We start from the raw sequence: 163,887 nt of genomic DNA on the forward strand, positions 1-163,887 counted from the left end.
TAAAAGTTACATTTTTCCCTAAATCTAACACAACTTTTTGGTCAAACAATTCTCCATAAAACTTTTTTGACACTTCTACATCATTTACTGCCAATAATGAACATTGATATTTCATAAATATCCCCCCTAATTTTTATTATTATTTTATTGTACCAATTTAAACTTGAAAGCTATATGTCATATTTATAAAAATTATGAAATTATGTATTCTACACAACTACAATCCATATGCAAAAAGCTACCCTAAAATATAGTTATTTAATTGATAACTAAAGGTAGCTTTTTATATTGAATTAATAGAATTGTCCATCATTAATTTACACTCATATTTAATTTTATTTTGGTTCATATTACAATCCACTTATAATTTATAATTTTCAAATACAGATATACTACATATCATAAATATACTGTATATGATTTATGTTTATATTATACAAAATTTTGCTTTAATTTTGCTTTAAGATTGTATTTTTATAATATTTAATTTACATATAATCTATTAAATTACATAAATCACCAATCTAATGTTTTACTTATATTATACAAGCTCACAAAATTTCTAAAAATAAGTTTTCATATTTTTAGGTATCATGTTTTATTTTACAAATAGCTACTATTTTTCTTTAATCTTATTTTCTTATTTTTATTTAATACTTCTTAACCACTCTTCAATAAAAAGTATATCTTTTTCACTTATATTATCATCTGCATGAAGTGATAATAATAAGCTTTTTATAGAGGAATCATGAATATTACTAAAAAATTCTCTCGTTTCAACATTCAAGTAGTCCTTTTTATTAATTAAAATCTCATACTGTGTATGTTTATTTACCTTTTTAGAATTTAAAAATCCTTTAACTACTAATCTAGATAAAATAGTTAAAGTTGTCGTTTGCTTCCATTGATATTTTTGCTCCATAGCTAAAATAATATCTTTTGATGTTATTTTGGAATCTACTTTCCATATAAATTTCATTATCTTCAATTCTGATTGTGGCAACTTTTTTATTGGCATAATAAACCTTTGCTACTCAGAATACAGACAAGCAATATTCACAGTAAAATTTTCATCAATTTAATTGATGTTATATTCATTTAAATTACTGTAATTTTATAAGATTTTCTCAATCTTAAATTCTAAAGTTAGCTATTTGTACATAATAAACATGTGTAAATAGTGTCAGAATTACTTTATATTGCTTAAGTTTTATGAAATATCTTGTACTCAGCTATATACTTCTGGATACTTGTCTCAGTAGCTCTCCCTTCTTTTAAATTTTTCTTTCTAGTTTTAAGCATTTATATTTTAGTAATCTTACTTCTTTTAATTTTGACTTATTGCTTCTCTAGCTTTTAAAAAAAGAATCTCTCATTTATGATTTTTTTAATCCAAACCTTTTCCTCAACAGCTCTTTATAGCTCTAATTTAATTCAACATATCTAGACATCTATACTTTATATCACTAAAAATTAGACATCAAAACTCTACTTTAGTAGAGTTTATATGGTCAAAAAATGTCTATTTAAGATGCTCTTTCGCTCTAAATACAAGGTTCTAATAAAATATTCCTCTAATAATTACATAAAAGTTCTTCTAATTAAATCTGCTCTTAAAATCTGATTATCTTCTTCTCAAAATTAAAAACTACTATATTATAATTCTATTTTAGTAGAATATTTTTGTCAATAATATTTTAAGTATTATTGAAAAATATTAAAAAAAAGGGAACTATTTAAAGAGTTTAACAGTCTTACAATAATTCCAAAATATATTATTCCTATGAAAATTTTGATACCATGAGTAACTTAGCTCTAAGCGCATAAAGCAAAAGTTACTATTTTATTTAATAAAACTTGACAAGAAAAGAATTTATATTCATTCTACTACGATAGAACATTTTTGTCAATAAATAATAAAATTATTTTCAAAATATTTTCATTGTTCACGCTTATTTATTATTTTATCATAAAATTTTACTTTACTAGTGGTAATTTTAAAGTTATTTTTAGACCATGACAATCATCACTTGTGATATTTAATTTACCTTTATGTGCGTTTATAATACCTGCTACTATTAAAAGACCCAGACCATGATTCTGACCTTTAGCATATGCATCACTCAAATTATATTGATTATTCAATAAATAACTAATTTTATCTTTGCTCATACCTTTTCCATCATCTTCAATAGTTATATAACAAAAATCTAAATCAGACCTTGAAACTACATTTATATTACACCCATGTTGATTGTGAGTTATACTATTTTGTATCAAATTGCTAATAGCTCTTTTTAATAACTTTTTATCTGCATCTATAATAATATCTTCATCCAATATATTAATCTCAATATAAAAGTTATTATCCAAATTATTATTTATAAAATCAGAAACAACCTCTCTCAAGAAAACAGAAACTCTAATTTTACCACAATCCAATGGTTGCATATTGTATTCCAATTTAGAGACTAAGTTAAGGTCGCTTACTAATTCCCTAATCTTAATACCTTGATTACATATAATAGATACTTGCTCATGTTCTCTTTGAGAAAGATTTTTACTTTCCTCAAGCTCTCCAGCATATCCTATTATCATTGAAAGTGGTGTTCTTATATCATGAGATATTCCTGCAATCCAATTAGACCTAGCTTCTTCTCTTTTTCTAAGCTTTGCATTTTTTTCCTGTAATTCTCTAGATACAGAGTTAATAGATTTTGAAATATCACTAAGTATTCCCTTTTCTTGAAGAAATACTGGCTCGCCCTTTGAAATAAGCTTCATCCCTGTAATAATTGGCTTTATAGATTTTACCATTTTTAATCCTATGAACAAAGCTATTAAAAAAGTAATTATTGCATTAAGCAAAAGCATAACTAATATTAACCTTGGAAATTGCTCTATTTCTCTAATGGTATAAGTAAGGTTAAACCTAGTATACTTGTCTTTTGGATATCCTGTAACTAGAAGCCCCTCAGGATGCTCCCATACATACACAGGATAGTCTTTTAAAAAGAATTTTGAAAATTTAGCTACATCCGTTAAAGTATAATGCTTTGGTATTTCTTTGGGTAAATCATACTCCCATATTCTGTCCCCATTATCATCAATTAACATCGCCCAAGCTTGCTTTTTATGTAACACATCTTTGCTAGATTCATCCAAAACAAATTTACCATCTTTTGAGGTTAACTTTTCTTCAAGCATCATTAAATTTGCTTTAGTCTCTCTGCTAGTGCTTATATCCGATTCTCCCAAGTATGGATATATAAAGGTTACGTATGAAAATATCAAAAATCCTGTTATGTTTAAGATAATTAGAAATAATGAAATCAAGATACTTGAACCTATAAATCGCCTCAATATATATTTTACACTATCCAAAGTTAAATCACTCCTCTTGAAATCTTCATATGGCATAAATCAATTAACAATTAATTTATATCCAAGCCCTCTTACTGTAAGAAGATGCTTAGGAAAAGATGGTGCTTCCTCTATCTTTTCTCTAACTCTCCTAACATGTACCATAAGAGTATTTTCATACCCATACATGTCATCTCCCCATATAGCTTGACATAGTGCATCACTAGTAACAATTCGCCCTTTATTTTCATACAACTTTAAAAGCAGGGAATGTTCTTTAGCAGTTAAAGATATTTCTTGTCCATCTTTTTTTACACATGCAGTATTTAAATTTACAACAACAGAATCTCCTAGTTTAAATACTGGCAACTCCTCTTCTTCCATAGGAATATATACACGATTTAGTATACCTATTAACCTTAAAGTAAGTTCTTTAGGTAAAAATGGCTTTACTATATAATCATCAGCTCCTAAACCCAAACCAATCAATCTATCTTCATCCTCTCCTCTTGCAGAAAGAAAAATAACTGGTATCTTAGACGTCTCTCTAATTTTTCTCATAATAGAAAATCCATCTCCATCTGGCAATACTACATCTAAAATTGCACAGTCTGGTTTTATATTTTTAAATACTTTCACAGCTTCTTCATAACTAGAGGCTAGAAAAATTCTATTAAATCCATCTTTTCTTAAGATTTCATCTATCATTTTTAATAATTCTTTATGGTCATCAACCACAAGTATTTTTTTATCCTTTATTGTTTCCATAATTATCACCCTCCATAAGTATATCATATACCCATTTTTATAACTTTACCCCAATAGACTATTTAAGGTTATCGTAAGGTAAACTTCAGCTATCTGAAATGTAAGTACTTTATTGTATTAATATAAGCTACAAACACTACTATATGTAAGTCATAAAAATTCATACTAAATTATAGAAAAGAGGATAAAACATATGGAAATGATAGTTAAAACAAACAGACTTTCAAAAGAATACAATAAAATATTTAGAGTAAAAGACTTAGACCTTAGAGTACCAAAAGGAGCTGTATATGGCTTTTTAGGCCCTAATGGTGCTGGTAAATCTACTACTCTTAAAATGCTACTTGGACTTGCAAAACCTACACAAGGAAATATTAGTATTTTAGGTAAAGAGTTAAATGATAAAAACAGAATATCAATTTTAAATGATATTGGCTCATTGATAGAATCTCCATCATATTATGGTCACTTGACAGGGCTTGAAAATATGACTATTATGCAAAGACTATTAGATTTACCTAAAAAAAATATACATGAAGCCTTAAAAATAGTAAGACTAGAAAATCAGAAAAATAAGAAGGTCAGTCAATATTCACTAGGTATGAAACAACGCCTTGGCATTGCCATGGCAATAATGAAGTTTCCAAAACTATTGATACTTGATGAACCTACAAATGGACTTGACCCAGCTGGAATTGAAGAAATTAGAGAACTAATAAAATCTCTTCCAGAAAAATATGGCATGACAGTTCTTATTTCTAGTCATCTTCTAAGTGAAATTGACCAAATCGCCACATCAATAGGAATAATAAATCATGGTGAACTTGTTTTTCAAGATAGTATAAAAGAACTTCATGATAAAGGTCAAAGTCATATTGCTATTAAAACACAAAATCCAATATCTGCTCAAAAACTTTTAAATACACAAGGATATATGTCACTTATACAAGATGGATATTTAACTATTGAAAATTTAAAAGATACAGATGTAGCTAAAATAAATAACATACTTGTACATTCAAATATGGATGTATTTAGAATAGAAGAACATAAAAAGAGCTTAGAGGATATATTCCTTGAACTTACTGGCAAGGCGGTGACTTTATAATGAAATATCTTAGTTTAGAATTTTATAAAATTAAAAGAAAGAAAATTATTTTGATGACATTTTTATTTGTAGCTGTTGAAATAATATGGTGTATCATGAATTCAAGTAGAGCTCTTACAAAGAATCCAGACATGCTAAGTGGATTTGAATATTCATACATGATTATGAGTTTTACAAGTTTAAATGGATTATTTTTTCCTATCTTAATATCAATAATTACTTCCCGAATAAGCGATATAGAGCATAAAGGAGATACATGGAAACTTTTAAAGTCTTCTGCTACACCCTTAAATAGTATTTATTTTTCTAAATTTTTATGCTCTACTATTTTGATATCATTATCTATACTTATACAAATATTGGCCATTTTAGGTTTTGCATCTTTTAAGGACTTTATCGAACCATTTTCTATGTCCTTAATTATCAAATATACCTTAGGTACGATACTAGTTAGTATAGCTATAATAGCACTGCACCAATGGGTTGCAACTGTATTCCAAAATCAAATGCTTGCTGTTACACTTGGTATGTTAGGTAGCTTTATAGGTTTAACATCAGGACTATTTTTTCAAGGTATTCGTAGATTATTTATATGGTCTTATTACATAGAATTAACGCCTCTAAATTATGCTTATGACACTGCCCTTGGTTCATCAGTTTACAAAGTAAATATGAATTTTTCAATGACTGTTTTAATCTTCTTTGTTGGAATGTTAATTTATTATATTGGAAAAAATCATTTATTAAAAAAGGAAATATAGGAGGGATTTAAATGTTAAGAAAATCAGTTTTGGGAGAAATCCTAAAGTTAAAAAATTCTTTTATATGGTATATATTATTGGCTTTACCACTTCTAAGTGTGCTAATTGGTACTGGAAACTTTTATCTAAATCAAGATATCCTTAAGAAAGAATGGTATAGCTTGTGGACTCAAGTTAGTCTATTTTATGGTGAGTTTTTCTTTCCTATATTAATAGCAATCTTTTGTGCCTATGTTTGCAGACTTGAACATATGAATCATAATTGGAATAATGTAATGACACTTCCAATCAATTTAAAAAACATTTTTTTATCTAAACTTATAGTTATTTCAATACTTACGGCTATCACTCAAATTGTTTTCGTTATTTTTTACATAGTTGCTGGAAATATGATTGGATTTTCCCAAAGTGTACCTAATGAACTCACTGGCTGGATTGTTAAGGGTTGGATTATTTCCATTTCAATAGCTTCTATACAACTATACCTATCTATAAAGATTAGAAGTTTTGCTACTCCTATTGGTATCAGTCTTTGCCTTTCTCTATTTGGAATGGGCTTACTAATAGCACAACCTTCTATTGGTATATTTTTCCCATACTCTATGTTAGGAAGTGCTATGGGTATTATAAAACAATCTGCTTTAAACGTTAATGATACTATAGTTACAATATGTGTTGCACTTGCCACTACTATAATATTTTCTGAAATCGCTAAGAGAAACTTTAGAAAAAATGATGTTATATCTTAACCTTACAATAAAATTATATATGACAAGATGGTGTCATCCTCTTGTATTATAATAAATCAAGGATATACGATAAATAATTCAAATCACCTCTTGACCATCTAATCAATAAAAAAGACTTTCATGATGTAGTATGGTAAAATATAAAAAAGCTTGCCTATATTTTATGAGGAGGAAATATAACTATGCTTACATTTAGTGGAATAATCTTTTTATTAATACTAATACTCATAGCAGGTATACTTGTAGGTGTTATTAAAAAAAATAAACCAATATTAGTTACATCCTTAGTTACTTTATTAATTCTACTTACTACTATAATCATAATTTGGAATTCTATTCCAGATACATGGTAGTAAGATTATATAAAAATCACAACCGATAAAGTTGTAATCAACGAGTTATTATATTGGATGTTCTTTAATCTATAAACTTCTACTTTATATAGTATTACATAAATTTTTAAATATTAAAGTCAAGGAAAGCATTATACAGTTTCCGCATTATGTTAGCAAAGTATACAATTAGAAATTAGAATTGGTGAGGTGAATGAGTAATGTATTCATTACGAAAATTAGAAGAAAAAGATATTGAGATGGTTAAATCATGGTTATATCAAGAATATATTGTAAAATGGTTTGGGGATGCTTCTGATTGGTTAAATGAAATAAAAGGTAGAAATAATGAATATAACTTTATACATCATTTCATTGTTGAATCTGAACACAAAGCTATTGGTTTTTGCCAATATTATAATTATAATCAAAGTCCCCTTGAGGATTCAGAAATTCCACAACCCAATGGAACGTATGGTATTGACTATCTAATTGGTGAAAAGAATCTGTTGGGAAAAGGCATTGGAAAGCAGTTGGTAAAATTGATTTATGACAAAGTGATTGAAGAAAATAAAAACGTCGTTCGTATTGTAGCTGACCCAATAATCGAGGAAACAAGAACGAATGTAGCATCTATAAAAGTTTTAGAAGCAAATCAATTTTGTTATGATGAAAAATCTAATCTATATAAAAAAGATATAAAAGATATATAAGTAAATTTAATTTTGTTCAATTGATATCTGTTTAAATAGCTTAATATTTACATATCAATATTGGTATTTAATTATCGATAATATTTATATAACTGAATATTTACACATTAATATTAATGTATAACTATCTATACATGTACTAAATCTTGATACTTCTATTTAAAGATTTTTGATATAATTTGGAGGCAATAAATGAACACTATAGATTATGAAGATAGCAAAATAACAGAACTTTGGAATGAATATGCAAATACAAGAAATACAGGATTAAAGAAATTAGCAAACAAAAAACTAGACTTTTTAATCGACTACATATTAAAATTACCTGAAAATAAACAAAAGCATTTTGTTACATATATTTGTAAGGAGCGTTTTGATAAAAACAACATAAAAGAATTTCAACAACCTTTAGTGGTCAAATTAATTTTTCCAATAGTTGAAAAAGCTGTTTTAAATAAAGAAATGCCTTTTCTTAGGTGGGGATATCAATTAAATCTATTTATTTCTTTAAATAAAGAGAATTATGATAAATATAGATACTACTCTTCTGAGGATATGCTAAAAGATGCTTTAAAATTAGATGACACAGATATTAAATCTGTCGAACTATTATTAAATAAATATATAGATGAGTTATGGTTTGCTTCTCATCATATACAAGAAAGTGTAATTCTAAACCCTAAAAAAAATATTAAAGAAGATTTAGAGGAATTAGATAGACTACTTACAAAATATAAAGGAAACCTAGATTATTATGATGAATATTTAAAAGAAAAAACATACTATCAAGAATTATATGACTTATGGTTTCAATATGATGAAAGTAGCAAAAAAATTTCCTTTCCTGAATGGTTAAAAATTAGAGGATATAACTATTCTTGGTGTAATGCATTTTATTATGAAAAGTGATAAAACTATTGATAAGGCTATAGTACACTGCTATTTTCATTTTCTAGAATTAACCTTAATAGAATTAGCTTTAATATAACAGATAAAAAAATTTAATCCACAGGAGTATAAATTAAAATGATAATTAGACAAGAAAAAGCCAGTGACAAAGATAAAGTATATGAAGTTATTAAAGCTGCATTTACAAATGAAGAATCTTCTGACCATGATGAACAAAACCTTGTTAATCGATTAAGAAATAGTACTAGCTTTGTTCCAGAACTTTCACTTGTTGCTGAAGATGATGGAGATATAGTTGGGCATATTCTATTTACAGAAATAAAGATTAAAAATGATGTACTACTTGCACTAGCACCAGTAGCAGTTTCTCCAAGTGTCCAAGGCAAAAAAATAGGTTCAAAGTTAATTGAAGAAGGACATAAAATTGCAAAGTCAAAAGGATATAAAGGTTGTGTAGTTTTAGGTCATGACAAATATTATCCTAAGTTTGGCTATCAAGTAGCAAGTAAGTTTAATATAAAAGCTCCATTTGAAGTGCCAGATGAAAATTTTATGGCTATAGAGCTACTAGACAATGGATTGAAAGAAGTGTCTGGTACTGTAGAATATGCAAAGGAATTTTTTGAACAGTAGTTATAAACTATGATTGGTAATTCTATTTAATATTTAAGATATAAGGAGTGATATAATGGGTGAACTTTCTAAATTACCAAATATAGGTCCTGTAGTTGAAGGTCAATTAAACCAAGTTGGAATCACAACCTATGAACAGTTAAAGGAAATAGGTAGCAAGCAGGCATGGTTAAAAATAAAATCTATTGATGCTTCTGCATGTATTAACCGTCTATATTCACTAGAAGGTGCAATTCAAGGCATCAGAAAAAGTCAATTATCTTCAGATGAAAAGGAAGAATTAAAAGAATTTTATAATATATTTAAGTGTTAGAAAAGGAGAGTTTATATGTTTGAATCAAGATGTGGTGTACTCTGTAACAGTTGTGCAAGAAAAGAGAAAGTAAATTGTAAAAGATGTACTCAAATGAAAGGTCCATTTTGGGGTGGTGAATGTAAGGTTAAAACTTGCTGTGAAAGCAAAGAACTTAATCATTGTGGAGAATGTGATACTTTTCCTTGTGATATGCTTTCAAATATGGGGAAAGAGCAAGGTTTTGACCCTACAATAAAGATTGAACAATGCAGAAAATGGCTAGCTGAAGAAAAATCTTTAAATGATTCTCTTAATTAATTTAATTCATTGATTGAAATACATATTATGTTAAGATACATATGATGAGTGAGGTATTATAAAGGAGCTAAATAATAGTTTTAATTATTAACTGATATTTAACTCTTTTATAATCACTCTTTAGTCCTTCATAATTATTCTTTAGTCTTTTATAATTATTCTTTAGTCTTTCCAATACCACCACTTTAGTTTTTCTGGGTCTGGGTTTTCTGTTGATGCAAAATATATTGCACAGCGGTATACATATAGTTGACATTTATCTATATGTTGCCCACTCATTAAGCATTCTTTTTGGTACAACTCTTCTGGATTGGCATCTTTAAGGGATTCAATTGTTGTATATCCCAACATTATTAGGTCTTTTTCAGTTTCCTTTCCTACCCCAGGAATTTTTCTCAATTCTCCCATGTTATACCTTCTTTCTAGGATATGTGTTTTTATATTTTATTGTATATTAAATATTATTTTTATGCTACATCTAATATTGAAATTTCATAGTACTTAATTTATATTTTTTAATATAAATTAATAACGCTGACTAAATTCTACTTTTTTGATATAAAATATTATTATTGTATGCTTTTTAATAAAATACATTACTTAGTTATAACCTAAGTGATACCAAACACCAAGAACTTAGTATCTAAAGCCACATTTTTATAACCAAAGACCCCTTCTTTTATACCCTGTTCTACAATTAGAATTTTATTAAAGCTATTGCACTAAAAAAAGAAACCACATTCTGTTTTTGTATAGAATATAGTTTCTTGAACTTTAAATACTTAAAAGCAATATTTTATTTATTTTTTGAATTTTCTAATTTTATAGTAGACAACTTTATTAGTTAACTCTTAAATTTTTATCTTCTCTACAAAACTTTCTTCTTATTAAGAAATATGCAGAGATTACAACAAGCTCTATCGCTAAAAATATACCATAAGTAGCTATAGAATCTATGCTGTCTATACCATTTCTAAAGAAAACTAATGCTATTCCTGCTGCTATAATTCCTATAGCATTTTTACCTATAGCATTCTGACCAAAACCATAAAAAGAAGGGAAGTTTCCTTTTATCTCAACAAATGTCAAAATTAATCCAATTACTATAAACAATACTCCTACAACTTCCATAATCATACTAGCCATTTTACACCCTCCTCATTAGAGAATTAACCACTACTATAAAAATAGCTTGCTTTTATAATTACATTATATATTCAATTGAACATTTTTGGAAGTATTAGTTAAAAATAATTTTATATTCTATTTAAATATATCTTTTATATTAAAATCATCTCAATTTTTATATAAATATTAATCTAACCTTTATAGTTTTATAAATTAAACAGGTTTAGCATAACCATCTTCTATTATAACTTGACCAATATTTTTAAGATGGATGGTAACAATAGCTCAATAACTCCAGTAATAATCAATGAAAATATTATTGATACCAAAAACGAAGTAGAAATCAAACTTTCTGCTTTTTTATGCTCTTTTGCCCCAATTACTTGCGAAAGTAAAATAGATATACCATTTGTAGCCCCAATAGCTATAGATGTCAGAGTTAAAATAATTGGCGTGGAAGTTGTAAGTACTGCCATAGCAGTCTCTCCTAATAAATTACCAATCCATATACTGTCTACTAGATTATATGCCATGTTTAAAAACATAGCTACTATTAATGGCAAAGACATCTTTGTTATACATTTTTTTTATCCTCTGTGATAAAATCCATTTTTGTACTCATGTGTCCTTCTCTTTATGAATGAATTTCATTCATTAATTAATTTTAAAAAATACCTGAGATTTAAACAGGTTTGAGTTAAAAATTTACAAAATTATAAAGTATCATATGTTTTATTTTTTATGTATTTTTTTATGTTTTATGTTTTATTTTATGTAATTTTCTTTATATGTTTTTCTCTATGTGTTTTTCTTTTATACTTTCTTATTTTATGCTAGTCACAATATATGAAGTATGATTCACGCTCTTCCACACAATGTTTCTAAAATCTACAGCTAACAATTTACATATTTCTTTTTCTGAGTACATTTTTACATCTCCATCTTTATTGTACTTCATAAAAATATTTATTATATGTCTAAATAAAAATGGTTGCCAGCAGTCACAAATTATTAGGGTTCCTTCTGGCTTTAATACCCTACAAACCTCTGACAATACCTTATCTGGTTTAGGATAATGATGAAAAGAATCATTACAATATACAACATCAAAAAATTCATTTTCAAATGGCAAATACTCTGAATCTCCTAAAACTAAGGTAGCATTCCCTTTTAGTTTATTTTTTGCTATATTTAGCATATTCTCAGAAATATCAATTCCATAAGCCTTCTTCCTACAATCTTCATTTAAAATAGCTTGCAATACTGCTCCTGTTCCACACCCTAAATCTAAAATAGTATCATATGAAATATCTGAAAGTGTTTTAAGTAAAACTGGATAAAGATTTCTTGCATGTTGTCCCTTTATATCTTGGTCATAGGTATCTGCTTGATTATTAAATGTTTTTCTTGATTTTTCTTTTATATTTGTCATATCTAAACTCCTCCTTTCTTGTATTGTTCACAGTATATCATGGGTAATTCTTCATGTCAATGAATGATATTCATTCACTTGCAATGTTAATATAACTATATTAAGTTATCTATAGTTATATTAACATTCATTTATACTATGTGTATTATGATTAAGTTATATTATGCATACGATTCTTAAATTATACTATGTGTATTACGTTTAAGTTCCATCATTCACATTTTTCTTAAATTATGCTATATATATTATCTTTTTTTGGTCAATTTGACCTTTTTATATTTTTTCTTTCTCTCTTCTAACTCTTATAAAATAATACTAAAATAAAGTATCATAATAATTACTCATACTTATCATACATTTTGCTGTTTTATCGTGACCTTTTATCCTGTCTCTGTAAATTTCACAATTAATACCTTGCCCTAACTAGCTCCTACCTTTAAAAATTTACTTTTAGAACCTATCAATTTTATTCTTTAATTTTCTCTTTACTTTAAAGATAAATCGGTCACAATACTGTTCGTTTTTTACCAACAGCTCATATGCATCCATAATCCCAATGGATTGTACGAAACCAAAAATACCAACTGCCAATCCCAAAAATACAAGTAAATGATATTCTGCCCATTCAATGTACCCTTTAACTGTTACTGCTATAATAAGAATACCAACCACAAACAAAAATGTACTTGGGATAGCAACTAACTTATATTTTTTCTTGATTGAAATATATTCCTTTGATAATTCTTTCAAAAACTCATAATCAAATAACAGTGGCTCTTTTCTCAAGATTTTATAATCTTCTTGTTCTGCAAACATTCCAAGTATAACAGCACCAATACCTAAAACAACACAAACTGCAATTCCCAAAATACGCCAACTTGTATGAGTTGGAAACATTACATAAGGAATACCTGCTAATGCCCAAAACAAAAAACCTAACCCCAAATATTTGCATTCTCTTTTCTCATTGATAAGATAACCCCTTGCCACTTCCTTGCTTACATAATATCCCTTTTCATTTGCTCCTTTTATTGATTTCTCCTCTTTTAATAAAAAATCAGTTGATACTTCAAAAATATTAGATAGTAGTAAAAGTTTTTCTGTTTCTGGAAATCCCTGATTGTTTTCCCACTTACTAACCGCCTGTCTTGTTGTTCCAACTTGTTCTGCAAGTGCTTCCTGTGATAATCCTTTTTCTTTTCTTAACTTAAATAATTTTTCACCAAAATTCATATATTATTACCTCCTGTGATTTGATATCCAAATATTATCAAACTATACTGTTAAATTCTATATTTTAAGAAATGCACATTGTCAACTTTAAGTTGCACTCATGTAATTTGTTGCTAAAACATGATTTTGTAATAATTTTGCCTCTCTTTTTGTATTATAGCATCAATGGAAATCTAAATCCTTTCCTTTATATTTTGAAAGTAATATTTATCAAAATATGATTTTATTAAGTGTATAACCATTTGATTAACAATAGGTTTTTTGCAAACTATTCTCTAATATACTGTTTTATAGTAATAGAAAAGCACATCTTTTCAGACATGCTTTCTGCAACACTTTATCTACTTTATCACGATTCTTTATTTTATATATAACACTTTATCTTCTCATTAGCATCTAGAATTTATATTCTAAATACAGCATATCCACACATTGAGATTCCCCTTCAAAAATTGGCTCTGGATAATTATCTATAAAAAAGTTTTTAATCTTATGTGAATAAACAAATCCAAATTTCTCATAAAACGGGATTCCACTTTCAGCTGTACCCACAACCATTGATGAATACTGTTCACTATAAACATCTAAAATATGATTTATCATCTTTGATGCATAACCCCTATTTTGAAAATGCTCATATGTAGCAATATTTTTTAATTCACAGGTTTCTTTAGAAATTTCAATTACAACTGCTATACAAGTAAGTTCATCATTATCATATAGAGCATACATAATGCCTTTATCAAGATACTTATCAATCATTACCTCATATGGGTCAGCCAGCAATAAAAGGTCAATATGACCTTTTTTATTTTCATCTATAGTTTTTATTTCTATCATATATATCCCCCCTTCCTTTTAACATATATTTCCTTTATGTATTTAATACACTTCACTATCCTTTACATATTTGATACACTTAACTAAATGATAATACAATTGAAACATTGAATAATTATTACTATCTAATTTCATTGTATTTATTGTTTTTTAGTTTTTACTTTTTACTTTTTGCTATTTAATTTATAATAGAATACATTTTTAGAAGAATGAAGGTAATTGCAACTTACAGCTTAAAAAAACTTTAATTGCATATCTGATTTCTTATACGCTTCTATAATATCTTTCATCTCTGTCAAAATACCATAACGAGCACATTCTTTTTTTAGCACTTGTTCACATCTCTTTCCATTCAAGCTAGGACATACATAATTTAAGCCATACGTTTTTTGATACTGAAATACTAGTTTTGGTGATATATTTTTTAAATGCTTATAAAAAAATTCTCTCTGACCATTACGCATTGTCATTCCATACATACAATAGATAAACTTTGCATTAGCCTTATGTGCTTTTTCAACAATTGCTCTTATTTCATTCTCATTGTCAGTCAAAAATGGTATCAAAGGTGTCAATAATATACCACAAAATATTCCAGCATCATTGAGCTGTTTTACTGCTTCAAATCGTTCAGAACTTAGACTCACATTAGGCTCTATTTTCTTTGCTAACTCATCATTTGCAGTGGTTATAGTAACTTTGACAATAGCAGAATTGTTTCTTGTTATTTCCTTCAAAATTGGTATATCTCTAACTACCAAACTACTTTTTGTATCAATAGATACTCCAAAATGATTTTCTGAAATTAAATTCAAGGCTTGTTGAGTAATGCAAAGGTCTTTTTCAAAAGGATTGTATGTGTCAGACATAGCTCCAATACCAACAACTCCTTTTTTTCTCTTTGAACGTAGCTCCTTTTTTAGAGTTTCTATCACATTTTCCTTATATCTCACTTGGTCAAAATTTTCTATGTTGTATACTGTGCTACGACTGTCACAATAAATACAACCATGAGGACAACCACGATAGAGATTCATATTATAATCAATCCCAAACCATCTTGAGTTGTCAAATTTAACTTTCTGTAAAATTTGTTTTGCTGGTATGCTTTTAATCATTATCTTATCCCTAATTCCATCATATAATTTTTTGTTATCTATTGGGATATCTTGTAATCAATACAAATCCTACTCTTTTCAAGAAAATACTATTACACTTTGTCCATCTTGTTATAAGTGGCTGTACATAAGGAGTATTTTCAAATAAGTTTTGGCAGGATAAGTCGTAAATATCCAATGAATAAAATTCAGATGACCATTTTCTAATTTGTTTCTTAATTGCTTGTAGTAGGTCATCAATCATTTTAGTCAAAATCCTAGCTTCATAATATCCATTTTACCACAATGAGATTGCTAATTCAGATTGCTAATTCATGATGACCTTTATATTACTTTGCAATCTCTCTTAGATGAGTGAGGTTAACCTCTTTCACTGTCAACATCTAGAATAGCCTTTAGAGAATTCACCCATGTTTCTAATGTTTGAGCTAATACCAATTGCTGGTCTAAAATAGCCTTACCTGTTTCTGGTACATTCGATTTTGTATTTATATTTTCCTCTATATACGACTTCAATACTTGTATATTTTCTTCAATACTATTAAGACACAACTTTTGCTTTTCTGGTGTAAGACTGTATAAATTTACTATTACAGCATTGAAATCCAGAAAAATATTTACTGGCTTTGAAGCTGTATCAAACATTAAGTCTAAAAAATGTTTTTCACCCAATTCTGTTAAAGAGTAAATTGCTTTTTCTGGCATTCTCCCCTCTCTTACAATTGTGCTTTGGATATAACCTTTTTCTTCTAGTTGAATTACCTTCTTATAAATTGATGGTGTACTGATTTTAACCCAACGTGATATATTTCTATATTCCACCACTTTTTGAATATCATAAGCACTCTTAGGCTGTTGCTTTACTATACCCAGTACAATTAAATCTATCGTTGCCATAAAAATTCTCCTCTCGTTTTCTCTCTATTGACAAATACTATAATTTATAGTAGCATTTTCTTTATTACTATAATTTATAGTATTATATTTTAGAGCTAATGTCAATAGAAAGGGAGTGTTTAGCATGAAAGAAAGCAACAAAAAAATTGAATTATTAGGGTCTGCCCCAATACCAAAAGCCTTGTTATCTATGGGATTACCTACTATGATAGGTATGATGATAACTGCATTGTACAATTTGGTAGATGCATACTTTGTAGGTGGTCTTGGAACAAGTCAAATGGGTGCTATATCAGTTGCATTTCCACTAGGTCAGATTATTGTGGGATTAGGATTATTATTTGGAAATGGAGCTGCTTCCTACATTGCCAGACTCCTAGGTCATGGAGATAAGGAAAAAGCAGGCAAAGTTGCTAGTACAGCTATTTACAGCAGTATAATAGTTGGTATATTATTTATTATTGTCATTATGATTCTTCTCAATCCTGTTTTAAAATTATTAGGAGCTACAAAAAGTATTATGCCTTATGCAATGTCTTATGCTAGTATCTATGTCGTATCATCTATTTTTAATGTATTTAATGTCACTATGACTAATATTGTCACAAGTGAAGGAGCTGCTAAAACAACCATGTGCGCTATGCTATTAGGTGCATTGCTTAATATAGTTTTAGACCCAATATTCATTTATACCTTTGGCATGGGTGTAAAAGGTGCTTCCATTGCAACTGCTCTTTCTCAGATGATTTCAACACTTGTTTATATCAGGTACATTTTTAGCAAGAAAAGTATGTTTAGTTTTAGAATTAAAGAATGTTGTTTTTCAAATGAAATCATGTCAGAAATTTTAAAGATTGGTGTACCTACTTTAATATTCCAGTTATTGACTAGTCTCGCTATCACATTAACTAATATGGAAGCTACAAAATATGGTGACTCTGTGATAGCTGGAATGGGTGCAGTAACACGAATAATGTCTTTGGGGAGTCTTATCGTATTTGGGTTTATAAAAGGCTTCCAACCAATTGCTGGTTATAATTTTGGCTCAAAGAACTATGATAGATTACATCAAGCAATAAAAACATCTATAGCATGGACTACTCTATTTTGTGTAGTACTTGGTCTTGTAATGGTGTTTTTTCCAACAGCTATAATTTCACAATTTACAAGTGGTGATGTGTTATTAATTGAAAATGGTAGTAAGGCTCTTAGAGCAAATGGATTTTCATTTATGTTATTTGGTTTTTATACAGTATATTCTACATTGTTCCTTGCACTAGGAAAAGCAAAGGAAGGTGGGTTACTGGGTATGTGTAGACAAGGTATATGTTTTATTCCTATAATCTTGATTATTCCTATATTTTGGGGATTAAATGGTATTTTATATGCACAACCAATAGCTGATTTTGCTGCTGCAATAATCGCAGGTTTTATGGCAATAAAACTACATAAAGAGCTTCATACTTTAAAAATAAATTCTATTTCTTCTAAGTAAATATACTTCAAGATATGTTCTAGTTATACAAATCTAATATATATATTAGTTATACAAATCTACCATCAGAAAAGATATAAAATTATTTCATGCATTTTGTAGGCTCAAAGAATTGTATGATAAATTCATTATCAAACAGCTCTTTCAGCTTACAAGATATGTATATTATAATTCATTAATTTACATGCTTAATATGACTTAATCTACTTACAAATAGGCAATAATATATATTAACATATATTTTCTACACAAATCATACTATTAATATACAATTGAATAATCCTTTTTCACAAACTACTTGTTATTTTATCTATTCACTTGTATTATTGGATTATAATTATTTTAGGAAAGGAATAACTATATGCTTTCACAAAACGATATTGATATACTTACACAAAGTTTATCTTTTTGGGATAAACTCACTGACTCACAAAAAAGCTTATTAATCTCTTCAGCCAATATATCCCACTTTAAAAAAGGAAACTCAATTCATTGTGGTGATAGTGATTGTATTGGTATTTTGATTATAAAGTCTGGAACAATACGTACATACATACTTTCAGATGAAGGGCGTGAGGTGACACTTTTCCGTCTTGATAATGGTGATGTATGTATCTTATCAGCATCATGCATTCTAAACACAATAACTTTTGATGTATATGTGGATGCTGAGACAGATTGCGATATTATACAAATTAGTTCTTCTGTTTTCTCAAAATTGTCTACAGAAAATATTCACGCAGAATTGTTCTCATATAAGCTAGCCACTGAACGTTTTTCTGATGTTATGTGGGCAATGCAACAAATCCTTTTTATGAGTTTTGATAAGCGTTTGGCATCTTTTTTAGTTGATGAAATAACTAAAAACAATAATACTACTATAAATATGACTCATGAGCAAATTGCTAAGTATATGGGAAGTGCTAGAGAAGTTGTGTCTAGAATGTTGAAATATTTTGCTAGAGAAGGTCTTGTATCTCTATCTCGTGGTGGTGTAAAAGTATTGGATAAAGATAGACTTCGTTCTTTAACATTATAAGGAGATGTTTCAAAATAAGAATTTGAATCATCTCCTTTTTATCTCCTTTTCATCTCTTTCTTCAACTTCTTCTTTAAAATTTCCACTTTTATAAATACTCATAAATTTAATTTGAACTTTTATTTGCTAATAAAATAGCTTAGTTTTACTTCTATTAGTAATATGAAATAAGTAGTAATATGAAATAAGTTTAAATTTTTTTTAAAGTTTACTCTTATGATTAGTATAACTTACCTGCGACTTTACCTGAAACTTCTCTATCCATTTCATCAAGAATATAAGAATATATATCTTTTATTGTTATGTTAACAATTCAAACACTATATTTCAATCGGAAATATTGCATTTCAAATTGAAATATTATATTTCTATTTGAAATATAATATAAAGAAATATAATGTTATTTTATCAAACTAGAAAAAAATATTTTAATAAAATTGTATCAAAGTAATTTGATTAACAGTTAAATTACAATAAATCACATAAAAAAACAAATAAAATATTATTAATCTAAAAAGTTGGCATATTTCGTGCTTTTATAATTTAGTATAAATCTAAAATTAAATAAGGAGAAGAAAATGAATAAAAAACAGTTGATGAAATTCTTACTTGTTGCAGCTATACCAATAATTATATGGAATTTACCTGCACCACAAGGATTAAAAAAAGAAACTTGGGATATTGTTGCTTTATATCTAGGTTTACTAGCAGGTCTTATTATTAAACCATTTAAAGAACCAATCATTACTTTAATCATTGTAGGTGTAGCACTTATGTTTATGGATGAGTCAATACTACTTCATGGATATTCAGATAAGATGACTTGGTTTTTAGTTGTTGTAACTATTGTCTGTACAGCTTTTGTAAAGACAGGATTAGGAAAACGTATGGCATACAACCTTTTGCTAAGAGCAGGAGATTCTACCTTAGGACTTGGATACCTAATGATGATAAGTGATTTAATACTTAGCCCTGCTACAGGTTCAAATTCATCTAGAACAACTATTATCTACCCTATATTTAGAAATATAGCAGAAGGTGCAGGTTCTAAACCTGATGATGAACCTAAAAAATTAGGTGCATATTTAACAGTATTAACATATGTAGTATCTCAAGGAACAGCAGCATTATTTTTGACAGGTATGGCAACCAATGCGATAACAGTTTCTTTGGCAGCAAGTATGTTAGGTGTTAACTTAACTTGGGGAACTTGGTTTATGGCATCAATCGTACCAGCAGGTTTATTCTTACTAGTAGCACCACTTATAGTATATAAGATATACAAACCAGGTTTAACTCATTTAACAGATATTAAACCACAGATAAGAAAAGATTTGGAATCATTAGGTACTATTACAAAACATGAAAAGATACTAGTTGTATTCTTTATTCTTGCAATTCTTGGATGGATGTTTGGTGAAAAAATACCTTTTGTAAACTTAAATATGCAAGTAGTAGGATTTGTATTCTTAGCATTAGTTCTTATAGCAGGTATTTTAGATTGGGATGATGTTATTGGTGCTAAAGGAGCATGGAATATATTTATATGGTATGGTGCATTTTATGGTATTGCTGGCTCATTAGCTGATGCAGGTTTTTACACTTGGTTAGCTGATAAATTAGGTACAGTATTAAATCTATCAGATGTAAATGGATTATTAGTTACAATAGTACTATTGTTAGTGAGTTTGGCAGTTAGATACTTCTTTGTATCAAACAGTGCATTTGTAGCATCTTTTTATCCTGTACTATTTGCAATAGTTTTATCTACTAAGGCAAATCCGATGGTAGTTACATTATTACTAGCATTCTTTGCAAGTTATGGAGCTTTATTGACTCATTATGGAAATGGAGCTGGTCTTATAGCCTTTGCATCAGGATATGTATCTCAAAAAGATTTCTGGAAAGTAGGCACTATCATGGTAATGGTTGCATTAGCAATATTCTTAGTAATAGGATTACCTTACTGGAAAATAATTGGATTATGGTAAGTACACATTAAATTTATATATTGGAGATGAATAATTATGCTAGATTTACTTATTGTAAATGGACATGTAGTAGACCCTAAAAATAATGTAAATGGCAATAAAACAATTGCTATATACAATGGAAAAGTAACTGAATATAAACATGGTGATAAGGCAAAACACACAATAGATGCAAGAGGTAAATTTGTTTTTCCAGGGCTGATTGATGCACATGCTCATATGTTTGCAGATGGAACTGAAATTGGTATATATCCAGATAGCACATATCTTCCAACAGGCGTTACTAGTGCAATTGATTGTTCAGCAGGAGTAGCAAACTACCAACTCTTTAAATCTTCAATTGTGGCTAGAAGTAAAGTAAATATAAAAAGTTTCTTACAAGTTTGTTCAGCGGGATTAGTAACTACTAGCTATCATGAATGTATTGACCCAAAGTATTTCAATCATGAAAAAATAGAACGAATATACAATGAAAATAAAGATAATATATTAGGTCTAAAAATAAGATTAAGTGAAAATTTAGTAGAAGGTCTAGGAATAGAGCCATTAAAGGAGACTATTAAAATAGCTGAAAAAATAGGATGCCCTGTTGAGGTGCATTGTACAAATTTACCAGTTCCTACAGAGGATGTGTTAAATATCTTAAGACCAGGAGATATATTTGAACATGTATATCAAGGTGTTCAAAACACTATCCTCGACTCAAATGGCAATTTATACGAATGTGTAAAGAAAGCAAGAGAAAGAGGAATCATATTTGATACAGGAGAAGGTAGAAAACATGGTGATTTTGAAGTCATGCAAAAAGCAAAAGAACAAGGATTTATAGCTGATATTTGTAGTACAGATTTGGTATTGGAAAGCATGTTTAGAAGACCTATATTCTCTCTACCAAATCTTATGTCTAGATACATATGTATGGGAATAAGTCTATATGATGTTGTAAAAATGACAACACAAAATCCAGCTAAACTTATGAAAATGGAAAATCAGATAGGATGTCTATCAGAAGGTGCAAATGCAGATGTAGCAATATTTGACATTATGGATGTTAAACAAACTTATACAGATTGGAAAGGTAGTAAATTCGAGGCAGATAAATTATTAAAAACAGAAATGACAATTAAAAATGGATTTATAGTATATTGTGCCCCAGATTACATATATGAAAATTAATTAGGAGGAAAAAAATGGGTTGGAAAATATTATTACCACAAGAAATAATGCAAGAAGGAAGAGATTACTTAGAAAGTAGAGGACATGAACTGATAACTGGTTCAGGCATGGAGACTAAAGATATAATAAATGATATAAAAGGTATTGATGCAATTATAGTTAGGTTATCTAAAATAACAAGAGAGGTATTTGAAGCTGCTGATAACTTAAAAGTAATAGTACGTCATGGAGCAGGATTTGATACTGTAGATTTAGATGCAGCAAAAGAATTTGGTGTTCAAGTATTGTATTGTCCAGTAGCAAATAGTACTTCTGTTGCAGAAGTAACACTAATGTATATGTTATACTGCTCTAGAAATTATACAAAAGTAAGAAAAAGTTTTATAGATGACTATTATAAAGCTAAGCTGAGAACTCCTAAATGTGAGCTTGATGGAAAAACTGTAGGAATTATTGGATGTGGAAACATAGGTTCAAGAGTTGCTAAGATGTGTATGGATGGATTCAATATGAAAGTGGTTGCATATGACCCATATAAACCATCTAAAGACTTCCCACAAGGTGTAGAAGTAACTAGAGATATAAGCAAAATATATAAAGAAAGTGATTTTGTTTCTGTTCACTGTCCAACAACTTCTGTCACTAAACATTTTATAGGAAAAGAACAGTTTAGTATGATGAAAGAAACAGCATTTTTTATAAATGCAGCAAGAGGAAGTGTTGTAGATGAACAAGCTTTATATGAAGCATGTAGAGATAATATTATAGCAGGTGCTGGCTTAGATGTATTACAACAAGAGCCAGTAGATTCTAAAAACCCTATATTGTATTTAGATAATGTTGTAGTATCTCCTCATATAGGAGCAGCAACTAAAGAAGCTACTAATAGAGCCTCTTTACACTCTGCAATTGGAGTTAATGAGGTATTTGAAGGCAAAAACCCTACTTGGCCAGTAAAATCAATAGATTGGGACAATGCAACGATATACAATGATTAGTAAACAATAAACACTTATTAGGAGGAACTTAAAATGACAATAGGAAATAGAGTATATTTAAAAAGAGATTTACCAGATAAAGAACTTGTAAAAAGATTTAGTGTATTACCAGCAGCTAATGTAGGAGATTGTATGTATAGGTCAAGTGCATTAAGTTCAGAAATAAAGTTAATGTCTTCACCAAAAAACAAAATGTGTGGAGTTGCGTTAACAGTAAAATCAAGACCAGGAGATAATTTAATGCTTCATCAAGCTCTTAATATAGCTCAAGAAGGCGATGTAATAATACTATCTAATAATGGAGATAGAACACAAGCCATCATGGGAGAAATCATGTACAAATATCTTGCAGATTTCAAAAAAGTATCAGGAATTGTAATAGATGGTCCAATAAGAGATATTGATGTTATATCAAAGTCTAGTTGTCCAATATATGCTACAGGAACTACTCCAGGTGGCCCATATAAAGAAGGTCCTGGTGAAGTGAATGTACCTATATCTATAGGAGGAATTGCTGTTAATCCAGGAGATATAATATTAGGAGACAAAGATGGTGTAATCGTAATCCCTAAAAATGATGCAGTAGACCTTATTGATAAAGCAGAAGCAAATGCTAAACAAGACCATGCTAAAGTGGTAAAGGCTTCTGAAGGAACTGCAAATAGAGAATGGGTAAATAAGACATTAGAAAAAAAAGGTGTACAAATTATAGATGATGTTTACAGAGTTTAGTAATAAATGACTTCTACTCTATGTATATAAAATATTTATATATAAAAATTTTAAAATAGCAGGTGCTGTTACATAACGATTCTAAATTGTTATGTAACAGCCTCTTTTATTTTATTCAATAAATATTTAATCTGAAAGTTGATACTTTTTAAGTTTACGCCAAAGAGTAGTAGTACTGATACCCAACTGACTTGCAGTAACAGATTTTACTCCATTATTTTTCTCTAACGTCTCAAGAATTAATTTTTTTTCATAATCTACGATTTTATTCTCTTCCAAAATAGGAGAATAATCTATTGTAGGAGTTAAACTTATATCCTTTCGAAAATGTGGCTCAGAAGTTAAAATTTCAGAAACTAAGTACTCATCTATAAAATTATCATCACACATAACTACTAGTCTTTCTACTATATTTTTTAATTGTCTTATATTACCAGGAAAGTCATATCTACTTAAAATTTTAAGTGCAGAATCAGATATTGACACTGGTTTGTTATAATGAGATATAATAGCATATGTAAGTTGTTCGATATCTTCTTTTCGCTCTCTAAGAGGAGGTAAATCTAACTTCAACACACAAAGTCTGTAAAATAAATCTTCTCTAAAATTATTATTATCAATCTGCTCCACTAAATCTTTATTAGTAGCTGTTATAACTCTTACATTAATAGGTACAACTTTAGTATCCCCTATTCTAGTTACTTCCCTCTCCTGTAATACTCTAAGTAGTTTGACTTGAACATCTTTAGAAATTTCTCCAATTTCATCTAAAAATATAGTCCCATTATGTGCCAATTCAAAGACACCTGCTTTCCCTTCATTTCTAGCACCTGTAAAAGCTCCCTTTACATATCCGAATAATTCACTTTCAAGTATATTTTCAGGTATAGCTGCACAGTTTATAGCCACAAAAGGTCCATTAAATCTATTGCTATAGTTATGAATACTTTGAGCAAATATTTCTTTTCCAGTACCAGATTCACCAGTAATTATGATTGTAGAATTAGATTTAGCAAATTTCTTAGCCATGTTTACCGAGTGCATTAATGCATCACTTGAACCCAATATATCGTTAAAATTGTTCTTTGCACAATGAGATTTTGAAATTAAACTCTCTCTTATTTCTTTTTCTGTTGATTGAATATTTTCGATATCTTGTATGGTTGCAACACATCCAAAATGCAAACTATCAATTATAATCGGGAAACAATCAAATGTAAGGGAAGAACCTTTAAAATTAATTATATTGTTACATAGAGAGTGCCCATTTTTTAGTGAATCTGAAATATCACCAGAAGTTAAATAATCTTTTATAAATTTATCAACTTGGTTAAATAGTAACCTTTTTGCTTGATTATTTATAAAAAGTGGTGAGTGATTTTTATCAATGGCAATTATACCACTATGTGTACATTCTAGAATTTCTTCTGTAATAGAGTTATTTATTCTCTTTTCAATTCCTATGTTATATAGATGAATTGCTTCATTGATAGACGCATGAATAGAAGACTTTTCAACTTCAGTCTCTATACAGAGTTTATTGTATTTAGAGGTGATTTCTTTTGTTGTTTTACCACCTATGAAAATCTCAGTGCCATTATCAATTAATTCTTTTATTGTATCTTCAAATTCAGAAAGAGAATTTAACTTAGGTATTTCTAAATCAAAATTGGAGATTTCTTTAAATCGTTTAGCAGTTTTATATGATGATTCTAAACCTATAAATCCTATTTTTGAAGAATACTTAAGTGCTTTTTTATATGAATAAAATATGTCTTCGTATTTGTATCCAACATCTACTATAGGAATTGAGACATGTTTACGCAATAAATCAACATTTTGTCCACGAGTAATTATTACTTTAGTGCCTAAGTTAATTATGTTATCTGCTAGTTCTATAGTTTCTTTACCTGTAGCAATGTATGATGGAATTTTTATATGTAATTCTTCAAGTACTTCATATACAGTATCTGAAAATAACTTAGAGGGAGCAATGACTACTATCTCATTTTTCATATCATAAAACCTCCTTTTGTTAGTCTATTTTTTATATTATTTTTTCACACAAAATAATGTCTTCAGAGTGACACTCAATTTTCTACTCACAGGATTTTAAAAATATTCACCTCAGAATTACTTTACTATTTACTTTTGCAGTAATTTTCTCAATTGAAATTGTTTTTCTTTCAAAATCTACATTCTCCCATGACGGACGTAATATTTTGGATGTTCTCATACCCAGACTAATATTTAAGTTTATGTGAAGTTCTAATTCAGTATCTTTGCATACTTCTAATAGTTTTATTATTTACTCTTCATCATAATTTTTATTTTAAATTTGTTTTGATTTAACTAAATCTACTCCTTTAGTTGGATTCTTATCATTTTTAAATCAAAAACACTTTCAAATACAAGTTTCATTATATGGATGTAAATTTTTAATGACTTGGAACTTAGTATATCTGATAAATTATTCACATAACGATATATATGTATTGTATCAATATCTTATACTCTCATTTTACCATGATAAAAGGTGATGTCTCAAAATAAAAATTTGAATCTTCTTCTTTTTTTATATAAAAACAGAAAAGGAGTTCCTAAGAACCCCTAATCTATATGATAATTGCTCTGTTAAAAAACAAAACTCACATTATAATTATATCGACTATGAATATTATAATTAATCGACAGTACCATTAGACATTGAAACAATTCTCCTCTAAGATGATTCAATAAAATTACTTAGCCTAATTATATATATCCATAAATATAAAATACTATTAGTCACAAACAATAATATACAAACAATAAGTAAAAATAAATATATTATATATACATATTATAAACCTCAAAAAATTCTTCAGTCGTAACTGTATCTAACCATTTTTTAGAAGGATATAAAAACTTATACTGATTATCTTTAATAAGACTATCATCTATAGTATCATAGATGCAAGATAGTAATGATGCAGACTTCACAAAAGAATTACAAAACTCCTTAGATACAAGAGATTTTAATACATCTAACATAGTCTTTTCGTCTAATGATTTACTTGCAGTAATATAAGATGGCAATGCTATAGCCCCATCATCAGGATATGACATAAATAAATCTTCATTATTAGCACGCTTTGCATATATACTAGGAGTTATAGCTAATCTATCCGAACCATTTTTTACATCATTAAATGATTGTATTGGCATATCTAGTATAGTTGAATTGGACAAAAATCTCTCTACATACTCTTTTCCATACCTACTCCAAATGGCTTTAACAACAGATTTCGCACCAGAGTTATTTATACCACCAATGACAGTTTTTGTATCAGTGTCAATTACGTTTTTTATAGAATCTATCAAACCCTTGTAATTCTGGTTATAAGAAAATACTAATGGTATAACTAAAAATGGAAGTAATCTTTCATCAAAATATATAGATGATGATTTAATCTCACTCTTAATATTGAAATAATTCGATAATGGATATAAGTTACTTGAAAACTTTGAATAGATATTCTTGTCTTCATACACTTCTAAATCTGTAGAAACTATAATATCTGGAATTAAAGCGTCTGTTTTTTTTAAATATTCATTAAGTTTGTAAGGATAACCTATACCAAAATAAGTTACCTCTAAATTAATATCCTTCTCTTTTAAAGACATAATTAAATTATCTAAATAGTTTTTCTCATATTTATGAAGTATACAAATATTGCTCCAATACAACCTAACATTTTTCATGAAGAGTCTCTCCTTTTCTTAATTTATATTGACATTCTAGTTGAAATTCATATATATCTTTAAGTTTGCCTAAGATTTCTTTTTCTTCGTTAGTCTTATTGATTACTTTGAAGATTGAACCATTTTTCATTATTATACGCTTCTCTGCTATAAGTGCTGTATGAGGGTCATGAGTAACTATAAAAATCAGTTTATCACTTCTCAATAAGATGTCTAAAGCAACATTTTTATTTATTCCAGCATTCTCTATTTCATCTATCAAAACAATAGGATTATTTGAAATGAGAGCAACATCTGCAATCATTAAGGCACGTGTCTGTCCCCCACTCAATGATGTAAGGTCTTGAGATAGGGAAATAGGTTCTGCTGTTATGGAATTTGCTACATCTAATACTTCTTTTATTGAGACAGAAGTATTGTTTTTACATTCTTTATGTATAACTAAAAATTCCTCGACTGTAGAATCAAGAACAAACCTCATATTTTGGCTAAGATGAGAAATGAGATTTGTAGAAAATTTATTTCTTTCCTCAATAGCAACTTCCATATTATCAATGACTACTTTTCGATTAGTCAAAGAATCTTTATTGACAAACTGCTCTATATCTTTGATTAACCTGCTTTTACCAGAACCAGTATTACCTACAATGGAATAAATATGACCTCTATAAAAAGTTAGAGATTCAAAGTTCTCTGTATTACCAAGTTTGTTTTTTCCAGGATATATGGTTATACTTTTCATTAAAATTCACCTCTAAAATTCATTTTAGAAACTATGCCTTGTTGGAATTCATCACCAATTCTACATTCTCCAATACAATAAGAACACACCCCACTTGGCATTGTATGTCTCAATAAATGTTCGTCATTGTTTAGAATATTAGCATTGTTTATATAGTTTGAAATTAGCTCTACACCAAAACCAACTAATCCATCTATAAAGAATATATTAGAATTAGGATTTATTTTTTTTATATTGAATGATATTATCTCTCTTTCTGCTTGTGATACCATGTCTATTTTACTTAGAACTATGGCATCACTTTCACTTAACATAGGACCTAGTTTTTGAGGAGTCTTAAAGCTAGATGTACAATCACATACACAAATGTGTAGTGTTTTATTTGTTGCAGGTGAACACCTATTGCAAAGCCCAGCAGTTTCTATTAGTAAAATATCGCTACTTTTATTTTTAGCCCAAAGTATAAGTTCGTTTATGTTTGATATAAGAAAATGGTCTGGACATATGTCTTTACTAAGTCCAACAATATAAGGTATATTCAATTTTTTATATATTAAATCATCATCAGTAGCTAGACAATCTATCTTACATATTGAAGGGTTAAGCCCATTAGACTTAAGATATGGAATTAAATGTTTTATTAAAGCGGTCTTCCCTACAGAGGATGACCCAGAAATTAATATAGTTTTCATGGCTTATGTAAAGTCTCCTTTCATATTTTGTTAAGAGATATGATAGCATTAAAAACTACTAAAAATTGTATCAGATGAGACAATTAATAAATAAACTTGATTGAAAATAATTATCAATATTATTGAATTTTGGTAAATACTGTGATATTATTGCAATCAAAGTGAATATTTATCAGAAAAGGTGATGACTTTGAATGAGAAGGAAGTACTAATAAATAGTAAGTTATTTTCTGAAAGATACATTGTAGAAGATAAGATAAAAGCAAAGAGTTATAAAAAAGGTCAATTTATAAGTGATTTTTTTGATAAAGAATATTATGTAGGTGTAGTTAAAGCAGGACAAGTATCCATCTATTGTATATCGAGTGATGGAACTGAAGTTAACATGTCTATTCTAAAGGAAGGAGATGTTTTTGGAATTTCTAATATATTTGATGAAGAATCCTTAGATACTGTACTAAAATGCAAAAGTGATGTTTATGTAGTTTTTTATCCAAAAAAATGCTTTATAGATATGATGAAGTTGGACATTTCTGTAGCTTTAGAGTATTCAAGATATTGTAATAGAAAAATACAATTTTTACTGAGAAAGATAGAGTTTTTAAATATACAGTCTAGTAAAAAGAAAGTTATTGAATATTTACTAGAAAAAACTAGTAAAAATGACACTATCCTATTAGAATGTTCTAAAGAGGAGTTAAGTAAAAGGATTAGTGTAAGTCGAGCATCTTTATATAGGGAATTACAATCATTACAAAATGAAAATTGTTTAGAGTTTGGTAAAAAGTGTATAAAAATATTGAATAAAGAAAAGTTAACACAAATTCTATATGAAATATAAACTTAAATAACAGATTCTATATAAAATTAAATACTAGGAGGAAGGTTTTATGAAAAAGAAATTATCAATATTATTACTGGCATCATTAATAATAATTTCATTGGTAGGTTGTGCATCAAACCCACCAGAAAAACAAACAAAAGAAGAAACTAAAGTAGTTGCAAAGGTGACAGCACTAAAAGGTCCTACAGGAATGGGAATGGTTAAGATGATTGGCGATGAAAAGGATAAAAAAGAAAAAGATTATGAATTTTCAATAGCAAATTCTGTTGACGAAATTACACCTAAGCTTGTGAATAAAGAACTAGATATTGCTGCTATTCCCGCAAATCTATCATCTGTTTTATATAATAATAGCAATGGTGAAATAGAAACACTAGCCATTAATACTTTAGGAGTTTTATACATAATTGAGAATGGAAATTCTATAAACAATGTAAATGATTTAAAAGGCAAAACTATTTATTCTAGTGGTAAAGGCTCTACTCCTGAATATGCTTTGAATTACATACTGAAAGAAAATGGAATTGACCCAACTAAAGATGTCAACATAGAATACAAATCAGAACATACAGAATGTTTGGCGGCATTATTAAACGATAAAAATGGAATAGCACTACTTCCCCAACCTTTTGTAACAACAGCATTGACTAAGAGTGATAACTTAAGAGTAGCTTTGGATTTGACAAAAGAATGGGATACTTTAAATAAAGATAAAAATACTGAAAGTGCTTTAGTAACAGGAGTTGTTGTTGCACGAAAAGAGTTTGTTGATAAATATCCAGAAAAGGTTAAAAGTTTCTTAGAAGAATATAAGAAATCAGTTGATTTTACAAACAATAATATAGAAGAAGCTTCAAAACTTATTGAGGAAAATGAAATAGTTCCAGCACAGATAGCAAAAAAAGCAATTCCAAAGTGTAATATAACATTTATAGAAGGTAATACAACGAAAGATAAATTAAGTGGATACTTACAAGTACTTTATGATGCTAATCCAAAGTCAATAGGAGGAAAGATGCCAGGTGAAGATTTCTACTATACACAAGAAAATTAGTAAAACTCATATACTAGCAATAATCTTTTGGCTTATCGTTTGGCAAATAAGTAGTATGATAATTGGTCAGGAGATACTTTTAGTATCTCCTTTTTCATCTTTGAAAAGGTTATTCGAATTATCTATGAAGTTTGAGTTTTGGCAATCTATACTCTTTTCTTTTCTGAAAATAACAACAGGATTTATATTAGCCTTTATCATTGGAATAATATCTGCCATAATAGCATCTAATAAAAAAAATTTTAGGATACTTATTGAACCCTTAATACTTACAATACAATCTATACCAGTAGCTTCGTTCATAATATTATCTCTAATATGGATATCTTCAAAGAACCTGTCTATTTTTATATCCTTCTTGATGGTATTGCCAGTGGTATATAGAAATATCCTAGATGGAATAAATAGTATATCTAGAGAGTTAAATGATATGGCAAAAGTATTTAAAGTCAGTAAGATAAAAAAAATAAGGTACATATATTTGTCTGAGGTAGCACCATATCTAAGAGCAGCATGTAGTGTTTCTTTAGGTCTATGTTGGAAATCTGGAATAGCAGCAGAGATAATAGGAATGCCTGCTAATTCTATAGGTGAAAACTTATACAAAGCTAAAGTATACTTAAATACACCAGATTTATTTGCATGGACTATAGTTATCATTATAATAAGTATTTGCTTTCAAAAGGGATTTTTATCATTAATAGACTATTTATTAAAAAGATTGGAGATAAACTAAATGGATATAGTAATTGAGAATCTAAGTAAAAAATATAATGATAAGGTTGTTTTAGATAATTTTAATAATGTATTTAAAGATAATGCTATCTCATTTATAACAGGAACCTCTGGTATTGGTAAGACAACATTGATAAGAATATTAATGGGTTTGGAGAAAGCAGATAGCGGAAAAATTGTAGGTATTAGTAATAAAAAGATTAGTGCAGTATTCCAAGATGATAGTTTGTGTGAAAATCTAAGTGTGTCATTGAATATAAAGTTGGTATGTGAAAATCTAGGTAATTCAGAAATTGAAAGTGCCTTAGAGGTATTAGACTTAAATGATTGTATGAATAAAAGAGTAAGGGAATTAAGTGGTGGTATGAAAAGAAGGGTTGCAATATTAAGAGCTTTATTATATGATTTTGACTTGCTTATAATGGATGAGCCATTTAAAGGGCTGGATACAGAAACTAAGTATAAGGTTATGGATTTTGTAATAAGAAAGATGGAAAACAAGAGTGCTATAATAATTACTCATGATATGGATGATATAAAATACTTTAGAAATCATGAAAAGTTAATAATTGATTTTAAAATGCCTTCAATATATTGATTTCATATTGATTTCAAAACACCTTCAATATATTGATTTTAAAATCAACTAAAGTTTTTATATGAATGTTATTTCAAACTTACTAATTCTGTATACCAAAAAGGCTGTAGGCAAATTTATTTTTACATAAAAAAGTACCTGCGATTAAAACAAGTACTTTACATATTTTTTCTAATTTGTGATATAATAAAAGCAAGAAGAACTACAATCTATTTGCAGTAGAGTGGAGTTCGTAAATTAGTGTTTCTTTTTGAACTTAATCTTTAGTTCAAAACTAAAGTCACTCCTGCCAGAGTGGCTTTTTACTTTTTTAAACAATTTATCAGTTAAGTAAACTATTAAACTGGCAACTAAACTTGCTAGTACACCTTGTAAAAAATTATCCACACATACTCACCTCCCTTCTATACGTTGGGAGGATAACCTTTTGTATGAACTCCACTCTATAAATTGTAGATTACATCTTCTTGCTAAAACTATTATAACATATAATTCCTACATATTTTACCTATTATATAGTTATTTTCCTATCTCCTTCACCCTCTTTTTCTTTCCCTTTCTGCCTCTTTCATTGCTTTATATTCTATCTTATTATTTAATTATTATTGCTATCTAAATTCCTTGTATCTACTCTTTTTAATTTTTCTACTTAATTAATACCCTTACACATAAAAAAGAAGCATAGACAAGTTTATTTTGTACAAACTCTATCTATACTCCTTACTTATTCACATAAACTCTATCTATATAGACTTACTCTTTGCCTTACATATCATCTGAGTCATAGTACCCATAGGACAATAAACACACCATGAACGAGGCTTAAATAATATCATCGTAATCAATCCAAGAACAGTCGATGTAAGCATAACACTATAAAAACCAAACGCAAACTGTACCACCCAAGGTGAAACTAAAGTCCCATGATATGCCCATTGCCAAGGCATCTTTATAGTCCAAAGCAAAGTCACTACCTCTTTAAAATTTCTACTACCCTCAAACACTAGATAAGTTGAAAAAAGCATATTAGCGAACATCACCATAAAAAACGTCAAAAAACCATATCTAAACCACTTGCTTCTAATAAATTTAGGAATATCTTTATTTCTTGACAACTTTAATTTATTTCCAAGCAAATTAAACAGCTGTCCTCTTCCACAATACTTATTGCAGTACGCTTTATTTCCTTTAATAATAGAAATAAGTAATGGAACAAAGAAACAAATTAACCCAATCCAAGCGAAAATAATATTTACAAATCCCAATATCAAATATATAGAAGAAAAAATCCATAAATAGTCATACCAGTGTTTTTTATTATTCATGACACTTACCTTCTTCCTCTTTTAATATTGTTATAATCTCAATCACAGATGCTGGACATACCTTCTTACAAATACCACATCCAACACATAAGTCTTTATCAATTTTTGCACTAATACCATATGGTACTGAGATAGCTCTCCTTGGACAGACTTTTATACAGCTACCACAGGCTACACACTCATTTTCTAAAATATTTGCATACTTCTTTTTTTTATTAGACATAATAACCTCCCTGTATTATTAATCTATAAGAATTATAACAATATATTTGCTTTTTATCTGTGACTTAATCACATAAGATATCGAGATTAGAAATTATACTCTAATTGTAGAAGGATTTTAAGTAAATAAGCGACATTGAGTTGTTCAAATAATCATAACTTTATACACAGTCTTACTCTATTATTCACAGTTTAAACTTATTTATAGTCGTAACTTTATACACATCACACTTACCTTATCCACAATATATCTATTTTTTTCTAACAATGTACCTGACATTAATAACACTCATATCAAACATTCTAGCTAATTCCATATAATTTTTTCCATTAAACAATTTAATCATAAGCTCATTTCTAGCCTCTTTTAAAGCACCCTCCACTGTCTTAATATAAAAATATGTTCCCCCACTTTGTTGACACAATTTCAGATACTCCAATAAATTATACTTATGTAACTCCTTTGGAATACTCACTTCTATATTGTGTTCTTCAAGCAATTCTATGATTTCCTCTAATTCTAACATCTTTTCACCTCATATTTTATATTATTTTTCGACTTTCAATAAGCTTGTTATGGCTATCTCATTACTCTAATAATTTAGTTCTTGAAAATGCAACCTATCCCCATAGTAACAAAAATGCTTATGCCTAGTCTGTCCATCCCTACACTTCGCAACTATTAAATCAACAATCTTAATTCCCCTGTACTCTGCTTCTCTAACTAATTCCTCACTTTCTCTTATATCTTTTACTGCTTCTTCATAATCACTCCCTTTTAATTGATGTATATAAACCACATTGTTGCTATCGTGGTAGATGGCTTTACTATCCCTCATAGGTCTATCTCCATAAGGTCTAAAATCTTTCATTTCATCATTTAATTGACTTAACTGAATTATTGGTATATCAAAATCCAAAGTCATACTTTTTAATTCTCTAGAAAAAGTGGCTACTTCTCTTTCTCTTTTTTCCATACTTTTTTGAGATGTAAGAAGTTGCACATAATCAACAATTAATAAGTCTGGCTTTATTTGCCTTATCCTCTTTCTAATTGCACTGATTGTGTCTATCTTGTCATTTATATAAATTAAGTTATTCTCACGTAAATCTCCTATTGCATTTACAATTAGTTTCCAATCACTTTCACTTATCTCTTTAGATTTCATATTTCTTGTACTTACTCCTGTTATCTTGCATATATTTCTCATAAACACTTGCTCACTTGTCATTTCTCTACTTATAAATAGAGTCTTTTTCCCTTGCTTGGCCGAATTTAACATTATTTGAAGAGCTAAAGCAGTTTTTCCAACCCCTGATTTAGCTGCTATTGTCGTTAGCTCTCCTTTAAAAATACCTCCTATAGTCGAATCAAGCAAACTTATCCCAAACTTAAATCCAACATCCTTTTTACTTTCTAAAAAATCAAGGACTTTTTCTGCTATGCTATGTACATCATCATTTTCATAAGTATCTTTATCCAAGATTTTTCTTATATTATTTTCAAATTTATAGATGCAAGTATCAATATTTTCTCCAAAGTTTATGCCTTCCAAGAGTCTTTGACAATTTTGATTTATGCTTCTTCTTGCTAAGTTTTCTTTTAAAATTTTTATATAACCATCAATACCAAAAGTTTGACCCCATGTAATTACACTAGTTAAACTACTCATTTTAATTGCTAAAGATTTCTCATCTATCTTTGATTTTACAGTTGCTACATCAATTATTATATTTTCTTTTCTAAGTTCTTTCATGATTTTAAATATTTCAATGCATGTAGAATTCATAAACATATTTTCATTTAAGTCATCTAGTTTGTAGTTTAATTTATTGTCTAAAATAATTGTGCCTAAAATAGCCTGCTCTATTTCAACAGCTTTTGATTTAACCATATAAATTAATCTCGCTTTCCTCTTAAGTTTTATATTTTAATATTATTAAGTCTTTTATTTTTATATTAGATTGCAACGATATTGTCAGTTAGAAATATACTTTTAATTATAAAAGATATAAATATATTACTAGTTAGAAATGCATTATCAGCTATAAAATATATAAATTCATTCCACCTATAAACGCATTATCAGACTAATTAAAATTCACAGATTGGATTCCAATACCTTGCATTTTCATGTTTTTTTCTTTCACGATTGCTGTCGTCATACGTGGTATAGTCAGAATACATATAATTATTACTGCTATTATTGTTGCTCTTTTTACACTGATAAACATTACTTTGATTTTTTACAGATATGTTTTCATTAACATAGGATTCAAATTTATGGCTAAATAAGGTCTCTGGTCTTATATACATTTCCATTATGGTATCTTTCCACTTAGCTACTTTTACCTCAATAACTTTGTAGAAATCTTCTAAGACATAACCTTCCTTTAGTCTTTCGTTGATAAGTTTTATGCTCGTTGGAGAATTGATTTTAAAATTTTTTCCTGTTTTTTTATTTAGCATATTTATAATGCTTTGCTGTATATTTTTTTTATTAAATTTATTTAAGGATTCTTTTTTATTTGTTACAAACTTATCTTCTTTTTGTGTATCATGAATATTATCAAAACCACTCTTTTTACCATCTCTATTCATGCTACTAAATACTTTACTATTACTTAATTTTATAGCATTTTTACTTTGATTATCTTCTATGTCATTTTTAGTTATTTTATCTATGTCATTACATGTTTCATTAAATCTAACATTTGAAGACCTCGATTTTAAATTAGAGTTTTCGATTTTAAGTTCTTCTCCAATAAGTGTTTTTTTGGTATAATCTTTAATTTTATTAGTTACATTAGTAAAATTAATAACAGATTTTTCAGAGTTGATATTTTCATTGTTGATATTTTCATTATTAGAACTAGTATTTTTACTAGAATTTTTTATTCCACTAGAAGCTAAGTCATTGCTTTTTTTATTAGCAGAATTATTCTTACTACTTAATATATTACAGTCAGCACAGTTACTACATTCTGTATTATCATAAGCACTATTGTACTTTGACATTCCACCACCATAAATACAATCTTCATCAATACAACCTTTATTTTCAATATTTCCATAATTATACTCTAAATTACTGAATTCATAGTTCTCAACACTGTTATAGTTAAAATCTATAGTTTCATCACTATCAAGTAAATTTTCACTAGTACTATCAAATAAATCTTCACTAATTTCTGAACTGATATAGCTATATATAGAATGCATCTTCCCCCTTGTTCCCTTAGACACAAGCCTTATTACTCCTAAATCTGAAAACTCTCTTACAAGCCTACTTATAGTAGAAATAGAAAGTTGTAAATCTGTAGCAGTTCTTCTTACTGTCATATAAAATTGACCTCTTGGTAAAGTACCTTGCAATCTCTGTATATTTTCTTTTCTCATTATATAATGATTAAATCTTATTTTATTAATATCATTTGTTATATCAAAGCCTAATACTACTGAATTCAATTTATAAAATCCATTATTCATATCTACTAACCCCTTTTCTACTAATAAGTAATCATTTCTCAATAATTATTACTTTATATAGATAACATAAAGTTTAAATTTAAATATATATTTATTTTAATATATTTTAAATATACTTATTAATCCCTTAAAATCCCTATTTATATTCTTAAATATGCAAATATATTATGTCATATTTATTTATATTTTTTTATTTATATAGCTTATTTATTGTTTTTTCCCCTTTATACAAGCAATTGTATCATTTTGTTTATTTTTTATCCAACAAATATTTTCGACTATTTTTTTTGAATTCTCAATATATCTCCATTATTTAACAGAATATTTTATAGAATATACAATCTATTTAAATTAATAGGCAATAAATTTAGTAATTTTGTCTAAAAAAAACTTTATAAAATGTCTTTTACCTACTTCACACTTAATCTTTACAAAATATTTTGTATAACAACTTATATACTGTTTTCATTTATTATTCGCTTAATATTGCTTACACACATGTTATGTTTAATGGCGAGCTCCCCATAATTAACCCCATTAAATTGTCTCACTATCTCCCTATTTCTTGCATATCTAAAAATCCCCTTACATGTAGGTATATAAGTGTTTGTACCTCCATACAATTTAGCAATCTCTACAAACTTATCAATACCCACTATTTCCACCATTGCATGAAACTGAACTGGTATATCTTCTAATTTTACTTTCATAAACTACACTCTCCTTTAAAATATTTTTAATAACTTTAGTAGCTTTAATAAAGATTTTAATGGTTTAAGAGTAAAATGTTAATATTGGACTTTTAACTTTTTTATTTACAGATTAAATTTAATAATTTTTTTAACATAAACCTTAGACTAAAACGAACACTTTTAAAGCATTTTTAATATAATAATATTTTTCCAGAAGGAGCATATAGCTATATATCACTTTTAAATTCAACAATAAAAAAAGCAGTAAACCTTAATCGATTTACTGCTTTGGTAATTTAAAATTAAAAAATACAAGTTAAAGCACTTTAAATTTACAACTTGATAGCACACTCCATTGCAAGCTCAAAAGTATGTACTTTTTGTGAAATAGGATGTATAGTTAATCCTCGTTGTTCCCATACATCTGAGTTTAGATTATCACAAGCATAAACAAACTGTGAAAATATAACATTTCTAAATTGTGCTGCGACAGCTACAGCAGCACATTCCATATCAACTGCAATACACCCCTGTGTCTTCCGTGTAAGTATTTTATTAGGTGTTTCACGATATGGAGCATCAGTAGTCCATATTTTACCTTTTATGTATGATAATCCTTTTCTTTTAAATACAGATTCAATAACTTTAACTCCATGTGGGTTAAGTATAATTTCATCAGAGGCTGGTTGATAATGATAACTTGTGCCCTCATCATGGATAGCTGATGTTGGAATGATTAGATACGCATCATCAATAGAATTGTCTAACACACCACATTCTCCACAGATAAATATCTTCTTTGCTCCTAACTCAACTAATTCTTCAAAGTTGGTTACACATGCTGTTGCACCTACCATAACCTGACAAATTCCAATTCTTACATTCTTGAAAAATACTTCATAAATTGGTATATCTCCAGCAACATTAATTAAACGACCTATTTTTTTACCATTATACTTTTCAACAATTGTTTGTATCATAGATTTTGAAAATTCACATACGATAGTCTCAGGAAAATGACAATCAGGTTTTTCTATTACATATTCTGGCATCAAAATCCCTCCCAAATCAGAGTCAAACTGTTCCAACAGAATTTCACTCACAATATAACCTCCTCTCAAAATTTAGTATAGCATATTGTTGTTCAATATCGTGTTCCTGTTCAATATATGGAGTATATTATATCACGATGAACTAGCTAAAATAATTAAAGGTATATACTTACAATCTAGCTACTGGACACAGATACTGGATACATCTAGATAGTTCATTCTAAACAAACACATTAAACATTTTATCCCCTCTAGAAAATATTCTAAGCAAAATCAATAAAAAACTATTGCACATAGAGCATACAAACATTCAATCAATCATTAAAATATATATACTTATAAAGTTTTCTATAAGATTTTAACAAAAAATCTTAAGAAATTACGGTTTAACTCCTATATTATCTTATATGATACTATAGATTTAACAAAGAAAGTCGACAAATCTTTGAAATTAAATTTTTAGGAGGTAGTTTTATGGCAGTTGTTTCAACAAAAAATTTATCTAGTATAAAACTGAAATTGGATGCTGGTTTTGATGATAAGGGTAAGGCAGTTATTAAAAGTAAATCTTTCGCAAATGTAAAGGCAGAGGCATCAAACGATGATGTTTATGCAGTTGCAGAAGCAATCGCAAATCTTCAAGAAAATCCTATTGTAGATATTTTAAAACTAGATAGCACATCACTATCTAAATAGTAACTTTCAAATATAGTCTATACTAATGATTATAGTCTACATTAAAATTCATCAACTATTTATATATCATGTTCAATATATAATACACTTGATATTATATAAATTTAACAAATTATACACTTAATATATTGATACTTTAAGCAGTTTAATATCTTAAGTAATTTAAATATGTTCGTAAATTAAACATGTTAGTTATTTTAAATACTGCTTTGCTTTAAGTATAACAATACCAGAGTATTTTCTACCCTAACAATAATTAAAATACTTAAAGCAATTAAAAAAATAAATTATTATCGTGGAGGTAACTGTATGGAGATTAAGAAAAAATTAGTCATGAGTTTCAAGAATACAAAGGATAAACAAGTTTCTTTTTCTATAGAAAATCCAAAGGAGGACTTAACTGAAGAAAATATAAAATCTGCTATGGATTTGATAGTATCTAAAAATGTTTTTTCAGTTGGAGGATTTGACCTTGCTTCTGCTGTTGAAGCTAAGATTGTAGAAACTAATACTACTCCTTATGACCTAGTTTAGGATGGGAGGTAATTTTATGGATGATAGTTTACAATTGTTAATAACTAATGTTGGTTTTCCTATAGCTCTATCCATGTATTTATTGGTTAGAATTGAGGGCAAATTGAACACACTATCTAACAGCATTGATGTACTATCTAAAAATATTTTGACATTTGAGAAGTAATTTGACAACATATGTAAGTCATAAGATAGGTCTATTTGTATAATAATTAGAGATATTCTATGAAAAGTACTACGATATTTGGATAACATTTCCAAATAGTCGTAGTATTTTTTCGAATTTTACCACTTTAAATTTGAATTTTACTATTTTAAATTTGAATTTAACTGTACTTAATTTGAAATTTAGCACTCATCTAGTTGGACTCAATAAAATATAATGCTATTCTAATGACAGTAATAAAATGAGGTGATAATTAATGAAAATACATGTCGAACAATCCACTAATTTTGATGATATTGAAATAATTATAAAATGCTCTGCCATTGACAATAATATTGAAAAAATAATTTCACTACTAAATACACCATTACTAGATATAAATGGTAAAAAAGCAGGAGAAATTTATAAGCTTAATATTTGCGATATTTTATACTTTGAGACAGTTGGCAATAAGACATTTGCTTACTATAAAGATGATGTATTTGAAGTTGACCTAAAAATATATGAATTATCAAACCGATTACACAATACATCTTTTTTACGAATATCTAAATCTATGATTTTAAATATGGATTACCTAGAAAGTATAAAAGTAATATCACATAATCGCATGCAAGCTACTTTATCAAATAATGAAAAAGTTATTATAAATCGCCGTTACATAAAAAATATTAGAGATAAGCTAAATATTTAATAAAAATTATAAAAATCGAAAATATTTTATTAATATCACTAATTATCTACTTATTAATCAACTTTATAGTCAAAATAAAATAAATATAAATTAAACCACTATTAACAAAATGAAAGGATAGTGAACATAAGATGCAATTATATAATCCCCATTTTAATTCAGATAAAAATTTAATTTTTTTCTTTACAAGCACTCTATTATGGACTTGGTTATTTAGCTTTACACCTGTATTATTAGGAGTTACAAATACCATGCTTGGAAAACTTCTTTTTTACTTCGCATATACAGCCCCTTCTGTCATAGGGCTACTTTTTATTTTCACAATATATCCAAATAGCGCAAGAAAAGATTTTCTTTACAGGAGCTTTAGCTTCAAAGAAATAGGAGTAAAATGGCCATTATTAACAGTACTCTTTTTTGCTTTAATTGTAATTTGTTCTTTACTAATAGGAAAATATTTTCATCTAGAAATTAATGATGTGGATTGGACGCACATAGCTATTTATACACCTTATAAAATACCAATTATGCTATTTATAAGCTTTATATTAAGTATACTTAGCCAAGGATTTGGATGGATAGGGTATTCTCTTGATAAATTATTAGTCAGATTTGGATTTACAGGTGCTTCAATTATTTTAGGTACTATTTGTGGAGTTTGGTATTTGGGATGGTATCTTACACCTGGTCAAATCCCATATAATCTACTGCAATACTCTTTATTTGATGCACTTTTATTTATACCATCTACTATACTTCTAAACTTTGTTATTACATTTGTATATATTAATACACATAGAAGTATTTTAGCAGGTGGATTTGTGCATATGATGTGTGACTTCTTTACCATTCAACTATATTCTTACTACCCTATTGAAGCCTACGTAATGGCTCAATATGTAAAAATAATATTTTGCCTCATATTAATTATTTACATAATTTCTTCTACTAAATTTAAACAGAAAATTAATTCTGAAATTGAGAAGATAAAATCAGACGAATTTGAATTTGAGTTAGACTGCTGATTATAGATTAAACTGATAATTAAATGCATTTTCCTAAACACTTGAAGTATACAAAAACAAAATATATACTGATTATAAGTGAGAAGGGGGTCATATTTTCATGTTTAAAATTGGAGAATTTTCAAAACTAACACAAGTCTCTATTCGAATGTTACGTTATTATGATGAACTTGGTATTCTAAAACCAGCAAAGATAGATAAATACACAGGTTATCGCCTATACTCTGCTGACCAAATTTCAACTTTACAAAGAATTATTTTACTAAGAGATTCAAAATTTACTGTTTCAGAGATATCAAATATTATTCATAATTGGAACGACGAACTTGTGATTAAAGAATTGAATCGAAAAAAAATTGAAATACAAGATGAAGTTAAAAAAGAACAACAAAGAATAAATAATATTAATAAATTGATTAAGGCTATAGATGACAATAAAGATGAGATTCATTACAATGTTATCTTTAAGGAAATTCCCAGTTATAAGATTATCTCGCTTAGAGAAATAATTCCAGACTATCACCATGAAGGTATACTGTGGGAAAAATTATATGAATTTATTAAAGAAGAACATATAGAAATATCCCACCAAGCAAGCAACAATATAGCACTTTATCATGATGAAGAACTGAAAGATTGTGGTGTAGATATAGAGGTTGGAACGGTTGTAAAGAAATTAGGAAAAAACAAATCTGGATTTATATATCGTGAGACAGAGGCAGTTGATATGATGGCATGTAGTATGGTATATGGCCCATATGAAAATATAGCTGGTGGGTATGAGTCATTTGCTTACTGGCTGGATAAAAATAGTGATTATAAAATGTCTGGTATCAATAGGCAAATTGGTCATAAAGGGGTTCATAATGAGGAAAATCCTGAAAACTATCTTACAGAAATTCAGATACCAGTAATAAAAGTTAAATAGATTTGTAATAAAAATACACAAATAAAAATAGCTAACAGATTGATTCTGTTAGCTATTTTTATCCAATAATTCTTATCTATATCATGTAAAACTTCTTATCACTATTATGTTATTTAAGAAGTTCTCTCTAAACTCACAAGCTACCTTACTAAATGTAAAGAAGCTATACATACCAATACCGATTAGATATATCGCTTTTTTCTCTTAGTCACTCTGTTTTTTATTTATAACAACTATTTATGTAGCTTTTAGACACTTATCAGAATACATTAATTATTGATTTACATTTGTCTAAAGAATCTATCATAATTAAGACCTCCTTAAGTTAATAAAATGTTTTCTTTCAATATTTTTTAATAAATATTTATTGCTAATATCAAGCCACTATCTATCAATTACTCCTTTACTATTTTTATGTTACTCAATATAAGTTTTATTAATCTTATATTTTGAATTTTTTTCATTTCTTACTCCCTCTTTGTTGCTGAATCATTCCAAATATTAATATTGTAATAATATATATAAATATAAATCATATTATTTTTGTTATATTATTTTATTTAAAATTAAAAAGGATGTTATCTTATTAACGCAAGATTCGATTATTTTTATTAACTCCAAATTTTCTATGCTTAGCAGATAACATCCTCTATATTATTTTTCAATACTATTACTCCAACTAGGCACTTTAAATTTCCAACTGGAATTATTTTCTAGATAATGGTATATAAATAGTAGTTGTAAACTTATTTTTATCTGAATATATTTCTACATTTCCATTATATTTTTCTACTGAACTTTTTATACTACTTATTCCTATTCCATGTAAAAATGAGTCTTTTTTATCTGTAATAATTTTATTATTCTTTAATATAATCTCATTTATTTTTGTATTTTCACATTTAATTACAAATAATCTATTTATAATAGTTCCTCTTAATTTAATCTTTTTTTGTATATTTGTATCGTAAATCTTATTACAAGCTTCTATTGCATTATCTATCATATTTGAAAATATGCTACACACATCCGCCATTTCTATAAAATTGCATTCTAAAAAATTAATATCTACTAAAAAATCTATGCCATTTATATCACAAATAGATTTTTTCTCACTTAAAATAACATCTAAAATCATACTTTGTGTATTAAATATAGTATTACATTCATTTATTTGCTTATTTATATCTTTAATATACTTCTCTGCAATCTCATTTTTACCATAAATATTCTTAATACAAATAATATGATTGTTCATGTCATGGTATAGTTTTCTTATTTTCGACTGATATTCCTGTAAATTTAAATAGTATTTATATTGCATATTTATCTTTTCTTTTGTAATTTCATGTTCCATCTTTAGGTTATTGTCTTTTATTATTCTACCTATAATACTTACTAACGAAATATTTGAAAGTAAAAATACAATTGATATAACAAGTATTGTCAAACTTTCGGTAGGATTAATACTCTTATCTTTAAAAATAAATCCAAATACAACTATTATGCTAACAATATTTGCTATTAAGGGGAAAAATAAATAGATACAATCCTTCTTGTTTATTTTTATTTTTAATCTAATAGCTTTAAGTAATGGTATTAATCCTATTAGTAGTGATTTAGATATAATTATTAATTCTAGTTTTAATAAATTATTATTTAATAAATCACTCATCTCTTGTATAGAGTTAAGTGTGCCTACTATACTTAATCCAGTACTATCAAATCCGATTAATAACATCCAATATAATAAACTTATAAACACACTTTTCCATTGGTCCACCACATAATTACTTCTATACAATAGATATGTAATAAATATACATATAAATAACTTAACCTTTATATCAAATTCAATTATAGTCAAGGTAGTAATTATTATAATTGCAATTAGTAGACTACTATTTAAAACTGACTTGCTCTTTCTTAGCTCACTAAGTTCATCTAATATAAATTTTAATACAATCCATTCTATCATTGTAGAAAATAAAGTTAGAATAATCCCCCATACATCTATCCCTAACATAATACATCTCCCAATACATGTGTTAATTTTGTCTTTAAATCAGATATTCTATATTTACTGACTGGAATATTTTCATTATTAATAACTACAGTATTTTTACATATAAGTTGAATATATTCCATGTTTATTAAATAGCTTTTATGACATCTAAAAAAATTATATTTTTCTAATTCTAACTCTATTTTATCCATACTATTATTAGTATTATAAATACCATCTGTAGTATGTATAGTCAAAACCTTTTTCCTGACCTCTATATACATAATACTATTAATTAAAATTTTGTTGATTATACCTTTATTTTCTATCAGCATAAAGTTTTCTCTTTTTTTAATAATATCTGATATACAATTTAAAATATTTTCATTTAAATCCTCAAAATCTATAGGCTTTAATAAATATCTATAAGCCCTTACCTTATAACCTTCTTGTATATAGTCGACTATTGAAGTTATAAATATTATTTCAGAAGTATCATTTGTTTCTCTAATTATTTTAGCTACATCCATCCCTGTTAGTTGAAGCATTTGAATATCTAAAAAATATATATCAACTCCTTCTAAAGCAGACTCCAATAACTCTTCTCCTGAATTAAACTCTAATAGTTCAATTTGACTAGAAACTCCCTCTAAGGATTTTAGTATACACTCTCTTAAGAAAACCATTTGTGTAATATCATCCTCACAAATAACTATTCTATACATAAAAATCCCCCCTTATCCCTTAGATAGAAAAACAGTTAAGGCTACACATTTATAAACTACAGTACCTCCTTACTATTCCTAAACTTAAAGAGTTGGCTATCCTATTTTTGCTTAATCCTTATTCCTTTAACTTTTTATATTCTCTATCTCCTTTTTTATTCTATTACCCTCTTCATTAATCCATTTTCATTTTTTCTTTTCACGCTTCTTTTTTCATTACTTATAGAATGTTTTTAATCAGTATCTATGATAGTTTTCATACATTTTTATTTTCTTGATATTATACTGAGTCTAACATCATATAAATGGTAACAAAACTTTGTCATTTACAACAAAAAATTCTCCTCTATTTTTAGCATGTTTGCACTAAAGATAAGGAGATTTTACAGATTTATTAATAACAATCAATACTTAATATGGTTTAAGCTTATTGCCTCATTAATAATTTTGTATACTTTTTAAATATCGAAATTATTAATGTTTTATGATTGTTATGATAATATTAAAAGATGATAACAATATAAAAAGCTCCCTAACTAGAGTACTCTCTTACCAAGAATGACTGTATAAAAAGCTAAGAGTAAGTCGCCAAACTTAAGAACTCATGACTTTTTTTATTTATTTTTTATTTCATTATAATATAAATTTTAACATAATTCTATTTATTAGTATACAATCTTTAATAATTATATATATTAATACATGATTGATAGAACACCTCTTAAACTTAGTATCATATAACCTTATTTATCATGTATTTAACAAGACAATTATAAAAAAACTTCCCCCTACTATCCTCCTTAAAAACTATCCCTCCATTGACATATAAAAGCTTTCGTGATAGTATCTAAACGTGTATTAAACACGTTTAATTTTTTTATGAGGAATTCTTAAGGGGAAAAATATGAAAATAGATTCAAAAAAAGAGCAACTAATTAACACAACAGTTCAGCTATTAACTTCAAACAGAGATATTTCAAGTATCACAGCTAGAGAAATCATAGCTAAAGCAAATGTCAATTTGGCTATGATTAATTATTATTTTAAATCTAAAGAAGCACTAATTAATACTGCTATTAAGAGAATTTTAAAATGCCATATGGATGAATATAAAACTACACATGATAAGCAAAATCTAACACCTAAGCAAGAGTTAAAAGAAATGTTAATGACATTTTGTGATGTTATAATTTTATATAGTCAATTTATAGAGATTTCTGTACCTTACATATTAGTTCAAGAAGACATTATTTATCCATTTGAAATATTGCCTTTGATTAGAGCTCATTATAAAAATCACGACAACAATAAAACTGAAGAAGATTACAAGGTTATTGCATATCAAATAACTTCATTTATACAGTTAGTTCTTCTTCGTTCTAATGCCTTTTTAAGATACAGTGGTATTGATATTATGGATGCAGAGAAAAGAAGTGCTTTAATTGACTCTCAATTAGAGTTATTTTTAATAGACACCATAAAGTAGTACTATTTCGGTTTAGTATTTATATCTATTTAGTATTATGTCTATTTAATACTATTTCAGTTTAACTATATATCTATTTAGTACTATTTCAGTTTAATTATATGTCTTTTAGTTTTGATACATAACTCAGCCATACTCTGACAGAACTTAAAGATATTCTCATGGACTCAAATACTTACATTAAATAAAGGGGGAATTTTAATGTTTTTTACATTTATAGGGATAATATCAGCAGTTTTATTGATATGTACAATTATATGTGGACTTTGGATAAAACTTAATAATCGCAATAATGACTCAAATTCTCACTTTACTTTTTCAATACTTTCAATTGTATTTTCGTTATTGATTGTGGTAGCTTTTTTAGTAAAAAAATAGTGTTTTTATATTATAAAATAAAAATATATAATTATTTTACAAAAAAGACTACCATTTATACATCAACATATCTTTTATCTAAATAATCGTAACAATACCTTTTCAAAAATTTTTCTAACTCAAACATTACAAAAAAACACCCAATTCTTACAACGAGACTTATATTCCCATACCCCTTTCAAATGCTATCATTAACTTACAAGATAAATGAAAGCGAGGATGATATATATGCTTAAAGTAAACAATTTATGTAAATCATACAAGGCAGGTAATAAAACGTACCCTGTATTAAAAAATATTTCTTTTGAAATCAATAAAGGAGAATTCGTTGCAATCATGGGTGCATCTGGAAGTGGAAAGACAACTCTCTTAAACTGCATTTCATGCTTTATACCAATTGATGAAGGTGAAATAACTCTTGGAAACAATAATATAAGAAACCTACAAGAAAAAGAACTTTCCGAAGTTAGAAATCAGCAGTTGGGATTTGTATTCCAAGATTTTATGCTGTTTGATGGTCTTAGTGTCTTTGAAAATATCTGTGTTCCACAAATTATCAAAGGTAGTAAAGTTATACAAATGGAAAACCGTGCTACTAGCCTATGCAAATTATTTGGTATTGAGCATATACGCAAAAAATACCCTGCTGAAATATCTGGTGGTGAAAAACAGCGTACAGCAGTAGCAAGAGCTCTTATGAATAATCCAGATTTGATATTAGCAGATGAGCCAACTGGTAATCTTGATAGCAAATCTTGTCGTACAGTAATTGACTCATTCCTAAAAGCCAAACAAGAGCTAGATGCCACTATATTCATGGTTACACATGATAGCTTTGCTGCAAGTTTTTGTGACCGTGTCATTGTCCTTAAAGATGGAATGGTCTACAAAGAAGTCGTAAAATCAAATTCAAGACGTGAATTCCTAGATGAATTATTGGAACTTTTAAAAGAAATGGGAGGCGGTCAAGATGACAATTAATAAATTATATGGAAAACTTCGAGCCTACAATTGGAAAAACTATACAACATTATTCTTTTGTATAATACTTTCTGTAGTCTTAGTAACTTCATATGCTTTAATTTATTTTAGTCCTACAGTGCAAACAATCCTTCCAACTGGAGGAGATAGTAGAAAACAAGCCATAATGATATTTGCAGTTGCTATATTAGGATGTGCTGTTTTTACTACTTATGCCTCTTCCCTATTTTTAAAATTTAAAAGTAGAGAAATTGGTATTTTTATGGCTCTAGGGACAGATAAGAAAAAATTGAAAAAAATTCTATTTTCAGAAATACTCCTTATTTCAATAGTCTGTTGTCTTTTAGGTCTTCTATTGAGTATGCCTGTATCTTTTGGTATATGGAAGATATTCCAATTGGTAATTATTGATACAAGAGAAATGACATACCACTTTGGAACTCAAGGATTTATATATGGTTTCATATTTTGTATATTTGTAACTCTATGTATTTTCTTACTTTCAGTAAAATTCATCAATCGTACAAATATAATTGATATACTAAATGACCAAAGAATCTCTGAACCAGTGCATGAGGTAAAAAGTTGGTATGGTATATTGGGAACATTTTTTATGGTATTAGGACTTCTTCTAGGTTATGTAGTACCTTCAATAGTCATAAGTGAACTTAATTACATGATGCCATCTATATGGAACATTACGTATGTATTCTCTGCTATTGGAATTTACATGATTATGACATATGTAGTAGTACATGCAAAAAGAGGAAAACATCCAGAAAAATACTACAAAAATATTATATCTACTAGTATGATGAGATTTATGGGCAAGCAAACTGTAAAAAATATGTGTGTTATTGCATTTTTAATTGCAGGAGCCTTATTTGCTGTATTCTATATACCTAATGTGATTGCAGGAATTAATGAAAATACTAAAAAGAATCCTATAGATTACACATTCACTTATAACCAAAGAGTGAATCAAATATCTAAAAAAGAAATTGGACAGTTGGCAGATAAGCATAAAGTAAAAATCCAAAACTATATGGAACTTCCTTCTATTGAATTAATTGTAGATGGTACAGAATCAATATTTAATAAAGATAGAACTATTGATGATGTATATATGAAAAAACATTCTTTAGCCATGTTCTTTAATTCTAAGGATTTCTCTAAATTAATTGATAAACCTATCACTATAAAAAATGGTGAATATCTTGCTGTTGTAAGTAAAGAAAATGATAATAGAGATTATGATTTTCCAAAATTTATATCAAGCCAAGCCACAGAAAAAGAAACTCCTTTTAAATATTCTGGAAACCTAATATTTAATGGTTCTTTCTTTCAAAATGCTCGTATGACTGCTTATGTCCTTAGTGAAGACGATTATAATGCATTTACTAAAGGTTTATCTATAAATAACTACAATAATTCTGTCCTATTTAATGTAGATAAAGCTACAGATACCTATGCTTTTGCTAATGATTTAAAGTCAGAGATTATAAAAAGAACACCTAAGGAAATGGGAACATACACTATGTATGATGAATATGTGAAAAAACGCAATGAATCAACTGGTCAAAAGTATTTTTTGGATGAAGAATATCCAAGTGGAGAAGGTTCTTTAAAATTAACTCCAGATAATAATCAATTATATCTCCAATGGAAGTACTATCCTAATTTTAAAACTTTGCAGAGTCAAGATATGATAAAAAATACAGCAGTATTCTTGATGTTATTTATCTATGTAGGTATAATCTGCTTTACGGCTGTGGGAATCATTGCATATACAAGAGGTGTTACAATAGCAGTAAATCACAAACAGATTTTTATAGATTTGAGTCGATTAGGTGCTAACAACGACTATATAAAATTCTGTATTCGCAACCAATTAAAGAAAATCTTTTCATACCCTCTTATTACTGGAAGTTTTGTAATATATCTTTTTAACTTTATGATTATGGTAAACAATGATGGTAGAATTGTTCATAGTGAGGTCAATGCTCTTTTGATAAATCTAGGTTTACTAGTGGTTTGTGGGGTTTATATGTACCTTATATATCTGTTGACTTACAAAAAATTTAAAGAAATTGTTGGAATTTCAAAATAAGTTTGCTTAAATTATTTTAGATAAAACTTCTCTGAGTAAGTCTATATAATTCTTATCTGTACGATTTTAGTCAAAACTTATTTAAGTAAGACTCTACTTTGCTACCGAGACATATTTTCTCTTTTATGTATCTAGGTAGCTCAATTTATTATATACTTAATTATATAAATATAAAACTTGAAAGGAGAATAATCATTGATTTCAATTTGTATTTGTGATGACGAAAAACAACAAAGAAGTATGCTAAATAAAATCATCACAAGAGAAATGGATTTATGGGGCTATCCCTGCCAGATAAAAGAATACTCAAATGGAGAAAGTCTAATATATAATCTAGAACATGAAAATTATTATATGGACATCATTTTTTTAGATATTGAACTTGGAGAAATTAATGGAGTTGATATAGCAAAAGTCATTCGAAAATACTCAAAAGATACTATAATTATCTTTGTCACAGGTTTTTCTGACTATGTATTTCATGGATATGATGTAGGAGCTTTAAACTATATCTTAAAACCTTATAAAAATGAAAAAATATGTGAAGTCTTAAAAGAAGCACTAAAAAAATTAGAACAATGGAAAGAACACTTTATTACGATTCAGATTGGAACTAACCTTTGTAAAATCAATACAAAAGACATTTTCTACTTTAAAAGTGAATTAAGAAAGCTGACTGTAGTAACCCCTGACAAATCTTTAGAGTATTATGGAAAACTAAATGATATGGAAGATATTCTTCCATCTAATTTTATACGTACACATCAAAGATATATTGTCAATCTAAACTATGTAGACAGTATAAATCAAACATATGCTAAAGTACAAAATGAAAAAATTCCTATAAGTCGTCAAAAACATCAAGAAGTTGTAGGAAAATTTACAAGACATATGCTAGAATCTTAATTTTTAGAAAGGTTTTCAAATGGATACTTATTCAATAATATCAAAAGCTACAATTTATATTACAGTTTTACTTAGCATTTTTATGGCTTTTTTTCTTTATAAGCTAACATCTTATTTTATAGATTTTAGGAAACATTGGATTTTTAAAATAATATTGATTTTGGGTTATTCTATTATTGGTCAAATGATAATATGGCTTTCTGACCCTGTAAATATACTTTTTACACTACTTGGATATTTTATACTCCTTATAGTCTGTAGTAAAAGTAGGTTGATTCCTATAATATCAGTTATAATGATACTATATCCTATTATAGTTGGTGTTAATTTTCTTTTTATAAACAATCCTCTATATAGAGAACTTGTAAGCTCAAGTGAGTATACTGTAGTACTTTCAATCTTTAAGATAGTTTCTGCCATAATTAAAGTATTTTTATGGTTTTTGATACATTTTTTCTTAAAAAATAGATTAGTTAATATAAAACAGTACCTTACAAATCGCATATGGATTTTTATTGATATAGTATGTATATCCTCATTTTTATCAATATTAATTGCCATTATTTTGCCACCCACTAATTTAATTCCTATGGGTAGCGATTATAATATTATTTTAGGTAACTTACCTTATGGTACTTATCTAATTATTTTATCTGCAATCATAGCTAATATTGGTGTGATACTTCTTTTAAATCCATTAATTGAAAATGTAAAGATGAAGTTAGAAAATCAATCGAATCATATAAAAGAAGAATATTACGACTTACTAGAGAATCAACAGGTTCAGATACGCAAAATACGACATGATATAAATAACCACTTCCAAATGATTGAGTCTTATTTAGAAGTTGAAGATATTGATGGAGCTAAAGATTATTTTACACAATTAAAACTTAGTTTTGGGACTTTAAGTGGTAAGCAATTTTGTAAAAACCCTGCCCTTAATTCAATTTTAAATCTTCGTCATACAGAATTGGAAGAAAATAGTGTTGATGTTCATTTTAATATAGATATAGACAATCACTTTGGTATAGAGCCAATGGATTTATGTACTATTTTTTCAAACTCTTTGGATAATGCTATAGAAGCATCCTTAAAGATTTCCGACTTATCAAATAGAAAAGTGGTGCTAAAAGCACGTTGTGAAAATGAGTATTTTAGCTATTTATTAACAAATAACAAGGTAAATCCTATCATTAAAAAACATGGTTTATTTATTTCAGATAAAGATAATAGTAAATCTCATGGATATGGTGTTGAAAATATCAAGGAAATTGTTGATAAGTATAGTGGAGAGTTGAATATTTCTTATACTGATACAGATTTTTCTTTATTTCTTTATATTAGGTTGTGTTAGTATTAAGCTGAGAATCTTAATATATTTAAAAAACTCCAAAAAGGAAAGCCAGAAATGACTTTCCTTAATTTATATTTTAATAATAATATAAACACATATAAATTGTGAGCTTTTTCAACTGTCTCAAAGTGATTTTAATATTTCATTTTTAGTAAGCATTGATATATTAAACTTAAATTTAAATATATTAAACTTAAATATAGTAAATAACATCCTAACTGTATCTATTAGAATACAATTTCCTAGATTTTTCAGTTACCTTTTTAATAAAATCTGATTTATTATCTGTATAAGCATCACGATTATGCTCATATTCCTTCCATAATTTCAACTTAAGATTCTCATATTCCTTCGCAACGCTTAGATTATCAATCAAATAATCTCTAAAAAATAATTCATCATTGTCTCCTGCATATCTTATATGTAAATGAAAAACTCGTTCTGCAAACCCATCTACTGTATATCCTTTATTAAATGAAATCCTATCACCACTTTCAGACATGCAAATATAGTCATCTGACTCAATTATCTCTTTAATCTCTTGCATATTACACTCAGGCTTTATCTCCATCAGTATATCAACAATCGGTTTTGCATAAATTGTATTCACAGCAGTACTTCCAATATGACTTATTCTCACAATTTTTCGCATAGGAAGTAGTTCAGTTAGTCTAGATTCTTCTTCTTTAAACCAATCTTTCCAACATTCCCTATGATTAGTTAAAAATATAGGAAATAGCTTCCATAACTCTTCTAATGTCATATCCGACAGCTGTTTTCTCATAAACCAGTTTCCCCCTTTTAGATTAGCAAATTTGATTGTTCTTTATACAATTTTATTGCTTTTGATTTTATTTCCTTCTACAACTTTATTAATTTTGATTTTATTTCTTTCTACAACTTTATCTCTTTTTTAATCTTACTTAGAGAACACTCCGCTTCATTTTTTATTAAATCATTTTTATCACTATATAAAACTTGCTCAAGAATATCTATACTTTCTTGAGTCTTAAAAGAAGAAAGGCACATTACGCATTTCCAAATAATTAAATCATCTTCCGAATACTTTTCCATTACACTTACAATCTTTTTAAAGTAATATTCACTAGCTACACCTTGATTATAAAATATCATAAATCCTATAGCATCAATTACCTCAGAAATCTTAATCCTATCATCACTCTCTAAAACGTCAAACAATACAGGTAAAATCTCTACATTCATCCTTGCTAAACTTCTTGCAATTATATCCCTTGCTAATGGATAACTCTTCTTTTTAGAAACCCTGTCTGGCAAATATTTATGTTGATTATTTCCTATTGTTCCAAGATATTTAATCATCTGTTTTGCAGTACAAGTATTCCCATTTTCAAGGGCATTACAAAGCTCAATCTTCGTATATAGAGATTTTTCAACGCAAAGCTTTCCTAACAAAAACTCTACAAATTCTTTATTTTCGACTCCATATCTTTTTGACATCAAATTTATATAAACTGACCTTTCAACTGCTTTTGATGAACTTGCTAGTTCCAATAACTCTTCATCTGAATAAGATTGAAATTTATTGATATATTCTTCTGTAATAAAACCTCGCTTTATCAACTCTTCATTAGTACTTTTCATAAATTAACCTCATACTATTATTTTTTATCAGACATAAAATAGTTAAACAAGATTAGTGATATAATAATTTATCATATCCATAGCATAAGGAACTTCTTCTCTCCAAATCCCTTTTGCCACATTATTAAGACCCATCAAAAATTATTACAATCGCATATAAACTCATTTACAATGTGATTTCTACTGGACAAACAGGTAAATATTTTTTCATATTATTCTCCTTAACTAACTTAAAGTTATATATTTACTTTTAAAAAGTTATATATTTACTTTTAATTGGTACAGTTATATAATACTATATTTATTACATCAAGGTAACAGATTTTATTTGTAGAAAGTTTCTTTATTTATTGTAGAAACTTTCTATATTCATTTAAGAACTTATAAGATATTTTTTCAATACTCAAATACAATAAGAGGTATCAACATATTGCTGATACCTCTTTTATATACTTAACATAATCACTTATTAATATATTTACAATATCTACACAATAAAAAATTAAATATGAATGATTAGAGATTAAATATTTTATGCTGAAATATAACACATGCACCACCACATTCCGCATTTTTTATTCTGATTGAACCACCAAGCATCTCAACTAATTGCTTGACAATGTACAACCCCAAACCAGAATGCCCATCCTTAGTTTGTCTAGCCTCATCACCTCTATAAAATTTTTCAAAAACTTTATGTATATCTTTAGCACTGAATCCAGTACCAGAATCACAAATCTCATATGAGATATATTCTTTTTTTGCCTTTGCTGATATTTTGATTTTTCCGCCTTCTGGAGTATATTGAAGACTATTGGATACGATATTATCAAAGATTCTTTCCAATTTCTCTATATCAATCAAAATAGATTCTTCTATATCACTTTGAATGTTTAAAATGATAGATATTTCTTTTTTCCTAGCCTCTAATTCATAGTAGTATACTTTTTGCTCCAAAAACTCAGTCAGATTTATAGGAACTAACTGTAACTGAATACAAGATTTTTCAAGTTCAGAAGTATATTGCATTTGCTGAACTAGTGAGACACTTTTATCTACATTTGCTTCTATAACTGCAAGATATTGACGTTGTTCTTCACTAATCTCAGTATCATCAATCAGAGCTTCTGAATATACCTTTACAATAGATAATGGTGATTTCAGGTCATGTGCCAATGCCTCTACCATTTCTACTCGTTCCTGTTCTATTTTCCACTGTGCAGATAAGGATTTTTTTAATTCTTCTTTCATTTCTGAAAAAGCACTACATAGATTTCCTAGTTCATTATCCGCGTAATAATCTATTTCAAAATCAAGGTTCTTTTCTTTAATCTTCTGTGAACTATCCATCAAGAGTTTTAGTGGTCGATTGATATTTTTAGCAAGAATTCGAGAAAATAGTATTGTAAATCCTATAATATATATAAAAGGAGATAACAAAACAAGAATAATAACCCTATCGTCTCTCCACAGCTCATTTTCATTTCCATTTGCATAAGTAAGTTTCAACTGATAAGCAAGAAGGACAGCCCCTTTGATTTTTCCACTATCATCAATAACAGGAACAATCTTGACAAAATTTCCCGAATCTATAATTTTAGTATTTAGTTTATTAAATAATTGTTCCTTTGTTTCAAAAATTTGTTTCTTATATGTACCATATAAAAAGTTACTGTCATTATCTACAACCTGATAGAGTAATCCGTCACCATGAATCATATTGTTCAAATCTTCTACATTTGAAGGAGATAGAATAGTTGTATTTTTTTTATGAATGTATTTTTCTATTTCTGGTATCTGCTGTTCATAATAATTTTCGCCATATATGTCATTATTATTTAAAGCTCGAATAAACAACATAATTACTCCAGCATAAGTAATCAGTGACGCCAATATGCTGGTGATTATAATTAAAAAAAGTGTTCTGCGAAACTGTGCTGAAAGTGACCGATTCTTTATGCTTTTCATTATATGAAAATCTCCTTCTCTAAAATTTGTTCCATTTATACCCAATCCCCCAAACAGTAGAAATATATTCAATTTTAGGTGTTACCACAGAAAATTTAGCACGAATCTTCTTAACACGCTCAACAACTGTTGAATCTTCACCTTCTGAATCATATCCCCAGACTTTTTCATAGATTTGTTCTCTAGAAAAAACCTGTCCTGCATGCAATGCAAGTAATTCTACAATATCATATTCTCTCTTTGTCAAGTGAACATCCTTGCCATCAATTTTGACTGCACGCTCTTGTATATCTAAACATAGTTTTCCAAAATACATTTTTGGACGTTTATTTTCCATATTGATATATTGTGACCTCTTTTCACGGCGTAGATTAGCTTCAATACGTGCCATCAATTCTCGTAACCCAAAAGGCTTCACTATATAGTCATCTCCACCAAGAGTTAATCCCTTTATTTTATCTGTTTCTGATTGCTTTGCACTTAGAAAAATGATAGGGCACACTACATCATCTCGTATGGTACTACAAACTTCAAAGCCATCAGCCCCAGGCATCATAATATCAAGTATAATAAGGTCTGGCTGTTTCTTTGCTAATTCAATTCCATCATTTCCATTATATGCGATAAGTACTTCATGCCCTTTTGACTTCAGTTTTTTTTCTAATAATGTCACCAATTCTCTTTCATCATCAACAATCAATATTTTGCTCAATTTTAATTATCCTCCAATACTTATGCATTATTAACAAGCCTGTATTGTGACCTGCTCATATATTATCTGATAATTTTTCTCATTGGTCAAGTTTATAAAAATGTCCATAGTCATTACTCATTACATGCTCTACCTTCCCATCTGTTAAACCATATAATTCCACCAACTAGAAAAATGATAAGTCCAATTCCTGTTAAATTAAGTGCATTTATTAGCTGTGACTCTGCTCCTGAAGAAATTGCAGTTGATAAGGTAGTCTGAAAATAAATAGATGGAAACATTGACATCTTTACTGGCCAAGCCCAAGGAACAAACACCCAGATTTTACCCCCAAGACTTGTTCCTCCAATCAAAGCAGCCATTAAAATACCACCCATGCTTATTCCTATGGATGCTCCCATCCCCCATAAAAAACTGACCCACAAGTGAATAGATAGAATTGGAAGTGTCCCTATTACTGCAAGTAAGGATGCCATCATAAATAGAGAAATGCTACCTTCATCAGGTATTATAATATTCATTCCGACACATATTATAAGTGATGAAATAAAAGTGCTGACTGCCATACAAAAAATCAATATAAAAAATTTTCCTAAGTATAACTTAATTCGGGAGACTCCTGTATTTAAAAAACCATTGAACTCTCCAGCAAGTTCCTCCTCATGTATAATAAAGCTTGATAGAAGACTTATTCCTACTGGAATGATAATTGCTGTCCATACTATAAAATAACCTTCAAAAACAAATTTATATGTAACTTCAGACCTAATTGCCAGATAAGCAACAACACAAAGTGCAATGACTACAGGCATAAAGAATGTAAGCCAACGAATTGCTGTACGTTTTGTTTTTAGCCACTCTGATGATAATACTCCTATCATTTTACTTCCCTCCTATTAAACCAAATACCTGTAATTACTGTAATTCCAACAAATATAACCACGGATAAGATAATCCCAACAGGAATCACAGATGAATCTAAAAGTGGATTTCCAGTCTCCAAAATAGCTCCATTTGGATGCACACCAGCAATAGGACACATCAGTCTCATAGCCCAACTCCACGGTACTGCAAACCATAAAGATTTTATTGCTGTAAGAACACCTATCATCATACCTACAAGTGCAATTCCCATACTTAAAAATGTTCCTTTCCATGTAGCTGCCCACAGCTGAATAGGGATAAGTGAAAGAGAAACAAGCCAACAAACAAAACCTCCAGCAATAATCTTACCAAATGGGATTGCTCCTTCTGATAAAAACAAACCAGTCATAATTGTTGAAACTATCAAAACTAGTGTTGAAAGCAGAGTGTAAACTGCCATAGCCATAACCTTATCAGTCCAAAGAATCATAGGTGAAACATTATATGCACGCAAAGTGCGATAATTCCCAGCTTTTCTTTCCTGACTAGCTACCAAAGTAGCAAACAATCCCATACCAAGAGGTAAAAATACAAATGGCCACGAATTAAAAACCAAGGCTAGAAGGCTGTCCCATGACCAAGAGCTACTTTGAGATAATGGGTTTTTCATGATTGTTGATTGTGTTATCCCTGCATATAATGCAAAGAATATTGGAATAAAAACAATCAATTTCCCCATAAATGTTCTTTTGTATTTTAAAAGTTCAGATTTAAGTCCATTCATTTTACTTTCCTCCTTTTAAGATTACATCAGAGAAGAATTCCTCTAGATTTTCATTTGGGTCTGGTATACCTTGAAATAATAGCCTTCCTCCACTAATAATTCCTATTTTATCAACTACCTGAGCAACCTCTGATAATATATGACTTGAGAGAATTACTGTAATTCCCTTTTCAGGAAAAGATGCAATCAACTCACGTAGTTCTTGAATTCCAAATGGGTCAAGCCCGTTGGTTGGTTCATCTAAAATCAATAGTTCTGGATTATTCAAAAGTGCAATAGCGATTCCAAGTCGTTGTTTCATTCCCATAGAAAATTGTGAGGCTTTCTTTTTTCCAGTATTTTTTAAATCAACTGTGTCTAATACTTCATGAATTTTTTCATGTGGAATGCCTAGAAGTCTTGTGTGAACTAGTAGATTTTCCTCTGCTGTAAGGTTTCCATATAAAGCAGGTGATTCGATTAAAGAACCGATTTTTGTAAGAGACTCTCGTTGCCAAGGCTTTCCATTAAAAAAAATATGTCCTCCTGTTGGATGAAGAAGTCCAACAATCATTTTAAGTGTTGTTGACTTACCTGCACCATTTGGTCCAAGAAGTCCATATATACTATTACGTTCAATTTGAAGTGAAATATGGTTGGCTGCCATCTGCTCTCCATATCTTTTTGATAAATTTTTTGTTTCAAGAATTAAGTCTTTCATGTCTATTCATCCTTTCTTGTAATAATCTAAATTCATTTTCTATAAGAAGATTAACATGAAAAAATAACAATTTTATAACACTTATAATTTTTTTATTAAAATATACTATTTATTCATAAATGAAAAAAGTTAATCAGTACTAACAAAGAAAAAGAGCAGGATATCCTCCTACTCTTTTTTCTTTGTTAATATTATGTAATTTATATCTTACACTACTCTATTCTCAATACTTGTATTTATTCAAAAGCTTTAAACTCAAGTATATTTTCTTTAATATACTGCCTCATATTTCTTTAAAACACTTCTTCATAGTTCTTTAAAACACTGCTCCAAAAAGGTTAATAGTATTTCTATAGTGTTTAGACTAAAAACATATCTTTTTAATTATCTTGTTTAGTATCAGAATCAAAAGGAATCCATGCACGTCCAAACTCTTTATCTTTAAATAAATAGGATAATCCAGTTATTTGCTTTAATCTAAGAATCTCCTCAATATCCATCCCTAAGTGCTTTGATATCCATTTATCAGATTTTCCAATATCACAAAGTTCCTTTATAATATTGCTCATTAAATCCACATTATGTGAACCTCTTGCACGATTGTGACGAATAGTACTTGCCATTCTCTCATCAAGTGATTTATCAATTACTGAAACAGGAAGTACTCCACCTTCTCTATCATATATATCCTTATTTTCAAGCATTATTCGATATCTATGAAAACCATCTACAATAACATATTTGTCATTTTCTGGATTATAATAACAGACAATCGGCATTGTATATCCATCTTCTTTTATACTTTTATACAGCAACTGCATTTCTGGTGGAGCTACTGCATTTGGATTATAGTCGTTAGATTCTATCTTTTCAATTGGGACAGCGATGATTTCATATACAGGACTTTTATACTTCATAGCATCTTAACTCCTATCTTAGAAAATTTTTCATACTTTTTCTTAATGTATTCTGTTTTCATTCTTTGCTCTTTTGTAGGACCAAATCCCATAAACTTACACATATGGTCATTTTTTAAAATACAATAACACATTCTTTTCCAACTTGGTATATCTTTAGTAAATTTAATATCATCTGTGTCATCAGGTATATCTCCTAAGAATACGACTCTACTTTTTTTATCTTTTGTATGATTAGAAATTCCATTTATTTCTATATTATACCCTTTTCTTATCAACTCACATATAGCGATTTCTGGCAAACCACCACCCTTTTTATGCCAAAAGTCGATAGATGTTGAAAATTTTTTAATATAATTATTTCTTATATCTTCAGGTAGTGTATCAAGCAGAAAATAAGTGAAACTTTTCCATGTATGTCCTTCTGGCAACTTTACACTACGATACCCCATAGCTTTTGTTTTTCCATAAATAGAAGTAAAATTAGCCCCTTGTACTCTAGCAACCAATTTCACCCATACTTCTGGGTCCAATATCTTATATAAGTTTAAACTCTCTTTTGCTGAATCATTGAAAGGAGATGCTACTCTCATTTTTCTTGGAGGCAATCCAGCTTTATAGAACAAATCATAGATTTTATTGTACTCATAGTCGAATTTATAATTGGCTACCCAAACATCTTCTAGTCCCCAGTCATATAAAGGAGATGCTGTCCATACATTTTTAAACTCCTTTGTTATCCAACACTTGCCTTTATATCCATGCTGTTTATTCACAATAGCACAATAACGTTGTAAGGATTCTGAAGCTCTTGTTCCAAGTAAACAAGCAACTTTTGCACCCTTATGCTTGTTTCTCATCCACCTACCAAATTGCTTTGCCAAACTTTCCTGCTTCATCTTATACTTATAGTAGGTAAAAAGATTATTTTCTTGATTTATTACGTATTCTTTGTCTGGCATTTTTCTTACCCATAATTCTTCTTTCTCATCATCCCATGGATACCAAAACATTTCATGATTACCTACAGCTGTTCTCGTAGCCATTGGCAGACATACCCAATATGGTTCAATATCTTCAAGATTGTCTTCAAACATTTTTTCAACATATTCTGTTGTCATACTATATTGAGCCTCAAAATCTTGATGAAATACTCCTATTTTGGATTTTATATTATATTTTCTTTTATAATCCAAAACTAAATTCAATAATAGACCACTATCTTTTCCTCCACTGAAAGATACATAGATATAATCAAATTCACTGAAAACATAAGAAAGTCTGTCTTGAAAAGCTTCAAATACACTGGATTCCAAATATCTTTTATCCATTTGTAATCTCCCCTTTCAAATAGAAGTTCATGAAAGCTTATAACATAATATTATATATGCACTTTTAGTAGTAATCAGCATAAATTATGAATCCTCTAAGTGCATAAATCCAAAAAAACAAATATAATTATAATATAAATCAATTTTTCTATTATAAACTATATTTTACCATTATTTTACATAATTTTCCAACAGCATAATTATCATTATTTCTTCAGTATTTAGCTCAATATTTTGTATTTTACATATGTTTTAAAATCAAATTTTTATTTTCCAAGTTTATAATTTTTTAGATTATATATTTCTTTTATATATTTCTTAGGTAAATTTTAAAAATGTCTTTGCTTTTTTTATTGTTTTATAAGAAAAATAATATAAACATATATAATATTTAAAATAATATAGACATGTATAATGTTTAAATATACTATTAACTTATAAGATAGTAATTTTATACATCAATAATTTTTATAAAAATCAACTATTTTTAGTTAAATTGGGTAATAAAAAATAAAAGGATGGTGATTTGATTGAAACTTAATAAAGGTATCAAATTTACAATAGGATTGCTTATTGATATAGGAATCAGCTTAGTTTTAGGTCTTAACCCCCTATTAACAACTTTATTTGCTCTACTATATATAACACTTTATATTCCAGATATTTGTAATATCATAAAAAAATAAATATTCATCTGAAATAGACTATATAGAAAAAGCGCCCTACTTAAAAGACTATTCTAGCTTAAATTCAATTGATTTTTATGTAGTACCACATTTCCAAAATTGAGAATTTGGAAAAGCTGTAGAAAAAATAGTAAATGCGTATTCTAAAACTTTAGAATTAAAAGCTATTAATGATAATCAAGCAATATTAATTGAAAACGACAGTGTTAGAATTTTAAAATAATTTAATATAAATAGCACCAGAAAATGATAAACACTACATTGTCATATCTCTGGTGTTTTTCTATGCAATAAGTTTTAAAATAGCCCTCGATGAAATCAACATTGACTTTGAAAATACAGACTACCCACCTGGGGAAAAAGAAACCTTCCGTGTTGGTGAAGAAATCAATGAGAAAATAAAACAGTTACTAAAGGCTGGTATCTTATCAGGTGAGCTTAGAGAAGATATTGAAATTATGCCTACTATATTTTCACTGTGGGGAATGTTATCTGGCATTATACAGACAGCACCAAATAAAGAAGCTTATATCAAACAAGAAGTAAAACTTTCTAAACAGGAATTTCTTAAACACGGATTTGATATGCTTTATCGCTCTATTCCCAAATAGATAAGATAAATCTACAAATATACAACTATACAATTTCTTATAATAGACATTATTACTTTATATATTTGAATATATCTGAAATTAAATTAAAACAAAAGATATTCAAAACAATTACCAAATACAATTACAAACAAACAGTGGAAAATATGACCTTTAAAAAAGTAAATATCTCTGACATTGCTGATGGAACCTATGTTGGAGAATGTAATATAAATATCATATCTGCTAAAGTAGAAGTCACTGTAAAGAGTGGTAAAATTTCAAACATTAATCTTTTGGAACATAAAAATGAACGAGGAAAAAAAGCAGAAAAAGTTATTGATAAAGTACTTAACAAGCAAAAAGTAGATGTAGATGCTGTATCAGGTGCAACAAATTCAAGTAAAGTTATAAAAAAAGCAATCGAAAATGCACTCATAAAAGGATAACTATACTTAACAAATTTCTATAAGAGTAAAAATATTGTTTTTGAATATCTGTACCAATTTGTGGTATAATAAAAGCAAGAAGAACTACAATCTATTTCGTCGTAGAGTGAAGTTCATAATTAAATGAAGCTATTTGAACTTATGGAACTTGATTTTAAAATCAAATTCCCAGCCACTTTTACTCTTGCCACGAGTTGAGTGGCTTTTTACTTTCGTAAATACTTTACAAATTAAGTAAAATATTAAACTAGCAACAACGCCAGCTATTACATTAAGTAAAAAGTTATTCATACTTCCCACCTCCTTTCATTAGGAAGTAGGTTTTATCCTAGTATGAACTCCACTCTTAAATTATAGGTTACATCTTCTTGCTATAAATATTATAACATATACTTTCCCATATTTTACCTGTGTTTTTATTCTAATAACTCCCTTTTCTTTTCAGCATCATATCTACCTACTATCATCAAATATTGTTTAAAAATTAGATTTAATATAATAAAATCAACTATAAACAAGAATAAGTTTGTTTCTCTAAGCAATGTAATGCTTATAGGAATGTGTTACAAATAAAACTCTCAATAATTGAGCCTTGAGTAGTGATAGAATAATATTTTTCATAAAATAAGCCGATTAATTGATATAAATTATCATTTTCTGTTGAAAGTTACATTCATGCGTGCTATACTTAATTGCATAAATGGTAATAAATGTCATATGATTTTACAATTCTATTAATAACAATTATTATTAACTTTTTAATTTTCGAAATAAATATCAAGAATTTTCTAAAATACATGATAATTCTTTAAAATATAAGAGAATTATTAAAATGTAAAAGAATTATATAGACTATATAAAAAACACATAAAACTATACAAAAATATATAGGATTATACAAAAGCGTATAGGACTCTCGAAACATAATAGAACTATATAATACTACTTTTGTAAAATCGCGCTCTATTTTTAACATTTATTACTTTATACATAAGATATATAAATAAAATTTAACTTAATGAAAGGATATGATAAAATGAATATTTTAAAAATGAAAAAAACAGGGATATTTTTAGGAGGAGTACTTTTAGGTACTGTAGGTGTCAAAATACTTTCAAGTGATTGTGTAAAAAAGTCTTGTACTAAAGCAACTGCTGGAGCGTTGAAAGTTAAGGATTCTGTTCTTGAAACAACTACTAAAATCCAAGAAAATATGGAAGATATTTTAGCTGAGGCAAAAGAAATCAATGAACTAGAAGAATTATCTTCATCTAAAACAAAAAATGTACAGGAAGATACTAAAGTTGTACAAGAAACTATTAAAGATGAAAATGTACAAACTGTAGAAAAAAATACTGATTCTGATAGCATTAAATGTGAAGACATCAAGGAAAATACTACTGTAGAAAAAAATAGTACTTGCACAGCAGAATAAATTTAACGATTATTATGGTTAATAATATCAGGTGTTATGATTAATAATATCAAGTATTATGATTAATAGTATCAGGAGGAAGTAAATTGAATCTTTATATAAAGCATGAAATCAGAGGTCGTATACGTTTTGATTTACAACTTGGTAAATTGAATAACAAACAGGCAGATACTCTACTATATTATTTGACTTCTATAAATGGTGTTACCAAAGCAAAGGTTTATGATAGAACTGGTGACGCTGTTATTTATTACACAGGTGAAAGAGACTATATAATAAAAGAAATCACTAAGTTCAGTTTCAACAATAGCGAAATAGAAAAACTAGTCCCTGAACACACTGGTAGAGAGTTAAATAATTACTACAGAGATAAATTAGTAAATAAGCTATTTATAAAGAGTGTATCTAAGATATTTTTCCCAAAATATTTAAGATTTTTTTTTATAGGACTTCACTCTATAAAATATTTCAAAAAAGGTATATCTTCTTTACTAAATAAAAAGATAGAAATTTCTGTTTTGGATGCAACTGCAATAGGTATCTCCATTTTTAGGAAAGACATAAATACAGCTGGGTCAGTGATGTTTCTTCTTGGTATAGGCGAATTACTAGAAGAATGGACTAGAAAAAAATCTATAGATGATTTAGCTCAAAGCATGTCATTAAATATTGAAAAAGTATGGTTAAAAAAGGATGATAATGAAATTTTAGTCCCAATTTCAGAAATAAAAGAAAACGATTTAGTTAGTGTAAATATGGGAAATATGATTCCATTAGATGGAATTATTGAATCTGGTGAAGCAATGATTAATCAGGCCTCTCTTACAGGTGAATCTCTTGCAGTTAATAAAAAAGAAGGCTCTTACATCTATGCTGGAACTGTAATAGAACAAGGTAATATTGTAATGTGTGTCAAAGAAAAGGCTGGTACTACAAGATTTCAAAAAATTGTAACTATGATTGAAGAATCTGAGAAACTTAAGTCTTCTGTAGAAGGAAAATTTGAACATCTAGCAGATACCTTGGTTCCATATAGTTTTTTAGGAACGCTATTTACTTATGCAGTTACTAGAAATCCTATAAAAGCACTTTCTATTTTGATGGTAGATTTTTCTTGTGCATTAAAGCTATCTATTCCTATTTCTGTATTATCAGCTATGAGAGAATGTAACAATTATAATATTGCTGTAAAAGGTGGGAAATTCCTTGAAAATGTTGCCTATGCAGATACTATTGTATTTGATAAAACAGGCACATTGACAAAAGCTCAACCAACAGTTGCAGATATAATTACCTTCCAAGATTATAATAAAAAAGATATGTTAAGACTAGCTGCTTGTCTAGAGGAACATTTCCCACATTCTATAGCTAATGCAGTAGTTCATGAAGCTGAAAAACAAGGTCTCAGTCATAAGGAAATGCATACAGAAGTAGAATATATTATTGCACATGGTATTTCAACAAAAGTCGATAATAAAAAGGTTATAATAGGTAGTAAACACTTCGTATTTGAAGATGAAAAATGTATTATACCAGATGGCGAGGAGTATAAATATAATAATCTTTCAGACGAATATTCTCACCTATTTATGGCAATATCAGGAAAATTATCAGCTGTTATTTGTATTAATGACCCTTTACGAAAAGAAGCTAAAGATGTAATTTCAAACTTAAGAGAATATGGACTCAAAAAAATTGTAATGATGACTGGTGATAGTGAAAAAACAGCTAGGTCTATAGCTAGTAAAATTGGAGTGGATGAGTATTATTCAGAAGTTCTACCAGAAGACAAAGCCAATTTTATTAAAGATGAAAAACTAAAAGGTCGTAAAGTTATTATGATTGGAGATGGAATCAATGATTCCCCTGCTATATCTGAGTCAGATGTTGGAATTGCAATGAGTGAAGGTGCTGAAATAGCAAGAGAAATTTCAGATATTACTATATCAGCAGATAATTTGAATAATTTAATTACTTTAAAACAGATTAGCAATAAACTTATGAAAAGAATTGGTTTAAGTTCTAAGTTTATTATTGCTTTCAACTTAGGTTTGATTTTTCTTGGTGTAGGTGGATTTATTAGACCAAGTACATCCGCGTTTTTGCATAATGCTTCTACTGTTGGAATAAGTTTAAACAGTATGACAAATTTACTAGATAAACCTAATACTTATAACTACAATTAACCCCCCTTGTATAACACATTTATACATAAAAAATTTATAATTCATATTAAAAAAAGCACTTTTAAACAATTAAACAGTAATATTTAAAAGTGCTTTTTTGACTAAATTTCCATAATATTTCTACTTAACTACTAAAAACACCCTTCCTTAAACCTCACTTAAAACCGCTATATTTCAATTAATCTCTGTTCATAGCATTTTAGTTCATTTTGTTTTAGATAGTTAAATTCAGACTCTACATAGATACCACAACCAATAAACTCAACTGTCAGATTTGGTATATTCTCTTTCAGTATACTCATCTGCTCATATATAATTTTTTCCCACAAATCAGCCTGTAATATAGAGAAATACTTCATAATTTCTCCATTGTTATCCATATCCTTTTTAATTTCAGACCAGTTTTTTAACAAAACGCCTCTTTTATCAATGTATCCAAGTTTTTTAAAGCTCTCTATACTCTGATTCCATGCATCTTTGCTACTCTTCTCAAAATATGACTCTAGCTTTTTATTCTGCTCACTTGTCAATAGGTCATAAGAAAGCTTCTTATTAAAATGTGCTTTCAAAGAAAGCTTAGCCATAGAATATGGGCTTCTACCAGAGTTTAATCCCGCATTTTTAAACTTTTCTATTCCTTTATCTTCTATTGAAGACCAGATAGAGTTTACTGAATCTGAATCATCATCTTTTTTATATTTAACATCCAAGCCATGTGTAATATCGATATAATTTTGTGGAAATACATATTGATAGTGCATATCTTTGTTATCATCATATAGAGAAAAATATCCTTTATCATATAAATGCATATGTACATTTATTTTTAAACTATCATCTAAAATATTTCGTCTAAGATTAGGTATATTTGCATAAATAGTCACATATTTCATTGCATCATAGTTTTGATTTAGTGGAATTTCAAAGCTAATTTCTTCTCCTGTCAAAAGCTTTTTCACTTCTTCTTCATTACAATCATATAAAGAAAATGTATTTTCAAATCCCACACGTGATTTTCCTGCTAAACTTCCTGCTAATGGTATTTTCAAAATATGATTATCTGTCTTTTGCCATTGATAAGTATCTTGAACTAAAAACTCTTTAATTTGTCTATTCTGTTCCTTTGCCTGCTTTAGCACCTCATCTTCATTTTCTGTTATCCCTACATGACATCTATTTAAGATATTTACTATATTGCTTCCAAATGGAAATGTCCATAATTGAAAAGCTGCTGCCTCCAATTGGCACAAATATCTAATCTGATTCAATTCAATTTGATGAATAAGCTTTTTCTGATACTCATTCATCTGGTTACCACTGTCTGACATTTGATAAATCAGTTCTCCCATTGCAAGATTATCTTTTTTCTTGTCAATCTTATCAGTAATAATAATCTGAGCATCCATCATATCCTGTACTTTTTTGAAAATCCCAGAAATATCCTCTGAATTTTCCATTTTCAAGATTTCAAACTTCTTAATTAATTCAGTTAGGACATCTTTCATTTTTAGTCTGCTTATTTCATTTTCAAAAATATCCTGATTTTTAACTGTAGTATCAAATCCGTCTACAAATGGTATAATAGATTCTTTCAATGTTTTATTTTTGAACTCTTCCATCTTAATATTTAAATTATCTAGTTTTTTAATATTATCCTCTTTTGACTTAATCGCATCTTTAACTACTTTTATTTTATCTTCAAAGCTAGCTTTTACATTTAGACAATTATTAACACTACTAATTGCTGTATTAATAAAAGAACAACTTGCACTACCAATGCTTAATACATTTTTAATAGTTGCTGTTTTTTGCTGTCTTTTAATAGATGCTTTACACTTCTCTAGTGCAACCAATTTATCTTTTTGTTGTTTATTACTATAATTTGCTTCCAACATACCCATTTCTTTTTTCTGAATGCTTGTGTATATTTTTTCATATTCGCCTTCATCCAAGCCATTTTTTGCTACTGCAATGTCATTTTCTTTCCCTTGGTAGTCATTATTATCTAAGGACTTAGTCATAATCTCTTTAATTTTATTAAAATTTTCTCTCTTTCCATCATCAACACCGACTAGTTTATTTGTCATTGCTCCTAAAGCATTCTTTCTATCTTCATTTAACTGAGTTCCAAGGACAAAACTCATACCTTCAGAATCTATTTTGAAATCTGAAAAATTAACCATTCTGTTAGTCCATTGATACTCTTCTTCCTTAGCTGAAAGATTTTCTTTTAAAGATTTTGCACTATCAAAAGCTCCTAAGCACGCTTGACCAATACCACTTAATGATGATAGTAAACTCAACGCACTCTGTATTCCAGAAAGAATTAGTTGTATTTTCATCTGTTCTTGAAGTTTTTCCTTCTTTTCTTCTAGTTTCTTTATATCTTCTTTTTCATCTTCTTTTATCTTTAGAATTTCTTGAATCAAAAGATTCATTTTTGCTCCAACAGAAAGCATTTTATTTTCAAGCTCTTTTTTCAAAACTTCTATCTGTTGATTTCCTGAGTTAATTTGAGTTAGAACACTTTCCTTATAGGTATTGAAATATGATTCTTTTAATTCATCTTTCTTTCCTTGTTCCAATTCTTTTAAAGTCTTCTCTAGATAATCTGTCAGAGTTCGAATATCTGTAACACGATTTCCTCCAATTTCATCTTCCTCTATCATCTGCATGTAAAATGCTGCCTTCTGTTCTAATGCAAATAAAATCATACTCCATTCACTAAAACTCTGATTTTCTTTTACAAAAGCTTCTATTCTATTAGACTGCATCAATTTATTTATAAGGTAGTCATAAATCTCTTTTGCTTCTTGGTAAAACGCTTTCTTAATATGCATATCATCTAAAGAAATTACTTCTTTATTTTTCTTATCAAATTTATAATACTTCTGAAGAATTTCTCTATTTAACTGCATTTCCACTTTCTCAACTGCATTAAAAATCTCATAAATATGCGAAATTTCTAAAATATCAGCTTCTAAAATTCCTACTGCACATAAAAGTTTAAGATTTCTATATCCTTTACTTCCAGAAAAACCAAATCTTTCAAAGAATTGATAGAAAAATGTATCCATTGATAGAGAATACTCTTGCTTTAACAATTCGTTTTCTACTAATGACTTTCCAGGATTTCCTTCTTTTCCCTGTGCTCCATCTAGACCTGAGTCTGCAAGCTTTTTAATTGTCCAGTCCTTGTGTTTTGTATAAAGATCATCTAATGCCTTTCCATCATCTGCTGTTTCCTCACTATCTGAACCACTCCCTATCACATATCTATCAAAATAGTAATAGTTTATGTCACTATAACCCGTTTTACCAGAAATTCCTGTATACATTCTTGCTTCTTCAAAAATTCCGCGGATTCCTCCAAGACCCCCAGCTCCACCTTTTCCTCCAGAACCGCCTTTTCCAGCTAAGCCATGTCTTCCGTCTATTTGGCTTATAGAACTTTTTAGAACTGTTGCTTCTCCAAGGAGATAAATCTGTCCAGCCTTACTTCCAAGACCAGCATTTCCACCATCTCCACCTGTTCCTCCAGTATTTCCTTGTTTTCCTTTTTCTGCTTCTATTATATAGTATTTTGCACCTTTTTCCTCAGCAAACTCTTTTTTCTCTGGTTTAGAGCCTAGTTTTGCATTTGCTCCAGCTACTCCAGATGCTCCTGTTTCTCCTACTTTTCCATCTTGACCATTTCCACCTTGTCCACCGTCAGCATAAAGCTTAAGTTCGCCTTCTTTTTGTATATGTTTAAAAGATATTAAAATATCGCCTGAGGTTCCTGCATTATTTCCGACTCTTCCATTCATTCCGTTATAAATAGAACTTTCTCCATCCAATTTTTTTGCGTCATTTCCAGAAACATTAATTGAATAAGAACCTTTTGGTATACATAATCTTTCAACTAATAGAACTATATTTTTACCTGAGAAAACATCCTTCTTCATATCACAATCTATTTTTAGCTCACACTCTCCATACATATATATAGATGATAATTCATTAAGTTTATAGCCAGATATTATTTTAGTTAAATCTGATAAATTCACTTTAGGTACAGGAATATATATAGAAAGCACTTTATCTTTTTCATATGATTTTATATATGTACAATTTTGGATTTTTTCTCTTCTGTATTCTGCATCTAGAAGCTTCTCAGCTTCTTCTTGTTCCAATTCCTTCTCTGCTATCCAGTATTTAATACATTTTAATGTATCTTCCAGTGTTGTATTTAATAATGACTTTAATAATTCACTTAGACCGACAATATTAGTTTCTTTGCAGTAACTATTTAGCTCTAGAACAAGGTGTATTTTTTCTAATATATTTACTTTTTGCACTCCATCACCATAGAAAAGCCCTTGTACAAACTCCATAAGTTCTTCAATACTATTTGTTTTACATAAACTCTGATACATTTGTTCCAACTGAGATTTTTTTTCTTTTAGATTTTCTATAGAAGATAAAATGGAAATAGAATCTTCTAATGCCTTTTTTACACTTTCTATATAAGGAGCTAGAAGTTTTTCTAGTTCTTTATATGTTGTGTCAACAGCTTTTTGTATCTCCATTTTACAAGAAGCAGTAAGCATTAATCCCATATCAGTTTTCTTGAAAGTAGTTGGAAGTTTTTCTAATTCTCTCAATAGATTTTCTGGCTTTGTGTCTAGTGGATTACACAATTCTATAGAAACATTATCTGCTAGTACCACATTTAACAGATATACCAGTTCCTTATAACCTTCATAATATTTTTCTTGGCTATCTAGGTCTTCTTTTACTTTTTTCAGTATATTTCTAACTTTCTCTTTTGTCACGCTACCACTAAGTGGCTTAGGTATTTTATTGATAAGAAAGAAAAAATTTTCCTTATACTGTGTATATTCATTAAACATATCTTTTAAGTTTTTAGCTGTATCAATTAACAGTGTATGTCTAGAGTCCAGTAAAGACTGGTAGTCTAAAATGACTACTATACCTTTTACTTTTAAAGATGCAGATATAGTTTCTCTTACAAGCATTGCTCCTGCAATCATATACTCTGCTCCACGATTATCAAAAAATCCAGGACAATCGCATAAAGAAAATGCTTTATTTTCAATATCTACAACTTCTGGGCATAAAGTCTTAGAATATACACCATTACCAATATCAACTGCTGAATCTTTAGCTGTGATGTACACTTGTCCAGTTTCCGCATCTGTTTTTTCTTCCATATCACAACCTTTTAAATAGTTGATACAAGTGCTTTTTCCAACCCCTGAAGCACCCAGGAATAACAAAATCGATTTTTCTTTTAAATTGTATCTTTCCAGTTCATTCCTTCCATTTTCCAAAAGATTTATGATTCCATTATACAATTCATTTGACATATATCCATCCCTTTCTATACTTCAGCACAATAGTTTTGATATTTCTCTTTAACAAAGCTTTCTTCAACTTTTAAAACTGCTGTTGATTTTTTATAATTTGGATTATTATATCCTCCAGATTCTCCTCTATCTCCATAATCAGCATACTCTCTTGATGGACCTTCTTTTCCTTTTTCCCAACTTCCACCTTCAAGAGTTATACGATAACTAGTAATACTAGTTAGTTTATAATCCCAACTTTTAAAATATCCTGTATAGTATACAGTAGAATCTATAGCACTTGGAGAGAATGAAAGTGTATTATAACCATGATGACCACCTTTTCCTCCACTTCCACCAAATCCTGGTCTTCCATCTGGACCTCTTTCTCCATCTCTTACTGTTATATCACAGCAACTGATTAACTTATCTCTCTTTTTATCTGAATCTGCCAAGAAGTAAATATTTCCTTTACTTCCTCCATTTCCACCTCTTCCAGCATTTCCTCCTTTTTCTCCTTTTCCTCCTTTTGCACCACTTGTTCCTTCTGCAAAATAACCTTTAAACATTTGTCCATAGAAATAACTTGTATATCCTGCATCACTTCCATTTCTACCTGTGCTTCCAGCCACACCATCTTTACCATCTGTTCCTCTTGAACCATTTCCTCCATTTGCTATTAGTGTAAGGCGATAGTTTCTAATTTCTTCTTTAATGTACAAATAAATATTTCCTGCATCTCTACCATCTTCACCATTGATTCCATATATAGAATTATCTATAAGATTTCCACTCTTTCCACTTACATTAATCTTAGAATTACTACTTACATCAAGATTCTCACAAGAAATAATGATATTTTTTTCTGATGCAAAATCCATTCCAAGATTAGTATCCATATAGATAGTGTCTTTAGCTAAAAACATAATTGTAGAGACATCATCTCCCACGTTTCTATTTCTAAAAGCTTCTAAAGCACTGCTAATTACCAAGTTTTTAATTAATGCTTTAACTTCTATTACCGTCTTTTCTTTAAGTATAAATGATTTTATTATAAATGGATTTAAAATATATTTACTTACAAGATTTCTAATTATTTCATTTCCTTTTTCTCCATATGCATTTAATCTTGTTATATTTGCTTCTAATTCTTTACTATTTCTATCTGTAAGATTCTTTAAAATAGGCTCAAAATCACGTTTACTATATATGTAGTCTGTTTTATTTGCAACTTCCATCAATTTATCTCTATTTGATAATGTCCATACCTGTTTTTGTACCTCATAAGAAACTAAAATCTCTTCTATTTTCTTTCTTATAATAATAAATTTTTGTTCCATTATACTTTTACTTGTTTTTTCTATAATAGATTCCATATATACAGAAGATAGTGAAATTTCAGCATTTCCATGGTCTGTATATTTATTTAAATCTTTAATTATATCTAAGTTTCTTCTTATCTCATTTTGTAATTTTATACATGTGTCTTCCAAGAATAATCCACTTTCTCCTGACAATAAATTGATAAATTTATCTAAAGTAATACTCTCTGCATTAACTGAACTTTCTAACCAGTTTTTAAATATGTCTACTACTCTTTCATATTTTGACATTTCTTGAATCATTGTTACTCTTTCAACCTTCTTAATAAAGTCTTCTGTATATTCTTTGACATAAACTTCTAGTCTAGATACTATACTACTTTGAATATCTTTTATTAATGTATCTAAAACTAATCTTGCATCTGCACTGATTGGATACTGGAATGCTGATGTTTTATCTTTTACTTCTTCTAATTTTATTACTTCTTTTAATAATCCTTCTCTTTGCTCTGCTTCAAGTGGTTTACAAAGATGAATATTTTTTCCTTCTCCTTTTAGCAATTCTTCAAATAACCAAGCTTTATCTTTTATATTATTTTCTGGACTTTCACACAATTGTTCGTATTTTTTTCTAATCACATTATATATTTGTTTTTCTGTTCTTCCTAAAAAGCTTTTAGAAATAAAGAAAGTAATACTTCCTCTAAAATTCTCTTTATGAAGACACATATTTAATTGTTGAAATAAATCAAGTACTTTTGTAAGTCTAGCCTCTAATATATCTGCTTCTGGTATTAGTACAACTACTCCACATATAGATGCAGAATTTCTAAACACCTCTCCTAACGAAACTGCTGCACTAATGTCATGTGCTACTCCTCTGTTATCACTAAATCCTGCAGTATCACATAATTTTGCATCCATTCCTTCTACTTCTCTTCTCATATCTACAATATTTGGATACAAAGTTTGTGAAACAGCTCCTGAACCAATTTCTGCAACAGGGTCTACACATTCAATATAGGAGATACCAGTATCTTCATCTTCTACTTCCTTCATTTCACATCCTGCAAGATAATTAATTGCTGTACTTTTCCCACAACCTGTGCCTCCAAGAATCAAAATTAGATTCTTATTTATAGCTTTATCTATTGCTACTTTTCCTTCATCTAGTAGGATTTTGATTTCTTCTAAAAGCTTATTTTTTTCTCCCATGTATTTTCTCCCTTTTTTATAAAATTTTTTAATATTAAAATAACTGTGCTTGTAAAATAAAGCCTTTACTAACACAGTTATTTTATTTTATATATCTAATTATATTTTTTATTTTATATATCTAATTACATGTTCTACTTTTTTCTTCACAAAGAAGAGCTTTGAAAATCATAATTTCTGCTAAATAATCCTTAGGAGCCTTTGTAATTGCAGTAGCATTACAAATAAATTTTAAATTTGTACCTGCTACAACTTAAGTAGCAACGATAAGTGTTTCATAATCAACATCTTTTAACATTCCTACAGCTTAATTGAATATTTCTACTTATTATTTTTCTACTTCTTATTTCTTTACTGGTCTAAATTTTGACCATCCTCCACAATAAATATTCATATAACAAACCTCCTTATATGCTTAAATTTATTTATATAATAGTACGAATTTTCTAAATATTCAACACAAACTGTGTAACTAGTCGATAAAAGTGCATAACTGGACACATAGTCATCATAAAAAACTTTTAAAGTCAAATTTATCTAATTAAAAATAATATAATACAAAAAAACAGTCAATCTATTAAAACCAACTGCTCCATAAAGTGAATTTTTACTTATTATATTTTACAAAGTTTACACATTTACATGTGTCCCTTTATACAAAACTAATGTTGCCACTCCTATAAGTATCATGCCCATAAAAGCAGGTGTCGCATGACCAAGAAATACATAGATTTGACCTCCAATGATAGGTCCAATTATTCTTGCTAAAGATTGAATGGATTGACTACCACCTTGAATCCTCCCTTGCTCACTAGAATCGACAGACTTGGATAGCATCCCATTGAATGAAGGTCCAAAGATAGAATCGCCAAAACCAAATATAAACATTCCAACAATAAAAATAGGATAGAACGAAAACAAGGCTGATGCTGCAATAAAACTGTAACCTATAATCTCTGAAACCATTCCAAGAATTGCTATCTGTACATCACTAAGTTTTTTCAAAAGCTTTGGCATTATAAAACCTTGTGAAATGATGTCTTGTATACCCATAATTGAAAATACAAGTCCAATTAGTGCGGGTTTCCAATTGAAAGTGTCTATTGTAAATTGTGAAAAAACTGACTGTAAAGACCCATTTGGTATCCAAAGTAAGAATGCTGATAAAAGTAGCCTTTTTAAGTTTTTTACAGAAAGTACATTTGCAAGCTGTATAAATGGATTTAGCCTTGCAAGTGCAATCGACTTTAATCTATTCTTCTTATCAAGGCTCTCAGGCATATACAGGAATCCATAAATAACATTAAGTAAAGTTATTATTGCTCCAAAATACATGGGTACAGAATAACCAAACTTAGCAAGTAATCCACCTACAGTTGGACCAATAACACAGCCTACACCTGAAAATGCACTCACCCATCCAAAGTATTTACTTCTATGTTCTCTAGGAGTAATATCTGCAAAATATGCGAAGATAGTGCTTATGCTCCCACCTGTTACACCTTCTATTATATGTCCAACAAATAATACCCATAGAGCTCCTCCTATTCCAAAAACTAAGTACCCTATTGCAGAACCCAAAAGGCATAATAAGAGTAATGGACGACGTCCATATCGGTCACTCAAAGCTCCAAGCCCAGGAGCTGCAAAAAACACACAGATTGCATAAACAGAAGTTAGCATTGTAACAACTATAGCTTGTTCTTCTGGACTATTTGTATAAGGTTGCACTAAGAATGGAACGACAGGTGCTATGATAGTGAATCCGATTCCGCAAAGAAACGCAGATATAAGACCAAATATCAAAGCCTTTTTATCTACAATTTGTTCTGTATTCTGTTCATTGTTTGATTTAAATATAAACACTTAAATTCTCCTCTCAAAAATTATAATTTTGTTTCCTTTAGAAACATATTTCTTTATTTCTTTTTTACTTTTTTACTTTTTTACGTCTTTACTTTTTTCATTATTTTATTTCCCTAGTAGCATGTTCATCTTTTATCATTTCGCCTCATTTGGGGGTATATTCCTATATTCGTTTTTTGATTCCTTGGAAACATATTTATAGTATCATTTTTTTGTTTCCTTGTCAACAAAATAGATAACAATAAAAATACAGCCTATTCTCAATAGAGTTAGGCTGTATATGATTTCATTTTCATTATTCTGATTTATTCTACTTTAATATTATCCCCTGTTTTTTTATTTCTTCATCCAAATGTCGGTTATAATTTTCGACAAAGCTAATCATACTGTCAAATTGTTCATCAGTTACCTGCTCAAATACAACTTTATCACGTTCTTGAAACTCTTTATGAAGTTCCTCATGGATATTATAAACTGTTTTACCTTGCTCAGTAAGTCTAAAATAGATTTCTTTTTTATTATCAGGCTTCTGGTAACTTTCAATAACACCTTTTTTTATTAGCTTTTTAGTTACTTTACTTATGGCGCCTCTAGTCATATAAAAGTATTCTGCCAGTTTTGTCACATTGCAGTCTACATTTCTTCCAATGTATTCAATGCAATGTACTTCAGAAGACTTATAACCCTTGAGACTCTCTTCCATCTTAAATTTATTAAGCCAAACAGTCTTATTTAGTAAATCTCTAAAACCCATCATGACCTGTTCTTCTTTATTCATGGTATATATCCTCCCACCCGTTAGTGCATTAACAATATTATATTAAACTTTTGTTTCTATTTCAACAATGTTAAAATAATTCTTTTAGGAATCGAACTATATAAAATAAAGAGATAGAATCATCTAATTTAGACCTACATTTAATTTTATACTCTGCACCATACTTAGATATTAAATTTTTCTTAAATTCATAACTTTAAGTTACTTTATTGAATAATAAAACTTATATGAAATACTTGCTGTTACAAGGATGCAACTCAACATTGACAAAAAACATAGTGAGATTGATAGTATGCAACCTGTATATTTGTTAAAATTTTCAGAATAAAGATTGAGGAGGAAAATAAAATGGATATATCTACAATAAGAAATCATTATATCAAATTATTTATATGTATTTTTTTATTTTTCAGCAATATAGTTTTATTTTTTCCGATATACTACTTGCATAGAATAAAATCCATTAAATTACCACTCTTAAATTAATCATCTAATCTTTTTATATAACTCTTATTCGAATCATAATATCACAGATAAAAATATTGAATTCTCGTTAGAATTTCAAGAATTTTCTAACTTTAATTAAATATATTTTGAGGGGGAAAACAAATGAAAAAACTAAATCAAAGGTATTAAGTTTAACACTAGCAACTACTTTTTTTGTAGCAACAACAGCAAATTCATATGATATGTGTGCAAAATCTTCAGATATGGACATGGGTAAGAAGTCATAGCTTATGTATTGCAAAAACTGTGATTTAGAGTTTGACGATACTACAACTATATGCCCCAAGTGTAACCACACTCTAACATCTCATAGACAAAATTTATCACAGATATCTATGAAAAATAAAGTTGATGAATTCAAGCTAAATAAAAAAGTTAGAAATGGAAATATACTAACAAATATAATTATTTTGACATTAATAATTCATATAATACTTATTCTTTTCATGCAAATCCATATTGAAGATTATTATGATATTTATATTAAATATTGCCCTACTGCAATATCTGGATTAGTTTTAGTTCTTTCTCTAAAAAGAGGAGAAAAAAGGTTCACCCTAATTAGAGTGAACCTTTTTTATATCTATATAATTTATACAAAATCTATATCCTGATTAAAACTTCATTATTTTCTAGAGCTATATAAAGCTTTAAAAATCAAAATATAAAGTGGAAAAAATTAATTTCTCCACACTATCCAATATTACTAGTATAATCTACAGCCCCTTAACATTTACTACTACTGCCTTAGGTCTAGTCATAGCCTCAATTGAATACTTAACGCCTTGAGTTCCCATTCCAGATGCCTTTACCCCTAAAAATGGGAAGTGGTCTGGTCCCCTCTCAGTCTTATTATTTATTTGAACAGTACCAACCTCAAGCTTATCAGCTATATAAAAAGCCTTATCAATATCACTTGTAAATACTGATGATTGAAGCCCATACTCTGATTGATTAGCAATTTCAATTGCTTCATTTATATCTTTAATTCTTATAATTGGAAGTACTGGTCCAAAAGGTTCCTCCCAAGCAATTTTCATATCAACACTTACATTATCCAATAATGTTGGATAAAATAAATTATTTTTTCTAACATTACCTGTTATTAATTTAGCCCCTTTATGCAATGCATCATCCACTAATCCTTGAACAAAATCAGTTGATTTGTTATCTATAAGAGGTGTAATAACTACTTCATCCATTGGATTCCCAACTGTTAACTTCTCTACTAACGGTTTTATTTTTTCAACTAGCTTATCAGCCACACTATCTTGAACCAAAATTCTCTTTACTGCCGTACATCTTTGCCCTGAATATGAGTAAGCTCCAGCTACTATGTTTTTAGCTGCAAAATCCAAGTCTGCATCTTCTAATACAATAGCAGCATCTTTTCCACCAAGTTCCAATAATAACGGAACCATTTTAGATATTTTAGATATATGTTGACCAACTTCAGTACTACCAGTGAAATTTATAAAGTTGATTCCCTTATGAGTTACAACATAATCTCCTATTTCACTACCTCTACCTGTAATTGTGTTGAGTACACCATCTGGTATACCAGCCTTTCTCATAATTTCTACTAAATGAAGTGCACTAATAGCTCCTTGTGTAGCAGGTTTTAGGACAACTGCATTTCCACCAATAAGTGCTGGTGCAATTTTTGACATTGATAAATTTACAGGATAATTAAATGGAGATATAGCTAAAACAGTACCCAACGGAACTCTTGAAACATAAGACATCTTATTACGTGTTCCACCAGGGAAATTGTCACCACTAATAGCCTCACCTTCCATATTCTTTCCTACATCTGCTGTGTATCTCAAAAAATCTGCTGTTCTTTCAACTTCTGCTCTTGCAGATTTTATATCTTTAGCTATTTCAAGTACCAATATATTAGCTATTTCATCCATATTTTCTAGCAATAAGTCAGCTGCTTTATGAAATATATTAGCCCTCTTGTATACAGGCATATCAGCCCATACCTTTATACTTTCTTTTGTATTTTTAATAGCTTCATCTACTTCATGCTTTGTCATAGATTGTACTTTTCCAACAAGTGAGTTATCTATTGGTGAGTAAATTTCTATTGGTTTTTTTGAATTGGATTCTACCCATTTCCCATTTATTAAATTTTTATATACATTTTCTTCGGTTTTAAGTTCATTAAACATATTTTTATTCCTCTCTCTGATATAACATTATGTATTTAAATTATAGCCATTTATTTGTTATGTAAACATTTCTTTTTCTCATAAACGTTTACCTTTAAAAAAAATTTTGTAATCCTTATTTTTTGTATTTTAAATACTGTTTTAATTAGAAGTAGCTTTGTAATTTAAATACCTATTTTTTAATATGTCTCTGTAGTTTAAGTACTTATTTTAATGTATTTTTATTTTAAATAATTCCTCATCATTTCATACTTAAGTTTCTTACAAGATATAATTACACATATCATAATGTCAGCAATAATAGAACATATTATACAATTAAAAGAACATTATTTTGTTAATTATTGACCCTAATCTACCTATGTGATATAATTTAAACAGAACACTATTCTGTTTTAAAAAAGAAACATCACGAAAAGAAATAAAAAGCTATCCAAAATCCAATTTTTTAGTAAACACACTTTTTCATAAAATAATGGAGCGTTATATAAAGAACTGTCCAGGCAATGATAAATATTTTACAGTTTGGGATGATTGTATTTCTTGCGGATTATGTGCTAAAGTATGTCCCTGTAAAACAATTAAATATGCCAGTTATCAAATGCACATACATAGAACCAATAACCTATAAGGTCATTCCTTATGGCTATTGGCTCTTTTCATATAACTGCCTCTACTATAATACTACTTGCAGATTGTAGCAAAAAACCGTTGTTTGTTAACAAAATCATGCTTGACAAATTCATAAATGGACAATACTATATATGTATGACTAAAAAAATATTTTAAGTCATACATATACATACTTATGGAAAGGATTGATAAATATGGCTAAAAGCTTTACAGAAGTTGAAAAAAACAATATAAGAGAAAGATTAATTTTAGAATGTGAAAACCACTGGTCTAAATATGGATATAAAAAAACTAATATTGATGAGCTTTGTTCAAAGGCAGGAATTGCAAAAGGCTCTTTCTACACATTTTTTGATTCAAAAGAAAAGTTATTTTTTGAAGTATTAAATGGAATTCAAAATAGACTTATATCATCACTATACGAAATCTTGAATAGTATGCCTACAAAAGAAGGATTTGTAGCATCTTTAAAGATGTTATATCGCTTATATGATAAAAATCCATTTTTATATGCTCCCAGAGATCATGATTCTATTGCTTTTTTAAACAAATTACCTAAAGACATGGTTTCAAAGCTTGAACATAACAATATACAAAGCTTCTATGATTTAATTGAAAAGTATGATTTTAAACTAAAAATAGATAAAGAAAAAGCCTTTGGTGTTTGTAATGCTCTATTATCAAGTCTATTGTTAAAAGAAGATATTGGATATAACTATTTTGAAGTATTCGATTTCATGATAGAGAATCTTGTAGATGATATATTTGAATAATATGATGTGCTAATTTTACTAGATTATATAAGTAAAATAAATGATTATGTAGAATATGTAACTAGTAGAATAGTTAACTATAAAATAAATTAAATAGACAAATTAAGTGAATTACACAGCAAAAATAATAAATTTTGTTTTTCTGCTAAAATTCCTTTAAAATTCTTTTGGGAGAGTCCATATGATTGAACTAATACAAAAACTAAACGATATTATATATAAAATAAATGAAAAATTAAACATACATACAAAACTTGTAGATCCTAGTAGTGAACTTATGCCTTTCTACTCTACTCTATCTATAATGTTTGCTATATTTTTAATAGTGTTAGGAATTAAAATAAAAAGAAAACTTCTAGTAGTAATTGCTGTTATAACAATTATTATAAATGTTTTAATAATCTTAGATAGGTAGGTGTATATATGACAAAATCACTAAATACTTTCAACAAAAACTTCAACTTAATGGTATTAGGTCAAATAATTTCACTGTTTGGTGCCTCAATACTTAAATTCGCTTTATCCTTGTACATACTTGATATGACAGGAAAAGCAGGAATATTTGCTACAATACTTGCAGTATCTTCAATTCCAATTATAATATGTTCCCCTATTGGTGGAGCTATTGCAGATAAATTTAATAAAAGAAATTTAATGGTTATTTTTGATTTTTCAAGTAGTTTAACTGTTCTAGTCTTAGCATTATTTTTATTTAACAATAAAGGTTCAATACTGATTGTAGGAATTATCATGACTATACTTTCAATAATAAGTACGATGTATCAACCCACTGTTCAGTCGAGTACACCTATCCTAGTTGATAGTAAAAATTTAATGAATGCAAATGGTGTCGTAGCTGGAGTTGCATCTCTTACAAATATCGCTGGACCTGTACTAGGTGGTGTTTTATATGGAATTCTTGGAGTTAATGCTATTGTAATTATCAGTTGTATAAGCTTCTTTTTATCAGCTATTATGGAAATGTTTATTCAGATGCCTTTTGTTAAACAAGAACAGTCTGATAATATCATAAAGTCTATCTTTAATGATATAAAAGATGGTATTGTCCATATATGTAAAGAAAATCCTACTCTATTAAAAATATTATTTATAGCAATGGCATTAAACCTCTTTTTAACTTCAATGATAATTGTAGGTATACCATATATAATAAAAATAACAATGGGTGCTAATGATACCTTATATGGTACTGCACAGGGAGCAATATCATTTAGTTCACTAGTAGCTGCTATAAGTATTGGCATGTTCTCTAAACATATAAAAATTAGTAATTTATATATATACCTTTGTGTATGTGCACTAATGTTTATTCCAATGGCATTTTCGGTATATCCATCTATACTACAAACAGGGTTGGTAGCACCATTTTTAATTCTTGTAATATCCTCTATGTTAATATTTTTCATGACAACAATTATTTCAATATTTGCCATAACAATAACTCAATTAGAAACTCCAAATGAACTGTTAGGAAAAGTAATGGCGATACTTTTTGCAGGAACAGCTGCTGCAATGCCTCTTGGTCAGGTCATATATGGTAAACTTTTTGATTTATTATCAGATAGAGTTTACATTATTATCATAGGAGTTGGTATAGTTATATTCTTTATAGCAATTATTTCAAAAATAATATTAAAAGACAAAAGTGCTAAGTACAGCAAATAGAGATTTTATTATATTCTAATTGTATTTTTTACAAATAATATAAGCAGAATATTTATATTCATAGATACATTATGATGTTTGATTTTAGTCTTAATTTTACAAAATATACAAAACTATACGACTGTAGCATAATATATGAATGTGTCATATATACTGATAAAATTTTAATTTTCACTAATTTCTGAATTTAAATGCAAAATTATGCATTAGTGTGTTGACGTATTGGAAATTGATTGATATAATCAATGAAAAATAAGCTTTATAAAAATTCAAAATATTCAGCTAGAGGAGTGATAGTAATGAGTTACATGCCAAATTTAGAGCAAGCATGGGAAATCTTAAAAAAATACAATAAGGAAGAATTTCATATAAGACACGCTCAAATTGTATCTGGTGTTATGAGATATTATGCAAAAGAATACGACCCTGAAAGAGTAGAATTTTGGGAAATCGTTGGACTTTTACATGACTTAGACTTTGAGATGTATCCTGAAGAACATTGTGTTAAGCAAAGAGAATTAATGACTGAACTTGATTTAGATAAATCAATAATTGATTCTACTGTAAGTCATGGATATGGATTGACTGGCTCAGACGTTAAACCAGAGCAATTTATGGAAAAAGTTTTATTTGCTGTAGATGAACTTACTGGATTAATTGGTGCTGCTGCAATAATGCGTCCTTCAAAAAGTGTATCTGATTTAGAATTAAAGTCTGTTAAAAAGAAATTTAAAGATAAATCTTTTGCTGCTGGCTGTTCTAGAGATGTTATAAGAAGTGGTGCAGAAATGCTTGATTGGGAACTTGACAAACTTATACAAACAACTATAGAGGCTATGAGAAGCCTAATTCCAGAAATGGAAATATAGGCTATCATACATATAAAGTAAGTATAATAAAACCAAATTAAATACTAGAACAACTTTATTTATATAGAGTATCTGATTATGTATTTATCGATTTAATAGTTTCACTAATAAGCAGTTACGTTGATACAAATGTTTTGTTGATTTTATCAATATAACATAACTTTAGTTGCAATAGAAGTTACATCTCTAAAGAGTTTTTCTCCTTTCGATGCAACTTCTTTTTTATGTTATTTTGTCTACTGATTCCACCCCTGTTATCTACTTCCAGCCACATTACTTCTAAATCTCAGACTTTATATTTTAAAACTCATTCTATGTACGACTCACTATATGTACAACACACTATATGCATAGCTCACTATATGTATGATTCACTATATAACACACTAATTTAAATAGATTCTTATAGGTAATAATTAAGTCTATTATCTTTATAAAATTATATTATTTACTCATGACACATCAAATTATATATTAATTGCTTTTTTTACATTCCTAAGTGGTATAGCAATCTTAACTACAAATTTTTTATCATCATATTCAATTACAACGTTTCCTCCATATTTATTTACAGAGTTTTTTATACTTTTTATTCCTAGACCATGAAGTGCATCTTTTTTATCTGTTACAATTTGTCCGTTCTTTGTGATAATTTCATTTACTTTAGTGTTTTCCACTCTTATAAGATAAAAATTTTGTAAAACATCACCTTTAACACAAATTACTTTACTCCCCTCCTCAATTTTTTTACATGCTTCAATTGCATTATCTAAGATATTTGAAAATATATGACATACATCTATTAATTCAATAGCTTCACAGTGACCAAAATTTATTCCTATTTTAAGTTCTATATTATTTTTATCACAAACTTCTTTCTTCTCACTCAATATAGCATCTAAGATAAAATTACCAGTATTAAATAAAATATCATTACTTTGAATCTCCATCTGTAAGTCATCTAAATATGAAGTAACATCAATACCTTTTTTAACCATAGTTTTTATACATAAGATATGATTTTTCATATCATGACTTAATAATCTAGTTTTTAAATGTTTCTTTTCTATATCCTCATAATATTCATTTTTATTGTGTAAAACGTTTTTAATCATATTATTTTCTGCTATTAATGCATTATACTCTTGTAATTTTTTAGCAACTAAAATCAAGATAATACTTGATAGAAGTAACATGATAGAGATTATAAGTAATTGATAATTATGTATTAAACTACCACTAGTTTTAGGATTAAATATGTATTCAAAAATAGCAAAGAAAGACGCTATATTGGCAATTATAGGTATAATTACATATGTTAATGTCTTTTTATTTATTTCTATATTCAATTTTATTTTTAATGTCTTATATAAAAATAAAATTAAAAGCAAAATTGTCTTTCCAGATACAATTGACTCAATTCTATATATATTTTCTGTTAACATTTGGCTCATATCATCTATTGAATTAATCCAAATTGTTAAAGACATGCTCAAAGCATCTATACCCATTAACAACATCCAATACATTAAAGATATTAGTATAGCTTTTGTAAGCCTTACTCTATATGAAATTTTGTAAAATGCAATCATAATCATCACAGATATAATTACTCTTATATTTGGAATTACGTCAAAGAAATAAAATATATTAGCAAAAATAATAATACCTATCATGTAAAGATTTATTCTTTTATTGGAAATTTTTTGTATACTTGTGTAATCTAGTATTTTTTTACAAACAAGCCATTCTATGATAAAAGACATAGCAATGAAAATATTCCAAAACAAATTTGACTTTATCATAATATTTTCTCCTAGTGTATTAATAATTTAATTTTTAAAATTTTCCATATAACTTAATTATATACGACTCTACACCTGTAGTAAATACCTTGATAGAATTATCCTAAATAAATTGAATTTTATTTTATTTTTTAATAATATTATTACATATGCTAATATATTTAAGCATTCTTCCTTCTTCCAATTTAATAACAACATCATTTCTCTATAAATAACTATAAAAGTACGTTTTTCATATGATTTAGTATGTAATTCTCTCCTAAAACGATATAAAACTGTAATAATTATAATAAAATAAATTTTATCACACGAAATACATTGACAGGCGAGGTATATAAAAGTATTATATACTTAAACGGAGGTGATGTTTATGAAAATCGCATCTGATATGATAAGAGGTCATACAGAAACAATTATCTTAAAGCATTTACTTGAAAAAGATAGCTATGGTTATGAGATTAATAAATCTATATTAGAAAAAACACAAGGCTTGTATGAGTTAAAAGAAGCAACCTTATACACAGCCTTTCGTAGACTTGAACAATCTGGTGCAATAACATCTTATTGGGGTGATGAGGCTACTGGTGCTAGAAGAAAATATTATTCTATAACAAGCGAAGGTAGAGAAAAATATAAAAAAAGCCGTGAAGAATGGGATAATACAAAATTGTTAATAGACACATTAATTTAGGAGGTGAAAATATGTTAGATAAAATACATGATTATATTGAACAAAGCTTTACAGAAGTTAAAGAAACAAGAAAGGTCAAAGAACTTAAAGATGAACTATTCGAAAATCTAAAAGAAAAATACAGCGACCAAATACAAAATGGTAAGTCAAAGCAAGAAGCATATAATTCAGTAATATCTGGGATTGGAGATTTATCTGAATTAATTGAAAGTGTTAAAGAACCATATTTTATGTCTTCTGAATTAATTGAAGAAAGAAAAAAAAGAGCTTTGAGAGTATCAATAGCAATTGCTCTTTTTATAATAAGTCCATTTTTAACTGCTGTTTTAATTGTAAACTTGGGTATCCAACCAACTCTGGCTAGTCTTCCAATGTTTATATTAATAGCAGTTGGAACAGGTCTATTAGTATACAATGGAATGACAAAGCAAAACTATAGTCCATCTGATGATACTATTGTAGAAGAATTCAAAGAATGGAGAGTAAAAACTAAAAGTACAAATCTTGCTTATAAATCATTTATGAGTGCATATTGGATGATAATAGTTGGCATTTTTTTAATTGTTAATATATGTTTTGATGCTTGGAGCTTTTCATGGATAATATTCATAATAGGTGCTGCGGGAATTCATATAGTCGAAGGTGTACTACAATTAAAAGACGCGGAGGATGATGATAAATATGAATAAAAAATTTTTAAAAATAAAAATTATTGTTTGGAGTATTGTGGCTATAGTATTTTCTATAATATTTATTATTTTCCTTACAAATACTATTACTTCATCTAAATATGATGTCAAAGATTTGATTAAAGGTTCAGTTAAAAATGAAAGTTTTTTATCCTCTAATAAAAATTATGATAAGTATATAACTGTTAAAAGTGAGAGTTTTTCAAATAAAATAAATAATATTGATGTTGACTGGATTTCAGGTGAAGTTAGAGTTTTAAAGAGTGATTCTAATAAAATCAAATTAATTCAAAAAGCTCCTTCTAATTTTTCAAGGAAAAAGATTGCAAAAATAAAGGTTGATGGTAATACCCTTTCTATCATTGATAATTCTGCAAAAAAATTCTTCATTGGAATTGGACTTCCAAAATCAACAGTACTTGAACTATATTTACCTGAAAAATTATATAACAATATAAATGTATCTACTACTTCAGCAGATATATATAGTACTTATCTTAAAAGTAACATGGCGTATATTGAATCAGTTTCAGGTAATATAGAAATGTATGGTAAGATTGACAAAATGACTTTAGAGACAACTAGTAGCAATATCAACATAAAAAAACTTGATAGTAAAAGTGTTACCTGTAATTCAGTATCTGGTAAAATTCAACTTTCTGGTAAAACTGACGATTTGAAGATAAATACAACAAGTGGAGATATAGATTTAGAAAATATGGACAATAAGAATCTTATATGCGAATCAACTTCTGGTAAAGTTAATATAGAGGGTAAATTTTCCAATATCAAATCTGAGACAACTAGTGGAGATATAAAAATTAATTCAAGTGCAATGTTGTCTTCTTTCAAATGTGATACTACTTCTGGTGATATTGATTTGTATATTCCTGAGAATTCAGGATTTACCTTAGATTTTAGTAAGGTCTCTGGTAATTTAAATAGTAATTTTAAATTACTTCAGGATGGCGATTCATATGTTTATAAAAATGGGACTGCAAAGATGTATGTGGATACTACAAGTGCCGATTTAAATATTATAAAAAATAACTAACAAAAAATAGCGATATTAAAGCTTTGTATAAACTACATAAAGATAATATACATTAAAAAGTTATATAAATTACACAAAGATAAATCTTTATATCTTATAAGCAAAAATTAGAGGCACATTATCATAAAAAATATGACTAAATGTGCCTCTAATTATAATTATTTATTCACAAGATACTTATCTATACAGAAAATATCTATCTATACACAAGTTAACATTTTATATATCAATTAACTTTATTTTATATATTAGTTTTGAATAACACTTTCTCTTGACTCAATTTCTTTTGAAATACTAGCTATAAACTCATCTAATTTAATACTGCCTATTTCACCTTTATCTCTTGATCTTACAGAAACATTATTTTCAGCTACTTCTTTTTCACCTACTACTAACATATAAGGAACTTTTTCAAGTTGAGCCTCTCTTATTTTAAATCCAATTTTTTCAGCTCTATCATCTAATTCAACTCTTATACCTTTATCAAATAATACTTTTTTAACTTCATTAGCATAATCCATAAACTTATCAGATATAGGAAGTATCTTAACTTGAGTTGGAGATAACCAAACTGGGAATTTACCAGCATAATGTTCAATTAATATACCTATAAATCTCTCTATACTACCAAAAGCAACTCTATGAATCATAACTGGTCTATGTTTCTCACCATCTTGTCCAATATAAGTATTATCAAATTGTCTTGGAAGTTGCATATCTAATTGGATAGTACCACATTGCCAAGTTCTTCCTAAACAGTCTCTTAAATGGAAGTCTATCTTAGGACCATAGAATGCCCCATCACCTTCATTTATAGTATATGGTAGACCTAACTCTTCTAAAGCTTCTCTTAATCCATTTTCAGCTGCTTCCCACTCTTCTTCGCTTCCCATAGAATTTTCTGGTCTTGTAGATAATTCTAGATTGTATTCAAATCCAAAAGTCTTGTAAATACCATCTATTAGATTAGCTACACCTTTTATTTCATCTTTGATTTGTTCTGGTAACATGAATATATGTGAATCATCTTGAGTAAATGCTCTAACTCTCATTAATCCTTGTAATGCTCCAGATAACTCATGTCTATGAACTCTACCAAGCTCTGCAACTCTCATTGGGAAATCTCTATATGAGTGTAATTGAGAATTGTAGTAAATTAATCCACCAGGACAGTTCATAGGTTTTATAGCATAATCCTCGTCATCTATTTTAACTGTATACATATTCTCTTTGTAATGATACCAGTGACCTGAAGTCTCCCATAATTTTCTGTTTAATATAATTGGAGATTCTATTTCAATATATCCAGCTTTTCTGTGTATTTCTCTCCAGAATTTTAATAATTCATTTTTAAGTTCCATTCCTTTTGGTAAGAACATAGGGAATCCAGGACCTTCATCAGGTATCATAAATAAACCTAATTCTTTACCTAATTTTCTATGGTCTCTTTTTTTAGCTTCTTCTAATAAGTGTAGGTACTCTTCTAAATCTTTATTTTTTTCAAAAGAAGTTCCATAGATTCTTTGAAGCATTTTATTTTTTTCGTCACCACGCCAGTATGCACCTGCTACACTTTGTAATTTAACAGCTTTAACCTTTTTAGTAGATGGTAAATGTGGTCCTCTACATAAATCAGTAAAATCACCTTGTTTATAGAAAGATATTATTTCACTTTCAGGTAAATCAGATATAAGCTCTACCTTATAATCTTCTCCTTGTTCTTTCATAAGTTCTAAAGCTTCATTTCTAGGAAGTTCAAATCTTTCTATTTTTAAATCTTCTTTAGCTATTTTTTTCATTTCAGCTTCTATTTTTTCCAAGTCTTCTGGAACTAATCTATGTTCTAAATCTATATCATAATAGAATCCATTCTCTATACTTGGCCCTATAGCAAGTTTTGCTTCTGGGTAAAGTCTCTTTATAGCTTGAGCTAACATATGTGCTGATGTATGTCTAAAAACGTCTTTTCCTTCTTTATCTTCAAATTTAAATAAGTTTAAATCACAATCACTATCTATCATGTGGTCCAGACCTACAACCTCTCCGTTCACAGATGCTGCTACCACATTTCTAGCTAATCCTTCACTAATGGATTTAGCCACATCCATAACAGAAAGAGCATTTTCAAATTCTTTTATTGAACCATCTTTTAAAGCAACTTTAATCATTGTTTTTTCCTCCTTATTGAGATAATTTTTAATTTTTTTGTAATAAAAAATCGCCCCAAATATATTTGGGACGATATTAATTCGCGGTTCCACCCAAGTTGGTGTATACAAATATATACAACCCTCTTGATGACTATAAGGTAGTCACCCGAGCACTTTCACAAATCGTGTAAAACAAATATTGCTAATAAGCTCAGCTCCAAGGTAGTTTTCAAATAGACCTATTACATGGGTTTTCAGCCATAGACCCAGATTCTCTGTGAATGGTTTCCACTCTACTCTTCCTCTTCAACACTATAATTTTTGATATATTTTCATTATAACAGATAGTCATACATCAATCAACATTAATGTAATATATTAATTACCCATTATTTTTCATCTCAATCAATTGTAAACTAATATTCTTATATTTTATATTAATTTAATCTTTTGATTTATAGTAATATTATAATATTTTCACTAATTTTAAATTTTTAAATCATATCTACATGCATGATAGATATAACTAGATAAATATAGTCACCAATCCTTGAACTATACCTATTAAGAAACCTAATACAAGACCTAAGATTTCTATATGTTTTAATTCATTTTTAGCTATTCTTATGATTATTTCTTCTAGTTCATATAAATCTAGTTCATTAATCTTATCTTCGACCATTTTTTGTATATCTATACGCTCATTTGCTTTATTTATTATATTTTTGCTCAATTCATCTATGCTCTGTTTCACTTCAGATTCAATTATATCTCCTAAATAGTCCTGAATCATGTTCTTTATACTGCTTGGTATAAATGAAACTTTCTCATGTATGATAATTTTCACCCTTGCTTTTATGTATCTTACAACTTCTTCCTTATCTTCGTCAGTAATGATATTTGCAAGTATTTCGTCCATTGAAAGAAATTCGTTTTGAATTATTTCACCTACATTTGCTGCTATTTCTGCTCTTCTCTTTGGTATAAGACCTACTATCTCTATATTTAAAATAGGTATCTTAATAGGTACTATTGGTCTAAATATCAGTCTTATAGCAACTACATTTGTGACATAACCTATAAATCCACCAATAACAGCTAATATTAGTATCCTAATTAAATTATCCATTATAAAACTTCTCCTTATCAATTGTATATTTGTTAGCTATATTTTATCTTTAATAACTCTAGTTATATTATAGCTTTATATACAATTATAAGTCTTTCGTGTCGATTTCAAAAGAATTTTTTGATTTCTAATTTTTATTTTTATTATTTTAGTTGTATTTTACTATCTTTTAACTCTGATTTATCTGTAATTTGAGTATATTTTTATTTTTAACTATCTTTTCAAATCTTAAATTATATCTTTCAATTCTAGTTTTCCATAATTATACTAACTTTATTTTCAAAAATTGCTTCTACTGTATCTATGATTTCCTTTGAGCAATTGTTATTTAATAAATCTAATATTTCTATCTTCTTAGGGCATAAAGTTAATAAGGTACTTATTAAAAAGTCCTCATAATTTAAATTTTCTCTTATGACCATATTTATAATTTCTTCATCATCTATACTGTCTATTTTATTTCCATTTTTATCGTATAAAATAAATGTATTATCTTCCATTATATGAACTTTAAGTAAATCTATCTTTTCTTCTTGAGTATCTATAAAATATTTTAAAACTCTTATAAACTCATCTTGGTCTCTTTTTATTAAATACTCTTCAACTGCAATATCACCTATAGCAGAAATATATTTCATAAATTCTCTCATTCTAAATCTAATAAAACCTTCGACATTTATAAAATCATTTTCCTCTATATAGTTCCTAACCCTTGTAAATACTGTTTCTCTCATAAAAATCTCTTTTTTAGCAAATATGTTTAGTGAATATATGTATATATTATTTTTATCTTCAGGATATGTACGCCCATAGCATTTTAGAATGTATTCTTTTAAAAGTTTCTCTTTCATTATACTTATTATCATACTAGTTATTTCTGTAGATATTTCATCAATATTTAGAGCTCTTTGTTCAGTTTTAGTACCATTAAGTATCTTCTTATTTAATACTTCTTGCTTTGCAGAATCAATTACGACTTCTACAATGTCATTTGTATATATTAATCTATCGTTTACATTATTATTCCTCAAAAATTTCATAGAAGAAATATTATCCTTCTCAACCAAAGTTATCGCTCCTTTCTCGTCATGAGAGGAACTATAGAACCTATATCGAGTAAATTTTCACTACTAAGTGTAACTATCTCCTTGTTTTTACTTTCTATAAAACTTTTTATACGTTCATAGTCAGGATGTTTTTTAACATCTCCACAAAAAGCTAGTTTATCCTTAGAAATTAACCCTGTACATCCACCTATAAATCCATAATTCATCTCAAATAAATTTATATGACCTTTTTCTATTAATAAACACTCTATTTCTGTATTCTTCATGCTTTTCCAAATACCTTTATCTGATGTTATTATAGATGTTCTATCTACTATACAGATTGAGCATTTAGAATAGCCCTGCTCTATATTTATCTTTTTAAGTTTATTATTTTCAATATAATCTAATATCGCTCTGTCAGTGTACTTAAAATTGTGTATGGCATAATCACCAACTATAGCAATATTGTAAGGTATATCATAAGGATATTTATTTGATAAATTAGCTTCTCCCTTAATTATATTAAATTTATGTTTACTTAATAACTCTTTGTATTGATTATATACATTCGGCGCAACAATTATATCTCCTTTTCCTAAATTACAAATACATATATCTGGGTGATATTTTATACTTTCATATAATTCTTTACATTCTATTGTTTTTATTATTTCTATATTTCTTAATTTTAATTCATTTTCCATTAGATAACTAATTCTTTTGTCCACCAAAGCTAGACACAAATCGTCATCTAGTATAAATGGCTCTCTTGTAAATTCCATTTTTTACTCCTTTTTATTTTTTTTGATAAATTTTTTATTTGAATATAAATAAAGTGTGCAGTAGATTTTTTCTACTTACACACTTATTATTGGACTTTTATGTAATTAATCTAAATTAATTAATGTTTTTTTTGATAAATTTTTATAAAAACTCTACTCTATCATCTAATTGATTTTAATTTAGCTATATCGTTCCAATTGCTTGCTGTTACTATTTCAATTTTATTTAAGTCTCTTTTTATCTCTTGTGTGTCTCCTTTAACAGCTACAACATGTTTTTCTGTATATTCTAATTCTACCTTTGTGTCTTTTAAATCTTTTTTAATTTCTACTAGATTATTTTCTATCTTATCTAATCTAGAGTCTATTCCATTAAATCTAGCATCTACTTTATCTAGTCTTATGTCTACTTCATCAAATCTAGTACCCATCTTCTCTAGTCTTATGTCTACTTCATCAAATCTAGTATCCATTTTATCTAGTCTTATGTCTACCTCATCAAATCTAGCATCCATTTTATCTAGTCTTGTATCCACCTTATCTAATCTGTTTTCTAATTTATCAAATCTGTCGTTAATACTGTTTTGCATTTTGTCTAGAAATTGCAAAATTTTGTCTTCCATATGTATCAACTCCTCTATAGATAATTATAACATTCTACACAAATACTATACATATCTTCAGCAATAATTAGTATGTACTTTTCACCTTATTGTACTCTTTTTTTACATATTCCAAAACATCTGGTGGTATGTTTCTATTGCTATTTGGAGTAAGTCCAATTTCTCCATCTTTTATCTTAAACTCCATGACTTTACTTCCCTTAAAACCATCCTTTACAACATTCTGTATCAATTCATAAACAGGCTGTTCTACATCCTTTACAATCGAACTTATTACATTATCTGGAGCCATATCATATTGGTCTTTATTAATAGCTATAACTTTACCACCATTTTCTCTAGCTACCTGAATAGCTCTTTTCCCATCATCCTCTGTGGCTGAAAATACAACATCTCTATCAGAATCTCTCATTTCTTTTGCAATAGTTCTAGCTGACTCAGGATTTTCAAATACATTTGCATACTTTACCAATAAATCAGCATTTTTATTTGAAGTTTTAAGACCTTTTCTAAATCCAGATTCATATTTGTCTCTACTAGAGCCTTCAACCCCTCCTATAAATCCTACTTTACCAGTGTCAGTCATTTTTCCTGCAATAAGACCTGCCAAATATCCAGTGGAATTATCTTGAAATGATACAGAAATTACATTAGCTGGTTGAACCTTATAATTATAATCAACTATTGCAAATTGCTGTTTTGGATATTTTGTAGCAGCTTGTTTAATCGGTTCTGCAAATCTAGTTCCAACTGCTATTATCAAGTCTGGTTCATATTTATATAATTTTTCTATGCTATTTGCAAAGTCATTAAAAGTCTTTGGTCTTTCAATCTTCTCTCTAATATCAAAATCCTCATCAGCTCTTTTTAAAGCTGACAGTACATTATTATTATACGATTCATTACCTAAATTTTCAGTATCTAACAATACTCCAACAGTTTTTCTTACATAAGAATCATCTTCCAATTCATCCTCATCATTGCTACTTTCACTATTTGACTTATCTTTATCAGACAAAGTTGACACATTCTTAGATTCACTTTGTTTAGACTTATTATTATTTATATTAGAATTATTATTTACTCTATTAAATCCAAAATCAAAATTACAGATAAATAGTATAAAAACTGTAAAGAGTATGACAAAACAAAACATCAATATCCTTTTTATTTTCACAAAACTCACTCCCTGACATAGAACATGAAGTCTCTATAAATTATTTATTGTTCTTATTTACATATTCTAACACATCAGGAGGAATATTTTGAGAACTATTTTGAGCAAGTCCAGTACTTCCAGACTTCATTGTATTTTCTATAACTTTACCACCCTTATAATCTCCTTTTACAAAGCTTTGTATTAAGTCATAAGTAGGTTTTTCAAAGTCCTTTACAATAGAACTTATAACATTTTCTGGAGCCAACTCATGCTGATCTTTATTAATTGCTATCACTTTTTTATTCTTTGCTCTAACCATATTTATTACACTCTTTGAATCATCTTCAGTATTAGAAAAAATAATATCTACTCCACTATCCATCATTTTTTTAGCAACAGATTCAGCAGATTTACTATCTTTAAAAATATCTACATACTCAACTGAAATATCTTTTATATTGCTATTAGAAAATTTAACACCTTCTTTAAAGCCAGATTCAAATTTATTTCTACTAGAACCCTCTACTCCACCTATAAAACCAACCTTATCTGTTTCTGTCATCTTTCCAGCAACTAATCCAGCCAAATATCCAGTCTTATTATCCTCAAAAGAAATTGAAGTTATATTAGATGGTTGTTTGTCATACTCATAATCTACAATGGCAAACTGTTGCTTTGGGTATTTCTTGGCTATCTTTTCTAGAGGCTTTGCAAATCTAGAACCAACAGCTATAATCAAGTCAGTATTATCATTACATAAAATATCTATGCTATTAGAAAAAGTTGATGAATCCTCTGATTCCACTTTATTTGTATCTATGTTAAGATTTTTTTGTGCAGTATCTAACGCTAACAAAGCTGAATTATTCATGACTCCATTATTTGACCCTTCAATATCTAATATCATAGATACAGATTTTTTTGAATTTTCTTTGTTACTTAGCTTATTTTTATTATCTTGATTAGAACTAGAATTATTACTTGAATTACTGCTACATCCAACTAACATTCCAGCAGTCATTGCTACAGTTAACATTAATACCAACAATTTTTTTAAACGCATCAAAATCCACTCCTTATATTTTTGTGACATTTTTACATACTATTTACTGATTTGTTATACCTCATTTGCAAGTATTTATTTAATTTTTTCAATAAACTTACCATAAAAAAGTGTGTAATAGATTTCTATCTATTTACACACTTCCCTAAAAACTCAACTTAATATATCAACACTTAATTCTATCTAAAACAAATCATATCTAGTGTATCAATGTTTAACATATCTTATCATAAATTAATAAAAAAATAAATAATCCCAATATAAAAAATTGTTATTTATTTTTTAGACATATAATTCCAGTTACACCAGGACCAGCATGTGCACCTATACACACACCAATTTGGAAAAATTTAATTTCCTTAGGTCTCAGTTCATCCTCCATAACTTTAGACAATTGTTCTTTTTCCTTAATGTCATCACTATATCCTATATATATAACTTGGTCTGATAAATCATCCCCACAATTCGATTTTATCAAGTCCATCATCTTAGAAATTACATTCTTCTTACCTCTTACTTGAGATAATTGTGAGACTAACCCTCCTTTTATTTCAAGAATAGGTTTTATATTTAATATACTTCCTATTGCCGCCTTAGTAGATGATATTCTTCCTCCCTTTTGTAAGTACTCCAATGTATCCACTGAAAATATAACAAAAGCTTTTTCTTTTAATTCATCTAAAACAGGTAATATTTCATTAATAGATTTTCCTTCACTTGCAAGCTCTCCTGCTTTTATTACAAGCAGACCAGTTCCCATACAAAGTAAGTTAGAATCATATGTATATATTTCACCTTCTACATCATTCTTCGCCATTACAGCACTTTGATATGTTCCTGTAGCTGTAGCCGAACCAGCTATATAAAGTATTGCTCTACCTTCACTCGTGTATTTTTCAAAAACTTCCTTAAATTGGGCATAAGTAGCTTGAGAAGTTTTTGGATATGCATTTTCTTCTCTAAGTTTTTTATAAAATTCATCTCCAGATATATCAATCCTATCCTTGTATTCTTTTTCTTCTAATATAACTGTTAATGAAACAATATCTATATCATATTTATCTAACAAATCTTTTGGCACGTCCGATAAACTGTCACAGATTATCTTTAGATTTTTCATTAAGTATGCTCCTTTCTAATTTAGGATTATTTAAACTACCTCATATTAGGGTATCCTATTTGTCTTAAAGCCTCATATACTACTATAGCTACTGAATTTGATAAATTTAATGACCTAGCTTTTTCAACATCTAACATAGGTACTCTAATACAAGTATCCATATTTGCTTTCAACAAAGACTCTGGTAATCCCTTTGTTTCTTTCCCAAATACTATAAAACAATTTTCTTCATATTTTACATCTGAATGCGATTGTTTAGCCTTTGTTGTAGAAAAAAAGTATCTACTGTTTGGATATTTTTCTTGTAATTCTTCAAAGCTATCGTAATATTGTATATCAGCTATATCCCAATAGTCAAGACCACATCTTTTTAAGTGCTTATCATCCAATGAAAAACCTAATGGTTTTACTAAATGCAAAGTTGAACCTGTTGCTGCACAAGTTCTTATTATATTTCCTGTATTTTGAGGTATTTCTGGTTCTACTAATACTATATTTAATGACATTTTTATCCTCCTAAATATCGTTCTTGTTTACTAAACTTTATTTTATAAACAGAATAACAATAATATTATACTATCATATATAATAATGTTAATAATAATTTTTATTTTATTATATATAATAGTTTTCTATCTAACATTTTCATAAGTATTATTATATCAGAAAATCACTCTTGTACAACTTACTTTAGAAAAGTTATTTCATTTCTTTAAGTTCTTGATAATAATTACAATCATCTTTTATTGGACAGTTTTCACACTCTGGATTTCTAGCTTTACACATTCTTCTTCCATGAAAAATTAATACATGATGTGAGTGTGACCATCTTTCTTTTGGTAGGGCTTCCATAAGTGCAAATTCTGTTTTTTGAGGGTTTGGCTCATCTACTATTCCAATTCTATTACTGACTCTAAATACATGTGTATCTACTGCTATTGCTGGATGATTAAAGGCATTACTAAGAACAACGCCTGCTGTCTTTCTCCCAACACCAGGAAGTTTTACAAGCTTTTCTAAAGTATCTGGTACCTCACCATTATATAATTCACACAACTGTTCAGATGTAGCTTTTATTTTTTGAGCCTTACTTTTATAAAGACCACAACTTTTTATCTCTTTACTAATTTCTTCAATACTTAAATCTGCAAAATCTCTTGCTGTATTGTACTTCTTAAACAATTCCGCTGTAACTTTATTTACTCTTACGTCAGTACATTGAGCGGATAATATAGTTGCTATTAAAAGTTCAAAGGCTGTCCCATAATTTAGTTCACATGTAGCATCTGGATACAATTTTTCTAATTCATCTAAAATTTTATTTACATCTTTTTCGTTTGCAGATTCTTTCTTATCTACAGATTTACTTTTAGCTTTCTTATTACTCACTTTTTGTATATTTTTACTAGATTTATTATCTTTTAATTTACTATCTTTTTCACTTTTTTGAGAATCTTTTTTGCTAACTTTGACACTTTTTTTATTATCCTTAATATCTACAAAATTTTCTATATCTTTTTCACCAATTATTTCATCTACTTCTTTTTGAGTTTCAATTTTATTTACATCATTCTTAGTTGCATCATTCTTACTTATATCTTTCTTATTTACACTTTTCATAATTATCCCCCTTAAAATACCAATTTATAAAACATTATTTATATATAGTTTAATCATATCAACAAAAAATAAACATCAACATACAAAACAAAACTTACTCTACAGATATTTCACAAAAAAAGCAAAAACTTATTAAAGTTCCTGCTTTTTATTATACATATAAATACCCATTAAATTCTATTATAAACTTATTCTTTTGCCTCAATTTGTATCTTACTAAAAGATAGTAGTTTTTCTTTGACCAATTTTTTTATTTCTTCAAATTTGACATCTGTCAATATCTCTATAGCTTCTTCTACTCTTTCAACTGTATATATTTTAAATTTTCCATCTTTTATAGCATCATTAACTTCATCTGATAAAACAAGATTTCTCTGATTTTTTTTAGGAATTATTACACCCTGTTCATTGTTTAAGCCTTTAGTTTTACATATAGAATAAAATCCTTCTACTTTTTCACTTATTCCACCAACTACTTGTATATCTCCCTTTTGATTTATAGAGCCTGTAACTGCAATATTTTGCTTAATTGCTACACCACTAAGAGATGATAACAATACATATAACTCCGCAGAAGATGCACTATCCCCATCTATACCTCCATAATTTTGCTCAAAACAAATATATGCATTTAATGACATCAATAAATCCTGTGCAAAGTTTTCAGAAAGATATCCCCCTAATATAAGCACTCCTTTATTATGTATTGAGCCACTCATATTTACTTCTCTTTCTATATTTACTATACCATTGCTTCCTGGACTAGTAGTTGCTGTAATCCTTGAAGCCCTACCAAAAGAATATTCTCCTGTACTTAAAACTGATAGCCCATTTATTACTCCAACTTTTTTTCCTTCTGTTTCTATTAGAGTAAAACCATTTTCAATTGATTCATCCATATGTGTCTCTACTCTATTAATACGCTTTTTCTTTTCACTTATTGCTTTTTTAATATCATCTCGCTCTGTATAATTGGAACTTCTAAATTCTGCATATGCACTTCCTTCTATTATAACTTCCATTATTTTATTAAACTTAGTTGAGAGCTTCTCTAAATCACCAGACAATTTAGTGCTAAACTTAACAACTTCGTCAACTGCATCTTTTGTAAAATGTTTTAAGCCATTTTTATTGCATTGATATGCTATAAATCTAGCTATTCCATCTTCATTATTTTTATTCTTATCCATTTCGCTATCAAAATCTACAAATATTTTAAAATATTTTCCAAAATCTTCTTCATATCTATATAAAATATCATATATATAATGACTTCCTATCAATATCACTTTGACATCTAATGGCATATTTTCTGGTTTAATTGCTGTCTGTGTTTCCAAAATTACTTTTTTTGTTTGCAATGTCTTTTTAAGAATTTCCCAAGACATAGTATACTTTAATAACTGGTCTGCATAAAGCACCAAATATCCGCCATTAGCTCTATGAAATGCTCCTGATAATAATTTTGTAAAATCAGTCTTTATATTTCCGTTTGCATAATCATATTCTGCCTTTCCAAATAGGTTTGATGGGCTTGGATTTATCTCTACTATGACAGGTGCTGATTCCTTCTTTTTCGAACCTCCATTATCTACAAATAAATTAATTTTATACTTTATAAAGTGTTCTTTATCATACTTATCTTTCAATTCTTCTTCATCTAAGTAAAATAAATACATGTATTCTATGATATCTTTTTTTATATTTTCTAAGTAAAGTTGAATTTTTTCATAACATTCATATTTTTCGCACAACGTTTTAATATGAGGTTCTACTACAAGCTTAGCTATCTCTTCTTCAAGCTCTAACACAGCCTTTTCAGCTTTTTCTTCCAAGTTTCTAATTTTATATACAACTTGTATTGCCATGTTTTCGAGTTCTCTTTTAGCCTTATAAAACACTTCATCTGATATATCACTTTCTTCTTCATCTTCCTTCAAAGGTATGAAAACTATTCCCATTTTACTTTGTTTTAGTTTAAATCCTTTTTCTTCTCCATATTTTTTAATCTGCTTTAGTAACATATCTTTTTCTATTTCATATTCATCCAAAAGTTTATTTTTCTCTATTTCAAAATCTTCACTTTCAAATGCATTTTTAAAATCTTCTAAAAGACTTTCTACTAACTTTTCCATATCTTTCTTAAGTTCTCTTCCAAACCCTTTTTCTAATTCAACTATCATAGGTTCTCTAGGGTTTTCAAAATTATATATATAGCACCAATCTTTATGTGTACTTTTTTTAGATGCATATTCATTTAAAACCTTTAAGGCATAAGTACTTTTACCTGTTCCAGATTCCCCAGCTAGGTATATGTTGTAGGCTGGATTATTTATCTTTAAACCTAACTCCATAGCTTCTACTGCTCTTTCTTGACCCAATATACTATCTAGTGGACTTATTTCAGATGTATTATTATATTTCAATATTCCCCCACCTCCTCATATTTAACTTTAATGATATAATATGACTTTTACACCATAAGTGTTAAAGTAAATACACATTAAAGTATATGAAATAGACTCTTATTATTAGTCATCATACTTATCTAAAATTATTTCCATATTTCTCTTTATTATATTTTTACCCCTCCAGCTAAAAGCTCTATCTCCATATCTCCTCTTAAATTCTTTATTTGATATATTTTGTATCTCATCATAATCCAAATAGTCTATTATATCTTCCTTAAATTCCAAGATGTGAGTTGTTGGTATTTCAATATTATGAGGACATACTTCTTGACAAATATCGCACCCAAATATCTTTTTACTTTTCTTTAAAACATACTTTTCTTCCTCTGACAAATCTCCCTTTTTTTGAGTTATATATGATAAGCATTTTTTAGGATTCATATCATAATTTCCCAATATAGCATTTCCCGGACAATATTTTACACACTTTCCACATTTAAAACAGCTTTTTTCTAGTGGTTTATCTTCTTCAAACTTATAATTATTTACTATATATCCAATAAATATATAAGAACCATATTCATCAGTTATAATATTATTATTTATTCCAAAATATCCAATACCTGATAAATAAGCTAAATATCTGTCAACTAATGGTCCATTATCAGTAAATATCTTATATTTAAAACCTTCTACATTTTTGGAAATATAATCACAAATTTGTTGTAAAAAATCTTTTACTACAATATGATAGTCCTTTCCATGACAATATTTTGATAAATTTGAATTTTTATTCTTTTCTTGTCTATTTATATGGTATGGAAAAGCACACACTATTATAGAATTAGCATCTTCCATTATATTTCTAGGATTAATTCTATTTTCAATTATGGGTTCTTCCATACCTGTTAAATAGTCTTTTTTCTGTCTATTTTCAAGTATCTCTCTCAGATTTTCATACTTGTCTACTCCAGCTATTCCTACACACTTTAATCCTATGAGGTTACAAAATTCTTTTAATCTGTTATTATCCATAAAATTATTCCTTTTCAACTTAAATTCTAAAATCACAATTATGCTACATATGTTTCTTTGTTTAGACATAACAACATTTATACAGTCTAAATAATCTAATTTTTAAAATTTACATGTCTATATAATTTATTTACTATATAATTTGACTTTTATATGCTGTTATCTTAGTATAATTTAACATCTATCTATTTTTAATTTTTAACTATTTTACTCTTATAACACTTACTTATTCTTCACTATCTAGATTTTGTTATTCTACAATATTTGTATAGCTTAGCTTTCATCCATATTATATCTTTAGCTATTTTACTCTTATAACACTACTTATTTTTCACTATCTATATTTTTGTTGTTCTACAACATTATTATAATTTAAAGTTCATATCTCTTCCCTCTATCGCTACCTTGTATTTCTTCTATAATATAACTTTCATATCTACAACAATCTAATATATATTACACTATTAAAATCATATCTTATCCAATTAGACTTTGTTATTCAGAAAGTTACAACAAATAAGAATTTGCTTTTAAATCATCCACAGATTATAATAAATACTGTATAAGGATGGTGAATAAATTGATTAAAATAACAATACCAGGTAGACCCATTAGTAAATCTAATTTTAAACTTCATAATATAAATGGTCAAGCATGGATGCCTTCAAAGGGAAAATATTCTAAGTATTTAGCATATGAGAACATGATTGCAGGTTTTATAAATCAACAGTATCAAGGAGAAACTGTTGAAGAAAATTTAATAACAGTGTTAAAATTATTCTTCCCTAACAAGAGAATGGGCGATTTACATAACTATCCAAAGAGCATTTGTGATGGTATTGAAAAAAGTGGAATAATAAAAAATGATAAGCAGCTTAAGCCAGTACTTTTATTTGATTTTATAGATAAGGACAATCCTAGAGTTGAAATTGAACTTTATCCAATATCTAAATACGATATATCTTATAATATTTTTGAAAAATAAAAATCTGTATATGCTATATAAATCTATATTGATGCAAAAACAATATTTATATAATAATTAATACTTGCATAAACATAACACTTAATAATTGCACAGACATAACACTTAATACTTTCATAAACACAATCTTATCATAATAATTATACTTACATAAAAAAAGAAATCGGCGTAAATTTATTACACCGATTTCAATAAGTAAAATCTATCCTAGCTTTTCAACAACAGTCTTCAACATTTCTCTTATAGGAAGTTCATATGGACATCGACTTTCACAAAGACCACAGTCAATACATTCAGTAGGTTTAACATCCATAACCTCATATTTTTCCTTAGCCCACTCCTCTAATCCATATCTAGTGTAATATCCTTCGCATAAGAAGCTTAAAGGTATATTTATTCCAACAGCACAAGGCATACAATATTCACATCTTCTACAGAATTTTTTACCTAGAGAATTTCTTATTTCTTCAATTTTTTTCTCATCATCCTCATCTAATACAAGATTTTCAAGCACAGCGACATTTTGTCTAACTTGTTCAACACTATCCATTCCTGGTATAACCACATCTATATAATCCTTAGACAATATATACTTAATAGCCAATGTAGCATTATCTAAAGCTCCACCAGCTAAAGGTTTCATTACTATTATACCAATTCCTTTTTCATGAGCTTTTTTAAATACATCATCTGCTTGTCCTTCAACTATATTGTAAGGAAATTGTATAGTATCAAATTTGCCACTTTCTAAAGCTCTTTCTATAGTGTTTAAGTTATGGCTAGTTATACCAATATGTTTTATCTTCCCTTGTTCTTTTGCTTCTAAAAGGGCACTATAAGCCATTTTATCTTTAAAAATATTGTCATACTCTTCTTCTTTAACATTGTGGAATTGATATAAATCTATAAAATCAGTTTTAAAGTTATTTAAACTTATTTCTACATCTCTCTTCATTGAATCATAATCCCTAGACATACTTTTAGTAGCTAGGAAAAATTTATCTCTTTTTCCTTCTATAGCAATTCCAATAGCTTCTTCACTTATTGTATATCCCCTTGCGCTATCAATAAAGTTTATTCCTTGTTTTTCTAGCTCATTTATAACTAAATTAGTATCCTCTTGTGTAATTCTTTGTATTGGAATTCCCCCAAAACCGACTCTTTTTATCTTCATACTAGTTTTGCCTAAATTTCTCATAGCTTTCCCCACCTAACTTTTAATTAATTTTAAACATTATTAACATGTTACTTTTAATTATACAACAAATTATGAGAATTTTTGCAATCTATTTATATACTATTTAAAATATATACACATTTTATCAAGTTTATTTATATAGTTTATAATATACTCTTTTATATTACATCAAAATTTTATTTAATATGCTTCATAATATACCAATCTATATTTCACTAGCATATAATCTAAATTTAATCCAAATATAATCAAAATGCTACTTAAATAGCATCAAAATATTATTTACATCATATCAAAATACTATTTACTAGATAAAATTTCTTTAATCATCTTAATCTCTCTCTTATGACCTTCTTCATCAAAAGGTGTTTCTAAGAAGAATGGCAAATCTTTAATGCTTGGATGTTCCATAAAATCAGTTAAAGCTTTTAGCCCTATCTTACCTTCACCTATAGGAGCATGTCTATCTTTTTTATCCCCAAATGGCATCATACTATCATTTAAATGTATAGTTTTTAATCTATCTATACCTATAATCTTGTCAAATTCCCCTAAAACTCCATCCAAGTCATTAACTATATCATAACCAGCTGAAAAAATATGACATGTATCAAGACACACACCTATTCTTTCTTTATGTTCGACATTGTCTATTATGCTCTTTAACTGCTCAAAACTAAATCCTATTTCAGTCCCTTTTCCTGACATTGTTTCAAGGAGTATAGTTATATTTTCATCTCCTTTAATAGCATTGTTTAGCCCTTTTACTATCCTATCTATACCAAAGTCTACTCCACCACCTACATGACTTCCAGGGTGAAAACACATGTATTCTATACCTAGTGAATCCATTCTTCTTATATCTTCATCTATTACTCTTGTTGCGAATTCATAAACATCATCCTTCACTCCACCTAGATTCATAGTATATGGAGCATGTGCAAGTAATGGTGCAAAATTGTTTGCTTTTCTAATTTCTTGAAATTTAGCTATATCTTTCTCATCAAATTCTTTAGCATTTCCTCCTCTTGGGTTTCTACTAAAAAATTGAAATGTATTTGCATCAATATATACAGCTGTTTCGGCTGCCTTTGCAAATCCTTTTGCTATTGAAATATGTGTTCCTAATTTAATCATATTAATCTCCTTTTGGTTGTACATAATTTTAATTTATAAATTTTTGATACTTAAGTCTTAATTTTAGTATAACTATAATTAATTTCGTATATATTAATTCTAAATTTTAATATTTATAGTTTAATTATACCCATTTTGATAAATTTCAAAGAGTATATTTAGTCATTCAAATAACAAAAAAATAGAGATTAAAAATCATTATTTTACTCATGCTCAAAAGTATTTTTTGATTATTAAGTAAATTCTGATGTTCAATCTCTAATCTTATGTTTTATAACTAATACATAATTAATGATTCTAATTAGGACATTCTTCTTCAACTGTAGGAACTACAACCATAGCTATATCATACTTAGAACCTTCAACGCTGTCTTGTCTTTTATTTAAAATTTCATCTATCTTTGATTTCATAGTATCATTAAGTTCAACTAATTCATCATGAGTAAGAGAAATATCATGATAATCAACTATATTTTCATTTTCTAAAACATCTTCCTCTGCTGCTTTATAAAAAACTTCACTCATATTTTCAAATCTTGATATGTACAATTCTTCTTTTTCTTCCCCATTGTCTAAAGAAAAATTAAGTATCCTATTCCCTATAACCACATTTTTTGCACTTGGATAATAATATTTTTCCACAATCCCCGACTTTATTTTTTCCTCAACTAATTCTAAAATACCAACTTTGTATAACATTTTTATGTGGTAGTTTATTTTTGCATGAGGTTCTTCCAATAATTGAGATAATTGTTTTGCTGACAATGGCGATTTGTCAAATGCTTTTAGAATATCTATTCTACGTGGATGTGCAATAGCCTTTATGCACTCCAAATCTCGTAATACCAATACCTCTTTCATTGACCCCTCCTAAAAAATTTATTTAATTCATATTTCTTTACAATTTAATTATATATTAAATTATATGTTGTTGTCAAAAAAATCCTTTCTTAAAATTTTAAAAAATATTTAATCTGAGTTTATTTGACAACTCCTCTAAAACTTTAACTCCTGCGACGCTGTTACCTTTTTTGTCAAGTGCAGGTCCATAAACACCAATACCCATACGTCCTGGCACAGAAGCCATTATACCACCCCCAACTCCAGATTTTGCAGGAATTCCAACTTTAATAGCAAATTCCCCAGAAGCATCATACATTCCACAAGTCATCATAAATGTCTTGACAATTCTAGATACCATTTCACTCATTAAATGCTCTCCATTTTCTATGTCTACTCCATAATTAGCAAGATTTATACCAATTCTCGCTAAATCTATAGAATCCACCTCAATTGAGCATTGTTTAAAATAAAGGTCTAAAACATCTTCTACATTACCTCTGATAAATCCATCACTTTTTAACAGATAAGCCATAGCTCTATTTCTATCTCCAGTCATTTTTTCAGACTTATAGACATCATAATTTATTCCTATGTTATCATTTCTTGCCAACTTTCTAAAAAAGCTAAGCATTCTTTCTTCTTTTTCTTCCAAACAGCTCCCATTTATAAGAGAAGTGGTAACTATTGCTCCTGCATTTATCATTGGATTACAAGGCTTTTTAGTATCATTAATCTCAAGTTTCATTATAGAATTAAATGGGTCTCCACTTGGCTCCATTCCAACATTTGAAAAAACGTCTTCCCAGTCATTGTCCATAAGTGCCATGGCAAGCACAATTGGTTTTGAAATGCTTTGTATTGTAAATTTTGTGCTACAATTTCCAGCACTATAAATGTTATTTTCACTATCTATAATACAAATTCCTAAATCATTTCTACGAGCATTTTTTAATTCTGGTATGTAACTAGCAACTTGTCCATAATTTGTATATTTTTTATTAGAACTTATAATTTCTTTTAATAATGTCTCATCTAACGTATTCATATGCACCTCATCATCTTATGTTATATACTCTATTTTAGCACAAGTTTATACTATAATAAAACAGTGTTAAAAGAAATTATACTTTAAAACTATTTTTTGCAGACTTAACTTTATTTTTCAAACATATTATAAAAAATATCATAATATTATAAAAGGAGTATTAAAGTTAAATAGTATTTATTATCTATACTAATTCTCACAAAACAAAGAATTTTTGATAACTAAATAGAATTTTCACTTTAATACTCCAGCAATATTACTTAAAATATAAACCATAGATTATTCAGTATCTCTAAAAAAATATTTAGTTCAATATGAGTACAATAAAATAATCAATAATACATGCTAATCAACTATTTTACTTCCTCCAATAAATTCCCTAAGGATTGAAGTTCCTGGTATATCAGAAATATCATCTAGTTCAACAAAATACTGTAAAAACTTTAATAATCTAGTAGCTTCAATATAAGCAGGATTATCTTCATCTATTTCCTCCAATAGAGGCTTAGCAAATCGCTTTAAAACCGCTAATTCATACACACAAGCGGAATTAAATATAGCATCTGCTTCATCTTGATAAGGGAATATATTTTTCTTTTCTCCTCTTCTAACTGATGCCCATTGCAAAATAGTATTATCAGCGCTATATCCTCTAAAATTATAATCTCTAACAATTCTTCTTATCATTCTCAAATCGGCAGTAGGAATTCTATTATGGTCATCTAAATTTATTTGAGTAAGGGCACTTATGTATATCTTAAATTTATCTTCATCTGGTATAGATGCTGTTAAAATAGGGTTTAGCCCATGTATACCTTCTAATATAATTGGTTGATTTGAGTCTATCTTTATCTTTTTACCAGTATATTCTCTTTCCCCAGCTTTAAAGTTAAACCTTATATCCTCAATTTCTTCACCTGCTAAAAGTTTATTTAAATCTAAGTTGAATCTCTCTAAATCTATAGCATAAATTGACTCAAAATCATAGTTTCCATATTCATCTAAAGGAGTATGTTTTCTATCTATAAAATAATCATCTAAAGATATTGAAATCGGATTTAAGTTATTTACTCTAAGATGTATTGATAGTCTATGAGCAAAGCTTGTTTTTCCAGATGATGATGGTGCTGCTATTAAAACTACTCTCTTATTGTTATCTTTTATCATATCTGCTATTTGAGATAGTTTCTTTTCATGTAATGCTTCAAATGTTCTTATTATATCTCCATATTCATTATTTTCTATTATTCTGTTAAGTGATACTACCTTATCAATTCCCATTAGTCTTGACCATTCTTCTGCTTCATAATATACGTTTGATAGCTTAGGTTGAGGTATAAATTTCATAGGTAGAGTCTTATCTTCTTCACTAGGCCCTAAAATTATAATACCTCCATTGTAAAGTATGATATCAAACGATTTTATATAACCAGTTGATGGCAACATATATCCATAAAAATGGTCTATATAGTTTCTACATTTATATACTTTAGCACTATCATATTCCTTGTATTTCAAAAGTTCTGCTTTTTCATACATCTCATTATTTTCAAATATAGAAATAGCTTCATCCCTCGTAACTTCTATTTTTTCTATAGTGTAGTCATTATTTATTATCTCTTTCATTTTATTTTTTATATTTTCAACATCAACTTCTTTAAGTTTTCTCTCTATATGAACTTCACAATATAGTCCACCAGATAGTGAATGTTCTATTGTAACTCTGCTGTCCCAAAATATCTCTCTACAAGCCATCACAAACACAAATGACATGACTCTAAAGTAAACTCTTTCTCCATCTTCATTTGTCGTATCCAAAAACTCTATCTCACAATCCTTTTTCACTCTATAATTTAACTCTTTCAATTTATTATCTACAACCGCAAGTGTTATATATCCTTTATGTTCATCACAAAACTCTTTTGCTATATCTCCTAGTCTAATTCCCAAAGAATTTTCGTCTAATGAATACTCCTTACTTCTTCCGTCTATTTTTAAATTTATTTTCTTCACTTCAACATCTCCTTCCTTTTGATGAATATACATTTTAATCAACGAGGCATATCAACAAGATAAAGAGAGGTATTTAACCCTCTCCTACAATATGATTCAATTTACTTATAGTATCTTCAATGTCTTCGTAATTTATTTCTAATACTAAATATTCTGCATCTAATTTTAAAACCTCTTTAACACTCTCTTCAGATAAAATACCTCTTCCTATACCAACATGTATATCATTGATACCATCATTATCACTTAAATGTATCAATTTTATCTTATCTTTCAAGTTATTTAAATAATCATCCTCATCAATTAAACAGTGTCCAGTATCGTAACAAAAACAAATCTTAGAATTTTTAATCCTCTTAAATATATATTCAAAATCATAGGATATATTTCCAATATTTGAAAAATCTCCACCTTTTGAATAAGTATTCTCTATACAAATATGTGAATCTGTATTTATTTTATTAAAAAAATCTACACTATTATCTAAATACTTGTCCCTATTATTTTTAAGTCTATTTGTCATAACATAACCCAAATGAAGATTAAAGTACCTTATATCAAATCCTTTTAGCTCTAATTCTATCTTCTCAATAAAACTTATCCATGAAGCTCGTATATATTCTATATTTTCACAAGTGTTTAATTCCATAGGTAAATGTATCCCTATAGACAACCCTAGTTTAGAAATTCTCTGCTTATATTTACATAACTCACTACATTCATATATATTATCAATACCAATTTCCAAATGAGTTATTTCCTTTGTACTTTCACAAAGTTTTAAAGCACCCTCAATATTAAATAACAAAGATGCCACACCAACTGCCATACAAATCACCTACTCAAAAATACCTATTTGTGTAAAAGGAAACACTCTTAAAATAACTTTTCCTTTAATATTTTGTTCATCCACTAATCCTACTTCTTTATACCTACTATCTAAACTTACTTCTCTATTATCTCCCATAGCAAATACTTTACCTTGAGGAATCACCATATCAATCTCGCCTTCAGTATAATTATCATGTATATATGAAACTTCATTTAATAACTTACCATTTATATAAACCTTAGAATCTTTAATTTTTAAATGGTCTCCTGGTACACCTATAACCCTTTTTACTAACTCTTTTTTTCTCCCATTATCTTGCAACAAGTCAGTCTTAAATATCATTATATCTCCACATTTTGGTTCTGATAATTTATATGTTATTCTATTTGCCACTAAGTAATCGTGTGGTTTAAGTGTTGGGTACATTGATTCTCCATTTACTAATGTTGGTTTTATAAAGCGAGTTATAATAAATGCCAAAAAAAGTGCAGTAATAATTATTTTTATCCACTCTACAATCTCTTCTTTAATAGTTTCATTCATTCACAAATTCTCCTTTATAGTTATATTATCTTTATTGATAATGCTACTTTTAAGCACTATCTTTTAGATAAGTCTACTAAATAAGGTGTTGTCTTTTTTATATAGACAACTATTGTGCATGGTCTGGTGATTTCAGTTAATCAGCGATTGCTCCAAATTTTATATTTATAATGTTTAGTCAATAGTTCCTATCTTAGAAAATGGATACAATCTGACTAGAACTTTTCCTAGAACGGTGTGCTCGTCGACCAATCCAACCTCATCGTATCTACTATCTAAACTTCTTTCTCTATTGTCTCCCATTGCAAATAATTTTCCTTCTGGAACTACTATATCAATATCTCCATCAGTACGATTATTATGTATATAGGAAACTTCATCTAACAATTTATCATTTACATATACCTTGGAGTCTTTTATCTTTACATGGTCACCAGGAACCCCGATAACTCTTTTTACTAAATCTTTTTTCTTTCCATTTTCTTCTGTTAAGTCGGTTTTGAATACTATTATATCTTTGTATTTTGGCTCTCCTACTTTGTACGCAATTCTATTGACTATCAAATAATCACGTTCTACAAGCGTAGGATACATTGATTCTCCTTTAACTATTGTTGGCACTATAAAACGCGTTATTGCAAATGCCAAAACAAGAGCTATGACAATCACTTTTATCCACTCTACAACTTCTTTTTTAACTGCTTCACCCACTAAAATCGTCTCCTCTGTGTTCAATATTAAGTCAATCTACAGCAAAACTAATCTACCATAAACTTACAATATAAATATTATACTTCTTTTTTCTAATAGTTTAAAATACTTTTCTAAGACCTTTAGGGTAATGATTCTTAATTGTACCAGCAGATTCTTTTCCCCAACCTAAAGGTATATCTTCAACTGATACCAAAACCCATCCTCTACTTTCATTAGAATTTATAACATCCCCTTTTAAATATTTAAGAATCGATTCGCTTTGTACACTAAAGTTTTCAACGTTTTTTACATCTTCAACTTTTAAGTAATGAGATAATGCATGAGAAGGCTCAAATCTATTTTTCTTTAAAACCCCTAAATGCAAACCGTATCTCAATACTTTTAGTTTTTTTGTATCTGGATATATTTCAGGAAGTAGGTACAAATTTTCTCCTCTTAAATAAAATTTATTTTTTTTATTACTATAAAAATCAGTCTTTAAAAATTTCTTTTCAAACTCCCTATAATCCTTTATTTCTTTATCTAAATTTTTTATTTTTAATTCTTTTACATTACTTTCTTCTTCTTCTAATTTTTTTATCTTAGCTACAAAATGACCTTCTCCCTTTATTTTATGAGGCCATAGCCTTTCCATCTCAACAAGTTCTGCATGTGGATATTCACTAATAAACTCATTTATAACATGTTCATTCTCCTCTTTTGAAAAAGTACATGTTGAGTAAATTAAAATACCATCTTTCTTTAACATTTTATATCCATCTCTTATAATCTCTTTTTGAATAGATTGGCATTCAATTACTTTTGCCTGACTCCAATCTAAGATGGCCACTTCATCTTTTCTAAACATCCCTTGCCCAGAACAAGGAGCATCTATAATCACCTTATCAAAATACCCATTAAATGTCTTTCTTAAGCTATTAGAATCAGTATTTGTTATTATACAATTTCTCGCCCCAAATCGTTCTAAGTTTTCTCCTAGAGCTTTAATTCTACTTGTATTAATCTCATTAGAAACCAATAAACCTGTGTTGTTTAATCTAGATAATATATATGTAGATTTGCCACCAGGTGCAGCACACATATCAAGTACTTTATCTCCTTCTTTAATATCTGCTTTTGGTATTACACTCATTGCAGAAGGCTCTTGTAAATAATATGCTCCAGCCTCATGTAATGGATTTCTACCAGGCCTATTAATTTTATCATCATAATAAAAACCTTCATCTGCCCACGGTATCTGATATAAATCAAATAAATTTAAATTCAATAGTTTTTCTTTATCAATTTTTAGTGTATTTATTCTAAGACCAGTAGTCTTTTCTTCATTATAACTTTTTATAAAATCATCATATTCATCTTCTAGTATTTCTCTAATATCTTCTAAAAATTCTTTTGGTAAATTTGCCAAATTTATAATCCCCCTTTTTATCTGCGTTACTTGTTCGTCATTTATTTTCTTTTCTTTTTCTTTAAGTTTCCAAAAAACACTTTTTTAGAGTTATTCATATATTTTTCAAGTTTATCAAGATTTATTTTCCACAAAATTATGACATAAACTATAAATAATATAATAGCCCATCTATATTCTATCATCAATATAAAATCAAAAACTCCATGTAATAAAATCGGAATTAATACAGCCATAAATAAGTATTCACGTTTTTTAATTTCATTCCCCTCAAACTTATACTTAGAAATATAATATCCCATAGTAATAGCAAACATTACATGAGCTGGAATGGAGATAACTGCTCTATTAATACCAACCTGTAGTGCTAAATTTCTACTTTCAGAGAAAATATAAACTATATTTTCAATTGTTGCAAATCCTAAAGATAAAAATACAGAATAAATAATACCATCTAATTTTTCAGTAAAATGCTTTTCTTTAATCAATGAAGGAATTAGTATTAAAGCTTTTACACCTTCTTCCACAAGACCTGCAACTATAAATGATACATATAATAATTCTGAATATCCTTCAAATACATTAAACTTCATTAATAGATTTTCTAAAAGAATAATTATAACACTTAAAAAAGCACCTATCATAAAAAATTTAATTAAATGGATTAGTGGCTCTCTACAATATTTATCTTTAGATCTTATCCAAAACATACCTATTAATATAGGTACTACTGCTAATAAAAATAAATCCAGCTTCATAGGTAATTTTCCTTTCAAAGTTTTTAATTCATTCATGTTTTATAATTACTACTTATTTTTAGTTTATTTGTGTTTTAAATATACACTTACTTTTAGTTTATTTTCTTTCAGCTTTTATTTTAAATTTTTCTACACTCAAATTTATATACTAAACTCTTTATCATTTGATAGGTTAAAAATACTTAAAAAAATTTAAATTTATATCTATATTATTTAACAAATCTCAAGCCATATTCATATCTTGAAATATAAGGGAACTAAATTCATTTAAAGAAAGGGTGATTTGATGCAAGATGGTTTCTTAACAGTAAGTATAATTGATGCTACTAACAATAGACCCATTCAAAATGCAACAGTAAACATATATTCAATGTCTAATGGTAGCCAAAGCTCATCAACTTTATACCAGAACCTAATAAGTAATGAATCTGGTCAAGTGACTGGATTAGTATTACCAGCACCAGATGTAGATTACTCTCTACAACCATCTGATGTTAGACCTTACAGCCAGTATATAGTAGAAGCTATAGCAGATGGATATGAGACAGTTGTCATAGAAGGGACACAGTTACTAGCTACAATTGAGGCGAGACAAGGAGTACCTATGTTTCCTAGAACAAGAAGTAAGCGTTCCTTCTCAAGACAAAGTGAATTGATTTTTGATATAGGAGAACATACTTTATACGGTACTTATCCTCCTAAAATTCCAGAAAGTAACCTAAAACCATTACCACCACCTACTGGTTTTGTTGTATTAGATAACCCTGTAGTGCCTGAATTTATAGTAGTTCATGATGGTTTACCAGAAAATACATCAGCGGCAAATTATTGGATTCCATTTAAAGAGTACATTAAAAACATAGCCTCATCTGAAATATATTCAACTTGGCCTGAGCAGACAATCTACGCAAATGTAATAGCTATAATATCATTTACTTTAAATAGAGTCTTTACTGAATGGTACAGAAACAAAGGATATAACTTTACAATCACCTCATCAACAGCATATGACCATAAATTTATAAACAATAGAAACTTATTTGAACCAATTAACGTAGTTGTAGATGCTATATTTAATACATTTATAAAAAGACCTCCTACATCAAGACAGCCACTACTAGCTCAATATTGTGATGGTCAAAAATCTCAATGTCCTAATCAAATGACTCAATGGGGTAGTAAGGACCTAGGTGACCAAGGATACGATTATGAAAGAATACTAAGATATTTCTATGGAGACGAAATAGTGTTTGAAAAAGCTCCAGTAGTTAGTGGTGTACCAGTATCATTTCCTGGAACTACACTACAAGTTGGTTCTTCTGGACAATACGTTAGAACTATACAAAACCAGTTAAATGCTATATCTAATTCTTATCCAGCTATACCAAAAGTGAGGGAAGATGGAATCTATGGTACAGATACAGAAAATTCTGTAAAAATATTCCAAGGAATTTTTGGTTTACCTCAAACTGGAGTAGTTGACTTTAAGACATGGTATGAAATATCCAGGGTTTACGTAGCTACAACTAGAATAGCTTCTTTAAATCCTCTAATTTAGATTTTAACTAACTTATTAGCTTAACATAAAAAATGGCTGTTATAAACTACTATCTGTTATAAGTTTTTTAACCTATAATCATAATAGTCTTAGCAGCCATTTTTTGTAGTTATAACTTATTATTTTAGAACCTTAAAACTCTTAAATGGGGGATTTTAAGCTTCTTAAAAACAGCAATCAATAATTCTAACTTAATAACTCTAACTTTATTAATAATCTTAATTTGTAGCTTTAGATTTATTGGCTAATGCTAAAATTAATCCTAGAGCTATAGATGCAAAAGCAGAGGCAATTACTCTATATTCAGCAGGGAACAAGAATACAATTGTATGACATGGTATCCAGAAAAATGGTATAGTTTTCAAAACACTAAAACCAAGATATGCATTCCAGTCTACAACATTTACTACATCTTTAAGAACTACCTTAACACCCTTTCCAACTTCGTATTTTTTATCTATAAAGCAATCCATAACCTTATGGAATAAAAATACAGTTGGTGACATTAATATATTCATAGTTGCACTCTTAAATAGAGCATTTGCAAAAGCTATTCCTTCAAATGGAAGCATACCATCTACTTGTGCCTGCCCTACACCTGCTGAGTAAATTGACATAGCATATGTTGTAACTACACCTATAATTCCCCAAACTACAGCTCTGTAAAAGATTCCTACTGGTATTTTCCAGTCTTTATGCAAAATTCTAGCACCAAGTAAGTCTCCCATTGTTGCTAACACAGCAAACTTGAAAAAACCTCCAATATATGGATGTGCACCTGTTGCTTCCATAAATACCGCTCTACTACTTGGCATCACTAAAATAGCAATAAGACAAATAAGAACTCCACTCCATATAAAATCGCCTTTTTTCATATTATAAATACTATTTAATAATCTAAATAGTTCTCCTTCCTTTCAAGTATTTATTTTATTGTTATCTCTATATAAATATATTTATTAAATATTGCTTACTTAGGTATTCATTTTCCATGTTTAAATTGATAAAATTTCATTTTTAAATAACTATCTTAGTAAATAGCTATTGCATTAAATAACTATTACATATAGTTTTTTTTTGAAATTATTTTTTAACCCTTTATATATTATATTTTTAATTAATCTTTCCTAACCCTTTTTGTATTATATCTATAATTAATCTTTCCTAACCCTTTGTATATTATATATAATTATTTTTTCTGATTCTTTATATAGTTTTTTATCTGTAATTTTTATTTTCTAAATATTCATCCCTTCTCTTAAAGCTTTTATATTAATTTCTATAAACTTAGGTTTAACCTGTTGTGATACTATCTTTTCCCAATCTATATCATTTTCTAACTGTAAAGCCTTAATCAATGCTCCCAAAAGTACTACATTCATAACCTTCTCATTTCCAAAACCTCTGGCAATATCAACTGCCTTTATCACTGTTACATCCACTTTTTCTTTAATATCGTCTATTATATTTTCAGGATAATCCACTCTACCTGTTAAAATTGGTGCAGAAGGCATTTCATAATCATTTACTACTAATTTACCCTCAGGCTTAAGAAAATCAAGATATCTTAAAGCCTCCATAGTCTCAAATGAAACTAATACGTCAACATCTCCTTTTCCAAGTATAGGAGAGTGTACTTTTTCTCCATATCTAACTTGTGTTGTTACACTTCCACCCCTTTGAGCCATACCATGAACCTCTGACATCTTAACATCATATCCAGCATCTATAAGACCAGCAGAAAGTATTTTACTTGCTAAAACAGTACCCTGACCTCCTACTCCTGATAACAATACATTTTTAACCTTTTTCATTACTTTTCACCAACCTTTTTTATAGCATTTACTGGACATACTTGTGCACATACTGTACATCCTACACATTGAGCCTGATTTATACTTGATTTCTTTTTAGATTTATCAAATCTCAAAGCAGGGCATCCTGTTGTAAGGCATTTCTTACATCCAATACATTTCTCATCATCTACGCTACAAATTGATGGTGTAAGGTCGAATCTTTTTTTATCATCTTCTGTAAATTTTTTTAATGCACATGGCCATCTAGTGATTATTACTGAAGGTTCATCAATTGATAAAGCCCAATTTAATGCTTCTTTAACTTCATTCAACATGTTAGGATTAACTACCTTTACATTTTTACAACCCAAAGCTTTTACTATAGTCTCAATGTCCATCATTTCAGTAACATCACCTTGCAATGAAAATCCAGTTCCAGGATTTTCTTGATGACCAGTCATTCCAGTAATTCTATTATCAAGAATACATGTTACAGTATTACTTTTGTTGTAGATTATATCTATGAGACCATTTATTCCTGTATGAAAGAATGTTGAATCTCCTATTGTAGATATAGTCCTCATGTTAATATTATTTTTAGTAAATATCTTTTGTGCTCCATGAGCTACACCTGGCCCTCCTCCCATACATATACAAGTATCTTTAGCATTTAAAGGCTCTGCTCCTCCTAGACCATAACATCCTATATCTCCACTTATAAGTACATTTTTAACCTTTCCTAGCTCATAGAAAAATCCTCTGTGTGGACATCCTGCACATAAAGTTGGAGGTCTGCCAACTATTTTTTCTTGGCTATACTCTATTAGTTTTCTTTTTTCTCCCAAAATTGATTGAGCTATAATATCTGGATTTAACTCACCTATATTAGGTATCTTTTCTTTTCCAATACATGGTATGTTATTTTCTTTAAGATGTTCTTCTATATAAGGTTCTAATTCTTCGATTACATAAACAGTTTCTACTTGTTCTGCAAAACCTCTTATCTTCTTTGTTGGAAGAGGATATGTAAATCCTAATTTTAAATATGATACAGTATCTCCAAACACATCTTTAGCATACTCATAAGAAGCTCCTGAAGTTATCACGCCTATTTTCTTATCATTCCATTCTATAAAGTTTAAGTCAGTTTCATTAGAAAACTCTTCAAGCTTTTTTAATCTATCTTCAAGTTTAATTCTTAATCCTCTTGAAGTTGCTGGAATAGCATCAAACTTAGAAAGATTTCTTTCATATTTTTTTACAATTGTTTCTTCTTTTTCTCCTAACTCAACAAGTCCTTTACTATGACATATTCTAGTCACCATTCTAAATAAAACTGTTGTATCGTATTTTTCACTTATCTCAACCGCAGCCTTTAGCATATCCTTACATTCTTGGCTGTTGCTTGGTTCTATCATAGCTATCTTTGCAAATTTAGCATAATGTCTATTATCTTGTTCATTTTGTGATGAGTGCATGCCAGGGTCATCTCCAGATACAATAATCATCGCACCATTTACTCCCATATATGCATATGTAAATATTGGGTCTGCAGCAACATTTACTCCAACATGCTTCATAGCTGCAAGGGCTCTACCTCCTGCAATAGAGGCTCCTATTGCTGACTCTACTGCTACTTTCTCATTTGGTGCCCACTCTGCAATTATGTCATCTTTATATAGTGCTATATTTTCCAATATTTCAGTACTTGGTGTTCCTGGATAAGCAACTGCATAAGATATGCCTGCTTCGTAAGCACCACGTGCTACTGCCTCATTTCCTGTAAGCAATTGTTTCATGCTTTCCCCCTCCTTAGAAATAATACCTCTTTGATAACTTAGTGTATTTGTTAGCGATACATTTTAGAAGCTATCAACTATATATTTATTATCAATACAATTTAAATATTGATAACAAATAATAATATGAATCCATAAATTTATAATATTGTTCTTATTTTATTTACTAAGCAATTGCCATGCCAATAGCCTTAATTTTTTTAAAACTCACTTTTAAAATACCAAATTGCCATTTTTCTTTAAATTTTAATGACTCTAATAATTAAGAATTAATTTTCGTTAGAATTTTCATAATATTTTTAATATTATTTTAAATAAAAAAAAAGTAATGTTAACATTTCTTAACATACATTAAAAAATGTTAACATTACAAGCTGAATTAGTACTCTTACTTTGGCTAGATTTACTTTTGTATCATTTAATTATTTAACGACCATAGAAACCTATCAATCCATTTCCATTGTCTATTCTAATAGGTTTCATAATCTTTAAACCTTCATTTTTTATCTTTTCTAAATCTTTTTCCATACTCTTAATTGTATTTTCAAGGTCTTGTGAACTTAAGTCTTTAACTTGTGTAGTGTCTTTAGCATACTCTTTTAATTCTTCAATACGCTTAGCATATTCTTCATAAGTGTAATACTCAACTCCATATTTTTCTAAGTCAGCAGGCTCAGTTATTCCTGATTTTATTAGAGAATCAAATTTATCTAACGTAATATTAGATACATCACTACTTCCATCTGCAAATACTGCTCCTGTTCCTCCTAATACTATAGCAGATGCCATCATTGTACTTATAAGGGATTTTTTTATTTTCATAACTCATATTCCTTTCTTAGAGATTTATTTGGGTAGTGTAGTTCACAATGACTATTGCAATAGTTATTAACTACACTTTCAGACTATCATAATAGTCATATTTATGTCAAGTATTTCTACAACGTTTTTTAGTAAAAATCCATATTTTGAATAAAAAAAGTAATGTTAACATTTCTTAATACATATAAAAAATGTTAACATTACAAACTGGGTTTAATACTTTTACTTTGACTAGATTTATTTTTATACTATTTAATTTGTTTATTTTTTACTTCTCTATCTTCATATAGACTTTAAGCCTTTTGTTATCGTTTATTTGTTACTTGTTTTATTCTTGTTTACTATGTTTAATTACGCTTATTTAGTTTTTTAAATACTTTTTCCACCTATATCTAAAAAATTTAATATTAATTATTCAGCTCTAGATAAAGAAACTGCCAATTGAGTTCCATCTTCATTATCTATTACGATAGGTTTCATTATCTTTAAGCCTTCAGTTTTTATCTTTTCTAAATCTTTTTCCATAATCTTAATTGTATCTTCAAGGTCTTTTGAACTTACATCTTTAACTGCTGAAGAGTCTTTAGCATATGCTTTTAACTCTTCAATCTGCTTAGCGTACTCTTCATAAGTATAATACTCAACTCCATGTTTTTCTAAGTCAGCAGCATCAGTTACACCTGATTCTACTAGAGATTTAAACTTAGATAACTCAATATTAGATACATCGTCATTTCCACTTGCAAATACTGCTCCTGTTCCTCCTAGTACCATAGCAGATACCATCATTGCACTTATAAGGGATTTTTTTATTTTCATAATTTATATTCCTTTCTTAGAGATTTATTTGGGTAGTGTAGTTCATTATGACTATTGCAATAGTTATTTACTACATCTTTAGACTATCATAATAGTCATAATTGTGTCAAGTATTTCTATAAAATTTTTTAATAAAAAATACTATCTCAAAATAAATTTAATTATTTTAAGATAGTATTCCTAATTCTCAACCCATCCTTATTTGTCATATATCTAGTTGCTTTCAGAATCTTTATACTGCAATTTATTATTTGTTAAAATCTTCATACTTTTTGTTACAGATATCTTCTTAGAAATATTATCAGTTGGTACAACTGAATACTTTGACATATTAGAATACACTTCTTCTACATCAACCTTTGAAGTAATTTTCTGCATTTTATATGTTTCTGATGTACTTAAATCAATGCTTTCATCACTTTTAGCTGATAATCCCACAGAAATATTTGTATTATTTATCTTAGATTCTATTTTTAATGGCTGACCTCCTATTGAAAAGTCGTTTTTATTACTTTGCTCAATTTCCATTAGATTAAAAGATTCAACTTCATCAATTTCTTTATTTCCAGTTGCAAAAACAACACTAGTCCCACAAATTAACACAGCTGAAACTAAAAAAGTAATATAGGTTGATTTTTTAAACTTCATAACATTAACTATTCTTTCTTCTATCTTTGTCTTTCCAAATCCGTTATAAAGTGTCATTGGAAATGTATTATGTTCCTCTGCTAAACTTATAAGCGTAGTTGCATAATCAGCTCTATATTCTTCACCAACTATACTCATTACCTTTTCATCACAACTAAATTCTATATCTTTATTCAATAAAAAAAGCATTACCCAAACTAAAGGATTGAACCAATGGACAGCAAGAGCTACAATCATAAACAACTTCAATATATTGTCAAACCTATTGATATGAACCAATTCATGAGTTAAGACAAAGTTTAGAGTTTGGTTATTGCTATAGTCCATTTGTTTTGGCAAAATAATATTCGGTTTTAAAATACCAGTTGTAAGAGGTGTTTTAGTAAATTCAGAAATACAAACAAAGAATTTTCTAAGACCTCTATTATCATATGCCCACTTTTTAATAAATTCATGATTTTTTATATGTATCGAAGTTTTAAAAAGATTAATCGTCCTGGTATACTTAAAGCATAAAAACATAATAAAAGTAATAGAAATTCCAAACGTTAAAATACTTGATATTTCCAATGCTGTAAAATTCTCAAGATTGAATAAAGCCTTAGAATCTCCAAAATTATTCTTACTGATAGAATTATTATTCTTCTTAATTGAATAATCCACAGCGGATGCATTTCCCAATTGAGCATCAAAATTTGACTCAATAATGCTATAAATACTAAAAGTAGAATTTAAACTTACTGGTACTAAAAGTTTAAACAAAACAACTAGCCATAATAATACAAATACTTTTTTAGGCAATTTTTTAAACAAACATGCTCTTATAAAAATAACAATTAAAATTAAAACCCCAGAAGTAACACTCATTTCTAACAATTTAGTGAACATTAATCTTACCTCACTTTAATTTCTCAACAATCTGTTTAAGTTTTGTAATCTCATCACTTGAGAGATTTTCTTTATTAATAAAAGCTGAAAGAAATTTCTCTGAAGACCCTCCAAACATTTTATTAATTAAGCTTTCTGTTTCATGCTTCTGAACTTCTTCTTTGCTTATTAAAGGTCTACAAACAAAGTTTGGTTCAATTCTTTCTATTGCACCTTTTGATACTAATTTTTTTATAACTGTATACGTAGTGTTTCTATTCCACCCTGTTTCTTCCTTTAAAACTTTTACTAATTCCCCTGCTTTACTTTCTCCTATCTCCCATAGAACTTCCATCACCTTAAGTTCTGAATCAAATAATTTTATTTCCATATAAAATCGCTCCTCAAATATGGTTATCACAATAGTCAATATTATAATTTAAAACTATCACAGTAGTCTATGTGATGTCAACCATTTATTTTTTTAATAACAAAAACTGTCCTTTAAAGAAATAGTTCTTGTAAAAGACAGTCTTGTCATTTTTATACTTTAATATCTAAATAAAGCTTTATTTTATTTAACTATAAAACCATCTTAATACATAGAATAAGATTTTTCCTTATCTAATAATATATCTTCTACATCTGGATTATCTTTTAATAATTCTCTATAGAAATTACAATTAGTAACTCCTATATATGGAATTAACCATAACAAACCTATTCCTAAAGTAAATATAGTCAATATATACCATCCTATAAAGCTAAGATTTAATATAAATAGTTTAAGTACATTACCCTTCATCATATCTAAACTAGCACCCATTGCTTTAAATACACCAAGATTATCTTTATCTTCACATATTAAAAAAGCAGCTTGAGAAATGTATAATAACAATATATAAACTGGCAACATCAACACAATTACTATAATAACTAGAGTTATGGCAGTAGAAATTACAGTTCCTACTCCAACATTATTACTTGATAGATATTCAATTGCTCCACTAGTAATTAAAACTCCAAATGACAAAAATGCTCCGATAATTGTGATTATAAAAGAATAAATATAAACAGCAATTGATTCTAATATATAAAGTCCAAAACTTCTTAAATAAATTCTTCCATTTACGAAGATATCTCCCATCTTGACTTTTTTATCTTTAGTAATCTTTAAAAACATACATGTAAATCCTGCTGCAACTAAAAAACCTATTATCGCTACTATGATAGTAGTTAAGGGTTCAAAAGGCAATCCTATAAATGATATAGCTACTATCAACGCAATATATATTGCCATATTAATTGCACATGTTCCCCAGTTTCCAGATAACTGAGCTTTTGATACTCTTTTTAATTCTTGCCTTGATAACATAAAAAACACCCCTTTCATTTTATATAAAAAATCTCCCTAAAAGCATATAAATAAACTTTTATCATATAATATAATATTAATATATCATATTTTCGACTATATAACACACAATTATTCACCATGTTTTATCAAGATATAGCATAATTGTATTGAAAGTTTTATATAGTCAAAACTGCCAAGTATATCAAATAAATTTGAAAGGTAGTGTTCAATAAATAATAAAATAAACTATCTTTCAAACAGTTTATTATATGTTTAAAAGATAGTTTTAGTGTCTTTAAAATAAATTAAATTGTATATATTCCTTCACATAATTTTTGTATATTGCTAGGTGGTTGCCATTTACCATCTTTTTTTGTATATGTAATTGAAGTTGTAACATCTTTCGTTGGCTTTTTGTTATAAAGGTCTATAATCATTTTTGCCATATCATCTTGAACTTCTTTTTCTGCTTTATTGTAATTATTTTTATCAGTTACATATGATTTTACTAAATCGTTTGCCTCAGACATTACTTTACTAGTATCCAATGCTTTACTTACAACTTTTAAAGTTATCTTATCCTTACTAGAAGAATCTACTGTTACTGTCTTTTCAACACCTTGTATTAATTTAACAATTGTGTCATATATCTTTTCAGCATTCTCTTTTCCATAAAGAGGTGTTAATTGAGCAAGCATTGAAACTTTATCTGTGTTATTATAAGTTTGAATTTGTTTATATTCAGCTTCTGTTAAAGCATCAGAAATGCCTTTTTCATCGTATTTATACATTTCTAGTGCTGCTAAATTAGCTTCAAAATTCGACTTTACTTTTTCTTCTGCATTAGAACAGCCTATAGTTAGAACTAAAACTAAAGCCATAATAGAAGACAAGATTAATTTTTTTACCATTTTCATACAAATATCCTCCCTCAGTTAATTGAATAAAAAAATTTATTTATTAATATTATAGCATAATTTTGTCTAATTATAAGTTTATTTTGAAAATTTTACCATTCCCAATCTATTCCAATCCCTCTATCTTTTGCTTTATCATATATTCTTTTCGCTGTTACGACATCTTGTACACCTATTCCGACACTTTTAAACACAATTATTTCGTCATCATTTTCTCTCCCGGAAATAGTTCCATTTATAACATTTCCCAAATCACCACTAAAATCAGCTTTGCTTATTTTACCTTCTTCTAGAGGAATTAATATATCTCCTGATTCTGATAAAACTGCATCTGTTGATTCAAAAAATATCTTAGATGCTCTAGTTAAACAAGTTGGACACATCTCTTGCATATCTGGTAAGTATGAGCCTACAGCACTCACTAATGCTCCCTTTTTAACCAAATTTCCATCAAATACTGGTTTTTTTGATGTTGTTGCTAAAACTATTACATCAGCATTATCTATGGCTTCATCAGATGACTCAGCTGCAACTATTTTAGTATTATATTTACTTAGCTTTAAGTTCATCTCTTTTGCAAATTTTTCTCTACTTTCTTTATTTCTACTGAAAACTCTTACTTCATCTAAATTTCTAGCTTCTAACATAGCTTCAAGTTGTGACTCACCTTGTCCTCCCAAGCCTATTAAAGCCCCTATCTTAGAATCCTTTTTAGCTAAAACATCTATAGCTGCACCAGATGCTGCACCAGTACGAACTTGAGTTATATAAGTACCATCTAAAGCAGCACATACTTCTCCAGTCTCCCCATCTAATAATAATACTGTTGCTGGAATTACTGGTTTGCCTTTTTGAGCATTTTTAGGGAATACAGATACAATTTTTATTCCTGCACACCCTAAGTCCTCTACATATCCTGGCATAAATAACATACTAGCATCCTGACTTGGAACTGGTATATTAGTTCTCAAAGGAGTTACACTTTTTCCTTCACAATAAATTCTAAAAGCCTCTTTATCAGCCTCAATTGCGTCTCTCATAGTAAATACTTTTTTTATGTCGTCTTTTTTTAAAAGTAGCATTTTATATACCCCCAATTTTAATAAGTTTCTATGCTAGATATTATAACATAACATTTTAATACAAATTCTATTTCATATTAAATAAATATATTTCAAATTAAATAATCCTATTTCATATTAAACAAATCTACATACTCCGATTTTAACATATAGCTTATTAGTTTTTTGTTTATTGAAAATTCTGGTATTCCTGCTGCATATGGAGTTATATCGTATAAATCAAAATATATAACTAAGTTATCATCTTGCAAATAAAAATTTTGATTTTCTTTTATCCCTTTAAAATTATATATTCCTACATTTTCTTTATCTTTCTTTTCTAAATCAGTTATTTGTTGTTTAATTTCCTCATCTATAACTTCTTTATATTTAGTATTATCTTTAAATAGGTCCATTAATTCTAAAAACTTCCCTGTTCTCATATCTACATTATAAGCTATATCTTGATAATAACCATGTGCTCCACCACTGTAAGTATAATATCTTACCTTTATACTAAGAGCAGAATCAGTATTCTTTTTAAGTTCAAAGTCTACATTTGCAACAAATTTATTTTCTTCATCAGGATTATCTTTAAGGTATTGTTTTGCCTCTTTATACGATTTGTTATAAAATTCAAATATATCATTTTTTATTCTATCATTTGTAGACCTTTCAACAATCTTATTTGAATTTGTTATTATAGGCATATTTATAGTACTTTCTATATATTCATCATTTTTCACTATTGTCTTACTTCCTATTGTACTTACTGATAAAGTTTGTTTACTATTTGTAGTATCTTTTGGCAATGATTGATTACTCATAACGCTTACAGCTTCTTTGTCTTTATTTAGATTAAGTAAAGCATCTTTCCCCAAATTATTATATCTATAGTCATGTTTAATTGCTAAAATAGCTATTATAGTCAAGGATAAAACAAACACATATCTTAAAACTCTAGCTTTCGTATTTACTTTAAAAAATTTCATCTTATTATTTTCCTCCTAAATATAAATCTCTCTTATTATATTTGGAGTTTCTAGGGTTTTTTATCCATATAATTTAATAAAAGATTAATTTTTATTTATAAAAATTAATCTTTTTCTTTTCAAATATTAAGATGACTTATCAGACAACTTGAAATTTTATCAAGTGGTAATTGGATTACAACAGAACCTCTATCAAATGCTACCATTGGCATTCCATATACAATGCAAGAATTTTTATCTTGCCCAATTGTAAATGAACCTTTCTCTCTCATTTTCAAAAGTCCAGTTGCTCCATCTGAACCCATTCCTGTAAGTATTATTCCTACTGAGTTTTTACCTGCTACTTGTGCTACTGAATCAAACAAAACATCTACAGATGGACAATGTCCACTTATTCTTTCACCTTCTTCACAAGTTACATAATACCCATCTTTATCTAAATGTAATTTCATTTGATATCCACCAGGTGCAATAAGTACATTTCCTTGCTCTACTCTATCATTATTTTTAGCTTCTCTTACATTCATAATACACTGCTTATCAAGTCGTTGTGCATACATCTCAGTAAATATAGCTGGCATATGTTGAGCTACAACAACCCCTGGTGTAGATTTTGGTAAGTCTTTTATAATCTCAAGTATTGCTTCTGTTCCACCTATAGATGCGCCTATAGCAATGACCCTGTTATTAATATTTTCCACATTACCGCCCCCACAAAATCATATATCTAAAATATTCTTCTATTTTTTATAAACAGCAGGTTTTACATAGTCGTATTCTGTATTTCTTCTATTTACTATCTCTGCATGACCTACAAATAAAAATCCATCTTTTTTAGTTACATCATAAAATTTATTTATAAGCTCTTCTTTTGTTTTTAAATCGAAATAAATCATAACATTTCTACAAAAAATCAAATCAAAAAGTTGATGTGAGAAATCTTCAATTAAATTGAATGGTTTAAAAAATACACTTTTTCTAATCTTATCACAAACTTTAAATGTACCATCTTTATTATCTATGAAATATTTTTTCTTCCATAATTTTGGAACATTATCAACATTTGCTTCTGTGTATACAGCTCTTTTAGCTTTTTCAAGTGAATTCATTGAAATATCTGTGGCTATAATTTTAATATTCCACAGGTCTTTCCTACTCCCAAAATAATCATCTAAAGTCATAGCTATTGAATATGCTTCTTCTCCACTAGAGCAACCTGCACTCCATATATTTAAGTTTCTGAGTTTATTATTTTCTTCCCAAAAAGGAAGTATATTATTATACATATACTCAAAATGCTGATGTTCTCTCATAAAAAATGTATGATTTGTGCTCAACCTATTTATTAAATTTATAGCTTCATTTCCTGTCTTATCTCTAAATAATAGGTTCATATATTGACTAAAAGAACTAAACCTTCTCTCTCGCATTGTATTATATAGTCGTCCTTCAATTAATACTCTTTTTTTGCTTAAATCAATTCCGTACTCTTTTTTTATATAGTTTACAAGAATTTTAAATTCTTCATCAGTGAGTTTTATCATACAAAAAACTTCCTCCTGCCAATTTATCAAAGCTAATTACATGCTGTCAATTAGAAACTTTCGAATATCTAAAATTAGTATAGACTTATCTCCAACTTTTACAATCTCTTTTATAACTTTATTTATATTTATGTTGTTAGAAATAGTTGTCTCTAGTAAGTTTAAGTCATCTATAAGAACGACATCAACAACTTTGTCTACAATAATTCCAACTTGATACTCATCAATTTTTATAATTATTATGCATGTTCTCTCATTATAATCAACTTCAGGAAGATTGTATCTAATATGCATATCAATAACTGGTATAATTCTTCCTCTCAAATTAATAACTCCATTTATATAATTTGGAAGACGTGGTACATATGTTATTGGTTGAAACCTTATAGTCTCAATTACATTTTCTAATTCTATTCCATAAATAACATCATTAACATAAAATGTTAATACTTGTTTTATAATATCATTTGTAGACATACTTTAAATCCCCTAATATATTTCCATAATGTTATCTGCATCTATAATCAGACTTATACTTCCATCACCAAGTATTGTGCATCCTGAAAAACCATTGTTTTTCATATTAAATCTGTTAAAATAAACTGGAAATGGCTTTACTACAACCTGTTGAGTTCCTATTATTTCATCCACAAAAATACATACTGCTTTATACTCATTTTCTATGATTATCATATTTCCATTTACTAATTCAGTTATATCTGTATGAATATCATATATTTTATGTAATCTTATAATAGGAATACATGCTCCATATATTGTAATTAATTCTGTTCCACTACCATCTTTAATTACTTGGCTTAAATCTGCAAGTTTAAATGTACTTCTTATTGATGATATTGGCAAAGTAAACATCGAGTTTCCAACTTTGAACTCCATACCTTCTACTATAGAAAGTGTCAGTGGTATTTTTATAGTAAATGTTGTTCCTTCATCTTTTGTACTTTTTACACCAATTGAACCACCAACTTTTTCAATACTTTTACGAACAATATCCATCCCTACTCCTCTACCAGAAAATTCAGTTATAGATTCCTTTGTAGAAAATCCTGGAGTCATAATTAAAGAGTTAATTTCATCATCAGTATATTCATTAATTTGATGTTTAAGAAGACCTTGTTCTTTAGCTTTTTCCAAAATCTTATCTTTCATGAGACCTCTGCCATCATCTGAAATACTTATGACAGCTTCTCCGCCTAAATTTTCAGCAGATAAAATTATAGTTCCTATTTCTTTTTTACCCTTAGATATGCGTTCATCAGCAGGCTCTATTGCATGGTCCATAGCATTTCTTATAAGATGCATAAATGGTTCTGCTAAATTATCCATTACATTTTTATCTACTTCTGTTTCATTTCCTATAGTTACTAGTTCAACATTTTTATCTAATTTTTTATTCATATCTCGTACAATTCTATGCATTTTTTGAAATACACCTGCAATTTTAACCATACGCATTGACATTACTATATCCTGCAATTCATCTGTAAGCTTATGTAATTGTCTGGTTGCTTTATTGAAATTATCTATATCAACACCTTTAGAATCTACACTATTTACAACCATTGATTCCATAATTACAATTTCTCCAACTATATTTTGAAGTAAATCTAGTTTTTCTAAATTTACAGTCATAATATTTTGTTTACTTATAGGAAGATGCTCATTTCCTTCAATTAAAACATCTTGCTCTAAGTCAATTTTCTCATTTAAGACACTTTCTTGTAATGCACTTTTTTCTTTTACAAAATTATTTTCATCTTTAGAATTTGTCTCCAAATTAGTTTTTGGGTTTTTCACCAACATATCATCCTGTTTTTCACTTGTATATATATCATCTTTATCAACATTTGAATACTCTTTTACATATAGATTATCTTTTATTGTTTTATAAATTATGTTTTTATCATCTTTAGCAATAAATTGTATATAAAATCCATATTTTTTAATATATTCTGCTGTACCTGTATTCTTTTCTACGTCTTCAGGATAAAATGCTAGAAATTCACAGTAATCTTGCAATTCAAATGTAAGCATAAAAGCTCTTACATTTTCCATCATACAATCTTGTTCAAAAACTATTTTGACTATGTCTGAACCTTCTCTATATGAAAAATTTAAATTAGTTATTTCTTTTTCGTATGTGTCTTCTAAGTTCAACTTATCTTGTAATTTTGTAGAACTTGATAGTTCTAGAGTACTTACATAATCTTCAATATCTTTTATAAAGCTAGAGCAATCAGAAGTTGTACAATCTCCTGATTGTAATTTACCAACATCATATTTTATAAAATCTAATGCTTGAAAAACTAAATCAAACAATAAATCATTATCTATAATCTCTATTTTTCTTTCACGTATAATATAAAATAGGTCTTCTACACTGTGTGCTAAAGCAGACATATTATCTAGACCCATCATAGAAGCTGAGCCTTTTATTGTATGCATAATTCTAAAAGTTTCATTAATATTACTGTCGCTAAATATTCTTTCTTTTTCTGTCTGAATCATAATTTCATCTAATTGCTCAAGTAATAGACTTGTCTCAAATATAAACATATCTAACATTGGTCTCATACTTGGTTCAATGTAATTCATATTTATCACCTACAGTCGACAAATAAATTTCTATTTTTTCTTATATATAATATTCTATAATCTAAATCCACGATGATTTTCTTATCTCACTTTCTTTTAGATGAAATTTTTCTACTAATTCTTTTAAAATTTGTGCTTGAGCAGACATTTCTTCTGAAGCTGCAGCACTTTCCTCTGCTGTTGCAGAGTTCATTTGAACTACTATTGAAATTTGCTCTATTCCAGATAAAATCTGTGTAATTGCTATCTCTTGACTATGCACAGATGAAGAAATTCCATTAATATAATCAGTAGTTTTTTCTACACCATTTACAACTAAGTCTAATGCTTTTGCAGTTTCTTTTGCAATTTTGACACCATTTTCCACTGTTTTAATAGCTTCTTCTATAAGAATTGCTGTGTTTTGAGCTGCTTTAGCACTTTTTCCAGCCAAAGACCTAACTTCATCTGCAACAACTGCAAATCCTCTACCATATTGACCTGCTCTTGCTGCTTCAACGGCTGCGTTTAATGCAAGAATATTAGTTTGAAAAGCTATCTCATCTATGGTTTTGATTATCTTTGATATTTCATTTGATTTTTCACTTATTGCCTCCATTGATGTCATCATATCATCCATACATCTACTTCCAAAACCAACTTGTAATGCTGATTGGTCAGATACTTCACATGCAAGACTAGCACTATCTGCACATTGCTTAATTCCATCAGATATTTCATTAATTGTAGAGGCTAATTCTTCTACTGAACTAGCTTGTTCAGTAGCACCCTGCGAAAGAGCTTGTGCTCCTGCTGCTACTTGTTCTGATGCACTTGCAACTTGCTCAGCTGACAGATTTATTTCATAGAAATCATCATTAAAAGAATTTATTATACTTTCTAATGATGTTTTGATTGATTTAAAATCTCCTATAAATTCTTGTTCTATGTCTATTCTTAAATCCCCTTTTGCAATGCTAGTTAATGTACTGTCTATGAGGTCTATATAATTTAATAACATATCTTGCATCTTTTTAACAGAACTTACTAACATTCCTATTTCAGATTTACTTTCTTCAACATCTATACTTGTTCTTAAATCACCAGATGCAATTCTTGAAAAATGTTTTTCTACCTTATTAATAGGAATTACTATCTTTAGTTTTATTACTGCATATTCTATTATTGTTAATATGATTAATAGTGAGAGTATAAATATCGTTCTTAGTATCAAACTTTGTAATTCTTTTTTAACTTCTACAATTTCAGAATTTGAACGAGTAACCACATCCTCTTGAAATTCATCTATTAAAGAATCCATTTTTTCTTGAGATTCTACATATTCGCTACTAAAAATTATACTTTGAGCTAAGCTCTTGTCATTACTTTCAACTGCATTTATAGCACTTTGTTCTTTTGGTACCAAAGAATCAGATATCTCCTTAGCTTCCAAAATTTTATTTGACTCAGTCTTTGTAAGACCAATTTTTTCAAGTTTATTTAAAGCAGATTCTCTTGTTTTTCCATATAGCTCTTTTTCATAGACATCTTTATCCTTTTTTTCACCTGTAAAAACGTACCTTCTTAACATGTCACAAACTTCTCTTGTTGTGTCTTTTATATACTGACTTTCATTTCTCAAATTGTTCATGTCATTGATACTTTTTTCCACTTTTTCAAATGCTTTATAAGATGAAATTGAAGAAAAAATGCCTGCCATAACAGCTAGTACTATAATAATTAGCAATACTATTGCCAATTTGGAAAGCTTTACTTCTCTTTTCATATCTGTACTCCTTTATAAAGTAAGTTTATCAAGATATCAATCTATATCTTCTTTAGTCCATTCATTGTACTTACTACACTGCAATCTTTGCCTAGATTTTTTCCCTCGTACATTGCCTTATCTGCTAGGGATATATTTTCTTCTAATGATATATTTGAGTTTACCTCTACTACTCCTAATGTAATAGTACATTTTATTTCATTTCCTTTATAGTTAAATTCAAATTCCTTTATTTCTTTGCGAATTCTCTCTGAAAGTATTTTTGCCCCTTCTATTGAAGTATTAGTGAGCATTATCAAAAATTCTTCTCCACCCCATCTTGATACAGTATCAATTTGTCTACAATTCTTTTTAATTATACTTGAGATTACTGTTAGCACAAAATCTCCTGCTTCATGACCATAAGTATCATTAATAACTTTAAAATCGTCAATATCTCCAAGAATAAGAGATACTGTTTCATGACTATATCTATTAATTTTTCTTTGTTCCATAAGCTGATTAATTATATGACGTCTATTGTAAAGACCTGTTAGATAATCCCTTACAACTAATCTATTTAATTTTTCAAGAGAAGATTCCAGTTCATTATTTATTTTTCTTAATTTATCTTGAGATTTTTTGACTTCAATATGAGCCATAACACGAGCTTTTAATTCTGTCATACTAAAAGGTTTTACCATATAGTCTATTGCTCCTACTCCAAAACCCTTTACTACATCTGTATCTGTATTTTTTGAAGTTATAAAAATTATAGGTATATCTTCTGTACGAATATTAGATTTGAGTTCTCTACACAATTCAAATCCAGAATTGTCTGGCAAAATTATATCAAGCAGAATAATGTCTGGTGTACACTCTTTAATACACTCTTTTGCTTCTATTGCATTAAATGCTTTTATGACTTTAAAATTATCTTTTGTAAGTGTTTTATCTATTAAATCGCACATTAGAACACTATCATCAACAACTAAAATTGTTCCTTGTTGCTTATTTTCCATATCCAAACCTCTCTTAAACATAATATATTCAAATTTTAATAATTTAAAATTCTTACACTTAATAATTATACCACTATAGTTCCAAATGTTATCATTATAATATAATTACAATGTCACTAAATTATATATCTGTGTTACATGGTAGTTTAATTGTATTTAAAAAGCAATTCATCTATCAAAAGTTCTTCTTCATCAGTCAAAAGCTTCTTCAAATCTAACAAGGTAATTATTTGATTGTCTATCTCTCCAATACCACTTACAAAATAATCTGAATATTCAAGAGTAACCCTTGGTGGAGGTGATATCTGATTTTCTTCTAAATCTATTATCTCCTCAACTTTATCAACCATAAATCCCACTACTAAATTTTCCAATCCGGCTATTACTATATATACATAATCAGTAGTATTTAAATTATTTTTCCTCAGTCTCAAATGCATATCTATTATCGGGATAATTTTTCCCCTCAAATTTATTATTCCTTTTGAATAGGTTGGAAGTTCTGGAATAAATATGATTTCCTGATTCCCAACAATTTCTATGACTTTTTCAAGTTCAATACCAAAGTTCTGTTCGTCCATTTTAAATTTTAGGTACTTAATCCCCTCATCTACTAACTCATAACCTAAATATGGGTCATCTGGAAATCTCATTTAATACCTCCCCCTTAAATATCTTCTAAATAAAAATAATCTATATTTTCTTCTTTCCTTTATTTATTGAGTCTACAATTAAATCGCCTGTCTCAGTATAAAAGCGTATTGTTCTTCCATAATTCATTCCTGTATCTTCTGCTATTATTGGAATTTTTAAGCTTAAAAGAGTTTTTTTTACTGCTTCAACATTCCTATACCCTATGCTTGCAATTGATGAATTACTATTTCCTAAAAACATCTGGGCTCCTCCAGCTATTTTTGCTTTTATATATGTCCTATTTGCACCTATATGCTCCATAGACTTAATAAGTTCCTTTATTCCTGTGTCAGCAAATTTATATTTATTTTCAATGTGAATAGCATCTTTACTATATGGCAACATAACATGTAACATTCCACCAATTCCTGCTGTTTTATCTATTAAACATACTCCTACACAAGAACCAAGTGCATAAGTAACCAAAACATTTGGTTTATACACTATTTTCATGTCTGCAATATTTACTACTATCTCTCTACTCATACTGATAATCCCAATCTTACTAATATGTCTTTAAGCGAGTCCATTTCTGGAATCATCAATATGTGGCTAATAAAATAATTATCGCTATTTTTAAATTTATTTTCTATAAATAAAATTTTGTCCCCAACATCAGAAAATCTTATCATAGGAACATTCAACACAGCTCCGACCATATCAATACACATATCTGGAACCGAAATACTTATGTTCATGTTTAGCATAGATGCAATAGCATTTACATAAGAACTTGCCATAATATTTCCTATTTCTTTGATTGCAGAAATTTCAATACCTGTAATTTCGTCTAAGAAAGCTTCATCTTTATTAAAAAGAGAATTAAGCATAAGTTTAGTGATTGATTCATCCAACAAAAACATAAACATCCCATTAATATCGCCTTTCATATCAAGTAGAATGCATACAACCTTGTTTTCTGGACCTCCAAGTAAATTTGTAGCTTCATTATATTTAAGTATCTTGACCATGGGTATTAATACTTCTATCTTACTATTTATCATGGATGCAAGTGCAGTAATTGCATTCCCAGAGCCTATATTACCAATTTCTCTAAGAGCATCTATATGAATATTATCAAGTTGTGAATAATTTATAATATAAACCCCTCCCTCTATTGTTACATTTATGTATTTTTACTATATAAAGGTGTATTTACAGCCTTTATTTTAAGGCATTATTTACAACTTTAACCAATGTTTCTGTTTTAAATGGTTTTACTATAAAATCTAGTGCTCCAAGCTTTATAGCTTCCACAATCATATTTTCTTGCCCTATTGCAGAACACATCACCACTTTAGCATTTGAATCCAACATTTTTATTTCCTTTAATACCTCTAGACCATCTTTTTTAGGCATTGTAATATCAAGTAATGTCAAATCAGGCATTTCATCTTTAAACATATTATAAGCTTCTTCTCCATCACTTGCTTCTACTAAATTCTCGTAGCCACTTTTACTCAGAGCTTCTTTAATCATCATTCTCATAAAAATAGCATCATCTACTATTAAAATTTTATTTTCCATAAAACTAACTCCTCCATACTTGTAACAATAAATGCTATTATTTTTCAGTCATTGTTTATACTTACTGACTATTTTCCCTACATAATAAATACATTTCATCTATAAATAAAAGTACATATTCATGCTATACTATATTCAACTTTATTAATACAGTTTATAAATTAAAAAACTTATATATCTATTGTAATATATGTTTTGCATTTTGACGAGTTATTAAAAACATAATCACATAAAAACGTAAAAAACACAAAAACGTAAAAAGTTGTCAAAAACCAATTATATAGATATATAATAAATTGAAAATATTTATATAATATACATCTATTATCGGCTGAACTATAATTAAATTTATATCCTATTATTAATTAATAAATTCTTACATATTGCTAAAGGAAGATTTAAATTATGAACAAAATATTGATTATAAACGATTATAGATAATTTTGTGAACTATTCAAAAATTGTATACTTAAAGAAATCACAATATTATCACTTTTAAAGATAAAATAAAAATTGGGAGTGTATAGTACACTCCCTCATGATTATCAACTTGTTTATTCCTATAATAAGTTTTATATATTAAAATTTATCAATGAATTTATCTTATTCCAATGTAAATATGAACTTCTTGCTTATTCATATCATATGTATTATTTTGATATTCTTCAAAATCACTTATATAAGTTCTATCAAAATCCATTTTCCAAAACTCAAACCAGAATTCTCCTACTGACTTTTGTATATCTCCTGTTATAGTGAATTTTGCATATTTACCACCTGGTATAACTTTGCTTATAACAAACTCTCCACAAATATCTTTTTCATTAAATTCACTTAAGTTGTTGTCCTTATCATCTTCACTATTTACTTCACAACATGCTACAAAGTTATATGGATTTGTAAAATCACCTTGATAGTCTGTATATAAACCTATTGTTTTATCATTTTTTTTACCTTTTATAGCATTATAGATACCCTTCCCCATAAAGCTTTTCCATAATTCACCTATGTCTTTTACTGCTTGTCCGTTGTTATTTGTAGTTTCTTTTGATACACCCACAACTATTTTTTCACTTATATGTACTATTTCATAATCCATACTTTATACCTCACTTTAGCTTTATTGATTGCTTTTGATTATCTGTTTCTTTAATTTAATTATAATTTATAAAATACGACATCTATATGTCATATATTTTAATATAATTAAATTTAGTAATAGTAACTTATAAGGAATACATCTTAAGCATCTCTTTCAATCTATTTATAACATTATCTCTAATGAATTTAGGTTCAAGTACTTCAACACTATCTCCAAAAGATAAGATATATCCATAAATCCACTCTCCAATTGGGAATTCTGCAATTACATCATATGTATTATCTTCATTTTTAGTTATTAAATCATTGTTAAAATCATCAAAAACTCTATAGAGCATCTTTTCCTTAAATCTTAGCCTCAGAGTTACTGTATCTTCTTTAATTATTTTAGAGTCATCTAAGTATGCCTCTTCAATTATCTTTCTTGAAAATATGTCTTCTTTTACTACTAAGTTTTTCATTCTACTGATTCTAAATATTCTAAAATCGTCCTTTAATTTGCAAAACCCATACAAGTACCAAGTCTTACTTTTATACATTAGCTTCATCGGTTCAACAGTCCTATTTGTCTGACTTGAAAAACTATTTACATAATCAAAATTTATAGTATTGCGTCTTAAAATAGCATTTTTTATTTTTGTAAATTTATCATCCTCATTAAAATTACTTCCCCATTCAGTAAAATCTATTTCAATCCAGTTTGCAAAATTACTTTCTCCAAATATTGAGCCAATTTTATCTACTACTGAATTTATTTCTGGATACTTTGTTGCTTGTAATGTTTGAAGTGCTATTATTAAACTCTCCTTATCTTCCTTTGACAATATAGTTTTGTCTATAGAATATTCTTCTATTAAAGATATTCCTCCTCCTTTGCCTTTAGTCATATATACTGGTACTCCTGACATAGACAGAGTTTCTATATCTCTATATATAGTTCTTGTAGAAACTTCAAACCTCTCAGCCAATGCTTTAGCAGTAACTAATTTTTTATTTAATAGTATTACTATTATTTCTGTTAATCTATTTATTTTCATCTATTATCACCTACTAAGATTATTATATTTATCTTTATTTTCTATAATTATATTATTTATTTTAAAGCTTTTTATATTTTATTCATACAATATTTAAGTAAATTTTTAATAAATAAATTTATATGTTAATATTTTGAAGTTATGTAATATTTTACATATTTTTTCGTTGACAATGTTAAATTTTTGATTTATCCTTAATTAAGGACATGTTATTGACAGTTCTTAAACTTATTTGAAAAACAATTTTACTATATAATTTTATGTAATTTAGGAAAACGTATTATATTCAAGAAAACGTATTTTCTATTTCAAATTCAAATAAGTACAATATTTATTTTTTTAGGGAGGCAATCATGGAAATTAATAAAAAACACTTTATTCAAGTCTTTTTAACTTGCTTAATCTTAGTAGTAGTATGTGAATTTATAGGACAAAGAACATTAGCTATTGGCTCAGCTTCTATAATACTATTTCCAATGCTTTATGCAGTTATAATCGGACTTATAATAACACCTGACTTATTAGGCAAAAAAATTAAAGCACTTAAAAAAGTTATTGGAGAAAAAGAAATCAATATTGCTGGTGAAGTTGTTGGAATTGCGCTAGTAATGCTTGGTATAAAATATGGGACTACAGTTGGCCCAAACATCGATAAGATAATTCAAGCTGGACCTGCATTTCTTGCTCAAGAATTTGGTCACATACTTGCACCAATAGTTGCATTACCTCTTGCATTAATATTTGGTATGAAAAGAGAAGCTATTGGAGCTACTGCAAGTATAAGCCGTGAACCATCTTTAGGAGTTATATCTGAAAAATATGGGATAAATTCTCCAGAAGGTAGTGGCGTACTTGGTACATATTTAATGGGTACAGTTCTTGGTACTATATATTTTAGCGTATTAGGCTCAGTCTCAATTTATAGTGGCCTTCATCCATATGCTTTAGGAATGGCTTGTGGTGTTGGTAGTGGAAGTATGATGACTGCTGCTGCTGGCTCACTTTCTACCATGGTACCTCCAGAAATGGCAGATACAATACTTGCCTATGCAGCAACAAGTAATATGATGTCTAGTATAACAGGAATTATATTCTTGGTCTTTGTATCTTTACCATTTACTAATTTTATGTACAAAATTTTAGAACCTAAATTTTCAAGAAGTAAAAAAACTGACAAAACAAAAACTACAAAAGGAGAGTGCTAATAAATGTTTGCTAATTTAGATTTAAAGAAAAGTTCATATCAATTATTGGTTATGTCTATTATTGGAGTTATAATTCTTATAGGACAAAGAATTAGTGTTGGTACATCTATAGTAACAGCTTTTCCTGGAATGGTAATGTTAATATTAGCTGCTATGGCTGCTATGATTATAAAGGATTTATTTCCTAAATCAATATTTCCTGCTTTTGGATTTGCAACTATAATAGGTCTTTTACTTAGTATGCCATATAGCCCAACATCTGAAGTATTCTTAACTAACACTAATAATATTAATTTTATGGCTATAACAACTCCTCTATTAGCTTTTGCAGGAATTTCTGTTGGAAACAAAATAGAAGCTTTAAAGGAAATGTCATGGAAAATAGTTATAATATCACTTGTTGTCTTTACAACTATATTCTTTGCATGTGCAAGTATAGCTCATATAGTTTTAAGTATTCAAGGTAAAATATAGGAGGAACTTATTATGAATAAAGAACAATTAAAATCTCTAGTAATAAAGACTATCGATGAAAATAAAGAAAAAATATTAGAAATAGGTCATGGAATCTACAAAAACCCAGAATATGGATATAAAGAGTATAAAACTACAGAAGCTGTTTCAAACTTTTTTGAACAAGAACTAAACTTATCTGTCGAAAAAAATATAGCTGTTACAGGATGTAAGGCAGATGCAAATTCTAGTAAAGAAGGTCCTCATATATCTATACTTGGAGAATTAGATGGTATATCATGCAAAGAACACAAAGATTCTAATGAAATAGGTGCATCTCATACTTGTGGACATAACATACAAATAGCTGGAATGTTAGGTGCAGCTATTGGTTTAGTAAAAAGTGGGGTTTTAGAACATTTAGATGGTAAAATATCATTTATGGCTACTCCTGCTGAAGAATTTATTGAATTGGAATACAGGGAACAATTGAAAAAAGAAGGAAAAATAACTTACTTTGGTGGAAAACAAGAACTAATAAAAAGAGGTTACTTTGATGATATAGACATATCTATGATGTTTCACTCTTCAGATTTAGGAGAAGATAAGGCTCTAGTTGGTCCTGAAAGTAATGGCTTTGTCGGCAAAAAAGTTAAATTTATAGGAAAAGAATCTCATGCTGGTTCTGCTCCACATGATGGAATAAATGCTTTAAATGCAGCAATGCTTGCTATAAATAATGTAAATGCACTTAGAGAGACTTTTAAAGAATCTGAAAGAGTTAGATTCCATCCTATCATCACAAAAGGTGGAGATATAGTAAATGTTGTTCCTGCTGATGTTCATATGGAATCATATGTAAGAGCTAGAACTATAAACGGCATGATAGATGCTAATAAAAGAATAAATAAAGCATTGATGGCTGGTGGAATGGCGGTTGGAGCTGATGTTGAAATAACTGAAATTCCTGGGTATCTACCAATATTAAGATACAAAAACCTTGATAACTTATTTAAAAATAACCTTGAAGATTTAGGTTTAAAAGGAAAAATTATTGATGGTGGAGATTTCACTGGTTCATTTGATTTTGGAGATGTATCTCATATAATGCCTACCCTTCACCCTATGATTGGTGGTGTAAAAGGTGCTCTTCATACAAGAGATTTTGAAATAATTGATGAAGACTTAGCTTACATAGTACCTGCTAAGGCTATGGCACTTACAGTTATAGACCTTCTTTTTGATAATGCTAAAGAGACTAAAGGTATATTAGATGCCTTTACACCAGTTATGACTAAAGAAGAATACTTAACATTCTTAGAAAAACACGACAAAACTTTATAGGTCTATTAAGTATTCTTTTTATAATACAAAGGTGGTATATGCTTTAAAAGCTATACCATCTTTTCTTTTCCTTCGTAAAGCCCTCAATATTTATTTAGAAAAAATATAACAAATATATTCATCCTCATGTATAGTAATAGCATACATTAGTAGTTAGAGATAGCATTTACAAATACTGTATATTTCTTATAAAAAAATATTAGCTAACTCTCAATTATTAGGGTACGAAAGAAGGTGAGTTGAAATGATGACATTAAAACAAGTTTCTTCATTAACTGGTGTCAGTATACGTACTCTACAGTTTTATGACGAAGTTGGTTTATTTAAACCTACAAAAATAACTACTGATGGATTACGATTATACGATGATAACGCATTAGAAGTTCTACAAAAAGTTACATTTTTTAAAGAACTTGATTTCACATTAAAAGAAATTGAAGCAATCATGGAAAATCCTCAATTTGATTGTCTAACTGCATTTAAAAATCAAAGAGAACTAATCCAAATAAAGCGAGATAGATTAAATGCTCTATTAGAATTACTTAATAAACTTATAAAAGTAGATAAATGTGTGGATTTTAAAGATTTTAATATGAGTGAGTATTTTCATATTTTAACTGAGTTCAAAGAATCTCACACTGATGAGATTGTCGCACAAACTGAAAGCATTGAAGATTTTGATAAAATAACTTCAGAAATCAAATCATATGAAAATGAAATAGCAAATATGGCAATTAAGCAGTTTGGAAGTCTTGAAAAATACACAAAGGCTATGGAAAATAACTTTCAAAATTTTTTATCTAACAGTACTACTATTTCTCAATCAGAAGTACTTAACCTTATTAAAAAAGGTGATGATATTACAAGAAAACTTACAAAAAATCTAAGTAAAGATGTTGCATCTTTAGATGTCCAAGAATTAGTTAAAGAACTGATTTCTTTTACTAATAAAATTAATAATGGAATAGATATGGGAGATAATTATTGGCCTATTATGTCTGAAAATTATATATCAAACCCTGTATTTATTGAGGTTAACGATAATAAATATGGAGTTGGAGCATCAAAATTTATTGGTCTTGCTTTAAAAGCATACCTTGAAAAATAAAAACTTGATATTACAGTTAGCACTTTATACTATAAATTTGCAAAAAATAGCATTGGTAAACATAATAGATATTTACTGATGCTACTTATTGTAATATTTACAAGGTTACCATTTTTGTAGAAAGCATACAATATTTAGAACGTTGAATTTGAACAGAGTGGCTTCCTGACTCTAGTTATAAATATGTAGAAAATATTTCAGATATAGAAGTTTACTTAAATTCATACCTACAAAATGCAGAACATGAAGTCTGGCTTCCAGTTACAAAAAAATCAGAAAAGAAAAATGGCAGTTTCAAAATTCCAGCTGAAACTACCGTTTTTCTTTTTAAAAATTATATATTACATATACATAAAAATCATGATAAAATATTAAATCAGTTTATTCGATAACACCCTTTTCCTGCTTCCTTTGCTGCATAAAGAGCTTCATCTGCCTTACTATATAAATCTTCAAAATTAGCAATGTTTTTATCACAAATTGAACATCCTAAACTAATATGAAATACATATTCATTCTGTGATAAATCTTCCATATTATCTAATGCATCAAATAATTTCTCAAAGCGTATTTTACAATTCTCCTCATTCTTTAAATCCTTAGCATAGATGGCAAATTCATCACCACCTAATCTTAAAACTACACTATCATAGAAAATATTCTTTATATTATCAGCTACAGCTTGTAAATAACGGTCACCTACAATATGACCATAGGAATCATTGATATATTTAAAATCATCTATATCGATAAGAATAAAAGCTCCATACTTTTTTTCGTCCATAAGATGTTCAATCATTTCAACGCCAGCACCTCGATTATATATACCTGTCAATAAATCAATTTCTGATTTAGTTCTATATTTAATGTAGTTTTCTACACTTTCGATACGGTCATTCAGAATAAAAAAGTTAACACCCACAGATAAAAAATAAAAAGTAACTAAATCAACTAAATCCGCCATAAACATATTTATATCCTTTGCTATAAAGCAACAAATACCATAGATTATAGCAGTTCCTGTTATGTAGAGAGTAATTCTCCATGGTTTATCCAATATGAATAAAGGAAGTACACATATAAAGACCATAATTGTGATTGATGGTTCTGTTTTATCTAGAAAAGTTCCCATCAAAATACCCATTATCATAACTGGAGTTAATGCCAAATAAAAGATAAGCGTTATATGCTGAAAGTGTTTTTTTAAGTAAAATTTAGAAATAATATAAAGAATAAAAAAGTATCCAAGTATAATAAAAAACTCTATATTAAAAGTAACAACTTCTGATAAAATCAATCCAAATACAAACACCATAGCTGAAATAGTGAGTCCTAATAATGACAAACCGCAGAAACATCTATAATTTCTCAATCTAATTTCAGATTTATACAAATTCATCTTCTTTGCTTTAAAATTCTTTAATATTGTTTCTAACATCCTACCTCCCTTGTACATTCCACACTCTTATTCATGAATTATTTTAATACTTCTATAATTCAACTACTGTTGATACACTTATAAATGAACTCTCACATTATTTATTAATTTAAAGAGTGATTTAACTATCATATAGAGCTATTATTCATATTTTTTCATTTTTCTATTAAAATTAACCCAATAATTTCCAATTATATAAATTGATTATATTTCCAATATATTTTTTATAAAAATATAATAATATTACTATCTAGTTTACAAAAACATATAAATAACTTAATATTTTTAATTTTATTTTAATATTTCTTTACTTATTGTTAGAATATATTATATCATTCTCATATACAAAAGTCATTAAAAAGAGCTCCTACATAGGTTATATTCATCATAATATAAACTTGTGTATTTTACTATTTCTCTACGATTCTTTAATCTTTTTATATTTTTCATATAACCTTATGACAATTTATCCCCTTACATATTATTTTTTAGTTCTAACCTAAATACTCCACTTGAGTTGTTATAAAGTTTTGTATTTTATTAATTTATTCTTTTACTAACTTAATATTCCACTAGATTTTTATAAAGTTTTGTTTTAAAATTAATTTTAAAGTATATATATAATACAAATAACTTAGATATAATTCGTCATTAATCTACTTAAAGCATATTTAATTAACATCACTCATCCAGAAAATTCAGAAAATTACATTGACATAGGAAAAAGTTTATTTTATACTTTTTTTAGGACACATTGTGGACACGTCTTAAATTGACAGTCATAATTTATATTATAAATTTGACCACAATACTTATTTTCAATATTATATTTTAAAAACATAGGGAGGATATTATGAATGATAACGTAGTTAAAAAGAAGAACTTTTTTGACAGAACATTAAACAGAATAGAAATTGTTGGTAATAAGCTACCAGACCCAGTTACAATATTTCTAGGATTATGTGTACTTTTACTTATACTATCTAGCATAATCGGTTCTATGGGTATATCAGTAGTTCATCCTGGTACTGGCGAAACTATAACTGCTGTAAATTTATTAACTGTAGAACAACTTCAGATTTTATTAGGAAATATTGTTAGTAATTTTCAAGGCTTTGCACCTTTAGGACTAGTTTTAGTTACTATGATAGGCGCTGGTGTTTGTGATAAAACTGGACTTATGACAGCAACAATAAAGGCATCAGTAAGCAAAATTCCTGAAACAAAAGTAACTCTTGTTGTAATGACTATAGGTATGCTTGCAAATATTGCATCAGATGCAGGTACAATACTATTCCCACCATTGGCTGCACTTGTATATCTTGGTGTTGGAAGACATCCACTTATAGGTTTATTTTCTGGATATGCCGCAGTCTGTCTAGGATTTGCAGCAAACATCATGATAAGTGTTAACGATATACTTGCTGCAAGCTTTACAGTACCAGCAGCTCAGATGATTGATTCTGGATTTGAAGCTAATGCAACAATGAACTTATTTTTTATGATAGCATCAACTTTTGTATTAATATTGTTAGCAACTTGGGTAACAGAAAAAATTGTAGCTCCTAGATTTGGTAAATACGAAGGAAATGCAGAGTTAGATGTTGATGGTAGCCTTAGTGATGTAGAAAAAAAAGGGCTTAAAAAAGCTGGTATAAGTATATTAATATATGCAGCAATTATGATAGCACTTAGTGTAATTGGTCAAAAACCATTCTTAGCAGACCCAGAAACAGGAGATTTATTATCAAATAATGCTCCTCTTATGAAAGGTATGGTACCTATAATAGCTTTAGCTTTTTTTATACCTGGTGTTGTATATGGAAAAACTATAGGTAAGATAAAAAAGGATAAAGATGTTGTCTCTATAATGGCTGGTGCAATGAGTGATATGGGTGGATATATAATACTAGCATTTGCTGCTTCACAGTTTTTGCAATTATTTACAAATAGTAATTTAGGTTTGATACTCGCTGTAAAAGGTGGAGAGTTTTTGAAATCAGCAGGAATAAATGGTCCTTTATTATTGATAGGATTTATTATATTATCATGCTTTATAAATTTATTTATAGGAAGTGCATCTGCAAAGTGGGCTATACTTGCACCAATATTCGTACCAATGTTTATGATGGTCGGATACAATCCAGCACTTACACAAATGGCTTATCGTATAGGTGACTGTATAACAAATCCACTTAGCCCCTTATTCCCATACTTCCCTATTATACTAGCATTTACAAGAAAGTATGATAAGGATGCTGGTATGGGTACTGTAATAGCTAATATGCTACCATACTCTATATCATTCTTGATAGTATGGACTATACTATTGATACTATTTATGGTGTTTAATATTCCATTAGGGCCTGGAATATTCCCTTCTTATAGTATGTAATTTATTTAAATTTTTCTAAAAGGAGAAATGATTTATGTTAAGTAAAAATAGACTTATAGATAACTTTATGGATATGGTTAGGATTGACAGTCCATCTAATCAAGAATTAGAAATGTCCAAGTGGATAGTAAACTATCTAAAAGAAAGAAATATAGACGCTATTATAGATGATGCTGGTGAAAAATATGGTGGTAATACGGGAAATGTTATCGCATATATAAAAGGAGAAGAAGGAAGTAGACCTCTTTGTTTATGTGCTCATATGGACCAAGTTCAACCTTGTTTAGGTGTAAATCCAATACTAGATGGTAATGTAGTTAGAAGTGATGGAACTACTACACTTGGTGCAGATGACAAAGCTGGTATAGCTGCTATCCTAGAAGCTCTAGAACATGTTATTACAGAAAAAATACCACATAGAGATATATATCTATGTTTTACAATTTGTGAAGAAGCTGGTATGCATGGTGTTAAAAACTTTAACCCTGATAACTTACCTTGCAAGGATATGGTGATTTTAGATTCTGGTGGAGCTATTGGTTCTATAGCATATAAGGCTCCTGCACAAGAATCTATAAAAATATCTTTTGATGGTAAAAAAGCACATGCTGGTATAGAACCTGAAAAAGGTATAAATGCTATATTGGTTGCCTCTCATGCTATAAGTAATATGCATATAGGTAGAATAGATTCTCTGACAACTTCAAATATAGGTAAAATAGAAGGTGGTGGAGCTACAAATATAGTAACTGATAAGGTTACATTGACTGCTGAAATCAGGTCTCATATCCCTGAAACTTTAGAATATGAACTTAATCATATGGAAAAATGTTGTTCAGATGCTGCATCTAAATTTAATACTACTTACACTTTTGAACATAATATGTCTTATCCAAGTTTTGAACTTAGTAGAGACAGTCATGTTTTTAAATTAAGTGAGGAAGCAATAAGACAAGTTGGTGTTGTTCCAAATCCAATGATAATTGGTGGTGGTAGTGATGCAAATATACTAGCTAATCTTGGATATAATTGTGCTATATTAAGTTTAGGGATGTATGACGTACACACAGTTAATGAATATGTAAATATAGATGAATTATATGATACTGCTAAAATAGTTTATCATATGATTAAGTTAAATGATGAATTGTAAAAAATTAATGATAAATTAGAGTACTATCACTAATATAAATACTTTTATACAATACTACTCTTTAACTCTCATAATTAAAAACCTATGTATTTTCAACTCTATAAGTACTATTTTAAAAAGTTGATTTACATAGGTTTTAGTATTTTATATGACACTTCATACAATCTTATATAATATTTTAAAACAATATCTCAGTAATATTCTTTGGTCTACCTCCACCAATACTAGTTTCTTTAGCACATATTCTCCCTAGATTTGCACTTACTATTTTATTCAGTATACGCCTTGCACTTCTTTCACTTACATTTAGATATTCTGCCAATTCTTTTGAATCGTAAATCTTGCTTTTTCTATTTTCACTTATAGCTATAATTTTTGCTACTGATTCGCAACTCATTCCAGTTTTTTTAGATATTTCTATTACTTTTTCATCAGACAATACTAAGGAGTAATTTAATTCATTTTCTGAGGCTAAAGGACCTCTTATATTTTCATCTTCATCTACTAAATATATACCAATTTCTTTTGAATCTATTGAATGTCTCAATGCTTTATGTGCATTATTTTCAGCTTGATATGCAGTTACTCCAGTCCCAATACCTATACTAAGAGAAAATCCCATGTCTTTTATATCTCTTTTTAACTTAAATAATTTATCATAATTGTACTCATTATCAGCTACACCTTTATGAACAAATACCACATAATCATTTCTTCCAAACGAAAATAAAGAACCTTGAATACTTCTTGCATAGTTTACTACAAGCTTATCCATATCTGATTTTTTTATCATATCAGAATAATAGTTTTCTATCTTCTCTTTATAATCTATTAGACTCAATATTTCTACTGCAATTTGAGAAAATCTAGCCTTACTTAGAGCATATTCACTCTTCACTTTCTCATAACTTTCTTTGATTAATTGTATAGTTGCTTGTAGCCGAAATACAGGATAACCTCTTTCCTTTAACTCATTGTACACTGCTCCAAAACCAGTTATCATTATCTCGGTCTTATTTTCTTCAAACAATTGTATATGCCACTTTGCAAGTTCAGATTCTCCTACTTCTAAAGAAAATGGCCTACAAAATATACTTGTAGCTTCAATATCAAACTCTTTAAGTGCATCTTCTACAACATATCTATCAACTACATCTATACTAAATTTATCTAGCTTTATATTTTCACTCTTTATTGCCCAAAATGCTTTCATTATACTTGTCCCACTTCTTGGAACAAATGAATGTGGTTTACTTATTTCATGTTTAGATTTTATAAACTCATAGACTCCACATCCTGTAAATATAATAGCATCACATTCATCTTCACATTTTGAAATAACTTCTACCGTATCTACTACTTTTTCTCTTACATATATTTTAGTTTCTAAATTGCTATCTATCTGTTTTAAGTCTTCCTTTATCTTAAAGCCAGAGTCTGAAGGACCTATAATACCCACTATCATAAACTTCGCTCCTAATCCATCCATATTGTACTTACTAAAAAATTATAATGTCATTGCTTTTTATTTTTTATTTAATTTATTATCTCACATTCTATATTTACGGTAAAGAAGTTCTATACAAGCGTTTAGAATAAAAATCTTTAAAAATTAAATTTTAAATACTATAAAGCCTGTATATATTTCAACCTTGAATTATTAATTGACTGAATATATACAGACTATCTTACATTTAATTTAGACAACCTATCACAGAATATATTACATTTAAATAAAGTATATTATTTTAAGTAGTTATTAGTTTACTATCTTGATGATTATAAAGTAAACTTTCAAAATCTAGACTTGGAATAGGCTTACAATAGTAATATCCCTGAATTACAACACAATTCAAACTAGCTAAAAATTCTGCTTGCTCTTTTGTTTCTACACCTTCTGCAACTACATCCATTTCTAGGTCCTTAGCCATGGCTATAGTATGCTTTAAAACAATTTTTTCTCTTTCTGTAATTTCTTTTTCATTGAAAAATCCACAATCTATCTTTAATGTATCAATATTTATATTTTTTAGCATATTTAATGAAGAATATGCCGAGCCAAAGTCATCCATATTTAATATAATACCATCTGTTCTAAGCTCTGCTATTATCTTGGCAAATAGCTTTATATTTTTAATAAATAAGCTTTCTGTAAGTTCTAATTCCAAAAATGATTTTGGTATATTATATTTATTTATTAGACCTAAAACAATATATCTAAATTGAGGATTATACAAATGTAATCTTGATACATTTACAGAAATCGGTATTGGCTTCTGACCTAAGTCTATCCATTTTCTTATCAAAGTACATACTTGCTCCCATATATACATGTCTAGTTTAATAATAAACCCATTCTTCTCAAATAGTGATATAAATTTATTTGGAGGTATTATACCTTTTTCTGGATGTATCCATCTAACCAAGGCCTCTGCTCCTACAATTTCATTTATTTCAAGATTATACTTAGGTTGTAAGTATACATGAAACTGTCCATTTTCCAATGCATACTCCATTTCTCTTTCCATCTGTTTTTCTTCAATTGCATCATTCCTCATAGCTTCATCGTAAAACATATGATGACTTATACTTTGCTTCTTTACATTTTTATGTGCATATCCTGCCATTTCACAGGCATTTGTAACTGATATATTATTATCCAAAATCCTATAAATTCCAAAGCATGGTACTAACATATATTCAAATTGCTTTATACTTAAATTTTTTGTAATCTTATAAATTAATTTATCTACCTCTTTATCATGATAACACTCATAAAAAATGCAAAACACATCTGCATACATACGACAACAGATTCCCTTAGAAGTAATATTTTTTTTAATCAGTTCTGCAATATATATTAATGCCCTATCTCCCTCTTGAATACCATAAATATCATTAATTACCTTGAACTTATCTATATCCATCATTATAGCAACATAATGTTTATTAGGATGTTTTTTGAGTAATAAGTTTGCTTGTTGACAGAAGCCTTCGTAATTATATAGCCCTGTCAATATATCTCTTTGCCTTTTACGTATTTGCATAATATGGTCTATATTTTTAATAGAAAGCAAAATATGCGTCTGATTTTCACCAAATTTATTTTTACTGATGACATTTAGGATACACATAGATGCCCAATAGTACCTTTTATCCTCTCCTAAACATCTACATTCAAAACTCAACTTTAAGTCCTCTTGCTTGTTATTTTTTGAATCATCAAGAAACTTTGAATAAAGATTGGAGTAAAATATAGCTCTATCATCAGGATGAACTATATAGTTTCTAATGTATAAAAATGTTTTTTGTATGTTCTCTTTTACAGAAATTTTAAAAATATTGTTTTCTGATTGATAGATTGGAGTAATTAAGTTTTTCTCTAAGCAAATATCTAAGATAATATCATATGTATTATAAACTAATTTTTCATAAGTTTTGGAATATCCATCACTTGTTATACTGTCAAAAGATTCTTTAGTCTCTAAATCTTCATATGTAGATAAAATTCTTTTTTCTGAATCATTTAAATTGCTTATCTCCTCTAATTTATTGGTCCTTAATTTATTTTTTTCATAATATCTTTGCTTATCTTGGTACATTCTCTCGTCAGCAATTTTAGTCAACATATGTATATTTATATTATCTTCACTCCAAGTGCTTCCTATTGCTACACTATATACCCTAGTATCTTTAAACTCCTCACTTAACCAAGTAACCTTTTCTTCAAATAGTTGTTTTGAAATTTCCTCACATAACACAACAAACTCATCTCCACCAATACGATAAATATTATAGGAATGAAAGTATTTTTTTATAATTACACAGGTTGATACAATAGCAGAATCGCCACTAGCATGTCCAAAGTTATCATTGATATCTTTTAATCCATTTATATCTATAAACACAACCCCCATAGATTTAGCTTTATTGCTGTAAAAATTATCTATGTATTTAATATATTTATTTCTATTGTAAACCCCAGTCAAAAAGTCATAATAGCTCATATGATTCAATTTATTTTCTACTTCTCTCTTTTTCATTTCAGTCAATAAAAAATAAGATAGAGAAGTCAAAAGAGATGTGTCCTTAACAGCTCTCTGTGGATTGTCAACTCCAATAAATCCAATAATTTTATCATCTTGCTTTAATGAAGATGCTATTAAACTTTCAATATTTTGAGGTTTTAAAATTTCATACTCAATTGGTTGTGTTTCTTTTAAACTTTCTATATTATCTACTATTATAAAACCTTTTTCATGAAATAATAAAAACCAATTTTTTAGTGATTCAATATCAATATCTTCAAGGAATTGTTTTTGTCCCTCAACCCCTTGATTACACCATTCATATGTATTATTTATCTTTTTACCATCTGCTGACACTTCAAAAATATATGCTCTATCAGCCTTATGAAATTTCCCAATACTGCCTAATACAAGATTTATAGCATCTGAAAAATTAGTTTCTGTTATAAGATGTTTAATACACCCAACTAGTAATTCTTTTATTTCTAATTTTTCTTCTATCGACTTACTTATATTTTCCTTATCAGTAATATCAAGAGCTATTTCCAGTCGTGCAGCTCTGCCTTCCCACTCAATTAATTTATCTTTTAATATAAAATGTCTGTCTATTTCAGTGTTTGTATTTTCCCATATGTAATATTCATCATCTTTCAAAAAAGAGTTAGTACAAAATTCACAAGGAGAATCTCTTCCTTGTAATGCTTCATAACATTTTCTATGAGAAATATCATCAAGCCCTAATAGCCTTTTCCCATTTTTATTAATATATAAAAGTTCATATGTATCCAAGGAGGAAACATATATAATTTCATCTAATTCATCTACTAAGTTTCTCACACTCATTTATGTATAACTCCTTTTATTCAATTTTTTAAATTCTTGAAACTATGTCAAGTTTTGATGTACCTTTGATGATGCTATTGTACTTTTTTATAAAAAAAAAGAATACAATAGCATCATCTTTTTTGACAAATAGAGCTCATTATCATATTACTCATTGAGGCTCTCTAAAACTTAAATTATCATAAATATCTTTTGCTGTACATACTATTTTTTTAATCTTCATATAATTCTTGTTATTCATACCTTAACTTAGTTCTAAGCAAGTTTTACATTATAAAAATTATATTTTATACTCATATCTTCATTCAATATATAGTATAAATATTTACATAACTATTAAATAAATATTTATATTATGAAAAATCAAACTGCTTTACCCATTTAAAAAGACATAAGTTCTCATTGCTAAAAAAGTACATTCTACAATGAATTACAGTGTTGTTATTATAGTTATATTAATAATATCATAAAGACCATTATAAAAAGATAAAAATAGTAACTTTTTTATATTAAAAAATATTTATTAATAAGTAAAATATTTTATATATAAAAATTATTTATAAAAAAGAAATATCAAATTAACTAAAGCTCAATTTGAAATATATTTTATTTAAATAAAAATATAGTCTTTATTAAAATATAGTTTTTGTATTAAAAATCGCCATGCAAATATAATATTAATAGGCTGGCTTTCCTCCTACTTATTATAAAATACATGGCTATTTATATTTAGTTAAAATATTACTAGTTTAGATTAACTAATACTTTTAATTTGATACTTATTCATCTGTCATGCGATATCCTACTCCAACTTCAGTTAAAATATACTCTGGTTGAGCAGGATTTTTTTCAATTTTTCGTCTTATACTTGCCATAAAAACTCTAAGGGATTGGTTTTCACTTTCATAGTAATTACCCCAGACCTTATCTATTATAAATTTATGTGTTAAAACTCTCCCTGAATACTTAGACATTAATTCAACAAGTTTATATTCAATTGGAGTTAAGTGTATCTCCTCACCATTAATAGATACAAGATGCTTTTCATAATCTATCTTTAGATTTTTAACCTCAAAGGTGGTAGGAACGTCACTATTTATCTTACCTTGTTGAACTTTATTTCTAAGGGCCACACGCACTCTAGCCAAAAGTTCTGTTACACTAAAAGGTTTAGTTAAATAATCATCTGCTCCGCCATCTAAAGCCTCAACTTTATCTCTTTCATGCTCCCTTGCTGAAACAACAATTATTTTATTATTTTTAGCACAAGCCCTAACTCTACCTATTACCTCAATTCCATCAATATCTGGTAAACCTAAATCTAAAATTATTAAATCTGGGTCAAGAGAATGTATAAGTGATATAGCTGTGCCTCCATTGTCAGTTTCTACACATCTATAGTTTTGAGTTTCCAGAGACACTTTTATAAATTTACAAATTGGTCTATCGTCTTCTACAATTAAAACCAACGGCTTTACTTCCATTCGTCTTTCACCTCCCCTTTATCTAAAGGTATACTGAATCTAAATGTAGCTCCTCCAGAAGGATTATTGAAAGCAATAATTTCTCCACCATGAGCTTGTACTATAGACTTACATATTTCTAAACCAAGACCAATCCCTCTTCTTTCAAGATTTCTTGCTTTATTCTTTGTATAAAATCTATTGAATATATTCTTAATATCTTCACTTGGTATTCCTTTTCCGTTGTCTGCCACTTCAAATAATACATTTTCGGCTTCTTTGCTTACAGTTAATTCTATCTTAGAATTTTTAGGTGTATGTCTTATAGCATTGTCAATTAAGTTTACTAAAACTTGCTCTATCAATAATACATCCACATGAACTATTATTATTTCATCTGGTATATTGGTTTGTATCTCTCTACTATTGGCAAATTTTTTAACTCTTAATATAGATTCCGCAATTATTTCATCTACAACCTCTGGACGTTTTTCAATATCCAATTTTCCTTCATCTATTCTGGTCATGCTAAGTATATTCTCAACAGAGTGTGTTAACCAACTTGTATCTTCATATATATTTTTTAGTAGCTCTACTCTAGTTTCTTTATCTATTATGTCATCATTTTCAAGTATAGTTGAAGAAGAACCTAGTATACTTGTAAGTGGAGTTCTCAAATCATGAGAAATTGATCTAAGTAAGTTTCCTCTTAATCTCTCTCGTTCTGTTTCAAGATTAGCTTTTTTATTCTTTTCAAATAGGTTTTCTCTATCAATTGCTAATGCAACCTGTGTTGAAACTGCTTCTAACAATATCTTTTCATTTTCCGTAATAATATCAATTTTAAAACATGCAATACCTATAACACCAAGAACATTGGATTCTTGACCTTTTATAGGAAAATAGTAAGCACTACTATTTTTACAATATTTTGTTCCAATCCCAACTGGTTCACCTGTTCTAAAAGCCTCTTTTATAGCTTCCTTTTCTAATACTGAGTGGAATATATTCTCACTTCCATCATTATTACAAATATAAATACTTGGCTTACCTAGATTATTATCACCATCTGCAATAGTTACTATAACAGTTCTATTTAACATGTTCACCAAATTAGACCCACAAAATTCAATTATTTGATTTTTATTTTTTGCTTTAAGAAGTGTTTTATTATTTTCATAAAGCAACCTTATCATTTTCTCTCTTTTATGAGAAAGTCTTACTTCTTTTTTTATTCTAGAAGTTAAAGTGCTTGTTATAATTGCTGCCAAAAGCATAATACAAAAGGTCATTGGATAATCTTTTCTATAAGCTATAAAAGTATATAATGGGTGTGTAAAGAAAAAATTAAATGATAGCACTCCTATTACTGAAGAAAGTATTCCAAAAAAATACCCATGTGTTATACTTGTAGCAAATAATACACCTAATATATACACTAAAATAATATTAGATTCATTAAAACCTACTTTTTTAAAAGCTACTGATATTCCAGTAGCAATTATCATAACCAATATAGTTTTTATAAAGTCCTTAATAATTATTTTCTTACTGAGATAGTCATCTTCATCATAATCATACTCTTTTAAGTCTTCATGATGTAGTCGTTCTTTTTTCATTTACTGCAATTCCTCCTTACTGTTACTGTTTAAATTGACTCTAATGTATATAATACAATTTTATCATAATAAATTCAATCAATACATTTAATTAATACCTTCAAATTACTAAAAGGTGCTGTCTTAAAATGAAAATAAATCTCTATTTCAAAACAGCACCTTTATATATTTAAATCACTAATTTAATTTTTACATATTTAAATTGTTAATTTGATTCAATCTAATAAATTATAATATCTTAATATTTGATTTTTAAAACATTCCTATCCAACAAGCATAAATATAAAGTGGGCACATACACCTGCACATAAACCACCTATTGTATGCGAAAGAATCGCTTTACCAGCTAATGGTCTTGCATCTAAAGCATCCATCATACCAATGTGTGTACTTAAATATCCACTCCAACACATACCCATTGCTGTAAATACTGCTATATCATTAGGAGTTACAGCACCTGATTTTATAAATTCTGGCACTAGAGATATTGCTGCCCCAACAGCACCTAATGCAGTTACAGGGAATGCTATTGCTTCTGGTGAAGTAAATCCAAATAATGGTTCTATTATAAAACTGATTTTGTCACCAATAGCAGGTAATAATTTTATACCTTCATATGCAGCTCCTGTGTAAACAGCTTGACCTGTAGCAGGGTCTGTAGATGGTCCAAAAGTTAATAACATAACTAATGTACAAACTACTAAAACTCCTGGTATTATAGCCATACCCATTTCAACACCTAGCTTACCACCTTCAAGTATAGCATCCAATCCTCTTTGGAATACATTACCATCTCTTATTTCTCTAAACTCTTCAATCTTTTCACCTTTTCCATTTGCTTGTTTGTCATTATCAATTTTAGGGTCATAATTATAATACTTTTTAGTAAAAGTCAACATAATTCTAACACTAATAATACTACCTATTATTGCTCCAACGTTACCAATTATAGCTGGTAATACATATTCTTTACCTTGAGCTATCATGAAAGTTGTTACAATAAGTCCCATACCAAAAGCTGTTCCTAAGTTACATAAAGCAGGTATTTGGTATTTTTTAAAGTATTGTGTAAATGTTTTGTCTTTAGCGAATGGTATAATAGCTGGGTTATCAGATAAATAAGTTGCCACTACTCCTGCTATACTAGCACCAGGTAAGCCCCATATAGGTCTCATAAGGCCCTTAAATATCTTATTTACTAAAGATATTACTCCAAATTCTGAAAGTAATGCACTAAGTGCACCTGCAAGGACTGCCATTGCCATTATCAAAAATACTGTTTCTAGTAAAAGTGCATGTGCTGTACTCATTATTACTTTGAACATCATTCCTGCACCCATGATACTGCCTACATAGCCAAATCCTACCGCCAAAAGTACAATAAATACGAAGGTTTCCATACTTACTGCCTTGACTCTCCTCTTCTCTGACAGCTTCTCCATTGTGAATCTTCCCCCTTTTAATTTAGAATTAAGGTTTCTACATTAATACAAATTTGTTAATACAAAACAAGTTCTAAAACTTACATCTGTGATTCAAGTTGTCGGTTTGTTGAAATAAAAAACCGTGACTAATATTATGACAATAAGAATATCTAATTTAATAAAAGATATTCTTATTCTATTTTATGTTATTATATTATCATCCTTTGGCATAAAAGTCAATTTTTTCTATTTCTGTGGTTTAATTTTATTTATGCTCTTCTTATATTTTTCATTATTTTTTATCTTTGAAACTATTCCATATAGATTAACTTTCCTAAATACTGTGGTTATAAATACTAACCCCAATGCAATCGAACTTGCACAAGATAATGTACTTACCCCATACTCTACTGCCTTAATATAGTCATTAGTTAAAACAGAATACATAGTGTTATATATTCCATAACCTGGTACTAGGATTATAAGACAACAGACACTTAAAGTTGTAGATGGAGTCATATAAATCCTAGCACATAATTCACAATATATTGCAAAACATACTGTAGCTATAAAAAAGCACAAATTTACTGATACACCCATATTCAAACAAAACTTATATGAAAACCATGCTATACTTCCACCGACACCTGATATTATCAAGTTTTTTCCCTTCATATTAAATAGAATTCCAAAACTTAAGGCTGTAAAAAAAGCTGCTACTACTTCTATAAACAATTTCATTTATATACCCCCTAACTTGAAGTATAATCCTAGTACCAAAAACATTCCTACTGCTATGGATACACCTACAAAAAATACTTCTGCCAACTTTGCAAGACCAGATATCAATTGACCATCTAACAAGTCTCTTAACGCATTAGTTAAAGCAAGCCCTGGAACCAAAAGCATTATTGCTCCTGCTATTAAATGGTCCATAGTCTTTATAAATCCAAGCTTTAGAATCACAATGGAACAAAAAGCTATGACAACTGCTCCTATTGCATTTACAAAAAAATCGTTTAGTGAAGACTTATTTAAGTACATAATAACAAATTTAGTCATTATTCCCACCATAAACGCAGCTATAAATTCTTTTAAATCTCCTCCAAATAATATAGAAAAAGTTGCTGCTGCAATACCTGCAAAAATTATTGTTACTATATCTGAATAATAATTGTCTTCACTTATCTCATCTAAAATCCTCTCACATAACTCAATATCTAAATCATTTATACTGATTGCTCTTGATAATGAGTTAACTTCATGAACTAAGTTTAGGTCTACCCTTCTTGAACTTATTCTTTTAATTGCTGAGTGTAGTTTTCCATCTACAAAAACAGATGCCATTACAGCTGTTGGAGTTGCAAATACATCTACATGCTCTATACCAAAAGATTGGCATATTCTACTTATCGTTTCTTCAACTCTATAAGTTTCTCCTCCACTCTGCAACATAGCTTTACCTGCATTTGAGGAAAAATTTAAAATTCTATCTATATCCACAAAACATATCTCCCATTCTTTTATAATATTATTCATATTTTATTACAATATATTAATTATTTAAACTAGTTTAAATAATTAATATCCAATATTTAGATTTTATGAAAAAATTTGTTTTTTATGCTTGTCAAAAATAAATTATAAAGTTATTTACACCATAAAATGGCTGAATTAATATTTCATAGACACTTTCAACCATTGATATATAACCTCTTTAAATTTTATAAGCTTATTTTTCTTTTCATTATTTTTGTTTCAATAAAAAATTATCTCTCCACCTAGTATTCATTTTATTAATTCTTCATTGAATACTTTAAAATCTACTATAATTTATGATTTACAATAACTATAATTTTAAATCTGTACACTTGCAAATTGCTCATAAGATAATAATTAATTTTTATGTTTATTTAAATAATTAGTTTTTATATTTATATGAACATTAAATAAAAGTGCTACATACATTACAAAGTTTATACTTATCTAATATAACAACATAATGCCTTATGTAAATCCATAAAAATCCATATCTCATATAATGCAACTATTATTTTAACACCAACTACTACACAAAACAACATATTAAAAAGTAAAATACAAAATATCCACTATAAACCTTATTTTAATATAAAATATATATTATAATATATTTTATATAACTTAAATATAAAGAAAGGGAGTACTATATGTTAAGAAAAGATAAAGTTTTATTATCACTACATAAGTTATGTAATAATATAACTTTAAAAGACCTACAATCAGAGAAAACAGGATTTACTACTCTTGAAGTTGCTAACAATTCATCTCTTGATAGAAGTAATACTAGTAAAGAATTAAATAATCTATACAATGAAAAGAAAGTTGTAAAAATATCTGGTAAACCTATTTTATTTTTACATGCTGGTATTATTGAAAATTTGATTGGTCGTACTTTAAATAGCTCAGAATATTCTATAAGCAATTGTAATGAACTATTTAAATCAACTAAAAATGATTCAGAGGATATCTTCTCAACATTACTTGGATATGATTCTAGCCTTAAATTAGCTATAGAAAAAGCTAAATCTGCCATACTTTACCCTCCAAAAGGTCTTAATACATTACTTATAGGGCCTACTGGTGTTGGAAAAAGTACATTTGCTGAAACAATGTACAAATATGCTATAGAAAGCAAAGTCTTTTCTTCTGAAAGTAAATTTGTAGTATTTAATTGTGCTGAATACGCAGAAAATGCTAACTTACTTCTTAGTAATTTATTTGGTTATGTTAAAGGTTCTTTTACTGGTGCTAACAAGGATAAATTTGGGATAGTTGCACAGGCTAATGGTGGTATATTGTTTTTAGACGAAATACACAGATTACCCCCAGAAGGTCAAGAGATGCTTTTTCTTTTGATGGATAAAGGTATATACAGACGATTAGGAGAATCTGATGTCGTACACAGCGCTACAGTCTTTATTGTGTGTGCTACAACAGAAGATATACAGTCTTCCTTACTTGGAACTTTTCTAAGAAGAATTCCTGTTACAATTAACCTACCTGCTTTACAGGATAGGTCCTTAAAAGAAAGATTATCTCTCATTAAGTATTTCTTCATTATAGAATCTAAATATACTAATGCAACTATAAGAGTTCATAAAGATGTAATTAAATCATTACTACTTTATGACTGTTTTGGTAATATAGGTCAACTTAAGTCTGATATACAACTTATGAGTGCAAGAGCATTTTTAAATTATAAGACTGAATTAAAAGATAACATAGAAATAGACTTGTCTCTTGTTCCTGACTATATTTACACTGGTCTTTTAAAGTTGAATGAAAATCGCAGTAATTTAAACAAATTATCAGAACTTGATTATATGCTTTTTTATGAATTCAATGGTAATAACTTAGAAGTTGAGTATACAAAAGAACTATCTAAATACAATATAGATACATCAAACAATGGATTTAGATACTCTACAGAGATTCCTTATCTAGAAAATGATATAAGGAGTATGTTTATAAATTATATGGAGAAATACTCTACAAAATTACTTTCAGTATCATCAGTGACTCATTCTGATTATACAAGTAATGAGATTTTTAAAGTAATCAACCCAAAGATTTACTATGCTGTTGAACACTCTTTAAAAGAAGCTGAAAAAATATCTAGAAATAAATATACAAAACAGACTTATGTTGCTCTTTCAATGCATATAAGTGCTCTAATAGAAAATATAAACCAGGATACATATAATCCTAAGTACAATCTATATAATGATAAAATTTTCTTAGAGAAAGATTTAAATATAGCTAAAATAGTTTTAAGTATAATTGAAAATGACCTACAGATATCTTTACCCAAAGATGAAGTAAAATTTATATCTATGTTTCTAAATAGTACATACCTTGAGCCTAATAATCACACTGAAAGTATTGGAGTTATAATACTTGCTCATGGAAATTCAACAGCTAGCAGTATGTGTGATGTAGCCAATTCACTACTTGGTACAAACCATTGTAATGCAATTGATATGCCTTTGGATGTGAAAGTAAGTACTATACTTGACAAAGCTATAGAATTGGTAAAAGAATGTGATAAAGGTAAGGGAGTACTCCTTTTAACAGATATGGGCTCTCTCATAGCTTTTGGAGAACTTATTTCAGAAAAGACAAAGATTAAAACACGCTCTATTGAAATGGTGTCTACTCCAATAGTTTTGGAAGCAGTAAGAAAAAGTACTCTACCGGAAATGACCTTAGATGAGTTAGCTAACTCTTTAAGCTCTTTAAATCCATATATTGGACGAGCTGCAATTGACTCATCAGAAATAGATTACCCTGAAAAATCAAGAGATTATGTTATAATAACTACTTGTATAACAGGTTATGGTTCAGCTATGAAAGTTGCAGACTTTATAAATTCTTCACTTAAAAATATTAATAAATACAATATTAACTTAGTTCCTCATAATATAGAGAGTTTTAAAATGTATAGGAATAAATTTAGTAATACTAAAATTTTAGCAGTTGTTGGTAGTGTAGACTTTAATGTTGCTAACACTCCATTTATACACATAGAAGAACTTCTAAATGGATATGGGCTTGATATGTTAAACAAGATAATAGAAGGTACATTCAATGCCAACATTATTACTAATATAAAGGAAACAAATCTATCATATAACAGCTTAATAATAAACTTTATGTCTCAGAACTTAGAATTATTGGACTCAGTTAAATTATTCAACTATGTTAATTCATCATTATTTTCAATAATAGAGTTAATAGACAAAGACCTTAAGAGTAAATTTAAACTTGGATATATATTACACTGCTCTTTTATGATAGAAAGATGTTTTAAAAATACAACTTTTCCATATAATAACATTACTGATTTAATTGGTAAAAATTATAAATTATATGAATTAATACGAGAAGCTTTTAAAACAACTGAAGCTTACTTTAATATTTCGATACCAGATGAGGAAATTGCTTATATAATAGATATGATTAATGAATATCTAAATAAATAAAACTGATAGTTCCTATCTTGCGCACATAATTAGTATATGAAATGGAGGATGAAATTTTGAAAAGAAAAATAAAATACTTAGCAATACTTGCATTAATTTTTACATTTATAACACCTGGATTCTCATTTGCAGATAATCCACCAGTCCCAAATTCGTCAAGGGCGGCATTGCTTATAGACCAAGATACTAGAAGAATATTATTTGAAAAAAATAGCGACGAAAAAATGCCTCTAGCTAGCTTAAGTAAGATGATGACATTTTTACTTGCAATAGAGGCAGTAGATAAGAATCAAGTTAAAGAAACTGATATAGTAAAAATAGACAAGTCTACAGCTTCTGTTGGAGGTTCTACTTGTAAGCTTAAAGATGGAGATGAAATACCTCTAGGAGAGCTTATGCAGGGTCTTATGCTTGTTTCTGGAAATGATGCAGCTATGGCCATAGCAAAATACATTGGTAAAGATGAAAAGAGTTTTGTAGATATGATGAATAAGAAAGCTGAAGAAATAGGAATGCATGATACGTATTATTTTAATCCAAATGGTCTTCCTAGATATACTGACCCAGAACGTAAAGAGCCTCCTATAGAAAACATATCAACAGCTCATGATATAGTTACTCTTGGAAAGTATATGTATGACCATTATGAAAGTCAGGTTACTAGAATAACTACTATGCAAGTTTATAATGATACTAAAAAGGATTTTACACACTACAATACAAATCCTCTACTTGTTTCAGTTCCTGGTGTAGATGGAATAAAGACAGGTTATACAGATAATGCTGGATATTGTTTTGCATTTTCTATGATGGTTCCTAAAGATGCTAAAAATGAAAGAAATCATAGATTAATAGGTGTTGTGCTTGGTGATGGTAATAAGAAGAGTAGAATTTCTTCTTCTGCTAGTTTATTGAAGTATGGTAAAGATAATTTCCATTCTAAGAAGATAGCTCATAAGGGAGATACTATAGAAACTCCTTGTATCGATGGTATTGATGATTTTAAGATAAAGGTTAAAGTAGATAAAGATTTATATGGTGTTGTTTCAGATAATGAGAATATCAATCCTAAGATAGTGTTTAAGAGCATGAGTTATCCTATCAATAAGGGAGATATTGTTGGTGTTGCAAAGTATTATAATGATTCTGGTAAGTTTGTTGGAAGTGTTAATGTGAGAAGTGAAAGCAATATAGGGTGTATCCCTTTGAAGGACAAGATTAAGATTAAGGTTGCTAAGATAAATAGAGAGCTTGAAGGTAAAAATTCTGTTTGTTTTAAGGCTTAGTGCTTAGATAAAAGTTAAGAGATTGAATGAAAGTTGAAAGAGCTCCACTGTATGGTGGAGTTTTTTGTTGTTGTGTTTTTACAAAAAAATTAAAATAGTGGCAACAATTGAGGATGTGAGGGAGAGTTGCCACTATCTATATAGGGTATTATATTATGTTTTTAAGCTAGTTTTTACTATCTTCTATGTTTATATAATAACTCTTGTGTGTGAATTTAATAGAGAATTCATGTGAAAATTATGTGAAGTTTTAAAATACTATAAGGTCACAAATTTTATTTAAGATTCAAAATTACAATACAATATTTTAATTTTTATACTTATCTTACTTTTAGGTATAAATATTTATAAATACTTTTATTTAAATATTTACTTAAGATTTACTAATCTTGTATATTAAAAGGCTGTAAGAAAATTATTTTAAAAATCCTACAGCCAATATTAATATATACAAGAAGATTTACATTTTTTGAAACTATTTTTTACTTATATTTAATTATTTATCTCAATATATTAAATAAACTTGATAATCCAGAAGATATTTTTCCTATTGTTGATATTGGAGCTACGACATATTTTTTAACTTCAAATGTTGTATTTTTTGCTGAATCTGTAGCAGTTGTTTCAGATACTGCTCCTGCCTTAACTAACACACTTACATTATCTAAATCATTTTGTACAGCTGGGACTGCTGTTC

152 protein-coding genes and 1 other annotated feature (1 of these 153 only partly in view) are annotated in these 163,887 nt (G+C 28.2%); of the genes, 54 read left to right on the forward strand and 98 right to left on the reverse strand.

All coding sequences use genetic code 11. The features are described 5' to 3' along the window. The 4 genes from IC214_RS02625 to IC214_RS02640 form a co-directional block, all read right to left on the reverse strand. Positions 1-115: the beginning of a VOC family protein gene (locus IC214_RS02625; RefSeq protein WP_227483036.1), read on the reverse strand. The gene continues 353 nt to the left of window position 1, outside the view; the window shows 115 of its 468 coding nt (coding positions 1-115); its start codon is at positions 113-115; its stop codon lies beyond the left edge, outside the window. Between the two features lie 531 nt (positions 116-646). Next, positions 647-1,018 (reverse strand): BlaI/MecI/CopY family transcriptional regulator, encoded by a 372-nt coding sequence (locus IC214_RS02630; RefSeq protein ID WP_227483037.1) that lies wholly within the window; start codon positions 1,016-1,018, stop codon positions 647-649. A 959-nt stretch (positions 1,019-1,977) separates the two neighbouring features. Then, a complete protein-coding gene (locus IC214_RS02635) occupies positions 1,978-3,384 on the reverse strand; it encodes a sensor histidine kinase (RefSeq protein WP_227866189.1) in 1,407 nt (468 codons plus the stop codon). A 39-nt stretch (positions 3,385-3,423) separates the two neighbouring features. Next, positions 3,424-4,131, reverse strand: a complete 708-nt coding sequence (locus IC214_RS02640) for a response regulator transcription factor (RefSeq protein WP_227866190.1) — start codon at positions 4,129-4,131, stop codon at positions 3,424-3,426. Positions 4,132-4,324: 193 nt separating this feature from the next. On the opposite strand from IC214_RS02640, the gene IC214_RS02645 reads away from it, so the two are divergent. The 9 genes from IC214_RS02645 to IC214_RS02685 all read left to right on the forward strand — a co-directional run bounded on the left by IC214_RS02645 (position 4,325) and on the right by IC214_RS02685 (position 9,949). Further along, on the forward strand, positions 4,325-5,239 hold the full coding sequence (locus IC214_RS02645; protein WP_227433510.1) for an ABC transporter ATP-binding protein: 915 nt from the start codon (positions 4,325-4,327) through the stop codon (positions 5,237-5,239). Next, positions 5,239-6,000, forward strand: coding sequence for an ABC transporter permease (locus IC214_RS02650; RefSeq protein ID WP_227433511.1), 762 nt, complete (start codon positions 5,239-5,241; stop codon positions 5,998-6,000). Before IC214_RS02645 ends, IC214_RS02650 begins: the two co-directional genes overlap by 1 nt. An 11-nt stretch (positions 6,001-6,011) precedes the next feature. Next, entirely contained in the window at positions 6,012-6,749 is a 738-nt protein-coding gene (locus IC214_RS02655; protein ID WP_227866191.1) for an ABC transporter permease, read from the forward strand. 182 nt (positions 6,750-6,931) lie between these two features. Next, positions 6,932-7,102, forward strand: coding sequence for a hypothetical protein (locus IC214_RS02660; protein WP_227835887.1), 171 nt, complete (start codon positions 6,932-6,934; stop codon positions 7,100-7,102). Positions 7,103-7,302: 200 nt separating this feature from the next. Continuing rightward, a complete protein-coding gene (locus IC214_RS02665) occupies positions 7,303-7,794 on the forward strand; it encodes a GNAT family N-acetyltransferase (RefSeq protein ID WP_227866192.1) in 492 nt (163 codons plus the stop codon). Between the two features lie 192 nt (positions 7,795-7,986). Further along, a complete protein-coding gene (locus IC214_RS02670) occupies positions 7,987-8,703 on the forward strand; it encodes a hypothetical protein (protein ID WP_227483044.1) in 717 nt (238 codons plus the stop codon). Between the two features lie 117 nt (positions 8,704-8,820). Further along, on the forward strand, positions 8,821-9,336 hold the full coding sequence (locus tag IC214_RS02675; protein ID WP_255613107.1) for a GNAT family N-acetyltransferase: 516 nt from the start codon (positions 8,821-8,823) through the stop codon (positions 9,334-9,336). Between the two features lie 55 nt (positions 9,337-9,391). Next, the gene (locus tag IC214_RS02680) at positions 9,392-9,649 is read left to right on the forward strand and encodes a TfoX/Sxy family protein (protein WP_227433515.1); all 258 of its coding nucleotides are present in this window, start codon (positions 9,392-9,394) and stop codon (positions 9,647-9,649) included. 15 nt (positions 9,650-9,664) lie between these two features. Then, positions 9,665-9,949, forward strand: a complete 285-nt coding sequence (locus tag IC214_RS02685) for a DUF3795 domain-containing protein (protein ID WP_227866193.1) — start codon at positions 9,665-9,667, stop codon at positions 9,947-9,949. Between the two features lie 162 nt (positions 9,950-10,111). On the opposite strand, the gene IC214_RS02690 is transcribed toward IC214_RS02685, so the two are convergent. The 9 genes from IC214_RS02690 to IC214_RS02730 form a co-directional block, all read right to left on the reverse strand. Next, positions 10,112-10,357, reverse strand: coding sequence for a helix-hairpin-helix domain-containing protein (locus IC214_RS02690; protein ID WP_227866194.1), 246 nt, complete (start codon positions 10,355-10,357; stop codon positions 10,112-10,114). A 432-nt stretch (positions 10,358-10,789) separates the two neighbouring features. Continuing rightward, on the reverse strand, positions 10,790-11,095 hold the full coding sequence (locus tag IC214_RS02695) for a hypothetical protein (protein ID WP_227433518.1): 306 nt from the start codon (positions 11,093-11,095) through the stop codon (positions 10,790-10,792). Between the two features lie 224 nt (positions 11,096-11,319). Continuing rightward, positions 11,320-11,646: an MATE family efflux transporter gene (locus IC214_RS02700; protein WP_413926628.1), complete on the reverse strand. Its 327-nt coding sequence runs from the start codon at positions 11,644-11,646 to the stop codon at positions 11,320-11,322. Between the two features lie 254 nt (positions 11,647-11,900). After that, positions 11,901-12,509 carry a class I SAM-dependent methyltransferase gene (locus IC214_RS02705; RefSeq protein WP_227866195.1) on the reverse strand — a complete coding sequence of 203 codons (609 nt, stop codon included), beginning with the start codon at positions 12,507-12,509 and terminating at the stop codon, positions 11,901-11,903. Between the two features lie 450 nt (positions 12,510-12,959). Next, entirely contained in the window at positions 12,960-13,742 is a 783-nt protein-coding gene (locus IC214_RS02710; protein WP_227866196.1) for a helix-turn-helix domain-containing protein, read from the reverse strand. Positions 13,743-14,138: 396 nt separating this feature from the next. Continuing rightward, complete coding sequence (locus IC214_RS02715; RefSeq protein WP_227866197.1) at positions 14,139-14,582, reverse strand: GNAT family N-acetyltransferase; 444 nt, start codon at positions 14,580-14,582, stop codon at positions 14,139-14,141. Positions 14,583-14,815: 233 nt separating this feature from the next. Further along, complete coding sequence (locus IC214_RS02720; protein ID WP_227831384.1) at positions 14,816-15,700, reverse strand: radical SAM protein; 885 nt, start codon at positions 15,698-15,700, stop codon at positions 14,816-14,818. 34 nt (positions 15,701-15,734) lie between these two features. Next, entirely contained in the window at positions 15,735-15,944 is a 210-nt protein-coding gene (locus tag IC214_RS02725) for a DNA alkylation repair protein (protein WP_227866198.1), read from the reverse strand. 116 nt (positions 15,945-16,060) lie between these two features. Then, positions 16,061-16,597 carry a PadR family transcriptional regulator gene (locus IC214_RS02730; RefSeq protein WP_227863160.1) on the reverse strand — a complete coding sequence of 179 codons (537 nt, stop codon included), beginning with the start codon at positions 16,595-16,597 and terminating at the stop codon, positions 16,061-16,063. Positions 16,598-16,721: 124 nt separating this feature from the next. Here IC214_RS02730 and IC214_RS02735 point away from each other — a divergent pair, with 124 nt between their 5' ends. From IC214_RS02735 to IC214_RS02760, 6 genes are all read left to right on the forward strand, one after another. Next, positions 16,722-18,092 carry an MATE family efflux transporter gene (locus IC214_RS02735; RefSeq protein ID WP_227866199.1) on the forward strand — a complete coding sequence of 457 codons (1,371 nt, stop codon included), beginning with the start codon at positions 16,722-16,724 and terminating at the stop codon, positions 18,090-18,092. Between the two features lie 361 nt (positions 18,093-18,453). Continuing rightward, positions 18,454-19,131, forward strand: a complete 678-nt coding sequence (locus tag IC214_RS02740) for a Crp/Fnr family transcriptional regulator (RefSeq protein WP_227433525.1) — start codon at positions 18,454-18,456, stop codon at positions 19,129-19,131. 578 nt (positions 19,132-19,709) lie between these two features. Next, complete coding sequence (locus IC214_RS02745) at positions 19,710-21,122, forward strand: DASS family sodium-coupled anion symporter (protein ID WP_227835872.1); 1,413 nt, start codon at positions 19,710-19,712, stop codon at positions 21,120-21,122. A gap of 36 nt (positions 21,123-21,158) precedes the next feature. Next, entirely contained in the window at positions 21,159-22,298 is a 1,140-nt protein-coding gene (locus tag IC214_RS02750) for an amidohydrolase family protein (protein ID WP_227835871.1), read from the forward strand. Positions 22,299-22,312: 14 nt separating this feature from the next. After that, positions 22,313-23,296 carry a hydroxyacid dehydrogenase gene (locus IC214_RS02755; protein WP_227433528.1) on the forward strand — a complete coding sequence of 328 codons (984 nt, stop codon included), beginning with the start codon at positions 22,313-22,315 and terminating at the stop codon, positions 23,294-23,296. 33 nt (positions 23,297-23,329) lie between these two features. Continuing rightward, a complete protein-coding gene (locus IC214_RS02760) occupies positions 23,330-24,028 on the forward strand; it encodes an RraA family protein (protein ID WP_227866200.1) in 699 nt (232 codons plus the stop codon). A 126-nt stretch (positions 24,029-24,154) separates the two neighbouring features. Here the strand turns inward: IC214_RS02760 and IC214_RS02765 are convergent, their stop codons facing one another. The 4 genes from IC214_RS02765 to IC214_RS02780 form a co-directional block, all read right to left on the reverse strand. Next, the gene (locus IC214_RS02765; protein ID WP_227866201.1) at positions 24,155-26,044 is read right to left on the reverse strand and encodes a sigma 54-interacting transcriptional regulator; all 1,890 of its coding nucleotides are present in this window, start codon (positions 26,042-26,044) and stop codon (positions 24,155-24,157) included. Between the two features lie 813 nt (positions 26,045-26,857). Next, positions 26,858-27,772 carry a hypothetical protein gene (locus IC214_RS02770; protein WP_227866202.1) on the reverse strand — a complete coding sequence of 305 codons (915 nt, stop codon included), beginning with the start codon at positions 27,770-27,772 and terminating at the stop codon, positions 26,858-26,860. Continuing rightward, complete coding sequence (locus IC214_RS02775) at positions 27,759-28,514, reverse strand: ATP-binding cassette domain-containing protein (RefSeq protein WP_227835869.1); 756 nt, start codon at positions 28,512-28,514, stop codon at positions 27,759-27,761. Before IC214_RS02775 ends, IC214_RS02770 begins: the two co-directional genes overlap by 14 nt. Next, positions 28,514-29,206, reverse strand: a complete 693-nt coding sequence (locus IC214_RS02780; RefSeq protein ID WP_227433533.1) for a GTP-binding protein — start codon at positions 29,204-29,206, stop codon at positions 28,514-28,516. The genes IC214_RS02775 and IC214_RS02780 overlap by 1 nt, the downstream gene beginning before the upstream one ends. Before the next feature lie 190 nt (positions 29,207-29,396). On the opposite strand from IC214_RS02780, the gene IC214_RS02785 reads away from it, so the two are divergent. The 4 genes from IC214_RS02785 to IC214_RS02800 are packed head-to-tail and all read left to right on the forward strand — an operon-like array spanning position 29,397 to position 32,437. Continuing rightward, positions 29,397-30,047: a Crp/Fnr family transcriptional regulator gene (locus tag IC214_RS02785; RefSeq protein ID WP_227433534.1), complete on the forward strand. Its 651-nt coding sequence runs from the start codon at positions 29,397-29,399 to the stop codon at positions 30,045-30,047. Between the two features lie 49 nt (positions 30,048-30,096). Further along, positions 30,097-31,104 carry an ABC transporter substrate-binding protein gene (locus IC214_RS02790; protein WP_227866203.1) on the forward strand — a complete coding sequence of 336 codons (1,008 nt, stop codon included), beginning with the start codon at positions 30,097-30,099 and terminating at the stop codon, positions 31,102-31,104. Then, a complete protein-coding gene (locus IC214_RS02795) occupies positions 31,073-31,840 on the forward strand; it encodes an ABC transporter permease subunit (protein ID WP_227433536.1) in 768 nt (255 codons plus the stop codon). The genes IC214_RS02790 and IC214_RS02795 overlap by 32 nt, the downstream gene beginning before the upstream one ends. Then, on the forward strand, positions 31,841-32,437 hold the full coding sequence (locus IC214_RS02800; RefSeq protein WP_227831341.1) for an ATP-binding cassette domain-containing protein: 597 nt from the start codon (positions 31,841-31,843) through the stop codon (positions 32,435-32,437). Between the two features lie 237 nt (positions 32,438-32,674). Here IC214_RS02800 and IC214_RS02805 read toward each other — a convergent pair whose 3' ends face one another. The 8 genes from IC214_RS02805 to IC214_RS02840 form a co-directional block, all read right to left on the reverse strand. Further along, complete coding sequence (locus IC214_RS02805; RefSeq protein ID WP_227433538.1) at positions 32,675-32,824, reverse strand: type I toxin-antitoxin system toxin; 150 nt, start codon at positions 32,822-32,824, stop codon at positions 32,675-32,677. Between the two features lie 356 nt (positions 32,825-33,180). Beyond that, entirely contained in the window at positions 33,181-33,762 is a 582-nt protein-coding gene (locus IC214_RS02810; protein ID WP_227433539.1) for a 4Fe-4S binding protein, read from the reverse strand. Continuing rightward, a complete protein-coding gene (locus IC214_RS02815; RefSeq protein ID WP_227824657.1) occupies positions 33,755-33,985 on the reverse strand; it encodes a 4Fe-4S dicluster-binding protein in 231 nt (76 codons plus the stop codon). Before IC214_RS02815 ends, IC214_RS02810 begins: the two co-directional genes overlap by 8 nt. A gap of 250 nt (positions 33,986-34,235) precedes the next feature. Continuing rightward, a complete protein-coding gene (locus tag IC214_RS02820) occupies positions 34,236-34,511 on the reverse strand; it encodes a Mor transcription activator family protein (RefSeq protein ID WP_227433541.1) in 276 nt (91 codons plus the stop codon). 66 nt (positions 34,512-34,577) lie between these two features. Then, positions 34,578-35,879: a replicative DNA helicase gene (locus IC214_RS02825; RefSeq protein WP_227860754.1), complete on the reverse strand. Its 1,302-nt coding sequence runs from the start codon at positions 35,877-35,879 to the stop codon at positions 34,578-34,580. Between the two features lie 200 nt (positions 35,880-36,079). After that, the gene (locus IC214_RS02830) at positions 36,080-37,474 is read right to left on the reverse strand and encodes a conserved phage C-terminal domain-containing protein (RefSeq protein ID WP_227860753.1); all 1,395 of its coding nucleotides are present in this window, start codon (positions 37,472-37,474) and stop codon (positions 36,080-36,082) included. Positions 37,475-37,926: 452 nt separating this feature from the next. Beyond that, the gene (locus IC214_RS02835; protein WP_227433544.1) at positions 37,927-38,184 is read right to left on the reverse strand and encodes a Mor transcription activator family protein; all 258 of its coding nucleotides are present in this window, start codon (positions 38,182-38,184) and stop codon (positions 37,927-37,929) included. A 314-nt stretch (positions 38,185-38,498) separates the two neighbouring features. After that, the gene (locus IC214_RS02840) at positions 38,499-39,269 is read right to left on the reverse strand and encodes a nucleoside phosphorylase (protein WP_227860752.1); all 771 of its coding nucleotides are present in this window, start codon (positions 39,267-39,269) and stop codon (positions 38,499-38,501) included. Positions 39,270-39,692: 423 nt separating this feature from the next. Between IC214_RS02840 and IC214_RS02845 the strand changes: the two genes are divergently transcribed. The 6 genes from IC214_RS02845 (at position 39,693) to IC214_RS02870 (ending at position 43,261) form a co-directional block, all read left to right on the forward strand. Continuing rightward, positions 39,693-39,914 carry a DUF1659 domain-containing protein gene (locus IC214_RS02845; RefSeq protein WP_227433546.1) on the forward strand — a complete coding sequence of 74 codons (222 nt, stop codon included), beginning with the start codon at positions 39,693-39,695 and terminating at the stop codon, positions 39,912-39,914. A 309-nt stretch (positions 39,915-40,223) separates the two neighbouring features. Then, complete coding sequence (locus IC214_RS02850; RefSeq protein WP_227433547.1) at positions 40,224-40,448, forward strand: DUF2922 domain-containing protein; 225 nt, start codon at positions 40,224-40,226, stop codon at positions 40,446-40,448. Positions 40,449-40,464: 16 nt separating this feature from the next. Further along, positions 40,465-40,614, forward strand: coding sequence for a YvrJ family protein (locus tag IC214_RS02855; protein ID WP_227433548.1), 150 nt, complete (start codon positions 40,465-40,467; stop codon positions 40,612-40,614). A 256-nt stretch (positions 40,615-40,870) separates the two neighbouring features. Beyond that, the gene (locus IC214_RS02860) at positions 40,871-41,308 is read left to right on the forward strand and encodes a LytTR family DNA-binding domain-containing protein (protein ID WP_227433549.1); all 438 of its coding nucleotides are present in this window, start codon (positions 40,871-40,873) and stop codon (positions 41,306-41,308) included. 251 nt (positions 41,309-41,559) lie between these two features. Beyond that, positions 41,560-42,333 (forward strand): CPBP family intramembrane metalloprotease, encoded by a 774-nt coding sequence (locus IC214_RS02865; RefSeq protein WP_227483060.1) that lies wholly within the window; start codon positions 41,560-41,562, stop codon positions 42,331-42,333. Between the two features lie 100 nt (positions 42,334-42,433). Further along, complete coding sequence (locus IC214_RS02870; RefSeq protein WP_227433551.1) at positions 42,434-43,261, forward strand: MerR family transcriptional regulator; 828 nt, start codon at positions 42,434-42,436, stop codon at positions 43,259-43,261. A gap of 706 nt (positions 43,262-43,967) precedes the next feature. Here IC214_RS02870 and IC214_RS02875 read toward each other — a convergent pair. Together IC214_RS02875 and IC214_RS02880 are read right to left on the reverse strand one after the other, a co-directional pair. After that, the gene (locus tag IC214_RS02875; RefSeq protein ID WP_227433560.1) at positions 43,968-45,287 is read right to left on the reverse strand and encodes an ATP-binding protein; all 1,320 of its coding nucleotides are present in this window, start codon (positions 45,285-45,287) and stop codon (positions 43,968-43,970) included. Continuing rightward, a complete protein-coding gene (locus IC214_RS02880) occupies positions 45,281-45,991 on the reverse strand; it encodes a LytR/AlgR family response regulator transcription factor (RefSeq protein WP_227433561.1) in 711 nt (236 codons plus the stop codon). Before IC214_RS02880 ends, IC214_RS02875 begins: the two co-directional genes overlap by 7 nt. A gap of 904 nt (positions 45,992-46,895) precedes the next feature. On the opposite strand from IC214_RS02880, the gene IC214_RS02885 reads away from it, so the two are divergent. The 6 genes from IC214_RS02885 to IC214_RS21050 all read left to right on the forward strand — a co-directional run bounded on the left by IC214_RS02885 (position 46,896) and on the right by IC214_RS21050 (position 53,209). Beyond that, a complete protein-coding gene (locus tag IC214_RS02885) occupies positions 46,896-47,477 on the forward strand; it encodes a TetR/AcrR family transcriptional regulator (protein ID WP_227433562.1) in 582 nt (193 codons plus the stop codon). Between the two features lie 201 nt (positions 47,478-47,678). Further along, a complete protein-coding gene (locus tag IC214_RS02890) occupies positions 47,679-47,855 on the forward strand; it encodes a hypothetical protein (RefSeq protein ID WP_227433563.1) in 177 nt (58 codons plus the stop codon). A gap of 228 nt (positions 47,856-48,083) precedes the next feature. After that, positions 48,084-48,836, forward strand: a complete 753-nt coding sequence (locus IC214_RS02895; protein ID WP_227433564.1) for an ABC transporter ATP-binding protein — start codon at positions 48,084-48,086, stop codon at positions 48,834-48,836. Beyond that, positions 48,826-50,946: an FtsX-like permease family protein gene (locus IC214_RS02900; protein WP_227866204.1), complete on the forward strand. Its 2,121-nt coding sequence runs from the start codon at positions 48,826-48,828 to the stop codon at positions 50,944-50,946. Before IC214_RS02895 ends, IC214_RS02900 begins: the two co-directional genes overlap by 11 nt. Before the next feature lie 195 nt (positions 50,947-51,141). Then, positions 51,142-51,852 (forward strand): LytR/AlgR family response regulator transcription factor, encoded by a 711-nt coding sequence (locus tag IC214_RS02905; RefSeq protein ID WP_227866205.1) that lies wholly within the window; start codon positions 51,142-51,144, stop codon positions 51,850-51,852. 19 nt (positions 51,853-51,871) lie between these two features. Then, complete coding sequence (locus IC214_RS21050) at positions 51,872-53,209, forward strand: sensor histidine kinase (protein ID WP_227433567.1); 1,338 nt, start codon at positions 51,872-51,874, stop codon at positions 53,207-53,209. A 214-nt stretch (positions 53,210-53,423) separates the two neighbouring features. On the opposite strand, the gene IC214_RS02920 is transcribed toward IC214_RS21050, so the two are convergent. The 10 genes from IC214_RS02920 to IC214_RS02965 form a co-directional block, all read right to left on the reverse strand. Next, entirely contained in the window at positions 53,424-53,993 is a 570-nt protein-coding gene (locus tag IC214_RS02920) for a GrpB family protein (RefSeq protein ID WP_227866208.1), read from the reverse strand. Positions 53,994-54,103: 110 nt separating this feature from the next. Then, positions 54,104-54,832, reverse strand: a complete 729-nt coding sequence (locus tag IC214_RS02925; protein ID WP_227866209.1) for a HEAT repeat domain-containing protein — start codon at positions 54,830-54,832, stop codon at positions 54,104-54,106. Positions 54,833-54,874: 42 nt separating this feature from the next. Beyond that, entirely contained in the window at positions 54,875-54,967 is a 93-nt protein-coding gene (locus IC214_RS02930; RefSeq protein WP_227866210.1) for an aminoglycoside 6-adenylyltransferase, read from the reverse strand. A 381-nt stretch (positions 54,968-55,348) separates the two neighbouring features. Next, the gene (locus IC214_RS02935) at positions 55,349-56,692 is read right to left on the reverse strand and encodes a sensor histidine kinase (protein ID WP_413926629.1); all 1,344 of its coding nucleotides are present in this window, start codon (positions 56,690-56,692) and stop codon (positions 55,349-55,351) included. Between the two features lie 127 nt (positions 56,693-56,819). Continuing rightward, positions 56,820-57,512 carry a response regulator transcription factor gene (locus IC214_RS02940; protein ID WP_227831356.1) on the reverse strand — a complete coding sequence of 231 codons (693 nt, stop codon included), beginning with the start codon at positions 57,510-57,512 and terminating at the stop codon, positions 56,820-56,822. 113 nt (positions 57,513-57,625) lie between these two features. Further along, complete coding sequence (locus IC214_RS02945; protein WP_227855467.1) at positions 57,626-58,393, reverse strand: lantibiotic immunity ABC transporter MutG family permease subunit; 768 nt, start codon at positions 58,391-58,393, stop codon at positions 57,626-57,628. Then, complete coding sequence (locus IC214_RS02950; RefSeq protein ID WP_227866211.1) at positions 58,390-59,160, reverse strand: lantibiotic immunity ABC transporter MutE/EpiE family permease subunit; 771 nt, start codon at positions 59,158-59,160, stop codon at positions 58,390-58,392. The genes IC214_RS02945 and IC214_RS02950 overlap by 4 nt, the downstream gene beginning before the upstream one ends. A 1-nt stretch (position 59,161) precedes the next feature. After that, a complete protein-coding gene (locus tag IC214_RS02955; RefSeq protein WP_227433574.1) occupies positions 59,162-59,860 on the reverse strand; it encodes a lantibiotic protection ABC transporter ATP-binding protein in 699 nt (232 codons plus the stop codon). Positions 59,861-60,240: 380 nt separating this feature from the next. After that, entirely contained in the window at positions 60,241-60,777 is a 537-nt protein-coding gene (locus IC214_RS02960) for an IbrB-like domain-containing protein (protein WP_227433575.1), read from the reverse strand. Continuing rightward, complete coding sequence (locus tag IC214_RS02965) at positions 60,774-62,108, reverse strand: phosphoadenosine phosphosulfate reductase (RefSeq protein WP_227433576.1); 1,335 nt, start codon at positions 62,106-62,108, stop codon at positions 60,774-60,776. Before IC214_RS02965 ends, IC214_RS02960 begins: the two co-directional genes overlap by 4 nt. A 961-nt stretch (positions 62,109-63,069) precedes the next feature. On the opposite strand from IC214_RS02965, the gene IC214_RS02970 reads away from it, so the two are divergent. Together IC214_RS02970 and IC214_RS02975 are read left to right on the forward strand one after the other, a co-directional pair. Next, on the forward strand, positions 63,070-63,405 hold the full coding sequence (locus IC214_RS02970; RefSeq protein WP_227866212.1) for a hypothetical protein: 336 nt from the start codon (positions 63,070-63,072) through the stop codon (positions 63,403-63,405). A 146-nt stretch (positions 63,406-63,551) separates the two neighbouring features. Continuing rightward, positions 63,552-63,833: an FMN-binding protein gene (locus IC214_RS02975; RefSeq protein ID WP_227835846.1), complete on the forward strand. Its 282-nt coding sequence runs from the start codon at positions 63,552-63,554 to the stop codon at positions 63,831-63,833. Between the two features lie 129 nt (positions 63,834-63,962). Here the strand turns inward: IC214_RS02975 and IC214_RS02980 are convergent, their stop codons facing one another. Then, a complete protein-coding gene (locus tag IC214_RS02980) occupies positions 63,963-64,124 on the reverse strand; it encodes a type I toxin-antitoxin system toxin (protein ID WP_227433577.1) in 162 nt (53 codons plus the stop codon). Between the two features lie 745 nt (positions 64,125-64,869). Between IC214_RS02980 and IC214_RS02985 the strand changes: the two genes are divergently transcribed. Together IC214_RS02985 and IC214_RS02990 are read left to right on the forward strand one after the other, a co-directional pair. Next, on the forward strand, positions 64,870-65,268 hold the full coding sequence (locus IC214_RS02985) for a DUF6110 family protein (RefSeq protein WP_227433578.1): 399 nt from the start codon (positions 64,870-64,872) through the stop codon (positions 65,266-65,268). A gap of 86 nt (positions 65,269-65,354) precedes the next feature. Next, positions 65,355-67,454: a heavy metal translocating P-type ATPase gene (locus IC214_RS02990; RefSeq protein ID WP_227433579.1), complete on the forward strand. Its 2,100-nt coding sequence runs from the start codon at positions 65,355-65,357 to the stop codon at positions 67,452-67,454. 167 nt (positions 67,455-67,621) lie between these two features. Here the strand turns inward: IC214_RS02990 and IC214_RS02995 are convergent, their stop codons facing one another. From IC214_RS02995 to IC214_RS03010, 4 genes are all read right to left on the reverse strand, one after another. Next, on the reverse strand, positions 67,622-72,826 hold the full coding sequence (locus tag IC214_RS02995; RefSeq protein WP_227866213.1) for a GTPase: 5,205 nt from the start codon (positions 72,824-72,826) through the stop codon (positions 67,622-67,624). Positions 72,827-72,840: 14 nt separating this feature from the next. Further along, positions 72,841-75,342, reverse strand: coding sequence for an ATP-binding protein (locus IC214_RS03000; protein WP_227866214.1), 2,502 nt, complete (start codon positions 75,340-75,342; stop codon positions 72,841-72,843). A 630-nt stretch (positions 75,343-75,972) separates the two neighbouring features. Then, entirely contained in the window at positions 75,973-77,208 is a 1,236-nt protein-coding gene (locus IC214_RS03005) for an MFS transporter (protein ID WP_227866215.1), read from the reverse strand. A 310-nt stretch (positions 77,209-77,518) separates the two neighbouring features. Continuing rightward, a complete protein-coding gene (locus tag IC214_RS03010; RefSeq protein WP_227433583.1) occupies positions 77,519-77,986 on the reverse strand; it encodes a MarR family transcriptional regulator in 468 nt (155 codons plus the stop codon). Between the two features lie 593 nt (positions 77,987-78,579). On the opposite strand from IC214_RS03010, the gene IC214_RS03015 reads away from it, so the two are divergent. Further along, the gene (locus IC214_RS03015) at positions 78,580-78,720 is read left to right on the forward strand and encodes a hypothetical protein (RefSeq protein WP_227866216.1); all 141 of its coding nucleotides are present in this window, start codon (positions 78,580-78,582) and stop codon (positions 78,718-78,720) included. Between the two features lie 489 nt (positions 78,721-79,209). Here the strand turns inward: IC214_RS03015 and IC214_RS03020 are convergent, their stop codons facing one another. After that, a complete protein-coding gene (locus IC214_RS03020; protein ID WP_227433587.1) occupies positions 79,210-80,670 on the reverse strand; it encodes an NADP-dependent glyceraldehyde-3-phosphate dehydrogenase in 1,461 nt (486 codons plus the stop codon). Positions 80,671-81,145: 475 nt separating this feature from the next. On the opposite strand from IC214_RS03020, the gene IC214_RS21055 reads away from it, so the two are divergent. From IC214_RS21055 to IC214_RS03045, 5 genes are all read left to right on the forward strand, one after another. After that, positions 81,146-81,301 (forward strand): 4Fe-4S binding protein, encoded by a 156-nt coding sequence (locus IC214_RS21055; protein WP_227834794.1) that lies wholly within the window; start codon positions 81,146-81,148, stop codon positions 81,299-81,301. A gap of 196 nt (positions 81,302-81,497) precedes the next feature. Beyond that, positions 81,498-82,076 carry a TetR/AcrR family transcriptional regulator gene (locus tag IC214_RS03030; RefSeq protein ID WP_227433588.1) on the forward strand — a complete coding sequence of 193 codons (579 nt, stop codon included), beginning with the start codon at positions 81,498-81,500 and terminating at the stop codon, positions 82,074-82,076. Between the two features lie 181 nt (positions 82,077-82,257). Continuing rightward, the gene (locus IC214_RS03035; protein WP_227483080.1) at positions 82,258-82,491 is read left to right on the forward strand and encodes a hypothetical protein; all 234 of its coding nucleotides are present in this window, start codon (positions 82,258-82,260) and stop codon (positions 82,489-82,491) included. 8 nt (positions 82,492-82,499) lie between these two features. Next, positions 82,500-83,762 (forward strand): MFS transporter, encoded by a 1,263-nt coding sequence (locus IC214_RS03040; protein ID WP_227433590.1) that lies wholly within the window; start codon positions 82,500-82,502, stop codon positions 83,760-83,762. Between the two features lie 299 nt (positions 83,763-84,061). After that, positions 84,062-84,631, forward strand: coding sequence for a hydrolase (locus IC214_RS03045; protein WP_227433591.1), 570 nt, complete (start codon positions 84,062-84,064; stop codon positions 84,629-84,631). 467 nt (positions 84,632-85,098) lie between these two features. Here IC214_RS03045 and IC214_RS03050 read toward each other — a convergent pair whose 3' ends face one another. Continuing rightward, entirely contained in the window at positions 85,099-86,436 is a 1,338-nt protein-coding gene (locus IC214_RS03050) for a sensor histidine kinase (protein WP_227866217.1), read from the reverse strand. A 370-nt stretch (positions 86,437-86,806) separates the two neighbouring features. Between IC214_RS03050 and IC214_RS03055 the strand changes: the two genes are divergently transcribed. The 3 genes from IC214_RS03055 to IC214_RS03065 are packed head-to-tail and all read left to right on the forward strand — an operon-like array spanning position 86,807 to position 88,870. Further along, positions 86,807-87,127, forward strand: coding sequence for a PadR family transcriptional regulator (locus IC214_RS03055; protein WP_227433593.1), 321 nt, complete (start codon positions 86,807-86,809; stop codon positions 87,125-87,127). Positions 87,128-87,138: 11 nt separating this feature from the next. After that, on the forward strand, positions 87,139-87,816 hold the full coding sequence (locus tag IC214_RS03060) for a TMEM198/TM7SF3 family protein (protein ID WP_227483083.1): 678 nt from the start codon (positions 87,139-87,141) through the stop codon (positions 87,814-87,816). Beyond that, positions 87,809-88,870 (forward strand): DUF4097 family beta strand repeat-containing protein, encoded by a 1,062-nt coding sequence (locus IC214_RS03065; protein WP_227866218.1) that lies wholly within the window; start codon positions 87,809-87,811, stop codon positions 88,868-88,870. Before IC214_RS03060 ends, IC214_RS03065 begins: the two co-directional genes overlap by 8 nt. A 248-nt stretch (positions 88,871-89,118) precedes the next feature. Here IC214_RS03065 and thrS read toward each other — a convergent pair whose 3' ends face one another. From thrS to queG, 12 genes are all read right to left on the reverse strand, one after another. After that, complete coding sequence (gene thrS / locus IC214_RS03070; RefSeq protein ID WP_227433596.1) at positions 89,119-91,038, reverse strand: threonine--tRNA ligase; 1,920 nt, start codon at positions 91,036-91,038, stop codon at positions 89,119-89,121. Between the two features lie 63 nt (positions 91,039-91,101). After that, positions 91,102-91,339: a binding site (T-box leader), on the reverse strand. 207 nt (positions 91,340-91,546) lie between these two features. After that, positions 91,547-92,149: a DUF445 domain-containing protein gene (locus tag IC214_RS03075; protein WP_227433597.1), complete on the reverse strand. Its 603-nt coding sequence runs from the start codon at positions 92,147-92,149 to the stop codon at positions 91,547-91,549. A 248-nt stretch (positions 92,150-92,397) separates the two neighbouring features. Continuing rightward, a complete protein-coding gene (locus tag IC214_RS03080; protein ID WP_227845491.1) occupies positions 92,398-93,189 on the reverse strand; it encodes a putative sporulation protein YtxC in 792 nt (263 codons plus the stop codon). 29 nt (positions 93,190-93,218) lie between these two features. After that, positions 93,219-93,980, reverse strand: a complete 762-nt coding sequence (locus IC214_RS03085) for a DUF6873 family GME fold protein (RefSeq protein ID WP_227433599.1) — start codon at positions 93,978-93,980, stop codon at positions 93,219-93,221. Between the two features lie 161 nt (positions 93,981-94,141). Then, on the reverse strand, positions 94,142-94,603 hold the full coding sequence (locus IC214_RS03090; RefSeq protein WP_227866219.1) for a hypothetical protein: 462 nt from the start codon (positions 94,601-94,603) through the stop codon (positions 94,142-94,144). A 67-nt stretch (positions 94,604-94,670) separates the two neighbouring features. After that, the gene (locus IC214_RS03095; protein ID WP_227860740.1) at positions 94,671-95,780 is read right to left on the reverse strand and encodes a BMP family ABC transporter substrate-binding protein; all 1,110 of its coding nucleotides are present in this window, start codon (positions 95,778-95,780) and stop codon (positions 94,671-94,673) included. Positions 95,781-95,820: 40 nt separating this feature from the next. Continuing rightward, entirely contained in the window at positions 95,821-96,825 is a 1,005-nt protein-coding gene (locus IC214_RS03100) for a BMP family ABC transporter substrate-binding protein (protein WP_227433602.1), read from the reverse strand. A gap of 271 nt (positions 96,826-97,096) precedes the next feature. Beyond that, a complete protein-coding gene (locus IC214_RS03105) occupies positions 97,097-97,945 on the reverse strand; it encodes a DegV family protein (RefSeq protein ID WP_227835836.1) in 849 nt (282 codons plus the stop codon). Positions 97,946-97,980: 35 nt separating this feature from the next. Next, positions 97,981-98,451, reverse strand: a complete 471-nt coding sequence (trmL, locus tag IC214_RS03110) for a tRNA (uridine(34)/cytosine(34)/5-carboxymethylaminomethyluridine(34)-2'-O)-methyltransferase TrmL (RefSeq protein ID WP_227433604.1) — start codon at positions 98,449-98,451, stop codon at positions 97,981-97,983. Between the two features lie 193 nt (positions 98,452-98,644). Then, entirely contained in the window at positions 98,645-99,565 is a 921-nt protein-coding gene (nth, locus tag IC214_RS03115; RefSeq protein ID WP_227866220.1) for an endonuclease III, read from the reverse strand. Between the two features lie 188 nt (positions 99,566-99,753). Beyond that, the gene (locus IC214_RS03120; RefSeq protein ID WP_227866221.1) at positions 99,754-101,991 is read right to left on the reverse strand and encodes an ATP-binding protein; all 2,238 of its coding nucleotides are present in this window, start codon (positions 101,989-101,991) and stop codon (positions 99,754-99,756) included. 105 nt (positions 101,992-102,096) lie between these two features. Further along, the gene (gene queG / locus IC214_RS03125) at positions 102,097-103,011 is read right to left on the reverse strand and encodes a tRNA epoxyqueuosine(34) reductase QueG (protein ID WP_227866230.1); all 915 of its coding nucleotides are present in this window, start codon (positions 103,009-103,011) and stop codon (positions 102,097-102,099) included. Positions 103,012-103,591: 580 nt separating this feature from the next. On the opposite strand from queG, the gene IC214_RS03130 reads away from it, so the two are divergent. Beyond that, positions 103,592-103,996 carry a RusA family crossover junction endodeoxyribonuclease gene (locus IC214_RS03130; RefSeq protein WP_227433607.1) on the forward strand — a complete coding sequence of 135 codons (405 nt, stop codon included), beginning with the start codon at positions 103,592-103,594 and terminating at the stop codon, positions 103,994-103,996. A gap of 202 nt (positions 103,997-104,198) precedes the next feature. Here the strand turns inward: IC214_RS03130 and IC214_RS03135 are convergent, their stop codons facing one another. The 10 genes from IC214_RS03135 to IC214_RS03180 all read right to left on the reverse strand — a co-directional run bounded on the left by IC214_RS03135 (position 104,199) and on the right by IC214_RS03180 (position 114,523). After that, complete coding sequence (locus IC214_RS03135; RefSeq protein ID WP_227863270.1) at positions 104,199-105,194, reverse strand: aldo/keto reductase; 996 nt, start codon at positions 105,192-105,194, stop codon at positions 104,199-104,201. Positions 105,195-105,494: 300 nt separating this feature from the next. After that, positions 105,495-106,331 carry a deoxyribonuclease IV gene (locus IC214_RS03140; protein ID WP_227433609.1) on the reverse strand — a complete coding sequence of 279 codons (837 nt, stop codon included), beginning with the start codon at positions 106,329-106,331 and terminating at the stop codon, positions 105,495-105,497. 297 nt (positions 106,332-106,628) lie between these two features. Beyond that, the gene (locus IC214_RS03145; RefSeq protein ID WP_227433610.1) at positions 106,629-107,192 is read right to left on the reverse strand and encodes an ArsR/SmtB family transcription factor; all 564 of its coding nucleotides are present in this window, start codon (positions 107,190-107,192) and stop codon (positions 106,629-106,631) included. A 97-nt stretch (positions 107,193-107,289) separates the two neighbouring features. After that, positions 107,290-108,219, reverse strand: a complete 930-nt coding sequence (glsA, locus tag IC214_RS03150) for a glutaminase A (protein ID WP_227483645.1) — start codon at positions 108,217-108,219, stop codon at positions 107,290-107,292. Between the two features lie 345 nt (positions 108,220-108,564). Then, a complete protein-coding gene (locus IC214_RS03155; protein WP_227433612.1) occupies positions 108,565-110,232 on the reverse strand; it encodes a nucleoside kinase in 1,668 nt (555 codons plus the stop codon). A 73-nt stretch (positions 110,233-110,305) separates the two neighbouring features. Next, the gene (locus tag IC214_RS03160; RefSeq protein WP_227433613.1) at positions 110,306-111,061 is read right to left on the reverse strand and encodes a sugar phosphate isomerase/epimerase family protein; all 756 of its coding nucleotides are present in this window, start codon (positions 111,059-111,061) and stop codon (positions 110,306-110,308) included. Positions 111,062-111,070: 9 nt separating this feature from the next. Continuing rightward, positions 111,071-111,607 (reverse strand): signal peptidase I, encoded by a 537-nt coding sequence (lepB, locus tag IC214_RS03165; RefSeq protein ID WP_227433614.1) that lies wholly within the window; start codon positions 111,605-111,607, stop codon positions 111,071-111,073. Between the two features lie 174 nt (positions 111,608-111,781). Then, complete coding sequence (gene lepB / locus IC214_RS03170) at positions 111,782-112,318, reverse strand: signal peptidase I (RefSeq protein WP_227433615.1); 537 nt, start codon at positions 112,316-112,318, stop codon at positions 111,782-111,784. A 100-nt stretch (positions 112,319-112,418) separates the two neighbouring features. Further along, positions 112,419-113,729 (reverse strand): RsmB/NOP family class I SAM-dependent RNA methyltransferase, encoded by a 1,311-nt coding sequence (locus tag IC214_RS03175; protein WP_227433616.1) that lies wholly within the window; start codon positions 113,727-113,729, stop codon positions 112,419-112,421. 41 nt (positions 113,730-113,770) lie between these two features. Then, a complete protein-coding gene (locus IC214_RS03180; RefSeq protein ID WP_227483648.1) occupies positions 113,771-114,523 on the reverse strand; it encodes a PrsW family intramembrane metalloprotease in 753 nt (250 codons plus the stop codon). Between the two features lie 250 nt (positions 114,524-114,773). Between IC214_RS03180 and sleC the strand changes: the two genes are divergently transcribed. Next, positions 114,774-116,045: a spore cortex-lytic germination protein SleC gene (sleC, locus tag IC214_RS03185; RefSeq protein WP_227433618.1), complete on the forward strand. Its 1,272-nt coding sequence runs from the start codon at positions 114,774-114,776 to the stop codon at positions 116,043-116,045. Between the two features lie 218 nt (positions 116,046-116,263). Here the strand turns inward: sleC and IC214_RS03190 are convergent, their stop codons facing one another. From IC214_RS03190 to IC214_RS03300, 23 genes are all read right to left on the reverse strand, one after another. Continuing rightward, positions 116,264-116,920: a hypothetical protein gene (locus IC214_RS03190; protein WP_227845487.1), complete on the reverse strand. Its 657-nt coding sequence runs from the start codon at positions 116,918-116,920 to the stop codon at positions 116,264-116,266. Positions 116,921-117,283: 363 nt separating this feature from the next. Beyond that, on the reverse strand, positions 117,284-117,859 hold the full coding sequence (locus tag IC214_RS03195) for an indolepyruvate oxidoreductase subunit beta (RefSeq protein ID WP_227433620.1): 576 nt from the start codon (positions 117,857-117,859) through the stop codon (positions 117,284-117,286). Continuing rightward, positions 117,859-119,640, reverse strand: a complete 1,782-nt coding sequence (gene iorA / locus IC214_RS03200; RefSeq protein WP_227866222.1) for an indolepyruvate ferredoxin oxidoreductase subunit alpha — start codon at positions 119,638-119,640, stop codon at positions 117,859-117,861. The genes IC214_RS03195 and iorA overlap by 1 nt, the downstream gene beginning before the upstream one ends. 426 nt (positions 119,641-120,066) lie before the next feature. Then, a complete protein-coding gene (locus IC214_RS03205; protein WP_227433622.1) occupies positions 120,067-120,462 on the reverse strand; it encodes a hypothetical protein in 396 nt (131 codons plus the stop codon). A 411-nt stretch (positions 120,463-120,873) separates the two neighbouring features. Beyond that, positions 120,874-121,281 carry a hypothetical protein gene (locus tag IC214_RS03210; protein WP_227433623.1) on the reverse strand — a complete coding sequence of 136 codons (408 nt, stop codon included), beginning with the start codon at positions 121,279-121,281 and terminating at the stop codon, positions 120,874-120,876. A gap of 213 nt (positions 121,282-121,494) precedes the next feature. Further along, the gene (locus tag IC214_RS03215) at positions 121,495-122,817 is read right to left on the reverse strand and encodes a M56 family metallopeptidase (protein ID WP_227433624.1); all 1,323 of its coding nucleotides are present in this window, start codon (positions 122,815-122,817) and stop codon (positions 121,495-121,497) included. A 10-nt stretch (positions 122,818-122,827) separates the two neighbouring features. Continuing rightward, positions 122,828-123,187: a BlaI/MecI/CopY family transcriptional regulator gene (locus tag IC214_RS03220; protein ID WP_227433625.1), complete on the reverse strand. Its 360-nt coding sequence runs from the start codon at positions 123,185-123,187 to the stop codon at positions 122,828-122,830. A 204-nt stretch (positions 123,188-123,391) separates the two neighbouring features. Next, complete coding sequence (locus tag IC214_RS03225; RefSeq protein ID WP_227855832.1) at positions 123,392-124,171, reverse strand: DUF975 family protein; 780 nt, start codon at positions 124,169-124,171, stop codon at positions 123,392-123,394. Between the two features lie 287 nt (positions 124,172-124,458). Further along, a complete protein-coding gene (locus IC214_RS03230) occupies positions 124,459-125,070 on the reverse strand; it encodes a hypothetical protein (protein WP_227433627.1) in 612 nt (203 codons plus the stop codon). 92 nt (positions 125,071-125,162) lie between these two features. Further along, positions 125,163-126,152 (reverse strand): ornithine cyclodeaminase family protein, encoded by a 990-nt coding sequence (locus tag IC214_RS03235; protein ID WP_227433628.1) that lies wholly within the window; start codon positions 126,150-126,152, stop codon positions 125,163-125,165. Between the two features lie 107 nt (positions 126,153-126,259). Further along, a complete protein-coding gene (locus IC214_RS03240) occupies positions 126,260-127,123 on the reverse strand; it encodes a DUF3298 and DUF4163 domain-containing protein (protein ID WP_227483649.1) in 864 nt (287 codons plus the stop codon). Between the two features lie 119 nt (positions 127,124-127,242). Beyond that, complete coding sequence (locus tag IC214_RS03245; protein WP_227483650.1) at positions 127,243-127,824, reverse strand: CheB methylesterase domain-containing protein; 582 nt, start codon at positions 127,822-127,824, stop codon at positions 127,243-127,245. 39 nt (positions 127,825-127,863) lie between these two features. Next, positions 127,864-128,667: a CheR family methyltransferase gene (locus tag IC214_RS03250; RefSeq protein WP_227866223.1), complete on the reverse strand. Its 804-nt coding sequence runs from the start codon at positions 128,665-128,667 to the stop codon at positions 127,864-127,866. Positions 128,668-128,703: 36 nt separating this feature from the next. Further along, entirely contained in the window at positions 128,704-129,144 is a 441-nt protein-coding gene (locus tag IC214_RS03255) for a chemotaxis protein CheW (RefSeq protein ID WP_227433632.1), read from the reverse strand. Positions 129,145-129,156: 12 nt separating this feature from the next. Further along, on the reverse strand, positions 129,157-131,283 hold the full coding sequence (locus IC214_RS03260; RefSeq protein ID WP_227866224.1) for a chemotaxis protein CheA: 2,127 nt from the start codon (positions 131,281-131,283) through the stop codon (positions 129,157-129,159). A 61-nt stretch (positions 131,284-131,344) separates the two neighbouring features. Then, a complete protein-coding gene (locus IC214_RS03265) occupies positions 131,345-133,048 on the reverse strand; it encodes a methyl-accepting chemotaxis protein (protein WP_227433634.1) in 1,704 nt (567 codons plus the stop codon). 41 nt (positions 133,049-133,089) lie between these two features. Continuing rightward, the gene (locus tag IC214_RS03270) at positions 133,090-134,049 is read right to left on the reverse strand and encodes a diguanylate cyclase (protein ID WP_227433635.1); all 960 of its coding nucleotides are present in this window, start codon (positions 134,047-134,049) and stop codon (positions 133,090-133,092) included. Between the two features lie 146 nt (positions 134,050-134,195). Next, positions 134,196-134,702, reverse strand: coding sequence for a chemotaxis protein CheW (locus IC214_RS03275; RefSeq protein WP_227433636.1), 507 nt, complete (start codon positions 134,700-134,702; stop codon positions 134,196-134,198). A 40-nt stretch (positions 134,703-134,742) separates the two neighbouring features. Next, positions 134,743-135,228 carry a chemotaxis protein CheD gene (locus tag IC214_RS03280; RefSeq protein ID WP_227433637.1) on the reverse strand — a complete coding sequence of 162 codons (486 nt, stop codon included), beginning with the start codon at positions 135,226-135,228 and terminating at the stop codon, positions 134,743-134,745. Further along, positions 135,225-135,872, reverse strand: a complete 648-nt coding sequence (locus tag IC214_RS21060) for a chemotaxis protein CheC (protein WP_413926631.1) — start codon at positions 135,870-135,872, stop codon at positions 135,225-135,227. The genes IC214_RS03280 and IC214_RS21060 overlap by 4 nt, the downstream gene beginning before the upstream one ends. A 34-nt stretch (positions 135,873-135,906) precedes the next feature. Beyond that, the gene (locus IC214_RS03290) at positions 135,907-136,269 is read right to left on the reverse strand and encodes a response regulator (protein ID WP_227433638.1); all 363 of its coding nucleotides are present in this window, start codon (positions 136,267-136,269) and stop codon (positions 135,907-135,909) included. Positions 136,270-136,867: 598 nt separating this feature from the next. Further along, a complete protein-coding gene (locus IC214_RS03295) occupies positions 136,868-137,368 on the reverse strand; it encodes a GyrI-like domain-containing protein (RefSeq protein ID WP_227433639.1) in 501 nt (166 codons plus the stop codon). A gap of 127 nt (positions 137,369-137,495) precedes the next feature. After that, on the reverse strand, positions 137,496-138,407 hold the full coding sequence (locus IC214_RS03300) for a helix-turn-helix transcriptional regulator (protein ID WP_227433640.1): 912 nt from the start codon (positions 138,405-138,407) through the stop codon (positions 137,496-137,498). A gap of 353 nt (positions 138,408-138,760) precedes the next feature. Here IC214_RS03300 and IC214_RS03305 point away from each other — a divergent pair, with 353 nt between their 5' ends. From IC214_RS03305 to IC214_RS03320, 4 genes are all read left to right on the forward strand, one after another. After that, positions 138,761-139,612 (forward strand): DUF3100 domain-containing protein, encoded by an 852-nt coding sequence (locus IC214_RS03305; RefSeq protein WP_227483653.1) that lies wholly within the window; start codon positions 138,761-138,763, stop codon positions 139,610-139,612. Between the two features lie 3 nt (positions 139,613-139,615). Then, positions 139,616-140,086 carry a hypothetical protein gene (locus tag IC214_RS03310; protein ID WP_227433642.1) on the forward strand — a complete coding sequence of 157 codons (471 nt, stop codon included), beginning with the start codon at positions 139,616-139,618 and terminating at the stop codon, positions 140,084-140,086. Positions 140,087-140,098: 12 nt separating this feature from the next. Further along, positions 140,099-141,409 (forward strand): M20 family metallopeptidase, encoded by a 1,311-nt coding sequence (locus tag IC214_RS03315; protein WP_227433643.1) that lies wholly within the window; start codon positions 140,099-140,101, stop codon positions 141,407-141,409. A gap of 244 nt (positions 141,410-141,653) precedes the next feature. After that, a complete protein-coding gene (locus IC214_RS03320) occupies positions 141,654-142,517 on the forward strand; it encodes a MerR family transcriptional regulator (RefSeq protein WP_227866225.1) in 864 nt (287 codons plus the stop codon). A 376-nt stretch (positions 142,518-142,893) separates the two neighbouring features. Here the strand turns inward: IC214_RS03320 and IC214_RS03325 are convergent, their stop codons facing one another. After that, positions 142,894-143,955 carry a GGDEF domain-containing protein gene (locus IC214_RS03325; RefSeq protein ID WP_227835822.1) on the reverse strand — a complete coding sequence of 354 codons (1,062 nt, stop codon included), beginning with the start codon at positions 143,953-143,955 and terminating at the stop codon, positions 142,894-142,896. 853 nt (positions 143,956-144,808) lie between these two features. Between IC214_RS03325 and IC214_RS03330 the strand changes: the two genes are divergently transcribed. Next, on the forward strand, positions 144,809-146,350 hold the full coding sequence (locus tag IC214_RS03330; protein WP_227433646.1) for an AbgT family transporter: 1,542 nt from the start codon (positions 144,809-144,811) through the stop codon (positions 146,348-146,350). A gap of 34 nt (positions 146,351-146,384) precedes the next feature. Continuing rightward, positions 146,385-147,503, forward strand: a complete 1,119-nt coding sequence (locus tag IC214_RS03335) for a M20/M25/M40 family metallo-hydrolase (RefSeq protein WP_227433647.1) — start codon at positions 146,385-146,387, stop codon at positions 147,501-147,503. A gap of 178 nt (positions 147,504-147,681) precedes the next feature. Here IC214_RS03335 and IC214_RS03340 read toward each other — a convergent pair whose 3' ends face one another. From IC214_RS03340 to IC214_RS03370, 7 genes are all read right to left on the reverse strand, one after another. After that, positions 147,682-148,968 carry a transcriptional regulator gene (locus IC214_RS03340; RefSeq protein WP_227433648.1) on the reverse strand — a complete coding sequence of 429 codons (1,287 nt, stop codon included), beginning with the start codon at positions 148,966-148,968 and terminating at the stop codon, positions 147,682-147,684. Positions 148,969-149,251: 283 nt separating this feature from the next. Continuing rightward, entirely contained in the window at positions 149,252-152,374 is a 3,123-nt protein-coding gene (locus IC214_RS03345) for a bifunctional diguanylate cyclase/phosphodiesterase (RefSeq protein ID WP_227851390.1), read from the reverse strand. Positions 152,375-153,153: 779 nt separating this feature from the next. Beyond that, positions 153,154-153,858, reverse strand: a complete 705-nt coding sequence (locus IC214_RS03350; protein ID WP_227433650.1) for a response regulator — start codon at positions 153,856-153,858, stop codon at positions 153,154-153,156. After that, the gene (locus IC214_RS03355; protein WP_227433651.1) at positions 153,849-155,456 is read right to left on the reverse strand and encodes an ATP-binding protein; all 1,608 of its coding nucleotides are present in this window, start codon (positions 155,454-155,456) and stop codon (positions 153,849-153,851) included. The genes IC214_RS03350 and IC214_RS03355 overlap by 10 nt, the downstream gene beginning before the upstream one ends. Before the next feature lie 263 nt (positions 155,457-155,719). Beyond that, positions 155,720-156,898, reverse strand: coding sequence for a hypothetical protein (locus IC214_RS03360; protein WP_227433652.1), 1,179 nt, complete (start codon positions 156,896-156,898; stop codon positions 155,720-155,722). Between the two features lie 228 nt (positions 156,899-157,126). Next, a complete protein-coding gene (locus tag IC214_RS03365; protein ID WP_227433653.1) occupies positions 157,127-157,621 on the reverse strand; it encodes a threonine/serine exporter family protein in 495 nt (164 codons plus the stop codon). Then, positions 157,622-158,383, reverse strand: a complete 762-nt coding sequence (locus IC214_RS03370; protein WP_227483657.1) for a threonine/serine exporter family protein — start codon at positions 158,381-158,383, stop codon at positions 157,622-157,624. Positions 158,384-159,069: 686 nt separating this feature from the next. Here IC214_RS03370 and IC214_RS03375 point away from each other — a divergent pair. Both IC214_RS03375 and IC214_RS03380 read left to right on the forward strand, forming a co-directional pair. Then, positions 159,070-161,904: a sigma-54-dependent transcriptional regulator gene (locus tag IC214_RS03375; RefSeq protein ID WP_227866226.1), complete on the forward strand. Its 2,835-nt coding sequence runs from the start codon at positions 159,070-159,072 to the stop codon at positions 161,902-161,904. Positions 161,905-161,945: 41 nt separating this feature from the next. After that, positions 161,946-163,190 carry a D-alanyl-D-alanine carboxypeptidase family protein gene (locus tag IC214_RS03380; RefSeq protein WP_227433656.1) on the forward strand — a complete coding sequence of 415 codons (1,245 nt, stop codon included), beginning with the start codon at positions 161,946-161,948 and terminating at the stop codon, positions 163,188-163,190. Positions 163,191-163,690: 500 nt separating this feature from the next. On the opposite strand, the gene IC214_RS03385 is transcribed toward IC214_RS03380, so the two are convergent. Continuing rightward, on the reverse strand, positions 163,691-163,887 hold a 197-nt coding region (locus IC214_RS03385), incomplete at its 5' end, for a hypothetical protein (RefSeq protein ID WP_227866227.1).

The organism is Clostridioides sp. ES-S-0190-01 (assembly GCF_020658275.1).
Classification (GTDB): Bacteria; Bacillota; Clostridia; order Peptostreptococcales; family Peptostreptococcaceae; genus Clostridioides.

Excerpts from the sequence above, each read along its gene's own strand:
- IC214_RS02735 (WP_227866199.1), top strand. The coding sequence starts at position 16,722 with ATGAAAGAAAGCAACAAAAAAATTGAATTATTAGGGTCTGCCCCAATA.
- IC214_RS02790 (WP_227866203.1), top strand. The coding sequence starts at position 30,097 with ATGAAAAAGAAATTATCAATATTATTACTGGCATCATTAATAATAATT.
- IC214_RS03380 (WP_227433656.1), top strand. The coding sequence starts at position 161,946 with ATGGAGGATGAAATTTTGAAAAGAAAAATAAAATACTTAGCAATACTT.
- IC214_RS03345 (WP_227851390.1), bottom strand. The coding sequence starts at position 152,374 with ATGAGTGTGAGAAACTTAGTAGATGAATTAGATGAAATTATATATGTT.
- IC214_RS03295 (WP_227433639.1), bottom strand. The coding sequence starts at position 137,368 with ATGGATTATGAAATAGTACATATAAGTGAAAAAATAGTTGTGGGTGTA.
- IC214_RS03275 (WP_227433636.1), bottom strand. The coding sequence starts at position 134,702 with ATGAGATTTCCAGATGACCCATATTTAGGTTATGAGTTAGTAGATGAG.
- IC214_RS02965 (WP_227433576.1), bottom strand. The coding sequence starts at position 62,108 with ATGGATAAAAGATATTTGGAATCCAGTGTATTTGAAGCTTTTCAAGAC.
- IC214_RS03035 (WP_227483080.1), top strand. The coding sequence starts at position 82,258 with ATGATTGAACTAATACAAAAACTAAACGATATTATATATAAAATAAAT.
- IC214_RS02775 (WP_227835869.1), bottom strand. The coding sequence starts at position 28,514 with ATGAAAAGTATAACCATATATCCTGGAAAAAACAAACTTGGTAATACA.
- IC214_RS02660 (WP_227835887.1), top strand. The coding sequence starts at position 6,932 with ATGCTTACATTTAGTGGAATAATCTTTTTATTAATACTAATACTCATA.
- IC214_RS02670 (WP_227483044.1), top strand. The coding sequence starts at position 7,987 with ATGAACACTATAGATTATGAAGATAGCAAAATAACAGAACTTTGGAAT.
- IC214_RS02730 (WP_227863160.1), bottom strand. The coding sequence starts at position 16,597 with ATGGCAACGATAGATTTAATTGTACTGGGTATAGTAAAGCAACAGCCT.
- IC214_RS03135 (WP_227863270.1), bottom strand. The coding sequence starts at position 105,194 with ATGAGAAATTTAGGCAAAACTAGTATGAAGATAAAAAGAGTCGGTTTT.
- IC214_RS03105 (WP_227835836.1), bottom strand. The coding sequence starts at position 97,945 with ATGAAAAATCTAAAGATAATCTGTGACAGTTTATCGGACGTGCCAAAA.
- IC214_RS03240 (WP_227483649.1), bottom strand. The coding sequence starts at position 127,123 with ATGAAATTTTTTAAAGTAAATACGAAAGCTAGAGTTTTAAGATATGTG.
- IC214_RS03080 (WP_227845491.1), bottom strand. The coding sequence starts at position 93,189 with ATGAAATTTTTGAGGAATAATAATGTAAACGATAGATTAATATATACA.
- IC214_RS03355 (WP_227433651.1), bottom strand. The coding sequence starts at position 155,456 with ATGAAAAAAGAACGACTACATCATGAAGACTTAAAAGAGTATGATTAT.
- IC214_RS03250 (WP_227866223.1), bottom strand. The coding sequence starts at position 128,667 with ATGATAAAACTCACTGATGAAGAATTTAAAATTCTTGTAAACTATATA.
- iorA (WP_227866222.1), bottom strand. The coding sequence starts at position 119,640 with ATGAAACAATTGCTTACAGGAAATGAGGCAGTAGCACGTGGTGCTTAC.
- IC214_RS02760 (WP_227866200.1), top strand. The coding sequence starts at position 23,330 with ATGACAATAGGAAATAGAGTATATTTAAAAAGAGATTTACCAGATAAA.
- glsA (WP_227483645.1), bottom strand. The coding sequence starts at position 108,219 with ATGAATACGTTAGATGAGACATTATTAAAAGAAATTATAAGTTCTAAT.
- IC214_RS02705 (WP_227866195.1), bottom strand. The coding sequence starts at position 12,509 with ATGACAAATATAAAAGAAAAATCAAGAAAAACATTTAATAATCAAGCA.
- IC214_RS03320 (WP_227866225.1), top strand. The coding sequence starts at position 141,654 with ATGATGACATTAAAACAAGTTTCTTCATTAACTGGTGTCAGTATACGT.
- IC214_RS03210 (WP_227433623.1), bottom strand. The coding sequence starts at position 121,281 with ATGAAAATAAAAAAATCCCTTATAAGTGCAATGATGGTATCTGCTATG.
- IC214_RS02725 (WP_227866198.1), bottom strand. The coding sequence starts at position 15,944 with ATGATTGATGACCTACTACAAGCAATTAAGAAACAAATTAGAAAATGG.
- IC214_RS03060 (WP_227483083.1), top strand. The coding sequence starts at position 87,139 with ATGTTAGATAAAATACATGATTATATTGAACAAAGCTTTACAGAAGTT.
- IC214_RS03340 (WP_227433648.1), bottom strand. The coding sequence starts at position 148,968 with ATGATAGTGGGTATTATAGGTCCTTCAGACTCTGGCTTTAAGATAAAG.
- IC214_RS03375 (WP_227866226.1), top strand. The coding sequence starts at position 159,070 with ATGTTAAGAAAAGATAAAGTTTTATTATCACTACATAAGTTATGTAAT.
- IC214_RS03255 (WP_227433632.1), bottom strand. The coding sequence starts at position 129,144 with ATGTCTACAAATGATATTATAAAACAAGTATTAACATTTTATGTTAAT.
- IC214_RS03265 (WP_227433634.1), bottom strand. The coding sequence starts at position 133,048 with ATGAAAAGAGAAGTAAAGCTTTCCAAATTGGCAATAGTATTGCTAATT.
- IC214_RS02800 (WP_227831341.1), top strand. The coding sequence starts at position 31,841 with ATGGATATAGTAATTGAGAATCTAAGTAAAAAATATAATGATAAGGTT.
- IC214_RS02950 (WP_227866211.1), bottom strand. The coding sequence starts at position 59,160 with ATGAATGGACTTAAATCTGAACTTTTAAAATACAAAAGAACATTTATG.
- IC214_RS03270 (WP_227433635.1), bottom strand. The coding sequence starts at position 134,049 with ATGGAAAATAAGCAACAAGGAACAATTTTAGTTGTTGATGATAGTGTT.
- IC214_RS02720 (WP_227831384.1), bottom strand. The coding sequence starts at position 15,700 with ATGATTAAAAGCATACCAGCAAAACAAATTTTACAGAAAGTTAAATTT.
- IC214_RS03205 (WP_227433622.1), bottom strand. The coding sequence starts at position 120,462 with ATGAAAATAAAAAAATCCCTTATAAGTACAATGATGGCATCTGCTATA.
- IC214_RS03030 (WP_227433588.1), top strand. The coding sequence starts at position 81,498 with ATGGCTAAAAGCTTTACAGAAGTTGAAAAAAACAATATAAGAGAAAGA.
- IC214_RS03310 (WP_227433642.1), top strand. The coding sequence starts at position 139,616 with ATGTTTGCTAATTTAGATTTAAAGAAAAGTTCATATCAATTATTGGTT.
- IC214_RS02630 (WP_227483037.1), bottom strand. The coding sequence starts at position 1,018 with ATGCCAATAAAAAAGTTGCCACAATCAGAATTGAAGATAATGAAATTT.
- IC214_RS02855 (WP_227433548.1), top strand. The coding sequence starts at position 40,465 with ATGGATGATAGTTTACAATTGTTAATAACTAATGTTGGTTTTCCTATA.
- IC214_RS02875 (WP_227433560.1), bottom strand. The coding sequence starts at position 45,287 with ATGTTAGGGATAGATGTATGGGGGATTATTCTAACTTTATTTTCTACA.
- IC214_RS02750 (WP_227835871.1), top strand. The coding sequence starts at position 21,159 with ATGCTAGATTTACTTATTGTAAATGGACATGTAGTAGACCCTAAAAAT.
- IC214_RS03350 (WP_227433650.1), bottom strand. The coding sequence starts at position 153,858 with ATGGAAGTAAAGCCGTTGGTTTTAATTGTAGAAGACGATAGACCAATT.
- nth (WP_227866220.1), bottom strand. The coding sequence starts at position 99,565 with ATGAAAAGTGTAAATAAGAAAGATATAAGTAAGAATGATGCAACTAAG.
- IC214_RS03325 (WP_227835822.1), bottom strand. The coding sequence starts at position 143,955 with ATGTTAGAAACAATATTAAAGAATTTTAAAGCAAAGAAGATGAATTTG.
- IC214_RS03215 (WP_227433624.1), bottom strand. The coding sequence starts at position 122,817 with ATGTTCACTAAATTGTTAGAAATGAGTGTTACTTCTGGGGTTTTAATT.
- IC214_RS02860 (WP_227433549.1), top strand. The coding sequence starts at position 40,871 with ATGAAAATACATGTCGAACAATCCACTAATTTTGATGATATTGAAATA.
- IC214_RS02820 (WP_227433541.1), bottom strand. The coding sequence starts at position 34,511 with ATGTTAGAATTAGAGGAAATCATAGAATTGCTTGAAGAACACAATATA.
- IC214_RS03180 (WP_227483648.1), bottom strand. The coding sequence starts at position 114,523 with ATGAATGAATTAAAAACTTTGAAAGGAAAATTACCTATGAAGCTGGAT.
- IC214_RS03090 (WP_227866219.1), bottom strand. The coding sequence starts at position 94,603 with ATGGAAGACAAAATTTTGCAATTTCTAGACAAAATGCAAAACAGTATT.
- IC214_RS03195 (WP_227433620.1), bottom strand. The coding sequence starts at position 117,859 with ATGAAAAAGGTTAAAAATGTATTGTTATCAGGAGTAGGAGGTCAGGGT.
- IC214_RS21055 (WP_227834794.1), top strand. The coding sequence starts at position 81,146 with ATGGAGCGTTATATAAAGAACTGTCCAGGCAATGATAAATATTTTACA.
- IC214_RS03050 (WP_227866217.1), bottom strand. The coding sequence starts at position 86,436 with ATGATAAAGTCAAATTTGTTTTGGAATATTTTCATTGCTATGTCTTTT.
- IC214_RS02690 (WP_227866194.1), bottom strand. The coding sequence starts at position 10,357 with ATGGGAGAATTGAGAAAAATTCCTGGGGTAGGAAAGGAAACTGAAAAA.
- IC214_RS02925 (WP_227866209.1), bottom strand. The coding sequence starts at position 54,832 with ATGAAAAGTACTAATGAAGAGTTGATAAAGCGAGGTTTTATTACAGAA.
- IC214_RS03260 (WP_227866224.1), bottom strand. The coding sequence starts at position 131,283 with ATGAATTACATTGAACCAAGTATGAGACCAATGTTAGATATGTTTATA.
- IC214_RS02640 (WP_227866190.1), bottom strand. The coding sequence starts at position 4,131 with ATGGAAACAATAAAGGATAAAAAAATACTTGTGGTTGATGACCATAAA.
- IC214_RS02695 (WP_227433518.1), bottom strand. The coding sequence starts at position 11,095 with ATGGCTAGTATGATTATGGAAGTTGTAGGAGTATTGTTTATAGTAATT.
- IC214_RS03020 (WP_227433587.1), bottom strand. The coding sequence starts at position 80,670 with ATGTTTAATGAACTTAAAACCGAAGAAAATGTATATAAAAATTTAATA.
- IC214_RS03100 (WP_227433602.1), bottom strand. The coding sequence starts at position 96,825 with ATGCGTTTAAAAAAATTGTTGGTATTAATGTTAACTGTAGCAATGACT.
- IC214_RS03225 (WP_227855832.1), bottom strand. The coding sequence starts at position 124,171 with ATGTTATCAAGGCAAGAATTAAAAAGAGTATCAAAAGCTCAGTTATCT.
- IC214_RS02755 (WP_227433528.1), top strand. The coding sequence starts at position 22,313 with ATGGGTTGGAAAATATTATTACCACAAGAAATAATGCAAGAAGGAAGA.
- IC214_RS02985 (WP_227433578.1), top strand. The coding sequence starts at position 64,870 with ATGAATATTTTAAAAATGAAAAAAACAGGGATATTTTTAGGAGGAGTA.
- IC214_RS02930 (WP_227866210.1), bottom strand. The coding sequence starts at position 54,967 with ATGGGTCTTAATAATGTGGCAAAAGGGATTTGGAGAGAAGAAGTTCCT.
- IC214_RS03330 (WP_227433646.1), top strand. The coding sequence starts at position 144,809 with ATGAATGATAACGTAGTTAAAAAGAAGAACTTTTTTGACAGAACATTA.
- IC214_RS03145 (WP_227433610.1), bottom strand. The coding sequence starts at position 107,192 with ATGAAAGAGGTATTGGTATTACGAGATTTGGAGTGCATAAAGGCTATT.
- IC214_RS03075 (WP_227433597.1), bottom strand. The coding sequence starts at position 92,149 with ATGGATAATTTAATTAGGATACTAATATTAGCTGTTATTGGTGGATTT.
- IC214_RS02765 (WP_227866201.1), bottom strand. The coding sequence starts at position 26,044 with ATGAAAAATGAGATAGTAGTCATTGCTCCCTCTAAGTTATTTTCAGAT.
- IC214_RS02740 (WP_227433525.1), top strand. The coding sequence starts at position 18,454 with ATGCTTTCACAAAACGATATTGATATACTTACACAAAGTTTATCTTTT.
- IC214_RS02700 (WP_413926628.1), bottom strand. The coding sequence starts at position 11,646 with ATGTCTTTGCCATTAATAGTAGCTATGTTTTTAAACATGGCATATAAT.
- IC214_RS02655 (WP_227866191.1), top strand. The coding sequence starts at position 6,012 with ATGTTAAGAAAATCAGTTTTGGGAGAAATCCTAAAGTTAAAAAATTCT.
- lepB (WP_227433614.1), bottom strand. The coding sequence starts at position 111,607 with ATGAATGAAACTATTAAAGAAGAGATTGTAGAGTGGATAAAAATAATT.
- IC214_RS02980 (WP_227433577.1), bottom strand. The coding sequence starts at position 64,124 with ATGAATAACTTTTTACTTAATGTAATAGCTGGCGTTGTTGCTAGTTTA.
- IC214_RS03335 (WP_227433647.1), top strand. The coding sequence starts at position 146,385 with ATGTTAAGTAAAAATAGACTTATAGATAACTTTATGGATATGGTTAGG.
- IC214_RS03065 (WP_227866218.1), top strand. The coding sequence starts at position 87,809 with ATGAATAAAAAATTTTTAAAAATAAAAATTATTGTTTGGAGTATTGTG.
- IC214_RS02975 (WP_227835846.1), top strand. The coding sequence starts at position 63,552 with ATGACCTTTAAAAAAGTAAATATCTCTGACATTGCTGATGGAACCTAT.
- sleC (WP_227433618.1), top strand. The coding sequence starts at position 114,774 with ATGCAAGATGGTTTCTTAACAGTAAGTATAATTGATGCTACTAACAAT.
- IC214_RS02770 (WP_227866202.1), bottom strand. The coding sequence starts at position 27,772 with ATGAAAAATGTTAGGTTGTATTGGAGCAATATTTGTATACTTCATAAA.
- IC214_RS02715 (WP_227866197.1), bottom strand. The coding sequence starts at position 14,582 with ATGATAGAAATAAAAACTATAGATGAAAATAAAAAAGGTCATATTGAC.
- IC214_RS02675 (WP_255613107.1), top strand. The coding sequence starts at position 8,821 with ATGATAATTAGACAAGAAAAAGCCAGTGACAAAGATAAAGTATATGAA.
- IC214_RS02945 (WP_227855467.1), bottom strand. The coding sequence starts at position 58,393 with ATGATAGGAGTATTATCATCAGAGTGGCTAAAAACAAAACGTACAGCA.
- IC214_RS03230 (WP_227433627.1), bottom strand. The coding sequence starts at position 125,070 with ATGAAAATGGTAAAAAAATTAATCTTGTCTTCTATTATGGCTTTAGTT.
- IC214_RS03140 (WP_227433609.1), bottom strand. The coding sequence starts at position 106,331 with ATGATTAAATTAGGAACACATATTTCAATAGCAAAAGGATTTGCAAAG.
- IC214_RS02895 (WP_227433564.1), top strand. The coding sequence starts at position 48,084 with ATGCTTAAAGTAAACAATTTATGTAAATCATACAAGGCAGGTAATAAA.
- IC214_RS03160 (WP_227433613.1), bottom strand. The coding sequence starts at position 111,061 with ATGGCAGTTGGTGTGGCATCTTTGTTATTTAATATTGAGGGTGCTTTA.
- IC214_RS02825 (WP_227860754.1), bottom strand. The coding sequence starts at position 35,879 with ATGGTTAAATCAAAAGCTGTTGAAATAGAGCAGGCTATTTTAGGCACA.
- IC214_RS03280 (WP_227433637.1), bottom strand. The coding sequence starts at position 135,228 with ATGAGTAGAGAGATAGTAGTAAATATTGCAGACATGAAAATAGTGTAT.
- IC214_RS02955 (WP_227433574.1), bottom strand. The coding sequence starts at position 59,860 with ATGAAAGACTTAATTCTTGAAACAAAAAATTTATCAAAAAGATATGGA.
- IC214_RS02900 (WP_227866204.1), top strand. The coding sequence starts at position 48,826 with ATGACAATTAATAAATTATATGGAAAACTTCGAGCCTACAATTGGAAA.
- IC214_RS03305 (WP_227483653.1), top strand. The coding sequence starts at position 138,761 with ATGGAAATTAATAAAAAACACTTTATTCAAGTCTTTTTAACTTGCTTA.
- IC214_RS02960 (WP_227433575.1), bottom strand. The coding sequence starts at position 60,777 with ATGAAGTATAAAAGTCCTGTATATGAAATCATCGCTGTCCCAATTGAA.
- IC214_RS02835 (WP_227433544.1), bottom strand. The coding sequence starts at position 38,184 with ATGAAAGTAAAATTAGAAGATATACCAGTTCAGTTTCATGCAATGGTG.
- IC214_RS02865 (WP_227483060.1), top strand. The coding sequence starts at position 41,560 with ATGCTTGGAAAACTTCTTTTTTACTTCGCATATACAGCCCCTTCTGTC.
- IC214_RS03235 (WP_227433628.1), bottom strand. The coding sequence starts at position 126,152 with ATGCTACTTTTAAAAAAAGACGACATAAAAAAAGTATTTACTATGAGA.
- IC214_RS02830 (WP_227860753.1), bottom strand. The coding sequence starts at position 37,474 with ATGAATAATGGATTTTATAAATTGAATTCAGTAGTATTAGGCTTTGAT.
- IC214_RS02885 (WP_227433562.1), top strand. The coding sequence starts at position 46,896 with ATGAAAATAGATTCAAAAAAAGAGCAACTAATTAACACAACAGTTCAG.
- IC214_RS03365 (WP_227433653.1), bottom strand. The coding sequence starts at position 157,621 with ATGAAATTGTTTATAGAAGTAGTAGCAGCTTTTTTTACAGCCTTAAGT.
- IC214_RS02880 (WP_227433561.1), bottom strand. The coding sequence starts at position 45,991 with ATGTATAGAATAGTTATTTGTGAGGATGATATTACACAAATGGTTTTC.
- IC214_RS02645 (WP_227433510.1), top strand. The coding sequence starts at position 4,325 with ATGGAAATGATAGTTAAAACAAACAGACTTTCAAAAGAATACAATAAA.
- IC214_RS02815 (WP_227824657.1), bottom strand. The coding sequence starts at position 33,985 with ATGTCTAATAAAAAAAAGAAGTATGCAAATATTTTAGAAAATGAGTGT.
- IC214_RS02710 (WP_227866196.1), bottom strand. The coding sequence starts at position 13,742 with ATGAATTTTGGTGAAAAATTATTTAAGTTAAGAAAAGAAAAAGGATTA.
- thrS (WP_227433596.1), bottom strand. The coding sequence starts at position 91,038 with ATGATTAAAGTTGCTTTAAAAGATGGTTCAATAAAAGAATTTGAAAAT.
- IC214_RS03000 (WP_227866214.1), bottom strand. The coding sequence starts at position 75,342 with ATGGGAGAAAAAAATAAGCTTTTAGAAGAAATCAAAATCCTACTAGAT.
- IC214_RS03085 (WP_227433599.1), bottom strand. The coding sequence starts at position 93,980 with ATGGAATTTACAAGAGAGCCATTTATACTAGATGACGATTTGTGTCTA.
- IC214_RS02650 (WP_227433511.1), top strand. The coding sequence starts at position 5,239 with ATGAAATATCTTAGTTTAGAATTTTATAAAATTAAAAGAAAGAAAATT.
- IC214_RS02890 (WP_227433563.1), top strand. The coding sequence starts at position 47,679 with ATGTTTTTTACATTTATAGGGATAATATCAGCAGTTTTATTGATATGT.
- IC214_RS02845 (WP_227433546.1), top strand. The coding sequence starts at position 39,693 with ATGGCAGTTGTTTCAACAAAAAATTTATCTAGTATAAAACTGAAATTG.
- IC214_RS03190 (WP_227845487.1), bottom strand. The coding sequence starts at position 116,920 with ATGAAAAAAGGCGATTTTATATGGAGTGGAGTTCTTATTTGTCTTATT.
- IC214_RS02680 (WP_227433515.1), top strand. The coding sequence starts at position 9,392 with ATGGGTGAACTTTCTAAATTACCAAATATAGGTCCTGTAGTTGAAGGT.
- IC214_RS03045 (WP_227433591.1), top strand. The coding sequence starts at position 84,062 with ATGAGTTACATGCCAAATTTAGAGCAAGCATGGGAAATCTTAAAAAAA.
- IC214_RS02780 (WP_227433533.1), bottom strand. The coding sequence starts at position 29,206 with ATGAAAACTATATTAATTTCTGGGTCATCCTCTGTAGGGAAGACCGCT.
- IC214_RS02665 (WP_227866192.1), top strand. The coding sequence starts at position 7,303 with ATGTATTCATTACGAAAATTAGAAGAAAAAGATATTGAGATGGTTAAA.
- trmL (WP_227433604.1), bottom strand. The coding sequence starts at position 98,451 with ATGTCATTAAATATAGTATTAGTAGAACCAGAAATACCTCAAAATACA.
- IC214_RS03220 (WP_227433625.1), bottom strand. The coding sequence starts at position 123,187 with ATGGAAATAAAATTATTTGATTCAGAACTTAAGGTGATGGAAGTTCTA.
- IC214_RS02920 (WP_227866208.1), bottom strand. The coding sequence starts at position 53,993 with ATGAGAAAACAGCTGTCGGATATGACATTAGAAGAGTTATGGAAGCTA.
- queG (WP_227866230.1), bottom strand. The coding sequence starts at position 103,011 with ATGGATAATAACAGATTAAAAGAATTTTGTAACCTCATAGGATTAAAG.
- IC214_RS03055 (WP_227433593.1), top strand. The coding sequence starts at position 86,807 with ATGAAAATCGCATCTGATATGATAAGAGGTCATACAGAAACAATTATC.
- IC214_RS03360 (WP_227433652.1), bottom strand. The coding sequence starts at position 156,898 with ATGGAGAAGCTGTCAGAGAAGAGGAGAGTCAAGGCAGTAAGTATGGAA.
- IC214_RS02995 (WP_227866213.1), bottom strand. The coding sequence starts at position 72,826 with ATGTCAAATGAATTGTATAATGGAATCATAAATCTTTTGGAAAATGGA.
- IC214_RS03040 (WP_227433590.1), top strand. The coding sequence starts at position 82,500 with ATGACAAAATCACTAAATACTTTCAACAAAAACTTCAACTTAATGGTA.
- IC214_RS03290 (WP_227433638.1), bottom strand. The coding sequence starts at position 136,269 with ATGGAAAATAAAATTTTAATAGTAGATGATGCTATTTTTATGAGAATG.
- IC214_RS02810 (WP_227433539.1), bottom strand. The coding sequence starts at position 33,762 with ATGAATAATAAAAAACACTGGTATGACTATTTATGGATTTTTTCTTCT.
- IC214_RS03010 (WP_227433583.1), bottom strand. The coding sequence starts at position 77,986 with ATGAATAAAGAAGAACAGGTCATGATGGGTTTTAGAGATTTACTAAAT.
- IC214_RS03315 (WP_227433643.1), top strand. The coding sequence starts at position 140,099 with ATGAATAAAGAACAATTAAAATCTCTAGTAATAAAGACTATCGATGAA.
- IC214_RS02870 (WP_227433551.1), top strand. The coding sequence starts at position 42,434 with ATGTTTAAAATTGGAGAATTTTCAAAACTAACACAAGTCTCTATTCGA.
- IC214_RS03300 (WP_227433640.1), bottom strand. The coding sequence starts at position 138,407 with ATGAAAATAAATAGATTAACAGAAATAATAGTAATACTATTAAATAAA.
- IC214_RS21050 (WP_227433567.1), top strand. The coding sequence starts at position 51,872 with ATGGATACTTATTCAATAATATCAAAAGCTACAATTTATATTACAGTT.
- IC214_RS02745 (WP_227835872.1), top strand. The coding sequence starts at position 19,710 with ATGAATAAAAAACAGTTGATGAAATTCTTACTTGTTGCAGCTATACCA.
- IC214_RS02685 (WP_227866193.1), top strand. The coding sequence starts at position 9,665 with ATGTTTGAATCAAGATGTGGTGTACTCTGTAACAGTTGTGCAAGAAAA.
- IC214_RS02935 (WP_413926629.1), bottom strand. The coding sequence starts at position 56,692 with ATGTTGTTTATTCGAGCTTTAAATAATAATGACATATATGGCGAAAAT.
- IC214_RS02850 (WP_227433547.1), top strand. The coding sequence starts at position 40,224 with ATGGAGATTAAGAAAAAATTAGTCATGAGTTTCAAGAATACAAAGGAT.